The organism is Streptomyces sp. NPDC032721 (genome assembly GCF_055579625.1).
Genome location: NZ_JBVIMX010000012.1, coordinates 103,878 through 321,369, shown reverse-complemented (window position 1 = coordinate 321,369; position 217,492 = coordinate 103,878). Strand labels below are relative to the sequence as shown.

Sequence of the window (217,492 nt, the reverse complement as noted above, 5' to 3'; positions counted from 1 at the left end):
TGACCACCACGGCGAACGTCCCGAGCCCGAGCCCGGCGGCCAGCATCCCGCGCAACAGGCAGACGACCCAGGCGGATTGGGGGTGCCGGGGGGCGCGGGAGAGCGCGTGCCCGGCGCTCTCCCGCTGCCCCTGCTCGTACACGAACTCGTATTCGCGCGGGCCCTGGTACGCGTGCTCATGGCCATGCCCATACGCCTGCTCGTGCTGGTGCTCGCCCTGCCGCTCGTTCTCGTGCTGCGGGCCCTGCCGCTCGACCGCTGGGTTCGGATTCACGCGGCCATGCTGCCTACGACACGCGCCATCTTCGCGTAACAAGCGAATGGCCGACGTGTCGCTCAATATACGTTTATGTACTTTTTCGCCCGGCGCAGCACGACGGGGATCGCAGGGGTCCTGGGGATCGCGGGGATCACGGAGGTACTGCCATGACCCGGCCCTCCCGGACCACGCCCGCAAAGACGGCGCCCGCCGATCCGAGGAAGGCGGTGGAACTGCCGTCCCCGAAGGACCGCCGCAGACTGCGCGAGGCGAAGGCGCTGTCGTATGCGCAGGTCGCGACGATCGTGGGCGTCACCCGCGAAACCGTCCGCTCCTGGGAATCCGGGCGCACCAGCCCCCGGGGCCGCAAGCGCGAGGTCTACGCCAAGCTCCTGTCCGGCATCGAACAAGAAATCCTCACCAAGGGCCAAGCCACCCCACTCCGCACCCCGACCCGGCCCGACAAAACCCCACCCCTCACCCCCTCACCCACCCCGACCGCCCCCTGCGCCCCGACTGCCCCGACTGCCCCTAGCGTCCTGGCTTCCCCCGGCGCCCATGCTGACCCGGGCGCTCCGGCTGCCCCCACTACCCCGGCCGACCCGCGCGCCTCGATCACCCCGACCAGCCTCGTCACCCCGGCCACCCCCGGCACTCCGTCCGGCCTCGGTGTCCCGACTGTCTCCATCACCCCGGCCGACCTCATCCCCCCTGCTGCACCCACCGTGCTCAGTTCCACGAGCGCCTCTGCCCTTTCGGCGCCCGCATCCACACCCACCCCCGCGCCCGCAGGCCGTCGTCGTCCCGCGCGCGCGGGACGTCGCCGCTCCAGACCCGCGCCCACGGCCGCATCCGTACCCGCAGTCGAGCACGCAGCAGAGGCCGAGTCCCAGGCCTCACCCGTCCCCAACGCCCTCCTCCCCACCCAGGCCTTCGACCGTCTCTACACCCACACCGCCCCCTCCCTCCTCCGCCAGACCTACCTCCTCACCGGTCGTCACCGGCTCTCCCACGAGTCGGTGGAGCGGGCGTTCGACCTGGCCTGGCAGCGTTGGCCCGAGGTGGCGACCGACCGGGATCCGGCGGGGTGGGTGCGTGCGGCGGCGTACGAGTACGCGATGTCCCCCTGGCACCGGCTGCGGCGCGGTCACCGCCGCATCAACCCGCCCACGACACCGGCCCCCGGCGAGCAGGCCCTGCTCAACGCGCTGCTCGAACTCCCGCCCCCGTACCGCCGCACCCTGGTCCTGTACGACGGGCTCGGGCTCGACCTTCCCGAGACCGCCGCCGAGACGGAGGCCACCACCCCGGCCACCGCGAACCGTCTCGAACTCGCGCGTACGGTCATCGCCCGCGAGCTGCCCGAACTGGCCGAGGCCGACACTCCCGCCGAGCAGTCCGCCCTTCTGCAGGAACGTCTCAGCAGCCTCGCCCTCGCCCAGCGCACGGACGACCTCCCGCCCGGCGAGGCGGTCCGCACGAAGAGCGAGCGCAGGACCCGCTTCTGGACCAGGGCGGCCATCGCGTTCACCACGCTGATCGTCGGCGCGACGGCCTTCACCCTGGCCACGGCGCCGACCGCGTACCAGCCGCCCCGCCCGCCCGGCGAACCCGTCGGCGGCGTCCCCGCGCACAGCGGCCCGCAGCGCCTCTCCTCGTACGACGTGGAACTCCGCGCCAGACTCCGCGCCGAGCCGGAGAACGGCCCGGAGCGCCTGGTCCCGCAGACGCGCTAGGCAGACGCGCCAGGACGGCGCGGTGCGCGGACGCGGAAGGCCCGCACCCCCGGCGAGGGGGTGCGGGCCTTCCGCGTGCAACTGGCAACCGGCGGGCGGCTGCCGCGAACCTCAGCCCGCGAGGATCGCGCGCGCCAGCTTCGCCGTCTCGGTCGGCGTCTTGCCGACCTTGACGCCTGCGGCCTCAAGGGCCTCCTTCTTCGCCTGGGCGGTGCCGGAGGAGCCCGACACGATCGCGCCGGCGTGACCCATCGTCTTGCCCTCGGGGGCGGTGAAGCCCGCGACGTAGCCGACGACCGGCTTGGTCACGTTCTTCGCGATGTAGTCGGCCGCACGCTCCTCGGCGTCGCCGCCGATCTCGCCGATCATGACGATGAGCTCGGTCTCCGGGTCCGCCTCGAACGCCGCGAGGGCGTCGATGTGCGTGGTGCCGATGACCGGGTCGCCACCGATGCCGACGGCGGAGGTGAAGCCGATGTCACGGAGCTCGTACATCATCTGGTACGTCAGCGTGCCGGACTTCGAGACCAGGCCGATCTTGCCCGGCTTGGTGATGTCGCCCGGGATGATGCCGGCGTTGGACTGGCCCGGGGTGATGAGACCGGGGCAGTTCGGGCCGATGATGCGGGTCTTGTTGCCCTTGGCCGAGGCGTACGCCCAGAAGGCGGCGGAGTCGTGCACCGCGATGCCCTCGGTGATGACGACGGCGAGGGGGATCTCCGCGTCGATCGCCTCGACGACGGCGGCCTTCGCGAACGCCGGCGGCACGAAGAGGACGGACACGTCGGCGCCCGTCTTCTCCATGGCCTCGGCGACGGAGCCGAAGACCGGGACCTCGGTGCCGTCGAAGTCGACGGACGTGCCGGCCTTGCGCGGGTTGACGCCACCGACGATGTTGGTGCCGTCGGCCAGCATGAGCTTGGTGTGCTTCATGCCCGTGGCACCGGTCATGCCCTGGACGATGACCTTGCTGTCCTTGGTGAGGAAGATAGCCATGGTGTTTGGAGTCCCTCTTCCTTACTTCGCAGCTGCGGCGAGCTCGGCGGCCTTGTCGGCCGCACCGTCCATGGTGTCCACGCGCTGGACCAGCGGGTGGTTGGCGTCGGAGAGGATCTTGCGACCCAGCTCCGCGTTGTTGCCGTCGAGACGGACAACGAGGGGCTTGGTGACTGCCTCACCCTTGCTCTTCAGCAGCTCCAGAGCCTGGACGATGCCGTTGGCGACCTCGTCACAGGCGGTGATGCCACCGAAGACGTTGACGAACACGGACTTGACGTCCGGGTCGCCGAGGATGATCTCCAGGCCGTTCGCCATGACCTCGGCGGAGGCGCCGCCACCGATGTCGAGGAAGTTGGCGGGCTTGACGTTGCCGTGGTTCTCACCGGCGTACGCGACGACGTCCAGGGTCGACATGACCAGGCCGGCGCCGTTGCCGATGATGCCGACCTCGCCGTCCAGCTTGACGTAGTTGAGGTTCTTGGCCTTGGCAGCGGCTTCGAGCGGGTTGGCCGCTGCCTTGTCCTCAAGGGCCTCGTGGTCGGGCTGGCGGAAGTCGGCGTTCTCGTCGAGAGACACCTTTCCGTCCAGCGCCAGGATGCGGCCGTCCTTGGTCTTGACCAGCGGGTTGACCTCGACGAGGAGCGCGTCCTCGGCGACGAAGGTGTCCCACAGGGTCACCATGGCCTCGGCCACGCCCTCGGCCACGTCGGCCGGGAACTTCGCCAGCGCCACGATCTCGCGGGCCTTGGCGATGTCCACGCCGTCAACGGCGTTGACCGGGACCTTCGCGAGGGCCTCGGGGGTCTTCTCCGCGACCTCCTCGATGTCCATGCCGCCCTGCACCGAGGCCATGGCCAGGAAGGTGCGGTTGGTGCGGTCGAGGAGGTACGAGACGTAGTACTCCGCCTCGATCTCCGGGGACAGCTCGGCAATCATCACCTTGTGGACCGTGTGGCCCTTGATGTCCATGCCGAGGATGTCCGTCGCGCGAGCGACGGCCTCGTCGGGGGTGGCGGCGAGCTTCACGCCACCGGCCTTTCCACGGCCGCCGACCTTCACCTGAGCCTTGACGACGGACTTGCCGCCCATCCCCTCAGTGGCCTTGCGCGCCGCCTCAGGCGTGTCAATGACTTCACCGGCCAGCACCGGTACACCGTGCTTGGCGAAGAGGTCCCTCGCCTGGTACTCGAACAGGTCCACGCGCGTCCGTCCCTTTTCTGGTGATCGCGGTTCGTTGCGTTGAATGCGATGGGCGTGCCGCGAAGGCAACGTGACGGCGCTGTCACAAGGGAGGCGTACACGAAAGTCCGGTACGCGGCATGTCCGTCTCGCAGGTTATCCCCGAGGGACGTTGGTCCCTAAATCGCAGGTCACACCTGAGCGGTGATACCTGTCACAGAGTGCCACTCAGAGCCATGATCGGTGTCACGCAGTGTCCGGCACGGGAATCGGCCTTTTTTCTATCGCGGCGGCCATGACCTCGGGAAACAGATCCGGGGTGCAGGCGAAGGCGGGCGCTCCGAGGGCGGCGAGCGCCGCCGCGTGCTCCCGGTCGTAGGCAGGGGCTCCCTCGTCGGAGAGTGCGAGCAGTGCGACGAACTGCACACCGGACGCCTTCATCGCGGCGACCCGCTTGAGCATCTCCTGACGGATCCCGCCCTCGTAGAGATCGCTGATGAGGACGACGACGGTGTCCGCGGGCCGGGTGATCTGCGACTGGCAGTAGGCGAGCGCCCGGTTGATGTCGGTGCCGCCGCCGAGCTGGGTGCCGAAGAGCACGTCGACGGGGTCGTCCAGCTGGTCGGTGAGGTCGACGACGGCGGTGTCGAAGACGACGAGGCGGGTGTCGATCGTGCGCATCGACGCGAGTACGGCGCCGAACACGGAGGCGTAGACGACGGACGCGGCCATCGACCCGGACTGGTCGATGCAGAGCACGACCTCCTTCTTGACGGACTGCGACGCCCGCCCGTACCCGATGAGCCGCTCGGGGACGACGGTGCCCTGCTCCGGGAGGTAGTTCCGCAGATTGGCGCGAATCGTGCGGTCCCAGTCGATGTCGCGGTGCCGGGGCCGGTTGATCCTGGCGCTGCGGTCCAGGGCGCCGGTGAGGGTGGCGCGGGTGCGGGTGGCCAGGCGCTTCTCCAGGTCCTCGACGACCTTGCGCACCACGGCCCTGGCGGTCTCCTTGGTCGTCTCGGGCATCGCCTTGTTGAGCGAGAGCAGGGTGCCGACGAGATGGACGTCGGCCTCGACCGCCTCCAGCATCTCCGGCTCCAGGAGCAGCGCGGACAGCCCGAGCCGCTCCATGGCGTCCCGCTGCATCACCTGGACGACGGAGCTGGGGAAGTACGTCCGGATGTCCCCGAGCCAGCGGGCGACGGAGGGTGCGGAGGCGCCGAGCCCGGCGGACCGGTCGCCGTTCCTGTTGCCGGTACGTCCGCTGCGGCCGGCTCCCTCACTGCCGTAGAGCGCGGTGAGCGCCCCGTCCATCGCGGCGTCCTTGCCGTCGAGCGCGCGTCCCGTGCCGTCGGCGGCGTCCCCGCCGAGCACCATCCGCCAGCGCCGCAACCGCTCGTCGGCCGCCCCTGTTTCCGTACTCATCGCGCGGTCTCCCCCTCGTGATCGTCCTGTCCCTCGGTCTGGCCGTGCCCGCCCGGTCCCTCGCCCTGTCCCCGTCCCTCGATGCCGAGCAGCAGGTGGAGCAGTGGCAGTACGGCGTCGGCGCGCGCCGGGTCGAGAGCCGTGCCGAACCCGGGGGCCGCCGCCTCCGCCCCCTCGGCCGGACCGGCGCCCGCCGTCACGGGTCCGCGCCTGACCAACTCGCCGAGCGTGCGCCGCACTCCGGGCTCGTACACCGAGAACGTCCTGCGCAGCAGCGGCAGTACGTCGGTGAAGGCGTCGGCCGTCACCCCGCTCAGCCATGCGTCGACCAGTCCGAGCAGCCGCTCGTCATGGATCAGCAGCATCCCCGCGCCGGAGGCCCCGCCGACGAACCCCTCGACCCAGGCCGCCGCCTCGGCGGGCGAGGTCCCCACCGAGAGCGCCAGTCCCATGAGCCGGGCGGCCTCCCCCTCCGCCAGGCGCCCGTCGTCCAGCAACAGCCGTGCGGCCCGCCCCCGGACGACCCCCGCGACCACCTCCCGTTCCGCCAGCCGCCTCAGGACTCCCGCCCAGCGCCCCCGCAGGTCCGACGGTGCGCCACCGTCCTCGGGCGGTACGGCCCCGCCGCCGCCCCGGCTCGCCCCCGCGAGGAGCCCGACGGCCCCGTGCACGGCGTCGACGTGCCCCCGCATCTCCGCCGCGCCGTCGCCGTCCAGCCCCGAGCAGGCCGACGGCAGGCCCACACAGATCCGCTCCGCGAGCCCCGCCGCCACCTCCGCCAGGACCGAGGTCTCCGTCCCCCGTACGTCGCCGTACCTCAGCGTCCGTGCCAGCGCCGGCAGTGCCTGCGCCAGATGCCCCACGTCGCTGTCCAGGGCCGCCCGGTCGGCCAGCGCCCGCATCACCACCGGCAGCGCGTCCGGCAGTTCCGCCAGCAGGCAGCGCTCGGCCAGTGCGGTGATGTCCACCAGTGCGGTCGCCGAGGCGGCGTCGGACTGCGCCTTCGCGGTGGCGGCGGCGAGCACGGTCGTCCCCCACACCCCCGCCTCCGCGACCCGCACCGCCAGCTCCGGCTCCCACCGCAGCCGCCACCCCTCCCGGAACGTCCCCGTGCTGCCCCGGGTCTCCGCGCGCTCCCCCCAGTCGATGCCGAGCAGCCGCAGCCGGTGCAGCAGCCGGCTGCGGGCCGCGTCGGTGTCCTTGCGCAGATCGAGGTCCAGGTCCCTGTCCTGCGCCTCGGGCTTGAGCCGCAGGGTGCGCTGCTGCCGGGTGAGGTCCCGCTGCAACGGGACCACGGGAGCACCCTCGGGGACCTCCCCGAGGACGTCACCGACCACCAGCCGGTCGTGCACCAGCGAGAGCGGCACGTCCGACCCGTCGCACATCACGGCCCGGACCGCGTCGGTCGTCTCGGTGAGCCCGGCGAGCGGCCGGCCGCGCATCACGGCGAGGGACTCGGCGAGCCGCACCGCCTCGATGACGTGTGCGGAGGACACCAACCGGTCCTCCTCGCGCAGGAGTCCGGCGACCTTGGTCATCCAGCGCACCACCGGCCGGTCCGCCGCGCCGAACAGGTGCCCGTACCAGCCCGGCGAGTCGATCCCCGCCCCGTAGCCACTGCGGCGGGCGAGCCTGCGGTGGGTCCAGGGGACCCAGGTCAGCTCGGCCTTGACCTTGGGCAGGCCCTTGAGGAGTGCGCGGTCGGCGGTGAGGGGCGGCAGTTTCCCGGTGAGTGCGGGCACGTGCCAGGCGCCGCAGACGACGGCCACCTCGTCGCCGTACTCCTTCTTCGCGGTCCGGAGCCGGATCCGCATGTGCGCCTCGCGCACCGGGTCGCGGCGGTGGCCGCCGTCCCCGTACTCCTGGCGCAGCGCCCCCATCGCGTCCGCCACCGCCTCGAACGGTGCGAACGGGTCGCCGCCCCGCCCGTCCCGGTGCTCGACCATGTCCTCCCACCACCGCTCGGGGTCGTCGTACCCGGCGGCCTCGGCGAGCAGGGCGAGCGGGTCCACGGCCAGCGCGCCGAGGTCCGTCTCCCCCTTCTCCTCCTCCGCCCCGTCTCCCTCTTCCTCCTCGCGGAGTGCCAGCGAGTGCGCGGCGGGCAGGTCGATGAAGTGCACCGGCACCTCGTGCTCCAGCGCCCAGCGGATCGCGACCCACTCCGGCGAGAACTCGGCGAGCGGCCAGAACGCGGCCCGGCCCGGGTCGTCCAGTACGTGGGCGAGCAGCGCGACCGGCGGCCGCATCTGCGGGTCGGCGGCGAGCGGCAGCAGTGCGTCGGCCTCCGGAGGCCCTTCGATCAGTACGGCGCGGGGCCGCGCGGCGGCAAGCGCGTCCCGCACCGCGCGGGCGGAGCCCGGCCCGTGGTGACGCACCCCCAACAGCCAGGGTCCCGGCCGGACTTCGGCCTCCCCGGTCTTCTCGGCCGCCGTGGCGGAGGGCGGCGCGGCGGGGGCCGCGGTGGCCGTCGTCATACGGTCACCTCGCGGCAGGCGCGGTAGAAGTCCTTCCAGCCGTCGCGCTCGCGGACGACCGTCTCCAGGTATTCCTGCCAGATGACCCGGTCCGCGGCCGGGTCGCGGACGACCGCGCCGAGGATTCCGGCGGCGACGTCACCGGAGCGCAGCACTCCGTCGCCGAAGTGGGCGGCCAGGGCGAGGCCGCCGGTGACGACGGAGATCGCCTCGGCCGTGGAGAGCGTCCCGGAGGGCGACTTGAGCTTGGTGCGGCCGTCCTCGGTGACTCCGGAGCGCAGCTCGCGGAAGACGGTGACGACGCGGCGGATCTCGTCGATGGCGTCCGCGCCGCCCGGCAGGTCGAGCGAGCGGCCCAGCTGGTCGACCCGCCGGGACACGATGTCGACCTCGGCCTCGGGCGAGGCGGGCAGCGGCAGCACCACGGTGTTGAACCGGCGGCGCAGGGCGCTGGAGAGGTCGTTGACGCCGCGGTCGCGGTCGTTGGCGGTGGCGATGAGGTTGAAGCCGCTGACGGCCTGGCACTCCTGGCCCAACTCGGGGATGGGCAGGGTCTTTTCCGAGAGGATCGTGATCAGGGTGTCCTGCACGTCCGCCGGGATGCGGGTGAGTTCCTCGACGCGGGCGGTCATGCCCTCGGACATGGCCCGCATGACCGGGCTGGGCACCAGCGCGTCGCGGCTGGGGCCGTGGGCCAGGAGCTGGGCGTAGTTCCACCCGTAGCGGATGGCCTCTTCCGGTGTGCCGGCGGTGCCCTGGACGAGCAGGGTGGAGTCGCCGCTGACGGCGGCCGCCAGGTGCTCGGAGACCCAGGTCTTCGCGGTGCCGGGGACGCCGAGCAGCAGCAGGGCCCGGTCGGTGGCGAGTGTGGTGACGGCGACCTCGACGATGCGTCGCGGGCCCACGTACTTCGGGGTGATCAGCGTGCCGTCGGCGAGCGTGCCCCCGAGCAGGTAGGTGGCCACGGCCCACGGCGAGAGCCGCCAACGGGCGGGCCGCGGCCGGTCGTCGGCCGCGGCCAGCGCCTTGAGTTCCCCCGCGAAGGCGTCCTCGGCATGCGGCCGGAGTGCCTCGGTCTCCTCCGCCGGCGCGGCCCCCGGACTGCTGGTCCGCGGCGTGCCGGTCGGGTCGAGCGAGTCGATTGCGGGCGTGGTCATGGAATCCCCCTCCAGATTTCCCGGATGTGGTCTCCACGGTGCACCATGCCACTGACAATCAAGCGCCGTCGCAGGTCAGGACCCAATTGGCCGGTGTGTGGGGCTACTTCCCGACGGGTGCGGCGGCGATGCAGCCGCCCGCCATCGCCTTCGCGCCGGACGCTTCCTTCAGCACCTTGCCCTTGTGGATGATCTTGCAGGTGAGGTCGGGCACCTCGACGACCTTGTCGGTGGTCGGGATGACGGCCGGCGGCATGACGCCCTTGAGCGTGACCGTCTTCTTCCAGGGCAGGGCGGGCTTCTTGACCGTCTCGTTCTTCGGCGCCGTGGCGGTGCCGCCGCCCCCGGCGAACTCGATGGAATCGACGTCCTTGCCGGTGACTTCGTAGGTCACCTCGAAGGTCGCCTTGAGCGCCTTGTCGACCTCGTCGATCTTGTCGAGTTCCTTCTGCGAGGCGTCCGCCGCCTCGGAGGCGCCGCTCTTGACCGCCTTCTCGGCCTCGGCGCAGGCGCCCAGGCCGAACATCAGGCCGGTGACGGCGGCGGCGCAGACAGCGGTGCGGACAGTGCGGTTCATGGGCGGTATCCCGCGGATCCGAGAAGTGTGAGAGCTCGCACCCAATCGTAAAGAGAAGGTAAAGTCAAATGGGATCGGGGGGTCCCCGGACGGATCGAGACGCAGGTCAGGGCGATTGTCAGTGGCGGCATCTACCGTCGGGGACATGAATCACATGGGGGTGCGATGGACGGCGGATCAGGTACTGGCACTGGCTCCTGACGCCGCCTCACGCAAAGCGGGAAGCAAGCTCGCCGCCGCCGGGCCGTGGTCGGAGGCGGGGTGCGACGGCGGGGGTGTGCTGTGGGGGCAGTGCAAGGGCAGCGGCAGCCGGCCGTACCGGGTGACCGTCGATCTGGCGGGCCCGGCGGCGGCCTCCCGGTGCAGCTGCCCGAGCCGGAAGTTCCCCTGCAAGCACGCGCTGGGGCTGCTGCTGCTCTGGGCGGCGGAGGACGCCGTGGTGGCGGGGGGCGCGGAGCCGCCGGACTGGGCGGCCGAGTGGATCGAGGGCCGCAGACAGCGGGCCGCGACGAAGGGGGCGGCGGGCGAGGACGGCGGCGGGATCCCGGCGCAGGCCTCCAAAGCGGCGGACCCGGAGGCGGCCAAGCGGCGGGCGGAGCGCCGGGAGGCCCGGATCACCTCCGGGGCCACGGAGTTGGAGCAGCGCCTCGCGGACCTGCTGCGCGGCGGGCTGGCCGCCGCCGAGCAGGCGGGGTACGGGCTGTGGGAGGAGACCGCGGCCCGCATGGTCGACGCCCAGGCACCCGGACTGGCCGCCCGGGTGCGGGAGTTGGGCTCCATACCGTCGTCCGGTCCGGACTGGCCGGTGCGCCTGCTGGAGGAATGCGCCCTGCTGCACCTGCTCGACGAGGCCTGGCTGGGCCGCGACCGGCTGCCCGCCGCCCTGGCGACGACGGTGCGGACGCGGGTCGGCCTGCCGTCCTCGCCGCAGGGCCCGGCGGTCCGGGACCGGTGGCTGGTCCTCGCCCAGTACGACCAGGCGGACAGCAAGGTCACCACCCGCCGGATCTGGCTGTACGGGCAGGAGTCGGGGCGCACCGCGCTGGTGCTCTCCTTCGGTGCGGCGGGACGGGCACCGGAGGTAAGCCTGCCGGTGGGGCTCGCCCTCGACGCCGAACTGCTGCCGCACGGCGGGGCGGGACAGCTGCGGGCCACACTGGGCGAACACTTCGGAGCACCGGTGGCCCCTGCGGGCCCGCCGCCGGGCGGCAGCGTCACGGAGGCGGTCGAGGCCTACGGGCGGGCACTGCGGGACGATCCCTGGCTGGAGGGCTGGCCCGTCACCCTGGCCGCGGTAATACCGGTCCCCGGTGACGGTGGCTGGCAACTCACCGATCCCGGGGGAAAGTTCGCCCTACCGGTCGCCTCCACCGCACTCAACCGGCCCGGCCTGTGGAAGCTGGCCGCGCTCTCCGGCGGCGCTCCGGTCACCGTCTTCGGCGAGTCCACCCACCGGGGCTTCCATCCGCTGACCGCCTGGTCCGCCGCTTCCCCGGACTCCGCCGCTTCCGCTGCCGTTTCCGCGTCCGCTGCTCCCCTCCCCGTCCCCGTCCCCGTCGCCCTCGTCTGACCCCGGGCCGACCGGTGCCATGTCCCATCAGCCGACTCCCCGGAGGGAACCGATGACCCACGACACCGACACCGCCGCCCCTGCTTGGGAGGACCTGCTGACCTCCGCCCTGCTGGGCACCGACCGCCGCCCCCCGGCGACCGGCGGGCCCAAGGAGGCGTCCCTTTCCCTCCTCGACGCCGCCGCGCTCCACACCGTCCGGCGGCGGGCCGCCCTGACTCCGGCCCCGGCGGGCGAGCCGGTCGCGGTGGCGGCGGCTGACGACCGGCCCGCGCTGCCCGCCGCCGCGCACCGGCGTCTCTCCCTCCTGCTGGCGGACCGCTCCGGGCCCGCACAGTCCGGCGGGCGCCGGGGCAGTGCGCCCGATCTGACCGAGCTGCTCCCGCAGTGGCTCGCCGCCGCCAACCAGCGCCGCTTCCAGGCACCGCCCGCGCTGCTGCCCGCCCTGCTCGACGCGGCCAGGGCGCGGACCGATCTGCGGCCCCAGACCCTGGAGTTCGCGGGCTCGCGCGGGCTGTGGCTGGCCCGGCTCAACCCGGAGTGGAAGTTCGCCCTGCGAGGCACGTCGGGCGGTGCCTCACTGCCCGACGTACGGGACGCCGAGGCGGTCCGGGTCCTGTGGGAGGAGGGGCTGTTCGCCGAGCGGGTCGGGCTGCTCGGCGCCGTACGGTCGGCCGATCCGCAGGCCGGGCGCACGCTGCTCGCCACCACCTGGGGCCAGGAGCGGGCCGAGGACCGGCTGATGTTCCTGGACTCCCTGCGGGAAGGGCTGGGCGCGGCCGACGAGGAGTTCCTGGAGGAGGCGCTCTCGGACCGCAGCCGCAACGTCAGGGCCGTCGCGGCGGAGCTGCTGTCCGCGCTGCCCGCCTCGCGGTTCGCCGCGCGGATGGCGGACCGGGCCACCTCCTGCGTGAGCCTGGACCGTACGGGCGACGCCGGCGGCATCGTGGTGGAGGCGCCGCACGAGTGCGACGCCGCGATGCAGCGGGACGGCATCGTCGCCAAACCCCCGGCCGGCCGGGGCGAACGGTCGTGGTGGCTGGGCCAGTTGGTGGAGTCCGCGCCGCTCGGGGCGTGGACCGCGCGCCTCGGCGGACGACACGCACGGGACATCGTCGCGCTGCCCGTCACCGACGGGTGGCGCGAGGAGCTGCACGGGGCCTGGTGCCGGGCGGCGATACGGCAGGGCGACGCCGAGTGGGCCAGGGCGCTGCTCGGGTCACCCGCGGTGCCGCCGGACGCCGGTCCGGGCACGGCCTCGCTCGCCGAGCGGGCCAAGCTGCTGGAGACGCTGCCGGACGCGGAACGGGCGGAGTGGGTGGCCGAGTTCGTGTCGGCGCACGGGCTGTCCGAGGCGTTCCAGCTGTTGGGGGTGTGCGTGGTGCCGTGGTCCGGGGTGCTGGGCCGGGCCGTGGTCGACGCGCTCGACATCGCCCGGGACGCGGGGAGCTACCCGTGGAGCTTCAGCGGGGTGATGGGGCTGGCGGAGCGGTGCCTGGATCCGGGGGAGGCCGACCGGCTGGAGGTGCTGACGACCACTCCGGAGGAGGCGGAGGGGGCGACTCCGGGGGCGGCGGGGTACTGGTCGGAGGCGTTCCAGCGGCTGGTGGGGACTTTGCGGCTGCGCGCGGCCATGTTGGAGGAGCTGGGTGGGGTGTAGGCGGGGGCGTCGGGGGGGGAGGGCGGGGTCGGGGGCGGAGGGTTCGGCTCCGCCGGGGGCCGCCCCCTTGCCCGCCCGTTCCGCCCCCGGGGGGCGGCCCCGCCGCCCAAGGGGGCTCCGGCCTCCGAGAGGGCTTAGGCGTCTGAGGGTTGGCGGACGTGGGTGCGGACCCAGTCGACGATTTCGGTGGTGGTGGCGCCCGGGGTGAAGAGTTCGGCCACGCCCTTCGCCTTCAGCGGGGCGATGTCGTCCTCCGGGATGATGCCGCCGCCGAAAACCTTGATGTCCGCCGCGTCGCGCTCCTTGAGGAGGTCCATGACCTTCACGAAGAGCGTGTTGTGGGCGCCGGACAGGATCGACATGCCGATCGCGTCGGCGTCCTCCTGGATCGCGGTGTCCACGATCTGCTCGGGTGTCTGGTGCAGGCCCGTGTAAATGACCTCCATGCCCGCGTCCCGCAGGGCCCGCGCGATCACCTTCGCCCCGCGGTCATGACCGTCGAGGCCCGGCTTCGCGACCACGACACGGATCGGTCCAGTAACACCCATCGCTGCTGCCTCCCAGTACGCGCGCACCGCCGTTGGCGCGCAACGTCCCCTGCCCCGTACGGGGCAGGGAAGTGAACGAACGTTATCCACAGCATCGCGCACGCTGCCGTTTCACGGTGACCGGAGAGGGGGAAATCACACGTTGGGACACGTTCGCTGTGCGTCGTACCCGCTTCACCGGGACGGTCGCACGGGGAGCCGCAACGAGTTCGCCGTACCACCGCGCCGCCAGCCGCACGGCACGGTGGTACGGCCCGTCCGTCCCCCGCGTGCCATTCGGGAGGCCGGCCACGATGAAGCTCCGCCCCTTTCCACTCTCCGCCCTCACTCCCCTGCTGCGCTCCACCGCCCTCGAACTGGCCGTCCTCTGCGGGCACTTGCTCCTCTACCCGTCCGGCATCCGCACGGAGCGCACCGACGGGCCCGTGATGTCCGCCGCGCTGCCCAGCACCGGGCGGGCCCGGCCGCCCGTCGTCCTGCTGCACGGGTTCGTCGACAACCGCTCGGTGTTCGTCCTGCTGCGCCGCTCGCTGGCCCGGCACGGCTGGTGTCACGTCACCTCCCTCAACTACTCGCCGCTGACCTGCGACCTGCGTACCGCCGCCGAACTGCTCGGCCGGCACGTCGAGGAGATCTGCGCCCGGACCGGCCACCGCGAGGTCGACATCGTCGGGCACAGCCTGGGCGGTCTGATCGCCCGCTATTACACGCAGCGACTCGGCGGCGACACGCGGGTACGCACCCTCGTCACACTCGGAACTCCGCACGAGGGAACACGTGTCGCCCCTCCCCTGAGTGCGCACCCTCTCGTACGTCAGATGCGCCCGGGTTCTTCGGTGATCGAGGAACTGTCCCGGCCCGCTCCCGGCTGTCGCACGCGCTTCGTGAGTTTCTGGAGCGACCTTGATCAATTAATGCTTCCGGTGGAAACGGCCCGCATCCACCACCCCGATCTGATCGCCCGGAACGTGCAGGTCAGCGGGATCGGCCATCTCGCACTCCCCGTTCACCCGGCCGTCGCCGCCGAAATCCGGCAGGCCCTTCAGGCGCGGGACGCCGCCGCCACGACCGCCGGAAGCAGCTCCGTGGCGTAACTCCGCGACGTAAACGGAAGAGGCTGTGCACGCACGGTGAATGCGGCGTGATCAAGCAGCTCGCATTCCTCGAACATTCGCCGAACGAAGCGCCAAAGCGGTGCCCGTCGTCCACCAAAAGGCGGCCGAATGCCCGTTTCCTGAATACTCAAAACCTGCCGGAGATTGTCGCTGCCGCATACCGCCGGGTACAGTCGCGCCACTGCTTTCACTCCGGGTACCCCCCGTACCCCCGGGAAACAGGCCCTGCTGCCGAGGCGAGAGAGACGTTGGTGAACGACCAGCAACCCCACGCCGGGTACGACACGTACCCCACCGGCAGTTTCGAGACCGATCCGCTCTTCGGCGGAATGCCCGGCGCCGACTCCGGCGGGCACAGCGGCCAGTACGACACCACCCAGTGGGACACCGGCTCGCACCAGCACGTCGGCTACGACGCCTACGGCGCGCACGCCCAGCAGCACGCCCAGGACCAGGGCCACGACCAGGGCCACGACAGCACCGGCAGCTGGACCCACCTCGGCGGCTACCAGCAGGGCGCCGACATTCCCGCCCAGACCGCCTATGCGGCGGACTCGATGGCCACCGGGCAGTGGGACGCGACCGCCTGGAACCAGGCGGACCAGATCCACCAGGCCCACCAGTCGCCCTTCGAGACCGGCCAGTTCGACGCCACCCAGTTCGGGTACGCGGCCGACGCCTCGTCCGGTCACCAGTGGCAGGCGTACGACCCGGGCCTCGAAACCGGCAGCTTCGACACGAGCGCCTTCAGCACGGATCCCGCGTTCACCCCGGACGGCTCGCTCGCCCCGGACGTTTCCTTCGAGACCGCGGCCTTCGACACCCAGTCCTTCCAGAACGGCCACTACGAGGACAGCTCGTACGAGTCCGGAGCCTTCGACGCCACCGCGAGCGACGACGAAACCGGCTACAGCACCGCCGAGTTCCCCGCCGTCGGCGCGGACCCGGACGACGCGCACTCCCCCGGCCACCCCCACTCGTACGACACGGACGGCTCCGGCCCCGGCCCCGAGCCGGAACCCGCGGCGGCCGGCTCCCGCGCCGCCCGCCGAGCCCCCGCGAGCCGCGGCCGCCGCCGCACCCCCGCCAAGCGCTCCGCTCTCCTCACCGTCGCCGTGCCCTCCGCCTGTGTCATGGGCGTCGCAGGAATCGCCGCCGCATCCGTATCCGGTGTCGCCGGGGCGGACGAGGCCAAGGCCAAGCCGACGCCCATGGCCGCCGCCGATCCGGCGACCGTGAAGCCCGTCGCCGTCAACAACAAGCTCGACACCCAGCTCGCCGGACTGAGCGCCGACGCCCGCGACTTCGGCGACCGCGCCAGCCGTACGCAGGAGCGCATCGACCTCAAGGAACGCCAGGAAGCCGAGAAGAAGCGCAAGGCCGAGGAGGCCGCCCGCAAGGAGGCCGCCCGCCCCAAGTTCGCGCTCCCGGTCGCCGAGCACGGACTCAGCGCGTACTACGGCCAGGCCGGCGTCAACTGGGCGGCCGTGCACACCGGGATCGACTTCCCGGTCGGCTACGGAACGCCCGTGATGGCGGCGACCGACGGCGAGGTCAGCGCCGAGTACAACGTCGCGTACGGAAACATGATGAAGGTCGTTTCGCCGACCGGCGTAGAGACCTGGTACTGCCACCTCGGCTCCACCAAGGTCCGCTCCGGATCGGTGAAGGCGGGCGACGTCATCGGCTACTCGGGCAGCTCCGGCAACTCCACCGGCCCCCACCTGCACTTCGAGGTCCGTCCCGGCGGCGACTCCGCCGTCGACCCGCTGGCCTGGTTCCGCAGCAAGGGCCTGGACCCGACGTAACCCACCGCAGTCGTGACGAGCAGGGGCCCGCACCTCCACCAGGTGCGGGCCCCTGCTCGTACACGCGGCGCGTCTCCTACAGCTTCTCGACCGGCGCGTACCTCAGCAGCAGCTTCTTCGGGCGCTCGTCGCCGAAGTCGATGGTCGCCTGGGCGTCCGCCCCGGAGCCGGTCACCGTCATCACCGTGCCGAGGCCGAACTGGTCGTGGGTGACCCTGTCCCCCACCGCGAGGCTGATCACCGGCTTGTCGGAGGCGCGGCCGGTCGCGAAACCGGACGGGCCGCCCCGGTTCTTCTGCGCGTGGAGCGAGGAGGACAGCGAGGACGCCACCCCACCGGCGCCCCGGCCGCCGGAGGCCGACACGGGTCCGGCCGGGATCTGCGCGCCCGTCCGCTTCCAGGTCAGATGCGTCTGAGGGATCTCCTCCAGGAAGCGCGAGGCCGGGTTGTACGAGGGCTGGCCCCATGCACTGCGCAGGGTGGACCGGGTGAGGTACAGCCGCTCGCGGGCGCGGGTGATGCCCACGTACGCCAGCCTGCGCTCCTCCTCCAGTTCCTTGACCTGGCCGAGCGCGCGCATGTGCGGGAAGACGCCGTCCTCCATGCCGGTCAGGAAGACCACCGGGAATTCGAGGCCCTTGGCGGTGTGCAGCGTCATCAGCGTGATGACGCCGGAGCCGTCCTCGTCCTCGTCGGGGATCTGGTCGGAGTCGGCGACCAGGGCCACCTTCTCCAGGAACTCGGCGAGGGTGCCGGACTCTTCCCCTTCCTGCTCCTGCTCGAACTCCAGGGCCACGGCAGCCAGTTCCTGGAGGTTCTCGACGCGGGTCTCGTCCTGCGGGTCGGTGGACGCCTGCAGCTCGGCGAGATACCCGGTGCGCTCCAGTACGGCTTCCAGGACGACGGCCGGTCCGGCGCCGGACTCGACGATCGTACGGAGGTCCTCCATCAGCGTGTTGAACCGCTTGACGGCGTTGGCCGAGCGGGCGGCCATGCCGTACGCCTCGTCGACGCGGCGCAGGGCCTGCGGGAAGGTGATCCGCTCGCGCAGCGACAGGGCGTCGATCATCGCTTCGGCACGGTCGCCGATGCCGCGCTTGGGCACGTTGAGGATGCGGCGCAGCGGGACGGTGTCCTCGGGGTTGGACAGCACGCGCAGGTACGCGAGGACGTCGCGGACCTCCTTGCGCTCGTAGAAGCGGACGCCGCCGACGACCTTGTAGGGCAGGCCGACCCGGATGAAGATCTCTTCGAAGACGCGGGACTGGGCGTTCGTACGGTAGAAGACGGCGACGTCACCGGCCTTGGCGTCGCCCGCGTCGGTGAGGCGGTCGATCTCCTCGGCGATGAACTGGGCCTCGTCGTGCTCGGTGTCGGCGACGTACCCGGTGATCAGGGAGCCGGCGCCGGCGTCGGTCCAGAGGTTCTTCGCGCGGCGGTTCTCGTTGCGCTCGATGACGGCGTTGGCTGCGGTGAGGATCGTCTGGGTGGAGCGGTAGTTCTGCTCCAGCAGGATCGTCGTCGCGTTCGGGTAGTCCTCCTCGAACTGGAGGATGTTGCGGATCGTGGCCCCGCGGAAGGCGTAGATCGACTGGTCGGCGTCACCGACGACGCACAGCTCGCCGGGGGCGCGGCCCTCGCCGGAGGGTCCGACCAGCTCCCGTACCAGCGTGTACTGGGCGTGGTTGGTGTCCTGGTACTCGTCGACCATGACGTGCCGGAAGCGCATGCGGTAGTGCTCGGCGACGTCCGGGAACGCCTGGAGCAGGTGCACCGTGGTCATGATGATGTCGTCGAAGTCCAGCGCGTTCGCCTCGCGGAGGCGGGACTGGTACATCGCGTACGCCTGGGCGAGCGTCTTCTCGAAGCCGTCGGCGGCCTGGCCCGCGAAGGTCTCCTCGTCTATCAGCTCGTTCTTGAGGTTGGAGACCTTGGCGCTGAAGGACTTGGGCGGGAAGCGCTTGGGGTCCAGGTCCAGGTCGCGGCAGACCAGGGCCATCAGGCGCTTGGAGTCGGCGGCGTCGTAGATCGAGAAGGAGGAGGTGAAGCCCAGCTTCTTGGACTCGCGGCGCAGGATGCGCACACAGGCGCTGTGGAAGGTGGAGACCCACATGGCGCCGGCGCGCGGGCCGACGAGCTCCTCGACGCGCTCCTTCATCTCGCCCGCGGCCTTGTTGGTGAAGGTGATCGCGAGGATCTGGCCGGGGTGCACCCCGCGCGCGGCCAGCAGGTGCGCGATGCGGTGGGTCAGTACGCGGGTCTTGCCGGAGCCCGCGCCCGCCACGATGAGCAGCGGCGATCCGGCGTGCACGACGGCGGCACGCTGGTTGTCGTTCAGCCCCTCCAGGAGGGACGCGGCGTCGACCACCGGTCGGGGGGCACCGTCCCGGTAATGGGCGTCGCGGGGCGCCGGGGGTGCGTCGAAGGCACCCCCGAAGAGGTCGTGCGGAACCTCCTCCGGAGGGGCACCTTCTTCGGTGTCCTCCGGGGGCGGCGGGGCCGATTCGTCCTTGGGCTGGAGATCGGCCAGGAAGCTGTCGTCAAAGAGGCTGCTCATCGCCTACCGAGTCTAGGCGGCCCCACTGACAGCCGGTCCCGGATTCCGCCACAACCGGATCCGCCACCACCGTGGGTGACCGGCCGGACACCGCCGCACCCCTCCGGCATGAGGTAACGAAAATGTATCGGGCATATCGAACATCAGACTTCCCACCCGTCACGGGGATTGGCTACGGTGCTGCGCGAGCAGCCCGTACCCCCCTCGGCGATCCGCGCCGGAAGCGGGCCTCTCGCGCCGAATTCGCGCCGCCCGCACGGCGGTTCGGAACCGGGGACCCACACGCAACACCGGGGTGAATCGGCCCGTACCCCCACATTTTGGGCCGTAGGGCACCTTCCGTTTCCACCGCCCGAACCCGACAGCTAACCCGGTAGGCGGTCCACGGAAGGAATGCCTGTTTTGGCATCGCATCGCAAGCCGCGCCCGCGCGCCTCGTCGTTGATACGGTCCTCCGCCCCCGGCATCGGCGTCACGACCGCCGCCCTGGTCACGGTCGGCCTGGTCACCCAGTCCGCGCAGGCCGCTCCCGTCGCGCCGAAGCCGACGGTCGAGGACGTACAGAAGAAGGTCGACGACCTGTACCGGCAGGCGGGGGCGGCCACCCAGAAGTACAACCGGGCCAAGGAGGCCACCGCTCAGCAGCGCGAGAAGGTCACCGGCCTGCTGGACGACGTGGCCAAGCGCACCGCCAAGCTGAACGAGGCCCGGCGGGCGCTCGGCTCGTTCGCCGCCTCGCAGTACCGCAACGGCTCCGTCGGTCCGACGGCGGCGATCCTGCTGGCCAAGGACCCGCAGTCGTACTTCGACTCTCGGCGGCTGATGGCGCGGGCCACCGACCGGCAGAAGAAGCTGGTCGCCGACTACGGCAAGCAGCAGGAGTCGGCCGCGAAGCGGCGGGCCGAGGCGACCGGCAGCCTGGAGCGGCTGACCACCTCGCAGGCGTCGCTGCGGCAGTCCAAGCAGGAGGTGCAGGACAAGCTGGGGATGGCGCGCGGGCTGCTGTCGCGGCTGACCGCCGAGGAGAAGGCGAAGCTGGCGGAGCTGGAGCGCAAGCGCGAGGCGGAGGCCAAGCGCAAGGCGGACGAGCTGGCGCGCGAGCAGGCGGCGGCGGAGGAACAGCGGAGGAAGGACGAGGCCGCGCAGAAGGAGAGGGACAAGGAGGAGGGCGGGTCGGGCAGCGGGTCGGGCCCCGGATCCGGTACGGGTTCGGGCACGGGGACCGGCAGCGGCTCGGGCACGGGGACCGGCACCGGTTCGGACTCCGGGGCCGACAGCGCGTACGCGACGAAGGCCGCGAAGGTGCTGGCGTTCGCCCGCTCGCAGATCGGCAAGCCGTACGTCTGGGGCGCCACCGGCCCCGCGTCGTACGACTGCTCGGGGCTGACCCAGGCCGCCTGGCGCGAGGCCGGGGTGAAGCTGCCGCGCACCACCTGGGACCAGGTGAAGGTCGGCACGCGGATCGCGACCAAGGACCTCAAGCCCGGTGACCTGGTCTTCTTCTACGACGACATCAGCCACGTCGGCATCTACAAGGGCGACGGAATGATGATCCACGCCCCCAAGCCGGGCGCGAACGTCCGCGAGGAGTCGATCTACTACATGCCGATCTACGGGAGCGTCCGTCCGGCCTGACCTTCCGGCCTCCCGTCACACGACCGGAGTCAGGTCCACAGGACCGCGATGAAGATGTTGACGGCCGTCAGTGCGCCGACCGTGCCGAACAGCGCCTTCTCCACCTTCTCCTCGTCGCGCTTGACGTAGACGAGGCCCAGGATCACGACCAGGACCGCCAGCTTGATGCCGATCTTGATGTTGTTGACCTCGTGGTCCTGGGCCTGGTGGAGGCCGACCAGGAGCATGCCGGTGACCAGCATCGTCAGCGAGCCGTGCAGCATCATCGGGGTGAAGCGGGCGGTGCCCGCGCCCATTGCCTTCAGCTGGGTCAGGAAACCGCCCAGGAGGGCGGCGATGCCGATGATGTGCAGGCCTACGAAGACATGCGTGAGTATGTCCATGGGGCGGAGCCTAGGGCGTGTCTTTCGGATCAGGCCGGCCAGGGGGGCCTTGCCCTTTCGGGGTGGCCGAGCGGGGCTGGGTGCGTGCAGCTGCAAGGCGGAGGATTGAGGCGGATGGGGTCTCCCCTGCTCGAGCGAAGCCGAGAGCTTGGGGAAGGAGCGTCGTCGATTGACGACAACGCAGCAGATGTGCGTGACCAGCCCCGCGACCCAGGCCTGAGCCGAAAGACACGCCCTAGCCAGGCCTTAGCAGGCTTCTCGCGGCAGGGCGGGCACTTCCGCCCCATCGGTCACGTACTTACTGGAAGTAGAGATTCCGCCTCGGGCCGACCGATCGCGCTCAACCAGTGGCGTACCACTTTCGATCACTAGTGGTCATTCGAAGGCTGTGCCGTGACGCCCAGGTTTAGCGTCCCTCCCCAGGTGGCCGACTCCCCACGCCGTCCCGACCCCGGGCCGGCCGTCGACCGCCACCGCCGAGAGAATCCGGCGGCGGTTCCCGTCTCCCCCCTGTTCGGGGCCGCCGCCGGACGCGTACGGAACCCGCGTACGCGACGGACGTACCCGTGGAAGGACGTGAACGCCCTCGTGGCAGCGCACCGGAAGCCCAAGCCGCGCTCACTCACCGGCAGCACCGCTCGTACCGCCCGTACCACCGCCGTCACCCTCGCTCTGGCGGGGGCAGCGGGCACCACCGCACTGGAGGGCACCGCGCAGGCGGAGCCGGCCCTCACCCCGGCACAGCTCAAGTCCAAGATCGACAAGCTCTACCACGAGGCCGAGACCGCCACCGAGACGTACAACGGGGTCAAGGAGAAGTCCGAGCGCACCAAGAAGTCCCTGGACGCGCTCCGGGACGAGGCCGCCCGCAGGACGGAACGGCTCAACGCCGCCCGCAAGGCGCTCGGCCCGATGGCCGCCGCGCAGTACCGCACCGGGGGCATCGAGCCCGCGCTCCAGGTCGCCCTGACCTCGGACCCGGACCGCTATCTGGAGCGGGCGGCGCGGGCCGGCCGGGCCGGTGACCGGCAGAGCGTGAAGGTGGAGGGTGCCCGGAGGCAGGTCGCCGAGGTCGCCCGGCTGCGCGGCGCGGCGAGCCAGCGCTTCACCGAACTCGCCGAGGAACAGAGCGAGTTGAAGAAGCAGAAGGCGACGATCCAGGAGAAGATCGCCGGTGCCGAGGAGCTGCTGTCGCGGCTCGGCGCCGACGACCGCGCCCGGTACGCCGCCCAGGACGGCCACGGCGAGGCGGACGGCGACCGCGCCGACCGCTCGGCCCCGGGGCGTACGGAGATGCCGCGCGGTGGCACCCGGGCGCCCAACGCCCGTGCCTCACAGGCCGTTTCGTTCGCCTACTCGGCGCTCGGGAAACCCTATGTCTGGGGTGCCACGGGCCCCTCCTCCTTCGACTGCTCCGGTCTGACGCAGGCCGCCTGGCGCTCGGCGGGAGTGGCGCTGCCGCGGACCACGTACACCCAGATCAACGCCGGACAGCGGGTCTCGCGTTCCCAGCTCGCGCCGGGAGATCTGCTGTTCTTCTACTCCGGCATCACCCACGTCGGCCTGTACATCGGCGACGGCAGGATGATCCACGCGCCCCGGCCCGGCGCCCCGGTGCGGATCGCGCCGATCGACGAGATGCCGTGGGCGGGGGCGACGCGGCCGGCCTGATGCTTCAGCCGGAGCGGCCCGGGTACACGCCCGGCAGAGGCACGACCCCTTCTCCGAAAGGACTGGCCATGCCGGGCATCATCAGCAAACTCAAGAGTTACGCACGCAGTCCGCAGGGCCGCCGCACCATGGCCCGGGGCCGCCGCGAGGCCGCCGACCCGCGCAGGCGCGCCCAGGCCAGGCAGTTGCTGGGCCGGCTGCGCGGCGGCCGCGGCCGCAGGTACTGACAGGGCGACAGCAGGGAGTGGGCGCTACTTGCCGACCTGCTCGGAAAGCCACCGGAAGACCTCCGGCACCTGCTGCTTCCACACGCTGGTGCCGTGGGGTCCGCTCAGCTTCACGACCCGTACCGTCGTCGGCGCCTTCGCCTCGCCCTTCAGGGCGGTGCCGCTCTCGTAGCCGTCGCCCGCCGCACCCGAGACGAACAGTGCGGTGCGCGGCGGCTTCTTCGCCGCGTTCGCCGCCTTCAGCAGGAAGTACGGGTTGTTGGCGCGCCGCAGTTCCGGGGTGGCGGCGGTGAGCGAGGCGGGCTCGCCGTTGGGGTCGTTGAAGCCGGAGAGGCTGACCCCGGCCCGGTAGCGGTCGGGATGGGCGACGGCCAGCTTGGCCGCGCAGTGCGCGCCTGCCGAGTAGCCGCCGACGGCCCAGTCGGCGGCCTTGTCCGAGGCGCGGAAGGTGTCGGAGACCATCTTCCGTACGTCGACGCTCAGCCAGGTCTCGGCATTGACCTTGCCGGGGGTGTTGGTGCAGCCGGTGTCGGTCTGGTCGCCGAGCAGGGTGGTGCGCGGCGAGACCAGGATGAACGGCTTGACCTTGCCCTGCTTCATCAGCGGCTTCAGCTGCTTGTTGACCTCAAGGGTGCCGAACCAGGCCTTCGCGGAGCCGGGGTAGCCGGGCAGCAGCTGGACCACCGGGAACTTCTTGTCCTTGTACGCCGGGTCGTCGTACTGCGGCGGCAGCCACACGTACACCTCGCCCTCGACCCCGGAGATCCGGCCCTTGAGGTCGGTGACCTGCACGCCCTCGCCCATCCTGGCGTCCTTGACCGGCTTGAACTTCGCCGCGACCTTCGGCTGGTCGGCCAGCTTCTCGCCGCCTATGCCGTCGGGGCCGAGGTCGGCGGCGGTGCCCACGTGGTCACCGGTGCCGAGCAGGTCCTCCCAGGTGTCGTACAGGCCGTTGGCGTTGTTGACCGCGACGAAGACCACGGTGATGGCGGTGATCTGGGCGAACAGCAGCATCACCAGCCGTACGGCGCCGCGCACGACGGCGGGCCCGCGCACCCGGCTCCACAGCGCCAGCGGCAGGACGAACGCGAGCGCGAGCAGCGCGAGCGCGGTCGCGAAGAAGGGGGTCCCCGTCAGACTCATCACATGAGTACTAGAGGTGTGATCCCCCGTCCTCGTTCCCCCGTTTCACGCCACTGTCACGCGCCTCACACCCGCGCCGCACCCGCACCGGGCTACGTGTAACGGCCACGCGATGTGACCGGGTCACGTCCGACGGCCCACGCGATGTCACCGGGCGCGGCAGCGGTCAGACCAGCCGCCGTGCCGTCGCCCACCGGGTCAGCTCGTGCCGGTTGGAGAGCTGGAGCTTGCGCAGCACCGCCGAGACGTGCGACTCGACCGTCTTCACCGAGATGAACAGCTGCTTGGCGATCTCCTTGTACGCATAGCCCCGGGCGATCAGCCGCAGCACCTCGCGCTCACGCTGGGTGAGCCGGTCCATGTCCTCGTCGACCGGCGGCGCGTCCGTCGACGCGAACGCGTCCAGTACGAAACCGGCCAGCCGGGGCGAGAAGACCGCGTCGCCGTCCTGCACCCGGAACACCGAGTTGATCAGGTCGGCACCGGTGATCGTCTTGGTCACGTACCCGCGGGCGCCGCCCCGGATGACGCCGATGACGTCCTCCGCCGCGTCCGACACCGACAGCGCCAGGAACCGCACGGGCCGCTCGGCGTCCGACATCAGCGGCGCGCACCGGCGCAGCACCTCGACCCCGCCGCCGCCCGGCAGGTGCACGTCGAGGAGCACCACCTCGGGCCGGGTCGCGGTGATGACGGTGACCGCCTGGTCGACGTCGGCGGCCTCGCCGACCACCTCGACGCCGGTGGTAGCGGTCTGCCCGATCTCGGCCTGCACCCCGGTACGGAACATCCGGTGGTCGTCGACCAGCACCACCCGCACGTGCCGCTCGGGCGCCGCGTCCCCGGTGCCGCCCTGCTCGTTGGTGCCCTGCCCCGTCGTGCCGTGCTCGCTCATGCGTCCGCCGCCCTCTCCATGTCCAGCTCCACTACCGTGCCCCCGTCGGGTGCGGAACGCAGTCGCGCGCTGCCGCCGTTGCGCTCCATCCGGCCGATGATCGATTCTCGTACACCCATCCGGTCGCCGGGTATGGCGTCGAGGTCGAAGCCGGGCCCCCGGTCGCGTACGGACACGAACACCGAGCGGCCCTCGACCTCCGCGAAGACCTGCACCGCGCCGCCCTCGCCACCGTACTTCGCGGCGTTCACCATTGCCTCGCGTGCGGCCTGCATCTGTGCGGTCAGCTTCTCGTCGAGCGGGCAGTCGCCGACGACCACGACCTCCAGCGGCACCCCGTGCTTGTCCTCGACCTCGGCCGCCGCCCGCTTCACCGCTTCGGCGAGGGTGCTCGGTTCCTCGTCGGCGTCCTTGCCGGTGCCCTCCGGTTTGTAGAGCCAGTTGCGCAGCTCGCGCTCCTGGGCGCGGGCGAGGCGCCGTACCTCCGAGCCGTCGTCCGCATTGCGCTGGATCAGGGTGAGGGTGTGCAGCACCGAGTCGTGGACGTGGGCGGCGACCTCGGCCCGCTCCTGGGCGCGGATGCGCATCAGCCGCTCCTCGGAGAGGTCCTGCGTCATCCGGACGAGATAGGGCCCCGCCAGCATCCCGATCCCGGCGATCACCGCGAGCGCCGCCGTCAGTACGTTGCCCAGCTGGGCCGCCGAGCCGCGCACCACCAGGAAGACGGTCAGGCCGACGCCGACCAGGGCCACGCCCGCGATGCCCCGGAGGATCTGGAGCGTCCGGCGACGGCGGCTGTCGCCCTCGGTCCAGTGCGCACGGCGCGCGTTGTCCGCCTGGCGCCAGACGAGCACCACGCCCGCGCCGGTCAGCAGCAGCGGCCAGACGTACCGGCCCGAGCCGGCCGTGTCGACGTTGCCTATGAAGATGGAGGCGCCGACGCACAGGGCGATCAGTGCGACGACCTGCCCCTTGTCGGGCATCCGCAGTCTGCGCCGCCCGTCGGGACCGGTCTCGAAGGCGCTGCGCGGCTCGGCCCCGACCCCGCCGACACCCAGCGGCACGAAGAACCAGAACACCGCGTAGAGCAGCGCCCCGAGGCCCTGCATGAGGAACAGCGCGAAGAACGCGATCCGCACCCAGACGACCGGCAGCCCCAGATGCCCCGCCAGCCCCCGCGCGACCCCGCCGAGCATCCGCCCGTCCGCGCTGCGGTACAGCTTGCGCGGCGGCGGACCGGCCGGGTCCTGCTCGGAGACGGGTGTGCGGGCCGCTCGGCGGCCCGGGGCGATGGACGACATGCCTTGATGGTCACACGGCCGCCAGGTCCCGCACATGGGGGAAAACCCCATAATCCCCTGAGGGAAACCGCAGTGCGCGGCCCGGGGAAATCAGGGATCAGCCAGGGTCGTACCAGGTGCCGCGCGCCGCGAATGCCGGTCACCATGGGGCGTATGACAGAAGTCCACGACGACGAGGTGACGGACGCCCCCCGCCCGGACGGACGCCCCGGCCCGGACGGCCGCCCGGGCCCCGCCGGTGCGGCGGGCCCCGCCGATGCGGTGCCCCCGGCCGCCGATGGGGCCCCGTCCGGCTCCGATGCGGTGCCGCCGGCCGCCGAGGCCCGGCGGCCGCTGCGCCGCAGCCGCCGCCACAAGACCCTCGGCGGGATCTGCGGCGGTCTCGGCGAGTACTTCGACGTCGACCCGGTGATCTTCCGCATCGTCCTGGGCGTCACCGCCGTGACCGGTGGCATCGGCCTGATCGCGTACGGCTTCGCCTGGCTGCTGATCCCGCTGGAGGGGGACGAGGAGAACGAGGCGAAGCGGCTGCTGACCGGCCGGGTCGACGGTCCCGCGCTGATCGCGGTGCTCCTCGCGCTGGTCGGCTGCGGCATGTTCCTGTCGATGCTGCACAACGGCGGCGCCTTCGGCTTCTCCGTCATGCTCCTGCTGGCCGTCGGCGCCAGCACCATGTGGTCCCGGCAGCGCCGGGCCGCCGCCGCTTCCGACGAGCCGGGCGCCGCCCAGGCCGCCGACGTGGCCGCGCCCCCGGAGACCAAGGCCCCGCCCGTCCCCGGCGCCCCCTCCTGGTGGCGCGACCCGATCGTCAAGGACGGCACCACCGGCCCCGTCCCGCACGGCTACCTCTGGGGCCCCTCGGACTCGGTGTCCCAGGACGGCCGTCCCGCCGCCGAGCCGGGTTCCCCGGTACGGCACCACGACCCGCGCCCCCGGTCCTTCGGCGGTCTCACCTTCCTCACCGCCCTCCTCGCGGGCGGGGTGGGCACGTTCGCGACCTGGCACGACCACCCGCTGGGCACCAGTCTGGCGATCGGTCTGACCTGCGCGCTCGTGGTCTTCGGCGTCGGTCTCGTGCTCGCGTCGTTCCTCGGCCGGGTGGGCGCGGGAACGGTTTTCCTTGCGCTGATCACCGCCGGTCTGCTGACGGCCGCCACGGTGATCCCCAAGAACATCACCACGGACCTGGGCGTCACCAACTGGCACCCCGCCACCGCCGCGTCGGTCCAGCCCGTATACGAACTCGGCGCCGGTGAGGGCAATCTCGACCTCACCCGGGTCGCCGTACCGAAGGGGAGGATAGTGTCCACCGGCGTCGAGCTCGGCGCGGGCGTGCTGCGCGTCGTGGTGCCCAGGGACGCGACCGTACGGCTCGACGTGGAGGTCGGCATGGGCAACATCCGGCTGCCCGACCCTGGCCCCACGGACGAGGTCCTGCGCAGTGGCGCGCGGGAGTCCGTGACGCTGGATCCGCCGGCCGGTGCGAAACCGGCGGGCACTCTCTCGCTCACCCTCGAACTGGGTGTCGGACAGGTGGAGGTGCGCCGTGCTGCGTCATGAGTTCCAGCCCGGCCGGGCGATCCTCGGCCTGACCTTCCTGGGCGCGGCCGGGCTGTACGCGGCGGACGTCACGGGCACCTGGGACACCCCCTGGTGGGCACTGATCCCGCTGGTCTGCGCCGGTCTGGCGGTGGCCGCCTTCGCCGGGCTGATCACCTACAGCGTGCGGCGCCGCCGCAGGGCGCGCATCGCGTCCAGCGAGAACACGGTGGCCCCGGCCAGCACCAGCGGCAGCCAGGCCATCAGGTAGGCGAGGTCGTTGCCGTAGTAGTAGGGCGTGGTCTGCCAGCTGACGGTGAGCCACAGGCTGAGCGAGATCAGCGCCCCGCCGACCGCGGCCACGCGCGCGAAGAGGCCGAGCAGGGTGCCGATGCCGACGAGGAGCTCGCCGGTCGCGATGGCGTAGCCGAAGCCCTCGGGGGCCTTCAGCGCCAGGTCGACCAGCCAGGGGACGGCGGAGCTGTCGCGCACGGAGCGCATCAGCTCGCCGATCGAACCGGTGCCGCTCGCGGAGAGGAAGGCGCTGTCGGTGAGCTTGTCGAGGCCCGCGTAGACGAAGGTGATGCCGAGGAAGACGCGCAGCGGGAGCAGGGCGAGGCGGCTCGCGCTGTGCTTCCAGCCCCTCGGTTCGTTCGTCCCGTACGCGCGCGTGCCCGCTGTCCCGTATCCGTAAGCCATGGCCCGGCCCTGCCTTCCTCGTACCTCGCCCCGTCCGTCCCGTCACTTTGACCATACGTTCGAAGGACGGGCGGGACTCAGTCGGTGACGTCGATCCGGCAGCGGTTCGTCTCGACCCCGGCCGCCGTCACCACCTGCACGTCGACCTCCCCTGGCTCCACCTCGACGGGCACCGGCACGGTCAGCGCGCCGTCGGTCGGATTGGCGAACCCGCCCGGCACCGGCACCAGCGGCACATGGACGTGGACCGTCCCGATCCGCACCACCATCCGCGCCAGCCGGTCCGGCGTCCCCGCCCCCGGCGGTACGAACCCGGCGCCCCGGATCTCGATGTCGTCGCCGGTACGGATCGGCCCGTCGAGGTCGCCCGCCTCCCTGGCCCGTACGACGGACAGCACGACCGGACGGCCGCCCTCCGCGAACTTCCCTGCCACGTACGTCGCCGCCCCTGCCACCACGAGCAGGGCCAGCCCCCAGGGCAGGTCGGGCAACTGCTCCGGCCGCCTGGCCAGGCGTACGGCGGCGAAGACCACCGCCACGGCCGACACCAGCACATAGGTGAGGTCGCAGAAGTTCCCGCGCCCGGAGTCGTCGGTGAGCAGGTCGGCGGCGCGCGGCCGGTCCGCCCGTACCTTCTGCAGGGTCTGCTTCCGCACCCGTGCCCCCACCAACTGCCGTACGAGCACGGCAATCGCGCAGGTCAGCGCGAGGACGGTCAGCACACCAGCACCCCGGGCCAGATCCAGCCCGGCGATCAGCGCGTCGCGGTCGGCCGGGTCGGACGCCCCGGCCAGCTGCACCGCCAGCACCATGACGGCGAAGACGGCCAGCAGCACCCAGGAGGCGGCGACGGCGCGCGAGGTGGAGAGCCGGTTGTCCTCGCCGATCAGCGGCGCGAGCAGCCCGCCGCGCGCCCGGTGCACCCGTGCCGCGCCGGTCAGCAGGGCGCCGGTGACGAGGGCCGCGGCCAGCCCCGCGGTACGGGCGACGGTCCAGCCGGCCCCGATCGCGGTGAACGCCTCGACCAGCACCAGGAGCAGCACGGCTCCCCACACCACCACCAGCGTCCTGCGCCACAGCAGCCGGAGCCAGACCTCGCCCGCCTCGCGGGAGCGCTCGGCGACGGCCCTGGCGGACTGGGTCAGTTCGTCGGAGACCCACTGCCGGGACGCCCCGGCGGAGTGGACGACGGCGGACGGCAGGCCTTCGCCCGCCGCGAGTTCGTCGCGCTTGGCGAGGAAGGCGGCGACGGCGCGCCGGTGCCCCTCGCGCGCGCCGTGCGGGCAGTCGCCGCAGGTGCAGTTCCCGCCGTGCACCCCACCCTGCGCTCCGCCGTGCGTGCCCTGTCTCGCCTCTTGCACCGCCACGGCAAGTGCCGCCCTTCCCCGCCCGGTTCACCGTCAACCGTGAACACCCATGTGATGAAAGGGAATTGTGCCGCACGCACGGGCAACTCCGTGCCACGCCCACGCCCGCACGGGGTGACTTCCCGTACCCGGGTTGACGCCGGTATGCGCGGCTCGGTCCAGAAGCTCGGACTCAGTCCAGAAGCTCGGGCTCGGTCCAGCAACCCGGACTCAGTCCAGCAGCTCGGGCTCCGCCCTGCTGATCCGCCGCCACATCGACTGGTAGTTGATCCACGCCACCAGGTCGCTGCCGATCTGGTCGCGCGTCTCGACCGCCTCCTTGTGCCCGATCAGCACCGGCTTCCCGGCCGCCCGCGCCGCCAGCTGCACCTGGCACGAACGTTCCAGCGTGTGGAACCACCACGCCGCCGCGTCCACCGAGTCCCCCACCGTGAGCAGCCCGTGGTTGCGCAGCACCACCGCCTTGTGGCTGCCGAGCGCCCCGGCGATCCACCGGCCCTCGGTCGGGTCGACAGCGACGCCCGTGTACGCGTCGTACAGCGAGTGCGCCTCGTAGAAGGCGCACGCCTCCTGGGTGATCGGGTCGAGCAGCTCCCCCAGCGCGCTGAACGCCCGCCCGTGCAGGGAGTGCGTGTGCGCGACGGCGACCACGTCCGGCCGCGCCTTGTGCACCTGCGCGTGGACGGTGAACGCGGCCTGGTTGACGTGCCGCCGTCCCTGGACGACCTGCCCCTCCCCGTTGACCAGGATCAGATCGCTCACGGTCACCTCGGCGAAGGCGAGGCCGAAGGGGTTCACCCAGTAGCAGTCGGTGTACTCGGGGTCGCGCGCCGTGATGTGCCCGGACACGCCCTCCTCGTACCCGTACGAGGCGAAGATCCGCAGCGCCCCGGCCAGCCGTTCCTTGCGGTAGCGGCGTTCGTCCGCCGGATCGTCGTGGACGGGCGGCATCGCGAAGTCGAGCCGGTCGACGGGAACGGGCGGGGGCGCGGGTGTCTCGGCGGTCATGGGGCGGAAGCTACCTCCTGGTACGAACGGAAACCAGGGGTGCCCGCGAACGACGATGCCGCCGCCACCCCGGAAAGGGGTGACGGCGGCATCGACTACAGCGGGGGAGGCTTTACTCCCACTCGATCGTCCCCGGCGGCTTGCTCGTGACGTCGAGCACGACCCGGTTGACGTCGGCGACCTCGTTGGTGATCCGCGTCGAGATCTTCGCCAGTACGTCGTACGGCATCCGCGTCCAGTCCGCCGTCATGGCGTCCTCGGAGCTGACCGGGCGCAGCACGATCGGGTGGCCGTAGGTGCGGCCGTCGCCCTGTACGCCCACCGAGCGCACATCGGCGAGCAGCACGACCGGGCACTGCCAGATCTCGCGGTCCAGACCGGCCGCGGAGAGCTCCTCGCGGGCGATGGCGTCGGCCTCGCGGAGCAGGTCGAGCCGCTCCTTGTTGACCTCGCCGACGATACGGATACCCAGGCCGGGGCCGGGGAACGGCTGGCGCTGGACGATCTCGTCGGGCAGCCCGAGCTCCTGGCCGACCATCCGGACCTCGTCCTTGAACAGCTGGCGCAGCGGCTCGACGAGCTCGAACTCGATGTCGTCGGGGAGGCCGCCCACGTTGTGGTGCGACTTGATGTTGGCGGTGCCGGTGCCGCCGCCGGACTCGACGACGTCCGGGTACAGGGTGCCCTGGACCAGGAACGCGACCGCCGGACCCTCCTCCTGGAGGATCTCCAGCTGGGCCTGCTCGAAGACGCGGATGAACTCGCGGCCGATGATCTTCCGCTTGGTCTCCGGGTCGGAGACGCCGGCCAGCGCGTCCAGGAAGCGCTTCTCGGCGTCGACGACGACCAGACGGGCGCCGGTCGCGGCGACGAAGTCCTTCTCGACCTGCTCGGTCTCGCCCTTGCGCATCAGACCGTGGTCGACGTACACGCAGGTCAGCTGGTCGCCGATGGCCTTCTGGACGAGGGCTGCGGCGACTGCCGAGTCCACGCCGCCGGACAGGCCGCAGATGGCGCGCTTGTCGCCGACCTGCTCGCGGATGAGGGCAACCTGCTCCTCGATGACGTTGCCGGTCGTCCAGGTCGGCTCGATGCCCGCGCCCCGGTAGAGGAAGTGCTCCAGGACCTGCTGGCCGTGGGTGGAGTGCAGCACCTCGGGGTGGTACTGGACGCCGTAGAGCTTCTTCTCGTCGTTCTCGAAGGCGGCGACCGGGACCACGTCGGTGGACGCGGTGACGGTGAAGCCCTCGGGGGCCGCCGAGCAGGCGTCGCCGTGCGACATCCACACCGACTGCTCGTCGGGGGTGCCCTCGAAGAGGGTGGAGCCGGAGCGGGTGACCTTCAGCGGCGTACGGCCGTACTCGCGGGCACCGTTGTCGTCGACGGTGCCGCCGAGCGTGGTGGCCATGATCTGGAAGCCGTAGCACATGCCGAAGACCGGGACACCGGCCTCGAAGAGCGCGCGGTCGATGGACGGGGCGCCCTCGGCGTACACCGAGGAGGGACCGCCGGAGAGGATGATCGCCTTGGGGTTCTTGGCCAGCATCTCGGCCACCGGCATGGTGCTCGGGACGATCTCGCTGTAGATCCGGGCCTCGCGGACGCGGCGGGCGATGAGCTGGGCGTACTGGGCACCGAAGTCGACGACGAGTACGACGTCTGGCGCGGCAGCGGGGGACGCAGATGACACTGGCGGCCTTCCGGCGGTGGGAGCAAGGGGTCGGTTTTGTCGATTCTACCGGCGCTCGCGATACCCGGTTCCGTCTCACCGTACGAACCGGTTTGACGCCGCGCGCGGGCGTCGGGCGATACTGGGGCCATGCGCAAGCACCAGACCTTCGTCTTTACCTATGGCAACCGGCCCGTCCGGCTGCCACGGTCGTGCTGCTTGTAGCAACTGACAAGCGACTTCCCAGGCGCCCCGGGCCGAACAGGCCCGGGGCGTTCTGTCGTTTCCGGACCTGAGAGCCGGTAAAGGGGCGCACGCCCTCACTCCAGGAGTACGGACATGAACAGCACCACCACCGCCGCCCCCGCCACCGAGGTCACCGGCGCCCGCACCGAGGACGCCGCGGCCCTCATCACGGGCGCGCGGGAGCGCATCGACGCCCTCGACGACCGGATCATCGGCCTCGTCCAGGAACGGATGGCCGTCTCGGCCGTCATCCAGGAGGCCCGGATCACCTCGGGCGGCCGCCGGGTCAACCTCTCCCGCGAGATGGACGTCCTGGGCCACTACAGGGACGCCCTCGGCAAGCCGGGCACCACCCTGGCGATGACGCTGCTGGAGCTGTGCCGGGGCCGCGTCTGACCGCTCCGGCGGGAGCGCGGGAACGCCGGGACCCCGGGCCGGGCACGGGAGCGCGTGCGTTCCCGCACTCACCCGTACGGCGCGTGACCGGAGCGGAGGCGGCTTCGTTGGTCCCGGTGCCACGCGTGGCCCCGGTTGGGGCGTGTGACGTACGGGCTTCGGCCGGTGCGTCGTGGGACCTCGCCCCAGCGTGTGCGACCGGACGGCAGGGGACAGCCACTTCCGGTCGCCCAGACGGTCGGCTCCGGGGACGCCCGGAGCCGGTCGGCAGGACGTGACCCAGCTCACGTAAAGGTTTTGTTTGTACGCCTACAACCTTTGGCCATTGCCACTGGTCTCCCTTGCGTAACCACAGGGCTCTCCGGTGCGCACGCGCACCGCAGGACTCCTCACATCTCGCGCCGCGTCCCCCATGTCGGTGCGCCAGACTTTCTGAGGTCCCATGAAGCTCCGCCGTTCCCTGGCCCTCGCGGCCGCCACGGCTGTCATCGCTCCGGTCTCGCTGTTCTCGGCCTCGGCCGCGTACGCCACGACCACCCCGACCCCCAGCGCGTCCGTCACCGCGTCGCCGAGCGGCACGCCGTCGGCCACGACGACGCCGAGCAAGTCGCCGGAGACCACTCCCTCGACGGGCACGAGCGCCTCGCCGAGCGGCACCCCGTCGGCCACGGCCACGAAGTCCCCCAGCGGCACGCCGTCGACCGCCCCGACCAAGACGCCCTCCGGTAAGCCGAGTCCGTCGTCGCCCGAGGAAGAGCTGCCGGGCGAGTGCAAGGACGTCTCCATCGACCTGACGATCAGCGGCCTGCCCGGCAAGATCGCGGCGGGCAGCGGCTGGCACCCGTTCAACCTGAACGTCTACAACAAGTCCGACCGCGCGCTGGACGGCGTCGCCGTCTTCGCTGGCGCCGCCGCCGACAAGGACGGCTCCGACCTCTTCACCACGAAGCAGGTCCAGCTGGAGGCGTACGACGAGACCGGCAAGAGCTGGCAGCCCGTCAACATGGAGGACCTGGCCGCCGGTTACGTCGGCGAGACCGACACACTGGAGCCCGACTTCGAGATCGACATCAAGCTGCGTCTCAAGGTCGCGGCGGGCGCCCCGGTCGGCACCGGCTTCACCCTGGGCGGCGGCGTCTACGTCGACCTGGACAAGGGCTGCATAGGTGCCGGCGAGACCGCGTACAAGTTCCAGATCGTCAAGGCCGGTACGGACACCTCCGGCACCAAGCCGCAGGAAGGCGGCAAGACCCCGGTGTCCGTGCCCGGTTCCAAGCCCGCCCCGGGCAAGGTTCCCGCGGTGACCGGCAACCTCGCGGCCACCGGTGCGTCCTCGCAGGTGCCGGTCTTCGCCCTCGCGGGCGGCGCGGCCGTCGTGCTGGGTGCCGGTGCGCTGTTCATGGTGCGCCGTCGCAAGTCCGACGCGTAACCACCGCACCACGACGAAGAGGGCTGCATTCGGAGGGGGATGCAGCCCTCTTCGCGTGTGCGCGGGCTTGTTTGCGCACGCTCGCGCTTCTGCGCGGGTGAGCGGCTAAACCTACTTCTGAACCTTCTTCTTCGGCGGTACGGCCGGAACGGCCAGCAGCGGCAGCCGCAGCGCCCCGAACGCCTCCGCCGGTACGGCCGGGTTCTTCGGCTCGACCGCCGCCAGGCGCACGTAGGCGGCGCCCTGCTCGGGGCGGGTGTCCGGCTCGCCCTTGTTGGGCCACAGCGACATCGCCCGCTCCGCCTGCGCCGTGATGGTCAGGGACGGGTTCACGCCGAGGTTGGCGGAGACCGCCGAGCCGTCGACGACCGAGATGCCGGGGTACCCGTACAGCCGGTGGTACGGGTCGATGACGCCCTCCTCGGCGCTCGCGCCGATCGGGCAGCCGCCGAGGAAGTGCGCGGTGAGCGGGGTGCCCATCAGTTCGCCGATGTTGCTGCCCGCGAACCCGTTGATCTCCTTGGCGAGGAGGGAGGCCGCGCGGGACGCCTCGGGGATCTGCTTGGGGTTGGGTGCGCCGTGCCCCTGGCGGGCGGTGAGCAGGCCCTTCCCGATGCCTCCCGGTTTGCGGTACGTGGTCAGGGAGTTGTCCAGGGACTGCATGACGAGGCCGATGATGGTCTTCTCGGACCAGCGGTGGTTGGACAGGGAGCGGGCCGCCAGGGCCGGGTGCCGGACCACGTTCGCCACCCAGCCGAGCGCGCGCGGGAACTTCTCGGCGTACGGCACCTGGAGGATCGACATCGCACCCATCGCGTTGGAGCCGTGCCCGTAACGCACCGGCTCGATGTGGGTGTTGGCGTCCGGGTGGATGGAGGACGTGATGGCGACGCCGCGCGTGAAGTCGACCTTCTTGTTCCCGCCCGAGGTGCCGAGCTGCGCGCCGTGCGCCTTGCGGTAGCGGCGGTCGGTGGTCTGGGAGCCCACCAGGGCCTCGGAGTTGGTACGTGTCAGCTCGCCGAGCATCGCGGAGATGCGCGGGAGGTGGCCGCCGTCCTTCATGGTGTGCAGGAGGGTCTGGGTGCCGTACGTTCCGGCGGCGACCACGACGCGGTGGGAGCGCAGGATCCTGGCGGTGCCCTTGCGGCGGGCGTCGGTGGGGGCGGTGGCGACGCGGTAGCCGCCGTCGGGGTGCTCCGAGATGCCGAGGACGGACGTCATGGGGTGGATGACGGCACCGGCCTGTTCGGCGAGGTGGAGGTAGTTCTCGTTGAGGGTGTTCTTGGCGCCGTGCCGGCAGCCCGTCATGCACTCCCCGCACTCGGTGCAGGCCTTGCGAGCAGGGCCTTTTCCTCCGAAGTAGGGGTCGGGAACTTCGCGCCCGGGTCCGGTCGTTGAACTGCCGTCGGCGTCTCGTCCGTCGCCGTAGAAAACGCCCACCGGGGCGAGGTGGAAGGTGTCGCCCACTCCCATCGCCTCGGCGGTCGCCTTCAGGTGCACGTCGGACGGGGTCATGGTCGGGTTGATGCGCACGCCCAGCATCCGCTTGGCCTGGTCGTAGTACGGAGCGAGTTCGTCCTGCCAGTCGGTGATGCCCGCCCACTGCTGGTCCTCGAAGAAGGGAGCGGGAGGTACGTAGAGGGTGTTGGCGTAGTTCAGCGAACCGCCGCCGACGCCCGCACCTGCCAGGACCATGACGTTTCCCAACAGGTGCACCCGCTGGATGCCGAACAGGCCCAGCGCGGGAGCCCACAGGTAGTTCTTCAGGTCCCAGGAGTTCTTGGGCAGGGTCTCGCGGGTGAAGCGGCGACCGGCCTCCAGGACACCGACGCGGTACCCCTTCTCCGTGAGCCGGAGCGCGGAGACGGCACCGCCGAAGCCGGAGCCGACGACGATGACGTCGTAGTCGAACTCCCCGGCCTCCCCGGCCGCTTCCTGGTTTTGGGCAGAGCTCTCCTCGGACACGTGCACTCCTCGTTCCTTGAAAAGTGGATAGAGACGCAAAGCGCCCGAGCGGCCGGACCCGCGACCGCGAACGTGGCCGCGGTCGCAGCCGCGGCCACGGCCGTCAGCGCAGCCGGAACGCCTTCATGACCTTGAGGCTGGTGGTCATGAACGCGGCGTACTTCTCGTCGTCCATCCCGAAGGACGGCGCGAGCGGAAGGAGCCGCTGGTGGGCGACGGTCTGCGCCTCGGTGTACTTCAGGATGCCCTCGGAGCCGTGCCTGCGGCTCAGTCCGGACTCCTTCATTCCGCCCATCGGGGCGCGGACGCTGGCGTACGCGGGACCGTAGCCCTCGTTGATGTTGACGGTGCCGGTGCGCAGGCGGGACGCGACGGCGTGACCGCGCTTGCCGTTCTTGGTCCAGACGCTCGAATTCAGGCCGTACGGGGTGGCGTTGGCCTCCGCGATGACCTCGTCCTCGTCGCGGAACCGGTAGATCGAGACGACCGGGCCGAAGGTCTCCTCGCCGCAGACCGCCATGGGAGCCTCCACGCCCTCCAGGATGGTCGGCTCGTAGAAGTACGGGCCGACGTCGGGGCGGGCGGTGCCTCCGGCGAGGACGGTGGCGCCCTTGTTGACGGCCTCGTCGACGTGCCGGGTGACGGTCTCCAGCTGGCGCGGGCCGACCAGCGAGCCCAGGTCGGCACCGTAGGCGAGGGCGGTGCCCAGGCGCATCGCCTTCGTACGGGCGACGAAGCGCTGCACGAAGTCGTCCGCGATCGACTCGTGGACGTACAGCCGCTCGATGGAGATGCAGAGCTGTCCGGCCGAGGCGAAGCAGGCGCGGACGGCTCCGGCGGCGGCCTTCTCGACGTCGGCGTCCTCAAGGACCAGCATGGCGTTCTTGCCGCCGAGTTCGAGGGAGACGCCGACCAGGCGGGCGCCGGCGCTCTGGGCGATCTCGCGGCCGGTGCGGGTGGAGCCGGTGAAGGAAACGTAGTCGGCGTGCTTGACGACCTCGGGGCCGACGACCGGGCCCTCGCCGAGGACGACCTGGAAGACCTCGGGCGGCAGCCCCGCCTCGACCAGCAGGTCACGGCCCCACAGGGCGGACAGCGCGGTCTCCGTGTCGGGCTTCATCACCAGGGCGTTGCCCGCGACCAGGGCGGGCAGGCAGTCGCCGACGGAGAGCTCGAAGGGGTAGTTCCACGGCGAGATCTGGCCGACGACGCCGCGCGGGTGGCGCTGCTCGGTGACCTTGGTGAGGGTCGGTACGGCGCCGGTGTGCCGCTTGGGCCTGAGGTACGAGGGTGCCTGGCGGCCGTAGTGGCGGGCGGCCATCGCGACGGCCTGGATCTCCTCGTGCGCGTGCAGCCGCGCCTTGCCGGTCTCCAGCTGGACCAGGTCGAGTATCTCGGCCTGCCGCTCCAGCACCAGGTCGTGGAAGCGCAGCAGCACGGCGGCCCGCTGCCTGACGGGGACGGCCTCCCAGGCGGGCTGGGCGGTGCGGGCCCGCTCGAAGGCGACGGCGACGTCCTCGGGGGTGGACTCCGGCAGATCGGCCAGCTTCTCGCCGGTCAGCGGACCGTGGTTGGCGGTCCGGCCGGATCCGACCACTCCACGGGTCAGCTGGGCCACCACTTCCGGGGTGATCACGTCCGCCGCCGTGCGTGCGCCTGCCGGCGGGGTGGCCACGGGGTTGCTGCCGAGGGGTGCCGTGAGAGCCTGCGAGTCCGTCATACGGGCGAGCGTATTGCCCGTCGGGCGGATTTGGTACCCGTCGGTAATGCCTTTTCACCGGGCCCTCACGACCGCGCCAGCGATCACTGGCACATAAGGCCTGATCAGGGGCGCTTCCCTGGAACTTCCCTGGATTCGGTCAGAGATCCAGGATCTTCAGGTGTTTGACGACGTCCGCGAAGAGCTGGTCCCCCTCGGCCCGGAACTTGCCCTCGGACGGACCGTCCACCTCGATCCGCCAGTACGCCTTCTTAGCCTCGCTGACCACCACCCGCTCGCGCCGGCGCTCACGCACCGGGGCGGCGCCGCTGTCCGAGTAGTTGGTGTAGTCGACGACGGTGTCGAACGCGGGCCTGCCCTGCTGGGTGCTGTCCGTGACGACGGTCTTGGCGTCCTTCATCTCGGTCTTGTCCTTGCCGCCGGCCCTGTAGTACTCCTCGCGCGTCTTCCGCTGCGGCGGCTGGTTGTCCTTGTCGATGGCCACGCGCACCACGTAGACCTGGAAGACGTTGCCCGGCTCGTAGAAGCTCTCGGTGTTGTCGGCGCTGTCGTCGTAGGACTTGTAGTCGCTGGGCAGGTAGATGTCGGCGGTGACGCTCTGGAGCGCCCGGTGCAGCTTCCAGTTCTCCGGCGGGCCGTCGCCCGCGAAGGGGTTGACCAGCACCAGCACGAGGGCGAGCGCCACGGCCAGCGCACCGCCGAGCAGCCCGAACCGCGCCGCCCTGCTGCGCCGGAGCACGGGCGGCACCCAGTCGGAGCCGGTGCTCCGCCCCATCACCCTGGTGTACGCGACGGGGGGCGGCGCCTGGCCCGCCGCCTTCTCCAGCTCGGCGCGCACCGTCGCCGCGTCGGGGCGGGCCGCCGGGTCCTTGCTCAGCAGCCGCATCACCAGCGCGCCGAAGGCGCCGTTGCCCCGGGCGGGGTTCTGCGGCTCGGCGGACAGCACCGCCTGGAGGGTGGCGGGGGTGTTGGAGCGCCGGTAGGGGGACATGCCCTCGACGGCCGCGTACAGCACCACACCGAGCGACCACAGGTCGGACGCGGGTCCTGGGCGCTGCCCCAACACCCGCTCCGGGGCGATGAATTCGGGCGAGCCGACGAAGCCGCCGGTGTCGGTGAGGCCCTGTTCGCCCTCGATCTGGGCGATGCCGAAGTCGCTCAGCACCACCCGGTCGTTCTCACCGAGCAGGACGTTGTCGGGCTTGACGTCGCGGTGCAGTACGCCGGCCCGGTGCGCGGCGTCCAGCGCGCCGAGCACCGCGAGGCCGATCCGGGCGGCGTCGCGGACGTCGAGGGTGCCCTCCTGGAGGCGGTCGCCGAGGGAGTGCCCGGGGACCAGCTCCATGACGATCCACGGCTTGCCGTCCTCGACGACCACGTCGTGCATGGTGACCACCGAGGGGTGGGTGATGCGGGCGGCGGCCCGTGCCTCGCGCTGCATCCGCAGGTAGACGGTCTGCCGGTCGCGCTCGGGCAGGTGGTCGGGGACGCGGGGCTCCTTCACCGCGACGTCCCGGTCCACCACCTGGTCGTGCGCGCGCCAGACGGTGCCCATGCCGCCGTGGCCGAGCCGCGAGACCAGCCGGTAGCGGCCGCCGATGACACGGCCGGCCACCGGGTCCGTCACCCGGGTCTCCTGCGTGGGCACTTGGACCTGGGTGGGCTGCTCACCCGGCGGTCCTTCGTGGTGCGGCTGCTGCGGTGCGTGTGGCGGTCGGAGCCCGTAGCTGGTGGGCTCGTACGCCGGTCCCCCGTCGTTCGTCATGCACCCATCCTGACGCGCACGGCACGGCCGTCACCCCCCGGGACGTCGAGCGATGCAGAGCCGTAACAGTCCCCACACACGTCACTCGAAACGCCTGCCGCACGGCGGCGACCTGCGGACGGTGACCGCTACCCGTCGTTCTGCCAGCCGCGCTGCACCACGTTGAACCGCTCCCGCGTCTTCTCCCGGTCCTCCAGCGGACCCGACACGTAGATCGCGTACTCGGGTCCGCCGTTGCCCCCGAAGTGCATCTGGTCGATGGCGAATCGCATGCCGGGGTTATCCGTCTTCTCCCGGTACGTGAACTCCAGCAGCCCGCTCTCCCGGTCCCGGTAGGTGTCCTTCACCAGCTTCAACTGGCGGTACTCGGGGAGGGAATCGGAGATCGAGGCCGCCAGGGCGGACAGATGCCGGAACGGGGTGGAGTAGTCGGGATTCGGGTCGACGTTCACCCGGATGCGGTGCCGGCCGTTGTTGGGCGTGTAGTCGAACTGGCCCGTGCCCTTCTGCTCGCGCTGCCAGCCCTTGGGGACCGGGATGTCGAAACCGGCCTCCTTCACCATGTGCCAGCCGTCCGGCAGACCGCCCTCGCCATCCGGCTTCTTGTCCGGATCCGGCTTCGGCTTCGGCGTGCCGTTCCCGCCCTTGGGGTCGCCGTTCCCGCCCTGACCGGCCGAACTCTGGGGCAGGCTCCCCAGGTGGGGGTCGTTCTGGTCCATCAGCTGGATCGCGCCGAACACGGCCCCGCCCCCGATGACCGCCGCCGCGACGATGCCCAGCACGGTCCTGCCGCGCCGCTTGCCCGGGGCCCGGCCGCTCGCCGGAACCCCCGCGGTCACCGACGGGTACTCGTCCGGCTGCGGATGCACGCGCGCGTGGACCGCCACCTCCGGTCCCGGCGGCGGCACCGGCAGCGGGGTCGTCGGCCCTGCGGGCACGGCGGTCCGCAGCTCCTCCTGGCTCACCTGCCGGGTCGGTACGTGCGCCTGCGCCTGCCGGGGCGGGCGCCCCTCCATCGCCTGGAGCAGCATCCGTTCGGCCTCGGCGGCATCCGGCCGGTCCTCGGCCTCCTTGCGGAGCAGCGCCACGATCACGGGGCCGAGCGCTCCCGCGTGGTACGACGGCTCGGGTTCCTCCGCGATCACGGCCTGGAGCGTGCCGATCGGCGAGGTACGGCGGAAGGGCGAGCGCTCCTCGACGGCCGTGTACAGGGTGGCACCGAGGGCCCAGAGGTCGGAGGCGGGGCCCGGGTCCTCGCCGCGTATCCGCTCGGGCGCCAAGTAGTCGATGGAGCCGACCAGTTCACCGGTACGGGTGATGGTGGAGTCGCCCTCGATGGCGGCGATGCCGAAGTCGGTGAGCAGTACCCGGCCGTCCCTGGCCAGCATCACGTTGCCCGGCTTGACGTCCCGGTGCAGTACGCCGACGGTGTGCGCGGCACGCAGAGCGCCCAGGACGTGCAGGCCGATCCGGGCGGCCTCGCGGGCGTCGAAGCTGCCGGTCTGCTTGAGTGCGTCGGCCATCGAGGGCCCGTCGACGTACTCCATGACGATCCACGGGCGGTCGTCGTGCTCCAGCACGTCGTGGACGGTGACGACACCGGGGTGGTTGATCCGGGCGGCGGCCCGCGCCTCCTTCTGGGTGCGCGCGTGCAGTACGGCGCGGTCGGCCTCGGCGGCGTACAGACCGGCCCGCAACTCCTTGACGGCGACGGTCCGGTGCAGCACCTCGTCGTGGGCCCGCCAGACGCGGCCCATGCCGCCGCTGCCGAGGACGTCACCCAGCCGGTACCGCCCGGCGAGCAGGTGCCCCTCGCCGGTCCCGCTGCCTGTACCACCGGTCGTACTGTTGCTCGCGTTCTCCACTGTCCAGCCCACCGCCCCGTGTCTCAGGGGACCCAGGTTACGGATCAGGGTTGCGGAGGTGGCACACAGGGGCGATCACGAGACCGCACTGTGACTTCACTTGGTGGCGCGGTAGTGCAGCACCGCGGCGTCGTACACCCGCGTCACCTCGTCGCGCTGCGAGTCGGGGCCGATGACCTGAATGATGTGGTACGTCCCGTCCACGATCATCGCCCTGTTGCGTACGAAGACATCGCGCCCGCTGCTGTCCTTCCAGGTGAACTGCCCCTCCGCCATGGCCTGCTGGCCGACGCTGATGCGTCGCAGTCCGCCCGAGGAGGCCCAGGTGGAATCGCGCAGCGGCTGCAGTTCGCGCTCCTCCTTGAGCTGGTAGTTCATCGGATCGCCGCCCTTGTCCTTGACGCTGTCGCGGCCGGGAACCACCACGAGCTCGATGTCGTTCCCCTGGAAACGGACCTGGCGGCTGTCGTTGATCGGGGAGCGCCGCCAGTTCTTGTCGACGGCGATCTGGAAGCCGTCCCGGTCCTTGGCGAGGGTGTACCCGGGCGGCAGGTCGGACGCCGGGTTCTGCTGGGCGGGCGGCTGCCCGGTGGCGGACGGGGTGCCGCCGGACGCGTCGTCGTCGCCCTTGCCGTCGTCGGCGGGCGGCTGTCCCGCCGACGGGTCGTCGGTGCGCTCGGGCGCCGGCTGCTGCGGCTGACCGGACTGCTGTCCGGACGGCACGGGCTGGCCGCTGCCCGTGTTCTGCCCGCCGGGTGACGTGCCGTCGTCCTTCGGCAGGAACACCAGGGCGTAGGCGACGGCCGCCGCCAGTCCCACCATGATGAGCCCGAACAGCCACTTCCCCAGGGAGCGCGGCTGCCGCGCCCCGATCCGGGGCTCGCGCTGCACCCGGGGCGGACGCGGCGGCTTCGCCGGTTTCGCGGCCCGCTCCCGCCCCTTGCCCTGCTTGTGCCGGTGCCGTCCGTGCTGCGAGCCGCCCTTGCGCTTGCGGACCAGCTCGCCCCGGCGCCGTACGATCGGCAGCCGCGTCGCGTCCGGCGGCGACGTCGGCAGCGGGACGACCTTGGTGCCCGCGTCCGGCTCCGGCGCCGAGCGCACCAGGGAGCGCAGCCAGCCGCGCAGCTCCTCGAAGTCGGGCCGCTCGGTGGGGTCCTGGCGCAGCAGCGACTCCACGACGGGCCGCAGCGGACCGCACTCCTCCGCGAACGCGGGCGGCTCGGCGCACACCATCTGCACCAGCTCGGCGGTGTTGTCCTCCGGATAGGGCGCATGTCCCTGTACGACGCGGAACAGCAGCGCGCCGAGCGCCCACAAGTCGGTGGCGGGTCCGATCGGCGGCGCCAGCTGCCAGTTCTCGTGCACCGGTCCGGCCTGCTCGGGCGCCCACCGCTCGGTGACCGCCCCGACGACGGCGATACGGGTCTGCCGGGCGCGCTCGGCGGCCAGCGGGGAGCTCGGGCCACGGTAGGGAAGGCCGGCGATGACGTCGTCCCAACGGCCGCTGCCACCGGCCGGCTTGGGGACGGCCAGCTCGGCGGGCGGCTCGGGCACGGCGAGCTGCCGCCCCTGTCCCTGGGGGCGGTCGTGGGACAGCCGGTCCTGGGACAGCCGGTCCTGGGGGCGGTCCTGGGCCTGGTCCGGCTGCTGGCTGTGCCGCAGTCCGTCGGCGCGCAGCGCCTCACCGCCGGCTCCGCCGCCCCGGGGCAGCGCACCGTGCCAACTGGTCGCGGGCGTCTGCCCGCCGACCCGCTCGACTCCTTCGCCGCGTTCGCCGCGATCAGCGCGGGCCGGGCCGGTTTCCTCGCCGTACGGGGAGATGGCCCTGGTCCGGCTGCCGTACGGGGAAACCGCGCCGTCGCCGTACGGGGACACCGGGCCGGTACCCGCCGCTGCCGCACCGTACGGCGACACCGCACCTGCCGCACCCGCCGCGCCGCCGGAACCCGTTCCCGTACCGGCGCCCGAGCCGCTGCCGGAGTCCTGGACGTACGGGCCGCGCGACGACTCGACGGACTGGCGGCGCTGCTCCTCGGTCGCCTTGGCCGCCGCCCGCGCGCCCGCGCGGTACGCGGCTATCGCCCCGGCACGGGCCGCCCGCGCATCCGCGGTGGGGGTCTGCGCCTGCCGGGCGTCCGCCTGTTCGGCGGGCCTGCCGAGGAAGTCCGTCGGCAGTGCGGGCAGCCCGGTGCCCGGCGTCTTCCCCGTACCCCCGAAGTCCCCGTCGCCCGCCGCCACATGACCGCGCGGCACCGGTACTCCCGTATCGCCCGCAGCGCCTCCGGGCCCGCCCGCCACTCCTCCACCGGCCGCCCCGGCCGCCCCAGCAGCCCCGGAAGGCACCGGGCCCCCACCGACCGTCCCGGGTATCGGCGCGTACCCGCAGAGCGCCTCCTCCGCCGCGCCCGCCGCGAGGCCGGTCAGCACGATGCGCCCGTCGTCGCAGACGAGCACGGTGCGGACGGTGATGTTCCGGTGGGTCCAGCCGTGCGCGTGCAGCACCCGCAGCGCGGTGAGCACGTCGGAGGCGACCTCGGCGGCCCGGTACGGGCTGAGCGGTGCCTCGGCGAGCAGCGCCGCCAGCGGCCGCGCGGCCACCAGCTCGCTCACTATCCAGAGGGAGCCGTCCTCCTCGAAGACGTCGAAGACCTGGTCGAGCCGGGGGTGGTCGGGAATCTGCGCGGCGGCCTGGGCCGCCTCGATCGCCCGCCGTACGGCGGGATCACCGGACCGGCGCGGCGCGCCCCGCCCGGGGCCCGGCCGCCGGTGCACGGGGCCGCCCTCGCTGTCGAGGAACTCGGCGTCCACCACCTCGGGCAGCGGCACCTGCCGCACCAGGACTTCCTGGCCGCTGTACCCGTCGAAGGCCCTGGTCTCCACCAGGTCGTACTCGTCGGACGGCGGCAGGGGAAGGCGGTAGCGGTCGGCAAGCACCCGACCCGCGTAGTCGTCCACGTCGCCTCCCCGAAGCGCGCTCGTCCCCGCTGTCCCCGGTCATCGGAGCCGGCCCTCGGGGCCTGCCCTCGATCCGCGGGGCTGACCCACGGAAGTACTCGAAACCATCAATTCCGGTCGTTTACCGGCGTATTGCGGCTGCGTACGGTCCGCGAGGTCTCACGATACGTGGCAATACCCCGTCGCGAGGCAGTGTCAACGCATCCCGGTCAGTCAGTCGGCTTGAACGTGGCGAACGCGGTCTCGCGCAGCTTCACGCACTCCTCGCCCTGCCAGGCGTCGGCCGGGCAGCTCACCATGATCGAGTAGCCGCGGCCGGCGTCGACCTTGAACCCCCGGTTGAGGACCCGCATCCGCCGGCCGTCCTGCATGCGCGTGAACTCCCAGTCCGCGACGGTGGGGTAGCCGTTGTAGCTGACCGGAGTGATGCCGATGTGCTGGTAGCCGTTGCTCTGGGCGGCGGTCACGGTGACCGCGGCGGCCCAGGCGGCCTTCGCGTCGTCCTTCGGACTGTTGTTGAAGTCGACCTGGACGCGCGGGAACGCGCCCTTGCTCTTGTTGTATATCCCGCCCGAGTTGCTGCCCGCTATGTTCGTCTTCCTGAACCCCGCGGGCATCGCCATCGTGAAGTGGAACTGCGAGTCGGTGACCGTCTGGAACCCGGCGGGCACCGCGCCGCCGCCCGGCTTGTTGGTGGCCGGGTCGCCGGAGGGCTTGGCTCCGGAGTCGCCGGAGCCGCCCGTCTCCTTGCCCGTGCTCGTGCCCTTGTCCGGATCGGTGCCCTTGCCGGAGTCCTTGCCCGGGTCCTTGCCGCCCGCACCGGCCGTCGCCCCGCTCGAACTCGAAGAGGTGCCGTTCTTGCCCGTCTCCTTGCCCGGTTCGTCCTTGTTCAGCGCGATCGCGAGGACCGTGCCGAGCACGGCGAGCGCCGCCACCAGCGCGACCACGAGCAGCGCCCGCTTCCGCACGGCCGGCGACATCCCGCCGACGGTCCCCGGCGACGTACCCCCGCCGGAACCCGAACCCGCGCCCGATCCCGAACCAGAAACGGAACCAGAACCGGAACCCGAGGCAGGACCAAAACCGGAACCGGAACCAAAACCGGCACCCGCCCCCGGACCGGCCGCCGACCCGGTGCCCGTACCGGCGGACTGCACCGCCGTGACAGCCGCCCCCGCCGCGGCCGGACCGGCCACCGCCGCACTGGCGCCCGCCGTCGCCGCCGCGGCCGGCAGCGCCTTGCCCGGCTTGCCCGCCTTCCCCGGCTTCTCCCGCTTCGTCTTCTTCAGCGGCCCGTCCTGCCCGTCCTGCCCGTCCGGCAGCGGCGGAAGCGGAACCACCTTCGTGGCGTCCGAGCGGGCCAGTTCGTCGCCCGCCGCGTCCGCCTCGTCGAGCTGGTTCAGCACGTCGTTGAGGAGCGCCCGCGCGCCCGCGTCGTCGAGCCGCTGCGCCGGGTCCTTGGCGAGCAGCCCGTAGATGACCTCCTCCAGCGGTCCCGCGTTCTTCGGCGGGTCCACCGGTTCGGTCATCACGGCGGTCAGCGTCGCGATGGCGGATCCCTTGTCGTACGGCGGAACTCCCTCCACCGACGCGTAGATCAGCCCGCCGAGCGACCACAGGTCGGCCGCGGGTCCCGGCTTGTGGCCGCGGGCCCGCTCCGGGGAGATGTACGAGGGGGCGCCGACGAGCATCCCGGTCGAGGTGATCGAGGGGTCGCCCTCCACCTGGGCGATGCCGAAGTCGGTCAGCACGACCCGGCCGTCCTCGGCGATCAGTACGTTGGACGGCTTCACGTCACGGTGCAGGATGCCCTGCCGGTGGGCGGACCTGAGGACGTCGAGGATGGCGAGGGCGACCTCGGTGGCGCGACGCGGCGTCAGCAGACCGTCCTCGCGGACGGCTTCGGCGAGGGACTTGCCCTCGATGAGCTCCATCACGATCCACGGCCGGTCGTCCTCGTCGACGACGTCGAAGACGGTGACGGCCCCGTGGTTGCGGATCCGGGCGATGGCCTTCGCCTCGCGCAGGGTCCGGGTGATCAGACGGCGCTTCTCGTCCTCGTCGATGGCGGTCGGAAAGCGCAGTTCCTTGACCGCGACGGTCCGGCCCAGCGTCTCGTCGACGGCCCGCCAGACCGTGCCCATGCCGCCCCGGCCGAGCACGTCGCCGAGCCGGTAACGGCCTGCCAGCAGCCGTCCCTCGACCTCCGCGGAGGTGTCCGACGCGGCGTCCTTGGCGGCTTCCACAGCTTCGGATTCGGCTGCCGCGGCTGCCTTCCCCGTGCCCGTCTCGTCGTCGGACACGGCGTCCTGCGTGCTGTTCGGCGACTGCTCCCGCTCGTCCGACATGCGTCCCCTCTGCGATCCCTGATCTTCGCCTCGCGCCCCGGCCGTGCGCGCATGTCCGTCCATGGACGTCCATGTACGTACATGACGTAGGTCGTTTCGGCGGTTTCCCCGGCGATGCGGCAACCCGCCCTGGCAGAGCCCCCATTGTCCCCCACGCGCGGACCGCCAACACCCCCGGGGCAGGACGCGTGACCCCGCCGCGCCCCACCCGCCCCGCGCCCACCCCCCTGTCACCGCACGATCACAACGGCGCGATGTCCGGCGCCCCCAGCCGCGCGGCGTCGGCCGTCAGATCGTCGGGCTGGCGCTGCGACTCGCGCTCCGCCTCCACCCTCTTCTCGTAGTGCTCCACCTCCCGCTCCACCTGCCCCTTGTCCCAGCCCAGCACCGGTGCCATCAACTCCGCGCACTCCAGGGCGCTGCGCGTGCCCCGGTCGAACGTCTCGATGGAGATCCTCGTACGGCGGGTCAGTACGTCGTCCAGATGGCGGGCCCCCTCGTGCGAGGCGGCGTAGACGATCTCGGCGCGCAGATAGTCCTCGGCGCCGGTGAGCGGGTCGCCGAGTCCCGGGTCCTGGGCGATCAGTTCGAGGAGTTCCTCCGCGAGCGACCCGTACCGGTTCAACAGGTGCTCCACGCGCACCACGTGAAGCCCCGTCCGGGCCGCGATCCCGGCGCGCGCGTTCCACAGCGCCTTGTAGCCCTCGGCACCGACCAGCGGGATGTCCTCGGTGACGCACTCGGCGACCCGTACGTCCAGCGCGTGCACCGCCTCGTCGACGGCGTCCTTGGCCATCACCCGGTACGTCGTGTACTTGCCGCCCGCGACGACGACGAGCCCCGGCACCGGGTGCGCGACCGTGTGCTCCCTGGACAGCTTGCTGGTGGCGTCCGACTCCCCCGCCAGCAACGGCCGCAGGCCCGCGTAGACGCCCTGCACGTCGTCCCTGGTGAGCGGAACGGCCAGCACCGAATTCACGTGCTCCAGCAGATAGTCGATGTCCGCGCTGGAGGCCGCCGGATGCGCCTTGTCCAGGTCCCAGTCGGTATCCGTCGTACCGACAATCCAGTGCCTGCCCCACGGAATGACGAAAAGCACCGATTTCTCGGTACGGAGAATCAGTCCGGTGGACGAATGAATCCGGTCCTTGGGCACCACCAGGTGAATTCCCTTGGACGCCCTTACGTGGAACTGCCCGCGCTCCCCGATCAGCGCCTGGGTGTCGTCCGTCCACACCCCGGTCGCGTTGACGACCTGCTTGGCCCGGATCTCGTACTCGCCCCTCGCCTCCACGTCCTCCACCCTTACGCCGACGACCCGCTCGCCCTCGCGCAGGAAGCCGACCACCCGCGCCCGGTTGGCGACCTTCGCCCCGTAGGCGGCGGCGGTCCGCACCAGGGTCGCCACATAACGGGCGTCGTCCATCTGGGCGTCGTAGTACTGGAGGGCGCCGGTCAGCGCGTCCTTCTTCAACGCGGGTGCCACCCGCAGCGCGTGACGGCGCGACAGATGACGGTGCATCGGCAGCCCGCGCCCGTGCCCCGAGGACACCGACATCGCGTCGTACAGCGCCACGCCCGAGCCCGCGTACCAGCGCTCCCACCCCTTGTGCTGGAGCGGATAGAGGAACGGCACCGGCTTCACCAGGTGCGGTGCGAGGCGCTCCAGGAGCAGCCCGCGTTCCTTCAGTGCCTCCCGTACGAGGGCGAAGTCGAGCATCTCCAGGTAGCGCAGGCCGCCGTGGATCAGCTTGCTGGAGCGGCTGGACGTGCCGGAGGCCCAGTCCCGCGCCTCGACGAGCCCGGTGGACAGGCCCCGGGTCACGGCGTCCAGCGCCGTCCCGGCACCGACCACGCCCGCGCCCACCACCAGCACGTCCAGTTCCCGCTCGGCCATCGCGGCGAGCGCCTGTGCGCGCTCGGCCGGTCCCAGTGTCGCTGTCCTCACTTGCTGCCTCCCGTGGGTGCGGTGCGGTCGGGCTCGTGCGGTCGTACTCGTGCGGTCGTACGTGTGACGTCGCACGCGTGGGTTCGTACGCGTGCGGTCGCAGGGGACGGGGTCTGCCCCCGGCCACTCCACCGATTCTCGCCGCAGGTCCGCATCTCAGCCACCGCCTGTGGACAACCAGGGGAAGGAGTCGCTCCGCGGGACGTCCGCGAGCCACCCGGAACCCGTGCCGCAAATCCCCAATAACGGTCATATTTACGCCTAGTCTGACATTTCTTCGGCTCTAACTGTCCACAGGGCTTGCGCACCGCCCCCTTTCCGCTTATAGCGGGCACCGGGCGAAAGCGCAGGTCACAGCGGACTCAAGGGAAGGACGGCTCACGCCATGCCCGCAGATCTCGCCGTCATCGGACTCGGCCACCTCGGTCTCCCTCTCGCCCAGGCCGCCGTCGCCGCCGGCATCGCCACCATCGGCTACGACACCGACCCCCGTCCGGTCGCCGAGCTCGCCGCGGGCCGCCCACCGGTGGAGGGCTCGCTCTCCGCGGCCGAGATCCGCCGGATGCTGGCGGGCGGGTTCCGCCCCACCACCGATCCCGCGGAGCTGGGCCGGGTCCGTACCGCCGTCATCTGCGCCCCCACCCGGCTCGGCCAGGACCGCACCCTGGACCTGTCCGCCGTCGAGGCCGCCGCCCGCACCCTGGCCGCCCGGCTCCGCCCGCACACCACCGTGCTGCTGGAGTCCGCCGTCCACCCGGGCGCCACCGAGGACATCCTGCGCCCCCTCCTGGAGACGGGCTCCGGACTGCGCGCGGGCCGCGACTTCCACCTCGCCTACTCCCCCTCCCGGCTCGACCCCGGCCACCGCAGCCACGGCTACGCCCACACCCCCAAGGTCATCGGCGGCCTCACCCCCGCCTGCACCGAGTCCGCCGCCGCCTTCTACGCCCGTCTCACCGACAAGGTGGTACGCGCGCGTGGCCCGCGCGAGGCGGAGACGGTCGGCGTCCTGGAGACCAACTACCGCCACGTCAACATCGCCCTCGCCAACGAGATGGCCGTCCTCTGCCACGACCTCGGCGTCGACCTCTGGGACGTCATCCGCTGCGCCGAGACCAAGCCGTACGGCTTCCAGGCCTTCCGCCCAGGACCCGGCGTCGGCGGCCACAGCGTCCCCCTCGACCCCAACTACCTCTCGTACAGCAGCCGCACCCCGGGCCACCCGCTGCGCATGGTCGGCCTGGCCCAGGAGATCAACGGACGGATGCCCAGTTACGTCCTCCAGCGCTGCGCCACCCTCCTCAACGAACACGGCAAGTCCGCCCGGGGCGCCCGCGTGCTCCTCCTCGGCGTCACCTACAAGGCCGACCTCGCCGACCAGGAGAACTCCCCCGCCCCCGAAATCGCCTCCCGGCTGCGCGACATGGGAGCCCACCTCACCTACCACGACCCGCACGTCCCGCACTGGCGCGTCCGCGACATCCCGGTCCCCCGCGCCGACTCCCTCTACGAGGCCGCCGCGGCGGCCGATCTGACGATCCTGCTCCAGCACCACCGCACCTACGACCTCCAGGGCCTGGCCGTGAAGGCCCAACTCCTGCTGGACACCCGGGGCGCGAGCCCGGCGGGGGCCACGTACCGGCTGTGACGGCACGCCGGGCACGCAAGTCCCGCAGGAGTCACCCCGGGAATCTCCACGCCCAACCGTCCCACCCTGCTGCTACCGTCATGCCGCACAACCGAACTTATGCGCGCTTTACGCAGCTCCCAGGGGGGAACCACCCATGTCTTTCTCCAACCAGCCGCCCCAGCAGCCCGGCGGCAACCCGTACGCCCAGCAGCCGCAGGGCTACCCGCAGGGCCAGCCGGGCCAGTTCCCCCAGCAGCCGGGGCAGTTCCCGCAGCAGGGCCAGTTCCCGCAGCAGCCGGGCCAGTTCGGCGGGTTCCCGCCGCAGCCCGCACCGCGGCGCGGCAACGTCGGCGCCGGTGTGCTGATCGCCTTCGTGGTCGCGCTCGTCGCGGGCGGCATCTACGGCGCCGTCATAGGCATGCTGGAGGCCGAGGTGGGTTACGCGGCCGTCGGCGTCGGCTTCCTCACTGGTCTGGCCGCGGGCAAGCTCGGCGGCCGCAACCCGGCGATCATGGTCGCCGCCTCGGTCTTCTCGCTGATCGGCGTGTACGTCGGCCAGATGCTCGGCATGGCGATCCTGGTGAACAAGGCCCTGGGCGCCGGCGTCATGTCGATGCTCACCGAGCACTTCGACCTGCTCCACGAGGGCTGGACGAAGGAACTGGACCCGCTGACCTTCCTCTTCTTCGCCCTCGCCGTGGTCGGCGCCGTCGCGGGCGCCAAGAAGGCCGCGTAAGGCGCGACAAGGCCCGGCAGGCCCCGCCAGGGCCACGGAGACAGGGCCACGGAGAGGGGCCCCGCACCGATCACCCGGTGCGGGGCCCCTCTTCGTACGTACCTCTTCGCACCTTTTCGCAAGGTGCGACGGATCAGCGGCGGTGCTGCGAGTCCGCGACCGTCACCTCGACGCGCTGGAACTCCTTGAGCTCGCTGTAGCCCGTGGTGGCCATCGAACGGCGCAGGGCGCCGAAGAGGTTCATCGAGCCGTCCGGGATGTGCGCCGGGCCCGTGAGGATCTCCTCGGTGGTGCCGACGACGCCCAGGTTCATGCGCTTGCCGCGCGGCACGTCCTCGTGGACGGCCTCCATGCCCCAGTGGTGGCCCTGGCCGGGCGCGTCCGTGGCACGGGCCAGCGGGGAGCCCATCATGACCGCGTCCGCACCGCAGGCGACGGCCTTGGGCAGGTCGCCGGACCAGCCCACGCCGCCGTCGGCGATGACGTGCACGTACCGGCCGCCGGACTCGTCCATGTAGTCGCGGCGGGCGGCGGCCACGTCCGCGACGGCGGTCGCCATCGGGACCTGGATGCCCAGCACGTTGCGGGTGGTGTGCGCGGCGCCGCCGCCGAAGCCCACCAGCACACCGGCCGCGCCGGTACGCATCAGGTGCAGGGCCGCGGTGTACGTGGCGCAGCCGCCGACGATGACCGGGACGTCCAGCTCGTAGATGAACTGCTTGAGGTTGAGCGGCTCGGCCGCGCCGGAGACGTGCTCGGCGGAGACGGTGGTGCCGCGGATCACGAAGATGTCCACGCCCGCGTCCACGACGGCCTTGGAGAACTCGGCGGTGCGCTGCGGGGAGAGCGCGGCGGCGGTGACCACGCCCGAGTCGCGCACCTCCTTGATGCGCTGCCCGATCAGCTCGGCCTTGATCGGCTCGGCGTAGATCTCCTGGAGGCGGCGGGTGGCCTCGCCCTCGTCGTCCAGCCCGCGGATCTCTTCGAGGAGCGGCTCGGGGTTCTCGTACCGCGTCCACAGGCCTTCGAGGTTCAGTACGCCCAGGCCGCCGAGCTGCCCGATGCGGATGGCGGTCTCCGGGGAGACGACCGAGTCCATGGGGGCGGCCAGGAACGGCAGCTCGAAGCGGTAGGCGTCGATCTGCCAGGCGATCGAGACCTCCTTCGGGTCCCGCGTACGCCGGCTCGGCACGATGGCGATGTCGTCGAACGCGTACGCCCTGCGGCCGCGCTTGCCGCGCCCGATCTCGATCTCAGTCACGTTGTGTGGCCTTTCCCTCTTGGTCTGCCGTTCCAGTATCCCCGACACGCACGCGAGGGGCGGTCCCGGTGACTCCGGGACCGCCCCTGCCAGTCGCTTCGGGCTGTTACTTCCTGCTGTAGTTCGGCGCCTCGACCGTCATCTGGATGTCGTGCGGGTGGCTCTCCTTGAGACCCGCCGAGGTGATCCGGACGAACCTGCCGTTGTCCTGGAGGTCCGGCACGGTGCGGCCGCCGACGTAGAACATCGACTGGCGCAGACCGCCGACCAGCTGGTGCACGACCGCCGAGACCGGGCCCCGGTAGGGCACCTGGCCCTCGATGCCCTCGGGCACGAGCTTGTCGTCGGTGCGCACGCCCTCCTGGAAGTACCGGTCCTTGGAGTACGACTTGTTCTCGCCGCGCGTCTGCATGGCGCCCAGCGAGCCCATGCCCCGGTACGACTTGAACTGCTTGCCGTTGATGAAGAGCAGCTCGCCCGGGGACTCCTCGCAGCCCGCGAGCAGCGAGCCGAGCATCACGGTGTCGGCACCGGCGACGAGCGCCTTGGCGATGTCACCGGAGTACTGCAGGCCGCCGTCGCCGATGACCGGGACGCCGGCCGCCTTGGCCGCGAGGGAGGCCTCGTAGATGGCCGTGACCTGCGGGACGCCGATGCCGGCGACGACGCGGGTGGTGCAGATGGAGCCCGGGCCCACGCCGACCTTGATGCCGTCGACACCGGCGTCGATGAGCGCCTGGGCGCCGTCGCGGGTGGCGATGTTGCCGCCGATGACGTCGACGCCGGAAGAGTTCGACTTGATCTTGGCGACCATGTCGCCGACCAGCCGCGAGTGGCCGTGCGCGGTGTCGACGACGATGAAGTCGACGCCCGCCTCGATCAGGCCCTGGGCGCGCTCGAAGGCGTCGCCCGCGACTCCGACGGCCGCGCCGACGAGGAGACGGCCCTCGGCGTCCTTGGCCGCGTTCGGGTACTTCTCGGCCTTGACGAAGTCCTTGACCGTGATGAGGCCCTTGAGGATGCCGGCGCCGTCGACCAGCGGCAGCTTCTCGATCTTGTGGCGGCGCAGCAGCTCGACCGCGTCCACGGCGGAGATGCCGACCTTGCCGGTGACCAGCGGCATCGGCGTCATGACCTCGCGCACCTGACGGCTGCGGTCGGTCTCGAAGGCCATGTCGCGGTTGGTGACGATGCCCAGCAGCTTGCCCGCCGGGTCGGTGACCGGGACGCCGCTGATACGGAACTTGGCGCACAGCTGGTTGGCCTCGGCCAGCGTCGCGTCCGGGTGGACGGTGATCGGGTCGGTCACCATGCCGGACTCGGAGCGCTTGACCAGGTCGACCTGGTTGGCCTGGTCGGCGATGGAGAGGTTGCGGTGCAGCACACCGACGCCGCCCTGCCGGGCCATCGCGATGGCCATCCGGGACTCGGTGACCTTGTCCATGGCCGCGGACAGCAGGGGGATGTTCACCCGTACGTTCCGCGAGATCAGGGAGGAGGTGTCGATCTGGTCGGGTGCCATGTCGGACGCGCCGGGAAGCAGCAGCACGTCGTCGTAGGTCAGCCCGAGCGTCGCGAATTTCTCCGGCACTCCATCGACGTTCGCAGTCATGACACCTTCCCAAATGGTCTTGCCCGGCGCGGATGTCCATGCTAACGGGAACCGGAGGTGTCGGATTCCACGATCATGACAAGCGGCTGAGTTCGTACGAATCTCCGGCACGCCTTCCCTGCGCGCGCGGCAGCTGTGGGGGACCTACTGCTCGGCGAGGGCGCGCAGCCGGCTCAGTGCCCTGTGCTGTGCAACGCGCACGGCCCCCGGGGACATTCCGAGCTTCTGGCCGGTCTCCTCGGCGGTCAGCCCCACGGCGACGCGCAGCACCAGCAGCTCGCGCTGGTGCTCGGGGAGGTTGGCCAGAAGTTTCTTCGCCCAGGCCGCGTCGCTGCTGAGCAGCGCGCGCTCCTCGGGGCCCAGTGAGTCGTCGGGCCGCTCCGGCATCTCGTCGGAGGGCACGGCGGTCGATCCGGGGTGGCGCATCGCGGCGCGCTGGAGGTCGGCGACCTTGTGCGCGGCGATGGCGAAGACGAAGGCCTCGAAGGGCCTGCCGGTGTCCTTGTAGCGGGGCAGTGCCATCAGCACCGCGACGCAGACCTCCTGGGCCAGGTCCTCCACGAAGTGACGAGCATCACCGGGCAACCGGGACAGTCGTGACCTGCAATAGCGCAGGGCCAGGGGGTGGACGTGGGCGAGCAGGTCGTGAGTGGCCTGCTCGTCACCCTCGACAGCGAGGTGCACCAGGGCACCGACAACCCCCTGGGCCGCCACTGTCTCGTCGTCGCGCATCGGTCCATGGTGCCTTGACGTTCCGGCATCCGCGCCGCCGCGCCCGTAGTTGTGCACTGAAGCGTTATGAGCAGGTACGCCAGGCCTCATCTCCCGCGCCCTCCCCTTCCGCTCGACCGATCCGTTCCCGAGGAACCCCATCCCTCAAGGATGCGGCATCGGCCGCCGAACCGGGATCGGGCGTCCTGCACCCCGTCCGCACGAGGCGGACGGGGGACCTTCTCACGCGTGGTGGTTCACACCGGGCACGGGTCCTAGCGGACCAGGCCCCAGCGGAACCCGAGCGCCACCGCGTGGGCCCGGTCCGAGGCGCCGAGCTTCTTGAACAGCCTCCTGGCGTGCGTCTTCACCGTGTCCTCGGAGAGGAAGAGCTCGCGGCCGATCTCCGCGTTGGAGCGGCCGTGACTCATCCCCTCCAGCACCTGGATCTCGCGCGCGGTGAGCGTGGGAGCGGCGCCCATCTCGGCCGACCGCAGCCGGCGCGGGGCGAGCCGCCAGGTCGGGTCGGCGAGTGCCTGGGTGACGGTCGCGCGCAGCTCGGCGCGGGACGCGTCCTTGTGCAGGTAGCCGCGGGCTCCTGCGGCGACCGCGAGCGCGACCCCGTCGAGGTCCTCCGCGACCGTGAGCATGATGATCCGGGCGCCGGGGTCGGCCGACAGCAGACGCCGGACCGTCTCGACACCGCCGAGACCGGGCATCCGTACGTCCATCAGAATCAGGTCCGAACGGTCGGCGCCCCAGCGGCGGAGGACTTCCTCGCCGTTGGCGGCCGTCGTCACGCGCTCGACGCCGGGCACGGTCGCGACCGCGCGGCGAAGCGCTTCTCGGGCAAGCGGGGAGTCGTCGCAGACGAGGACGGATGTCATGACCGACCTCCGCCGCTCGCACAGCTGATGCGCGTCACCTTGGGCCTCCAGGCTGAATACAAGTCGTCACCTGTGCGGTTGACGCTCTCGGACACCTGCCCGATCGCTCTTTCCTTCAACCGCCTCAGCCAACTCAACGACGGTCACTCGAAAGAGTTACGGCCCAGGAATCGGACTCTCGTGGCCTTAGTGCCCCATTTAGTCGGTTTTCTTCCTTTTTGCTGGTGTCTAGGGCTAGATTCCCAATGAGTCATATTTTCATCTACTCACACCGTAGATGTACGGGCTCGCTCAAGTTTCCGCCTCAGCACAGACGCAAGGGGACAACCAATGGCAGATTTCTCCCGCCTTCCCGGACCCAACGCCGACCTGTGGGACTGGCAGCTGCTGGCCGCCTGCCGCGGAGTCGACAGCTCGTTGTTCTTCCACCCGGAGGGCGAGCGCGGGGCCGCGAGGAGCGCACGTGAGAACTCGGCGAAGGAGGTCTGCATGAGGTGCCCGGTGCGCGCGCAGTGCGCGGCGCACGCGCTCCAGGTACGCGAGCCGTACGGAGTGTGGGGCGGCCTCACCGAGGACGAGCGCGAGGAGCTGATGGGCCGGGCCAGGCACCGTCTGGTCCCGGCGGGCTCGGCAGCGGCGGCAGCGGCCGCGAAGAAGACCTCCGGGCCGGGACACACACCGCTGAAGGGCGGCGGCGCGGGGCATTCGCGCCGCGTCACCCTGGTGAAGTAACCGCCGGATCAAACCTCCGAAGGAACGTTTCTGCACCAGGAGCACCCGCCCGGCGGGCGCCCGCTCAGCGGGTCGCCGCCAGGGCGAGCTGGTCGAGGGTGGCCGCCACGGCGGGCACCTGGGCCAGGTCCGGCAGGGTGAGCGCGACGATCTCGCGCTGCACGGCGGGCTCGACGGCGACGGTGCGCACGGACTTGTGCCGTACGGACTCCATGGCCAGCGCGGGCAGCACGGCGACGCCCAGCCCCGCGCCGACCAGGCCGATCACGGCCGGGTAGTCGTCGGTGGCGAAGTCGATCCGGGGGGCGAAGCCGGCGCTCTCGCAGACCTCGACCAGTTGCCTGCGGCAGCGCGGGCAGCCCGCGATCCAGGGCTCCTCGGCGAGCTCGCCGATGCCCACGGTGCCGGCCCCGTCGAGCCGGTGGCCCTCGGGGACCAGGCCGACCAGGCGGTCCGTGAGCAGCGGGCGTACGACCAGGTCGGTCCAGTCCTCGGTGGCGCCGCCGGGCCCGTAGCGGAAGGCGAGGGCCACGTCGCAGTCGCCCTCGCGGAGCATCTCCACCGAGCGCGGCGGCTCCGCGTCGACGAGCGAGACGCGGGTGCCGGGGTGGGCGGCGCGCAGGGCGGCGAGCGCGGTGGGGACCAGGGTGGAGGAGCCGGAGGGGAAGGAGACCAGGCGCACCCGGCCGGCCCGCAGGCCCGCGATGGCGGCGACCTCCTCCTCGGCGGCGGTGAGTCCGGCGAGGATGCCCGCCGCGTGCCGCACCAGGGCCTCCCCTGCCTGGGTCAGGCGCATTTCGCGGCCGGTGCGGATGAGCAGCGGAGTGCCCGCCGACTGCTCCAGCGCCTTCATCTGCTGGCTGACGGCCGGCTGGGTGCAGCCGAGCTCGCGGGCGGCGGCGGAGAAGGAGCCGGTGGAGGCGACCGCGCGCAGGACGCGGAGGTGGCGGGCTTCGATCATGGAACCGAGTATAAGGCTGACTTGGATCAGCGGGCCAATTATTGGCGGCGGCTTTGAGCTGGACTGGGCTAGCGTTCCGGCCATGGAACTACTCAGTGTGAATACGGGGCGGGCGACGGCCAGCGAGCACACCTCGTACCCGGGCAAGGTGACCGGCTCGGGCAAGCGGCCCGTGGAGGGGCCGGTGCGGGTGTCGGAGCCGGGGCCGAAGGGGACGGGCGGCAGCGGGGTCGCCGGGGACGACGTGTGCGACCTGCGGCATCACGGCGGGACCTACCAGGCGGTCTACGCGTACGCGCGCGAGGATCTGGACGCCTGGGAGAAGGAGCTCGGACGGCCGTTGCGCAACGGGGAGTTCGGGGAGAACTTCACCACCGGGGGCCTGGACGTCAACGGTGCCCGGATCGGCGAGCGCTGGCGGGTGGGCCCGGAGCTGCTGCTCGAAGTGTGCAGTGTGCGCATCCCGTGCCGTACGTTCGCGGGCGCGGTCGGCGAGAAGGGGTGGGTGAAGCGGTTCACCGAGGCGGGTGTCCCGGGGGCGTACCTCAGGGTCGTCGAGCCGGGTTCCGTACGGGCCGGGGACGCGATCGAGGTGGTGCACCGGCCGGAGCACGAGGTGACGGTGAGCACCTTCTTCCGGGCGTACCTCAAGGAGAACGCGCTGCTGCCGAAGCTGCTGGAGGCGGGGGACGCGCTGGCGCCCGAGACGCGCGCCCATGTCCTCAAGTACCTGGAGAGGCAGGCCGGGCAGGCCTGACGAGGGGGCGGTACGGCTCGCGCCGTGGGTGAGAACCCCGAGGTGCTGCGGGGGCCGGTTCGGGGGCGGCCGAGGGGCCGTCCCCGATGTGCCGGGACGGGCCCCGGCACGAGGGTCGGGGCATGTCCCGATTCAAGCGCGTCCTCATCGTTCTCGGCTCGGCCGCGGTGGTGTTCGCCGTCGCGGTGGGCGGCCTGTTCGTGTCGCTGTGGACCGGCGCGGAGGTCAGCACCGCCGGGAAGACGGAGTTCCGCAATCGGTTGAAGGTGCCGCCGCTCGCGAAGTCCGTCGTGGAGAAGGGCCGGCGGGCCGGGGCGAGGGTCGGCGGCGGGGCGTCGGGCGATCATGCCGGGCACTAACGTGGGCCGCATGACGACTGCACTGATCACAGGAGCGACCGCGGGCATCGGCTCCGCCTTCGCGCGGCGGCTGGCCTCCGACGGGCACAACCTGGTGCTGGTGGCGCGCAACACCGCGCGGCTGAGGGAGCAGGCGACGGAGCTGCACGACAAGCACGGGGTCGAGGCGGAGGTGCTCTCCGCGGACCTGGCGACGGAGGACGGCATCGCCGCGGTCGAGGCACGGCTCGCGGACCGCACCCATCCGGTGGACCTGCTGGTGAACAACGCCGGCTTCGGCAACAAGGGCGAGTTCCTCGACGTACCGATGGAGGACGAGCTGGCGATGCTGAAGGTGCACTGCGAGGCGGTGCTGCGGCTGACGTCGGCGGCGGTGTCCGGGATGAAGGCGCGGGGGCGCGGCGGGGTCGTCAACGTCGCCTCGGTGGCCGCCTTCGTGCCGCGCGGGACGTACGGGGCGAGCAAGGCGTGGGTGGTGCAGTTCACCCAGGGCGTCGCGAAGGACATGGCGGGGAGCGGGGTGCGGCTGATGGCGCTGTGCCCGGGGTTCGTACGGACCGAGTTCCACGAGCGGGCCGGGATGGGGACGGACAACATCCCGTCGTGGATGTGGCTGGACGCGGACAAGCTGGTGGCCGAGGCGCTGAAGGACCTGGCGCGGGGCAAGTCGCTGTCGATCCCGGACCCGCGCTACAAGGCGCTGATGGGTGTGGTGAAGGTGGCGCCTCGCGGCCTGCTCGGGGGGATCACTTCCCGGACAGGCCGCAAGTACGGGCCTCAGTAGACGCCTCGGCAGCTGCGGGAGCCGCTTCGGCAGCTGCGGGTCAGCGGCCGCTTCCCGCGTAGGCGCCCAGGTTCGGGGCGCCGGCCGGGATGCGGTTGCCGAAGTAGTCCTTGCCGCCGTTGCCGGGGATGGGCACGCCCGCGCCGAGGGCCGGTGAGCCCTTGCCGAGGCGGAAGTCGGGGCGGACCTTCGGGTCGGTGGTGATGCCGCCGGGGTTGGGGCGGGTCATCGGGACTCCGTAGAAGGCGTTGTGGTCGAAGGCCAGTCCTGCGGTGGGGTTCTTGAAGGCGTAGCCGCCGGTGCCGATCCCGACGAACACGTTGTTGCGGAGGGTCAGTTCGTGCTGGGTGGTCTCGGGCTTGGTGGCGTCGTCCTGCACGAGGAAATTGGGCACCTTGGCGCGGTTGACGAAAGTGTTGTTGTAGATCTGGGTGTTCAGGATGGGGCCCCAGCAGTTCTGGATGAGGCGTTCGCCGTCGTCCTCGCTGATGTTGTAGCGGACGGTGGTGTCGACGGTCTTCGCGCCGCTGTACGGGCAGATCAGCAGGAAGCCGCCCATGTTGTCGTGGCTGTAGTTGTACTGGAACGTGGTGCGCCGGGAGGCGCCGTCGGCATCGAAGGACATGCCGTCGCGGGTGCCGCCGCCGCCCGAGACCTCGTTGTACTGGACGAGGGTGTCGTCGGTGTTGAAGGTCCACAGGCCCGCGTTGGCTTCCTTGGAGCGGAGCTGGAAGCCGTCGATCCGGTTGTGCTCGACGACCGCGCCCGCCGTGGTGTCGAGCTTGATGCCGTCGCCCGCCATGGACTTCAGGGTGTTGTGGTGGACGTGCACGCGGGTGGAGGGGGTCCACTCGCCGGGGTAGGCGGCCGGGTCCTGCTGGTTGCCGACCAGGTCGCGCTTGGAGTACGTCGATTTGAAGTAGATGCCCTCGCGGTCGACGTCCTCGATGCGGTTGTGGTGGATGTTCAGTCCGTCGTACTTGCTGGCCTTGGCGGTGCCCTCGACGGCGATGTGCAGGGCGCTGGAGCCGGTGAGCTTCTTGGCGTCGCCGCCGCGTACGTCGTGGATGTAGAGGTTGCTGATCTCGAAGTTGCTGGCGGTGCCGTAGTCGGTGAGGCGGAGGCGGACGCCGTTGCGCTCGGAGTTGGTGTTGGGGATGGTCGCGTTGGTGATTTCGAGGTTGTTGAGCTTGATGTGCTGGGTGTTGCTGAGGAGTACGACGTCGTGGGCGCCGTTGCCCGCCAGCTTGGCGCGGTTCTTGGCGCGGCCGTAGTCGGAGATGGTGAAGGGGGCGGTGGCCGATCCGGCGCCCTTGGGTTCCAGGGAACCTTCGCAGGTGGCCCCGCGTTGGAAGAGCAGGCGGTCGCCGGGGCCGAAGGTGTGGGCGTTGGCTTCGGCGAGGGTGGTCCAGGGGGCGGTGCGGGTACCGGAGTTGGGGGTGGAGCCGGGGGTGGAGGTGGAGCCGGGGGTGGCGGAGCAGTCGACGTAGTAGGCGGTGCCCGGGGACTTGGCGGCGGGCGCGATGTCGGCGCGGGCGGCGCCCTGGGTGAGGGCGGCCAGTCCGGCGGTGGCGGTCAGCGCGGCGAGCGTGGCGAGGGTCGGGCGGTGTCTCACAGTTCCTCCGGGGTGAGGCGGAGCAGGGTGGTGGTGCCGTTCTGCCAGGTCACGCGGACTTCGGCGCCGGGTGACCGGACGTGTGTGGCGACCGTGGCCAGCTCGGCCACGGGGGCCGGGTCCGGGTCGGCCGTGAGGGAGGCGAGGGCGACGAAGAGGGATGCGGCTGCGTCGTCCGTGGTACGTCCGTGGAGGGCGAGCGCGGTGGCCGAAGGGCCGAACTGGGTCGGGCCGCACGGGAGTTGTGCCGGGCTGCCGTCGTAGCCGTGGGCCGGGTGGAGCTGGGCGGCGGGCCCGTCGGGGGTGGTGGCCCAGCCGGTCTGGCGTACCGGGGTGCCCGGTGGGGCGCCGACGACCAGGTGGGCGCGGACCTCCGTGCGGCCGGAGGCGGCGGTGGCGGACACGACGCGGATGCCGGGAGCCGGGGTGTGCTCGGAGGCCGCCCAGTCGGGGCCCTGGCCGAGCGGCCGGGCGGGGCCGCGCCTGGTCTCCGTACCGTCGAGGAGGAGGGAGAAGTGGTTGTCGGGGGTTTCGTGGGCGGGGCCGGTGCGGGTGGAGTAGGCGAAGCGGGCGTAGCCGGGGTCCTCGTCGGGGCCGACGTGGTTGCTGCCGTGGTTGTGCAGGCGGACCAGGCCGTCCGAGGCGGTGGACTGGACAAGGAAGTTGGGCGGGCCGACCGGGGTGACGGCGTCTGCCGTCTCGGCGGGGAGGGGTTCTTCGGGGGCCGTCCAGGCGGGGTGGCCGGCGGGGAGCAGCAGGCCGAGGAAGCCCTTGGAGGCCCAGTACGGGGAGCCGGGGCCGGAGTAGTTCTGGATGACCGGGTTGTACGGGCCGTACCAGCCGAGGGTGAGCAGGCCTTCGGCGTCGGTGGCGCCGCGGTCGAGGAAGTGGCGCAGGGTTCCCGAGGCGAGGCGGCGGGTGGCGCCCAGGGTGAGCGGGGTGTGGCCGGTGAGGGCGCCGAGCCAGGGGGCGGCCGCCGCGGCGAAGCGGTAGGTGAGGGAGCGGCCGTAGGGCATGGGGGCGCCGTTGGTGTCGAACAGGCGGGTGGCGGTGGTGAGTTGTTCGTGCAGGCGGGGGCCGTAGCGGGCCAGTTGCTCCTTGCCCGCGTCGCCGCTGAGGTGGGCGTGCAGGACGGGATAGAAGTGCATCGCCCAGGCGTTGTAGTGGTCGAAGGAGCGGTTGGGGCCGTCGCTGTACCAGCCGTCGCCGAGGTGCCACTCCTCGATGCGGGCGAGGGCGGTGTCGATGGTGACGGCGGCCCGGTCGGTCTCGATGCCCGCGTCCTGGAGGAATCCCGCGACGGTGAGGCCGAAGAGCCACCAGTTGTTGTTCACCGGGGACGGGCCGAGGGCGGGCAGCAGCCAGTCGACGGTGCGCTGCTGGGTGGCGTCGTCGAGGGTGTCCCAGAGCCAGGGGCGGGTCAGCCGCAGGGACAGGGCGACGGACGCGGACTCGACGACGGCCTGGCGGACGTCGGTCGTACGCGGCCAGGACTCGGGGTCGACGGCGCTCAACTCCCCACTGGGGGTGGGGTGTTCGGTTCCGGCGGCGAGGCCCTCGGCGTAGCGCGGGAGGTGGCCGTGCGGGTCGTCGCCGTGTGCCCCGGCGACCCGGAGCGCGGCAAGCAGGAAGGTACGGGCGTAGCCTTCGAGGCCGTCGGAGCGGGGGCCGGAGACGCTGGGGCGGGGGCCCGGAAGGTGGATCATGCCGTTGCGGGGCGTGCTGTACGGGCGTACGGCGAGCAGGAGCCGGTCGGCCGTGTGCTCCCAGTGGGCGCGGGTCCAGCCGGTGTACGGGCTGAGCTCACGGTCTTCGGGCGGCGTGGGCATGCTGCTCCCTGGGGCGTACGGCTTCGGCGGCGTCGCCGGGAATCATCAACTTCCGCTGATCGAAGGTCAATGGATCGCGTTCGAATGATCGAAACTTCTGTCGTTCGATCACGACTGCTGGTCTAGGGTCGGACCCGGTCGCATCACCGATGCGCACCGCACAGACACGTCCCCGGGGGAGGCAGCCGTGCGCGAGAGCGCAGCGACCCGTCATGACCGACTGCTGGAGCTGGTCCGCCGGCACGGCACCGCACGCGTCTCGGACCTGGCAGGACTGCTCGGGGTCTCCCCCGTGACTGCCCGCCGGGACGTCGAACTGCTCGCGGGCCGGGGCCTGCTGGACCGGGTGCACGGGTCGGTGTCCTGGCCCCAGGCACCCGGAGGAGGGCCGCCGGAGCGGACCGACGGGCTGATACTCGGGCTGCTCGCGCCCTCGGCGACGTACTACTTCGCCGAGGTGATCCGGGGTGCGCACGAGGCGGCGGCGCGGGCCGGGGCGCGGCTGATCCTGCGCATCTCGGACTACCGCCCCGAGGAGGACCACGCGCGCGTGGAGGGACTGCTGGCCGCCGGGGCGCAGGGGCTGCTGGTGGCGCCGGGCTGGCGGCGTCCGCAGGATCCGGCGGAGCACGGGGAGTGGATCGCGCGGCTGCCCGTGCCCGCGGTGCTGCTGGAGCGGCAGCCCGAGCCGGGGACGCCGCCCGACGCGCTGGACCGGGTCTGCTCGGACCACCGGTACGGGGCGCTGCTCGCGGTGCGGCACCTGGTGGGGCTCGGGCACGGGGCGCCGGTGCTGGTGGCGCGGGCGGACAGTCCGACCGCGCTGTCGGTACGGGCCGGGTACGCGGCGGCGCTGGGCTCGCTGGGGCTTGCCGCGCCGCGCGCCGCCATCGACTCCGTACCGGCGGAACTGGACCCGGAGGGGTTCGAGGCGGCGGTGGGGGACCTGCGGGCGGCGGTGGCGGCCGGGGCGACGGCGGCGCTGGTCCACAACGACGTGGACGCCATCCAGATCGTGCAGCGGCTGGCCGAGCTGGGGGTGCGGGTGCCGGACGACCTGGCGGTGGTGGCGTACGACGACGAGGTGGCGGCGCTCGCGGACACCCCGCTCACGGCGGTCGCGCCGCCCAAGCGGGAAGTGGGGCGGCACGCCGCGGAGTTGCTGGTGGAGCGGCTGGGCGGGGAGGGGGTGCCGGAGGCGGCGCGGCGGCATCTGACGCTGCTGCCGAGGCTGCGGGTACGGGCCTCGTGCGGGGCCGCGCCGCACCTTGCGGGCCAGGTGTCCACCACGTCCGGCTGAACGCCTGGCCGAACGCCTGCGCACCATCCAGTTGAACATCCGGCTGATCTGATTTCGATCAATCGATCATTCGCTCTTGACTTCGGTCATGGCTGGTTCCAGGATCGCGGCCATCCCCACACGTCAGTGTCGCCTTCCGTACAGGAGCCGTGCCGTGAGCCGCAGTTGGAACCGTACGACCCATGCCATAGCCGGTGCTGCCACCGCCCTCGTCGTCCTTACGGCGTGCGGCGGCGGTGACGGCGACGCCGCCGCCCCGGGGGCCGACGGCAAGCCCGTCGAGATCACCTTCTGGGGCTGGGCGAAGGGGACGAAGGACGTCGTCGACGCCTTCAACGCCGCGCAGAAGAACATCAAGGTGAAGTTCGAGGAGATCCCGTCCGGCAACGCGGGCGGCTACGCGAAGATCTCCAACGCGGTGAAGGCGGACAACGCCCCCGACCTGGTGTCCATCGAGTACCCGATGCTCCCGGAGTTCGTCAGCCAGGGCTCGGTGCAGGACATCGGCGAGCTGGTCGGCGACGACGTGAAGAAGAAGTTCCTGCCGCAGGCGGTCGAACTGACCACGCTGGGTGGCAAGACGTGGGCGGTGCCCTTCGACGCGGCGCCGCAGGCCTTCTTCTACCGGAAGGACCTGTTCACCAAGTACGGCGTCGCGGTGCCGAAGACCTGGGACGAGTTCCGGGCGGCGGCCGAGAAGGTGAAGAAGGCCGACGCGAAGGCCAGGATCGGGACGTTCTTCCCGGACGACCCGACCACCTTCCAGGCGATGGCCTGGCAGGCGGGCGCCCAGTGGTTCAAGGCCGAGGGCGACACCTGGAAGGTGAACACCACCGACGCCGCGACCGCCAAGGTCTCCGCGTACTGGCAGAAGCTCCTGGACGACGACCTGATCCGCAACAACGCCTCCTTCAGCCCGGAGTGGACCAACTCCCTCAAGAGCGGCGGCACCGTCGGCTACCTCGGCGCGGCCTGGGGCGCGGGCGTGCTGAAGGGCACCCTCGCCGAGCAGGACGGCAAGTGGGCGGTGGCCCCGATGCCGAGCTGGGACGGCAAGGCGGCCAGCGGAATGCTCGGCGGCTCGACCTTCGCGGTGACCAAGAGCAGCAAGAAGGCCAAGGCGGCGGTCGAGTTCGCCCGGTGGATGACGACGACCGAGGCGGGCGTCAAGGCCCGTATCGCGTCCGGCACTTCGAGCGCGTTCCCGGCGGCGACCGAGCTGCGGCCGGTCGCGAAGAAGGCCTTCGACGCGAAGTTCTACGGCGGCCAGGACATCTACAGGGTCTTCGAGGACGCGGGTACGTCGATCAACCCGAACTGGTCGTGGGGCCCGAGCACCGGCACCACCAACAGCATCATCAAGGACCAGTTCGGCAAGGTCTCCGGCGGCGGCACGACCATCGCCGACGCGGTCAAGGCCGGGCACGACGCCACCGTCGCCGAGCTGAAGAAGCGCGGGCTGAAGGTAGAGGGCTGAGCAGCACCATGACCACCACGAAGGCCGGACCCCCGGCCGGCGGCCGGGCCCGCCCGGGCACCGGGGACCGCCCGGGCGCCAAGGGCCGCCCGGCCGCCCGGACCCGCTCGGGCGCCAAAGCCCGCACCAATGCCGCCGCCACCCTCCTCCTGACCCCCTTCTTCGTACTGTTCGTGCTGGTGATGGTGGTGCCGATCGGATACGCGGTCTGGCTCAGCCTCTTCAGCGAGAAGCAGTCGGGGCTGGGCTTCGGCGGGGCCGAGACCGTCTTCAGCGGACTCGGCAACTACACCACCGCACTGGGGGATCCGGCCTTCCGCGAGGGCTTCGCCGTACTCCTCGGGTACTGCCTGCTCTACATCCCGCTGATGATCGGCGGGGCCCTCGCTCTGGCGCTGCTGCTCGACTCGGCACTCGCCAGGGCACGCCGGTTCTTCCAGCTCGCCCTGTTCCTGCCGCACGCGGTGCCCGGCATCATCGCCGCGCTGATCTGGGTGTACCTCTACACGCCCCAGCTCAGCCCGGTGGTCGACGCGATGGAGGCCGGCGGGATCGGCTTCGACTTCTTCTCGCCCTCGGGCGCACTGCCCTCGGTGGTGAACATCGCGCTGTGGGAGTGGCTCGGCTACAACATGGTGATCTTCTACGCCGCACTGCAGGCCGTCGACCGGTCCGTCCTGGAGGCGGCCACGGTGGACGGGGCCGGGGCCTGGCGGACCGCGTTCAGCATCAAGGTGCCGCTGATCAGGGCTTCCGTGGTGATGGTCGCCCTGTTCACGGTGATCGGCTCGCTCCAGCTGTTCACCGAGCCACTGATCCTCAACAAGGGGACGGGCTCCGCCGTCTCCTCCACCTGGACGCCGAACATGTACGCCTACACCGCCGCCTTCGACCGCAACGACTACGGGCTCGCCGCGGCCGCCTCCGTACTCCTGGCCCTGACGGCGGCACTGCTGTCGTTCGTGGTGACGCGGCTGTCGGCGGGACGCAAACCCAAGCAGCAGAAGGCCGCCGCGCGGCAGACCACGAAGGAGAGCACGGTATGACGACGACCGTCTCCCCCGCCGCCGAAGCCACCCCCGGAGGAGTCACTCCCGTCTCCCCCACCGCCCCCTCCGGTCCCGCGAGCCGCTGGCTGTCCCGTACGGCGGTCAACGGCGCACTCGTGCTGGCCACCCTCTACATGCTCTTCCCCCTGGTCTGGCTGCTCACCGCCGCCACCAAGGACGCCGGCGGACTGCTCGCGGGCAACGCGTTCTCCTTCGAGGGCTTCGACCTCGGCGCCAACCTCTCCGCACTGGCCGAGCACGGCGACGGCATCTACTTCCGCTGGTACGCCAACTCCCTCCTGTACGCGGGCGTCGGGGCCGTCCTCAGCTCGCTGGTGAGCGTCGCGGCGGGCTACGCCTTCGACAAGTACGCCTTCCGGGGCAAGGAGAAGCTGTTCTCCACGGTGCTGCTCGGAGTGCTGGTGCCGACCACCGCCCTGGCCCTGCCCATGTACCTCCTCGCCAGCAAGATCGGCCTGGTCAACACCTACTGGTCGGTGCTGCTGCCGGTCCTCGTCCACCCCTTCGGCGTCTATCTCTCCCGGGTCTTCAGCGCGGGCTACATACCCAACGAGGCCCTGGAGGCCGCCCGTATCGACGGCGCGGGCGAGCTGCGGATCTTCGTGTCGATCGGGCTGCCCATGATCATGCCGGGCTTCGTGACCGTCTTCCTCTTCCAGTTCACCGCGATCTGGAACAACTTCTTCCTCCCCCTGGTGATGCTCTCGGACCAGAAGCTCTTCCCGCTGAGCCTGGGCCTGTACTCCTGGAACTCCAACGCCCACGCCGAGCCGACGTACCTCCCGATGGTCGTCACGGGCTCGCTCCTCGCCGTCATCCCCCTGATCGTCGCCTTCGTCTCCCTCCAGCGGCACTGGAAGGCCGGACTCACCGCCGGCAGCGTCAAGTGACGGGCACTTCCTTAGCGCCGAACGACCCGATGAGGAGCCCGAGTTCCACCATGCACCACGCCACTGACAATCGCCCCGCGACCCTGCTCGCGATGGCCCCCGGCATCGCGAAACGCCTGCTCAGCGACGACCAGCGGACCCGCCTCGCCCAGCTCGCCCGCACCGACCCCCACCTGGTCGCCCACGATCTGCACGCCCCCGAGTTCGCGGCGGCACTCGCCGAGGCCGAGGTGCTCCTCACCTGCTGGGGCGCCACCCCGCTCACCCCCGACGTCCTGGCCCGGGCCCCGAAGCTGCGCGCCGTCGTGCACGCGGCCGGATCGGTCAAGCACCACATCACCCCGGCCTGCTGGGAACGCGGCCTCACGGTCAGCTCGGCCGCCGGGGCCAACGCCCTGCCCGTCGCCGAGTACACCCTCGCCGCGATCCTGTTCGCCGGAAAGCACGTCGCCAGGGCCGCCCGCACCTACCGCCGCCTCGACGGCTCCGCCCACGACTGGCGCACCGACCTGCACACCTCCGGCAACTACCGCCGCACCGTCGGCATCGTCGGCGCCTCCCGGATCGGCCGCCGCGTCATCGAGCTGCTGGCCCCCTTCGACGTACACACACTGCTGTACGACCCGTACGTCACCCCGGCCGAAGCGGCCCGCCTGGGCGTCGAGCCGACGGACCTGCTGACGCTGTGCACCCGCAGCACGATCGTCTCCGTGCACGCCCCCCAGCTCCCGGAGACCCGGCACATGATCGGCGCCGCCCAGCTCGCCGCCATGCCGGACGGAGCCACCCTGATCAACACCTCGCGCGGCTCCCTCGTCGACGAGTCCGCGCTGCTCCCGCATCTGGAGTCCGGCAGGCTGGACGCCGTACTCGATGTCACGGACCCCGAGGTCCCGCCGCCCGGCTCGCCGTTTTACACGCTGCCCAACGTGCTGCTCACCCCGCACCTGGCCGGGTCCTTCGGCAACGAGCTGCACCGAATGGCCGACCACGCGCTGGCCGAGCTGGAGCGGTACGCGGCGGGGGTCCCCTTCGCGGAGGCGGTACGTCCGGACGTACTCGGCCACTCGGCGTAGCCCCTGCGTGAAACGCACCGAGGCCCGGCACCCCCGAAGGGGCGCCGGGCCTCGGCGTTCGACCGGCTACTGGTTCGACCAGCTACCGGTTCGACCAGCTACTGACGGAGGTCAGTGGGAGTGGCCGTGGCCACCGTGACCGGCGTCGGCCTCTTCCTCGGCCGGCTTCTCGACGACCAGGGTCTCGGTCGTGAGCAGCAGGGAGGCGATGGAAGCGGCGTTCTCCAGCGCGGAGCGGGTGACCTTGACCGGGTCGATGACGCCGGCCTTCACCAGGTCGCCGTACTCACCGGTGGCGGCGTTGAAGCCCTGGCCGGCGTCGAGGTCGGCGACCTTGGAGGTGATGACGTAGCCCTCAAGACCGGCGTTCTCGGCGATCCAGCGCAGCGGCTCGACGGCGGCGCGGCGGACGACCGCGACACCCGTGGCCTCGTCGCCGGTCTTGCCGAGGTTGCCCTCCAGGACCTTGACGGCGTGGACGAGCGCGGAGCCACCACCGGAGACGATGCCCTCCTCGACCGCGGCGCGGGTCGCGGAGATGGCGTCCTCCAGACGGTGCTTCTTCTCCTTGAGCTCGACCTCGGTCGCGGCGCCGACCTTGATCACGCAGACACCGCCGGCGAGCTTCGCCAGGCGCTCCTGCAGCTTCTCGCGGTCCCAGTCGGAGTCCGTGGACTCGATCTCGGCCTTGATCTGGTTGACGCGGCCCTTGACGTCCTCGGCGTTGCCGCCGCCGTCGACGATGACCGTGTCGTCCTTGGTGATCGTGACGCGGCGGGCGGTGCCCAGTACGTCCAGACCGGCCTGGTCGAGCTTGAGGCCGACCTCTTCGGCGATGACGGTGGCACCGGTGAGGGTGGCCATGTCGCCGAGCATCGCCTTGCGGCGGTCGCCGAAGCCCGGGGCCTTGACGGCCACGGCGTTGAACGTGCCGCGGATCTTGTTGACGACGAGGGTGGAGAGCGCCTCGCCCTCGACGTCCTCGGCGATGATCAGCAGCGGCTTGGAGCCACCGGCCTGGATGACCTTCTCCAGGAGGGGCAGCAGGTCCTGGATCGAGCCGATCTTGCCCTGGTGGATCAGGATGTACGGGTCGTCGAGGACGGCCTCCATACGCTCCTGGTCGGTCACCATGTACGGCGACAGGTAGCCCTTGTCGAAGGCCATGCCCTCGGTGAAGTCGAGCTCCAGGCCGAAGGTGTTGGACTCCTCGACGGTGATGACACCGTCCTTGCCGACCTTGTCCATCGCCTCGGCGATGAGCTCGCCGACCTGGGTGTCCTGCGCGGAGAGCGCGGCCACGGCGGCGATGTCGGACTTGTCGTCGATCGGGCGGGCGGTCGCGAGGAGCTCCTCGGACACGGCCTTGACCGCGGCGTCGATGCCCTTCTTCAGGGCGGCCGGGGAGGCACCCGCGGCTACGTTGCGCAGACCCTCGCGGACGAGCGCCTGGGCGAGCACGGTGGCGGTGGTCGTACCGTCACCCGCGATGTCGTTGGTCTTGGTCGCCACCTCCTTCACCAGCTGGGCACCGAGGTTCTCGTACGGGTCGTCGAGCTCGACCTCACGCGCGATGGTGACACCGTCGTTGGTGATGGTCGGGGCGCCGAACTTCTTGTCGATGACGACGTTGCGGCCGCGCGGGCCGATCGTCACCTTCACGGTGTCGGCAAGCTTGTTGACGCCGCGCTCAAGGGCGCGACGGGCGTCCTCGTCGAACTTCAGGATCTTCGCCATGGAGCTTTTCAAGTCCTCTCGGAATTACGAACTGCGCAAAATGAAATACGCCCCCAGCCGCCCGGCGTGTGAGCGGGGGCCAGGGGCGCAGTTCAACAAATGCGGGAAGTGAGTTACTTCCCGGCCTGCTTACTTCTCGACGATGGCGAGAACGTCGCGGGCCGAGAGGACGAGGTACTCCTCGCCGCTGTACTTCACTTCGGTGCCGCCGTACTTGCTGTACAGCACCACGTCGCCGACGGTCACGTCGAGCGGAAGGCGCTCGCCGTTCTCGAAGCGGCCCGGGCCCACGGCGAGGACGACGCCCTCCTGGGGCTTCTCCTTCGCGGTGTCCGGGATGACCAGGCCAGAGGCCGTGGTCTGCTCGGCGTCGAGCGGCTGGACCACAATGCGGTCCTCAAGCGGCTTGATGGCAACCTTGGAGCTTGCGGTCGTCACGATCCGGTCTCCCCCTTCGGAGATCTCACGGGGTTAACAGTCTGGGGTGGCGACCAGGTGGATCCGTCGTCGCGGGTGCCGGACCTGCCCGTCGCTGTGTTGGCACTCTCCAGTGGTGAGTGCCAGAGCCGAGACTATGACGCGGTTAGCACTCGGTCAAGCGGAGTGCCAATTGAGGACCGCCGGGGGTGACGGATTCCTTGCGGGGAGCGGGGCCGGGGAACGTCGCGGTACGGGGCCGGAAGGGTCTCGGTACGGACAACGCACCGGCCGCCCCGCCGGTTCCGTACGACAGTGCGAGCCATGGCATCCGACTCCGCACCTCCCCTGTCTGCGCGCTGGAGGAAGGGCCGCCGTCCGGATCGCGGCCCCGATCGCGACCCCGATCGCGACCGCCCGAGCCGGTGGGGCGATCTGGCACTGGCCGTGCTGTTCCTCGTCGCGGACGCGGTCGTACTGGCCGGGACGGTCGTGTTCTTCGTCTTCCGGTCCCTGCCGGGACTCGGGGAGCGGCGGACGTCCACGGGGCCGATGCCCACGGAGTCGCTCAGGACGGTGGACTGGGCCCCGGTGATCACCTTCGGCGTCGTGGCCGCGGTCGTCCTCGTGACCGGCTGGGTCTGCCTGCGCGGCAGGCTGGTGATCACCGGCGCCGTCCAGATCGTGGTGGCGGTACTGGTCGCGATCGGCACCGTCTACGGCGCCACGCACTCCTGGCGGACCGTCCACCCCGACCCCAACCCTGCCCCCGTCTTCCAGCCGACCTGCGTCTGCCGCAGCGCGGGAGGCAGTTGCAACTGCCCCGGCGGGTAGTGGGGGCCGGGGCCCGGGCGGGAGGGCCGGGGCGCCCTAGAGGTAGTCCTCCAGCCGGGCCACCGTGAAGCCCTGGTCCTGGATGCGGCGGAGCATGCGGGTGGTCATCTCGGTGATCGTCGACCCCTTGAGCTCACTGGGGCCGCGGAAGTGCGCGAGGACGATGTCGCCGGGCTTGAGGCGCTTGCCCTCGGCGTACTGCATGTTGTGGATCTGCATGGACTCCCGCCACAGGACGAGCGCCTTCACCCCGCAACTGCCCGCCGCGCGCACGGTGTCCGCGTTGTAGTTGCCGTACGGCGGGCGGAAGAGGGTGGGCCGGGCGCCGAACTGGGCTGCGAGGCGGTCCTGCTGGCCGCAGATCTGGGCGCGCTGGCCCTCGTACGGGAGGGTGCGCAGGTTCGCGTGCCCGGTGGTGTGGTTCTGGATGGTGCCGCCGCCCGCGTCACGGAGCTGCTTGAAGTGGCCGTAGTCGCTCCCGGCGACGCTGTCGGTCAGGAACATGCTGATCGGCAGCTTCAACTCCCGCACCATCTCGACGAACCGGGGGTCCTTCTCCGCCCCGTCGTCGAAGGTCAGGAAGACCACCTTGTCGCGGGTCCGGACCCGGTCGAGGACGACGGGCGGTCCGGAGGCCTTGAGGACCGGAGTACGGTCCGGCTTCGCCGGCAGCGGGGCCAGCGGCTTCGGCAGACCCCAGCGGCTGTACGCCTTGAGCGGTACGCCCCGGGCGTCGGTCTGCGGTGCGGCGGGGGGTGCGCCGAGGGGGGCTGCGGGGTCGGGGGTGGTGGGGCCGGAGGGCGAACGGTCCGCTCCCGTCGAGGGCCCTCCCCCCACCCCCTCCGCCGCTGTCCCGGAATTCCCGCCGGAACACCCGCTCACCCCCACGACGAGCACGCCGACCGCCACTACCCCCGCCGCCCATACCCCGGGCCGGCGTACTCGTCCAGGTCTCACACGTAATCCTCCAGCTTGGCCACGGCATAACCCTTGGCGGTGATCGTCTTCATGACGCGACGAATCATGTCGGGCATCGACCCCTTCCAGTCACCCGGCCCCCGGAAATGCGTGAGGACGATGTCACCGGGGTGCAGGTCGCGGTCCCATTCGCGCCACTCCATCCGGTCCGGGAACGCCTCGGCCGCCCACAAGGGCACGGCCTTCACGCCACACGACTTGGCGGCCAGGAGCGTGTCCTTGTTGTAGTTGCCGTAGGGCGGGCGGAAGAGCGGGGGCCGCTTGCCGTACCGCTTCTCGATGTTGACCTGCTGCCCGCAGATCTCGTACCTCTGCTTGCGGTACGAAAGCCCCGGCAGGTAGCGGTGGTTGAGGGTGTGGTTGTGCAGGGAGACTCCCCTGTCCTGCATCTTCTTGAAGTAGGCGTAGTCCTCCTTCACGAGGTAGTCGGAGAGGAACGCGCTGTAGGGGATCTTCAGCTCGTCCATCATCCGGAGCAGTTCGGGGTCCTTCTCGGCCCCGTCGTCGATCGTCAGGAAGACGACCTTGTCCTTGACCGGGACGGTCGTGAAGACGGGGGGCAGCCCCTCGGACAGCTGCCCGTCCACCTCGAAGCCCGGCCGGGCCTTGATCTTCGGCTTGACCTTGGGCGGCTCGGGCGCAGTCAGCGGCACCTGTACGAGACCCCAGCGTTTGGCGGCGGCGACCCGGGCCGCCTTCGCCGCCCTGGCCGCGATCCGGTCGCGCCGCAGCTTCTCCGCCGGCGAGAGCAGGGAGCCCGCCGCACCGTCCACCCCTTGTCCCTCACGTGCCTCCTTCTCCCGGGCGGACCCGCCCTGCCCGCCCGTCTCCTCGGCCGGGGTAGCGCACCCCGAGGCGATTGCGGCCACCACCAGAACCGCGATCACCATCGTCCCCCGTCGGCGTCCGCCTGCTCCCGAGATATCCACAGACAGCCCTCTTTCTTCTTTTTGTCGTACAAGTCGCATGGCGCCGCATCCTGTCAGCGGGGCGCCCCGCTGCCCCGCCGACACCGCGACCGGGGCCGTCCCGTCCCCCACTCGGCCCACACCCGCTCCCGGGCTGGCCCACAATGGACCGGGTGACGAACCACCCCGGCCCCACCGACGCCTTCCGCGCCCTGCTCTCCCCCGAGGGCCAGGCCCTCCTCGCCGAGCTCCGGGACTACGACCCCGCCCAGGAGCTGGCGGTGGCGACCCGCCTGCGCCGGGACCACGCCCCCGAGCTGGTCTCCGCCGCGCTGGCGCAGGCGCGGCTGCGGCAGCGGGCGGCGGCGAAGTTCGGGGCCGAGGACGCGCAGCGGATGTACTTCACGCCCAACGGCGTCGAGCAGTCGACCCGCAAGTCCGTCGCCGAGTACCGCGCGGCCCGCTTCCGCACACTAGGCCGCGCACCGGGCCACCCACCGGTCGGCGCACCCACCCCCGCACCGGGCCACGCCCCCTCGGGCACACCGGGCACACCGGGCACCGCCCCCCTCTCCCAAGTGGTCGACCTCTGCGGCGGCATCGGCGGCGACGCCCTCGCCATGGCCCGCGCGGGCCTGGCCGTCGAGGCCGTGGACCTCGACCCCGCCACCTGCCTGGCCGCCTGCGCCAACGCGGAGGCCCTGCTCCCCGACCCGGCCGCGCTCACCGTCGTCACCGCCGACGTCCTGACCCACGACCTCTCCGCCGCCGAGTCCGTCTTCATCGACCCGGCCCGCCGCTCCGGCGCCCGGGGCAGGATCTTCGACCCCGAGGCCTACTCACCGCCGCTCTCCTTCTCGATCGAGGCGGTACGGGGCGTGGGCACCGGCGCCATCAAGATCGCCCCCGGCATCCCGCACGAGCTCGTCCCCGACGACTTCGAGGCCGAGTGGATCTCCGACAACGGCGACGTGAAGGAGGCCGTCCTCTGGCACGCCCCGCACTCCCCCGTCCTCACCCCCGGCGGGCGCCGCGCCACCCTCCTGCCCTCCGGCGCCTCCCTCCTCGGCCGCGGCCTGCCCGACCCGGACGTACGGAAGGTCGGCCGCTACCTCTACGAGCCGGACGGCGCCGTCATCCGCGCCCACCTGGTCGCGGAGGTCGCCGAGGAGCTCGACGGCGGACTGATCGACGAGACGATCGCGTACATCACCTCGGACGAGCTCCGCCCCACCCCGTACGCCACCCCGTACGAGATCACCGACCAACTCCCCTTCGGCGTGAAGAAGTTGAAGGCCCTGCTGCGGGAGCGCGGGGTCGGCATCCTCACCGTCAAGAAGCGCGGCTCGGCGGTCGAACCCGAGGAGCTCCGCAAGAAGATGAAGCTGTCGGGGAAGAAGTCGGCCACCGTCTTCCTGACCCGCGTGGCCGGCGCCCCCACCATGCTGATCGGCCACCCGGTCCCCCCTGTCACCCCGGCCCGCCGGACGGCCCCGGAATAGCCCGGCATGGCCGGCACGACCCGGCATGATCCGACGATCACCGGGTAAGGCCACCCCCATGTCCCCCATCGACGACGCACTCACCGAGCTCCTGAAGGTCCTCGGCCCGCCCGCCGACGACGACCGCACCGACTGGTCCGTCCCTGCCGGTTCCCTGGAGTGGAGCTGCTGGGAGACGGCCGTGCACATCGCGCACGATCTGACCGCGTACGCGGGCCAGTTGGCGGCCCGGCCGACGGACGGCTACCTCCCGATGGACCTGACGGTGCCGCCCGGCACGCACCCGCGCGACGTCCTGCGCGTGATCAGCGCCGCCGCCGGAATGCTCGGCAGCACGCTCGCCACGGCGGGACCCGAGGTGCGGGCGTTCCACTGGGGCGCGTGCGACCCGAGTGGGTTCGAGGCGATGGGGGTGGCGGAGACGCTGTTGCACACGTACGACATCACCCAGGGCCTGAAGGTGGAGTGGCTGCCCCCGGCCGGGCTCAGTGCGGCCGTCCTGGAGCGACTGTTCCCCGAAGTGCCGCTCGCGGGCGAGGATCCGGCGCGGGTGCTGCTGTGGTGCGTGGGGCGCGGTGAGCTGCCGGGGCGCGAGTTCCGCGAGGAGTGGGTGTGGGCGGCGGCCCGGGAGGGGTTCGGAGAGTAGGACCGGGGGCCCTCAGCGCGCGTTCCGCAGCGCCCACCGGTAGTGCCCCACCGCCTTCACCATGCCCAGCAGTCCCACCAGCCACAGCACGCACCCCATTCCGATGAAGTACGCCGCGTCGGCATAGCTGTCCTCGCCGGGCAGTGCCCGCGCCGACCACCCCAGCGAGGTCCACAGGCCGACCGCCGCCAGCAGGAAGGACGGCAGCAGCCAGCCGAGGCTCCTGCCCGGTGCGCGCAGCCGCGCGTCCACCGCCGGGTCGGGGCCCAACTCGCCCCAGGCGCGCAGTCGTTCGCGTATCACCCGGTCGCGTCTGACGCCCATCCCCAGCAGGATCGCCGCGGGCACGATCGCGCCGACGCCGAGCAGCAGGAAGACCACGCCGATCACCACGTCGGGGAACATGCCCTCGTCGAAGGTCTGCATGGCCACTCCCACGCACCCCCAGCCCACCGCGAGCAGCAGCGCGTACGACCAGAAGGCGACCACCGCGGGCACTCCGAGCGCCCGGCGCGCCAACTCCCGCATGGCGCGGGCCCGGTCGGCCAGCAGTGCGGTCCGGTCGGGCCAGGCCCGGATCCCGGGGGGCGGCGGTGGCGGCGGCAGGGTCGGGCGCGGCATCGCGGGCTCGGATTCCTTCGTACGTACGGTGCAGGGGCACGCCGACGCTACCGCGCGGGCGGCCGCGCACCACCCACGGGGTCGGTCACCGCCCCGCCGCAGGCCAGCGACCGACAGAGCCCGCTCGGAGCCCGATCAGAGGTCGGTCAGTTCCTCCGCGTACACCTGCGAGAGGGGCTGCGGGCCCACGTACTGCTGGCAGTTGCAGGTCCCGGCCTCGAAGCGGATCGGCTTCTTGTCCTCGTCCCAGGCGGTCGGCTTCTCCACCGACTCATGGCACTTGCCCGCCTTGTCGTGCTTGGCGAGGTGGTGCGTACAGCCGCAGATCGGCTCCGGCGGCTTGCCGGCCGCCTCCAGTGCCTGGCGGTCCTTGCGCTCCGCCTCGATGCGCTCCATCTGCCGTGCGTGCCGGGTGGCGAGCGCCTGGCGGCCCATGTTCGCGATGCCGCCGAAGCCACCCATCATGAAGAAGATGAACAGCCACCAGTACCAAGCCATTCGACGATCCTTCCCCCGGTTCCACGAATGCTGTCCCCAGGGTACGGCGGCTTCGTCGAACGGGGCCTACAGGCCCAGCAGTTCCACCGCGTTCCCGTCCGGTACGAGTGCGTGGTCCGCCGTCTCCGTGCCGTACGGGAATCCGCTGCCGAGCAGCAGCCGTCCGGGCCCGAAGGTCACCGCCGCGCGGCGCAGCGCGTCCGCGTCGGACACCGCGTGGTGGTGGAGGGGGCTGAGCGGGCGGGGCGGCGGGGTGTCGCCGGTGGTGATGAGGCGGATGCCGGGGTACGGGGTCAGGTCGAGCCGCTCGTAGGCCTGCCGGGCGTCCTCGCCGTCCGCCGGGTGGATCAGGAGGACGGCGCCGCGCAGTTCCAGCGCGTCGAAGAGGGGGACGAACTCGGGGTCCCAGAGCGGCCGTCCGAGCACGGTCGCCGTGACCGCGGCTCCCAGGAAGCCCAACTCGTCCATCGCGCGCCCGAGTTCGTCACCGGCAGCGAGCCCGTTGGGCAGCGGGAGCGCGGCGAGTGCGCGGAAGCGGGTGGGGTGGGCCTTCAGGAGGTCGGTGTACGCGGCGTTGGCGACGCGGGACGCGCCGAGCGACTGCCAGGCGTCCGCGAAGTACGGGGTCAGCGGTGGCACGGAGAGCAGCTGTACGTCGACCCCGGCGGCGTCCATCGCGGCGAGCCGGGCCTCGATCTCCGCCTCCGTACCGCCGCCGGCGCTCTTGCGTGCTTCGGCGGTGACGTCCGGGGAGCCGTGGAAGTCGTCGAGCATGGCGAGGTAGAGCTCGGGGAAGTAGTGCGCGTGGACGTCGACCCTCATAATCGGTTCGCTCCTTATGCCCTATTTGCCGGGTCTTCCGAGCGTACCCCGGTTGCGCCGCCGAGGGAGGGTGCGGACGCCCGGGCGACTAGTCCTCCACCGACTCGAACCGCCACCTGTGCACGGCCCGGGTGATCAACTCGGCGTCCGGCTCGGGCAGTTCGGGCAGCTCCGCGTCGAGCGGGGACTGCCACCAGGTGATGACCAGGACCCGGTCCTGCTGCGCCCGGAGGATCTCCCGGCGCAGCGGGACGGCGGCCAGCTCGTCGGCCCTGGCGCGGGCCCACTCCAGCAGTTCGGGGCCCTTGCCCTGGACGGCGCGGGCTTCCCACATCAGCGCGACGGTCATGAGTACAGGTTGTCCTTGCTGATCTCGTGGACGTGGTCGTGATCATGTGCATGACCGTGGTCATGGGCGTGACCGTGGTCGTCGCCGTGGTCGTGCGCATGGCCCGGTACGTGCGGCTCCGTCACCGGGAGCGAGGAGTCCGCGGAGAGGTCCCAGTCCGAGGACGGCCTGCCCCGGGCCACCATCTCGGCGCCGAGGGCCGCGACCATCGCCCCGTTGTCCGTGCACAGCCCGGGCCTCGGGACGCGCAGCTTGATGCCCGCCCGCTCGCAGCGCTCCTGGGCCAGTGCCCGCAGCCGGGAGTTGGCCGCGACGCCGCCGCCGATCATCAGGTGGTCGACGCCCTCGTCCTTGCAGGCCCGTACGGCCTTCTTCGTCAGCACGTCGACGACCGCCTCCTGGAAGGACGCGGCGACGTCGCGCACCGGGACCTCCTCGCCCGCGTTGCGCTTCGCCTCGATCCAGCGGGCGACCGAGGTCTTCAGGCCGGAGAAGGAGAAGTCGTACGCCGGGTCGCGCGAGCCCGTCAGTCCGCGCGGGAAGGCGATCGCCTTGGGGTCGCCCTCCTTGGCGAGCCGGTCGATGACCGGGCCGCCGGGGAAGCCGAGGTTCAGCACGCGGGCGATCTTGTCGAAGGCCTCGCCCGCCGCGTCGTCGATGGTCGCGCCCAGCGGACGTACGTCGGAGGTGATGTCGGGGGCCAGCAGCAGGGACGAGTGCCCGCCGCTGACCAGCAGCGCCATCGTGGGCTCGGGCAGCTTGCCGTGCTCCAGCTGGTCGACGCAGATGTGCGAGGCGAGGTGGTTGACGCCGTAGAGGGGCTTGCCGAGTGCGTACGCGTACGCCTTCGCCGCCGTGGTGCCCACCAGCAGCGCGCCCGCCAGGCCTGGACCGGCGGTGACCGCGATGCCGTCCAGGTCGGAGGCGGCGATCCCGGCCTCCTTGAGCGCCCGCTCGATGGTCGGAACCATCGCTTCCAGGTGCGCGCGGGAGGCGATCTCCGGGACCACGCCGCCGAACCTGGCGTGCGTGTCGACGCTGGAGGCGACCGCGTCCGCGAGCAGCGTCGTGCCCCGGACGATGCCGACGCCGGTCTCGTCGCAGGAGGTCTCGATGCCGAGGACCAGGGGCTCGTCGATACCGCTGGTGAGGTTCATGGCTGGATCTCTTCTGTCTCTTCGGTCGTCGTACGCCGCATCACGAGCGCGTCGATGTTGCCGGGCTGGTAGTAGCCGCGGCGGAAGCCGATCGGCTCGAAGCCGAAGCGTTCGTAGAGCTTCTGCGCGCGCGTGTTGTCGACGCGTACCTCCAGCAGCACCTCGGTGCACTCGAAGGCGGTCGCGTGCTTGAGCAGGTCGCTGAGGAGGCGGGCACCGAGGCCGGTGCCCCACTGGTCGCGGGCGACCGCGATGGTCTGCACGTCGCCGAGGTCACCGGCGGCGGCGAAGCCCGCGTACCCGACGATCCGGCCGGTGGCCTGTTCCTCGGCGACGACGTAGCGGCGGGTGGCGCGGGGGCCGCGCGCGTACGCCAGCTCGGACCAGAACATGCCGGGCGACCAGGCGTCCTCGGGGAACAGCTCGTGTTCGAGGGCGAGCACGGGGTCGATGTCCCACCAGCGCATCTCGCGCAGGACGGTCGTCGACGGCTTGGCTGCGGCGGTGGCGGTCACTGCGGAGTGACCACCTTGTAGTTCTTGGGCACCTGGGCGTCGGGGCGGCGCAGGTAGAGGGGCAGCGGCGGCAGGAAGCCGCTCACTGCGGCCTGCTTCCCGGCAGCGGGCCCGGCGGCCCGCTCCCCCGCCGCCAGCTTCTCGGCCGCCAGCGAGGCGAGCGCGCCGGCCGACACGTGCTCGGGGCCGCGCGCGTCCGGGAAGGCCTCGGGGTAGAGGACCGCGCCCGCGCCGACCACGGGCAGGCCCGCGAGCTGCTCGGCGATCTCGGCCGGGCGGTCCACGGCGGGCTCGGTGGTACGGGTGCGGGCGTCGTCGTAGCGCGCCCAGTAGACCTCTTTGCGGCGGGCGTCGGTGGCGACCGCGAACGGGCCCTCGATACCGGCCTGGGCCTGGGCCGCGTACGCCAGCGCGTCCAGCGTGCACAGCCCGTGCACCGGGACGCCGAGCGCGAAACCGAAGGTCTCCGCCGTCGCGAGTCCCACCCGCAGTCCGGTGTACGGGCCGGGGCCGACGCCCACGACGATGCCGGTGACGGCATCGAGTTTCACCCCGGCGTCGCGCAGGGTCGCGTCGATCAGGGGCAGCAGCAGTTCGCCGTGCCGGCGCGCGTCGACCTGTGTGGTCTCGGCGACGACGGACGTACCGTCGTGGAGGGCGGCGGTGACGGCGGGGGTGGCGGTATCAACAGCGAGCAGGAGCACGCAAACAGCCTACGGCCCGCACAGCGGAAGCACGGCGTCCGGACGGCGCGCCAGGCGGCTGCTACCGTCACGACAAAGTCCTGCGGGGCGTCGTGCGGGCCGGTGTTCACAAGGGTCCGCCCGGTATCCGCGAGTGGGAAACGAAAGGTGCAGCAAGGTGGCTAGCAGCAGCTCGGGAATCGTGGCCGGGCTCACCGCCGGGGCTCTCGCCGTCGTCGGCTTCCTCGCCTACCAGGCATCGGCGAACGCGCCGGAATCGGTGTCCATGCCCAGCGCTTCCGCCTCCCCGACCGGGCCCAAGGACAAGGGCAAGGTCACCCCGCCCTCGCCGCTGGCCCTGCCCGCCAACTCCGGCAAGGGCACCCGGGTCGTGTACTCGCTCTCCGGCAAGCGGGTGTGGCTGGTGGACTCCGACGCTCCGGCGCCGAAGCAGCAGAAGCCGCCGACGTACGCGGTCGCGCCGAGCGCGGTCAGTCCCACGCCGGACACCTACCGGGTCTCCACCCGCTCCCTGAAGGTCACCGGATCGGACGGCAAGCCGGTGGAGCACGTGGTGCGGTTCGCGAGCGTGGACGGGGTGACGGTCGGCTTCAGCGCGGCGGTGGACGGCACGATGCCCAAGCCGGGCGCCACGCCTCAGGAGGGCACGGGCGCGGTGCGCATGACGCGGGCGGACGCGGCGCGGATGTGGGAGTTCGCGACGGTCAACGTCAAGGTCGTGGTCGTGCCGTAACCCCGGCAACCCCGGTCTGCGTCCCGCCACCCCGGGGGCTGTCTAAGCGGCGTCGCGCCGCTCGACGGCCCCCTTTTCGACGTGCTCCGCGCCTGCCGGTCCTGCCGCGTCTCCCGCGTCGTCCCTCGGCGGCGTGGAGACCGCCGTGGCCGCCGCACACGACGCCAGCAGCGCACGCATGCTCACGGGGCCCGTGCTCGTCGACGCCGGGACCGTACGGGCAGGCGTCATGGGCTTCTCGACTTCTCGTTCCGGTGCCGACATGGACGCCTCCTGGGGCGACGGGGGGCAGGCGCGACGGGAGCTGGCGCAGCGAGACTCGTGGTTAGGTAGACCTAACCAAGGACTCCGATCCCATGTGACCATGTCCGGTACCCCCGACGCAACATCTTCCCGACAGCTTGTCGGAATGTACTGGGAGAACGCACGGCGGGGCGCCGGAGTTCCCGCCCCCGGCGCCCCGCACCCCACTCACGCGGACCCTCAGCCCGCAGTACCTGCCGCTCCCGCCGATCTCGCCGAACCCGCCGCCCCGGCCAGTCCCGCCAGGTCCACCCCCGCCCAGCGCGCCCCGATCCCGTCCAGCCGCACCTTGCGCACGTCGTCGGTATCGGTACCGGGATCGCCCGTGGCGCGGTCGATGACCACGTGCAGCCGGTCGTCGGAGAGCTCCTCGACCTTGCCGTCGCCCCATTCCACGACGATCACCGATTCGGGCAGCGAGACGTCGAGGTCGAGGTCCTCCATCTCGTCCAGCCCGCCGCCGAGCCGGTACGCGTCGACGTGCACCAGCGCGGGCCCGTCCCCGAGCGGCGGGTGTACGCGGGCGATGACGAAGGTCGGCGAGGTCACGGCGCCGCGCACGCCCAGGCCCTCGCCGAGGCCCCGGGTGAGCGTGGTCTTGCCCGCGCCGAGCTCCCCGGTGAGCATCACCAGGTCGCCGGGGCGCAGCAGCTTGGCCAGCGAGCGCCCCAACCCGCCCATTTCCGCTGGCGAGTTGACGATGAGGGAGGACGAGTTGACCGGGTCGGTACCGGGGGCGTGCTCAGCCGCCCCGCTGTGCGGTGCTTCCATGCCGGTCAACGTTAGAGCCTGTCCGGGCCAGCAGTTCCGCGAGCCGCCCGTTCACCAGCTCCGGATGCTCCAGCATCACGAGGTGACCGGCGTCGGCAACGATCACCAGCTCCGCGTCGGGAAGCAGCTCCGCGATGGCCTCGCTGTGCGAACTGGGGGTGACCAGGTCCTTCTCCCCGGCCAGCACCAGCACCGGCAGCTCCCCGAAGACCTGGAGCGCGGCCGCCTTGTCGTGGTCCTGGAACGCCGGGTAGAACTCGGCGACCACGTCGATCGGCGTCCCCTCGATCAGCCGCTCCGCGAACCTGGCCACCGCCGGGTCCACGTCCCGTGACCCGAACGAGTACCGCTTGACGATCCCCGCGAACAGGTCGGCCGTCGCCCGCCGCCCCCGCTCGACCAGCTCCGCCTGCGAGCCCAGGGTGCGCAGCACGCGCGGCAGGATGCGGCGCACCGCGTTCATCCCGGCGACCGGCAGCCCGAAGTTCACTTCGCCCATGTGCCCCGACGACGTACCGACGAGGGCGACGGCGACAACGCGCTCGCGGATCAGCTCCGGGTACTGGTCGGCGAGCGCCATCACCGTCATGCCGCCCATCGAATGCCCCACCAGCACCAGGGGGCCCTCGGGTGCCGCCGCGTCGATGACGGCCCTGAGGTCGCGGCCGAGCAGGTCGATGTCGACGGGTACGCCGTCGGCCTGGGCCATCCCGCGCCCGGAGCGGCCGTGGCTGCGCTGGTCCCAGTGGACGGTGCGCACGGCGCCGCGCAGGGCGTCGCGCTGGAAGTGCCAGGAGTCCTGGTTGAGGCAGTAGCCGTGGCTGAAGACGACGGTGACGGGGGCGGCGGCCCGGCGGCCCAGGCGCTTGCGGCGCTGCTTGGCCGACTCCTCGTCCGGCTCGTCGGTCTCGTAGTAGAGCTCGGTGCCGTCGTCGGCGAGGGCGGTGCCGGGGGTGCCGCGCAGCGAGCCGTACGGGCCGGCCGCGTCGAGGGCCAGGCGGGCCTTCTTGCGCATGCCCCGGCCGACGGTGAGCCGCTCGATGGCCACGCCGGCCGCGGCGCCCGCGGCGACCACGCCTATGGCGGCCCCGGCCAGTCCGGCCCGGCGCCAGGTGCCCGCCGAAGCGGAATCGGCCGCATCGGCCGCGGCCTTCGCCACGGCGACGACGCCCTCCGTGCTGCTCTCGCTCACGTGCCGCTCCTAGCTGGTGCCTGGCTACTGCTCTTCGTCGGGCTCGGTGTTCCGCTGTGCGTTCGGCTCTGGGTCCGGCTTTGCGTTCGGCTGTGCGTTCGGCGCCGCGCCGGACTCTTCGTCGGGCTCCTCATTGACGTAGACGCGCGGAACCCGCGTACCGATGCGCGTGACGATCTCGTACGCGATGGTGTCCGCGGCCCGCGCCCAGTCCTCGGCGGTCGGCTCGCCGCCCTCGCCCGCCCCGAACAGGACCGCCTCCGCGCCCGGTTCGACGCGCTCGCCGCCGAGGTCGACCACGAACTGGTCCATCGCGATCCGGCCGCGGGCCCGCCGCCACCGGCCGCCGACCAGCACCGGGCCGCGCCCGGAGGCGTTGCGCGGGATGCCGTCGCCGTACCCCACCGGGATCAGCGCGAGGGTGGTGTCCCGCTCGGTGACGTAGTGGTGCCCGTAGCTGACGCCGTGGCCCGCCGGAACGTCCTTGACCAGGGCCACCGACGCGGCGAGCTTCATCACCGGGCGCAGCCCCAGCTCGGCGGGCGTGCCCAGCTCGGGGCTCGGCGAGACCCCGTACATCGCGATCCCGGTCCGTACGAGATCGAAGTGCGCGTGCGGCAGGGTCAGGGTGGCCGGGGAATTGGCGAGGTGGCGGACCTCGGGGGTCAGGCCGTGGGTCTCGGCGTACGCGACCAGCTCGCGGAAGACCGTGAGCTGGCGGTCGATGGACGGGTGGCCGGGCTCGTCGGCGCACGCGAAGTGCGACCAGAGGCCGGTGACGCGCACGGCGCCCTCGATCTCGGCGGCGCGTGCCTCCGCGACCAGTGCGGGCCATTCGGCGGGCTGGCAGCCGCCCCGGCCGAGGCCGGTGTCGGCCTTGAGCTGGATCTTCGCCGTACGTCCGAGGGCGCGGGCCGCCTCGATGACCTCGCGCAGCGCCCACATGTCGCTGATCCCCATGTCGAGGTCGGCCTCGATCGCCTCGCGCCAGGGCCCGCCGGTGGTCCACAGCCAGCACATCACGCGGGCCTGCGCGGGGGTGATCCCGGCGGCGCGCAGGGCGAGGGCCTCCTGCGGGGTGGCCGTGCCGAGCCAGGTCGCACCGGCCTGGAGGGCGGCGCGGGCGCAGGGCACCGCCCCGTGCCCGTACCCGTCCGACTTCACGACGGCCATCAGGGCGGCGTGCGGGGCGCGCTCGCGCAGGAGACGGACGTTGGCGCGCAGCGCGGCCAGGTCGATCTCGGCACGGACGCGCAGGGGGGCCGGCGTGGTCGCCGGGGTCGCCGGTGTTACTGGCCGGCCCGTCGCCATGCTCATCACGTCGCTCGCCACTGTCTCGTCTCTCACGGTCATCACGCCCAGTCTCGCAGAGGGGTACGACAGGCCGGTCCCGGGCGACGCCCCCGGTGATCGATCCCACGCGGGGCGCGCCACCGCCACGTTCCTGTGCGTATGCGCGACTTCACGCCACGTCACACATTTGGCCCGGGCGTTCACCCGCGCGGCAGAGCATGCGTGGCGCGCGGGGCGGCGGGGCCGCCCGATGGGACAACAGAGGCGGGCTCGTGCCGGGCGCCGCCGCACGCCGGAGGAGCTGAGGAACCATGAAGCCCGCCCGTCATGCCCGTCCCGCCATTCCCGAACGGCCCGCCCGTCCCACCCGTACCGCCCGTATACCCGCTCTGGCCGGTCTCATCGCCGTGGCGATCACGGCACTTCCCATGGCCTCGGCGACGGCCGCCGCGCCGCCCGCGCCCGAGCCACCGTGCACGGCCTCCACCGGCCCGTACCAGAAGGAACTGGAGCGCAAGCTGCGCCTCCCGGTCGACGGCAAGCAGTCGAACGCCGACTGCATCGCCATCCGCAAGCTCCAGCGCCAGCTGGGCATCGACCCCGCCGACGGCCGGGCCACCGCCAAGACCCACGGCCTGCTCCTGGTCCGCGAGGCCCGCAGGAACCCCAACGCGGCGGGCAAGTGCCCGATCCGCTACGGCTACTCGGTGACCTGCGTGGACCTCCCCCGTCAGCTCCTGTGGGTGCAGGTCGGCCGGAAGGTCACCTTCGCCCCGGTCCCGATCCGCAGCGGAATCCGCGGGCTGGAGACCCGTACCGGCTGGCACCGGGTCTACTGGCGGCACAAGAACCACTTCTCCACCCTCTACAACAACGCCCCCATGCCGTACAGCCAGTTCTTCAGCGGCGGGCAGGCGCTGCACGGCACGTACGGTGACCTCTTCGAGGCGGGCTCCGGCGGTTGCGTGAACCTCTACGTCCACGACGCGGCACGCCTCTGGAAGAAGCTCGGCGTCGGCAGCCGGGTCTACGTCTGGGGCGCCAAGCCGGGCACCAACATCCGGGGCCTGCAGCCGGACGACCGCCGCCTCACCGACGACGAGCTGATCATCAAGGGCTTCGGCGGCGAGAACATCCCGATCGAGTGGAACCTCGACACCCCGCTGGACCCCCGACTGGCACAGGGCTAGCCGGCCTGACTGGCCTGACCCGCCATGACCGGCCTGACCTGCTTGACCGGTCTGGCCGGCGGGCCTCCCCGCGCTCCCGGATCCCGGGGGCGCGGGGAAGTGGCCCCCGCCGTCACCCGGCCCTCACCCCCGTACGACCCCCCGCCACGCCTCCCCCAGCCCCTCCGCCACCTCTCCCGCCGAGACCGGCGCCCCCCGTGCCGCCCCGCGCCCCGCCAGCCCGTGCAGGTACGCGCCGACGGAGGCCGCGTCCGCCCCGTCGAGCCCCGCCGCCAGCAGCGCCCCGACCAGCCCGGACAGCACGTCCCCGCTCCCGGCGGTGGCCAGCCAGCCCGTCCCCGTCGGGTTGACCCGTACCGTCCCCCCGTCCGCCCCCGCGACCAGGGTGGTGGATCCCTTCAGCAGTACGGTCGCCCCGTAGAGGACCGCCAACTTCCTTACGGAGTCCAGCCGTTCGGCCTCCACCGCGGCCCGCTCCACCCCCAGCAGCCGTGCCGCCTCCCCGGCGTGCGGCGTCAGTACGGTGGCCGCGTTCCGGCCCCGTACCACCGCAGGATCGAGCGCGCCCAGCGCATCCGCGTCCACCAGCACCGGCACGTCCGAGGCGAGCACCTCGTCGAGCGCGCCCGCGACCCCGTCGTCGAGCCCGGGCCCGATCACCCAGGCCTGCACCCGCCCGGCCTCTCCCGGTGCACCCTCGCTGACCAGCACCTCCGGGTATCGCGCGAGCACCGCGTCGCCGCCCTCCCCCACGTACCGGACCGCGCCCGCCCCGCCCCGCAGCGCCCCGCCGACGGCCAGCACGGCCGCCCCCGGGTACTTCGCCGACCCGGCGACGATCCCCACCACGCCACGCCGGTACTTGTCGCTCTCCGCGCCCGGCACCGGCAGCAGCGCCGCCACGTCCGCGTGCTGCAGCGCCTCCGCGTCCGGGGGTACGGAGGCGAGGTCGAGCCCGATGTCGACGAGCCGCACCACGCCCGCCTGCGCACGCGCGGGGTCGATCAGCAGGCCCGGCTTGTACGTCCCGAAGGTCACGGTCGCATCGGCCTTCACGCACTCCCCTGCGACCTCACCGGTATCGGCGTCCACGCCACTGGGCAGGTCGACGGCGACCACCGCGGCCCCGGAGTCCCGGGCCGCCCGCACCAACGGCACGGCCGGTGCCCGCAGTCCGCCGCGCCCGCCGATGCCGACGATGCCGTCGAGCACGAGGTCGGCGCGGGCGAGCACCTCGTGGGCACCGTGCCGCCCGACGACATCGCCCGCGACCACTTCGCCCGCCCCCGAACCGGCCTCCGGGCCCGCCTCCGAGCCCGCCTCCGCGCCGGCCTCCTCGTGCGGCCCGGTCAGCACGCGTCCGCCGGCCCTCCGCAGCGCGTCCAGGCCCTCCGCGTGCACCCGCTCGGGCGCGAGCAGCACCGCCGTCACACCCGCTCCGCGCCGGGCGAGCCTGGCCCCCGCGTACAGCGTGTCGCCCCCGTTGTCGCCACTGCCGACGAGGAGCACGACCCGTGCCCCGTACACCCGCCTCCCCAGCAGATCGGCGCAGGCGGCGGCCAGCCCGGCGGCGGCGCGCTGCATCAGCGCACCCTCCGGAAGCCTGGCCATGGCTTCCCGCTCGGCGGCCCTGACGGTCTCAACCCGGTGTGCAGTACGCATGCCCCCGAGTCTGCCGCACGAGACCTCGCGAACCACGCACCCCAATTCCCCTCACATTCCCGAGGGTTGACGCACGATCATTCTTTTACTTAGGTTTGCCTAACCTAACAAGCCCGTGCTTTCGCCCTGCCGAAAGGTGCTCCGCCATGCGCTCCTCCCGCCCGTCCCTCTCCCGCCTCTCCCGCCTCGCCCGCACCAGATCCGCCCGCGCCGCCGTTCCCCTGGTCGGCGCCCTGGCCCTGACCGCCGCCCTCGCCTCCCCCGCCGCGGCAGCGACCGCGAACCGCACCACCGTCGAGGGCGGCCAGACGTACAACCTCTCCCTGACCGCCCCGAACACGGCTGCCGCCTCCGGCGCCAACGTGACCGTCTCCGGCACCGGATACAACCCGGACCAGGGCGTCTACGTCAGCCTCTGCGCGATACCCGCGGGCGTCGACACCGCCAACCCGGCCACCTGGAACAGCAAGCCCACCCCCTGCCTCGGCGGCCAGGACGAGTCGGGCACCACCGGCGCCTCGCACTGGATCAACACCGACTGGTACTGGCTCTCGCCCAACAACTCCTCCCCGTACACCGAGGCCGCGGGACGGGGTTCCTTCTCCGTGCAGATCCACGTCAAGGCCAAGCTCTCCGACACCGTCACCTGTGGCCAGGCCGGTGTGAAGTGCGCGATCGTCACGCGCGCCGACCACTACGACAGCGCGGACCGCAAGTACGACGTGTACGTCCCGGTGACGTTCTCGTAGCTCCGCACACCACTCCTCACCCCACCAGCCCCATCCCGCCCCGCCCCCGTCACCGGAGGTACGACGCCCCATGCGCCCCGCGCCCCACACCCGTGCCGTGCGACGAAGACCGGCACGGGTCCTGCTCGCGACCGCCTCGGCGGGCCTGCTGACCACCGCCCTCACCGGCATCGTCCCGGCCGCCTCGGCCGCCGAAGGCCCCGCGCCCGGGCCCGCGCCGACTCCCGGCACGGCCACCGGCCCCACCGGCCAGACGCTGACCGTCAACCACACCAAGGACCTGAACCCCAAGGGCGAGAAGGTCACGGTCACCGGCTCCGGCTACGCCCTCGACAAGGGCGTCTACCTCGCGGTCTGCGTACTGGGCAAGCAGGGCGAGGCACCCTCCCCGTGCCTCGGCGGCGCGGATCTCTCCGGCTCGTCGGGATCCTCGTACTGGATCTCCAACAACCCGCCGGACTACGCCAAGGACCTGGTGAAGAAGTTCACCGAACAGCCCGACGGCAAGGGCGGGTTCGCCCTCGACCTGACCGCCCGGGTCAAGGACAGCGGCGCCGACTGCAGCAAGCTCCGCTGCGCGATCGTCACCCGCGCCGACCACACCCACGCCGGTGAGCGCGACCAGGACGTCATCGTCCCGATCACCTTCGGCGAGGGTACGGGTGAGACGCCCGAGGTCCCGGCCGGCACGGTGAGGCACACCACCGTCCGCGCGTACCCGACCACCGAGGGCGGCGCCAGGGACGCCGAGGCCGACCCCGCCAACGGCCGCGTCCACATAGCCCGTTCCGGCGACAAGGCGCTCCTCACGACGTACGACTCGACGACGGGCCAACCGGTCGGCGCACCGGTCGCCCTGCCGTCCGGCCCCCAGGTCACGGCGTTCGACCCGAAGACCGGCACCCTGTACCTCGCCTTCGCCGACCGGATCGGCACGTACGACACGAGGACCGGGAAGCTGAACGACACCTGGGCGCCCGTCACCGGCAATGTGAACCACCTCGCGGTCGACCCGAACCGGGGCCGCCTGTACGTCGCCAACCAGACGGGCAAGTCGGTCACGGTGTACGACACCGCCACCGCCGAGCCCGTCGGCACCCCGGTCGTCCTGCCGGTCTTCCCGGCGGGCCTGGCCGTGGACACGGCCACCGGAACCGGCTACTCCACCCATGTCACCAGCGAAACGGTCGACGGCGAACGCGTCTTCCTCAACGTCCTGACCGCGATAGACGGCACCACCGGCGCGGCGACGGGCTCCCTGAACCTCGGCAGGACGGCACTCGGCAGCATGGGCGTCACCGTCGACCCGGCCACCGGCACCGGCTACGTCGCCAACCTCGCCGCAGGCAGTGTCTTCGCCGTGGACCTCAGGGCGAACAAGGTCGTCCGCACCCTAGAAGTCGGCGGCAACCCGAAGGCGATGGTGCACGACGCACAGACCGGCACCCTGTACGTCGCCCAGACGACCGCCGGGACCGTGGCCGCCGTCGACCTGAAGGAAGGCAAGGTCACCGAGACCTTCACGACGGGCGCCCAGCCCGGCGCACTGTCCCTCGACACCCGGACCCACACCGTCTTCTCGGTCGCCTCGGGCACGGTCACCCAGACCACCCGCCAGACAGCGGCGACCCTCACCAGGAACCCCGCCCCGCAGACGGTCGAGGAGGGCCAGGAAGCCACCTTCACCGCAGCCGCGACCGCGTCCCCACCCCCGACGGCCACCTGGGAAGCCAGCCCCGACCAGGGCAAAACCTGGACCCCCCTGAACAACCCACCGGGCCCGACCCTGACCCTCACCCCCACAAAAACCCAAACCGGCCACCTCTTCCGAGCCGCCTTCACCAACCCGGTAGGCACGGTAAGAACACCCCCGGCCCCCCTGACAGTCACCCCCAAACCCCTCCCCCCGGACCCAGCCCCCGGAACGGACCCAGGCGCGGATCCAGGCACAGACCCCGGCACAGACCCCGGAACGGACCCCGGCACAGACCCCGGCACAGACCCCGGAACGGACCCCGGCACAGACCCCGGAACGGACCCCGGCACAGACCCGGGGACGGACCCCGGCACCGGTGACCCTGCCCCTGACCCCGGCAACAGCGACCCAACCGCCCCGGGCGCCTCCGGCGGCGAGTCAGTCACCGGCGGCAACAACAGCACCGGCACCACGGGCGACACCAGCACAGGCGACACCACCAGCTCCGGCTCCGGCTCCGTTTCCGGTGGCGGCACCGGCTCTGCGGGAACCGTCGGCGGCTCCACCGCCGAAACAGTCGGCGGAAGCTCGGTCGGCGGCACCCCCAGCGGTACGAACAGCCCCCTGGCCTCCACCGGCAGCGCAGCCCTGCCCCTGGCCACCACCGCAGCGGCCCTAACTGCCCTGGGCGCCCTCGCCCTCGCAGCCCGCCGCCTCAGAAAGGCCTGACCCCGCCCCCTCGGGCGGCGGGGCAGCGCGCCGAGCCCCCTTGGGCGGCGGGGCCGCCCCCCGGGGGCGGAACGGGCGGGCAAGGGGGCGGCCCCCGGCGGAGCCGAACCCCACGCCCCGCCCCACCTCCGCCTTGGCCCCCGCACCAGACCGCTCCCCCTACCCCTCCGCAATCACCACCGCCGACGCCACCCCCGCATCATGGCTGAGCGAAACATGCCACCCCCGCACCCCCAACACCTCCGCCCGAGCCGCCACCGTCCCCGAAACCCGCAACCTCGGCTGCCCCGTCTCCTCGACCCACACCTCCGCGTCCGTCCACAAAAGCCCGGCCGGCGCCCCCAGCGCCTTGGCAAGCGCCTCCTTGGCTGCGAACCTCGCCGCCAAGGAGGCGATCCCCCGCCGCTCCCCGCTCGGCAGCATCAACTCCCGCTCCACGAAAAGCCGTTCGGCCATCTGCGGCGTCCGCGCCAATGCCGCCCCGAACCGCTCGATCTCCGCGACATCGATCCCAACCCCAACAATCACGCGCCCACTCGCCCACTCACTCGAAACTCACACTCACTCGACCGTCACGGACTTCGCCAAATTCCTAGGCTGATCCACCTCATTGCCCCGCGCCGTCGCCAACTCACAAGCAAAGACCTGCAACGGCACCGTCGTCACCAACGGCTGAAGAAGCGTAGGCGTACACGGCACCCGGATCAGATGGTCGGCATACGGCACGACCGTCTCGTCCCCCTCCTCCGCGATCACGATCGTCCGCGCCCCCCGCGCCCGGATCTCCTGGATGTTGGACACGATCTTGTCGTGCAGCACCGACCGCCCCCGCGCCGAAGGAACGACCACCACCACCGGCAGGTCCTCCTCCACCAGCGCGATCGGCCCGTGCTTGAGCTCGCCCGCGGCGAACCCCTCCGCGTGCATGTACGCCAGCTCCTTGAGCTTCAGCGCACCCTCCAGCGCCACCGGATACCCCACGTGCCGCCCGAGGAAGAGCACGGTGTTCTTGTCGGCCAGCGACCTCGCCAGCTCCCGCACCGGCTCCATCGTGCCGAGCACTTCCTCCACGGCCCCGGAGATCTCCGACAACTCCCGTACGACGTCCCGCACTTCGTCGCCCCACTTGGTCCCCCGCACCTGCCCGAGGTACAGCGCCACCAGGTAACAGGCAACCAGCTGCGTCAGAAACGCCTTCGTCGACGCGACCGCCACCTCGGGCCCCGCATGCGTGTAGAGCACCGCGTCGGACTCCCGGGGAATCGTCGACCCGTTGGTGTTGCACACCGCCAGCACCTTCGCACCCTGCTCCCGCGCGTGCCGCAGCGCCATCAGGGTGTCCATGGTCTCGCCGGACTGGGAGATGGCGATCACCAGCGTCCGCGAGTCCAGGATCGGGTCCCGGTAGCGGAACTCGCTCGCCAGCTCCGTCTCGCAGGGCAGCCTGGTCCAGTGCTCGATCGCGTACTTGGCGATCATCCCCGCGTGGAAGGCCGTCCCGCACGCCACGACGACGACCTTGTCGACCTCCCGCAGCACCCCCACGGGAATCCGCACCTCGTCGAGCGTCAGCTGCCCACCGGCGTCGATCCGCCCCAGCAAGGTGTCCGCGACCGCCTTGGGCTGCTCGGCGATCTCCTTGAGCATGAAGTAGTCGTAGCCCCCCTTCTCGGCCGCCGAGGCGTCCCAGTCCACGTGGTACGCCCGGACCTCCGCCGGGGCACCGTCGAAGCCGGTGACGGTCACCCCGTCCCGCCGGAGCTCCACCACCTGGTCCTGCCCCAGCTCGATCGCGGAGCGCGTATGGGCGATGAACGCGGCCACGTCCGACGCCAGGAAGGACTCACCCTCTCCAACGCCCACCACCAGCGGGGAGTTCCGCCGCGCCCCCACCACCACGTCCGGCGCGTCCGCGTGCACCGCCACCAGCGTGAACGCCCCCTCCAGCCGACGGCACACCTGCCGCATCGACTCGGCCAGGTCCCCGTTCACCGAGAAGCTCTCGGCCAGCAGGTGCGCCACCACCTCGCTGTCCGTCTCGGAGGCCAACTCCCGTCCCCGCTCGACCAGTTCGGCGCGCAGCGAGGCGAAGTTCTCGATGATCCCGTTGTGCACGACCGCGACCCGCCCGGCGTTGTCCAGGTGCGGGTGCGCGTTGGCGTCGGTGGGGCCGCCGTGGGTGGCCCACCGGGTGTGCCCGATGCCGGTCCCCCCGACCGGCAACGGCCGCCCCACCAGCGCCTTCTCCAGATTGACCAGCTTCCCGGCCTTCTTCGACGAGGCCAGCCCCCCGTCCGCGAGCACCGCGACCCCCGCCGAGTCGTACCCCCGGTACTCCAACCGCTTCAGCCCCGCGACGACGACATCAAGTGCCGACTGACCACCGACGTAACCCACGATTCCGCACATACTCGGCAGCGTAAGCCGCCGAGCACCTGCCACCGGGGAACGCCGGGGAGCGTCAGCCCGCCTTCTTCGGCCGAGCGTCAGCCCAGCTTCTTCAGCTGCGCCTCGATGACCCCGGTCGGCTGGGCCGTGACCGTACCGCCCAGGCTGATCGTGGAGAAGGTGGCCAGCGTGCCGCCCTTGCGCACGGCCGCGAGCTTCATGATGACGTCGCCGCCGCCCTCGCCGCCCTCACCGGCCATGGTGATCGTCCAGCCCTGCGCCTCGTCGCCGCCGGTCACCTGGTCGGGAGCGACCTTCTTGATCTTGAGCTTCTCGCCGGCCTGCTCGCCGTTGAAGCCGCCCGCGCACGCCGTCGCCGACTTGCCGAGGGCCGCGTAGGCCTCCTGCGCGCCCTTGTCCGCGTACGACGCCAGCACATCGGCGGTGACCGGCGCGCTGAGCGCTTCGAGGCCGGCCTTGGCCTTCTCCTCGGCCGAGGCCTTCGGGTCGGTCTTCATCTTCGCGGGCTTCTCGATCGCCTTGCGCAGCACCTGGGCGCTCGGCTGCCCCAGCGGCAGGGCGGAGAAGGTGTCCAGCAGCGGCTTGCACTCGGGCTTCTCGGTCTTGACCGATCCGGCCGCGGCCTGGTCCTCCTTCGTGCCGTTCTTCACCATGTGGGTGGTCAGATCGGCCTGGGTGAGGGCCAGCTTCTCCAGCTCGGCAGCCGTGAGGGCCTTCGCCGCGGGCGCCGCGGCCTCCGCGGGAGCGCTGGGCGCCTCCTTGCCGTCCTTCTTGGCCCCGGTGTCGGCGGGCTTGTCGGCCCCGCACGCCCCCACCAGCAGGGTCAGCGAGAACGCGGACACGACGGCGACAGCGGCACGACGACGGAACACGGTACGGCGCATGAAAGGTTTCCTCCGGAAGGAAAAGAAAGGCAAGAAAGAAAAAAGAAGGAAGGAAGAGAACGACGGTCCCCCCGCGCGCAGTTCGCTCGACCCTGTCTCACGCGGAATCCGTGGTGCTCATGAAATGTAGGGCCCGCCCCGGTCCCGCCCAACCGAATTACCCCTGCCCCCGCGGATCGTGACCCCCGCGCGACCCCACCTCCCCCCAATCGAGACGTACTCCCGTACAACCCCAGGTCAACCCCCGTACCGCCCCTCGCGCACCCCTCCCCCGGAGCCACCCCACGTGACCGAGCCCACCACCCCGCAGCGGCCAGAACCGCCGGACAGCGCCGACAATGATGTGGTGATCACTTCGCCGCCACGAAGCTCCCACCGCAGGGCCGAGACGTCCCCGTACCTGGACCTCACCCGTGCCGAGTGGAGCGCCCTGCGCGAGAAGACGCCGCTGCCCCTCACCGCCGAGGAGGTCGAGCGGCTGCGCGGTCTGGGCGATGTCATCGACCTCGACGAGGTGCGCGACATCTACCTCCCGCTCTCCCGCCTCCTCAATCTGTACGTCGGAGCCACCGGCAACCTGCGCGGCGCCCTCAACACCTTCCTCGGCGAGAACGGCACCCAGCGCGGCACGCCCTTCGTCATAGGGGTCGCGGGCAGTGTCGCCGTCGGCAAGTCCACGGTCGCCCGTCTCCTCCAGGCGCTGCTGGCCCGCTGGCCGGAGCACCCGCGCGTCGAGCTCGTCACCACGGACGGCTTCCTCTACCCGATGAAGGAGCTGGAGAAGCGCGGTCTGATGGCCCGCAAGGGCTTCCCCGAGTCGTACGACCGCCGGGCCCTGACCCGCTTCGTCGCCGACGTGAAGGCCGGGAAGGACGAGGTCACCGCCCCCGTCTACTCCCACCTGATCTACGACATCGTCCCCGACGAGCGCCTCACCGTGCACCGCCCCGACATCCTGATCGTCGAGGGCCTCAACGTCCTCCAGCCGGCCCTCCCCGGCAGCGACGGCAAGACCCGGGTGGGCCTCGCCGACTACTTCGACTTCTCGGTGTACGTCGACGCCCGCGCCGAGGACATCGAGCAGTGGTACCTCAACCGGTTCCGCAAGCTGCGCGCCACCGCCTTCCAGAACCCCTTCTCGTACTTCCGCAAGTACACCCAGGTCTCCGAGGAGGAGGCGATGGCGTACGCCCGCAACACCTGGCGCACCATCAACCGCCCCAACCTCCTGGAGAACGTGGCCCCCACCCGCGGCCGCGCCACCCTGGTCGTCCGCAAGGGCCCCGACCACAAGGTCCAGCGCCTCTCCCTGCGCAAGCTCTGAGGGTCTTTCGAGGCATACGAAGAGGGGCCCGGCCGGAGTCACATCCGGCCGGGCCCCTCTTCGTACCGCCCAGAACCCTTAGCCCAGCGCGGACTTCACCACGTCGGCCAGCCGCCCCGCGACGGCCTTCGCCTGCTCGGTGTCGGCGGCCTCGACCATCACGCGGACCAGCGGCTCGGTGCCGGACGGGCGCAGCAGCACCCGGCCGGTCGAGCCCAGCTCACGCTCGGCGTCGGCGACGGCGGCGGCCAGCTCCGCCGAGGTGCCCACCCGGGACTTGTCGACGTCGGGGACGTTGATGAGGATCTGCGGCAGCCGCGTCATGACACCCGCGAGGTCCGCCAGGCTGCGGCCGGTGGCGGCGACCCGGGCGGCCAGCATCAGGCCGGTCAGGGTGCCGTCGCCGGTGGTGGCGTGGTCCAGGACGATGACGTGCCCGGACTGCTCGCCGCCGAGCGCGTACCCGTTCTCCTTCATCGACTCCAGCACGTAGCGGTCACCGACACCGGTCTGGACGACCTCGATGCCTTCGGCCTCCATGGCCAGCTTGAAGCCGAGGTTGGACATGACGGTGCCGACCACGGTGTTCTTGCGGAGCTGACCGGCCTCGCGCATGGCGAGCGAGAGGACGGCGAGGATCTGGTCGCCGTCGACCTCGTTGCCCTGGGCGTCGACGGCCAGGCAGCGGTCGGCGTCACCGTCGTGCGCGACACCGAGGTCGGCGCCGTGCTCGACGACGGCGGCCTGCAGCTTCTCCATGTGGGTGGAGCCGCAGCCGTCGTTGATGTTGAGGCCGTCGGGCTCGGCACCGATGGTGACGATCTCGGCGCCCGCCCGGGCGAAGGCCTCCGGGGAGACCCGGGAGGCAGCGCCGTGCGCCTCGTCGAGGACGATCTTCAGTCCGTCGAGGCGGTTGGGGAGCACGCCCATCAGGTGGGCGATGTACTTGTCGAAGCCCTCGTCGTAGTCCGTGACACGGCCCACGCCGCCGCCGGTCGGACGGTCCCAGGCCTCACCGCTGCGGTGCTGCTCGTAGAGCTTCTCGATCCGCACCTCCAGCTCGTCGGCCAGCTTGTGGCCGCCGCGCGCGAAGAACTTGATGCCGTTGTCGGGCATCGCGTTGTGGCTCGCCGAGAGCATCACGCCGAGGTCGGCGCCCAGCGCACCGGTGAGATACGCCACCGCGGGGGTGGGCAGCACACCGACGCGCAGGACGTCCACGCCCGCGCTCGCCAGACCGGCCACCACGGCGGCCTCCAGGAACTCTCCCGAGGCTCGCGGGTCGCGGCCGACCACGGCCGTGGGCCGATGGCCCTCAAAAGTGCCGGCCTCGGCGAGTACGTGTGCCGCCGCGACCGACAGGCCGAGCGCCAGCTCCGCCGTCAGGTCCGCATTGGCCACGCCGCGCACACCGTCGGTGCCGAAGAGTCGTCCCACAGCTGTCCTCCGAAATACTCCGAAAAAGCAAACCCCTGAGCGTTTTCTGCCCGTTATACGCCCGAGGGGATCGATAAGGATCTATCCGAACTAAACGAACGCCCCGGTGGCACGAAGAGTGCCACCGGGGCGAACGGTGAAGCGTGTGCAGCGGCCAGCAGGCGCGTGATTAACGCTTGCTGTACTGCGGCGCCTTGCGGGCCTTCTTGAGACCGGCCTTCTTGCGCTCGACCGCACGGTCGTCACGCGAGAGGAAGCCGGCCTTCTTCAGGATGGCGCGGTTGTTGTCGACGTCGGCCTCGTTCAGCGCACGGGCGACACCGAGACGGAGCGCACCGGCCTGGCCGGACACGCCGCCACCCGCGATGCGGGCGATGACGTCGTAGCGGTCGTCGAGCTCGAGCACCTTGAAGGGCTCGTTGACTTCCTGCTGGTGGACCTTGTTCGGGAAGTAGTCCTCGAGCGTACGCCCGTTGATCTTCCACTTGCCGGTGCCCGGAACGATCCGGACGCGGGCGATGGCGTTCTTGCGACGGCCAAGGCCGGCGGCGGGCTGCGGGTCGCCGAAGCGGCCGGCGAGCGACTCGCTGGTGTACTCGCCCTCGACGGGAACCTCCGACTCGAAGGTGGTCACCTCAGCGAAGGTCTCTTCGCCCTCGGTGCCCTCGACGGGGGTCTCAACAGTGGTCTCGGCCACGATTCTCCTCAGATCTTTCTGTACGTCTTAGGGGGTGGCCGGAACTACTGCGCGACCTGGGTGATCTCGAACGGGACCGGCTGCTGAGCAGCGTGCGGGTGCTCGGAGCCCGCGTAGACCTTCAGCTTCGAGAGCATCTGACGGCCCAGGGTGTTCTTGGGGATCATGCCCTTGATGGCCTTCTCGACGGCCTTCTCGGGGCTCTTCTCCATGAGCTCGTCGTAGCGCATGGAGCGGAGGCCGCCCGGGAAGCCGGAGTGGCGGTAGGCCATCTTCTGGGTCTTCTTGTTGCCGGAGAGGTGGATCTTCTCGGCGTTGATGATGATGACGAAGTCACCCATGTCCATGTGCGGGGCATAGGTCGGCTTGTGCTTGCCCCGGAGGAGGTTCGCTGCCGTGGTCGCCAGACGACCCAGGACGATGTCCTGAGCGTCAATGATGTGCCACTGGCGAGTGACATCGCCGGGCTTGGGGCTGTACGTACGCACTTCGTAGCCTTCGCTTCTTCAGTGGATGGGATCCAGACACACCTGAAGCGATCATGCAGCTGGGGCCCGCACTGCCGGGAACACCGCCCGTATGCGAGCCACTGGTAACTGCTCCAGGGAACCTACGCAGGGCCCCTTCACACAAAAGCGAGGAAGCCCATACGTATAACAACACCCGAGGCTACCCGCCCCACCCCGCCCGGGTCAAAACGCCCCCGAGCCCCCGAGCCCCCTTGGGCGGCGGCCCCACCCCCACCCGTTGCCCCGCCCCCTTGGGCGGCGGGGCCGCCCGCCGAGCCCCCTTGGGCGGCGGGGCCGCCCCCCGGGGGCGGAACGGGCGGGCAAGGGGGCGGCCCCCGACGGAGTCGCACCCCTCGCCCCCGCCCCACCTACGCCCCGGCCCCACCTGCGCCACGGCTCCCCCCAACACCCACCTCAACGCACCCGCTCCACCCTCCTCTCATCCCACACCGGCTCCACCGTCTCCCGCACAACCCCATCCGACCCGAACACCAGATACCGATCGAAGGACTTCGCGAACCACCGGTCGTGGGTGACCGCCAGCACCGTCCCCTCGTACGCCTCCAGCCCCTCCTGCAACGCCTCCGCCGACTCCAGGTCAAGGTTGTCCGTCGGCTCGTCGAGCAGCAGCGCCGTCGTCCCCCGCAGCTCCAGCAGCAGAATCTGAAAACGCGCCTGCTGCCCACCCGACAGCCGGTCGAAGCTCTGGTCCCCCTGCCGCTCCAGCTCGTACCGCCGCAGCACGGACATCGCGCCACCCCGGTCCTTGGAGTGCTCGCTCCACAGGATGTCGACCAGCGTCCGCCCCATCAGCTCCGGATGCGCGTGCGTCTGCGCGAAGTGCCCGGGCACCACCCGCGCCCCCAGCTTCCACGCCCCGGTGTGCTTGACGTCCTCGCCGGCCAGCAGCCGCAGGAAGTGCGACTTCCCGGACCCGTTCGACCCGAGAACAGCCACCCGCTCCCCGTAGAAGACCTCAAGATCAAAAGGCTTCATCAGCCCCGTCAGCTCCAGCTTCTCCACGGTCAGCGCGCGCACCCCGGTCCGGCCGCCCTTCAGCCGCATCCGGATGTCCTGCTTGCGCGGCGGCTCCGGCGGCGGCCCGGCGTCCTCGAACTTCTTGAACCGCGTCTGCATCGCGTGATACCTGGACGCCATGTCCGGGCTGATCGCCGCCTGCCCGCGCAGCCGCAGCACCAGCGCCTTGAGCCGCGCGTGCTCCTCCTGCCAGCGCCTGAGCAGCTCCTCGAACCGCTCGAAGCGCTCGGTACGGGCCTGGTGGTACGTCCCGAACCCGCCGCCGTGCACCCACACGTCGGAGCCTGCGGGGCCCGGCTCCATGCTGACGATCTTCTCGGCGGCCCGCGACAGCAGCTCCCGGTCGTGGCTGACGAAGAGCACCGTCTTGCGGGTCTCCTTCAGCTTGGCCTCCAGCCAGCGCTTGCCCGGCACGTCCAGGTAGTTGTCCGGCTCGTCGAGGAGCAGTACTTCGTCGGGCCCGCGCAGCAGCGCCTCAAGGACGAGGCGCTTCTGCTCACCGCCACTGAGCGTGCGCACCTCGCGGAACTGCGCCTTGTCGTACGGCACACCGAGCGCGGCCATCGTGCACATGTCCCAGACCGTCTCGGCCTCGTACCCCTGCGCCTCGGCCCAGTCGCTGAGCGCCTGCGCGTAGGACATCTGCGCGGCCTCGTCGTCGACCGTCATGATCAGGTGCTCGGCCTTGTCGACGGCCGCCGCGGCCTCCCGGATCCGGGGCGGCGACACCGAGACCAGCAGGTCCCGTACGGTCCTCTCGTCGCGCACCGACCCGACGAACTGCCCCATCACGCCGAGCCCGCCGCTGGCCGTGACCGACCCGCCGTGCGCCTGCAGCTCGCCGCCGATGATCTTCAGCAGGGTGGTCTTGCCCGCCCCGTTCGCCCCGACCAGCGCCACCACGGCGCCCTCGCCCACCCGGAACGAGACGTCGCCGAGCAGCACCCGCCCGTCCGGCAAGTAGTACTCGACGTGTCCGACCTCAAGATGTCCCATGCCAGCCATTCTCACCGCCCGCGCAACCACACCCCAACCGGATTACAGTGCGCGGGGCCCCGGCCCGCCCCGCACCCCCTGCCCCAGCAGCCGTACGTCGCCCCGGCCCGGGTGGCTAGGATGCGCGGCATGAGCTTCGGGCATGGGGGACCCACCGGCGGCCCCGCGGGACAACCCCCGCACGACGACAACCCACCGCAGCAGCAGGGCAGTTACAGTGCCACGCCCGCGCCGGACCCCTCGGCCCCCCAGCCGGAGCCGAACCCGTACGCGGCGGCGCCCGCCCAGCACGGCCCGTACGGCACCCCCCAGCCGCACGCCTACGGAACCCCGCCCCAGGGCCCGTACAACGGCGCACCACACCCGCAGCAGCCCACCGCGAACCCGTACCTGAACGCCCCGCCCCCACACACCCAGCCGGCCCGCCAGCCCGCAGCGCCGATGCCCCCGGTCCAGCTGGTCCAGGACAACTCCGTCCAGGCAGCACCGGGCCACGCCGCACCGGGCCAGGCCCCGGCAGGCCAGGGCACGCCGCCGCTACCGCCCAGCCCGCTCTCGCCGGGCACACCCGGCATCGGCACCGGCACCGGCCCTGGCCAGGGCCCCGGCGCGGCCCCGAGCTCGGGCCCTACCCCCGACTGGGCCGCCCTCGCCGACGCCGCCGCGTCCCGCACCCGCCGCAAGCGCCTCCTCTACGTGGGCGGCGGCGTGCTGGCCACCCTCGTCGTGGGCGCCCTGGTCGCCACCGCGGTCGTCTCGGCCGGCAACTCCTCGTCGTCGGACGGCAAGAACTCCGCCCTGCCCTCCCCGGAGAGCCTGCCCACCGAGTCCACCGCGCCGAAACCCTCCTTCTCGCCGGTGGCACCGCCGCCCCCGCCGGACCCCAAGGAGTTCATCTCCAGCGCGGAGAAGGACAAGGCCCCGCTCAGCGCGGACACCCTCTTCCCGGGCAACTCCCTCACCCTGGAAGGCCGTTCGTACACCAAGGGCGCCACGAACCGGACAACCGACTGCGCCGCCGCCTCCCAGGGCGCCCTCGGGGGCATCCTCACCCGCAACGGCTGCGACCAGGTCATCCGCGCCACCTTCCACAAGGGCGGCACGGCGGTCACCGTCGGCGTCGCGGTCTTCAAGACCGAGGCCCAGGCGCTCAAGGCCAAGAACCAGGTGAAGGACGGCATCGCCTCCCTGCCCGGCTCCGGCGTCCCCACCTTCTGCCGCAACGGCACCATCTGCCGCAAGACCGCCAACTCCTACGGCCGCTACGCCTACTTCACCGTCGGCGGCTTCACCAACAACAAGACGGACGTCACCACCAAGGACAAGCCGGTCTTCGCACTGGGCGACGACACCGCGAAGTACACCTTCCTGCGCATCGTCGAACGGGGCCGCACCCAGGCCTCCGCCGCCGCCTCCTCCGGCACCCTCAACGGCTGACGTCCCCGCAGCCCCGCCTCCCCCGCCCCTGGCGGCCCACCCACCCCCTGACTAACCTGTCCGCCGGGGCGGCGCCGGTCCGCCACGGTCGGGGGGCTGCACCACATGGACAAGAAGAACGACCAGCAGCACTCCACACCCCCGGCCCCGGACTCCCGCCCGGCCACCCCGGACCAGCCGGCCACCCCCGAAGAACCCCCCACCCCCGCCAAGGGCACCCCCACGCCGACAACCCCCCGCCCCACCCCGGACGAGGACCGCCCCCGCTCCCCCTGGCCCAGCCTCCCGGCCCCCACCTTCACCAAGGACCCGCCCACCACCGCCCTCCGCACAAACCCGGGCACGAGCCCAGGACGAGCCACAAGCACCGCCGCGAACGCCGACGCCGACACGGACCCCAGCACCGGCACCGCCCCCGGCCCCGGGAAGCCCTCCCCCGCACCCACGGCACCCACAGCACCAGCGGCCCCCACCCCCCGCCGAGCCAAGGCCCAGTCGTCCCCCCACGACCCGCCCACCACCTCCCTGCGCTCGCGCACCCCAAGCGCCCCCGGCGCCTCCCGGCCCCGGCCCGCCACCCCCAACGGCCCGGCCCCCGCCCGGGCCCGTGCCCACACCGGACCCAACCCGGCAGTCCCGCAGCCCGCTGCCGCGCCCTTCCACCAGCACCGCCAGTACCCGGACGACGAGCCCCCCGCCCCGCACCGGCCTGACCTCGACGACGACGCGCTCCAGGCCGCCCGCCGCCGTCGCGCCACCGGCTTCACCACCGGCGTCCTGCACGCCCTCGGCTTCACCCTGCTCGCCGTCTACGAGTACTTCCGGGCCGCGGTCAGCAACCTCTCGCCCGCCCAGCTCGCCGCGGGCGGTACCACCGAGCTCCGCGAAATCGCCCGCACCCAGGCCGACTTGATGAAGCAGAACTGGTACGAGGCCTTCAGCGAGCTGGCCCGCATCCTCACCTTCGACCAGCCCCGCGCCGTCCTGTGGGCAGCGGTCCTCATCGCGATCGTCGTGCGCTTCAACCGCAGCGGCCCCGCGCTCCTCCAGATCGGCCTCTCCGTCCTGGCCGCGGGCTACTGCCTCCTGCTCGCCCTCGTCTGGTTCCCCTTCCTGTACGGCCTCGGCGGCGCCAGCTTCGCCGCGCTGGCCGCGTCGGGCGCCCTGCTCTGGGCCACCACCCGCCGCTGACCACCCTCACCGACACCCACAGCGCAAGCCCCGCCCCGCCCGGCCGCTACCCCTGATAAACCATCGTGCAGAGCAACGTCCCGCCCCCGTCGACCTGCCACGACCAGTAGTACGTCCGGTCCCCCGAGGCCCGCGCGCACTCCCCCGGCCCCCGCCCCGACCCCGGCCCGTACACCCCGGTGATGTGCAGGATCGTGTTGTACGGGGCCGCAGGCCGCTTCGCGCCGCAGTCGACGGCCGTCATCGCCCCGAGCCGCATGCTCGTACTGCCGCCGTCGGTCTTCTTCTCCGCCAGTACGCAGTACCCCGGCTTGTACTGCCGGGTCAGGCACAGCACCCGCTTGCGCTCGTCGGTCACACTCACCACGTACGACAGCCCGTCGCCCGTCGGACAGGCGCTCCAGCCGGTGCGCACCGCGCTCACCCGGCTCAGCCCCGCTTCCCCGGAACAGCCCGCCTTCTGCGGTATTCGGGTGTTCCAGCCCTTGCCCGTATCGAAGAGGGCGAGACAGTCCCCGGCCCGTATACCGGCGAAGGCCGCAGCCCGCTCCTCCGCGTCGGGCTCGTCCTCCCGCTCGCCCCCGTCGGGCTGGTCAGCGCCGGCCCCTGCCCCTGCCCCGGCCGAAGCGGCCCCCGCGGACTTCCCGGAGGCCCCGCCCGAAGGCACCGTCCCCGACGCTCCCGAGGTCCCGGACCCACCGGGGGCCTCCGCCACCCGCGGAATGCCCAGCGCGGCCCCCACCGAGCCGACCCGCTGCTCGCCGCCGCCCTTCTCCAGCACGCGCGGCAGCACCCCCACCACGAACAGCAGCACCGCGACGAACAGCACCCCCAGCCCGCGCTTCTCCGCCCCCGTCATGAAACCCGCCCCCTCAGAGCCCCCGTACCTCACCCGAGTCGCTGTCCAAAAACACCATCGCACAGCCCACTGACAATGCCCCGTGCCAAGTCACCCCAAGCCCAACAGGCCACACAAGCCCCACCCGACCCCCTCCCTCAGCAACAACCACCCGAAGCCCCGGAGCCCCCGGCAGCCCCCGAACTCCCCGGCAAGGTCCGCACGTTCCGCGCCTCCACCGCCCGAGCCGCCAGCAACTCATCGGCCGGGTAGGCCACTTCCTCCAACGTCAGCCCGTGCGCCTTCACCACATGCACCGACGAATCCCGCACCCCCGCGCCCAGCACCTTCGCCGGCCACTCCACCCCCCGGTGCCCGTCGCCCACGTACAGCAGCGCCCCCACCAATGACCGCACCATGTTGTGGCAGAACGCGTCGGCCCGCACTGTCCCGACGACCACCCCGTCGTCCCCCCTGGCCCACCAAAGCTCCTGGAGCGTACGGATCGTCGTCGCCCCCTCGCGCTTCTTGCAGTACGCCGCGAAGTCGTGCTCCCCGAGCAGCCGCTCCGAAGCCGCGTTCATGGCGTCGACGTCCAACTCCCAGTCGTGCCACAGCACATGACTGCGGATCAGCGGGTCCACACCGCCCGGGTGGTCCGACACCCGGTACTGGTAGCGCCGCCAGATCGCCGAGAAGCGCGCGTTGAAACCCTCCGGCGCCCGCGCCACCTTCCACACCCGTACATCGTGCGAAAGGCGCCCCGCCAGCCGCCGCAGCAGCTTGTCCTCGTGCTCCGCCCACACCTCCTCCGGCAGGTCCACGTGCGCGACCTGCCCGCGCGCGTGCACCCCGGCGTCGGTCCGCCCGGCCACCGTCAGGTCGAAGTTCGTCTCCGACCGGGTCACCGTCCGCAGCGCCGCCTCGATCTCCCCCTGTACGGTCCGCCGCCCGCTGGGCTGCTTCGCCCAGCCGGAGAACTCCTTGCCGTCGTACGAGAGGTCCAGCCTCACCCGTACGAAACCGTCCGCCACCTCGTCAGCCACCGCAACCTCCACACTCACCCGAACCCACACAACAGACGCACCCGCGCGCGCACCACACAGCAGAACGGGCCCGCCCCCAGAAAACTGGGAACGGGCCCGTCCATGTACTACCAGGTACTACTTGGACTCGTCGCCCTCGGGCTTCGCGTCCTCGACGACCTCGGCCTGCTCGGCCTTGGTGGCGTCTTCCTTCACGGCGTGCTTCGTGGCGGCCTCGGCCTCGCCCACAGCGTTCTGCTGCACGGTGAGGGCCTCGACGAGCTCGATCACGGCCATCGGGGCGTTGTCGCCACGACGGTTGCCGATCTTGGTGATGCGCGTGTAACCACCGGGGCGGTTCTCGTAGCGCGGCGCGATCTCGGTGAAGAGCGTGTGGACGACGCTCTTGTCCGTGATCGTCTGGAGCACCAGGCGACGGTTGTGGATGTCGCCCTTCTTCGCCTTGGTGACGAGGCGCTCGGCGACGGGGCGCAGGCGGCGGGCCTTGGCCTCGGTCGTCGTGATGCGACCGTGCTCGAAGAGCGACTTCGCCAGGTTGGCGAGGAGCAGCTTCTCGTGCGCGGCGCTGCCGCCCAGACGGGCACCCTTTGCGGGACGCGGCATGGTGTTTCTCCTAATGTCTGCACCGGCCGTATCAGGTACCGGTGACAGGGCCCCACGAGCGGACGCTCACGGGCAGTCTGTGCCGGGCGCGCTCCACGCGTTCGGGGAGCGCACCCGGGGTAAAGCCGTAATGCCTAGTACTGCGCGGTGTCGACGTTGCGACCCTCTGGGGTTTCCCCCAGCCACTTGCTAGTACTGCTCGGTCTCCACGAAACCGGCATCCGCGTCGTCGTCGGCGCCGAAGGCGTCGGCAGCGGCGGTCGGGTCGAACCCGGGAGGCGAGTCCTTGAGGGCCAGGCCCATGCCGTTGAGCTTCATCTTGACCTCGTCGATCGACTTCGCACCGAAGTTGCGAATGTCGAGCAGGTCCGCCTCGGAGCGGGCCACGAGCTCGCCCACCGAGTGGATGCCCTCGCGCTTGAGGCAGTTGTACGACCGAACGGTGAGCTCCAGCTCCTCGATCGGCAGCGCCAGATCGGCGGCCAGGGCGGCGTCCGTCGGGGACGGGCCCATGTCGATGCCCTCGGCGTCGATGTTGAGCTCGCGCGCCAGACCGAACAGCTCGACCAGGGTCTTACCGGCCGACGCCATGGCGTCACGGGGACGCATGGCCTGCTTGGTCTCGACGTCGACGATCAGCTTGTCGAAGTCGGTGCGCTGCTCGACACGGGTCGCCTCGACCTTGTACGTGACCTTGAGCACCGGGGAGTAGATGGAGTCGACCGGAATGCGACCGATCTCCTGGCCCACCTGCTTGTTCTGGACGGCGGAGACGTAGCCGCGACCGCGCTCGACGGTCAGCTCCATCTCCAGCTTGCCCTTGCCGTTGAGCGTGGCGAGGACCAGGTCCGGGTTGTGCACCTCGACACCGGCCGGGGGCGCGATGTCGGCAGCGGTGACCAGGCCGGGACCCTGCTTGCGCAGGTACATCACGACCGGCTCGTCGTGCTCCGAGGAGACGACCAGCTGCTTGATGTTGAGGATGAGGTCGGTGACGTCCTCCTTGACGCCCGGCACGGTGGTGAACTCGTGCAGGACACCGTCGATCCGGATGCTGGTGACAGCGGCACCCGGGATGGACGACAGGAGGGTACGACGCAGGGAGTTACCGAGCGTGTAACCGAAGCCCGGCTCCAGCGGCTCGATCACGAACCGGGAGCGGTACTCGTCGACGACCTCTTCGGTCAGCGACGGACGCTGAGCAATAAGCATGGGGTTCCTTCTTGTTCTTGGCGCCCACTATTTGACGCCAACTACCACAAGGGTACGGGCGATACGGCCCCGAAGAGCTGTACCGCCCGAAACGCGAAGCGAGCGCCGTAGGGAGGTCGGTCTCCGTACGGCCACTCACGACACGAGGTATTGCGGATACGACGCCCGGAGACCGGGCGGCGAATCAGACGCGGCGACGCTTCGGCGGACGGCAGCCGTTGTGCGGCGTCGGGGTGACGTCCTGGATCGAACCGACCTCAAGGCCGGTGGCCTGGAGGGAGCGGATCGCGGTCTCGCGGCCGGAGCCGGGACCCTTGACGAAGACGTCAACCTTGCGCATGCCGTGCTCCTGCGCGCGGCGGGCGGCCGACTCGGCGGCCATCTGCGCGGCGAAGGGGGTGGACTTGCGCGAGCCCTTGAAGCCCACGTGGCCGGCGGAGGCCCACGAGATCACGTTGCCGGTCGGGTCCGTGATGGACACGATCGTGTTGTTGAACGTGCTCTTGATGTGCGCGTGGCCGTGAGCGACGTTCTTCTTTTCCTTGCGGCGCACCTTCTTGGCGGCGCCCTGACGTCCCTTGGGGGGCATGTCTTAACTCCAGATGGAGAGGGAGGTGGTCGGTCCTACAGCGAAGACCGCTTGGAAAGCGTGTCCGCTAAGGACTACTTCTTGCCCGGCTTCTTCTTACCGGCGATCGCGCGACGCGGGCCCTTGCGGGTACGCGCGTTGGTGCTGGTGCGCTGACCGTGGACCGGGAGACCGCGGCGGTGACGCAGACCCTGGTAGCAGCCGATCTCGACCTTGCGGCGGATGTCGGCCTGCACCTCGCGACGGAGGTCACCCTCGGTGCGCAGGTTGGCGTCAACGTACTCGCGGATCTTGACGAGGTCCTCTTCGGCCAGGTCACGAACGCGGGTGTTCGGGTTCACGCCGGTCTCGGCGAGAATCTCCTTGGACCGGGTGCGCCCGATACCGAAGACGTAGGTGAGTGCGATCTCCACACGCTTTTCGCGCGGGATGTCAACACCTGAAACGCGTGCCATTCAATGGCTCCAGTTGTTATTTCGGGGGTCTTCCACAGAGCTGCTCCCGACCGCCGACCGCACCGCGATGGATGAGGTGGTACGTCCGGGTCCCCGGCCCCCGCCGGAGGTGCCGCCAGTCATCACAGGAGAGGACTGGACGTGCCCTGCGTATGTACGAATTGCTTGCGTCGCGCGAAGAACTGCGAGATGCAGGAAAGGTCGTGCGTCAGCCCTGGCGCTGCTTGTGGCGCAGGTTTTCGCAGATGACCATGACCCGGCCGTGACGGCGGATCACCTTGCACTTGTCGCAGATCTTCTTGACGCTCGGCTTGACCTTCATGGGATGTCAGGTTCTCCGGGTCAGTGCCACATGCCCCCCGGAAGGGGCGCGGCAAGATCTACTTGTACCGGTAGACGATCCGGCCACGCGTCAGGTCGTACGGAGAGAGCTCCACGACGACCCGGTCATCCTGCAAAATACGGATGTAGTGCATACGCATCTTGCCGCTGATGTGCGCGAGGACTTTGTGACCGTTCTGAAGTTCCACCTTGAACATGGCGTTCGGGAGGGACTCGATCACGGTGCCCTCGATTTCGATGGCACCTTGCTTCTTGGCCACGCTTCGCCCTTCGAATCGGCTACCTTGATCAACTCTCGCATCAGAATGCAGGCACACGGATGCACGAGAGCCGACGAGTCAGTCTACGTCAGGCCACTCGAAAAGACGAATCCGTCAAGTTTGCCCAACACTGATGATCGTTACGCGGCTTTCACCCGAGCAGCGGCCCGGCCGCCCCACCACGGCAAACCCGGCCCTACGCCAACGGATCTGCCACCCTCTCGACGCAGCCCTCTCGGGCCCTACGCCAAGGGGTCCGGCGCCGCCACGACCCCGTACTCCGCGAGCTTCGCCTTGCCGCCGTCGACCGCGGTCAGGACCAGCGGGCCGTTCTCGGTGAGGGCGATGGAGTGCTCCCAGTGCGAGGACCAGGTGCCGTCCGTGGTGATGACGGTCCAGTCGTCGGAGAGCACCTCGGTCTGGGCGGTGCCCAGCGAGACCATCGGCTCGATGGCGAGGCAGACGCCGGGGACCAGCTTGATGCCCTTGCCGCGCTTGCGCGTGACGTAGTTCAGGACGTGCGGGTCCATGTGCATCTCGGTGCCGATGCCGTGCCCGCCGTAGTCCTCGATGATCCCGTACTTGCCGGTCGCCGGACGGGGCTGCCGGCGGATGTAGCCCTCGATGGACTTCGAGATGTCGACCAGCCGGTTGCCGGTCTTCATCGCGGCGATGCCCGCCCACATCGACTCCTCGGTCACCCGCGAGAGCTCCAGGAGCTCGGGCGCGTGCCCACTACCGACGAAGGCGGTGTACGCCGCGTCGCCGTGCCAGCCGTCGATGATGGCGCCGCAGTCGATGGAGATGATGTCGCCGTCCTTGAGGACGGTCTTCTCGTCGGGGATGCCGTGCACGACGACCTCGTTCACCGAGGTGCAGATGGTCGCCGGGAAGCCCCCGTACCCGAGGAAGTTGGACTTCGCGCCGTGCTCCGCGAGCACCTTGCGCGCGACCTCGTCGAGGTCCTTCGTGCTGGCGCCCGGAACGGCCGCCTCACGGGTCGCCGCGTGAATGGCGGCGACGACCAGCCCCGCCTCACGCATCTTCGCGATCTGCTCGGGAGTCTTGATCTCCACCATGGATGTGCCTTCCACGCTCGTATGACGTCAGCTTCAACAGTACGGCCGAACCGGTGCGGCCGAACGGTGACGGCCGCGGTGCCCCAAGGACACCGCGGCCGTCACCGTCGTACGTATAGGAGAACCGGGCCAGCGCCTAGCCCTGGTCCTCGTCCCTCTTCAGGGCGTCCATCGCGCGCGCGGTCACCTCGGCGACCTTGCCTTCCGCGGAGAGGGTGACCACCAGGCCCTGCGCCTTGTAGTGGTCGATGATCGGCTCGGTCTGCGTGTGGTAGACGTCGAGCCGCTTGCGCACGGTCTCCTCGGTGTCGTCCGGACGCTGGTAGAGCTCGCCGCCGCAGACGTCACAGACGCCCTCGGTCTTCGGCGGGCTGTACGTGGCGTGGAAGACGTGCGCGGAATCGTTGCGGCAGATGCGCCGGCCGGCGATCCGCTTCACGACCTCTTCCTCCGGGACCTCCAGGTCCAGGACCGCGTCCAGCTTCTGCCCCTGCTCCTTCAGCGCCTTGTCCAGCGCCTCGGCCTGGAAGACGTTGCGGGGGAAGCCGTCCAGCAGGAAACCGTTCTCGGCGTCGCTCTGGGCCATGCGGTCCAGGGCCATGCCGATCGTGACCTCGTCGGGGACCAGATTTCCGGCGTCCATGATCGCCTTGGCCTGCAGCCCGAGCTCAGTGCCCTGGCTGATGTTGGCCCGGAAGAGGTCACCCGTCGAAATGTGCGGGATCGACAGGTTCTGGGCGAGGAACGCGGCCTGCGTTCCCTTGCCCGCGCCCGGCGGCCCGACGAGGACGATACGCATCAGCGGAGGAACCCTTCGTAATTGCGCTGCTGGAGCTGGCTCTCGATCTGCTTCACGGTCTCCAGACCCACACCCACGATGATGAGGATGCTTGTGCCGCCGAACGGGAAGTCCTGGCTGGCACCGAAACCTGCCAACGCCATCGTCGGCACGAGAGCGATCAGACCCAGGTACAGCGATCCCGGCCACGTGATGCGGTTCAGCACGTAACTCAGGTACTCAGCAGTAGGTCGACCTGCCCGGATGCCCGGGATGAAGCCACCATACTTCTTCATGTTGTCAGCGACTTCTTCGGGGTTGAACGAGATCGCCACATAGAAGAAGGCGAAGAACACGATCAACAGGAAGTACGTGACGATGTAGTAGGGATGGTCGCCCTTGACCATGTTGTTCTGGATCCACTGGGCCCAAGGGGCAGTTGACCCGGAGAACTGGACGATCAGGGCGGGGATGTAGAGCAGCGAAGAAGCGAAGATGACGGGGATCACACCCGCCTGGTTCACCTTCAGCGGGATGTACGTCGAGGTCCCGCCGTACGACTTCCGTCCGATCATGCGCTTCGCGTACTGAACGGGAATGCGGCGCTGAGCCTGCTCCACGAACACCACGAGCCCGACCATCGCGAACCCGACCAGGATCACCACGGCGAACTCGATCCAGCCGTCGGCCAGCTTGCCCGACTTCTTGATGGCCCAGAGCGAGCCGGGGAAGCCGGCGGCGATCGAGATGAACATCAGGATGGACATGCCGTTGCCGATGCCGCGGTCGGTGACGAGCTCACCGAGCCACATGACCACCGCGGTACCGGCCGTCATCGTGATGACCATGACCATGGTGGTGAAGATGGACTTGTCCGGGACGATCTGCGAACGGATCGAGTCGGGGCAAGCGCTGAACAGCGCACCGGAGTTGGCGGTCGCCACGAGGCCGGTGCCCTGGAGGACGGCCAGCGCCACGGTCAGATAACGCGTGTACTGCGTGATCTTCGCCGTGCCGGACTGCCCTTCCTTCTTCAGGGCTTCCAGCCGGGGGATCACCACGGTCAGCAGCTGAAGGATGATGCTCGCCGTGATGTACGGCATGATGCCGAGCGCAAAGATCGTGATCTGCAGCAGCGCGCCACCGCTGAACATGTTGACCAGCCCGAAGAGGCCGCCGGCCCCGTCCTTGGACGCGAAGTCGATACAGGTCTGAACGTTCTTGTAGCTGACGCCCGGGACAGGAATGTGCGCTCCGAGCCGGAACAGCACAATGATGCCGAGAGTGAAGAGCAGCTTCTTGCGCAGGTCGGGCGTCTTGAACGCCCGGGCGAACGCGGTGAGCACGGTGCCTCCTGCGACCCCCGCGCTACTGCGTCGAAGGGTGACGGTATTGAGGATCGACGAATACGTATCAGTCAAAAAACGAGCGGACAGCGTTGTAGGCACACCGCACGAGAGTTAACAGTGCACGCCACCATACCGGCGGACCCTGCCCCCTAGGAACGACCAACCGGGGATGCCCCATATGAGAGGCATCCCCGGTCGGATGTTCAAGCCAACGAACCGTCTTAGACGAGCTCGGTGACGCTGCCGCCAGCGGCAGCGATCTTCTCCTTGGCGGAGGCGGAAGCGGCGTCAACCGAAACCGTCAGTGCCACGGAGATCTCGCCCTGGCCCAGGACCTTGACGAGGTGGTTGTTGCGCACGGCGCCCTTGGCGACCAGGTCGGCCACCGTGACCTCTCCACCCTCGGGGTAGAGCTCGGCCAGCTTGTCCAGGTTCACGACCTGGAACTCCGTGCGGAACGGGTTCTTGAAGCCCTTCAGCTTCGGCAGGCGCATGTGGAGGGGCATCTGGCCACCCTCGAAGCGCTGCGGAACCTGGTAGCGGGCCTTCGTGCCCTTGGTACCACGGCCTGCCGTCTTACCCTTCGACGCCTCACCACGACCCACACGGGTCTTGGCGGTCTTGGCGCCCGGAGCCGGACGGAGGTTGTGGACCTTCAGCGGGTTGTTCTCCGCCATGTCAGTCGACCTCCTTGACCGACACGAGGTGGCGGACGGTGTGCACCATTCCGCGGAACTCGGGGCGGTCCTCCTTGACAACCACGTCGTTCAGGCGCTTGAGCCCGAGCGAACGCAGGGTGTCGCGGTGGTTCTGCTTGCTGCCGATGTACGACTTCGTCTGCGTGATCTCGAGACGGGCCATTACGCACCCGCTCCCGCACGCGCACGGAGCAGAGCCGCCGGGGCGACGTCCTCGAGGGGCAGACCACGGCGAGCCGCGATCTCCTCGGGACGCTGCAGGCCCTGAAGGGCCGCGACGGTCGCGTGCACGATGTTGATCGCGTTCGAAGAACCGAGCGACTTCGACAGGATGTCGTGAACGCCGGCGCACTCGAGTACGGCACGCACCGGGCCACCGGCGATAACGCCGGTACCGGGGGAAGCAGGCTTGAGCAGGACGACGCCCGCGGCCTTCTCGCCCGTGATCGGGTGCGGGATGGTGCCCTGGATACGCGGGACCTTGAAGAAGCTCTTCTTGGCCTCTTCAACGCCCTTGGCGATGGCCGCGGGAACTTCCTTGGCCTTGCCGTAACCGACACCTACGGTGCCGTCACCGTCTCCGACCACGACGAGCGCGGTGAAGCTGAAGCGACGACCACCCTTGACAACCTTGGCAACGCGGTTGATCGCGACAACGCGCTCAACGTAAGCGGTCTTCTCGGCGGCAGCGCCACCGTCGCGACCCTTCCGGTCCCGCCGCTCGCCGCCACCGGCACCGCTTCCGCGGCGCTGGGGTCCAGCCATTGGATTTACCTCTCTCTGTTACGTCCGTTAGTCCCGGAACCGGGGCTTAGAACTTCAGCCCGGCTTCGCGGGCGGCGTCAGCCAGAGCGGCAATGCGCCCGGCGTACCTGTTGCCACCACGGTCGAACACGACGGTCTCGATACCGGCGGCCTTGGCGCGCTCGGCAACAAGGGCGCCGACCTGCTTGGCCTGGGCGCTCTTGTCGCCCTCGCCACCGCGGATCGAAACGTCCAGGGTCGACGCCGACGCGAGCGTGTGGCCCGCGATGTCGTCGATGACCTGGGCGGTCACGTTGCGGTTGGACCGCGTCACGACCAGGCGAGGACGCTCCGGCGTACCGGAGACGTGCTTGCGGATGCGGATGTGGCGACGCTTGATGGCAGCGCGCTTGTACGCGTCGCCCTTGGCAATCTTTACACCGTATGCCATGGCTTACTTACCCGCCTTTCCGACCTTGCGGCGGATGACCTCGCCGGCGTACTTGACGCCCTTGGCCTTGTACGGGTCGGGCTTCCGCAGCTTGCGGATGTTAGCGGCGACCTCGCCGACCTTCTGCTTGTCGATGCCCTCGACGCTGAGCTTCGTGGGCGACTCGACCTTGAAGGTGATGCCTTCGGGGGCCTCGATCACGATGGGGTGGCTGTAGCCCAGGGCGAACTCCAGGTTGGAGCCCTTCGCCTGGACGCGGTAACCGACACCGCTGATCTCGAGCGCCTTGCTGTATCCCTGGGTCACGCCGGTGATCATGTTCGCCACCAGCGTGCGGGACAGGCCGTGCAGGGCCTTGTTCTGACGCTCGTCGTTGGGGCGGTTGACGTTGAGCACGCCGTCCTCGCCCTTAACAATCTCGATCGGCGCGGCAACAGTGTGCGTGAGGGAGCCCTTGGGGCCCTTCACGGCAACCGTGCGGCCGTCGATGGTGACGTCCACACCAGCGGGAACCTGGATGGGGAGCTTGCCGATTCGCGACATGAGCTTTCCTTCCTTTCCCGACTACCAGACGTAGGCGAGGACTTCCCCACCTACGCCCTTCTTGCCTGCCTGCTGGCCGGTCAGAAGACCGTGCGACGTGGAGATGATCGCCACGCCGAGGCCGCCGAGGACCTTGGGCAGGTTGGTGGACTTCGCGTACACGCGCAGACCCGGCTTCGAAATACGCTTGATGCCGGCGATCGAACGCTCGCGGTTCGGACCGAACTTCAGGTCGAGAACGAGGTTCTTGCCGACCTCGGCGTCCTCGACCTTCCAGCCGGTGATGAAGCCCTCCTGCTGGAGGATCTCCGCGATGTGCGACTTGATCTTGCTGTGCGGCATCACGACGGTGTCGTGGTACGCCGAGTTCGCGTTACGCAGACGCGTGAGCATGTCTGCGATGGGATCAGTCATGGTCATGAATTGGCCTTCGGCCTCTCTCGCCGGGGTTTCCTGTATGCGCCATCCCTCTCCCCACTCAGAGGCGGGACGGGTGCGGTGCGGGGACCTACGGCGTAGTAAGTCGTTATGGGCGGCAGGCGCCCAACCCTTCTAGCCTACGGCATTCGGGGTGGGGCTCCTGCCGACCAGATACTTACCGAGAGCCCTGGAAAATCCGTACGCCCAAAGGGCAGTACTGACTACCAGGAGCTCTTGGTCACGCCCGGCAGCTCGCCACGGTGAGCCATCTCACGAAGGCACACGCGGCAAAGGCCGAACTTGCGGTACACGGAGTGGGGCCGGCCACAGCGCTGGCAGCGCGTGTAGGCACGCACGCCGAACTTCGGCTTGCGAGCGGCCTTAGCGATCAGAGCCTTCTTCGCCATCTCGGTTACGCCTCCTTGAAGGGGAAGCCGAGGTGACGGAGGAGGGCGCGGCCCTCGTCGTCGTTCGTCGCCGTGGTGACCACGGTGATGTCCATTCCCCGGACTCGGTCGATCTTGTCCTGGTCGATCTCGTGGAACATGACCTGCTCCGTGAGACCGAACGTGTAGTTGCCACGGCCGTCGAACTGCTTCGGCGACAGACCACGGAAGTCACGGATACGCGGCAGCGCGAGCGACAGCGTACGGTCCAGGAACTCCCACATGCGGTCACCGCGGAGGGTGACGTGGCAGCCGATCGGCTGACCCTCGCGCAGCTTGAACTGCGCGATGGACTTCCGGGCCTTGGTGACGGCCGGCTTCTGACCCGTGATGGTCGTCAGGTCCTTGATGGCCCCGTCGATCAGCTTGGAGTCACGGGCGGCGTCGCCGACACCCATGTTGACCACGATCTTGACCAGGCCGGGGATCTGCATGACGTTCTCGTAGGAGAACTCTTCACGCAGCTTGCCCGCGATCTCCTCGCGGTAGCGCAGCTTGAGGCGCGGTGCGGTGGTGGCAGTCATCAGATGTCCTCACCAGTCCGCTTGGCAACGCGGATCTTGTTGCCCTCGTCGTCAAAGCGGTAGCCGACGCGGGTAACGACCTTGTTGCCGTCCTTCTCCACAACCAGCTGAACGTTGCTGACGTGGACCGGAGCCTCGGTCGTCACGATGCCGCCGGCCTGGTTCTGGCCGGCCTTCGTGTGCTTCTTGACCCGGTTGACACCCTCGACCAGGACGCGGTCCTCGCGGGGGAAGGCCTGAACGACCTTGCCCTGCTTGCCCTTGTCCTTACCGGTGATGACCTGAACCAGGTCGCCCTTCTTGATCTTCATGCTTACAGCACCTCCGGCGCGAGCGAGATGATCTTCATGAACTTCTTCTCGCGCAGCTCACGGCCCACCGGGCCGAAGATACGGGTGCCGCGGGGGTCGCCGTCGTTCTTGAGAATGACAGCGGCGTTCTCGTCGAAGCGGATGTACGAGCCATCCTGGCGACGACGCTCCTTGACGGTGCGAACGATGACCGCCTTGACGACGTCACCCTTCTTCACGTTGCCACCGGGGATCGCATCCTTGACGGTGGCGACGATGACGTCACCGATGCCCGCGTAGCGGCGACCCGAGCCACCGAGAACACGGATGGTGAGAATTTCCTTCGCACCCGTGTTGTCGGCGACGCGAAGTCGCGACTCCTGCTGGATCACGTCTATCTCCTGATCGTCTGCCGGTTCCCGGCGGGGGCCGTATTTCTACGGCCCCCGCCGAGCCTGGCGGAACTTCCTAAAGGGAAACCCCTTTAGGGAATTACTTGGCCTTCTCGAGGATCTCGACGATGCGCCAGCGCTTCGAGGCCGACAGCGGACGCGTCTCCATGATGAGGACGCGGTCGCCGACACCGGCAGCGTTGGACTCGTCGTGAGCCTTGAGCTTGTTCGTACGGCGGATGACCTTGCCGTACAGCGCGTGCTTCACGCGGTCCTCGACAGCGACGACGACGGTCTTGTCCATCTTGTCGCTGACGACCAGACCCTCACGGGTCTTGCGGAATCCGCGCTGCTCAGTCGTCTCAGTCACATTCTTCTCGCTCATCAGGCGCTCTCCACCGTCTCGATGCCGAGCTCGCGCTCGCGCATCAGGGTGTAGATCCGGGCGATGTCCTTACGGACGGACTTGAGCCGGCCGTGGTTCTCGAGCTGTCCGGTCGCCGCCTGGAAGCGGAGGTTGAACAGTTCTTCCTTGGCCTCACGGAGCTTCGCGACGAGGTCCTCGTCGTTCAGCTCGCGCAGCTCAGTCGCCTTCGTACCGGCCACCATCACGACTCACCTGCCTCGCGCCGAACAATCCGGCACTTCATCGGAAGCTTGTGAGCAGCGCGGGTAAGCGCCTCACGAGCAATCTTCTCGTTCGGGTAGGACAGCTCGAACATCACCCGACCGGGCTTGACGTTCGCGATCCACCACTCCGGGGAACCCTTACCGGAACCCATGCGGGTCTCGGCGGGCTTCTTCGTGAGCGGACGGTCCGGGTAGATGTTGATCCAGACCTTGCCGCCACGCTTGATGTGGCGGGTCATCGCGATACGAGCCGCTTCGATCTGGCGGTTCGTCACGTAGGCCGGGGTCAGCGCCTGGATGCCGTACTCGCCGAATGCGACCTCAGTGCCACCCTTGGCCATACCACTGCGCTTGGGGTGGTGCTGCTTGCGGTGCTTGACCCTACGAGGGATCAGCATGTCGGTCAGGCCTCCGTTCCGGTGCTCTCAGCCGGAGCAGCGGCGGCGGGAGCGTCGGCCTTGGGGGCCTCGGCTGCCGGCGCGGACTGCTGCGGCTTGCGGCCGCGGCCGCCACGCTCGCCGCCACGGCCACCACGGGCCGGACGGTCGTTCGCACCTGCACCACGGGCCGGGCGGTTACCCGCACGGGCCGCGGCGTTCTCGGCACGAACCTCGGCGATGTTCTTGACGTCGCCCTTGTAGATCCAGACCTTGACGCCAATACGACCGAAGGTCGTCTTGGCCTCGAAGAAGCCGTAGTCCACGTTCGCGCGGAGCGTGTGCAGCGGCACACGGCCCTCGCGGTAGAACTCCGACCGGGACATCTCGGCGCCGCCGAGGCGACCGCCGCACTGGATCTTGATGCCCTTGGCGCCGGCCTTCATGGTGCCCTGCATGCTCTTGCGCATGGCACGACGGAAGGAGACGCGGGAGGAGAGCTGCTCGGCAACGGCCTGGGCAACCAGCTGAGCGTCCATCTCGGGGTTCTTGACCTCGAGGATGTTCAGCTGGACCTGCTTGCCCGTGAGCTTCTCGAGGTCACCGCGGATGCGGTCGGCCTCGGCGCCACGGCGGCCGATGACGATGCCCGGACGAGCGGTGTGGATGTCCACACGCACGCGGTCACGGGTGCGCTCGATCTCCACCTTCGAGATGCCGGCGCGCTCCATGCCGGACGTCATCATCCTGCGGATGGCGACGTCTTCCTTGACGTAGTCCTTGTACAGCTTGTCGGCGTACCAACGGGACTTGAAGTCCGTGGTAATGCCGAGCCGGAACCCGTGCGGGTTTACCTTCTGGCCCATTACCGGGTTCCTTCCTTGCTGCTGACGACCACGGTGATGTGGCTGGTCCGCTTACGGATCCGGTAGGCACGGCCCTGAGCACGCGGACGGAACCGCTTCAGGGTCGGGCCCTCGTCCACGTACGCCTCGCTGATGACCAGCGAAGAGGCGTCGGTGTGGTCGTAGTTGTGCGCGGCGTTGGCAATGGCGCTGTCAAGCACCTTGCCGACCGGCACGCTCGCGGCCTGCGGGGCGAAGCGCAGGACCGCCTGAGCCTCCGTGGCATCCATGCCACGGATAAGGTCCACCACTCGGCGGGCCTTCATGGGCGTGACGCGGATGTACCGCGCCTGGGCCCTGGCTTCCATGGTTGTCCCTTCGGTGTCGTTCATAGTCATCGCACCCCGCCTTAGCGGCGCTTCGACTTGCGGTCGTCCTTGACGTGGCCGCGGAAGGTGCGGGTCGGCGCAAACTCGCCGAGCTTGTGGCCGACCATCGACTCGGTGACGAACACCGGGACGTGGATCTTGCCGTTGTGCACCGCGATGGTGTGACCCAGCATGCTGGGGATGATCATCGAGCGCCGGGACCAGGTCTTGATGACGTTCTTGGTGCCAGCTTCGTTCTGGACGTCCACCTTCTTTACGAGGTGTCCGTCGACGAAGGGCCCCTTCTTGAGACTGCGCGGCATCTAAACCCGCTCCTAGCGCTTCTTGTTCGACTTGCGGCGGCGGACGATGTACTTGCTCGAAGCCTTCTTCGGCGAGCGAGTACGACCCTCCTTCTGACCCCACGGGGAGACCGGGTGGCGACCACCGGAGGTCTTACCCTCACCACCACCGTGCGGGTGGTCGACCGGGTTCATCGCAACACCGCGAACGGTCGGGCGAACGCCCTTCCAGCGCATGCGGCCGGCCTTGCCCCAGTTGATGTTCGACTGCTCGGCGTTGCCGACCTCGCCAATGGTGGCGCGGCAGCGGGCGTCGACCAGGCGGATCTCTCCGGAAGGCATACGAAGGTGGGCCATGACGCCCTCCTTCGCCAGCAGCTGCACGGAGGCACCGGCGGAGCGGGCGAACTTCGCACCGCCACCGGGCCGCAGCTCGATGTTGTGGATGGTGGTACCCACCGGGATGTTGCGCAGCGCGAGGTTGTTGCCCGGCTTGATGTCGGCCCCGGGGCCGTTCTCGATCCGGTCACCCTGCGACAGGCCACGCGGGGCGAGGATGTAACGCTTCTCGCCGTCCGCGTAGTGCAGCAGCGCGATGCGCGCGGTGCGGTTGGGGTCGTACTCGATGTGCGCGACCTTGGCCGGCACGCCGTCCTTGTCGTGACGACGGAAGTCGATCACGCGGTAGGCGCGCTTGTGGCCACCACCCTGGTGGCGAACGGTCACACGACCGGCGTTGTTACGGCCGCCCTTGCTGTGCAGGGGGCGGACCAGCGACTTCTCCGGCGTGGACCGCGTGATCTCGACAAAGTCGGCTACGGAGGAGCCACGGCGGCCCGGCGTAGTCGGCTTGTACTTGCGGATTCCCATTTCTCAGTCCTCGTCCGATTCCGGACGATCCAGACCGCCGTTAGGCGGTCGGACCGCCGAAGATGTCGATACGGTCGCCCTCGGCGAGGGTCACGATGGCCCGCTTGGTGTCGGCACGCTTGCCGAAACCGGTGCGGGTGCGCTTCCGCTTGCCCTGACGGTTGATCGTGTTGACTCCGGTGACCTTGACCGAGAAGACCGCTTCCACGGCCTGCTTGATCTGGGTCTTGTTGGAGCCGGGGGCGACGATGAACGTGTACTTGTTCTCGTCGAGCAGCGCGTAGCTCTTCTCCGAGACGACCGGCTTGACAAGAATGTCGCGGTGGTCCGTGAAGGTCTTGCTGGTAACGGCGCTCATCAGGCGTCGCTCCCTTCGGTCTCATCGGCCTTGGGGCCAGACACGAAGGACTCGAAGGCGGCCTTGGTGAAGACCAGGTCGTCCGAGACGAGCACGTCGTACGTGTTCAGCTGGCCCGGCTCCAGGATGTGCACCTGGGGCAGGTTGCGGGCGGAGAGCCACGCGGCCTCGTCCGAACGCTCGGCGACCAGGAGCACGTGCTTGCGCTCGCTGACCTTGCCCAGCAGGGACTTGGCGGCCTTCGTGGAAACCGCACCGTCGACCACGCCAGTGACGACGTGGATGCGCGCGTTGCGGGCCCGGTCGGTGAGGGCGCCACGCAGAGCGGCGGCCTTCATCTTCTTCGGGGTGCGCTGCGAGTAGTCACGCGGCTGCGGGCCGTGGACAACGCCACCGCCGGCGAACTGCGGGGCGCGGGTCGAACCCTGACGGGCGCGGCCGGTGCCCTTCTGGCGGTAAGGCTTCTTACCGCCACCACGGACCTCGCCGCGACGCTTGGTCTTGTGCGTGCCCTGGCGGGCAGCGGCCAGCTGAGCGACAACGACCTGGTGGATCAGCGGAATGCTGACCTTGGCGTCGAAGATCTCCGCGGGGAGTTCGACGGTCCCGGCCTTGTCACCTGCCGGCGAAAGGATGTCAATGGTGCTCATCGGTTCCTCAAACCCCCTTGGCCGCAGTGCGGACCAGGACGAGGCCACCGTTGGGGCCGGGGACGGCGCCCTTGATGAGCAGCAGACCCTTCTCGGCGTCAACGGCGTGGACGGTCAGGTTCTGGGTGGTGACCCGCTCGTTACCCATGCGACCCGCCATGCGCATGCCCTTGAAGACACGGCCGGGGGTGGCACAGCCACCGATGGAACCAGGCTTGCGGTGCACGCGGTGGGCACCGTGGGAAGCCTTGCCACCGTGGAAGTTGTGGCGCTTCATCACACCGGCGAAGCCCTTGCCCTTGCTCTTGCCCGTGACGTCAACCTTGACGCCGGACTCGAACACCTCGGCAGTGATCTCCTGGCCCAGCGTGTACTCGCTGGCGTCCGGGGTGCGCAGCTCCACGAGGTGACGGCGCGGGGTCACGTCGGCCTTGGCGAAGTGACCCTTGAGGGGCTTGTTCACCTTGCGCGGGTCGATCTCGCCGAAGGCGATCTGGACCGACTCGTAGCCGTCGTTGTCGTTCGTACGTACCTGCGTCACGACGCACGGACCGGCCTTGACGACGGTCACCGGGACAACCCGGTTGTTCTCGTCCCAGACCTGGGTCATGCCGAGCTTCTCGCCCAGGACGCCCTTGATGTTCTTGCTCATCTCGGCCCGTCCCTTCAGAGCTTGATCTCGATGTCGACGCCCGCCGGCAGGTCGAGACGCATCAGCGAGTCAACCGTCTTCGGCGTGGGGTCGAGGATGTCGATGAGGCGCTTGTGCGTGCGCATCTCGAAGTGCTCGCGAGAGTCCTTGTACTTGTGCGGCGACTTGATGACGCAGTACACGTTCTTCTCAGTGGGCAGCGGCACCGGGCCTGCGACCGACGCACCAGTGCGGGTCACCGTCTCGACGATCTTCTTCGCCGAGGAGTCGATGACCTCGTGGTCGTAGGCCTTGAGCCGGATGCGGATCTTCTGTCCCGCCATGGCTACTAGTAGTCCTGTCTCTCATAACGCTCTGGAACCCGGGGAGCTGCGCTCTGAACGCTCAGCACCGCTCTTCTCCGACCCACGCGGTCGGGCGTGTCGCATCCTCGCCAGCGAGAAATCCCAAGGAATTTCCCTGCTCTAAGGGATACGGTCCGCGACCGCAAGCCGGGGGAGAACACCCACCGGGTGCCTGGTCAGCACCGCACTAACACTTCCCGAAAGATTCCCGTACGTCCGCCTCAGCGCTGCCCGGAGGGCAGTTGGGGCGACGAGTACTGTGGGACTCGCTTCCGGTCCTCCCGGCGGGAGGCGTGCAGCATCGATACTCAACCGAGCAACCCCGACAGTCTGCCATACGGGGCATGGTGCACGCCAATCGGGCGGAAGAGATTACCCGTGAGACGGCCCACGTCAAACCGGCCGCGCCCGCACCGGTGCTCCTAGCGCCCCAGCACCCTCCGCCACCGTTCGGGTAACACCCCGCCGCCGCAGGCAACCCCCACCGCCCCGCACCCCTCTCCTCCCATGGACGCGGCACGACAACGGGATGCCGCCCGGGGGTACGGATGGAGTGCAAAGCGTGAGTACGAGCGCACAGGCGGGCAACAGAGGGCTGCCGAGGCGGACCCTGCTGGCCGCTGCCACCACTGCGGCAGGGGCCCTCGCCCTCAGCTCCTGCAGCAGCGTCCCCGCGCCCCGCCGCCGCGAGCCCGTGGCCAACCCCGCGCCCGGCCGGGCCATCGCGAGCAACGGGCGCTCGCTGCTGATGCAGTTCCTGGCGCACCCGGACGACGACCTGTACTTCATGAACCCGGACTCGCGCCGGATGCTGGAGGCCGGCACCCCGGTCGTCTCCGTCTACGTCACCGCGGGCGAGGCCAACGGGGTCAACCACCCGCCCGGCCGCCCGCGCCCCAAGCCCGACAAGTCGGCGTACGTCTCCGCCCGCCAGCAGGGCCTGCGCCAGGCGTACGCGACGCTGCTGGGGCTGCCGAAGTTCACCCCGTGGCAGCGGACCGTGCTCCCCCTGCGCGGCGGCAAGCAGGCCGAGCTGAACACTCTCCACCACGGCGACCGCCGCGCGGAGCTGGTCTTCGTGAACGTCTCGGTGAACGCCTCCCGCAACCGGCCCGCCATGACCGCGCTCTGGGCGGACCGCGGGATGACCCAGCGCACCATGGTGGCCGACAACTCCCCGGTGAAGAAGGCGACTTCGTACGACTACGACGAACTGGTGGACGCCCTCACCGGGCTCCTCGACCACTACCGTCCCACCGTCGTACAGACCCTCGACCCCGACCCGGACATCCAGAACAGCCCCGAGCGCTTCCGCAAGAAGGACAGCGAGCAGGCCGGCTACTCCGACCACCCGGACCACACCGCCGTCGCCTGCTTCAGCTGGGCCGCGCTGATCCGCTGGGTCGCCGAGACCGCCGAGCAGGACAAGCCGCTCCCTCGCTTCGCCGCCACCGCCTTCCGCGGCTACTACAACCACCACTGGCCCAAGAACCTCCCCAAGAGCGTCATGGAGAAGAAGGCCGAGACGCTCGTCGCCTACGGCGGCGACGTCGACTGGGAGTGCGGGAACCCGGCCGGATGCGGCGACTACGGGGTCGGCCAGGGCCGGGCGCCGGAGAACTGGAAGGGCTGGGTGAAGTCCACCAACTACCGTTACCCCGGGGCCCAGTTGATGATCCATCAGCACGGCGGAGCACTGACCGCCTACGGTGTGCTCGGCCTGCGCCTGGCCCGCTGGCGGGCCGCCGGGAACGGCACCTGGAGCGCGCCCGAGGACCTCGGCGGCGGCCCCCTCGCCCCCGTGCTCGGGCAGGCCGTCCTCAAGGACGGCGGCCAGCTCCTCTTCGCCCTGCGCTACGCCGCGCTCGGCGGGCACGGAGGCCCGAACGACCGCGAGATCGTCCAGCACGACGGCCGCGTCTGGACCAGCCTGGGCTCGCCCGAGAAGCTCCCGGACCGCTCCCGCCGCCTCGGCGTCCCGGTCGCGGTCACGGCGGGCGACGGCCGCGTCCACCTCTTCGTACGGAACGCCGCCAAGAGCGTCTCCACGCGCGTACGGGAGACCAATGGCACCTGGGGCCCGTGGCGCACCCTGGAGGGCCCCGACGGGGACGGCCCGAGCCTGCCCCGTACCGACAAGCGCGGCCTCTCCCCCATCGACGGCATCGGCCCCAGCAACGGCAACGGCATCCAGGACGGGCTGTCCGCCGTCACCGACGCCAAGGGCCTGGTCCACCTCTTCGCCGCCGCCCGCACCACCGTGCGGCACTGGTCGCAGACCGCCGCCGGCGCACCGGTCACGCTGCGCCCGGAGAGCCGCATGCCCGCCCCCGGCGCACTCCCCCGCGCGCTCGCGTACCCGGACGGCTCGCTGGGCGTCCTCTACCGGGGCCCGGTGAAGGCCCCGCTCACCGCCGTACACCCGGACGGCAAGCCGATTCCCGGCCTGGCCTTCCCCGGGTACGGTCCGGTGGCCGCGCTCCCCGACCCCGCGGGCAAGGCCGCCCCGGTCCTGCTGGGCCGCGACGAGGCGGGAGTGCTCCAGGTCCGCGGCGCCAAGAGCGGGGCGAGCAGCCACCGCGGCACCTGCGTGGGTGCGCCCACCCTGCTCCGTACCCCCTCGGGAGGGCCGGCGGTGGTCGGGCTGGGGTCGGACGCGGCGCCGTGGCTCTGGCGGCCGTAGGCCCGTACCCAAGGGCACACGAGCCCCGAGGGCACACGAGAAGGGCCCCGGTCCCACCGCTTGCGCGGCGGGGCCGGGGCCCTTCCCTTGGAACATGGAGCTCAGTTCAGCGAGCTACCAGGTCGAACCACCAGGTAATTACTTGGTGATCTTGGTGACCTGGCCGGCGCCGACGGTCCGGCCACCCTCACGGATGGCGAACTTGAGGCCCTCCTCCATGGCGACCGGCTGGATCAGCGCGACCGACATGACGGTGTTGTCGCCCGGCATGACCATCTCGGTGCCCTCGGGCAGCGTGACGACACCGGTGACGTCCGTGGTGCGGAAGTAGAACTGCGGGCGGTAGTTGTTGAAGAAGGGGGTGTGACGGCCACCCTCGTCCTTCGACAGGATGTACGCCTGCGCCTCGAACTCCGTGTGCGGGGTGACCGAGCCCGGCTTGATGATGACCTGGCCGCGCTCGACGTCCTCGCGCTTGATGCCACGGAGGAGCAGACCGACGTTCTCACCGGCCTGGCCCTCGTCGAGCAGCTTGCGGAACATCTCGATGCCGGTGACCGTGGTGGTGGTCTTCTCTTCCTTGATACCGACGATGTCGACGGTCTCGTTGACCTTGAGGACACCACGCTCGATACGGCCGGTGACGACGGTGCCACGACCGGTGATCGTGAAGACGTCCTCGATCGGCATCAGGAACGGCTTGTCGACGTCGCGCTCGGGCTGCGGGATCGACTCGTCGACGGCGGCCATCAGGTTCAGGACCGACTGGCCCCACTCCTTGTCGCCCTCGAGCGCCTTGAGCGCCGAGACCTTGACGACCGGAAGGTCGTCGCCCGGGAACTCGTACTCGGAGAGGAGCTCACGCACCTCGAGCTCGACGAGCTCCAGGATCTCCTCGTCGTCCACCATGTCGGCCTTGTTCAGCGCGACGACGATGTAGGGGACGCCTACCTGGCGGGCCAGGAGGACGTGCTCCTTCGTCTGCGGCATCGGGCCGTCGGTGGCCGCGACCACGAGGATGGCGCCGTCCATCTGCGCCGCACCCGTGATCATGTTCTTGATGTAGTCGGCGTGACCCGGGCAGTCGACGTGCGCGTAGTGACGCGACTCCGTCTGGTACTCGACGTGCGCGATGGAGATGGTGATACCACGCTGGCGCTCTTCCGGCGCCTTGTCGATCTGGTCGAAGGCCGAGGCCTCGTTCAGGTCCGGGTACGCGTCGTGCAGCACCTTGGTAATGGCGGCCGTGAGGGTCGTCTTACCGTGGTCAATGTGACCGATGGTGCCGATGTTGACGTGCGGCTTAGTCCGCTCGAACTTTGCCTTCGCCACTGGGTCCTCCTGCGGAGTGGTTCTGTACGCCTTGCTTCATCGGCGCCAGGTGATCTTTGCTGGGATGCCGGCGCCCGGGGCACTCAGCACGGATTGCGCTGAATGCCCCAGTGGCTCCGGTGATAAGCCTAAAGCGTGTGCTCATACGGGTCGCAGCCCGCACTCGCGATGAGCAACTCTCGACGAGCCGCCCGGTTGAGTGACTCGGGGAGTTACTCGCCCTTGGCCTTCGCGATGATCTCCTCGGCGACGTTCCGCGGAACCTCGGCGTAGGAGTCGAACTGCATCGAGTAGCTTGCGCGACCCGAGGTCTTGCTGCGGAGGTCTCCGACGTAGCCGAACATCTCCGAGAGGGGCACGAGGCCCTTCACGACGCGAGCGCCGCTGCGCTCCTCCATGGCCTGGATCTGGCCACGGCGGGAGTTCAGGTCGCCGATCACATCGCCCATGTAGTCCTCGGGCGTGGTGACCTCGACGGCCATCATCGGCTCAAGGAGCACGGGAGAGGCCTTGCGGGCACCCTCCTTGAAGGCCTGCGAACCGGCGATCTTGAAGGCGAGCTCCGAGGAGTCGACCTCGTGGTAACCACCGTCGAGAAGGGTGACGCGGACGCCGACCATCTCGTAACCGGCCAGGATGCCGAACTGCATGGCTTCCTGAGCACCCGCGTCCACCGACGGGATGTACTCCCGGGGGATGCGGCCACCGGTGACCTTGTTGACGAACTCGTACGACGCGTCGCCACCCTCGATGGGCTCAAGGGCGATCTGCACCTTCGCGAACTGGCCGGTACCACCAGTCTGCTTCTTGTGCGTGTAGTCGATGCGCTCGACGGTCTTGCGGATCGTCTCGCGGTACGCGACCTGGGGCTTGCCGACGTTCGCCTCGACGCGGAACTCGCGCTTCATGCGGTCGACGAGGACCTCAAGGTGAAGCTCGCCCATACCACCGATGATGGTCTGGCCGGTCTCCTCGTCCGAGTGGACCTGGAAGGACGGGTCCTCCTCCGAGAGACGCTGGATGGCTACACCCAGCTTCTCCTGGTCACCCTTGGACTTCGGCTCGATGGCGACCTGAATGACCGGCGCCGGGAAGTCCATGGACTCCAGGATGACCGGGTTCTTCTCGTCGCACAGCGTCTCACCGGTGGTGGTCTGCTTGAGACCCATCACGGCGATGATGTCGCCGGCGCCCACCGACTCGATCTCCTCACGCTTGTTCGCGTGCATACGGTAGATCTTGCCGATGCGCTCCTTCTTGCCCTTGACGGAGTTCAGCACCGAGGTGCCGGACACCAGGCGGCCCGAGTAGACCCGGACGAAGGTGAGCTTGCCGAGGTGCGGGTCGCTCATGATCTTGAACGCGAGGCCCGAGAAGGGCTCCTCGTCCGAGGGCTTGCGGGCGACGACCTTCTCCGGGTCCTTCACGTCGTGGCCTTCGATGGCCTCGACGTCCAGGGGGGAGGGGAGGTAGCGCACCACGGCGTCGAGCAGGGGCTGAACGCCCTTGTTCTTGAACGCCGTACCGCAGAACACGGGGCTGACGGTCACCGAACCGGCGCCGCCCTTCGACGCGAGGGTGATGCGGCGGATGGCCGCCATCAGCTGCTCCTCGGTGGGCTCCTGGCCCTCCAGGTACAGCTCCATCATCTCTTCGTCGTGCTCGGCGACGGTCTCCAGGAGCTTCCCGCGCCACTCGTCGGCAGCCTCGGTGTGCGTGTCCGGGATGTCGACGACGTCGTACATCTCGCCCTTGGCGGCTTCGGCGGACCACACGAGCGCCTTCATCGACACGAGGTCGACGACGCCCTTGAAGTCGGCCTCGGCGCCGATCGGGAGCTGCATGACGAGCGGGACCGCACCGAGGCGGTCGACGATCATGTCGACGCAGCGGTGGAACTCGGCACCCGTACGGTCGAGCTTGTTGACGAAGCAGATACGCGGCACGCCGTAGCGGTCCGCCTGACGCCACACGGTCTCGGACTGGGGCTCGACACCGGCGACACCGTCGAACACGGTGACAGCGCCGTCGAGGACGCGGAGCGAACGCTCCACCTCGACGGTGAAGTCGACGTGACCCGGGGTGTCGATGATGTTGATCGTGTGATCGACATCGTTGAGCGGCCAGTGACAGGTCGTCGCGGCAGACGTGATCGTGATGCCGCGCTCCTGCTCCTGCTCCATCCAGTCCATCGTGGCAGCGCCGTCGTGGACTTCACCGATCTTGTAAGACACACCGGTGTAGAACAGGATCCGCTCGGTGGTGGTCGTCTTGCCCGCGTCGATGTGGGCCATGATCCCGATGTTGCGGACCTTGGCCAGGTCAAGCGAAGTGGTGGCCATAAGGCTCAATCTTCTCTCGGTCTCGAAGTGGGTAACGACTACCAGCGGTAGTGCGCGAAGGCCTTGTTGGACTCGGCCATCTTGTGCGTGTCCTCACGCTTCTTGACGGCAGCGCCAAGACCGTTCGAGGCGTCGAGCAGCTCGTTCATGAGGCGCTCGGTCATGGTCTTCTCGCGACGGGCGCGGGAGTAACCCACGATCCAGCGGAGCGAGAGGGTGGCGGCGCGACCGGGCTTGACCTCGATCGGCACCTGGTAGGTGGCGCCACCGACACGGCGGGACTTGACCTCAAGAGACGGCTTGACGTTCTCAAGCGCGCGCTTCAGCGTGATGACCGGGTCAGCGCCGGTCTTCTCGCGGAGGCCTTCCATGGCGCCGTACACGATCCGCTCGGCGGTGGAACGCTTGCCGTCGAGCAGGATCTTGTTGATCAGCGACGTGACAAGAGGAGATGCGTAGACCGGGTCAATGATGACCGGGCGCTTCGGGGCGGGGCCCTTACGAGGCATTCTTACTTCTCCTTCTTGGCGCCGTAGCGGCTGCGAGCCTGCTTACGGTTCTTGACGCCCTGCGTGTCGAGGGAACCGCGGATGATCTTGTAACGAACACCCGGCAGGTCCTTCACACGACCGCCACGCACGAGCACGATCGAGTGCTCCTGCAGGTTGTGGCCCTCACCCGGGATGTAGGCCGTGACCTCGATGCCCGAGGTCAGACGCACACGCGCGACCTTACGGAGCGCCGAGTTCGGCTTCTTCGGGGTGGTCGTGAACACACGCGTGCAGACGCCACGGCGCTGGGGCGAACCCTCAAGCGCGGGCGTCTTGCTCTTCTCGACCTTGTCCTGCCGGCCCTTCCGGACCAGCTGCTGGATCGTAGGCACTACTTCTCCGGTTTCTGTGTGCCGATCACTGTGAAACTAACCTGAAACAGCTCCCGACCCACGCGGTCGGGTGTGTCGGACCCGGCACGCTTCCACGGAACGGAAGGATGACGCGGATCGCGGTGGCCCACATAAAGACGAGCTCGCTCTGCGGCTGTAAACACGCACAGGAGCCCAGGCACACCCCAGGCACAAGGTCTGAGCGTACCTACCTCATCGACCTGGGTCAAAACAAATGCTGTCCACCCCCGGCGCGGCCCGGCACGAGACGCCGCCACGCCGCCGCCTGACCGCCCCGGGCCGGCGTGACCAGGTCCTGTGGGCGCTCTGCCCTCGGCTCCCGCGTCAAGGGCGCCGGCACGGCATCGCGGGCCGTTCACGGCGGCGTCACGCGTGTGGGCCGTGACACGCCGGAGGGCGGCCACCCCCACAGGGGTGACCGCCCTCCACACATACAGCTACGCGCTCTTACTGGTTGTACGGACCGTAGTCGTAGTCCTCCAGCGGAACGGCCTGGCCGGAGCCCGTGCCGAACGGCGAGTAGTCGATGTCGTCGTAGCCGACGGCCGAGTACATCGCGGCCTTGGCCTCTTCGGTCGGCTCGACCCGGATGTTGCGGTAGCGGGAGAGACCCGTACCGGCCGGGATGAGCTTACCGATGATGACGTTCTCCTTGAGGCCGATCAGGGAGTCGGACTTGGCGTTGATCGCCGCGTCCGTCAGGACCCTGGTCGTCTCCTGGAAGGAAGCCGCGGACAGCCACGACTCCGTCGCCAGCGAGGCCTTGGTGATACCCATCAGCTGCGGACGGCCGGAGGCGGGGTGACCGCTCTCCTGGACCACACGACGGTTCTCGGTCTCGAACTTCGAGCGCTCGACGAGCTCGCCCGGCAGCAGTTCCGCGTCGCCGGACTCGATGATCGTCACACGGCGGAGCATCTGCCGGATGATGATCTCGATGTGCTTGTCGTGGATCGACACGCCCTGGCTGTTGTAGACCTTCTGGACTTCGCCGACCAGGTGGACCTGGACCGCACGCTGACCGAGGATCCGGAGCACGTCGTGCGGGTTGGTCGCACCGACGGTGAGCTTCTGGCCCACCTCGACCGCGTCGCCCTCGCCGACCAGCAGACGGGCACGCTTGGAGATCGGGAACGCCGTCTCCTCGCTGCCGTCGTCCGGCGTGACGACCAGCTTCTTGGTCTTCTCGGTCTCCTCGATCCGCACGCGGCCCTTGGCCTCGGAGATCGGGGCGACACCCTTGGGCGTACGAGCCTCGAAGAGCTCGACGACACGGGGCAGACCCTGGGTGATGTCGTCACCGGCCACACCACCGGTGTGGAAGGTACGCATCGTCAGCTGGGTACCGGGCTCACCGATGGACTGGGCGGCGATGATGCCGACCGCCTCACCGATGTCGACCAGCTTGCCGGTGGCCAGCGAGCGTCCGTAGCAGAAGGCACAGGTGCCGACCGCGGACTCACAGGTCAGGACCGAGCGGGTCTTGACCTCCTCCACGCCGTGCATGACCAACTGGTCGATGAGCACGTCACCGAGGTCGACGTTGGCAGGCGCGATGACCTTGCCGTCGATCACGACGTCTTCCGCCAGCATGCGGGCGTAGACGCTGGTCTCGACGTCGTCGGTCTTGCGGAGGATGCCGTCGGCACCCTTCTCCGCGATCTTCAGCTTGAGGCCGCGGTCGGTGCCGCAGTCCTCCTCGCGAATGATCACGTCCTGCGAGACGTCCACCAGACGACGGGTCAGGTAACCCGAGTCGGCGGTACGCAGGGCGGTGTCGGCAAGACCCTTACGGGCACCGTGGGTGGAGATGAAGTACTCCAGCACGGACAGACCCTCGCGGAACGATGCCTTGATCGGCCGCGGGATGGTCTCGTTCTTGGCGTTGGACACCAGACCACGCATACCGGCGATCTGACGCATCTGCATCATGTTTCCTCGGGCACCCGAGTCAACCATCATGAAGATGGGGTTCGTCTTGGGGAAGTTCGCGTTCATCGCCTCGGCGACCTCGGCCGTGGCCTTGGTCCAGATCGCGATGAGCTCCTGCGTGCGCTCTTCCTTGGTGATCAGACCGCGCTCGTACTGCTTCTGGACCTTCTCGTCCTGCGCCTCGTAGCCCTGGACGATGGCCTTCTTGGCCTCGGGCACGACGACGTCGGAGATGGCCACGGTGACGCCCGAACGGGTCGCCCAGTGGAAGCCGGCCGCCTTCAGGTTGTCGAGCGTCGCCGCCACGATGACCTTGGGGTAGCGCTCCGCCAGGTCGTTGACGATCTCGGAGAGCTGCTTCTTGCCCACCGAGTAGTCGACGAACGGGTAGTCCTCGGGCAGCAGCTCGTTGAAGAGCGCACGGCCCAGCGTCGTACGGAGACGGAAGGAGTCACCGGTCTGCCACTCGGGCTCGCCCTCCTCCGCCACCGGCGGGGTCCAGCCACGCGGCGGGACGGTGCCGATCGGGAAGCGGATGTCGACCTTCGCCTGGAGCGAGAGCTCCCGGTTGTCGAACGCCATGGTCGCCTCGGCGGAGGAACCGAAGGAACGGCCCTCACCGATGACCTTGCGCTCTTCCTCGTCGGTCGTGAGGAAGAACAGGCCCAGCACCATGTCCTGGGTCGGCATGGTGACGGGACGACCGTCGGCCGGCTTCAGGATGTTGTTCGAGGACAGCATCAGGATGCGGGCCTCGGCCTGCGCCTCTGCCGACAGCGGCAGGTGCACGGCCATCTGGTCACCGTCGAAGTCCGCGTTGAACGCGGTGCAGACGAGCGGGTGGATCTGGATGGCCTTGCCCTCGACCAGCTGGGGCTCGAAGGCCTGGATGCCGAGGCGGTGCAGCGTGGGCGCACGGTTCAGCAGAACCGGGTGCTCCGCGATGACCTCTTCCAGCACGTCGTACACGACCGTGCGGCCGCGCTCGACCATGCGCTTGGCCGACTTGATGTTCTGCGCGTGGTTGAGGTCCACCAGGCGCTTCATCACGAACGGCTTGAAGAGCTCCAGCGCCATGGCCTTCGGCAGACCGCACTGGTGCAGCTTGAGCTGCGGACCGACGACGATCACGGAACGCGCGGAGTAGTCCACACGCTTGCCGAGGAGGTTCTGACGGAAGCGGCCCTGCTTGCCCTTGAGCATGTCGGACAGCGACTTCAGCGGACGGTTGCCGGGGCCCGTGACCGGGCGACCACGACGGCCGTTGTCGAAGAGCGCGTCGACGGCCTCCTGAAGCATGCGCTTCTCGTTGTTCACGATGATCTCGGGGGCACCGAGGTCAAGGAGTCGCTTCAGGCGGTTGTTGCGGTTGATCACGCGGCGGTACAGGTCGTTCAGGTCGGAGGTCGCGAAGCGGCCACCGTCCAGCTGCACCATCGGACGCAGGTCCGGCGGGATGACCGGGACGCAGTCGAGGACCATGCCCTTGGGGCTGTTGGAGGTCTGCAGGAACGCAGACACGACCTTCAGCCGCTTCAGCGCACGGGTCTTCTTCTGACCCTTGCCGGTGCGGATGATCTCGCGGAGGCGCTCGGCCTCCTCCTCCAGGTCGAAGGACTCCAGGCGCTTCTGCAGTGCAGCCGCACCCATCGAACCGTCGAAGTACGTGCCGAAGCGGTCACGCAGCTCGCGGTAGAGGAGCTCGTCGCCCTCCAGGTCCTGGACCTTGAGGTTCTTGAAGCGGTTCCACACCTCGTCGAGGCGGTCGATCTCGCGCTGGGCGCGGTCACGGAGCTGCTTCATCTCGCGCTCGGCACCTTCGCGCACCTTGCGGCGCACGTCGGCCTTCGCACCCTCGGCCTCAAGCTCGGCGAGGTCGGTCTCAAGCTTCTTGGCGCGGGCTTCGAGGTCCGAGTCACGACGGTTCTCGACCTGCTGACGCTCGACGGAGACGTGCGCCTCCAGCGAGGGCAGGTCGCGCGTCCGGCGCTCCTCGTCCACGAAGGTGATCATGTACGCGGCGAAGTAGATGACCTTTTCCAGGTCCTTCGGCGCGAGGTCGAGCAGGTAACCAAGGCGCGAGGGAACGCCCTTGAAGTACCAGATGTGGGTGACGGGAGCGGCCAGCTCAATGTGGCCCATCCGCTCACGACGCACCTTGGCGCGAGTGACCTCGACGCCGCAGCGCTCGCAGATGATGCCCTTGAAGCGGACACGCTTGTACTTGCCGCAGTAGCACTCCCAGTCCCGGGTCGGACCGAAGATCTTCTCGCAGAAGAGTCCGTCCTTCTCGGGCTTGAGCGTGCGGTAGTTGATGGTCTCCGGCTTCTTCACTTCGCCGTGGGACCAGGTCCGGATGTCGTCCGCGGTGGCGAGGCCAATCCGCAGCTCGTCGAAGAAGTTGACGTCGAGCACTTGTCGTCAATCCCTCTTTCGGGGGTTCGAGCCCCTCGCGTGAGCGAGATTCATGGGCACTTCAAATGGTCTGAACGGGTCCGGGGAGGGCCGGGAGACCTGCCTCAGCAGGTCTCCCGGCCGGCCCGTCAGACCTCTTCGACGCTGCTCGGCTCGCGCCGGGACAGGTCGATACCGAGTTCTTCCGCTGCGCGGAAGACGTCCTCGTCCGTGTCGCGCATCTCGATGGACATGCCGTCCGAGGACAGCACCTCCACGTTGAGGCAGAGCGACTGCATTTCCTTGATGAGCACCTTGAAGGACTCGGGAATGCCGGGCTCCGGAATGTTCTCGCCCTTGACGATGGCCTCGTAGACCTTCACGCGGCCGGTCACGTCGTCGGACTTGATCGTCAGGAGCTCCTGGAGGGCGTACGCGGCGCCATAAGCCTCAAGCGCCCACACCTCCATCTCACCGAAGCGCTGGCCACCGAACTGCGCCTTACCACCCAGCGGCTGCTGCGTGATCATCGAGTACGGGCCGGTCGAACGCGCGTGGAGCTTGTCGTCGACCAGGTGGTGCAGCTTGAGGATGTACATGTACCCGACCGAGATCGGGTCCGGGAACGGCTCGCCGGAGCGGCCGTCGAACAGGTTGGCCTTGCCCGAGGGCTGGACCAGCCGGTCACCGTCGCGGTTGGGGATCGTGGCCTCGAAGAGGCCGGTGATCTCGTCCTCGCGCGCACCGTCGAACACCGGGGTGGCGACGTTGGTGCCCGGGGCGACCTGGTCGGCGCCGATGACCTGGAGGCGCTGCGCCCACTCGTCACCGAGACCGGAGACGTCCCAGCCGCGGCTGGCGAGCCAGCCGAGGTGGATCTCCAGGACCTGTCCCGGGTTCATTCGGGACGGCACACCCAGCGGGTTCAGGATGATGTCGACCGGCGTGCCGTCCTCAAGGAAGGGCATGTCCTCGATCGGAAGGATCTTGGAGATAACACCCTTGTTGCCGTGACGGCCGGCGAGCTTGTCACCGTCGGTGATCTTGCGCTTCTGGGCCACGTAGACGCGGACCAGCTGGTTCACGCCCGGGGGAAGCTCGTCGCCCTCTTCGCGGTCGAAGACGCGGACGCCGATGACCTTGCCGATCTCACCGTGCGGCACCTTCAGCGAGGTGTCGCGCACCTCGCGCGCCTTCTCACCGAAGATCGCGCGGAGCAGGCGCTCCTCCGGCGTCAGCTCGGTCTCACCCTTGGGCGTGACCTTGCCGACGAGGATGTCGCCGGCGACGACCTCGGCACCGATACGGATGATGCCGCGCTCGTCGAGGTCGGCGAGGACCTCTTCGGAGACGTTCGGGATGTCCCGGGTGATCTCCTCCGGGCCGAGCTTGGTGTCACGGGCGTCGACCTCGTGCTCCTCGATGTGGATCGAGGAGAGGACGTCGTCCTGCACCAGCCGCTGGCTGAGGATGATCGCGTCTTCGTAGTTGTGGCCCTCCCACGGCATGAACGCCACGAGGAGGTTCTTGCCGAGCGCCATCTCACCCTGCTGGGTGGCGGGACCATCGGCGAGGACCTGGCCCTCGATGACCCGTGCGCCCTCGTTGACGACAACCTTCTGGTTGACCGAGGTGCCCTGGTTCGAGCGGGAGAACTTGGCGATCCGGTACGTGGTGTACGTGCCGTCGTCGTTGGCGACGGTGACGTAGTCCGCGGATACCTCCTGGACCACACCCGCCTTCTCCGCCTTGATGACGTCACCGGCGTCGACCGCGCAGCGGTACTCCATGCCGGTGCCGACGAGCGGCGCCTCGGACGTGATCAGGGGCACGGCCTGACGCATCATGTTCGCGCCCATGAGGGCACGGTTGGCGTCGTCGTGCTCCAGGAAGGGGATCATCGCGGTCGCGACCGACACCATCTGGCGCGGCGAGACGTCCATGTAGTCGACGTCGTCGCCCGGGATGTAGTCGATCTCTCCGCCACGACGGCGGACCAGGACGCGCGACTCGGTGAAGCGCATGTCCTCACCGAGGGTCGCGTTCGCCTGGGCGATCACGAAGCGGTCTTCCTCGTCGGCCGTCAGGTAGTCGACCTCGTCGGTGACGACACCCTCGGTGACGCGGCGGTACGGGGTCTCGACAAAGCCGAAGGCGTTGACGCGGCCGTACGAAGCCAGCGAACCGATCAGACCGATGTTCGGGCCTTCGGGGGTCTCGATCGGGCACATGCGTCCGTAGTGGGACGGGTGCACGTCACGGACCTCGAAGCCTGCCCGCTCACGGGACAGACCACCGGGACCCAGTGCCGAGAGACGACGCTTGTGCGTCAGACCCGACAGCGGGTTGTTCTGGTCCATGAACTGCGACAGCTGCGAGGTGCCGAAGAATTCCTTGATCGACGCCACGACCGGGCGGATGTTGATCAGGGTCTGCGGCGTGATCGCCTCGACGTCCTGGGTCGTCATGCGCTCGCGCACGACGCGCTCCATACGAGCCAGACCCGTGCGGACCTGGTTCTGGATGAGCTCGCCGACGTTGCGCAGACGACGGTTGCCGAAGTGGTCGATGTCGTCGGTCTCGACGACGATGTTCCGGCCCGACTCGCCGACCGTCTCGGTCTCGCCCGCGTGGAGCTTCACCAGGTACTTGATGGTGGCGATGATGTCGTCGGTGGTCAGCACGCCGGCGTTCAGCGGCTCGTCCGCGCCGAGCTTCTTGTTCACCTTGTAGCGGCCGACCTTCGCGAGGTCGTAGCGCTTCGGGTTGAAGTAGAGGTTCTCGAGCAGCGTCTGAGCGGCCTCACGGGTCGGCGGCTCGCCCGGACGCAGCTTGCGGTAGATGTCGAGCAGCGCGTCGTCCTGGCCCTGGGTGTGGTCCTTCTCCAGGGTGGCGCGCATGGACTCGTACTCGCCGAACTCCTCCAGGATCTGCTCGGTCGTCCAACCGAGAGCCTTCAGGAGAACGGTGACGGACTGCTTGCGCTTGCGGTCGATGCGGACACCGACCATGTCGCGCTTGTCGATCTCCATCTCCAGCCAGGCACCCCGGGACGGGATGATCTTGGCGGAGAAGATGTCCTTGTCGGACGTCTTCTCGATGGAGGAGTCGAAGTAGACACCCGGCGAGCGGACCAGCTGCGACACCACGACACGCTCGGTGCCGTTGATGACGAAGGTGCCCTTGTTGGTCATGAGCGGGAAGTCGCCCATGAAGACCGTCTGGGACTTGATCTCGCCGGTCTCGTTGTTGGTGAACTCCGCGGTGACGAAGAGCGGGGCGGCGAACGTGAAGTCGCGGTCCTTGCACTCGTCGATGGAGTTCTTCGGCGGCTCGAAACGGTGGTCGCGGAACGTCAGCGACATCGACCCGGAAAAGTCCTCGATCGGGGAGATCTCTTCGAAGATCTCTTCCAGACCGGACTTGGTGGGGACGTCCTGTCCACTCTCGAGAGCGGCCTCGACGCGACCCTTCCAAGCGGCGTTGCCGAGCAGCCAGTCAAAGCTCTCGGTCTGCAGCGCGAGGAGGTTCGGAACCTCGAGGGGCTCCTTGATCTTTGCAAAGGAGATGCGCAGCGGGGCGGTGCTGGCGCCGTTGTTCGTATTGGAGGTCGAGGCGTTGCGCGAGGCGGCCAAGAGGGGGTCCTTCCGAGGGCTCGGACTCACTACGCGCGTACCGGTCCCACGTTGGACACAGAGACAGAAAAGCCCTGATCAGGGCGGATCATTCCTCGGTGCTCAAGCATGGGCATGCCCCTGGTGACGGGCAGGAGGCAGCTAACAGGCAGCGCAAAGGGTCAGTGTAGCCACTTGGCCCACTGATGTCCAGAGCGGGTTTTTTGGGACCCTCATCGGCCTCTTTGTTCTTCTCAACGCCACTGCCAAGACTGCTGCTGCATCAACGTCACGGGCGAGCCCTCCGCGCCCAGCGAGCGCACCTCGATACTGCCCTCTTCGTCATCGATCCATGCCTCGGATGCGGATCGATGTGACGACGCGTCCTGAGAATTGCGCGCCGCGTGCCGTTCGTCAAGGCCCCCCGCCCCCTTGGAGGTTTGTCACCTGCCCGGGCCGTCTCAGCGGCGTACAACGGGCGCACAGTGGGCTGCGGGGCGCACAACGAAGATCACCTTACTCGTCGCGGAGCCCTGAGCCCAGTTGTGCGGGAGAACGCCGAAGGGCGACCACCCCATTGGGTGATCGCCCTTGGCTGTGCCGGTGTTACACCTCGCGGCTAACTTCCGGCAGAAGAGTCCTTAGGACTCAAGAAGTCACTTGACCTCGACGGACGCGCCGGCGGCCTTGAGGGACTCGGCAGCCTTCTCCGCGTCCTCCTTCTTGACCTTCTCGAGGACCGGCTTCGGGGTGCCGTCGACGAGGTCCTTGGCCTCCTTCAGGCCGAGGGAGGTCAGCTCACGCACGACCTTGATGACCTGGATCTTCTTCTCGCCGGCGCCGGTGAGGATGACGTCGAACTCGTCCTGCTCCTCAACGGCAGCGGCGTCGCCGCCACCCTGGGCCGGACCGGCAACGGCGACGGCCGCGGCGGCGGTGACGTCGAACTTCTCCTCGAAGGCCTTCACGAACTCGGAGAGCTCGATGAGGGTCATCTCTTCGAACTGCGCGAGCAGGTCGTCCTGGGACAGCTTCGCCATGATGGCGTCCTTCCACTAATTCGGCAGGTGCCGGATGTAAATGTCGGCGGGCGTACGATCGGCCCGCTGCGGCCGTCTCCCTAGTGGGCTACGACCATTGCGCGAGCCGAGTTACTCGGCACCGCCCTGCTCATCACGCTTGACGCGAAGAGCCTCCGCAGTGCGGACGAACTTCGACGGCAGCGCCTGGAAGAGCTGAGCAGCCTGAGACTGCTTGCCCTTGAAGGCACCGGCCAGCTTGCTGAGCAGAACCTCGCGGGACTCAAGGTCCGCGAGCTTCTTGATCTCATCGGCGGACAGCGCCTTACCGTCAAGGACACCGCCCTTGATGATGAGGTTCGGGTTCTCCTTGGCGAAGTCACGAAGACCCTTCGCCGACTCCACCGGGTCACCGGTGATGAAGGCAACCGCCGTCGGACCAGTGAACTGGTCGTCCAGCGAAGTGATCCCGGCCTCGTTGGCCGCGATCTTGGTCAGCGTGTTCTTCACCACGGCGTACTGGGCGTTCTCACCGAGCGAACGACGCAGCGTCTTGAGCTGCGCAACGGTGAGACCCCGGTACTCGGTCAGCACGGCGGCGTTCGAGCTGCGGAACTGGTCCGCGAGCTCGGCTACCGCGGCAGCCTTGTCGGGCCTTGCCATAGAGCGTCGGCCTCCTTCCGGGTGATGAGGACCGCTCAGAAGGGGCTGAAAAATACGAAACGCCCCGGCGCAAGCGCACGGGGCTGAGCTCAACCAGAATGAACCGGGAACTTTCCACGAACACCTGCGCAGGTCGTCCGCATCTTTCAAGCGGATCCTTCGGCCACCACGTCCTCTTACGAACACGCAGCAACGACCAGCGGTCTTTGGCTTCCTCGGAAGAGTACGCGACGCCGTACGAATCGAGCAAATCGCTGTTGGGGCCCCCGTTCCCGGCGCGGGGACCCCGTCGTGGAGGGACGGGCTAGGAACCGGCCCCGCCGGCCGCTGCGGCTCCGCCCGCGGCCTGCTGCTTCTTCAGGATCTCCTCGAAGTCCGCGGTGTCGGAGGCCGCGGGCTTCTCGACCTGGGCGGGGGTGCCGTAGTCGGAGTAGTACGCGGTCGAGTTGAGCGGCCCGTTCTTCGTAGCGGCCTTCTCGACCTTCTTCACCAGCAGGTCGTTGCTGTCCACCCAGATGTCGATGGTCTCGGTGGTGATGCCGGCGTCGGTGAGCTGCTTCTTGTAGGCGTCCAGCTGCGCCTTGTCGAGCGTCTGGTTGTTCTTCTCGGCCAGCTTCGCCGCGTCGACGGTGCCGGAGTAGTGCGTCGCGCGTACGCCCCGTACGTCCTCCTCGCCGACCTTCTTGACGTCACCGGAGGCCAGCAGGCCCTTCAGGCTCTTGTCGGGGCTGGAGTTCTGCAGCTGGTCCTTCAGCACCGCGCCGGACGGGCCGAGCAGCTTGGCCATGGCGTCGTAGGAGTACCAGATCCAGTGCTTGCCGCCGAGGCTCGCGGCGACCTGGTCGCCCATCCTGGCGTAGTAGCCGTCGCGCACGTAGCGGGCGTCGGAGGTGGCGGGGTTGCCGGCCTTCTTCTGGGCCTCGGCCATCTGCCCGCCGGTCTGCGTGACCTGCATGGTGCCGGTGATCCCGTCGGACCAGTCCAGCACGCCCTTGCTGTTGGTCCCCATGAGGGTGCCGACGGTCATGGTGGTCTCCACCTTGGCCGACTTCGCCTCGTTGGTCTTCTTCTCGACCGTACGGAGCATGCTGAGCGGATTGAAGGTGTTGCCGCCGTCCCCGGCCGCCTCCTTGCCGCCCCCGCCCTTGGCGGCGCTTTCCTTCGCGCCGCCGTCCTTGGGCTCCGTACCGCCGCCACAGGCAGCCGCACCGACCATGACCGCGGCGGCCGCTGCCGCGATGCCCGCACGCCTGAAGACGTAGCTCTGCATGCTGAAACCCACACCCCTCGCTCTTCACCGGACTCACCGAAAACTCACAGCACCGTAACGCAGCCAGGCCCCCACCCCTCCGGAGAGGGGTGGGGGCCTGGCTGACTCAGTGCGCGAAACCCGCGACTGCCGTCAGGATCAGACGGCGGCCGGGTCCTCCTCGACGAGGAGGTTGCGGGTGCGGTTGGCGTCCAGCGGGATGCCGGGGCCCATCGTGGTGGCCAGCGTGGCCTTCTTGATGTAGCGGCCCTTGGCGGCGGACGGCTTCAGACGGAGGACTTCCTCCAGCGCCGCTGCGTAGTTCTCCACCAGCTTGGTCTCGTCGAAGGAGACCTTGCCGATGATGAAGTGCAGGTTCGAGTGCTTGTCGACGCGGAACTCGATCTTGCCGCCCTTGATGTCCGTGACAGCCTTCGCCACGTCCGGGGTGACCGTTCCGGTCTTCGGGTTCGGCATCAGACCACGCGGACCGAGCACGCGGCCGAGGCGGCCGACCTTGCCCATGAGGTCCGGGGTGGCGACGACGGCGTCGAAGTCCAGGCGGCCCTTGGCCACCTCGTCGATCAGTTCGTCGGAGCCGACGATGTCGGCGCCCGCGGCTTCCGCGGCCGCTGCACGGTCACCGGTCGCGAAGACCAGGACCCGGGCGGTCTTGCCGGTGCCGTGCGGGAGGTTCACGGTGCCACGGACCATCTGGTCGGCCTTGCGCGGGTCGACGCCCAGACGCATGGCGACCTCGACGGTGCCGTCGAACTTGACCGAGCTGGTGTCCTTGGCGATACGGACGGCCTCAAGCGGGGCGTACAGACGCTCCCGGTCGATCTTGGCGTCCGCAGCGCGGAGAGACTTGCTGCGCTTCACTGCTGCTCCTGTGTCAGGTATTCACCATGCGGCTTCCGCCGCGTGGCTGGTGTGGAGTCGTGGTGCGGGCCGGCGCGTGGCCCTACCACTGTTCGTACGAAGGGGGCTGATCAGCCCTCGACCGTGATGCCCATGGAACGGGCGGTGCCGGCGATGATCTTGTCGGCGGCGTCAAGGTCGTTGGCGTTCAGGTCGGGGAGCTTGACCGTGGCGATCTCGCGCACCTGAGCGGCGGTGAGCTTCGCGACCTTGGTCTTGTGGGGCTCGCCCGATCCCTTGTCCACACCCGCGGCCTTGAGGATCAGCTTGGCGGCCGGCGGGGTCTTCGTCACGAAGGTGAAGGAGCGGTCCTCGTAGACCGTGATCTCCACCGGCACGACCATGCCACGCTGCGACTCGGTCGCGGCGTTGTAGGCCTTGCAGAACTCCATGATGTTGACGCCGTGCTGACCGAGCGCCGGGCCGACCGGCGGGGCCGGGTTAGCGGCGCCCGCGTTGATCTGGAGCTTGATAAGCCCCGTGACCTTCTTCTTCTTGGGAGGCATTGCTCTCTCCGGGTCCTAGTGAGAGTTTCGGCCATCCATCCGATCATCCGGATGGAGGCATACCGCACAACGATAACGGGTATAGGTGCGCGGCTAAAAACCGAGCAGGTCAGACCGGCTTTGGGAGCCCGATCTGACCTGTTCGGAAGCTGTTGTCCGGAAGCTCTTAGTTCTTCTGGATCTGGTCGAAGCTGAGCTCGACCGGGGTCTCGCGGCCGAAGATCTCGACGAGGCCCTTGACCTTCTTGGAGTCCGGGTTGATCTCGTTGATCGTGGCCTGGAGGGTCGCGAACGGGCCGTCGGTGACGGTGACCGCGTCGCCGACCTCGAAGTCCAGGACCTCGACGGTGAGCTTGCGGGCCGGTGCGGGCTTGCCCTCGGCCTCGGCCGCCTCGCGGGCGGCCTTCTCCTCGGCCTCCGGGGCGAGCATCTTGACGATCTCGTCCAGGGTCAGCGGGTACGGGTCGTAGGCGTTGCCCACGAAGCCGGTGACGCCGGGGGTGTTGCGGACGACGCCCCAGGACTCGTTGGTCAGGTCCATGCGCACCAGCACGTAGCCGGGGAGCTTGTTCTGACGGACGTTCTTGCGCTCGCCGTTCTTGATCTGAACGATTTCTTCTTCCGGCACTTCTGCCTGGTAGATGAACTCTTCGACGTTCAGGGAGACGGCGCGCTGCTCCAGGTTGGCCTTCACGCGCTTCTCGTAACCGGCGTACGTGTGGATGACGTACCACTCGCCGGGCAGGGTGCGCAGTTCCTCGCGGAGGGCCACGATCGGGTCGACCGGCTCGGCGGGCTCCGCCTCGGCCGCGGCCTCTTCGGCGTCGGCCTCGTCCTCGGCGACGGCTTCGTCGATCTCGTCCGACTCGGCGACGTCCGCGGCGGCTGCCGCGTCCTCGTCGGTCTCGGCGATGGCGACGGCGTCGTCCTCGACGTGCACGGCGGCCTCTTCGGCCGGCTCGCCCGCGGCGGCGTCGGCCGCTTCGGCCTGGTCGGGCTCCACAGCGTCCGCCGCCTCAACGATGGCGGTCTCGTCCTCTACGGACTCGACAGAGCCCGCCGCCGGCTCGCCGGCATCGTTCAGGTTCGGGTCAGACACGGTGGCTGCTTCTTCCTGGATACACAAATGGGTGGAACGCGCGAAAGGGGCGCCCAGTGATGGAGGCGCCCTACGCGAGGTTTTTAGCCGAAGACGTACTTCACCGCGGCGGAGAAGCCCTGGTCGATCACGGTCACGATGCCGATCATGATCACGACGAAGACGATGACGACGGTGGTGTACGTCGTCAGCTGGCTGCGAGTGGGCCAGACGACCTTGCGGAGTTCCGCGACGATCTGGCGATAGAACTGCGCGAGGCGGCCGAACGGGCCCTTCTTGCCCCGCTTGCCGCCCTTGCGTGCCTTCTTCGGTGCTTCGTCCTGGGCATCAGGCATGTCGATGGAGCCCACGGCGTCCGTCACGCTACTCACCTGATTCCGGGTCGTGGCCGTGCCGCGCCCGGTGGAGCCGCACGACAATGCAGAGAAGTACGTACATGCGCACACATCCCGGCGAAGGAGTGTGTAGCAGGGCCGGAGGGACTTGAACCCCCAACCGCTGGTTTTGGAGACCAGTGCTCTACCAATTGAGCTACGACCCTTTGTGGTTCCCCCAACCTACCGCATCCGACCGGGTGCACGGAGTGCGCACGGTGGCGTGGTCTGCTGTGGGCCAACGACAGGTGAGTGTACGTGCTCCCAGGCCCGACGTCGAACAGATAGGACTCGGGCGAGCTCCCCGCCCTCCTCCGGCCGGTCTTCGAAACCCCTGTACCGGGGGCCTCCCCTGTCTGGGACGATGGGCCGTATGAGCGCTGCTACCCCTCCGACCGAGCGCAGGGTGTCCGCCCGCGTAGGTGCAATCTCCGAGTCCGCCACCCTGGCCGTCGACGCGAAGGCGAAGGCCCTCAAGGCCGCCGGCCGTCCGGTGATCGGCTTCGGTGCCGGTGAGCCCGACTTCCCGACGCCGGACTACATCGTCCAGGCCGCGATCGAGGCCTGCTCGAACCCGAAGTACCACCGCTACACCCCGGCCGGCGGGCTGCCCGAGCTGAAGAACGCGATCGCGGCGAAGACGCTGCGCGACTCCGGCTACGAGGTCGACGCCTCGCAGATCCTGGTGACCAACGGCGGCAAGCAGGCCATCTACGAGGCCTTCGCCGCGATCCTCGACCCGGGCGACGAGGTCATCGTCCCGGCCCCGTACTGGACGACGTACCCCGAGTCGATCCGGCTCGCGGGCGGTGTCCCCGTCGAGGTGGTCGCGGACGAGACGACCGGTTACCGGGTTTCGGTGGAGCAGCTGGAGGCCGCTCGTACGGAGAACACCAAGGTCGTCCTCTTCGTCTCGCCGTCGAACCCGACCGGCGCGGTCTACAGCGAGGCCGACGCCGAGGCGATCGGCCGCTGGGCGCACGAGAAGGGGCTGTGGGTCCTCACCGACGAGATCTACGAGCACCTGGTCTACGGGGACGCGAGGTTCACCTCGCTGCCGGCGATCGTGCCGGAGCTCCAGGACAAGTGCATCGTGGTCAACGGCGTCGCCAAGACGTACGCGATGACCGGCTGGCGGGTCGGCTGGATCATCGGCCCCAAGGACGTGGTGAAGGCCGCGACGAACCTCCAGTCGCACGCCACCTCCAACGTGAGCAACGTGGCGCAGGTGGCGGCGCTGGCCGCCGTCTCCGGGTCGCTGGACGCGGTCTCGGAGATGCGGACCGCCTTCGACCGGCGCCGGCAGACCATCGTGCGGATGCTGGGCGAGATCGACGGCGTCGTCTGCCCGACGCCCGAGGGCGCGTTCTATGTGTACCCGTCGGTGAAGGGGCTGCTGGGCAAGGAGATCCGCGGCAAGCGCCCGCAGACCTCGGTCGAGCTGGCCGCGCTGATCCTGGAGGAGGTGGAGGTCGCGGTGGTTCCCGGCGAGGCCTTCGGCACCCCGGGCTACCTGCGGCTTTCGTACGCGCTGGGTGACGAGGATCTCGTCGAGGGCGTGTCCCGGATGCAGAAGCTGCTCGCCGAGGCGCGCGACTGACGGCTGTTCCCGCAGGTGACGGTCCTCCGGCCAGATGGCCGGAGGACCGTTTCTGCGTTCGGGGGCGCACCCGTTGGGGAGAAGCCACTTCCGGGCGCCACCTGCGTACGGCAAGATCGGGCGATGGAACGTGTACGTGATCTGACCCTGCTTCCCAAGGCCCATCTGCACCTGCACTTCACCGGCTCGATGCGGCCCACCACTCTGCTGGAGCTGGCCGACAAGCACGGTGTGCATCTTCCCGAGGCGCTGACCAGCGGTGAACCGCCGAAGCTGCGGGCGACCGACGAGCGGGGCTGGTTCCGGTTCCAGCGGCTGTACGACGCGGCCAGGTCGTGCCTGCGTACCCCCGAGGACATCCAGCGGCTGGTCCGTGAGGCCGCCGAGGAGGATGTGCGGGACGGGTCGGGCTGGCTGGAGATCCAGGTCGATCCGACGTCGTACGCGCCGCTGCTCGGCGGTCTGATCCCGGCGCTGGAGATCATCCTGGACGCGGTGGACAGCGCGTCGCGGGAGACCGGGCTCGGGATGCGGGTGCTGGTCGCGGCGAACCGGATGAAGCACCCGCTGGACGCACGCACCCTGGCCCGGCTCGCGGTGCGGTACGCGGACCGCGGGATCGTCGGTTTCGGACTGTCGAACGACGAGCGCCGGGGCATGGCCAGGGACTTCGACCGCGCCTTCGCCATCGCCCGCGAGGGCGGCCTGCTGGCGGCCCCGCACGGCGGCGAGCTGACCGGTCCCTCTTCCGTACGGGACTGCCTGGACGATCTGGACGCCTCGCGGATCGGGCACGGGGTCCGCGCCGCCGAGGACCCGAGGCTGCTGCGGCGGCTCGCGGAGAAGGGCATCACCTGCGAGGTGTGCCCGTCCTCGAACGTGGCCCTCGGGGTGTACGAGAAGCCCGAGGACGTGCCGCTGCGGACGCTGTGGGACGCCGGGGTGCCGATGGCGCTGGGGGCGGACGACCCGCTGCTGTTCGGGTCGCGGCTGGCCGCGCAGTACGAACTGGCGCGGGAGCACCACGGCTTCACCGATGCCGAACTGGCCGAGCTGGCACGGCAGTCGGTGCGGGGCTCGGCCGCGCCGGTGGACGTACGGGAGAAGCTGCTGGCCGGGATCGACGGGTGGCTGGCGGGGTGACTGTCAGCCGCTGATGCCCGCGAGCAGGGTGGCGGCCAGGGCGGCGGCGAAGTCGTCGACGGACTGCGGGGGCGGCTTGCCGGCGAGTCCGTCCTGGCTGTAGGCGAAGGCGCGCTGGGCGCAGGCGCCCATGAGGAGCGAGGCGGCGGCGAAGGTGTCGGTGCGGGCATCGATGCGGCCTGCCGTCTGTTCCACCCTCAGATAGGCGTCCAGGCCCTCGATGGGCATGTGGGGTCCCGTGCCCATCTCCTGCATGGCCTTGTCGTGGCGGCTCTTGAGTTTGGTCTCGGCGTAGAGGGAGGCGCCGATCGGGAAGCTCTCGGCGTAGAAGAGGGTCGCCTGGCGGGCGATCTCGGTGAGGTTCTGCTCGACGGTGCGCTCGCCGGGGTCGAGCACGAGGCGCTGGAGCAGCGGGGTGAGCCGGGGCAGCCGCTCGGTCAGGACCGCCACGAAGATCTCGTCCTTGCCGGTGAAGTGCTTGTAGAGCGCCGCTTCCGAGCAGTCGGCGGCCCGCGCGATCTCCTTGGTGGTGGCGCGGGCCAGACCGAGGGAGCGCATCAGCTCGTGGGCGGCGTCGAGGATGCGTTCGCGGGTGGGTTTCTGCATGGGGACTCCGGGGCGGTGCGGGCTTCGGAAACGGATTCGGGGAGAGGGCTTGACGGGTGGGTGAGTGTTCACTCACCCTCGTAGTGAGTGAATACTCACCCACTTTGGAGGGATCCGCAATGAAGCTCACGGTATTCGGGGCCACGGGCGGCATCGGGCAGGAGATCGTCAAACAGGCGCTGGCCGCAGGGCACGAGGTCACGGCGGTCGTACGGGACCCCGCGCGGTTCGCGGTGACCGGTGAGGGGCTCACGGTGTTCCGGGCGGACCTGCGGGACCCCCAGGAGCTGCGGGCGGCCGTGGCCGGACGGGACGCGGTCCTCTCCGGCCTCGGCGCGCGCAGCCTCAAGGACGCCGGGATCGCGACACCGCTGACCCGCTCGGTGCTGCGGGCCATGGAGGCGGAGGGCACCCGGCGGCTGGTGGTCGTCAGCGCTGCCCCGGTCGGCCCGGAGCCGGAGCGCCAGCCGCCGTTCGACCGGCTGGTGGGGCGCGTGATCAGCACGGTCCTGAAGAAGGTGTACGACGATCTGCGGCTGATGGAGGGCGAGTTGGCGCGCTCGGCGACGGACTGGACGTCGGTGCGCCCGCCGAAGCTGCACGACAAGCCCCTGACCGGCAGGTACCGGACGGTCGTCGGCGGCACCCCGCGCAGCGGCCGGAACATCGCGCGGGCCGATGTGGCCCACGCGATGCTGGCGGTGCTGGACGATCCGTCGACGGTGAAGCAGGGCGTCGGCGTCGCGTACTGAGGCCCCCTCGGGGGACGTGCACGGTCAGAGGGCGCAGCCGACCGTCACGGGCTCGTTGACGAGAGTGACGCCGAACGCTTCCCGTACGCCCTCGACGACCTCGCGGGCCAGCGCGAGGAGGTCCTCCGTGCTGGACTCACCCCGGTTGGTGAGGGCGAGGGTGTGCTTGGTGGAGATGCGGGCGGGGCCGGTGCCGTACCCCTTGGTGAAGCCCGCGCGGTCGATCAGCCAGGCGGCCGAGGTCTTGGTCAGCCCCTCCCCCGCCGGGAAGGCGGGCGGGGCGGTGTCCGGGCCGAGGCGGCTGTGGACGCGGCGCAGGAAGTCCGCGAACTGTGCCTCGTCGAGGATCGGGTTGGTGAAGAACGAGCCGGCCGACCAGGTGTCGTGGTCCTCGGGGTCGAGGACCATGCCCTTGCCCGCGCGCAGCGCGAGGACGGTCTCGCGGGCGGTGGCGGCGGGGACCCGCTCCCCCGCCTCGACGCCGAGCGTGCGGGCGGTCTCCGGGTACTTGACCGGCGCGGAGAGCCCGCCGGCGTCCTCCAGCTCGAAGCGGACGCGGAGCACGACGTAGCGCTCCGGGTTCTCCTTGAAGCGGCTGTGGCGGTACGAGAACGCGCACTCGGCGTTGGTGAGCGTGACGCGCTCGCGGGTGCGGCGGTCGTACGCGTCGACCTCGGTGAGGGTGCTGGAGACGTCCTGGCCGTACGCGCCGACGTTCTGGATCGGGGTCGCACCGGCGGAGCCGGGGATTCCGGCGAGGCATTCGATGCCCGCGAGGCCGGCTGCGACGACCTTCTCGACGGCGTCGGTCCACACCTCGCCCGCGGCCAGCTCCAGCTTGGTGCCTTCGAGGCGGAAGCCCTGGGTGGCGATGCGCAGGGCGGTTCCTTCGAAGCCCTTGTCGCCGATGATCAGGTTGCTGCCGCCGCCGATGATCAGCAGGGGGGTGCCGGTCTCGTCGGCCGTGCGGACCGCGGTGATGACTTCGTCGTCGGTGGTGGCGGTGACGAGGTGGGTGGCGGGGCCGCCGAGGCGGAAGGTGGTCAGGGGGGCGAGGGGGGCGTCTTGGAGTTCCTGCACGGGGTCCAGCGTACGAGAGTGCGAGGGGTGGGGTGGGGGCCACTCGTCTGTGGTGGGGGCCATGGCGGAGGTGGGGCGGGGTCGGAGGGCTCGGCTCCGCCGGGGGCCGCCCCCTTGCCCGCCCGTTCCGCCCCCGGGGGGCGGCCCCGCCGCCCAAGGGGGCTCGGCGGGGGCCGCTGCCCGAGGGGGCTCGGCGGGGCCGCTGCCCGAGGGGGGTGGGCGGCGTAGGCGCTCGGTTAGGTGAGTTGGACTACGGCTCGGGACATGCCGAGGACTTTTTGGCCGGCGCTCATGGCGGTCAGGTCCACCCGGACCCGGTTGTCGTCGAGGAGGGCGGCGACCTTGCCGGTGACCTCGATCAGGGCGCCCGTGCCGTCGTTCGGGACGACGACCGGCTTGGTGAAGCGGACCCCGTACTCGACGACGGCGGCCGGGTCGACCGTCCAGTCGGTGACCACGCGGATCGCCTCGGCCATGGTGAACATGCCGTGGGCGATGACGTCCGGCAGGCCGACCTCGACCGCGAACTTCTCGTTCCAGTGGATCGGGTTGAAGTCGCCCGAGGCACCCGCGTACTGCACGAGCGTGGCGCGGCTCACGGGAAAGGACAGGGCGGGCAGCTCGGTGCCGACCTCGACGTCGCCGTACGCGACCTTGGCAGCCATCTCACGCCTCCTCGGTGGCGGCACGCGCCACCAGCTTCGTCCAGGCGGTCACGACGTGCTCACCGCTCTCGTCGTGGACCTCGCCACGGATGTCCAGGATGTCGTTCCCGGCCATCGACTTGATCGCCTCGATGGTCGAGGTGACCGTCAGCCGGTCGCCCGCCCGCACGGGGCGGGTGTACGCGAACTTCTGGTCGCCGTGCACCACGCGGCTGTAGTCGAGCCCCAGCTGCCGGTCCTCGATCACCTGGCGCGCGGCCTTGAAGGTGATCGCGAACACGAAGGTCGGCGGCGCGATCACGTCGCAGTGGCCGAGTGCCTTGGCGGCTTCCTGATCGGTGTACGCGGGATTGCTGTCACCGACGGCCTCGGCGAACTCGCGGATCTTCTCCCGGCCGACCTCGTACGCAGAGGTGGGCGGATAGGTCCGCCCCACGAAGGACTGGTCGAGCGCCATGGACTCGTACCTCCTGTGAAGTGAAGTGAATTGCAGTGACAAACGACACGAGGCCGCCCCCCGAATAAGGGGACGGCCTCGTGTACGAGCCTGTGCTTAGCGCGTTTCGCGGTGCGCCGTGTGCGAGTTGCAACGCGGGCAGTGCTTCTTCATCTCCATGCGGTCCGGGTTGTTACGCCGGTTCTTCTTGGTGATGTAGTTCCGCTCCTTGCACTCCACGCAGGCCAGCGTGATCTTCGGGCGGACGTCGGTGGCAGCCACGTGAGTGCTCCTTGGACGGACGGATGTACGGATGAACGCAAAAAAGAGTAGCCGATCGGAGGACCGACCCTACAATCGGCTACTGCGCGTAGCGGTGACCGGACTTGAACCGGTGACACAGCGATTATGAGCCGCTTGCTCTACCGACTGAGCTACACCGCTTTGATGTCTGGATCACCTCCCCCGAGGGGGAGGATCTCCGAACACCAGAGCCCCAATGCGGAATCGAACCGCAGACCTTCTCCTTACCATGGAGACGCTCTACCGACTGAGCTATTGGGGCGAGCGATGAAGACATTACACGGGTGTGCGCCGATCCCCCAAATCCATATCGAGGGCCCTGATCGACCGCCTCGGGACGCACCCCCACCACCCGTCACGTAGGCCACCTGAGGTCACTCCGGTACGACTATTTCGCTCCTTCTCGAAGCCTCGGAAAGGGGCACCTAGGCTCGAACGCACGCTGCGCGATCTTGGGTTCCGGCCGCTCCCCCGGGCGCCTCCCGCTCCCCGCCGCGCCCTTTCCGCCCGAGCCCCCGCCAGGAGCGCGATGTCCGACAGCGCGACGTCCGACAGTCAGCCGCAGCCGCCCCGCCGTCCTGGCAGCCCGGGCAGCTCGGGCAGCTCCGACGGCGCCGCCGGGAGCGCCGGGGAGGGCGCCACCGCCCTGCTGCTGAGCGGCGCCCGGCTCACCGACGGCCGCACGGTCGACGTACGGCTGAGCGAGGGGCGCATCGAGGCGGTGGGTACGGCGGGGAGCCTGCCGGCGCACCGGGCCGCCCGGGTGGACCTCGACGGCTTCCTGCTGCTGCCCGCCCCGGCCGAACCGCACGCCCACGGGGACACCGCGCTGACCGCGGACGCCGAGGGCCCCGTCTCGTATGCCGGACCGGATGTCCAGCGGCGGACCACGGACGCGGCCCTGCTGCAGCTCGGGCACGGGGCCACGGCGCAGCGTTCGCACGTACGGATCGGGGACGTGCACGGGCTCGGCCCGATGGAGGCGGTGCTGCAGGCCAGGCGCTCGCTGCGGGGGCTGGTGGACCTGTCCGCGGTGGCGGTGCCCCGGCTGCTGACCGGGATCGCCGGGGCGGACGGGCTGGCGATGCTGCGGGACGCGGTGAAGATGGGCGCCTGTGTGGTGGGCGGGAGTCCGGACCTTGATCCGGATCCGGCCGGGTACGTGGAGCGGGTGCTCGAAGTGGCGGCGGAGCACGGCTGCCCGGTCGATCTGCATACGGACGGTGACGATCCGGCGCGGCTCGCGCGGCTCGCGGCGATGGCCGGCGGGCTGCGGACCGGGGTGGCGATCGGGCCGTGCGGCGGGCTTTCGCGGCTGCCGCTGGAGGTGGCCACCCGGGCGGCCGGCCAGCTGGCCGCGGCGGGCGTGAGCGTGGTGTGCCAGCCGCAGGGCGGGTGCGGCGGGGTGGACCAGCGGGGGGTGGCGCCGGTGCGGCTGCTGCGGGCGGCCGGGGTGCGGCTGGCGGCGGGCAGCGGGGCGCTGAGGGACACGGCGAACCCGGTGGGCCGGGGGGATCCGCTGGAGGCTGCCTATCTGCTGGCGTCGCAGAGCGGGATGCGGCCCGGGGACGCGTACGACGCGGTGGCGACGGTGGCCAGGGCGGCGATGGGGCTGCCCGAGGTGCGGCTGGAGGCGGGCTTCCCGGCGGAGCTGGTGGCAGTACGGGGTGAACGGCTGGCCGGGGTGCTGTCGTTGGCGTACAGCCGGATCGTGGTGCACCGGGGGCGGGTGGTGGCGCGGACGAGCGCGGTGCGGGAGTACTGCGATTCGGTGGGGGCGGCGGGCGAGCTGGAGCTGCCGAGGCAGGGGCGGGCGGGGGCCTAGCCGCCGAGGGGGCGCGCGAGGGGGCCTGCGGCGTACGGCGGCGTGAGGGGGCTTGCGGCGTACGGCGGCGCGGTGGGGTTTGGGGGCGTACGGTCGGTGATATGCGCATTGTCATCGCTGGTGGACACGGTCAGATCGCGTTGCGGCTGGAGCGCTTGCTCGCTGCGCGCGGGAGCGAGGTCGCGGGGATCATCCGCGATCCGAAGCAGGGCGAGGACCTGCGGTCGGCAGGGGCCGAACCGGTCGTGCTCGACCTGGAGTCGGCGTCCGTTGAGGAGGTCGCGGCGGTGCTGAAGGGTGCCACGGCGGCCGTCTTCGCGGCAGGTGCGGGCCCGGGCAGCGGCGCCGGGCGCAAGGACACGGTGGACCGGGACGCGGCCGTGCTGTTCGCCGACGCGGCGGAGCGTGCGGGCGTACGGCGCTATGTCGTGGTGTCCTCGATGGGCGCCGACCCGGAGCACGCCGGGGACGAGATCTTCGACGTGTACCTGCGGGCCAAGGGCGCGGCGGACGCGGACGTACGGGCCAGGGAAGGGCTCGACTGGACGATCCTGCGGCCCGGCTCGCTGACGAACGACGCGGGCACAGGTCTGGTCTCCCTGGGGGCCTCCACCGGGCGCGGTCCGGTGTCCCGCGACGACGTGGCGGCCGTACTGGCGGACCTGCTGGAGACGCCGTCGACGGCGGGGCTGACGCTGGAGCTGATCGGTGGCAGCGTGCCCGTGTCGGTGGCCGTGAAGGACGTCGCGGGGAACTGAAGTCGTGCCCGGCCCGGGAACTGACGGGCAGTGAGCGGGGCGCGGGTGGCGCGAGGGAGAGGGAGTCGTATGCAGCACAAGGTCGAACCCGTCGTCGTGGAGCGGGCGGAGCAGCCCTACGCGTCGATCCTGGGGCGGGTCAGGGCGGACGGTTTCGCCGAGATCGCCGACCGGATCCCGGAGCTCTTCGGATGGCTGGCGGCGCGGGGAACCGAACCGCTCGGCGGGCCGTTCTTCCGGTACAACCTGATCGGCGCGGACGGGGAGTTCGAGGTCGAGGCGGGCGTGCCGGTCGCGCGCGCGCCCGAGCCCGAGGGCGACGTCCTGTCCGGCGTGCTGCCCGCGGGGAAGTACGCGACGGTGACGCATTTCGGCCACCCCGACCAGCTCTTCGGGGTCACCTCGGCGCTGCTCGCGTGGGCGCGTGAGCAGGGGCTGGCGTGGGACATGACGGAGGCGGCCGACGGCGAGCACTGGGTCGCCCGGCTGGAGACGTACAAGACGGATCCGCGCGTGGAGCCCGATCCGGACAAGTGGGAGACGGAGCTGGCCATCCGGCTGGAGGGCTGACCGGCGGGACACGGTCGGTCCGGGCACGGCCGGGCGGGGAAAACCCGAAGGCCCCTGAGCTGCGTTTCCGCAGTTCAGGGGCCTTCTTTTGTGGCGGCGCCAGGATTCGAACCTGGGTAGGCTAAGCCGACGGATTTACAGTCCGTTCCCATTGGCCACTCGGGCACACCGCCATGGGATGTCACCGTGGATCTTCGCCTCGCGGCGCTTTTCCCTGGGGACGACGTAAACGATACCCGATGACCAGGGGTGCTTCGCCACTCGATTGATCCGCGCCCGTCATCCGCACGGGTGGCTAGGCTTTGCGACGTATCGCAGCGGCTTCACGCCGTCACCCGTCACCCACACCAAGGAGCCACAGGACATGGCCGACTCCAGTTTCGACATCGTCTCGAAGGTCGAGCGGCAGGAGGTCGACAACGCCCTCAACCAGGCCGCGAAGGAGCTCTCGCAGCGCTACGACTTCAAGAACGTCGGCGCCTCGATCGCCTGGTCCGGCGAGAAGATCGTGATGGAGGCGAACTCCGAGGAGCGCGTCAAGGCCATCCTCGACGTCTTCGAGACCAAGCTGGTCAAGCGCGGGATCTCGCTGAAGGTACTGGACGCGGGCGAGCCGCAGCTGTCCGGCAAGGAGTACAAGATCTTCGCCTCCATCGAGGAGGGGATCTCGCAGGACAACGCCAAGAAGGTCGCCAAGATCATCCGCGACGAGGGCCCCAAGGGCGTCAAGGCGCAGGTGCAGGGCGAGGAGCTGCGGGTCAGCTCCAAGAGCCGGGACGACCTCCAGGCCGTGCAGGCGCTGCTCAAGGGCAAGGACTTCGACTTCGCGATCCAGTTCGCGAACTACCGCTGAGGCCGTGGCCGAAGCGGGCGTGACCTTGCGGTAGCGCTTCGAACGGGGGCGGTGGGCGGCTTCGGGCCGGCGCCGCCCCCGTCGCATGTCCGCGCCCCGGAACCGGATCCGGGCGGGGATCCGCATCCGGGCAGGGATCCGCATCCGGGCGCGGGCCCGCTGCCCTCAGTGCCGTGTCCGAATTCCGCCAGCTTCGGGGTGGCCGGGCGAGCAGACTCGTGGGTGGAGAGCGTGGCGTGTGCCGCGCGGAGAGGATGGGGTCATGACGACGGTGCACGCGACCCTGGACAGCCCGCTGGGCGAGTTGCTGCTGGTCGGGGTGGAGTCGGCGGCGGCGCCCGGTGGGGTCGCGCTGAGTTCGCTGTCCGTGCCGGGGCAGAAGGGCGGGGTGGTCGTACGGGACGGCTGGCGGCTCGCGCCGGAGCTGTTCGGCGGGGTGGGTGAGCAGCTGAAGGCGTACTTCGCCGGGGAGCTGACCCGTTTCGAGGTGGCGTACGCGGAGGGTTCCGGTACGGAGTTCCAGCGGCGGGTGTGGGGTGCGGTCGACGCGGTGCCGTACGGGGAGACGACGTCGTACGGGAAGCTGGCCGAGTCGATCGGGGCCTCTCGGGCGGCGGTCCGGGCGGTCGGTACCGCGATCGGGCGCAATCCGCTGCTGGTGCTGCGGCCCTGCCACCGGATCGTCGGCGCGGACGGCTCGCTGACCGGGTACGCGGGCGGGCTGGAGCGCAAGCGGCTGCTCCTGGAGCTGGAAGGCGGCTCCCGGGGGTGAGCGGGCTCTTCTCGCTGCCCAGGGCGGAGGTGGCGCCGGGGGCCGTGCACGTTCCCGGGTGGCTTTCGCTCCAGGAGCAGCGGGAGTTGGTGGTGGCGTGCCGGGAGTGGGCGCGGGGGCCCGTGCCGCTGCGGCGGACGCGGCTGCCGGGCGGCGGGGTGATGTCGGTGCGGTCGGTGGGGGTGGGCTGGCACTGGGAGCCGTACCGCTACGTGCGTACGGCCGACGGGGTGCCGGTGGCCGAATTCCCCGGCTGGCTGGGCGATCTGGGGCGCCGCGCGCTGGTCGCCGCGTACGGGAAGGACCGTGCCGGGCACGTGTGCGCGCCGGGCGGGGACGCGTACGCACCGGACATGGCGCTGGTCAACTTCTATGACGGCGAGGCCCGGATGGGCATGCACCAGGACCGGGAGGAGCGGTCGTCCGCGCCGGTGGTGTCGCTCAGCATCGGTGACAGCTGTGTCTTCCGGCTGGGCAACACCGAGGGGCGTGGACGGCCTTACCGGGACGTGGAGTTGGGGTCGGGCGACCTGTTCGTCTTCGGGGGCGCGTCGCGGTTCGCGTACCACGGGGTGCCGAAGGTGCGGCCGGGGACGGGGGATCCCGCGACCGGGCTGGCGGGCGGCCGGCTGAACATCACGCTGCGGGAGACCGGGCTGGGCTGACCGCGGCCGTCGTCGGCGTCGGTCCGGTCAGCGGTGGCTGCGGGAGTTGCCGAAGAGGATGCGGTACGCGATCAGCAGGACGAGCGAGCCGCCGATGGCCGCGAGCCAGGTCGGGCCGTCGTAGAACTGGTTGGCGATCTCGCGGTCGAAGAAGCGCGTCGAGATCCAGCCACCGAGGAACGCGCCCGCGATGCCGATCACCGTGGTGCCGACCAGGCCGCCCGGGTCGCGGCCGGGCAGCAGGACCTTGGCGATGACTCCGGCGATCAGGCCGAGGACTATCCAGCCGAGGATGCTCATTGGGACTCCCCCTGTGTGCTGTGGGTGTGCTGTGCATATATGCGTCTTCCTGGGAGGACGCATCCGGAGTCGCGAGGGTTGCGCAGCTCAGCGGGGGTTCTGCTCGGTCAGCGGGCGGCGAAGGGCTGGTCCGTGGGGACGATTTCCTTGCCGAGGGGCAGCAGGGAGACCGGGATCATCTTGAAGTTGGCGATACCGAAGGGGATTCCGACGATGGTGACGCACAGGAGGACGCCGGTGACGATGTGGCCCAGGGCGAGCCACCAGCCCGCGAGGACCAGCCACAGGACGTTGCCGACGCAGGAGGGGGCGCCCGCGTCGCGGCGGTCGACGACGGTCTGGCCGAAGGGCCACAGCGCGTACAGGCCGATCCGGAAGGCGGCCAGGCCGAACGGGATGCCGATGACGGTGATGCACAGGATGAGGCCCGCGACCAGGTAGCCGAGGAAGAGCCAGAAGCCGCTGAGGACCAGCCATATGACGTTCAGGATTGTCTTCATGGGCGGTGTCCTGCCATCTGTTCGAGTCGGGCGATGCGTTCCGCCATGGGCGGGTGGGTCGAGAACAGCTTCGCGGTGCCCTGGCCGGGCCGGAAGGGGTTCGCGATCATCATGTGGCTCGCGGTCTCGATCCGGGGCTCGGGGGGCAGCGGCAACTGCTTGGTCCCGGCGTCGAGTTTACGGAGTGCGCTGGCCAGCGCGAGGGGGTCGCCGGTGAGCTGGGCGCCCGAGGCGTCGGCCTCGTACTCGCGGGAGCGGCTGACGGCGAGCTGGATGACGGAGGCGGCGATCGGCCCCAGGATCATGATCAGCAGCATGCCGAAGATGCCGGGGCCCTCGTCGTTGCTGGATCTGCCGCTGGGGATCAGCCAGGCGAAGTTGACCAGGAACATCACGACGGAGGCGAGGGCTCCGGCGACCGAGGAGATGAGGATGTCGCGGTTGTAGACGTGGCTCAGCTCGTGGCCGATGACGCCGCGCAGCTCGCGCTCGTCGAGGATCTGGAGGATGCCCTCGGTGCAGCAGACGGCCGCGTTGCGCGGGTTGCGGCCGGTGGCGAAGGCGTTGGGGGCCTGGGTCGGCGAGATGTAGAGGCGGGGCATGGGCTGGCGGGCGGCCGTGGACAGCTCGCGGACCATGCGGTAGAGCGCGGGGGCCTCGAACTCGCTGACCGGGCGGGCCCGCATGGCGCGCAGTGCCAGCTTGTCGCTGTTCCAGTACGCGTAGGCGTTGGTGCCCAGCGCCACGAGGAGCGCGACCAGCAGTCCCGTACGGCCGAAGAAGCTGCCGATGAGGAGGATCAGCGCGGACATTCCCCCGAGGAGTACCGCTGTCTTCAGTCCGTTGTGCCGGCGGTGCACGGTGCGCCCTCCAAATGGTGCGGCAGGGGAACTGCTTGCTCTGGTGCTTCCACTGTTCAGTGGACCCTCCCTTACTGGTCAACGCCAGGCGGGGGGAGCTAGTTCCCTTGTGCACCGGGGAGGGCGGTTAGGCCGTCCGGGGTCGTGCCGTACCGCTACTGGAAGAGGTTGCCGGTGGCGAAGCGGAGGATCAGCTGGGGGGCGCCGGAGAGGGCGATTCCGGCGATCAGGGTGAGGACGATCGCGGTGGCGAGGGGGGCGGGGACGCGGCGGGGGGCCTTGGCGGTCACGTCCTTGGTGTCCGTGGCGTCCTTGGGGGTGCGGAAGAGCAGGGCCGTCCACTGGAGGTAGTAGTAGAGGGCGATCACGACGTTCACGGCCATGACGGCGGCCAGCCAGGCCAGGCCCGCGTCGACGGCCGCCGAGAAGACGGCGACCTTCGCGAAGAGGCCGATGATGCCCGGCGGCAGGCCGGCCAGGCAGAGCAGGAAGAAGCCGAGGGCGAGCGCCGCCAGGGGGTTGGTGGCGTACAGGCCGCGGTAGTCGGCAATGCGGTGCAGGGGCTTGGTGCGGGCGACGAGGGCGGCCACGGCGAAGGCGCCGAGGTTCACGACGGCGTACATCAGGGCGTACGCGACGGTCGAGCCGATCTGGTTGTCGCTGGTGTACGCGGCGGCGGCGATCGGGACCAGGAGGTAGCCGGCCTGGCCGACGGAGGACCAGGCGAGCAGGCGGACCGCGCTGTACGCGCGCGTGGCCGACTGGCGCAGGGCGGCCAGGTTGCCGACGGTCATGGTGAGGGCGGCGAGTACGGCCAGTGCGGGGCCCCAGACGTCGGCGTACGACGGGAAGGCGACGACGGTGACCAGGATGAGGCCGGAGAAGCCGACCGCCTTACCGATCACCGAGAGGTACGCGGCGATCGGGAGCGGGGCGCCGACGTAGGTGTCGGGGACCCAGAAGTGGAAGGGTGCGGCGGCCGTCTTGAAGGCGAAGCCGACCAGGGTGAGGGCGACGCCCGCCTGGGCGAGGGTGTCCAGCTGGGCGGGTACGTCGTCGAGGCGGGTGGCGATCTCGGTGAGGTGCATGGTGCCGGTGGTGGCGTACACGAAGCTGACGCCGAGGAGCATCACGGCGGTCGCGGTGACCGAGGAGAGGAAGAACTTCAGGGCGGCTTCCGAGGACCGCTTGTCGCCGCGTCGCAGGCCCACCAGTGCGAAGGCGGGGAGGGAGGCGACTTCGAGGGCGACGACGAGGGTGGCGAGGTCGCGGGCGGCGGGCAGCAGGGCCGCTCCGGCGGCGGAGGACAGCAGCAGGAACCAGTACTCGCCGGCCGGGAGCCTGTCGGCCTCGTCCTTGGTGGCGGTGATCGACAGGAGTGCGGTGAGGAGGGCGCCGCCGAGCACCAGGGCCTGGATGACCAGGGCGAAGTAGTCGGCGGTGTAGCTGCACACCGTGGCGTCGTCGATCAGGCAGAAGGTCTTGTGGGTGCCCTTGCGGAGCGGGACCAGGGCGACCAGGGCGGCGGCCAGTCCCGCGACGGCGGCCAGGCCCAGGAGGTGCTTGCGGCCCTCCCGTACGAACAGGTCGGCGACCAGGATCAGCAGTGCCACGGCCGCCGCGATGACGGGCGGGGCGATGGCGAGCCAGTCGACGGACTGGACCAGGGACGGGGCGGCTGCGGCGGCCACGGTCACGACTTGCCTCCTGCGAGGAGCTTCTGGACGGCCGGGTCGGTGAGGCCGAGGAGGGCTGCGGGCCAGAGGCCGGCGAGGACGGTGAGGGCGACGAGCGGGGTCCAGGACGCGTACTCGTAGCCCCGGACGTCGGCGACGGGCTCGGCGTTCTCGCGGCGCTCCCCCATGCAGACGCGGCGTACGACGATCAGCAGGTACGCGGCGGTGAGCAGCGTGCCGAGGCCGGCGATCGCCATGAAGGTGAGGAAGGCGGGGCGGCTGAGTCCTTCGGCGGGGTCGAAGGCGCCGAACATGGTCAGCATCTCGCCCCAGAATCCGGCCAGTCCCGGCAGGCCGAGGGAGGCGACGGCGCCGAAGGCCAGGAGGGCGCCGAAGCGGGGGGCGCTGCCGTAGAGGGCGGCGCCGGTGGCTCCGGCGAGGGTGTCGAGGTCGGCGGTGCCGTAGCGGTCCTTGAGGGCGCCGACCAGGAAGAAGAGCAGGCCGGTGATGAGGCCGTGGGCGATGTTGGCGAAGAGCGCGCCGTTGATGCCGGTGGGGGTCATGGAGGCGATGCCCAGGAGCACGAAGCCCATGTGGCCGACGGAGGAGTACGCGATGAGGCGCTTGAGGTCGCCCTTGTTGCCCTTGCGGGCGAGGGAGAGGCAGATCAGCGACCCGTAGATGATGCCGACGACGGCGAAGGCGGCGAGGTACGGGGCGAAGGTGTGCATGCCTTCGGGGGCGATGGGGAGGGCGATCCGGACGAACCCGTACGTGCCCATCTTGAGCAGGACGCCGGCGAGGAGGACCGAGCCGACGGTGGGGGCGGCGGTGTGGGCGTCCGGGAGCCAGCTGTGCAGGGGCCACATCGGGGTCTTGACCGCGAGGCCGACGGCGATCGCGAGAACTGCCGTGACCTGCACGGACGTTGTCAGTCCCCGGCCGTTGTCAGTGGCGAGTGCCACCATGTCGAAGGTGCCGGACTTCAGGCCGATGAGGAGGAGGCCGAGCAGCATCACGACGGAGCCGAGCAGCGTGTAGAGGATGAACTTCCAGGCGGCCTGCGTCTTCCGGGCGCCGCCCCAGCGGGCGATCAGGAAGTACATCGGGATGAGGACCATCTCGAAGGCCAGGAAGAACAGGACCAGGTCGAGGACGGCGAAGGTGGCGAGGGTGCCGGACTCCAGGACGAGGAGGAGTGCGACGAATGCCTTCGGGGACGGGCCCGCCGGCATCTTGAAGTAGCTGTAGAGCGCGCAGAGGAAGGTCAGCAGCGCGGTCAGGACCAGGAGGGGGAGCGAGATGCCGTCGGTGCCGAGGTGGATCCGGATGTCGAACGCCGGGATCCAGGCGATGTCCGTGGTGGCCTGCATCTTCGCCGGGTGGCTGTGGTCGAAGCCGAGGGCCAGGACCAGGGTGGCGAGCAGGATCACGCCGGTGACGACGATGCCGTGGCGGAGCACGGCCTGGTCGGGCGACTTCCCCTTCAGCCCGGGCGGGGCCGGGAGGAGGGCTGCGGCGGCGCCGATGAGCGGGCCGACGACGATCAACGCGAGAAGGAACTGCATCACGGATTCGCTGATATCGATCATGGCTCACGCTCCGGCGGCGGCGACGAGGACGGCGGCGATCGCCAGGACGACGGAACCGGCGAGCAGCGCGGCCAGGTAGGTCTGCACGTTGCCGGTCTGGGTGAAGCGGACGGCGGTGCCCAGCCAGCGCGGAAGGGTGCCCGCGGCCCGGACGTACGTGTCGATGACCTCCCGGTCGAGGAAGCGGGCCAGCTCGGCGCCCGCCCGGACGGGGCGGACGAAGAGGGTGCGGTAGAGGGCGTCCAGGTGGAAGCCGGTGGCCGCGTGGCGGTACAGGGGGCCGAGGAGGAGGCGGCCGGGGTCGGCGGGGTCGGGGGCGGAGGCGATGTCGCCGTAGGCCGCCTTGTGGGTGGCGATGGCTTCCTCTTCGGAGGTGGCCGGGTCGGAGTCGGGGTGGGCGGCCACCGCGCCAAGGGGGATGTTGCTGCCGGCCCGGTAGCGGAGCGCGCGCCAGGCGGCGTACGTCATGATCCCGCCGACGGCGGCGACACCGGTGCCGAGGATGGCGGTGGTGACGGTCGGGGTCAGCGAGTGGACGTCGAACCAGCCCGCGAGCTGTCCGACGGCCAGGCCGAGCGCGAGCGAGGGGACGGCCAGCACCCAGAGGGTGGCGGTCATGGCGACCGGCTGCTTGCCGTGGTCCGGGGCGGTGGGGCCGTGCCCCCGGAAGGCGAGGAGCCAGAGGCGGGTGGCGTAGGCGGCGGTGAGGAGGGCGGTGAGCAGACCGGAGACCAGGACGATCCAGCCGGCCGTTCCGGGGGCGGTGGCCGAGTTGCCGAAGGCGGTGTGCTCGGCGGCGACCAGGACGGCTTCCTTGGAGAAGAAGCCCGCGAACGGGGGGATGGCGGCGAGCGCGAGGAGCGCGATCGTCATCGTCCAGAACGCGTCGGGGACCTGCTTGGCGAGGCCGCCCATGCGGGACATGGCGGCCAGGGAGTTGGTGCCGGCGGCGTGGATGATCACGCCGGCGCCGAGGAAGAGGAGCGCCTTGAAGGCGCCGTGGGACAGGAGGTGGAAGACGGCGGCACCGGCGTCGCCGACGGCGAGGGCGCCGGTCATGTAGCCGAGCTGGCCGATGGTCGAGTAGGCGAGGACCCGTTTGATGTCGTCCTGCGCGAGCGCGGCGAGGGCCGAGCCGACCATCGTCACGGCGGCCATCACCGCGAGGACGGTCATGGCGGCCGCCGAGGACGCGAAGACGGGGAGGAGGCGGGCCACGAAGTAGATACCGGCGGCGACCATCGTCGCGGCGTGGATCAGCGCGGAGACGGGGGTCGGGCCCGCCATCGCGTCGGGCAGCCAGGTGTGCAGCGGGAACTGGGCCGACTTGCCCGCGACTCCGACGGTCAGCAGCAGGGCGATGAGGGTCGGGTGGGCGAGGCCGTTCTGGTGGACGTGCTCGATGATGTCGGCGATCCGGAACGTGCCGGTGTCTCCGGCGAGGACGAACAGGCCGAACAGGAAGGGGACGTCGCCCAGCTTGGTGACCAGGAAGGCCTTGAGGGAGGCGGCGCGGGCCTCGGGCGTCTCCCAGTAGTGGCCGACCAGGAAGTACGAGCAGATGCCCATGATCTCCCAGCCGACCAGGAGCACCATCAGGTCGCCGGAGTAGACGACGAGGAGCATCGCGGCGGTGAAGAGGGAGACGAGAGCGGCGTACGAGGCGTAGCGCGGGTCGTCGCGGAGGTAGGCCGTCGAGTAGGCCTGGACGCAGGTCGCGACGACGGTCACCAGGACGGCGACCAGGGCCGCGAAGCCGTCGATGTGCAGGGCCAGGTCGATGGGGATCGAGCCGGTCGGGGTGAGTTCGGTGGCGGCGTCGATGGGCTGCCCGCCGCCCTGGCGTACGGCGACGGTGACCGCGAGCGCGAGGGCCGCCACGGTGGGCAGCAGGGCCAGCGGGCGTACGAAGCCGGGGGTGTTGCGGCCGAGCAGCAGGCCCGCGACGGCGCCCAGGAACGGGAGGAGGGGGACGAGGACGGCGAGGGTCGTGGTGGTCACGCGGCGGCCTCTGCCTTCTGTGCCGGGTCGTTGCCGGTGGTGGGTCCTTCGGTCCCGTCATCGGTTCCGTCTTCGGCCGCTGACTCGGCGGTGTCACGGAGCTTGTCGATGTCCGAGGTGCCTCGGTTGCGGTAGACCATCAGGACGATCGCCAGGCCGATGCCGATCTCGGCGGCGGCGATGGCGATGGTGAAGAGGGTCAGGGCCTGGCCGCCGTGCAGGGTGTCGCGGAGCCAGACGTCGAAGGCGACCAGGTTGAGGTTGACGGCGTTGAGCATCAGCTCGACCGACATCAGGACCAGGATCGCGTTGCGGCGGGCGAGGACGCCGTAGAGACCGACGCAAAAGAGGAGGGCGGCGAGCACTGCGGGATAGGCGAGGTGCATCAGCTCTGCTCCTTCTTCGGGCTGGTGTCGGCCTTCCGGTTGCTGTCGGCCTTCCGGCTGCTGTCGGCTGCTGCGGCCGCGTTCTTGCGGGAGAGGACGATCGCGCCGACCAGGGCGGCCAGGAGCAGGACCGAGAGTGCTTCGAAGGGCAGCACCCAGTGCTGGAAGAGGAACTCGCCGGTGAGCTTGGTGGAGCCCTGGACCGGTCCGTCCAGGTCGATCCAGGTGTGCCGGAACGCGTCGACGACCACCCAGACCAGGGCCGCGGCCGCCGCGACGGCCACCGCGACGGCGACCGGGCGGTTGCCCGAATCGGCGTCCGGGGAGCGGCCGATGGGGGCCCTGGTGAGCATGAGCCCGAAGAGGAGGAGCACGACGACCGAGCCGACGTAGATCAGTACCTGGACCCAGGCGATGAACTCGGCGGTGAGCAGGAGGTACTCGACGGCCAGACCGCCGAGGGCGACGACCAGCCAGAGGGCGGCGTGCACCAGCTGCTTGGTGGTGACCGTGATGACGGCCGCGCCGAGGGTGACGAGGCCGACCAGCAGGAAGGCGATCTCGACGCCGGTCGGGGAGAGGAAGCCGTGGGAGGCGGCGGCGAGGTGCGGGGTGGTCATGCCGGACCCTCCTGCTGCTGGGCCTCGGCTGCCTGCTGGGCCTCGGCTGCTTGCTGGGCCGCTTCGAGCTTTTCGGCGGCCTTGCGGGCTGCCGCGATCTCCTTCGGCTCCTCGGCGCCGGGGTCCAGGGCGGGCGGCTCGGGGACGGTCCACATCCACTCGCGGAGCTTGTCGCGCTCGTGGGTGAGTTCGTGGATGTCGGTCTCCGCGTACTCGAACTCCGGCGACCAGAAGAGGGCGTCGAAGGGGCACACCTCGATGCAGATCCCGCAGTACATGCACAGCGAAAAGTCGATGGCGAAGCGGTCGAGGACGTTCCGGCTGCGCTCGCGGCCGCCGGGGGCGGCGGCCGGCACCGTCTCCTTGTGGGAGTCGATGTAGATGCACCAGTCGGGGCACTCGCGGGCGCACAGCATGCAGACCGTGCAGTTCTCCTCGAAGAGACCGATCACGCCGCGCGTACGGGGCGGGAGTTCGGGCTGCTTGTCGGGGTACTGCGCGGTGACGGTCTTCTTCGTCATCGTGCGGAGGGTGACGGCGAGGCCCTTGGCGAGGCCACTCCCTGGGATGGGTGCCATGACTACTGGATCGCCACCTTCACGATGCCGGTGAGCGCGATCTGCGCGAGTGCGAGCGGGATGAGTACGGTCCAGGACAGCTTCTGGAGCTGGTCCTCGCGGAGGCGGGGATAGCTGACGCGGAGCCAGATCACGACGAAGGCGAGGACGGCCGTCTTGAGGAGGGTCCAGACCCAGCCGAGCCCTTCCGCGCCCCACGGGCCGTGCCAGCCGCCGAGGAACAGGACGGTGGTCAGGCCGCAGACGATGACGATGCCCGCGTACTCGGCGAGCAGGAACAGTGCGAAGCGCAGTCCCGTGTACTCGGTGTACGCGCCGAAGATGATCTCCGAGTCGGCGATCGGGGCGTCGAACGGGGGGCGTTGGAGCTCGGCGAGACCGGCCGTGAAGAACACGAACGCGCCGATCAGCTGCCAGGGCAGCCACCACCACTCCCACGCGTCCAGGATGCCGCCGAGCGAGACCGTGCCGGCGGCCATCGCCACCGAGGCGGCAGCCAGCAGCATGGGCAGCTCGTACGCGAGGAGCTGAGCGGCCGTGCGCAGGCCGCCGAGCAGCGAGAACTTGTTGGCCGATGCCCAGCCGGCCATGAGCGAGCCGAGGACTCCGACGCCCATGACGGCGAGCACGTAGAAGATGCCCGCGTCGATGGACTGGCCGACCGCCGTCTCGCTCGGGCCGATCGGGATGACCAGGAGGACCAGGAGGTAAGGGAGGAGGGCGACGGCGGGCGCGAGCTGGAAGATCCGGCGGTCGGCGCCGTTCGGAACCACGTCCTCCTTCTGCGCGAACTTCACGCCGTCGGCGACGAGCTGGGCCCAGCCGTGGAAACCGCCCGCGTACATGGGGCCGAGGCGGCCCTGCATGTGCGCCATCACCTTGTGCTCGGTCTGGCCGACCACCAGGGGCAGGACCAGGAAGAGGACGAAGACGAGGATCAGCCGGAGGGCGACGTCGAGTACGTCGTTCACGCGGTATCGCCTCCGGCGGGGGTGGGGTTGTCGGGGTCAGCGTCAGGGTTGGGGTTCGCGTCGGAGCCGGGGGTGGCGTCGGAGCCGGGGTCGCTGTCGCGTGCCGCCTCGGCGGGCGGGTTCGCGGGGGCCGCGTCCGGGTCGGGGGCGAAGGCGGGCTTCGGGTCGTGCCAGGGGGCGTCCGAAGCGGGGGCGGGACGAGTCGGCCGTGCATTGCTGCCGGTTCCGCTTTCCGGCGACGCCACTGGGGCAGCGGGGGGCTCGGGGGCCGCAGGTGCCTCCGGGGCTGCCGGTGTCTCCGGGGCTGCCGGGGCCGCCTGCTGGCTGGCTGAGCCGTCTGCCGCGCTGCGGGAGCGGCGGGGCCTGGGTGTCGGGGCCGCGGGCGCGGCGGGTGCGTCCGTTGTGGCGGGTGCGGCGGGTGCGGCGGGAGTCTCCGTCGTGTCCGGAGTGGGCTCCGTCGCCTGGGACGCCGAGCCCTCGGTCACGCTGCGGCTGCGGCGGGGCGGCCGGTCGGTCGCGGCCGTGCCTGCCGCACCTGCCGCGCGGGCTCCCCTGGCCGGGCGGTCGGCACCGGCACCGGCACCGGCACCACCCGCCGCACGGGCGCCCCTGGCCGGGCGGGCCGGTGCGGGTGGGAGCTGGCCCTTGAGGGGGCCCCATTCGTTCGGGTCCGGGACGCCCGGCGGGAGCATCTGGCGGCGCTTGGGGCCGCCGTGCTCCGACTCCCCCGGCTCCTTGGCGCCGGGCCACGCCTTGGCCACGCGGGCGGCCAGCACGAAGTCCTTGCGGAGGGGGTGGCCCTCGAAGGTGTCCGGGAGGAGCAGGGGTACGAGGTGGGGGTGGTCGGTGAAGTCGATGCCGAACATCTCGTGCGTCTCGCGCTCGTGCCAGGCGGCACCGGCGTAGATCTCGACGGCCGTCGGCAGCACGGCGGCCGAGTGCGGGACCGTCGTACGGACCAACAGGCGTCGCACCGCACGGCCTTCGAGGGCGACGACGTGTGCGGACACCCGGAAGCCGCTGCCGGGCTCGTCGACCGCGCTCAGCCAGTCGAAGTAGGTGCAGCCCAGCTTGTCGCGGGAGATCTCCAGCGCGGCGATCCACGAGCCGGCGGGCACGTCGACCGTCAGCAGGTCGTACGTCCGCTCGGCGGTGGCCTCTTCGCCGAAGATCTCGGTGACGTTGTCGGGCAGGGCGTCGTAAGCGTTCACCGGTCGGCTCCCGTGACGGGCGGGGGCGGGGGCGTGACCAGTCCGCTCTGCAACGAGGAAACGGACGGCCGGGCCCCGGAGTTCCCGTACCGCTCCCCCAGCGATTCGCGGGCGATCTTCTCCTGGAGCTTGAGGATGCCCTGGAGGAGGGCCTCCGGGCGGGGCGGGCAACCCGGGACGTACACGTCGACCGGGATGATCTGGTCGACGCCCTTGGTGACGGAGTACGAGTCCCAGTACGGGCCGCCGCAGTTGGAGCAGGCGCCGAAGGAGATCACGTACTTGGGCTCGGGCATCTGCTCGTAGAGCCGCTTCACGGCCGGGGCCATCTTGTCCGTGACCGTGCCGGACACGACCATCAGGTCGGCCTGGCGCGGGCCGGGCGCGAAGGGGATCACGCCGAGCCGGATGAAGTCGTGGCGGGCCATCGAGGCCGCGATGAACTCGATGGCGCAGCAGGCGAGGCCGAAGTTGAACACCCAGAGGCTGTAGCGGCGGCCCCAGTTGAGGACCACCTTCATCGGCTCGGGCGCGAGGCGGGAGAGGACACCGAGTCGCTGCGGGGTGGGCAGGTCCACCGGGGCGGCGGCCGGAGCGGTGTCCGGGGCGGCTGCCGAAGTGGCCGCCCGGGGAGCGGGGGTCACGTCCATTCGAGGACGCCCTTCTTGTATGCGTACAGCAGACCGACGGCCAGGAAGCCGAGGAAGATGAACATCTCGATGAGCGTCGTGGCGCCGTAGCCGGCCGCCGCGAAGACCGTCGCCCACGGGAAGAGGAAGATCGAGTCGACGGCGAAGATCACGTACAGGAACGCGTAGACGTAGTAGCGGACCTGGGTGTGTGCCCAGCCCTCGCCGACGGGGTCGACTCCGCACTCGTAGGTCAGGAGCTTCTCGGGCGTCGGCACCACCGGGCGCAGCAGCCGTCCCGCGCCGAAGGCGACGGCGACGAAGAGCACGCCGATGACGGCGAGCAGTCCGACCACCGAGTAGCTCTGGAAGTAGTCCGCGGCCAAGTGCGCTGGTGACGAATGTGCGGACGCCGGTTGCGCGGCGGCCCATTCGATCGGCACGGTCGGTTCCGGCACGCCCCGTCCCTCGCTCCCCGGCCTTTCGGCGCCCTGTTGTGTTCGTCTTGACGGTCGTCGATCTGTACCCAGGGGAGTCTAGGGCCTGGTAAACCGGCGGTAGGCAGTCCTGCCCCAGGAGAAACGGGGCGGCGGGGGTGGGGTTGTCCCCACCCCTGGTCGCTGGCCCACCCCATGGCGTCGGGGTGCGCGGCCGGGCAGGCTGGGGCCCATGACCGCCAGCTCCGGTGCACACAGGCCCGGCTCCGACCTGCCTCCGCCCCACAGTTTCGCCTTCGGACGGCATACGTGGAAGGAGGTCGCGCACCTGCTGCTCAACCTTCCCGCCGCGCTGTTCGGCTTCCTGGCCACGGTGATCGTCATCGTGCTCGGCAGCGGTCTGGCGGTGACGGTGGTCGGGCTGCCGCTGCTGGCGGCGGGGCTGTGCGGGGCGCGTTTGATCGGGCGCTCGGAACGGGCACGCGCGCGTGCGCTGCTCGGGGTGCGGGTGGACGAGCCGAGTCCGCTGCGTGCCGCCCAGGCGCAGGAGGGCTTCTTCCCCTGGCTGTGGACTGCGCTCAAGGACCCGGTGGGCTGGCGGTCGGTGCTGTACTCGGTGATCAGGCTGCCGTGGGGGGTGGTGACGTTCGCGCTGGCGCTGGTGAGCGTGCTGGTGCTGTGGCCGGTGCTGGGTTACGTGGCCCGGGGGCTGGCCAATGTGGACCGGGTGATGGTGCGTGGGCTGCTGTCGCCGTCGGGCGAGTTGGAGCGTCGGATCGCGGAGCTGGAGTCGGACCGGGGCGTGGTGGTCGACACCGCCGCCGCCGACCTGCGGCGCATCGAACGCGACCTGCACGACGGGGCGCAGGCCCGGCTGGTCGCGCTCGCCATGGGTCTCGGGCTGGCGAAGGAGAAGCTGCTCGACGATCCGGAGACCGCCGCGCAGATGGTCGGCGAGGCGCACGGCGAGGTGAAGCTGGCATTGCAGGAGCTGCGTGACCTGGCCCGGGGCATTCACCCGGCGGTGCTCACCGACCGGGGCCTGGACGCCGCGCTCTCGGCGATCGCCTCCCGGTGCACGGTGCCGGTGACGGTGACCGCGCAGCTGGGCGAGCGGCCGGCGGAGGCCATCGAGGGGATCGCGTACTTCACGGTGTCCGAGCTCCTGCAGAACGTCAGCAAGCACAGCGGTGCGCGGACGGCGTCGGTGGACGTGTGGCGCTCGGGGAACCGGCTGCTGATCCAGGTACGGGACGACGGGCGGGGCGGCGCCCAACTGGACGGGGGCACGGGGATGTCCGGCCTCGCGGACCGGCTGGGCGCGGTGGACGGCCTCTTCACGGTGGACTCGCCGGTGGGTGCGGGCACGACGGTGACGGCGGAACTTCCCTGGCGGGAACGGGCGGAGAAGGCCCGCACCCGCATCTGAGGTCCGTCGGGCGGTTCCCCGGGGCCGTCGGGGGTGGGGAAAACCCCAGGACAAGACTGCGCTTTACCGCATGGTGGCGGAAGGCGCGAGGCCGCAGGCTTGAAGAACACAGAAGAACCCATGAAGTACACAGAAGAACCACGGAAGAACCTCAGCAGGCCTCGCAGCTCGCATGGAAGAACGGACGGCATCATGGCCACGGATTACGCACCTCGGACCCGGGAGCACCGGGTCCCGGCGGTACTGCGCGCGCCGCTCGCGGCCCGCACCTGGCGCGAATTCGGCTACCTCCTGCTCAGCCTGCCGATCAGCCTCGTCGTCTTCGTCACCGCGATCTTCACGATCACCCTCGGGGCCGGCCTGCTGATCACCTTCCTCGGCATACCGATCCTGGCGGGCGGCCTCGCCCTGCTGCGCGGCTTCGGTGCGATGGAGCGGGCCCGCGCCCGGGCCCTGCTGGACCTGGACGTGCCGTCGCCCCGCCCGCTGCTCGCTTCCGAGACCGGGCTGATGGGCTGGGTGGGGACGCTCCTCAAGAGCGGGGTGTCCTGGCGGCACCTGCTGTACGGGCTGTTGCACATGCCGTGGGCGATCTTCGCCTTCACCGTCTCGGTGGTCTTCTGGATGTACGGGCTGGCGGCGCTGACCTACCCGCTGTACCAGTGGGCGTTCTCCTCGCCGAACGGCGGCGGCATCCAGTTCTACGGAGACGCCGAGCACCAGATGTACCTCGACTCGCCCCCCGAGATAGCCCTGGTCAGTGCGATCGGCCTGGTGATCGTGCTGGTGTGTCCGTGGGTCACCCGGGCGCTGGTGTCGGTGGACCGGCTGATGGTGGCCGGGCTGCTCGGCCCGTCCGCCCTGGACAGCCGGGTGAGCGAGCTGGAGTCGGACCGGGGCGTGGTGGTCGACACCGCCGCCGCCGACCTGCGGCGCATCGAACGCGACCTGCACGACGGGGCGCAGGCCCGGCTGGTCGCCCTCGCCATGGACCTGGGGCTGGCGAAGGAGAAGCTGACCGACGACCCCGAGGCGGCGGCCCGCATGGTGGACGAGGCGCACGGCGAGGTGAAGGTGGCCCTCCAGGAGCTGCGCGACCTGGCCCGGGGCATCCACCCGGCGGTGCTCACCGACCGGGGCCTGGACGCCGCGCTCTCGGCGATCGCCTCCCGGTGCACAGTGCCCGTGAAGGTGGAGGTGGACCTGCCGGCCAGGCCGGCCGCCGCCATCGAGGGCATCGCGTACTTCACCGTCTCCGAGCTCCTGCAGAACGTCAGCAAGCACGCCCGGGCCACGCGGGCTTCGGTCGAGGTGTGGCAGACGTCCGGCAGGCTGATGCTCCAGGTCACCGATGACGGCCGGGGCGGCGCGACCACCAGCGGCGGGTCGGGCCTGGCGGGCCTGACGGAGCGGCTGGACGCGGTGGACGGAATCCTGGTCGTGGACTCCCCCGTCGGCGGCCCGACCACCGTCACCGCCGAGCTCCCCTGGCGCGGCTGACTCCGCTCGCTCGGCCGGCTCCGCTGGGTGTCGGCCGGCTCCGCTCCGTAGTGCCGACCCCCGCTTTCCCGCCATCCGGGCCCGTCCCGGTCCGGATGCTGGGATGCTGGTGGCAGTTGATTGCGGTACACACCGGAGCTAGGGGCAGGGACAGTCGTGGGAGACAGGGTGCGTGTGGTCATCGCCGAGGATTCGGTACTTCTTCGGGAGGGCCTGACCCGGTTGCTGACCGACCTCGGACACGACGTGGTCGCGGGCGTCGGGGACGGGGAGGCACTGGTCAAGACGGTCGGTGACCTCGCCGCGCAGGGAGAGCTGCCGGATGTGGTGGTGGCGGACGTACGGATGCCGCCGACCCACACCGACGAGGGCGTCAGGGCGGCGGTGCGACTGCGGCGGGAACATCCCGGAATAGGGGTACTCGTGCTGTCGCAGTACGTGGAGGAGCAGTACGCCACCGAGTTGCTGGCCGGGTCCAGCACCGGGGTGGGGTACCTGCTCAAGGACCGGGTGGCGGAGGTCAGGGAGTTCGTGGACGCCGTGGTGCGGGTGGCCAGGGGCGGTACCGCCCTGGACCCCGAGGTGGTGGCCCAGCTGCTCGGCCGAAGCCGCAAGCAGGACGTCCTCGCCGGACTCACCCCTCGTGAGCGGGAGGTCCTGGGACTTATGGCGGAGGGGCGGACCAACTCGGCGATCGCCAAGCAGCTGGTGGTGAGCGACGGTGCGGTCGAGAAGCACGTCAGCAACATCTTCCTGAAGCTGGGCCTCTCGCCGAGCGTCGGGGACCACCGGCGGGTGCTGGCAGTGCTGACGTACCTGAATTCCTGAACACCGGATGACGTGTGGAGCGGCGGAAGGCCGGGGGCGTGGACACCGCGTCGGCACTGGTCTTCTGACGCTCCGTCAGCTAGCAAGGCCGGACCGGTTTCGGTCCGGACCTCGGGACCAGAACCAAAGGATGAGAGCGGAGCGTCTTCGACAACATGCCGGGGGGCGAATGAATCGTGACGAAACAGGGCATCGAGGTGTCTCATCAGCAGGTCCATCATGTGAGCGAGCCGGGGAAGGCCACTCCTGCGGACGTAGGGTGGCCACGGAATGGCGGGCGATCGGCCGTTCCGGAGCAGCCGCTTCTGAGGGAGGTCCAGTTCAGTGACCAGCCAGGTCAGTAGCCCGGCCGAACAGGCCGACGGAGCCCATGGCACCGGCGGAGCCGAGGGAGCCGACGGAACCCATGATTCCGTCGTCGGGGAGCAGCGCGCTTCCACCACGGGGGGCGCTTCGGAGGCCCCGCAGAAAGAGGTCCGTCGCCTGGACCGGGTGATCATCCGGTTCGCGGGCGACTCCGGTGACGGTATGCAGCTCACGGGCGACCGGTTCACGTCCGAGACGGCGTCGTTCGGCAACGACTTGTCGACGCTGCCGAACTTCCCCGCCGAGATCCGCGCCCCCGCCGGCACCCTGCCCGGTGTCTCCAGCTTCCAGCTGCACTTCGCCGACCACGACATCCTCACGCCCGGGGACGCCCCGAACGTGCTGGTGGCGATGAACCCGGCCGCGCTCAAGGCGAACATCGCCGATGTGCCGCGCGGCGCCGAGATCATCATCAACACGGACGAGTTCACCAAGCGGCCGATGGCCAAGGTGGGGTACGAGACGTCCCCGCTGGAGGACGGTTCGCTGGACGCCTACAGCGTGCACCCGGTGCCGCTGACCACCCTGACGGTGGAGGCACTCAAGGAGTTCGGGCTGTCCCGCAAGGACGCCGGCCGCTCCAAGAACATGTTCGCGCTGGGCCTGCTCAGCTGGATGTACCACCGGCCCACCGAGGGCACGGAAGCCTTCCTGCGGCAGAAGTTCGCCAAGAAGCCGGAGATCGCCGAGGCGAACGTGGCCGCCTTCCGGGCGGGCTGGAACTTCGGCGAGACCACCGAGGACTTCGCGGTCAGCTACGAAGTGGCCCCGGCCACCGCCGCGTTCCCCCCGGGCACGTACCGGAACATCTCCGGGAACCTGGCGCTCTCCTACGGTCTGGTCGCGGCCGGGCAGCAGGCGGACCTGCCGCTCTACCTCGGCTCGTACCCGATCACCCCGGCCTCCGACATCCTGCACGAGCTCTCCAAGCACAAGAACTTCGGTGTGCGGACCTTCCAGGCGGAGGACGAGATCGCGGCCATCGGCGCGGCGCTGGGTGCCGCGTTCGGCGGGCAGCTCGCGGTGACCACCACCTCGGGCCCCGGTGTGGCCCTCAAGTCCGAGACGATCGGCCTGGCCGTGAGCCTGGAGCTGCCGCTGCTGATCGTGGCGATCCAGCGCGGCGGCCCGTCCACCGGTCTGCCGACCAAGACCGAGCAGGCCGACCTGCTGCAGGCGATGTACGGGCGCAACGGCGAGGCACCGGTTCCGGTCGTCGCGCCCAGGACGCCCGCCGACTGCTTCGACGCGGCGATCGACGCGGCGCGCATCGCGCTGACGTACCGCACCCCGGTCTTCCTGCTCTCCGACGGCTACCTGGCCAACGGCTCCGAGCCGTGGCGCATCCCGGAGGTCGACGAACTCCCGGACCTGCGCGTGCAGTTCGCGACCGGACCCAACCACGAGCTGGCGGACGGCACCGAGGTCTTCTGGCCGTACAAGCGCGACCCGCAGACGCTGGCCCGCCCCTGGGCGGTGCCCGGCACCCCGGGCCTGGAGCACCGGATCGGCGGCATCGAGAAGCAGGACGGCACGGGCAACATCTCCTACGACCCGGCCAACCACGACTTCATGGTCCGCACCCGCCAGGCCAAGATCGACGGCATCGCGGTCCCCGAACTGGAGGTCGACGACCCGGACGGCGCGCGCACGCTGGTGCTCGGCTGGGGCTCCACGTACGGGCCGATCACGGCGGCGGTACGGCGGCTGCGCACCGACGGCGTCCGGATCGCCCAGGCCCATCTGCGCCACCTCAACCCCTTCCCGAGGAATCTCGAAGAGGTGCTGAGGCGTTACGACAAGGTGGTCGTCCCGGAGATGAACCTGGGACAGCTGGCCACGCTGATCCGGGCCAAGTACCTCGTGGACGCGATCTCGTACAACCAGGTCAACGGAATGCCGTTCAAGGCCGAGCAGCTGGCCACGGCTCTCAAGGAGGCCATTGATGACTGAGACGACGACCGAGCCGAAGACCGGGCAGGCCGCGCCGGCCGGGAAGACGCTGCTGTCGCTGGTTCCCAAGACCGAGGCGAAGCAGTCCATGAAGGACTTCAAGTCCGACCAGGAAGTGCGCTGGTGCCCGGGCTGCGGCGACTACGCGGTGCTGGCCGCCGTGCAGGGCTTCATGCCGGAGCTGGGGCTGGCGAAGGAGAACATCGTCTTCGTCTCCGGAATCGGCTGTTCCTCCCGCTTCCCGTACTACATGAACACCTACGGGATGCACTCCATCCACGGCCGCGCCCCGGCCATCGCGACCGGACTCGCCTCCTCCAGGCGGGACTTGAGCGTCTGGGTGGTCACCGGTGACGGCGACGCGCTCTCCATCGGCGGCAACCACCTGATCCACGCGCTGCGCCGCAACGTGAACCTCAAGATCCTGCTGTTCAACAACCGGATCTACGGGCTCACCAAGGGCCAGTACAGCCCGACCAGCGAGGTCGGCAAGATCACCAAGTCGACGCCGATGGGTTCGCTGGACGCGCCCTTCAACCCGGTCTCGCTCGCGATCGGCGCGGAGGCCTCCTTCGTCGCCCGTACCGTCGACTCCGACCGCAAGCACCTCACCGAGGTGCTGCGGCAGGCGGCCGACCACCCGGGCACCGCGCTGGTGGAGATCTACCAGAACTGCAACATCTTCAACGACGGCGCGTTCGAGATCCTCAAGGACAAGGAGCAGGCGGAGGAGGCGGTGATCCGGCTGACACACGGGGAGCCGATCCGCTTCGGCGCCGACGGTGCGAAGGGTGTCGTACGGGATGCGCGGACCGGCGATCTGAAGGTGGTCGCGGTCACCGAGGAGAACCAGTCCCAGATCCTCGTCCACGACGCGCACAACGCCTCGCCGACCACGGCCTTCGCACTGTCCCGGCTGGCCGACCCGGACACCCTGCACCACACCCCCATCGGGGTCTTCCGGTCCGTCGACCGACCGGTGTACGACACGCTGATGTCGGACCAACTGGACACCGCGATCGAGCGGGACGGCAAGGGCGACCTGGGTGCGCTGCTCGCGGGCAAGGACACCTGGACCGTCGTCGGCTGACCCCGACCCGCGTTCCCTCCTGCGAAGGGGCGCCCGGCCTTCACCGGCCGGGCGCCCCTTCGTGCTTCCTGACTCCCCCTCGCTGTCATGACCGTATTGCGGAACGGACATGACATGCGGGCCCGGCGGGGCTTACCGTCGTCCGCGACAGGTGTGTGCAGGGTGCATGTTCCGGGGCGGGAGGCCACAGCCGATGGAGACGAAGAAGGAGCAGCGGGCGGGGTTGCTGTACGGCGTCGGGGCGTACGGGATGTGGGGTGCGGTCCCGCTCTTCTGGCCGCTGCTGAAGCCCGCCGGCGCGGTGGAGATCCTGGCCCACCGGATGGTGTGGTCGCTGGCCGCGGTGGGGATCGCACTGCTGGTGGTACGCCGCTGGAGCTGGATCGGGGAGCTCGTCCGGCAGCCGCGGAAGCTGGGGCTGATAGCCCTGGCCGCGGCTGTCATCAGCGTCAACTGGGGGCTCTACATCTGGTCGGTCAACTCCGGCCATGTGGTGGAGGCTTCACTCGGCTACTTCATCAACCCCCTGGTCACCATCGCCATGGGCGTGCTGCTGCTCGGCGAGCGGATGCGGCCGGTGCAGTGGGCGGCGGTCGGCATCGGGGCCGCGGCCGTCGTGGTGCTCGCGGTCGGGTACGGGGAGCCGCCGTGGATCTCGCTGGTGCTGGCCTTCTCCTTCGCGACGTACGGCCTGCTCAAGAAGAAGGTCAACCTGGGCGGTCTGGAGTCGCTGGCCGCCGAGACTGCGATCCAGTTCCTGCCCGCGCTGGGGTTCCTGGTGTGGCTGGGGTCGTCGGGGTCGCTGGCCTTCGGGGCGCACGGCACCGGGCACGCGGCGCTGCTCGCCGCGACCGGGCTGGTGACGGCGGTGCCGCTGGTGTGCTTCGGGGCGGCGGCGATCCGGGTGCCGCTGTCCACGCTGGGGCTGCTGCAGTATCTGGCGCCGGTGTTCCAGTTCGTGCTGGGGATCGTGTACTTCCACGAGGAGATGCCGGTGGAGCGGTGGGCCGGGTTCGCCCTGGTCTGGCTCGCGCTGTCCCTGCTGACGTGGGATGCGCTGCGGACGGCGCGGAAGGGCCGGCGGGCGGCGCAGGAGGCCGCGGCGGTGGCGGTGCTGGCGGAGGGAACGGTGCCGCCGGAGGCGGCGGGGGCCGGGACTGCTGGTGCCGGGGCGGCTGGGGCCGGGGCGGCTTCGCGGTCGTAGATCCATGGGCCGTAAATCCGCGAGACGGAACGGGTCGGGTCGGGTTACGCTCGATTCATGGCCAGGCACTACTTCTTTCTGTGATTCCCCGCGCGAACGCGGCGTGAGCGCGAGCGGCTGAGCCCTCGCCCCGCCGGGTACGTTCGCGCGCCCTCAGGTCCCTAGGCCCTTCACGCATCCCTGAGGAATCACCATGCGCTCTCGCGCCCAATCCCAGTCCCGGTCCCAGTCCCATGCCCAGCTTTCGTTCAAGGACGTCTCCCTCTCCTTCGGGGACCGGGTCGTCCTCGACCGGGTCTCGCTCACCGTCCGTCCCGGTGAGAAGGCCGGAGTCGTCGGGGAGAACGGGTCCGGCAAGTCCACCCTGCTGCGGCTCATCGCCAAGGTCCTGCCCGCCGACGAGGGCGAGGTCACCGTGGCCTTCCCCGGTGGCGTCGGCCATCTCGCGCAGACCCTCGATCTCGCCCCGCACCTCACCGTCCAGCACGCCGTCGACGCCGCGCTCGCCGACCTCCGCGCCCTGGAGGCCGCGATCCGGGACGCCGAGGCCGGGCTCGGCGACCACCCCACCGAGGCCGCGCTCGACGCGTACGGCGAGCTGCTCACCACCTACCAGGACCGGGGCGGTTACGAGGCCGACGCCCGCGTCGACAGTGCCCTGCACGCGCTCGGGCTGGCCCGGATAGCCCGCGAGCGGACCCTCGGTTCGCTCTCCGGCGGCGAGCAGTCGCGGCTCGCGCTGGCCTGCGTACTGGCGTCCGCGCCCGAGCTCCTGCTGCTCGACGAACCCACGAACCACCTCGATCTCCAGGCCACCACCTGGCTGGAGGACCAGTTGCGTGCCCACCCCGGCACCGTCGTCGCCGTCACGCACGACCGCGTCTTCCTGGAGCGGATCGCCGACACCATCCTGGAGGTCGACCGCGACCTGCGGACGGTGCGCAGGTACGGCGACGGCTGGGACGGATACCTCGCCGCCAGGGCCGCCGCCCGGGCCAGGTGGGCCCAGGATCACCGGGAGTGGGTCGATGAGCTTGCCCGTACGGAGGCGCTGGTCGAGGCATCCGGGCAGCGGCTGGCGGCCACCGGCAAGGACCCCGGCCAGGGGTTCGGCAAGCACCGTCGCTCCAGCGAGGCCAAGCTGTCCGGGCGGGTGCGGGCGGCCAGGCAGCGGCTGGAGGTGCTGCGGGACTCGCCTGTCCCGGCGCCTCCGGTTCCGCTTCGGTTTCACGTGAAACTCGACACAGTCGCGGTCGAGGACTCGGGGCAGCAACAGGGCGGGGCGCTGGCCGAGTTGAGGGACGTCTCGGTGGATGGACGGTTGTCCGTACCGGAGTTGACCGTCAAGGCCGGGGAGCGGCTGCTCGTCTCGGGGGCGAACGGGGCGGGCAAGACCACCCTGTTGCGGGTGCTGGCGGGGGACCTGGTGCCGGACACGGGAAGTGTCGTACGGCCCCGGCACCTCGGGTATCTCCCGCAGGAGCTGGCCGCTGTCGCGGGGGACGACCGGGGCACTCTGCTCGCGGGGTACGCGGCGGGGCGGGGTGGGCTGCCGGAGGAGTACGCGGACGAACTGCTGGCGCTCGGGCTGTTCCGGGAGGAGGACCTCGGGGTGGCGGTGGGGGCGTTGTCGGTGGGGCAGCGGAGGAGGTTGGAGCTGGCCAGGCTGGTGTCGCGGCCGGCGGATCTGCTGGTGCTGGACGAGCCGACGAACCATGTGTCGTTGGGGTTGGTGGAGGAGGTGGAGGCCGCGTTGGCGGGGTATCCGGGGGCGGTGGTGGCGGTTTCGCATGACCGGCGGTTTCGGGGTGGGTTCGGGGGGAGTCGGGTGGAGTTGGGGGCGGGGGGTGTGGTGGTGGGTGAGGGCTGAGGTGTATGGGGGTGTAGGGGGGGCGGGGGTGAGGGTGGGGCCATGGCGTAGGTGGGGCGGGGCGAGGGGTTCGGCTCCGCCGGGGGCCGCCCCCTTGCCCGCCCGTTCCGCCCCCGGGGGGCGGCCCCGCCGCCCAAGGGGGCTAGGGGGTGGGGCAGGGGCGACCCCGCCGCCCGAGGAGGCGGGGGCGTAGAGGCGGCTTCGCCGCCCAAAGGGGCGGGCGGTGAGGGGGAGTTCGGTATGCGGACGGGGGTGACCGGATTCGGCTCTTGACGTCCGGTCAAACTCTCGCTGAACATCAGGCACGCACAGCGCTCATGGCACAGTGCTCAACCGCCTTACCGGTACAGCCAGTTCCCGCACTTCCGTCCCGTCCCCGTTCGGAATCCGGAGCCCCCACATGACGCTCGTCCCTGCTCGCAGATCGCCCCGAAGAGTCGCCGCGATAGCCGCGCTCGCCGTCGCCGGACTCCTCGTCCCGGCCGCCGCGAGCACCGCGACCGCCGCACCACCGAATGCCCTCGCCGCGCCCGACATCCCCCTTGCCAACGTCAAGGCGCACCTCTCCCAGTTCTCCGGCATCGCGGCCGCCAACGGCGGCAACCGCGCCCACGGCCGCCCCGGCTACAAGGCGTCCATCGACTACGTGAAGGCCAAGCTGGACGCGGCCGGGTTCACCACCTCGCTGCAGACCTTCACCGCGAGCGGCGCCACCGGCTACAACCTGATCGCCGACTGGCCCGGTGGTGACCCGAACAAGGTCCTGATGGCCGGTGCGCACCTGGACTCGGTGTCCTCCGGGGCCGGTATCAACGACAACGGGTCCGGCTCCGCCGCCGTCCTGGAGACCGCGCTCGCCGTCTCCCGCGCCCAGCTGAAGCCGGACAAGCACCTGCGGTTCGGCTGGTGGGGCGCGGAGGAACTCGGGCTGATCGGCTCGAAGGCGTACGTGAACAGCCTGCCGTCCACGGAGCGCACGAAGTTCGCGGGTTACCTCAACTTCGACATGATCGGCTCGCCGAACCCGGGCTACTTCGTCTACGACGACGACCCGACCATCGAGAAGACCTTCAAGGACTACTACACGGGCCTCGGCGTCCCCACCGAGATCGAGACCGAGGGCGACGGCCGCTCCGACCACGCCAGCTTCAAGAACGTCGGCATCCCGGTCGGCGGCCTGTTCACCGGTGCCAGCCGGACCAAGTCTGCGGCCCAGGCCCAGAAGTGGGGCGGCACCTCGGGCCAGGCTTTCGACCGCTGCTACCACTCCTCGTGCGACAGCCTGACGAACATCAACGACACCGCGCTCGACCGCAACAGCGACGCCGTCGCGCACGCGATCTGGACCCTGTCCGCCGGCGGTACGACCCCGCCGACCGGCACCGACTACGAGAACACCACCCCGCTCGCCATCCCCGACGCGGGTGCCGCCGTGACCTCGCCGGTCACCGTCTCGGGCCGGACGGGCAACGCCCCGTCCACGCTCAAGGTGTCGGTGAACGTGCAGCACACCTGGCGCGGTGACGTGGTCATCGACCTGCTCGCCCCGGACGGGACGGTGTACCCGCTCAAGAGTGCCAGCAGCGGCGACTCCGCCGACAACGTCGTGGCCACGTACACGGTGAACGCGTCGAGCGAGGTGGCCAACGGCACCTGGAAGCTGCGCGTCCAGGACGTGGCACGCCAGGACACCGGCACGCTGACCAGCTGGAAGCTCACCTTCTAGGCGGCAGCACCAACCTGCGGCCACCACAGACCCTGCCGCCCCCGACGCGCGTCAACTCCCGCGTCAGGGGCGGCAGTCCAACGTCCGCAGCACCTGGTCGACCAGCTCCGCGATCCGCTCGGGAGGGTGTGGCGGCTTGCGCAGCGCGTACCGGTAGTAGAGCGGTCCGTAGAGCAGCTCGACGGCGAGCTCCAGATCGGCGTCGGGCGCCAGCCGGCCCTGCCGCTGGGCGCTCTGGAGCCGTTCCACCGCCGCCGTGAAGCGGGGGTTGATGACCTGTCTGTGGACGGCCCGGGTCAGGTCGTCGTCGTGGTGCAGTTCGGAGAGGATCCCGATGTACGCGGGTCCGAACGGCGGAGTCGTGAGCAGCCGCACCACGCCCGTCATCTGCGCGTACAGGTCGGCAGCCAGATTCCCGGTGTCCGGAAACGGTGCCTGGCTGTCGGTCCGCTGGCCGAGCGCTTCGAGAAGTACGGCGCCCTTCGAGGGCCACCAGCGGTAGATCGTCTTCTTGCTGACGCCCGCCCTGGCGGCGATGGCCTCCATGGTGACGCCCCCGTACCCCTTCTCGGTGCACAGGTCGATGGCTGCCCCGAGGATCGCCAGCCGGGACTTCTCGCTGCGTCGCAGGGGGTTCGGCGTCGCGCTCACGGGCGAAGTCTATCCGGGCGGCGATACGTAGCGTATTGACAGCGGAACGGCGGGCTCCAACAATAGCCATCCTAGGGGGAACGGTCCGTGTCGTGTCGAGCCGCATCGGGGGACAGCTCGACACGGCACAGGATTCGTTGGGCCGGTCCCGCGCACCGGAGGGGATGTGCGGGCTCCGGCCCGCACTCCCCCTCGGAAATCCGGGTTTTCCCGCCTACGCCGTGATGTCCCGGGCCGTGAACCGCGCCCAGGCCGCCGAGCCGAACACCGCCGCGTACGCGCCCTGCATGCCGAGGTTCTTCCACAGCTCGTCCCAGTAGACGGGCTCGCGCAGCAGGTCCGCGAAGGACAGCCAGTAGTGCGAGAAGAGATACGGCTGGACTCCGGCGAGCTGCGGGATCGTATCCAGGATCTGCACCGTGATCAGCAGTCCGACGGTGGTGGCCATGGCGGCGATGCCGCTGTTGGTGAGCGTCGAGACGAAGAGTCCCAGCGCCGCGAACCCGATGAGCGAGGCGGCGACCGCGACCGCGATGGCCAGCGCGCGGAGCAGCCCGGCCCCGAAGCCGATCGGCACCCCGGAGATCGTCATGACGTCCCCGACCGGGAACAGCAACGCCCCGACCGCGAGCGCGGAAGCCGCCACGACGAGGGTCGCGACCAGGCAGAACACCAGCGTGGTGACGTACTTCGCGAGCAGCAGCCTGCTGCGTCCGGCGGGCGCGACCAGCAGATAGCGCAGGGTGCCGCTGTGGGCCTCGCCCGCGACGGAGTCGCCCGCGACGACGCCCACGGCCATCGGCAGGAAGACCGGGAGGGTGGCGGCGAGGGCGGCGAAGACCAGGAAGAGGCCGTTGTTGGTGATCTGGGAGAGGAAGGCGGGCCCGCCGCCGCCCCCGCCGGGGCCGCCGCCGGACGGGTCGCCGCCGGTCTCGATCTTCACGGCGATGCCGATCAGTACGGGAACCCCGGCAAGCACCACGAGCAGCGCGAGCGTCCGCCAGCGCCGGAAGGTGACCTTGAGCTCGGACCGCAGGAGCCCCAGCGTCCACAGCGGGCTCACAGACCGCTGAGGCCCTGTCAGCCCTACTGGCCCTACTGGCCCCTCTGGCCGCACCAGACCCTCCGCCCCCACAGGCTGTGCTGGCCCCTCCGGCCGCACCCGTCCCGCCTCAGCCCGCGACATCGAAGCCCTCCCCCGTCAGCGCCACGAACGCGTCCTCCAGCGAGGCCCGCTCCATCCCGAAGCCGCTGACCCGCACCCCCGCGTGCACCAACGCCGCATTGAGCTCCGCGAGAGCCGCGTCGGCCGCGTCGGCCCCGTCGGGCGGAACCGCCCCGACGACCCGCCCCTCCCCCACCTCCAGGTCCGTCACCCCGTGCTCCTTCAGCACCCGTGCCGCGTCGCCCGGGTCCGCGGTGGTGACGATCAGCTTGCCCCTTACACCGGCCGCCAGTTCGGCCACCGAGCCCTGGGTGAGCAGCCGGCCGCGCGCCATCACGGCCACGTGCGAGCACACCTGCTCGATCTCGTCGAGGAGGTGCGAGGAGAGGAAGACGGTGGTGCCGTCGGCCGCCAGCTCCCGTACCAGGGAGCGGATCTCCCGCATTCCCTGCGGGTCGAGGCCGTTGGTCGGCTCGTCCAGGACGAGCAGTTCGCGGGGCTGCAGGAGCGCCGCCGCCAGGCCGAGCCGCTGCTTCATGCCCAACGAGTACGCCCGTGCCTTCTTGGCCCCGGCGGGGGTCAGCCCGACCCGGTCCAGAGCCGCGGAAACCCGCGCACGGCGGGTGCGCGGGTCGGCGGTCGGGTCGGCGGAGTCGAACCGCAGCAGATTGTCGCGGCCGGAGAGGAAGCCGTAGAGCGCGGGCCCTTCGATGAGTGCCCCGACCTTCGGCAGTACGGTGCGGGCGGCGCGCGGCATGGGGCTGCCGAGCACCTGCGCCGTGCCCGAGGTCGGCTCGATCAGGCCCATCAGCATCCGGATGGTGGTGGTCTTCCCCGAGCCGTTGGGCCCGAGGAAGCCGAACACGCTGCCCGCCGGGACGGACAGGTCGAGGCCGTCGACGGCGAGCTGCCCGCCGCGGAACCGCTTGGTGAGTCCCCGGGTGTCGATCACCGGCGCACGCGCCGCCGATCCCGGCCCCGGCCCCGGTACCGACCCCGGTACCGGACTCCCCGCTCTCTCCGCAGCCGCAGTGGACAGCTCGTCCCCCATCCGCCGACCAACCCCTTGCCCTATGCGCCTACTTGGCCTCGTTCGCGGCCTTCACCAGTGCGTCCTTGGTGACCGCGCCGACGTACACCTGGCCGTCGTCCGTCATCAGTGCGTTGACGATACGGGTGGAGAAGATCCGGCCCTCGCCGAACTTGCCGGACACCTTGTCGCCCAGCGAGTCGAGAATGCCCTGGGCCTCGGCGGGCAGCTTCTCCTGCTTGGCGCCGGGCGCCTTCTTGCCCTCGGCGCCCGAGGAGATGTGCAGGACCGAGGTCCAGCCTTCGCCGATGACCTTGGCGTCACCCGCGCCGCCCTTGCCGCCGGGGCCGAACTCCTTACCGAGGTCCATGCCCAGACCCTTGCCGAAGTCGTTGTCGGCGCCGTCGCCGCGCTTGCCGTGCTTGCCCTCCTGGGCCTTCAGGTCGTCGGCCTCGGTGACCTTGGCGCCCTTGGGCGGGCTGAACTTGAAGGTGTCCGCGGCAGGCTTGGCGAAGTCGACCTTGGTGAAGCCCGCGTCGACCACGGCCTTGCCGCCGCTGCTGGAGGACAGCGTGAACTTCAGCGGCGTACCCGTCAGGGAGTCCACCGCGACGCGGATCTCACCGACGGTCGAGCCGCTCTGCTTGGGCTTGATGACCAGCTGGTACGCGTCACGGCCCGCCACCTGCGCGGTGCCGCCGACGGTCACCGAGGTGTCCTTCTCGGCCGCCTTCAGCGCCTGTTCGGCGAAGGCCTTGGGGGTCGTCGGCATGCCCTCGGGCAGCTTCTTGTCCTTGCCGGCGCCGTGTCCGGAGCCCTTGCCCGCGTCCTGGGGGGCCTTGGCGTGGAACGCCTCGTTCGAGGCGCTGTCGTAGGCCCAGACGTCGTTGCCGTTGTGGATCAGGCTGTACTCGGCGGCGTCGTTGAGCACGGACACCTTCTGCCGGTCGGGGCCGTCGGCCGCGACGCGCAGCGTGTGCGTGCCGGAGACGAGCTCCATCAGCTTGGACTTCGGGTCGGCGGAGGAACCGCCGCCGGGGCCGCCGGACGGTCCGCCCTTGACGGCGCCGCCGAGGCTGCCGGCCAGGCCGTCCAGCGAGGGCAGGCCCAGGTCGGTGCTGATCTTGACCGTGCCGGACAGCTGCTGGGTGTCCGAGGCGGCGATCTTCTCGATCAGCTGCTGCGCGGTGATCTTGGGCAGGTCCGGGTCCCCGGAACTGGCGAGTGCCGGTACGAGACCGATGGTCGCCGCGGCCACCCCCGCCACCGCGACCGGGACGATGTAGCGCGCGGCCTTGCGGCGGCGTACCGGGGCGGTGCCCGTGGTGTCCGCGTCCTCGGTGCTCAGTGGTGCGTTGCCGTTCGGTGCCATGTGTGCTCTACCTCCGTGGTTGGCGGCCGTCATCCATGCACTCGTCCATGCACGCTTCTGTGCGTCCCCACTCCCGCGCCGCCATTCTCGCCCGAATTGGTGAGGAGTGGTGAGGTCAATCTGACCAAATTGGGCGGCCGAAAGCGTCAGCCCCCGGGAGCAACCTCGCCTACACCCACGGGATGACAAGAGCCACCTGCTTCTCCCCCGTCGGGTTGGGAGAAAACAGGTGGCTCCTACAGCGGTCTCCCGCCGTTTCTGTCGGTGCTGGTCAGCGCGGTTCGGCGCGGCTCAGCGCTGGATGAAGACGTAGTCGGCCCCGTAGGGAACCCCTACGACCTTCCCGGGGTCGCAGCTCCCGGCCGGGGCGACGCCGCCCACCGTGTTCAGCCGGAGGATCTCGGTCGTACGGGAGAACAGCCCGCCGGGGCCGCCGGACGCCTTGCCCGCCAGGTCCAGCTCCGGGATGTTGCCCTCGCCGTTCGGGCTCCTGCTGATCAGCGTGCCGACGACCTTGCTGCGGTCGCGGGCGATCCACTGCGGGGTGCCGGAGTCCGGGGCGACGAAGGAGTGCGAGATGCCGCCGGCCAGCCGGGCGGTGACGTCGCGCTGCTGGAAGGAGGTGGTGCCGTCGCCCGCCTTCTTGCACTGGTAGATCTGGCTGCCGCGCAGCACCGGTGACTGGAAGTTCTCCAGTGCCCGGCCGAAGTCGAAGGCGCGGGTGACCTTGTGCAGCTGGCCGCGCACGGCACCGCCCGGGAACTCCTTGGTGTGCAGGTTGGCGTAGAAGCCGGTCGGGTCGGCCTTCAGCGCATCCAGGAGCGCCCGGTCCGCCACCCGTACCGAACCGGAAGCGGTACGTCCCGACCCATCTCGGCCGAATCCACCTCGGTCGAATCCACCTCGGCCGAGCTCCTTGGTGAAGTCGACCTTGATGCCGCCGTTGACCCCGCGTCCGCCCTGGTGGATGTGGAGCGCTGACGGCTTGTCGACGCCCCGCCACTTCACCGCGAAGGACACCACGTCGCCCTTGACCTTCACGAACTCCAGCGCGACCCCGTCCCGGTCGCCGACGGCGGGACCGCCGGGCACCGGCACCTCGTTGGTCCCGTTGAGGCTGGCCGCGAAGAAGGCGGCGCCCCGGCTGTCGCCGAGCGCACCGGCCTGGAGGGCGACCCCCTCGTTGGCCGCATGGCCGCCGTGCGTCGCGGCACCGCCCAGTTCCGGGCTTGCGAACGCGGGCAGTACCGCCAGCGTGAGACCCGCTGCCGCCGCGACCGCGGTCGCACCGATGGCGAGGGTCTTCGCACACTTCGTCATGATTGCTCCCCGTACCGGAGCCAACGCCCCCTGCGTCAGCTTCTGGGCAGGGGTACGGAGTGGATCCGAGCCTGGACTCAATCCAAGGATGTGACGTGCATCACATCACCACGGCGGGGCCTAACCGGCCCTGTGCACCACCGCGTCGCACAGCTCCGCCAGCGCCGACTTGGCGTAGCAGTCCGGCAGCGGCGCCAGGGTCGCCCTGGCCTCCTCCGCGTACCGCACGGTGTCCCGGCGCGCCTGCGCCAGCGCGGGGTGCGCCCGCAGCCGCCGCAGCACCTCGGCCAGTTCCTCGTCGCCGGACAGGTCGCCGTCGAGCATCGCGCACAGCTCGATGTCCTCGGGCTTCCCGTGCGCCTCGGCCATCGCCCGCAGGTGCAGCACCGGCAGCGTGGGGATGCCCTCGCGCAGATCGGTGCCGGGGGTCTTGCCGGACTCGTGGCTGTCGCTGGCGATGTCGAGCACGTCGTCCGCGAGCTGGAAGGCGGTGCCGAGCCGCTCGCCGTACTGGGTGAGGATGTCGACGGCCGTCTCGCTCGCGCCGGAGATCATCGCGCCGAACCGGCAGGAGATGGCGACCAGCGACCCGGTCTTCCCGGACATGACATCCAGGTAGTGGTCGATCGGGTCGCGGCCGTCGCGCGGGCCCGCGGTCTCCAGGATCTGACCGGTGACGAGGCGTTCGAACGCCTCGGCCTGAATGCGCACCGCATCGGGCCCCAGGTCCGCAAGGATGTGCGACGCACGCGAGAAGAGGAAGTCGCCGGTGAGGACCGCGACCGAGTTGCCCCAGCGGGAGTTCGCGCTCGGCACCCCGCGGCGCACGTCCGCCTCGTCCATCACGTCGTCGTGGTACAGCGTCGCCAGATGGGTCAGCTCCACCACCACGGCCGAGGGCACGACACCCGGCGCGTAGGGATCGCCGAACTGCGCCGCCAGCAGGACGAGGAGCGGCCGGAAACGCTTTCCACCTGCGCGTACGAGGTGCTGTGCGGCCTTCGTGATGAAGGGGACCTCGCTCTTGGTCGCGTCGAGCAGGCCCTCCTCGACGGCTGCCAGCCCGGTCTGGACATCGGCCTCAAGAGCCTGGTCCCGCACGCTCAGTCCGAACGGCCCGACGACGGTCACGAGGGTTACTCCTGTCTGCTGACGATCAAACGGATTGTCGATCTGTCGCTGGCATCACTCAACAAGTCAGCCTATCCCGTCGACTTTCGATCACCGAGCCCCCCATCCGGTCGCCGCCCTCCCGGCACCACACCCGCTCCCCCTCTGCGCACCCGCCCCGCCCTCCCCCTGAGCGCCGCCTGATGTGCACCGGTATGTTCGTGGTGACCTGATACGAGCAGGAGAAAGCCCTTTGTCCCGTACAGAGCCCGATCCCCAGCCCAACGATCCCCCGGGCGCCACCCTCGCCCCGGAATCGACGCAGCCGCCGCCCGGCGACGACACCGCGTTCTTCGGCCAGCCCAAGGGTCTGCTGACCCTTTCGGGCCTTGAGGTGTGGGAGCGGTTCTCGTTCCTGGGCATGCAGGCGATCCTCGTGCTGTACTTCGCGGCCACCGTCGCCGACGGCGGCATGGGCATGGAGCCCGGCACCGCCGCCTCGGTCGGAGCCGCGTACGGCACGCTCGTCTATCTGGTCTCGGTGGCCGGCGGCTGGCTCGCGGACCGCATCCTCGGCTCGTACCGGGGCGTGCTCTGGGGCGGCATCCTGATCGCCTGCGGCCACTACGCGATGGCGATCCCCGTGAGCGCCTCCACCTGGGCGGGCCTCGGCCTGATCAGCGCGGGCACCGGCCTCCTCAAGCCCAACGTCGCCAACATGGTCGGCAAGCTCTACCGCACCGAGGACGAGCGCCGCGACGCCGGTTTCGCGCTCTACTACATGGCGATCAACATCGGCGCCTTCCTCGGCCCGCTGGTCACCTCCTGGCTCGCCGACCACAAGGGCTGGCACTGGGGCTTCTCGGCCGCCGCGATCGGCATGACGCTGGGCCTGATCCAGTACGTCGCCGGGCGCCGGCACCTGGCCGGGCGCAAGCACGCCGCCGAGTTCGCGCTGCCGCCGGACAAGATGCGCCGGGCGGTCCGCGGCATCGTCGGCGGACTTCTCGCGGTGGCGGTGCTGGCGGTGCTCCTGGTGTGGGCCGGCTGGCTCACCATGGACCGCTTCGTCGACGTACTGACGCTGATCTCGGTGATCGCGCCGGTCGTCTACTTCTTCGTGATGTTCCGCAGCCCCCGGGTGGAGCCCGACGAGAAGCGCAGGCTGCGCGCCTATGTGGTGCTGTTCCTGGCGTCCGTGGCGTTCAACTTCATTCTCTTCCAGGCGTACTCGACGATGATGCTGCTCGCGTCGACCAACGCCCAGACCGAGATCCTCGGCTTCACCTTCCCGGTCGGCTGGTACGCCTCCGCGCTCGGCGCCTTCGAGGTGCTGCTCGCGCCGGTGGTGGCGGGACTGTGGCTGCGGATGGGCCGCCGTCAGCCGCACGCCTCGCACAAGATCGCAATCGGTGTGGTCCTCGGCGGACTGTCCTTCCTGCTGCTCGTGCTGCCGACCAGCGGGCACACCGACGACACGTACAAGATGGCCGCCTGGTGGATCGTCGGCTCCTACCTGCTGCTCGGACTGGGTGACGTGATCCTCCAGACCTCGGGCATGTCGGCCACCACCAAGCTCGCGCCGAAGGCGTTCTCCAGCCAGACGATGGCCCTGTGGTTCCTGTCGCTGGCCCTCGCCAACGGCATCCAGGCACAGACCGTGAAGCTGTACGGCAAGGTCTCCGACCCCGCGTACTTCGGCGTCAACGGCGCCATCGCGGTCGCGGTCGGCCTCGCCGTGATCGGCGCCGGCGCCTGGCTCAAGCGCACCATGCACCCCGTTCACTGAGGTGGTTCCGTCCCATGCAGATACGCACCGAGTTCCCGTACGCGACGACCTGCGAGGACGTCCGCATCCCGCTCCCCGACGGGACCCTGCTGTACGCCCGCGTCTGGCGCCCGGTCACCGAGGAGCGCGTCCCCGCCCTCCTCGAATACCTGCCGTACCGGCTGAGCGACTGGACCGCGCCCCGCGACTGGCAGCGCCATCCCTGGTACGCCGGTCACGGCTACGCGTCGGTACGGGTCGACGTGCGCGGCCACGGCAACAGCGAGGGCCTGCCGGGCGACGAGTACGACGCCCAGGAGCTCGCCGACGGCGTCGCGGTCGTCCACTGGCTCGCCGAGCAGCCCTGGTGCACCGGCAAGGTCGGCATGTTCGGCATCTCCTGGGGCGGCTTCAACTCCCTCCAGATCGCCGCGCTGGCCCCCGAGCCGCTGAAGGCGATCGTCACCGTCTGCTCGGCCGACGACCGCTACGACAACGACGTGCACTACATGGGCGGCTCCGTGCTCGCCGTGGACATGCACGCCTGGGCCGCCACCATGCTCGCCTTCGTGTCCCGGCCGCCGGACCCCGCGCAGGTCGGCGACGGCTGGAAGGACATGTGGCTGAAGCGGCTGGACGCGGTCGACCCGTTCCTCCACACCTGGCTGGACCACCAGACCAGGGACGACTACTGGAAGCACGGCAGCGTCTGCGAGGACTACTCGGCGATCGACGCGGCGGTGCTCGCCGTCGGCGGTTTCCACGACCCGTACCGGGACACCGTGCTGCGGCTGGTCGAGCACCTGGACCCGGCCAAGGTGCGGGGGCTGATCGGCCCGTGGTCGCACCAGTACCCGGACCGGGGGCTGCCGCCCGGGCCCGCGATCGGCTTCCTCCAGGAGACCCTGCGCTGGTGGGACCACCACCTCAAGGGGGCCGACACCGGGATCATGGCCGAGCCCCTGCTGCGCTCCTGGATCAGCGAGTCGCACCCGCCCGCCACCACGTACCCCGAGCTGCCCGGCCGCTGGGTCGGCGACACCTCCTGGCCGTCGCCGCTGGTCACCCCCGTCGCGTACGGGCTCCAGGGCGCGCCGGTGATCGTCGACTCGCCGCAGCACACGGGCGTGGACGCCGGCCGGTTCTTCCCCTTCGGCAACGACTCCGACCTGCCGCCGGACCAGCGCGAGGAGGATGCCAGGTCGGCCGCCTTCGACTTCCCGGTCGAGGGCGCCCCGATCGAGATCCTGGGCCGGGCCAGGGTCCGGCTGCGGCTGACCATGGACGTGCCGTTCGGGCAGGCGATCGCGCGGCTCTGCGACGTGGCGCCGGACGGTTCGTCGACGCTGGTCACCCGGGGTGTACTCAACCTCTCCGCCCGCAACGGCCGCGACCGGGCCGACGCCTGGCCGCTGGGCGCCACCGAGGACGTCGAGTTCGAGCTGAACGGCATCGGGCACACCTTCCCGCCGGGCCACCGCGTCCGGCTCGCCGTCTCGTCCGCGTACTGGCCGTGGATCTGGCCGCAGGCGGACTCGGCGGGCTTCGTGCTCGACCCCGTGGGCTCGGAACTGGAACTTCCGGTGCGGCAGCACACCGAGGACCGGGAGCTCGTCTTCGAGGAGCCGGAACAGTCGGCTCCGCTGGGCGTCGAGTTCCCCGACGCCGCAGGTCAGCGGCCCGAGCGGCTGGTCGTACGGGACGTGGCCAAGGGCGAGTGGCGCCTGGAGGTGGACCCGCGCTACGGCGGTACACGGATCTATCCGGACGGCCTCGAATTCACCGAGGACGCCCTGGAGACGTACACGATCAACGAGCGCGACCCGCTGTCCGCGCGCACCCGCTCCGACTGGACGATCGGGCTGCGGCGGCCCGAGCTGTCGTGGGACGTGGAGATCACCACACGCTCCGAGATCACCTGCGACGCGGCGGACTTCCTCACGTACAACGAGGTGACCTGCAAGGACGGTGGCCAGGTGGTCTTCCACCGGGTGTGGGAACGCAGGATTCCGCGGACCGCCGGATAGCCGCGCAAGCGGGGGCAAGCGGGCAGGCCGTCAGTCGCCCCCGCCGCCCCCGCCGTGGGACGCGGCCTTGTGCGCGGTGACGGCCTTGTGCACCGCCCACGCGGTCCACTCGGCACGGGCGAGTTCGCGCATCGTCGCCCGCAGCGGGCGGGCCGAGCGGCCCGGGAAGTAGCGGTCGGACAGCTCCGTGGCGGAGAGGAACGCCGCCAGGAGCCGGTCGTCGCGGTCCGGGAAGCCTGACTTCGCGGCGAGGTCGATCCGGTCCCGGAGCGGGGCTGACCAGTCGTCCCCGGCCGCCGGGTGCCGGACGGCCGGGAAGAGCCCGAGGACGCGCCTGGACTCGCGGCGCAGCGCGCCCCGTTCGACCAGCCGGTCCAGATAGCCGCCGGTCACCTCGCGCCGTTCGCGGGTGAGGAAGGAGGTGGCGCGGACACCGCCGCGCCGCCCCTTGCCCGGCTCCGGCAGGGCCGCCAGCAGCCGGAGCGCCACCGGGTCCGCCGTCGGACCCGAGGCCGGTTCCGGCGGCGGGACCGGGACGCGGGCCCGCACCCGCCCCCGGTCGTGCTCGACACGGCCCGCCCGGTCCAGCTCCGCCAGGGCGGCGCCCGCCACTCCGCACTCCAGGTGGCGGAGTGTGACACGGGCGCTGCCACGGTCCGGATACAGGCCGAGCAGGAGCAGCTCCTCCGGGAGCGTCAGACGCGGCAGGCGGGACGGACGCGGCGACTCGGACATCGGGGCATCACCCTCCAGCGGAGTACGGATCCTGGGTTCAGGGTTCCCCGTACGCCCGGAATCAGGCCCCGGCCACGATCGTCCCGCAATCAGGCCCCCGCCACGATCCGCCCCGTCACCTCGCCGAGGCCGACGCGCGTGCCGTCCGGGCCCGGGGCCCACGCGGTCATCGTGACCTCGTCGCCGTCCTCAAGGAACGTGCGCTTGCCGGTGGGGAGTTCGAGCGGGTCGCGGCCGTTCCACGTCATCTCGATGAGCGAGCCGCGCTGGCCCGCCTCGGGGCCGCTGATGGTGCCCGACCCGTACAGGTCGCCGGTGCGCAGCGAGGCCCCGTTGACCGTCATGTGCGCGAGCATCTGCGCGGCCGTCCAGTACATGCCGCCGAAGACCGGCTCCGAGATGACCTGCCCGTTGAGGGTGACCGTGATCCGCACGTCGAAGCCGCCGGGCTCCTCGTCGTCCGCGTCGTCCAGGTACGGCTGGAGCGGTACGTCGCGGGCGGGCGGCGCGACCCGGGCCGCCTCCAGTGCCTCCAGCGGCGTCACCCACGCGGACACCGAGGTGGCGAAGGACTTGCCGAGGAACGGGCCCAGCGGCACGTACTCCCAGGCCTGGATGTCGCGGGCCGACCAGTCGTTGAGCAGGGACAGCCCGAAGACGTGCTCGCGGAAGTCGCCGAGCTGGACGGGCGTGCCCTGCCGGGAGGGCGTACCGACGACGAATCCGACCTCGGTCTCGATGTCGAGGCGCACCGAGGGGCCGAAGACGGGTGCCGCGTCGGCCGGGGCCTTGCGCTGGCCCGACGGACGTACCACGTCCGTTCCGGAGACCACAACCGTGCCGGACCGGCCGTGGTAACCGATCGGCAGGTGCTTCCAGTTGGGGGTGAGCGCGTCGCCGTCCGGGCGGAAGATCCTGCCGAGGTTGGTGGCGTGCTGCTCGCTCGCGTAGAAGTCGACGTAGTCCGCGACCTGGTACGGAAGGTGCAGGTCGACGGCGGCGAGCGGGTACAGCAGGGGCTCTATGTCGTCGCGGTGCGCGGGGCTGGTGACCCAGGCGGTGAGCGCGCGGCGGACGTCGCGCCACGCGGTGCGGCCGGCCGCGAGCAGCGGGTTCAGCGAGCTCTGGGCAAGGAGTTGGGCGTACGGGGAGCCGAGCGCCAGCGCGGCGGCTCCCGCGTCCAGCACATGGCTGCCGATACGGACTCCGACGCGGCGCCGCTCGGGCTCGTTCGCGGTGGAGAACACGCCGTAGGGCAGGTTGTGCGGGCCGAAGGGGTCACCTTCGGCGACGTCGAGCGGGGACTGCTCGGGCATGGGTGCTGCCTCGCTTTCCGGGTCGTTGGGTCACACGTTACGTGGGGGATGCCTGGCACGGCAGTGGCTAAAGAGTTCGTAATGTCCGGAAAAGCCTTGGTGGAGGCGGGAATTCCGGCTTAGCGTCGTTTGGGGGTACGGGCGGGTTTTTCAGGGGGCACAGGTCCGTAGGGGGGACTTCGCAGTGAGCTACGGGGGCGGCGGCAGGGCGGGCGGAAACGGGCGGCGGCCGGTGGCGGACCGCGACGTTCCGGGCCTGATCGTGAAGTTCGGCAACTATCCACTGCACCACGGCGGCGTCGGAGCGATCCGCAGTCTGGGCCGCCTCGGCATACCGATGTACGCGATCACCGAGGACCGCTGGACCCCGGCGGCGCACTCCCGCCACCTGGAGCGGGCGTACGTCTGGCCGACCACCGGCACCGAGGAACCCGGCCGTCTCGTCGAGGGGTTGCTGCGGGTGGGGCGGCTGATCGGCCGCCCGGCCGTGCTCGTACCGACCGACGAGGAAGCGGCGGTACTGATCGCCGAGCACCAGGAGGCACTGTCCGGCCCCTTCCTCTTCCCGCACACCGGGGCCGGGCTGCCGCGCCGCCTCGCCAGCAAGCAGGGGCTGCACGAACTGTGCGTGGAGCACGGCGTGGCGACCCCCGAGGCCGCCTTCCCCTCCTCGTACGAGGAAGTGGAAGCCTTCGCCGAGCGGGCCCGCTTCCCTGTCGTCGCCAAGAACCGGGAGGCCTTCGTACGCCGCCACCGCCCCGCCGTCCGGGGCACCACCCGCATCTCCACCCCCGCCGAACTCCTCGCCCTGGCAACGGAATGGGGGGACGCGCCGGGCGTGATACTCCAGGAGTACCTGCCGCGCGAGGAGGCCGAGGACTGGATCGTCCACGCCTACTTCGACGCGCACAGCGAGCCGAGGGCGATGTTCACCGGGGTCAAGGTGCGGTCCTGGCCGCCGCACGCGGGCATGACGGCCTGCGCGTACGTCGTCGACAACCCGGAACTGGCCGCTCTGGCGGGGCAGTTCGTCAAACGCATCGGCTTCAGCGGAATCGTCGACCTGGACCTCCGCTACGACCGCCGCGACGGCCAGTACAAGCTGCTGGACTTCAACCCCCGGATGGGCGCCCAGTTCCGCCTCTTCGAGAACGAGGCGGGCGTGGACGTCGTACGGGCGCAGCACCTGGACCTGACCGGCCGTCCGGTCCCGGAGGGGGAACAGCGCGCCGGCCACCGCTATGTGGTCGAGAACATCGACCTCCCGGCCCTGCTCGCGTACCGCAGGGGCGGCTACACGACCCCGCACGCACCGCAGCGCGCGGACAGCACCGAGCTGGCGTGGTTCGCGGCGGACGACGTGCGGCCCGCGCTGATGATGCTGGCGCGGATGGTGCGGCCGGGGGCCCGGCACCTGTACGAGATGTACGGGACGTGGCGCGAGGGCCGCCACCGGCCACCGTCCTGACGGGGGGCACGTGTCGCGGGCGCGGCGCGCGGGGCACGGGGCACGGGGCAGCACACTTCTTCACGCTTCACCCTGGGGAGGGGAACTTCTGTGATTCTGCCGGTAGTTGTCATCGGGGCCGGTCCGTACGGCCTGTCCACCGCCGCGCACCTGCGGGCGCGCGGCATCCCGGTCCGGGTCTTCGGCGAGCCGATGGTGAGCTGGCGCTCGCACATGCCGGCCGGGATGCTGCTCAAGTCGACCCCGGCCGCCTCGAACATCGACGCGCCGCAGCCGGGCCACGGCCTGATCGACTTCTGCGCGGAGGCGGGCATCACGCGGTACGAGTCGGACTGGGACCTGATCCCGGTGGAGGACTTCGCCGCGTACGGGCAGTGGTTCGCGGGCCGGCTGGTCCCGGAACTGGAGGAGACCCGGGTGGTGTCCGTCGACCGGACGGGCGCGGACTTCTCCCTCAAGCTGGACTCGGGCGAACAGTTCAGGGCGCGCGCGGTCGTCGTCGCCACCGGGCTGTCCGGGCTGGCCCGCATTCCGCGCGAGCTGGCGGCGGCGGTCCCGGACGGCCCGTCCGCCTCGGGCCCCGTCTCGCACGCGGTGCAGCACCGCGACCTTTCGGTGTTCGCCGGCAAGGACGTGGTCGTGGTGGGGGCGGGGCAGTCCGCGCTGGAGAACGCGGTGCTGATGGCGGAGGCGGGGGCCGCTTCGGTCCGGATCGTCGCCCGCCGCCGGGGCGCGGTGACCTTCGGCGACGCCCCGGACCACCAGCCCCGGCTGCGGCCGGAGTCCCCGTTCGGCCGGGCCTGGTCCCTCTACGCACTCTCGTACCACGCCACTCATGTGCGCCAACTGCCCGCGCCCGTGCGGCACTACCTGGTGCGCCGGGTGCTCGGGCCGCTCGGCGCGTGGTGGCTGCGGGACCGGTTCACGGGCCGGGTGCAGGTCACCGACGGCCGCCGGATCGAACGCGCCCGCATCGAGGAAGGACGCCCGGTCCTCACTCTGTCCGGCGGCGAAGGCCCCGCCTCGGAACTCTCCGCCGACCACGTCATGGCGGCCACCGGATACCGTACGGACGTCTCGGCGATGCCCTTCCTGGGCGACGGCCTGCGCACGGCCCTAGCCACCACCGGCGGGGCCCCGGTCCTGGACGCGGGCTACGGCTCCTCCGTCCCCGGCCTCCACTTCACGGGCCTACCGTCGGCGTCCTCCTTCGGCCCGGTGATGCGCTTCGTCTGCGGCACTGAATACGCGTCGCCACGCGTGGCGGCGTCCATCGCTCGCGGGTAGGGGTGGGTGGGGTCCGCTGCGCGGGGCCTTTCCCCTGCCCGCCGCAGGCGCGACACCGCCCCACCAGCCCACGCCCCCGCCTCAGTCCTCCGGCGGCGCCTCCGCCCCCCACTCCTCCTCCGGCTCCGCATCCCAGTCCCACTCGGGCGCGGACTCAACAGCCCGCCCCCGCCCGGCCGAACCACGAGCCGACGCCGGGGCCGAAGCAGCGGCCGGAGCGGGGGCTGCCGCCGGAGCTGCAACCGCGGCCGGAGCCTCGCCCCCACCCCCAGACCCCCCGCCGCTCCCGCCCAGACCCGCCAGAACCTCCAGCACGCCCTCCCCGTACGTCGCCAGCTTCTTCTCCCCCAGCCCCCCGATCCGCCCGAGCTCCTCCATCGACGCCGGCCGCACCGCCGCGATCTCCTGCAACGTCGCGTTGTGGAAGATCACGTACGGCGGCACTCCCTGCTCCTTGGCCAGTGCCGTCCGCCATTCCCGTAGCGCCTCGAAGACCGGGACCAGCTCGGCCGGCAGGTCCACCGGCGCCGCCTTCGCCTTCTTCTCGCCACGGGAGCCACCCGCGCCCCGCCCCGCCGCAGCCCGCTTCGGCTCCTTGCGCAGACGCACCTCGCGCCGTCCGCCGAGGACTTCGCCGCTCGCGTCCGTCATGACCAGCGTGCCGTACTCGCCCTCGACCGTCAGCAGGCCCTGGGCGAGCAACTGCCGCACCACGCCCCGCCATTCGCTCTCGGCGAGCTCCGATCCGATGCCGAAGACGGACAGCTGGTCGTGGTCGAACTGGATGACCTTGGCGGTCTTCTTGCCGAGCAGGATGTCGATGATCTGCCCCGCCCCGAACTTCTGGTTCCGCTCCCGCTTGAGCCGGACCACCGTCGACAGGACCTTCTGCGCGGGCACCGTCCCGTCCAGCGTCTCGGGCGGGTTGAGGCAGGTGTCGCAATTCCCGCAACCGGCCACGGCACCGGCACCAGCCCCGGCCCCGCCCCCCTGCTCCTGCCCGAAGTACGCGAGCAGCTGTCCGCGCCGGCACTCGGCGGTCTCGCAGAGGGCCAGCATCGCGTCCAGGTGCGAGGCGGCCCTGCGGCGGAACGCCTCGTCGCCCTCGCTGGTCTGGATCATCTTGCGCTGCTGGACGACGTCCTGGAGTCCGTACGCCATCCAGGCCGTCGACGGCGCCCCGTCACGCCCGGCGCGGCCGGTCTCCTGGTAGTAGCCCTCGACGGACTTCGGCAGGTCCAGGTGCGCGACGAAGCGCACGTCCGGCTTGTCGATGCCCATGCCGAACGCGATGGTCGCGACGACCACCAGGCCGTCCTCGCGCAGGAAGCGCGCCTGGTTGCGGGCACGGGTCGGCCCGTCGAGCCCCGCGTGGTAGGGGACTGCCTCGATGCCCTGGCCCCGCAGGTACTCCGCCGTCGCGTCCACCGACTTCCGCGAGAGGCAGTAGACGATGCCCGCGTCCCCGGCGTGCTCCTCCTTGAGGAAGGCAAGCAGCTGCTTCTTGGGCTCGACCTTCGGGACGATGCGGTACTGGATGTTCGGCCGGTCGAAGCTGGCGACGAAGTGCTTGGCGTCGGGCATGCCGAGCCGGTCGGTGATCTCCTTGTGGGTGGCCGCCGTCGCGGTCGCCGTCAGCGCGATGCGCGGTACGTCCGGCCAGCGCTCGCCCAGCACCGAGAGCGCCAGGTAGTCCGGCCGGAAGTCGTGGCCCCACGAGGCGACGCAGTGCGCCTCGTCGATGGCGAAGACGGAGACCTTGCCCCGGCCCAGCAGGTTCAGCGTCGAGTCGAGCCGCAGCCGCTCCGGAGCCAGGTAGAGCAGGTCGATCTCGCCCGCCAGGAACTCCGCCTCGACCGTCCGCCGCTCGTCGAAGTCCTGGGTGGAGTTCATGAATCCGGCGCGCACACCGAGCGCGCGCAGCGCGTCCACCTGGTCCTGCATCAGGGCGATCAGCGGCGAGATCACCACGCCGACACCCGGCCTGACCAGGGAGGGGATCTGGTAGCAGAGCGACTTTCCGCCGCCGGTGGGCATGAGCACGACCGCGTCGCCGCCGCTCACCACCTGCTCGATGATCTCCGCCTGCTCGCCCCGGAAGGCGTCGTACCCGAAGACCCGGTGCAGCGTCTGGAGCGCTTCGCTCTCCTCCGCGGCTCCGCCGGTCACCGCCCCGCCCGTCACCGACACCGTCATTGCGTCCATACCGCTCGTCGTCCCATTCATCGCGCCGTCCCCCGCAGTGGTCCCTGGTCCCCGTGCTCGTATCCCGGTACTCGTATCCCGGTACGCCTGTCTCACCCACGACCCACGGTAGAGCCCCGCACTGACAACCCGGACCAAAAGCCACCGCCCGGCCCCCCAGAAAAGGGGTGCCGGGCGGTGGCGAACCAGACGTGCCAAGGGCTGGAGACAGGAGGAAAGAGCTAGCGGACGAACATCCCCGCCTGCCCCGCCAGGTCCAGGAAGTACTGCGGCGCCACACCGAGCACCAGCGTCACCGCCACTCCCACCCCGATCGCCGTCATCGTCAGCGGCGAGGGCACGGCAACCGTGGGTCCGTCCGCCTTCGGCTCGCTGAAGAACATCAGCACGATGACCCGGATGTAGAAGAACGCGGCGATGGCCGAGGACAGCACACCGACCACGACCAGCACCCCGGCCCCGCCCTCCGCCGCCGCCTTGAAGACCGCGAACTTGCCCGAGAACCCGGAGGTCAGCGGGATGCCCGCGAAGGCGAGGAGGAAGACCGCGAAGACGGCGGCCACCAGCGGCGAGCGCCGGCCGAGACCGGCCCACTTGGACAGGTGCGTCGCCTCGCCGCCCGCGTCGCGCACCAGCGTGACCACGGCGAAGGCGCCGATCGTCACGAAGGAGTAGGCGAGCAGGTAGAAGAGGACGGACGAGATCCCGTCGGGGGTGGCCGCGATGACACCGGCCAGGATGAATCCGCCGTGTGCGATCGAGGAGTACGCCAGGAGCCGCTTGATGTCGGTCTGGGTGATCGCGACGATCGCACCGCCCAGCATGGTGACGATCGCGATGCCCCACATGACCGGCCGCCAGTCCCAGGTGAGGCCCGGCAGGACGACGTAGAGCAGCCGGAGCAGCGCGCCGAAGGCCGCGACCTTGGTGGCCGCCGCCATGAAGCCGGTGACCGGGGTCGGGGCGCCCTGGTAGACGTCCGGCGTCCACATGTGGAAGGGGACGGCGCCGACCTTGAAGAGCAGGCCCATCAGGATCATCGCCATGCCGATGAGCAGCAGGGCGTCGTTGCCCATGGTGTCGGCCAGCGCCGGGTCGATGCTCTGCGCGGTGCCTTCGACGATGTCAGCGATCCGGGCGTACGAGACCGAGCCCGCGTAGCCGTACAGCAGGGCGATGCCGAACAGCAGGAATGCCGAGGAAAACGCGCCGAGCAGGAAGTACTTCACGGCCGCCTCCTGCGACATCAGCCGCTTGCGGCGGGCGACGGCGCACAGGAGGTAGAGCGGCAGCGAGAACACTTCGAGGGCGATGAAGAGGGTCAGCAGGTCGTTGGCCGCCGGGAAGGCGAGCAGACCGGCCACCGCGAACATCGCGAGCGGGAAGACCTCGGTGGTGGTGAACCCGGCCTTGACCGCGGCCTTCTCGGCGTCGCTGCCCGGTACGGCGGCGGCGTCCGCGGCGAACGAGTCGCTGTGGTTGCCGTGCTGGACCGGGTCGAGGCGGCGCTCGGCGAAGGTGAAGACCGCGACCAGCGAGGCCAGCAGGATCGTGCCCTGGAGGAACAGCGCCGGGCCGTCGACGGCGATGGCGCCCTCGGCCGCGATGTGCGCCTTGGTGGTGGCGAACCCGCTGGCCGCGAGGCCGACGATGGCCGCGAAGGCGGCGGCGATGGCGACCACCGCGATGAACAGCTGGGCGTAGTAGCGCCCCTTGCGGGGCACGAACGCTTCCGCCAGCACCCCGAGGACGGCCGCGCTCACCACGATCAGGATCGGTGCGAGCTGGGTGTACTCGATGGTCGGCGCCTCGAAGGTCTTGCCGGGCACTGCGGGGTCGGCCGCCGCCAGATTCGTCCACAGGCTGTGGACAGACACTGCGCTCACTTCGCGGCCTCCACTTCGGGCTTCGGGTCCTGCTTGTTCACGTCATGCATGGTGTGGGTGACCGCCGGGTTGATGATCTCGGTCAGCGGCTTGGGGAAGACGCCGAGCCCGATCAGCATCACGATCAGCGGAACGACCACCACCAGTTCCCGGGCCTTGAGGTCCTTCATGCCGCTGACCTCGGCCTTCACCGGGCCGGTCATGGTGCGCTGGTAGAGCACCAGGACGTAGAGCGCGGCGAGGACGATGCCGGTGGTGGCGATGATCCCGACCACCGGGTACGCGGCGAACACCCCGACCAGGACCAGGAACTCGCTCACGAAGGGGGCGAGTCCCGGCAGCGACAGGGTGGCGAGTCCGCCGATCAGGAAGGTTCCGGCGAGCACCGGGGCCACCTTCTGCACCCCGCCGTAGTCCGCGATGAGCCGCGAGCCGCGCCGGGTGATCAGGAAGCCCGCGACCAGCATCAGCGCGGCGGTCGAGATGCCGTGGTTGACCATGTAGAGCGTCGCGCCGGACTGGCCCTGGCTGGTCATCGCGAAGATGCCCAGGATGATGAAGCCGAAGTGCGAGATCGAGGCGTACGCGATCAGCCGCTTGATGTCCCGCTGGCCGACGGCGAGCAGTGCCCCGTACACGATGCTGATCAGCGCCAGTACGAGGACGACGGGCGTCGCCCACTTGCTGGCCTCCGGGAAGAGCTGGAGGCAGAAGCGCAGCATCGCGAAGGTGCCGACCTTGTCGACGACCGCCGTGATGAGGACGGCGACCGGTGCGGTCGCCTCCCCCATCGCGTTCGGCAGCCAGGTGTGCAGCGGCCACAGCGGGGCCTTCACCGCGAAGGCGAAGAAGAAGCCGAGGAACAGCAGCCGTTCGATGTTGGTCGACATCTCCAGCGTGCCGGCCGCGCGCATCTCGGCGATCTCCGAGAGCGAGAACGTCCCGGCGACGACGTACAGACCGATGACGGCGGCCAGCATGATGAGCCCGCCGACCAGGTTGTACAGCAGGAACTTGACCGCCGCGTAGGACCGTTGGGCGGCTGCCGACTCGTCGGTGCCCGAGTGCGCCCGGTCGCCGAAGCCGCCGATGAGGAAGTACATCGGGATGAGCATGGCTTCGAAGAAGATGTAGAAGAGGAAGACGTCGGTGGCCTCGAAGGAGAGGATCACCATCGCCTCGACCATCAGGATCAGCGCGAAGAAGCCCTGGGTGGGCCGCCAGCGCTTGTTGTCCTTCTTTTCGAGGGGGTCGGCGTCCTTCCAGCCGGCGACGATGACGAACGGGATGAGCAGTGCGGTCAGGGCGACCAGCACCACCCCGATGCCGTCCACACCGAGTTCGTAGCGGACCCCGAAGTCCTTGATCCAGGCGTGCGACTCGGTCAACTGGTAGCGGTCGCCGCCCGGTTCGAACCGTACGAGCACGATCGCGGCCAGTACGAGGGTGCCGAGCGAGACCAGCAGCGCCAGCCACTTGGCGACCGTGCGACGTGCGGCGGGCACGGCGGCGGTGAGGATGGCACCGGCCGCCGGGAGGACCGCCGTCGCGGTGAGCAGGGGAAAGGACATCGTGATCAGACCGCCCTCATCAGCAGGGTCGCGGCGATGAGGATCGCCGTACCGCCGAACATCGAGACCGCGTACGAGCGGGCGTAGCCGTTCTGGAGCTTGCGCAGCCGGCCCGAGAGCCCGCCGACCGAGGCGGCGGTGCCGTTGACCACGCCGTCGACCACGGTGTGGTCGAGGTAGACCAGCGAGCGGGTGAGGTGCTCGCCGCCGCGGACCAGGACGACGTGGTTGAAGTCGTCCTGGAGGAGGTCGCGGCGGGCGGCCCGGGTGAGCAGCGAGCCGCGCGGGGCGACCACGGGGACCGGCTTGCGGCCGTACTGGAACCAGGCGGCGACCACGCCGAGCAGCAGGACCGCGATCGTGGCGCCGGTGATGACCGGGATGCTGATCGGCGGGTGCGGGTGCTCGAACTTGGTCACCGGCTCCAGCCAGTTGACGAACCGGTCGCCGATGCTGAAGAGCCCACCGGCGAAGACCGACCCGAAGGCGAGCACGATCATCGGGATCGTCATCGACTTGGGCGACTCGTGCGGGTGCGGCTGGTTGCCCTCGGCGTCCGGCTGCCAGCGCTTCTCGCCGAAGAAGGTCATCAGCATCACGCGCGTCATGTAGAACGCGGTGAGTCCGGCACCGAGCAGGGTGGCTCCGCCGAGGATCCAGCCCTGGGCGCCGCCCGCGGCGAACGCCGCTTCGATGATCTTGTCCTTGGAGAAGAAGCCGGACAGGCCGGGGAAGCCGATCAGTGCCAGATAGCCGAGGCCGAAGGTGATGAAGGTGACCGGCATGTACTTGCGCAGGCCGCCGTACTTCCGCATGTCGACCTCGTCGTTCATGCCGTGCATGACCGATCCGGCGCCGAGGAAGAGCCCGGCCTTGAAGAAGCCGTGCGTCACCAGGTGCATGATCGCGAAGGCGTAGCCGATCGGGCCGAGTCCGGCCGCGAGGATCATGTAGCCGATCTGCGACATGGTCGATCCGGCGAGTGCCTTCTTGATGTCGTCCTTGGCACAACCGACGATCGCACCGAAGAGCAGCGTGACCGCTCCGACGACGGTGACCACCAGCTGGGCGTCGGGGGCGGCGTCGAAGATGGCGCCGGACCGGACGATCAGGTACACACCGGCGGTGACCATGGTCGCCGCGTGGATCAGGGCCGAGACCGGGGTCGGGCCCTCCATCGCGTCACCCAGCCAGGACTGGAGAGGCACCTGTGCCGACTTGCCGCACGCGGCGAGCAGCAGCATCAGGCCGATCGCGGTGAGCTTGCCCTCGCTCGCGCCTTCCGCCGCCCCGAGGACAGGACCGAAGGCGAAGGTCCCGAAGGTGGTGAACATCAGCATGATCGCGATGGACAGGCCGATGTCACCGACCCGGTTGACCAGGAAAGCCTTCTTGGCCGCGGTCGCCGCACTGGGCTTGTGCTGCCAGAACCCGATGAGCAGGTACGAGGCGAGGCCGACGCCCTCCCAGCCGAAGTACAGCAGGAGGTAGTTGTCGGCGACGACGAGCAGGAGCATCGCCGCGAGGAAGAGGTTCAGGTAGCCGAAGAAGCGCCGGCGGCGCTCGTCGTGCTCCATGTAGCCGATCGAGTAGATGTGGATCAGGGTGCCCACACCGGTGATCAGCAGGACGAAGGTCATCGACAGCTGGTCGAGCTGGAAGGCGATGTCCGCCTGGAACCCCTCCACCGGGACCCAGCTGAACAGCTTCTGGTGCAGGGCGCGGTCGTCCGCGTTCTTGCCGAGCATGTCGGCGAAGAGCACGGCGCCGATGACGAACGAGCCGGCGGCGAGCAGCGTGCCCAGCCAGTGTCCGGCCTTGTCCAACCGGCGCCCGCCGCACAGCAGTACGGCCGCTCCGAGCAGTGGCGCCGCGACGAGCAGCGCGATCAGGTTCTCCACTTTTCTTCCGACCCCTTACAGCTTCATCAGGCTGGCGTCGTCGACCGAGGCCGAGTGGCGGGACCGGAACAGCGACACGATGATCGCCAGGCCGACCACGACCTCGGCCGCGGCGACGACCATCGTGAAGAAGGCGATGATCTGGCCGTCGAGGTTGCCGTGCATCCGGGAGAACGCGACGAGTGCCAGGTTGCATGCGTTGAGCATCAGCTCGACGCACATGAACACGACGATGGCGTTGCGCCGGATCAGCACGCCCGCCGCGCCGATGGTGAACAACAGCGAGGCGAGATAGAGGTAGTTGACCGGACTCACTTGGCTGCCTCCTCTTCCCGCCGCGACGCCGGACGCTCCGCGTCGTGGCGTCCCAGCCGCTCCTCGGAGCGCTGCTCCAGTGCCTTCAGGTCGTTGAGGGCCTCGGTGGACACGTCGCGGATCTGGCCGCGCTCGCGCAGCGTCTGCATGACGGTCAGCTCGGACGGGGTGCCGTCCGGGAGCAGACCGGCGATGTCCACCGCGTTGTGCCGGGCGTAGACGCCGGGGGCGGGCAGCGGCGGCAGGTGCTTGCCTTCGCGTACGCGCTGCTCGGCCAGCTCGCGCTGGGTCTTGGCCCGCTCGGTGCGCTCGCGGTTGGTGAGGACCATCGCGCCGACGGTGGCGGTGATCAGCAGGGCGCCGGTGATCTCGAAGGCGAAGACGTACTTGGTGAAGATCAGCTCCGCCAGGCCCTGGACGTTGCCGCCCGCGTTGACCTTGGCCAGCCCGTTGAACTCCTTCAACTGGGCGTTGCGGATACCGGCGATGAGCAGGATGCCGAAGCCGAGTCCGCAGGTGGCGGCCAGCCAGCGCTGTCCCTTCAGCGTCTCCTTGAGGGAGTCCGCGGCGGTCACGCCGACGAGCATGACCACGAAGAGGAAGAGCATCATGATCGCGCCGGTGTAGACGACGATCTGGACGATGCCCAGGAAGTACGCCCCGTTGGCGAGGTAGAAGACCGCCAGGATGATCATGGTTCCGGCGAGGCACAGCGCACTGTGCACGGCCTTCTTCATCAGGATGGTGCACAGTGCACCGATGACGGCGACGGTGCCCAGGATCCAGAACTGCACGGCCTCGCCGGTCGAGGCGGCGGCGGCAAGCGCGCTCACGCTCCCACCACCTTGCTCGATGCGGGCTCGTCCTCGCCGAAGGTGGAGGCGCCCTCCTGGGGCCGCTCCCCCTTGCTCAGCGCGACCTGCCGGACGGTGCCGGGCGCGGCCTCGGTGACCAGGCCCCGGTAGTAGTCCTGCTCGTCCGTCCCGGGGAAGATCGAGTGCGGGGACTCGACCATGCCCTCGGTGAGACCGGCGAGGAGCTGGTCCTTGGTGTAGATGAGGTTCTCGCGGCTGCTGTCGGCCAGTTCGAACTCGTTGGTCATCGTGAGCGCCCGGGTGGGGCAGGCCTCGATGCACAGCCCGCACAGGATGCAGCGGGCGTAGTTGATCTGGTAGACGCGGCCGTAGCGCTCGCCCGGGGAGTAGCGCTCCTCCTCGGTGTTGTCCGCGCCCTCGACGTAGATCGCGTCGGCCGGACAGGCCCAGGCGCAGAGTTCGCACCCGATGCACTTCTCCAGGCCGTCGGGGTGCCGGTTGAGCTGGTGGCGGCCGTGGAAGCGCGGCGCGGTCACCTTCGGCGTTTCCGGGTACTGCTCGGTCAGCCGCTTCTTGAACATGGCCTTGAAGGTCACGCCGAAGCCGGCCACGGGGTTCTGCCAGGGGGTCCGGGGGTCCTCGCCCCGGGAAGATGCCTCAGACACCGTCCGCCTCCTTTCCGTCACTCTCAGTAGCAGTGTTGCCAGTATTGCCGCCGCCACTGACAACGAGCTCCCGCTCCTGCCGGGAGCGCCTGCGCGGCACCGGCGGCAGGGTCTGTCCGGGCAGCGGCGGCACCGGGAATCCGCCGGCCATCGGGTCGAACGCGGCCTGGTCCTGCGGCTGTTCGTCCTTGCCGCGGCGGAAGAAGTCCCACAGGAACGACAGCAGGAGCACCGCGATCACTCCCCCGGCCACGTACAGCACGATCTGCTGGTACTCGACGTTCGCGTTGCGCAGCGCCCGTACGGTCGCCACGAGCATCAGCCAGACCACCGAGACCGGGATCAGGACCTTCCAGCCCAGCTTCATCAACTGGTCGTAGCGCACGCGCGGAAGCGTGCCGCGCAGCCAGATGAAGAAGAACAGCAGCAACTGCACCTTGAGGATGAACCAGAGCATCGGCCACCAGCCGTGGTTCGCGCCCTCCCAGAAGGTGCTGATCGGGTACGGGGCCCGCCAGCCGCCCAGGAAGAGGGTGACCGAGACCGCCGAGACGGTGACCATGTTGACGTACTCGGCCAGCATGAACAGCGCGAACTTGATGGACGAGTACTCGGTGTTGAAACCGCCGACCAGGTCGCCCTCGGACTCCGGCATGTCGAACGGGGCGCGGTTGGTCTCGCCGACCATGGTGACGACGTAGATGATGAACGACACCGGCAGCAGGATGATGAACCACCGGTCCGCCTGCGCCTCCACGATCGCCGAGGTCGACATCGACCCGGAGTAGAGGAACACCGAGGCGAAGGCCGCGCCCATGGCGATCTCGTACGAGATCATCTGCGCGCAGGAGCGGAGTCCGCCGAGCAGCGGGTACGTCGAGCCGGATGACCAGCCCGCCAGGACGATGCCGTAGATGCCGACCGAGGCGCAGGCCAGGACGTACAGCATCGCGATCGGCAGGTCGGTGAGCTGCATCGAGGTGCGGTGCCCGAAGATCGACACCTCGTTGCCCGCCGGGCCGAAGGGGATGACCGCGATGGCCATGAACGCCGGGATCGCCGCGATGATCGGCGCCAGGATGTAGACGACCTTGTCGGCGCGCTTGACGACGACGTCTTCCTTCAGCATCAGCTTGATGCCGTCGGCGAGCGACTGGAGCATGCCCCAGGGGCCGTGCCGGTTGGGGCCGATGCGCAGCTGCATCCAGGCGACCACCTTGCGCTCCCACACGATGGAGAAGAGCACGGTGACCATCAGGAACGCGAAGCAGAAGACGGCCTTGATCGCGACAAGCCACCAGGGGTCCGTGCCGAACATCGACAGGTCTTCGGCGGCGAGTGGGTACGTCGTCATGCCGTCACCTCCGTCGGGGCGCTCGCCGCGGCCTTCGCGGGTGCGAGCGTGACCAGTTGTCCGGGGCGGGCCCCGGTGTCGGAGAGGACGCCGCCACCGGCCGAGTTCATCGGGAGCCAGACCACCCGGTCGGGCATCTCACTGACCTGGAGCGGCAGTTCGACGCTGCCGGCCGGGCCTGTGACGGCGATGACGTCGCCGTTCTTGACGCCGGTCTCGGCGGCGGTGGCGGCGGACAGCCTGGCCACGGCCGCGTGCCGGGTACCGGCCAGCGCCTCGTCGCCTTCCTGCAGCCTGCCCTGGTCGAGCAGCAGCCGGTGACCCGCGAGGACCGCTTCGCCGGCGCCCGCGCGGGGCAGTGGCCTGGAGGTCTCCAGCGGGGCGGAGGCGTACGTTCCGTCCCAGGCGCCGAGCCGGTCCATCTCACGCCGTACGGACTTCAGGTCCGGCAGCGCGAAGTGGACGTCCATCTGGTCCGCGAGCATGTGAAGCACGCGCGCGTCGCTGGGGGCGAGGGTGCGGGTCATCTGCTCGGGCTTGAGGGCGGCCTCGAACATCCGGGCCCTTCCCTCCCAGTTGAGGAAGGTGCCGGGCTTCTCGGCGACGGCCGCCACCGGAAGGACGACGTCCGCGTGGTCGGTGACCTCGCTGGGCCGCAGTTCCAGGGAGACCAGGAACCGCACCTCGTCGAGTGCCACGCGGGCGCGTGCCGGGTCCGGGAGGTCGCCGGGTTCGACTCCGGCGACGACCAGGGCGAGGAGTTCGCCGCCTGCGGCGGCCTCGATGATCTGGCCGGTGTCGCGGCCGTGGCGGTGCGGGAGTTCGGCCACCCGCCAGGCGGCGGCGACCTCTTCACGCGCGCGTGGGTCGGTCGCGGGGCGCCCGCCGGGCAGCAGCGAGGGGATCGCACCGGCCTCGATCGCGCCGCGCTCTCCGGCCCGGCGCGGGATCCACACCAGTTCGGCGCCGGTCGCGGCAGCCGCGCGTACCGCCGCGGTCAGCGCGCCCGGCACACCGGCGAGGCGCTCGCCGACCACGATGACCGCGCCCGGCTCGCGCAGGGCGTCGGCCGCGGTGGCCCCGTCGGCCTCCAGGCCCGCGTGTCCGGCCAGTGCGTCCAGCCAGTCGGTCTCGGTGCCGGGGGCGGCGGGGAGCAGGGTGCCGCCCGCCTTCTCCAGGCCCCGGGTGGCGTGCGAGGCGAGGGCGAAGGTGCGCTGGCCGTGCTTGCGGTGGGCCTTGCGCAGCCGCAGGAAGACGCCGGGCGCCTCCTCCTCGGACTCGAATCCGGCCAGGAGTACGGCCGGGGCCTTCTCCAGGGTGGTGTACGTGACCCCGGTGCCGTCGAGGTCGCGGCCCCGCCCGGCGACCCGGGCGGCCAGGAAGTCGGCCTCCTCGCCGCTGTGCACGCGCGCGCGGAAGTCGATGTCGTTGGTGTCCAGGGCGGTACGGGCGAACTTGCTGTACGCGTACGCGTCCTCGACGGTCAGCCGGCCGCCGGTGAGGACACCGGCACGCCCGCGTGCGGCGGAAAGACCCTTCGCGGCGGCGGCCAGTGCCTCCGGCCAGCTCGCGGGCTCCAGCTCACCGCTCTCCGCGTTCCGTACGAGAGGGGTCCCCAGGCGGTCGGGCCGCTGGGCGTAGCGGAACCCGAACCGCCCCTTGTCGCACAGCCACTCCTCGTTGACCTCCGGGTCCTCGGCGGCCATGCGCCGCATGACCTTGCCGCGCCGGTGGTCGGTGCGCGTCGCGCAGCCGCCCGCGCAGTGCTCGCAGACCGACGGCGAGGACACCAGGTCGAAGGGGCGCGAGCGGAAGCGGTACGCGGCCGAGGTGAGTGCGCCGACCGGGCAGATCTGGATGGTGTTGCCGGAGAAGTACGACTCGAAGGGGTCGCCCTCGCCGGTGCCGACCTGCTGGAGCGCGCCGCGCTCGATCAGCTCGATCATCGGGTCGCCCGCCACCTGGTTGGAGAACCGGGTGCAGCGCGCGCAGAGCACGCACCGCTCGCGGTCCAGGAGCACCTGGGTGGAGATCGGGACGGGCTTCTCGTACGTCCGCTTCTTGCCCTCGAAGCGGGAGTCCGCGTCGCCGTGCGACATGGCCTGGTTCTGCAGCGGGCACTCGCCGCCCTTGTCGCAGACCGGGCAGTCCAACGGGTGGTTGATCAGCAGGAGTTCCATCACTCCGCGCTGCGCCTTGTCGGCGACCGGCGAGGTGATCTGCGACTTGACGACCATGCCGTCGGTGCAGGTGATGGTGCAGGAGGCCATCGGCTTGCGCTGGCCCTCGACCTCGACGATGCACTGGCGGCAGGCGCCGGCCGGGTCGAGGAGGGGGTGGTCGCAGAACCGGGGGATCTCGATGCCGAGGAGTTCGGCGGCGCGGATCACCAGGGTGCCCTTGGGGACGCTGATGCCGATGCCGTCGATGGTGAGGGACACCAGGTCCTCGGGCGGAACCGCCGCCTCCCCTCCCCCGGAGGGAGCACTGTTGGTCGTGACGGTCATGCGTTCACCTCCAGGTGCTTGTCGGCCCACAGGGTCGACTTGGCAGGGTCGAAGGGGCAGCCCTTGCCGGTGATGTGCTGCTCGTACTCCTCGCGGAAGTACTTGAGGGAGGAGAAGATCGGCGAGGCCGCTCCGTCCCCGAGCGCGCAGAAGGACTTGCCGTTGATGTTGTCGGCGATGTCGTTGAGCTTGTCCAGGTCGGACATCTGCCCCTTGCCGGCTTCGATGTCGCGGAGCAACTGCACTAGCCAGTACGTCCCTTCACGGCAGGGCGTGCACTTGCCGCAGGACTCGTGGGCGTAGAACTCGGTCCAGCGGGTCACGGCCCGCACCACGCACGTCGTCTCGTCGAAGCACTGGAGCGCCTTGGTGCCGAGCATGGAACCGGCGGCTCCGACTCCCTCGTAGTCGAGGGGCACGTCCAGGTGCTCGTCGGTGAACATCGGGGTGGAAGAGCCGCCCGGCGTCCAGAACTTGAGCCGGTGTCCGGGCCGCATGCCGCCGCTCATGTCGAGCAGCTGGCGCAGGGTGATGCCCAACGGGGCCTCGAACTGGCCGGGGTTGGCGACATGGCCGCTCAGCGAGTACAGCGTGAAGCCCGGGGACTTCTCGCTGCCCATCGAACGGAACCAGTCTTTGCCCTTGTTGAGGATCGCGGGAACCGATGCGATCGATTCGACGTTGTTCACGACAGTGGGACAGGCGTAAAGACCGGCGACCGCAGGGAAGGGGGGACGCAGCCGGGGCTGGCCGCGACGGCCTTCGAGCGAGTCCAGCAGCGCGGTCTCTTCTCCGCAGATGTACGCACCCGCCCCCGCGTGCACGGTGAGTTCGAGATCGAGTCCGCTGCCGAGGATGTCCTTGCCGAGGTATCCGGCCTCGTACGCCTCCCGCACGGCCTCGTGCAGCCTGCGCAGTACGGGGACGGTCTCACCGCGCAGATAGATGAACGCGTGATTCGAACGGATCGCGTAACAGGCGATCACGATGCCCTCGACGAGGCTGTGCGGGTTCGCGAAGAGGAGCGGGATGTCCTTGCAGGTCCCCGGCTCCGATTCGTCGGCGTTGACAACTAGATAGTGCGGCTTACCGTCGCCCTGGGGAATGAACTGCCACTTCATCCCGGTGGGGAATCCGGCACCGCCCCGCCCGCGGAGACCGGAGTCCTTCACATAGGCGATCAGGTCGTCGGGGGTCATGGCGAGCGCCTTGCGCAGGCCCTCGTACCCCTCGTGCCTGCGGTAGGTCTCCAGCGTCCACGACTGGGGGTCGTCCCAGAAGGCGGACAGGACCGGTGAGAGCAGCTTCTCGGGGCTGTCCCCGTCGTTGCCGTTCCCGTTGCCGTCGATCTCGGTGGTCACGGTCATCACTCCCCCTCCTCGGACGAGGGCCCGGCCGGGTGCTGCTCGGGTGCGGCAGCGGGGTCGGAGGCCGAGGTCTGCTGCGGTGCGTCGTGCGAGCTGAGGTGCTGGGCGCCGGGCTGCGGCCCGTCCTGCTTGGTCTCGCCGCGCGGCGATACGACGCGGGGCGCGCCGAGCTTCTCGCCCTTGGCGAGCCTGAGTCCCAGCAGCGAGGCGTGGCCCGCGCCGCCGGAGGCCTCGACCGCGCCGGGGCGCTGGTCGGGGAAGCCGGCCAGGATGCGGGCGGTCTCCTTGTAGGTGCACAGGGGGGCGCCGCGGGTGGGCTCGACGGGGCGGCCCGCGCGCAGGTCGTCGACGAGCTTCTTGGCCGACTCGGGGGTCTGGTCGTCGAAGAACTCCCAGTTGACCATCACCACGGGGGCGTAGTCGCAGGCCGCGTTGCACTCGATGTGTTCGAGGGTGACCTTGCCGTCGGCGGTGGTCTCGTTGTTGCCCACGCCCAGGTACGACTTGAGCTCGTCGAAGATGGCGTCGCCGCCCATCACCGCGCACAGCGTGTTGGTGCAGACGCCTACCTGGTAGTCGCCGGAGGCCTTGCGCCGGTACATGGTGTAGAAGGTGGCGACCGCGGTGACCTCGGCGGTGGTGAGGTCGAGGACCTCGGCGCAGAAGCGCATGCCGGTGCGGGAGACGTACCCCTCCTCGGACTGCACGAGGTGCAGCAGCGGCAGCAGCGCGGAGCGGCTGTCGGGGTAGCGGCCGATCACCTCCTTCGCGTCCGCTTCGAGCCGGGCCCGGACCTCGTCCGGGTAGGCGGGTGCGGGCAGTTGGGGCATGCCCAGTGACACATCGGTCATCGGTCGACGCCTCCCATCACGGGGTCGATGGACGCGACGGCGACGATGACGTCGGCGACCTGGCCGCCCTCGCACATCGCTGCCATGGCCTGGAGGTTGGTGAAGGACGGGTCGCGGAAGTGGACCCGGTAGGGGCGGGTGCCGCCGTCGGAGACGACGTGCACGCCGAGTTCGCCCTTGGGGGACTCGACGGCCGCGTACGCCTGGCCCGCCGGGACCCGGAAGCCCTCGGTCACCAGCTTGAAGTGGTGGATCAGGGCCTCCATGGAGGTGCCCATGATCTTGCGGATGTGGTCGAGGGAGTTGCCGAGTCCGTCGGCCCCGATGGCCAGTTGGGCGGGCCAGGCGATCTTCTTGTCGGCGACCATGACCGGTCCGGGCTCCTTGAGGCGGGCCAGGCACTGCTCGACGATGTCGAGGGACTGGCGCATCTCTTCGAGCCGGATGAGGAACCGGCCGTAGGAGTCGCAGGTGTCGGCGGTGGGGACCTCGAAGTCGTAGGTCTCGTAGCCGCAGTACGGGTCGGTCTTGCGCAGGTCGTGCGGCAGGCCCGCCGAGCGGAGCACCGGTCCCGTGGCGCCCAGGGCCATGCAGCCGGTGAGGTCGAGGTAGCCGACGTCCTGCATGCGGGCCTTGAAGATGGGGTTGCCGGTGGCGAGCTTGTCGTACTCCGGCAGGTTCTTGCGCAGGGTCTTCAGGAGCTCGCTGAGCTTGTCCATGGCGCCCGGCGGGAGGTCCTGGGCGAGGCCGCCGGGGCGGACGAACGCGTGGTTCATCCGCAGGCCGGTGATCAGTTCGAAGGCGTCCAGGATGAGTTCGCGGTCCCGGAAGCCGTAGATCATGATCGTGGTCGCGCCGAGCTCCATGCCGCCGGTGGCGATGCACACCAGGTGCGAGGAGAGCCGGTTGAGCTCCATCAGCAGGACGCGGATGACGCTGGCCCGGTCGGGGATCTGCTCCGTGATGCCGAGCAGCTTCTCGACGCCCAGGCAGTACGCCGTCTCGTTGAAGAACGGCGTCAGGTAGTCCATGCGCGTGACGAAGGTGGTGCCCTGGGTCCAGTTCCGGAATTCGAGGTTCTTCTCGATGCCGGTGTGGAGGTAGCCGATGCCGCAGCGGGCCTCGGTGACGGTTTCGCCGTCGATCTCCAGGATCAGCCGGAGCACACCGTGGGTGGAGGGGTGCTGGGGACCCATGTTGACGACGATGCGCTCGTCGTCGGCCTTCGCCGCGGACTGGACGACTTCGTCCCAGTCGCCGCCGGTGACCGTGTAGACGGTGCCCTCGGTGGTCTCGCGCGCCGAGGCGGAGGAGGGGGCCTGCGCAGAAGAAGGGGGTGTGGTCACGAGTACGACCTCCGCTGGTCCGGAGCCGGGATCTGGGCGCCCTTGTACTCGACGGCGATGCCGCCGAGTGGGTAGTCCTTGCGCTGCGGGAAGCCCTGCCAGTCGTCCGGCATCATGATCCGGGTCAGGGCGGGGTGGCCGTCGAAGACCAGGCCGAAGAAGTCGTACGCCTCGCGCTCGTGCCAGTCGTTGGTCGGGTAGACCGACACCAGCGAGGGGACGTGCGGGTCGGCGTCGGGGGCGCTGACTTCGAGGCGGATCAGCCGGCCGTGGGTGAGCGAGCGAAGGTGGTAGACCGCGTGCAGCTCGCGTCCCTTGTCCTCCAGGAAGTGCACGCCGCTGACGCCGGTGCACAGCTCGAAGCGCAGGGCCGGGTCGTCGCGCAGCGTCCTGGCCACCTGGAGGAGGTGCTCGCGGGCGATGTGGAAGGTGAGTTCGCCGCGGTCGACGACCGTCTTCTCGATGGCATGGGAGGGGAGCAGGTCCTGCTCCTCCAGAGCGCCTTCCAGCTCGTCGGCGACCTCGTCGAACCAGCCGCCGTACGGCCGTGAGGTGGCGCCGGGGAAGGTGACGGTGCGGACGAGTCCTCCGTAACCCGTCGTGTCGCCTCCGTTGTTGGCGCCGAACATGCCCTTGCGGACGCGCAGCACCTCGGCGTTCTCGTCGCGCTGGGCGGGGACGCCGCCCACGCCGTCGTTCACTTCGTCGCTCACCGGAGCAGGCCCTTCATCTCGATGGTGGGGAGCGCCTTGAGGGCCGCTTCCTCCGCCTCGCGGGCCGCTTCCTCCGCGTTCACACCGAGCTTGGAGCCCTGGATCTTCTCGTGGAGCTTGAGGATCGCGTCCAACAGCATTTCGGGGCGGGGCGGGCAGCCCGGGAGGTAGATGTCCACGGGGACGATGTGGTCGACGCCCTGGACGATCGCGTAGTTGTTGAACATGCCGCCCGAGGAGGCGCAAACCCCCATGGAAATCACCCACTTGGGGTTCGGCATCTGGTCGTAGACCTGCCGCAGCACCGGCGCCATCTTCTGGCTGACCCGGCCCGCCACGATCATCAGGTCCGCCTGCCGCGGCGAGCCGCGGAAGACCTCCATGCCGAAGCGGGCCAGGTCGTACCGGCCCGCTCCCGTCGTCATCATCTCGATGGCGCAGCAGGCGAGGCCGAACGTCGCGGGGAAGACGGAGGACTTCCGCACCCAGCCCGCGGCCTGTTCGACCGTCGTCAGCAGAAAGCCGCTCGGCAGTTTCTCTTCGAGTCCCATGGGTGTTCCCTCAGCCCCTCAGTCCCATTCCAGGCCGCCGCGACGCCATACGTACGCGTACGCGACAAAAACGGTGAGCACGAAGAGCAGCATCTCGACGAGCCCGAAAATCCCCAGGGCGTCGAAGGAGACCGCCCAGGGGTAGAGGAAGACGATCTCGATGTCGAAGACGATGAACAGCATCGCCGTCAGGTAGTACTTGATGGGAAAGCGTCCGCCGCCGGCCGGCGTGGGAGTGGGCTCGATGCCGCACTCGTACGCTTCCTGCTTTGCCCGGTTGTAGCGCTTGGGGCCGATAAGCGTGGCCATGACCACGGAGAAGATCGCAAACCCTGCCCCGAGGGCGCCGAGCACAAGGATGGGCGCGTAAGCATTCACCCTCCTCGCTCCTTCCAGTCGTCCTTGACCGTTGGACCGCGCCGGGCTCGTGCATAACCCCGGAGCGGGGGGCCGGTGCGCCTCTCCCCGTCTCCCCCTCGTCCCTGACCGCGAGGACGGTATGAAGATCGCGGATATGTGAGGCAGTTCACAAGCCTGACTGCCCCGCATCCTATGCCTGCCGGTCTGTGATCTGCGACACGGGGTACGACAACGGCTTTGTGATCTCCACCACCTGACGAAGGATCATGAAGCCGGATGAGCGGTGATCTACGTACCGGAAGCACGCGAGTGATCACCAGACGTGACATTCGGTGGTGTTGCCGCTGGTCGGAGGCGTGTTGCTCTATCAAGAGGTGGCGCCTACAAGCAAATTGGAGCTGGACGCGATCCAGTGATACTGGCGCGGCGCGGTCGCGGCACTCCCCCGAACTCCCCGTCACCCCACCGCGCCCCCCCACTCCTCCACCCCCTCCCTCTCACTCGCGCGTGCGAGGGGGGTTCACGAATGCGGGTGGCCACGTGCACGCGTTCACTAACGGACGAGGCGCGGAAGTCAGGGACAGAGTCGGTGAAATCGGGCATGAATACAGGGAAGTCGGGAATGCGGGGGGCCAAGTGGCCGACAGGGGTGCCGAAGTGCTCGTAAACTGTGACCTGCGTCACAGCCGATGATCCGTCAGAAAAGCGGGCTTGGCCATGCGTGTGGACGGATGGTAGGCGTCGGGGCAATTCGGGCGAATCGCGGAAAACCCATGATCACAGGGCTGTGCGCCCGTGCCCGTTTTGACCGTTACGGCGTCAATAAGGCCGCGCGGACGCCGAATTCGGGCCACGCGTTGGCAACTGTGGCGCAGACCACGTTTCTTGATGCCGACTCGTTACCTCTGATAGCGGTTGTTCTCATGTCCCACACCGCTCACATACCCAGCCACCGGAAGCCCCGCCGCAGCGCCTCGAAGATGGCGCTCCGTGCCGGAGTTGCCGGTGGCGTCCTCAGCACCATCGCGGTGGCTGGTGCGGCGGCTCCGGCATACGCCGAGCCGGTGCACGAGACCATCGAGATGCCCGCGCTCGCCGCGGCCCCCGATGCTGCCGCCACGTCCACCGCTCCGGCCACGGCCAGTGCCGAGGCCACCCAGCAGATCGCCTTCGAGTACGACCGCGAGGCGCGCCAGCAGGCCGCCGCGGACGACGCCATGAAGGACGCCCGCCAGGCCCTGGCCGAGGCGGACCGCAAGGCCGAGGCCAAGAAGAAGGCGGACGAGGCCCGCGAGAAGGCCGAGAAGAAGGCCGAGCAGGAGCGCGCCTCGCGTTCCACCGAGCGTTCCACCCTCTCCGCCTCCTCCGGCTCCTCCAGCTCCTCGGAGGGCTCCGGCAGCTCCGCCAAGTCCTCCTCCAACGCCAGCGGCAGCGCCGCCGCCGTCATCGCGTTCGCCCGCGCCCAGGTCGGCGACGCGTACGTGATGGGCAGCACCGGCCCCAACGCGTGGGACTGCTCCGGTCTCATGCAGGCCGCGTTCGGCTCCATCGGCGTGGACCTGCCGCGCGTCTCGCAGGGTCAGTCGACCGCGGGCACGCAGGTCGGCCTCGACAACCTCCAGCCCGGCGACATCCTTTACTGGGGCAGCGCGGGCAGCGCGTACCACACGGCCGTCTACGTGGGCGGCGGCAACTTCGTCGGCGCGCAGAACTCCGGCACCGGTGTCGTGGAGCGTCCGCTCTCGTACGACCCGCCGACCGGCGCGGTCCGCGTTCTCTGATCCGACGTACTGCGATACGCCGAAGGGCCGTCGCCCCCACCGCTCGGGGGTGACGGCCCTTCGGCGTGTCCGGGCCTGGTCTAGTTCAGGTCTCCGAGGCCGGTGTTGGCACCGCACAGGACGACGGCCGTGCGCTCTCCCGGGGCCGGTTCGTACGCGTACGCCGTGGCCGCCGCGTGTTCCACGGCGAGCCGGCGCTCGTCCCAGAGGCGCTGCCGGGCCGCTACGATCGCCTCGTCCGTCACGAGCGCGGAACGCACTCCGTCCCGCTGCGCCACCGCGAGAGCCGTCTCCGAGACCCGTGGCGCGCCCAGCGAGTCCGAGGCGACCGAATCCACCGCAGCGTCGACGACCCGACCGGCCGCGAGTGCCTCGTGCAGCGAGCGGCACTTCTCCGGTTCCACCGCGACCACTTCGACCCCTGCCGCCAGCGCGGCGGTCGCCACGCCCGCGAACAGGCCGCCGCCGCCCACCGAGACGACGATCGAGTCCAGGCCGCCGGGGAGCTGCCGCAGGATCTCGTCCGTCAGGGTGCCTGCGCCTGCCGCGATGAGCGGGTGGTCGTACGCGTGGGAGGCGAGCGCGCCGGAGGTGGCCGCGAACTCCTCGCAGGCGGCCAGGGTCTCGTCGTAGCGCTTGCCTACGAGGCGTACTTCGGCGCCGTACGAACGCAGCCGTGCCACCTTGACCGGCGGTGCGGTCTCCAGCAGGAACACGGTCGCCCGCACGCCGTGCGCACGCGCCGCCCACGCGCAGGCGAGGCCGGCGTTGCCGCCGGAGGCGATGGTGAGGCCGGTGTCGGGGAGGGTGCCGGCTTCGCGGTGCGCGAGGAGAAAGTTCATGGCCCCGCGGGCCTTGAAGCTGCCGGTGTGCTGCATGAATTCGAGCGCGAGGGTGGTGTGGGGGGTGGTGTCGGGGGTGTCGGGGGTGGCTGGGGTGAGGGTGACGGGGCGGATGTGGGGGGTGATGCGGGTGGCGGCGGAGGTGATTTCTTGGGGGGTGAGGGTGGGGTTCGGCACGGGGGCTCCAGTTGATCGCTCGGGATACGAATGGCTCCGCACGGGGATGCGCCCCTTCAGGGGCACGGGGCTCCGCCGCGCGGGCGCGACCAGTTCCCCCCTCGCAGGGGTAACTCGCCGCACACTCCCCCGCGTGGGGGCGCGCCCCTTCAGGGGCGCGGGGCTGTAACACTCTGCGGCTCCGCCGCGCGGGCACGACCACCCCTCCTCGCAGGGGCACCGTGTACCCATCCCACCCCCGCGCGGGGGTGCGCCCCTTCAGGGGCGCGGGGAACTGCGCGGCCAGCCACGACGCACCCGCACCTCCCCCACCCACCCCAACCGGGCTGCCACCCCGGGGCCCGAGGCGCAGCCCCGGCAACCCACCCACCCCCGCCCGCCCACACGGGCCCGGGGCCCGGGGCGGAGCCCCGGTTTCGGGAAGGGGCGGGGTGGGGTGAAGCCCCGCGCAGCGGACCACTCGTGTACGGAGCGGGGGCCAAGGCGGAGCTGGGACGGGGCCCAGGGGTCCGGCTCCGCCGGGGGCCGCCCCCTTGCCCGCCCGTTCCGCCCCCGGGGGGCGGCCCCGCCGCCCAAGGGGGCTAGGGGGTGGGGGTAGGGGCGGCCCCGCCGCCCAAGGGGGCTAGGGGGTGCGGGTAGGGGCGGCCCCGTCGCCCAAGGGGGCTAGGGGGTAGGGGGAAAGGGGCGGCCCCGTCGCCCGAGGGGGCGGGGGTATGCCGCGCGCCCGAGGGGGCTCGGCGGGGCCCCGCCGCCCACGGAGGCGGGGGTGCGGGTTAGGAGTTGGGGGTTACCTTGGAGAGGCCGTTGATGATGCGGTCCATGGTGTCGCCGCCCGTGGGGTCCGTCAGGTTGGCGAGCATCTTGAGGGTGAAGCGCATCAGGACCGGGTGGGTCAGGCCCCGTTCCGTCGCCAGCTTCATGATCTTGGGGTTGCCGATGAGCTTCACGAAGGCGCGGCCCATCGTGTAGTACCCGCCGTAGGTGTCCTTGAGGACCTGGGGGTAACGGGCCAGCGCCATTTCCCGCTGGGCCGGCGTCGCCCGGGCGTGTGCCTGGACGATGACGTCCGAGGCGAGCTGCCCGGACTCCATGGCGTAGGCGATGCCCTCACCGTTGAACGGGTTGACCATGCCGCCCGCGTCGCCGACCAGCAACAGCCCCTTGGTGTAGTGCGGCTGGCGGTTGAAGGCCATCGGCAGCGCGGCACCGCGGATCGGCATCGTCATGTTCTCCGGGGTGTAGCCCCACTCCTCCGGCATCGACGCGCACCACGCCTTCAGCACCTCGCGCCAGTCCAGCTCCTTGAACGCCTTGGAGGAGTTGAGGATGCCGAGCCCGACGTTGGACGTGCCGTCGCCCATGCCGAAGATCCAGCCGTAGCCGGGCAGCAGCCGGTCCTGCGGACCACGCCGGTCCCACAGCTCCAGCCAGGACTCCAGGTAGTCGTCGTCGTGGCGCGGCGAGGTGAAGTACGTGCGGACGGCCACGCCCATCGGGCGGTCGTCGCGCCGGTGCAGGCCCATCGCCAGGGACAGCCGGGTGGAGTTGCCGTCGGCGGCGACCACCAGCGGGGCGTGGAAGGTGACGGGCAGCTTCTCCTCGCCCAGCTTGGCCTCGACGCCGGTGATGCGGCCGGTACGGGAGTCCAGGACCGGGGCGCCGACGTTGCAGCGCTCGTACAGCCTGGCGCCCGCCTTCTGCGCCTGCCTGGCGAGCTGCTCGTCGAAGTCGTCGCGCTTGCGGACCAGCCCGTAGTCGGGGAAGGACGCGAGCTCCGGCCAGTCCAGCTGGAGCCGCTGGCCGCCGCCGATGATGCGCAGGCCCTTGTTGCGCAGCCAGCCCGCCTCCTCGGAGATGTCGATGCCCATCGACACCAGCTGCTTGGTGGCGCGCGGAGTCAGCCCGTCGCCGCAGACCTTCTCGCGCGGAAACGCCGTCTTTTCGAGGAGGAGTACGTCGAGTCCGGCCTTCGCCAGGTAGTACGCGGTGGCCGAACCGGCGGGTCCGGCCCCGACGACGATCACATCTGCGCTGTGCTCGGAGGGGGTCGCGGTCACGGGCTGCTCGGTCACGGCGTGGTCTCCCGTAGAACTCGGAGTCGATTAAGTGCCTTGACGGCACAGGTCGAAGGGCAGTCTATGGGGGCGTACTCCTCACTCACCCGAAGGGCTGTCCCGATGACCCTCACGCCCCCCTTGTCCCCCGCGCCGTCCCGCGCGCTCCCCACCGTGCGGTTGCGGGTGCCGATCGAGGAGGACGCGTACACCTGGTACGACGTGTTCAAGGACCGCGAGGTCATGGAGTTCCACGGCGGGAAGCCGGCCGGTGTGTCGGTGTACGAGGAACTGACCGCCAGGCAGCGCAAGCACGACGCCGAACTGGGCTTCTGCCTGTGGACGCTGCTCGACGAGCACGACACGGTGATCGGCTTCACCGGCGCGCAGCCGTGGCCGCACCAGCACTTCGGCCCGGTCGGCGAGATCGAGATCGGCTGGCGGCTCGGCCGTGCGTACTGGGGCCGCGGGTACGCGACCGCCGCCGCGCGGGCAACCCTGGAACGGGTCGGGGCTGCGGGCGTGCCGGAGGTGACGGCCATGGTCGACGCGCGCAACGTCCGCTCCGTCGCGGTCGCCGAGCGGCTCGGCATGCGGCGCACCGAGACGTTCGTGGTGCCGGGCGCGGAGCCGGAGCGCAAGGGCTACTGCTACCGGCTGGCGCTCTGAGGCGCCGCTCGTACGAGGAGGGCCCGGGGGTGAGCACGTGTGCGGTGTGCTCGCCCGCCGGGCCCTCGGCGTTCCGGCTCCCCGGCGTTATGCGCCGAGCCCCTTGGTGCCGCCCTGGCCCGGTGGCTGCCAGCCCGGCTGCGGGGGGGGGGGGGGGGGGGGGGGGGAGGGGGGGGGGGGGGGGGGGGGGGGGGGGGGGGGGGGGGGGAGGGAGGGGG

At 70.4% G+C, this 217,492-nt stretch carries 199 protein-coding genes, 4 tRNA genes and 1 riboswitch; of the genes, 57 read left to right on the top strand and 146 right to left on the bottom strand.

Annotated features, from left to right (window positions below; all coding sequences use genetic code 11):
- Positions 1–274 (bottom strand): hypothetical protein (locus ACZ5PB_RS26130; protein ID WP_468694150.1); only part of this gene is annotated, 274 nt, incomplete at its 3' end.
- 152 nt (positions 275–426) lie between these two features.
- Here ACZ5PB_RS26130 and ACZ5PB_RS26125 point away from each other — a divergent pair.
- Positions 427–1,995 carry a helix-turn-helix domain-containing protein gene (locus tag ACZ5PB_RS26125; RefSeq protein ID WP_468694149.1) on the top strand — a complete coding sequence of 523 codons (1,569 nt, stop codon included), beginning with the start codon at positions 427–429 and terminating at the stop codon, positions 1,993–1,995.
- 111 nt (positions 1,996–2,106) lie between these two features.
- On the opposite strand, the gene sucD is transcribed toward ACZ5PB_RS26125, so the two are convergent.
- The 6 genes from sucD to ACZ5PB_RS26095 all read right to left on the bottom strand — a co-directional run bounded on the left by sucD (position 2,107) and on the right by ACZ5PB_RS26095 (position 9,806).
- Positions 2,107–2,991, bottom strand: a complete 885-nt coding sequence (gene sucD / locus ACZ5PB_RS26120) for a succinate--CoA ligase subunit alpha (protein WP_266659549.1) — start codon at positions 2,989–2,991, stop codon at positions 2,107–2,109.
- 21 nt (positions 2,992–3,012) lie between these two features.
- Positions 3,013–4,194 (bottom strand): ADP-forming succinate--CoA ligase subunit beta, encoded by a 1,182-nt coding sequence (sucC, locus tag ACZ5PB_RS26115; protein WP_468694148.1) that lies wholly within the window; start codon positions 4,192–4,194, stop codon positions 3,013–3,015.
- Between the two features lie 225 nt (positions 4,195–4,419).
- Complete coding sequence (locus ACZ5PB_RS26110) at positions 4,420–5,598, bottom strand: VWA domain-containing protein (RefSeq protein WP_468694147.1); 1,179 nt, start codon at positions 5,596–5,598, stop codon at positions 4,420–4,422.
- Positions 5,595–8,072, bottom strand: a complete 2,478-nt coding sequence (locus ACZ5PB_RS26105) for a DUF5682 family protein (RefSeq protein WP_468694146.1) — start codon at positions 8,070–8,072, stop codon at positions 5,595–5,597. The genes ACZ5PB_RS26110 and ACZ5PB_RS26105 overlap by 4 nt, the downstream gene beginning before the upstream one ends.
- The gene (locus ACZ5PB_RS26100) at positions 8,069–9,229 is read right to left on the bottom strand and encodes an ATP-binding protein (RefSeq protein ID WP_468694145.1); all 1,161 of its coding nucleotides are present in this window, start codon (positions 9,227–9,229) and stop codon (positions 8,069–8,071) included. The genes ACZ5PB_RS26105 and ACZ5PB_RS26100 overlap by 4 nt, the downstream gene beginning before the upstream one ends.
- Before the next feature lie 103 nt (positions 9,230–9,332).
- Entirely contained in the window at positions 9,333–9,806 is a 474-nt protein-coding gene (locus ACZ5PB_RS26095; protein ID WP_468694144.1) for a hypothetical protein, read from the bottom strand.
- A 145-nt stretch (positions 9,807–9,951) separates the two neighbouring features.
- On the opposite strand from ACZ5PB_RS26095, the gene ACZ5PB_RS26090 reads away from it, so the two are divergent.
- On the top strand, positions 9,952–11,376 hold the full coding sequence (locus ACZ5PB_RS26090; protein ID WP_468694143.1) for an SWIM zinc finger family protein: 1,425 nt from the start codon (positions 9,952–9,954) through the stop codon (positions 11,374–11,376).
- 52 nt (positions 11,377–11,428) lie between these two features.
- On the top strand, positions 11,429–13,036 hold the full coding sequence (locus ACZ5PB_RS26085) for a DUF5691 domain-containing protein (protein WP_468694142.1): 1,608 nt from the start codon (positions 11,429–11,431) through the stop codon (positions 13,034–13,036).
- Positions 13,037–13,170: 134 nt separating this feature from the next.
- Here the strand turns inward: ACZ5PB_RS26085 and ACZ5PB_RS26080 are convergent, their stop codons facing one another.
- A complete protein-coding gene (locus ACZ5PB_RS26080; RefSeq protein WP_468694141.1) occupies positions 13,171–13,584 on the bottom strand; it encodes a cobalamin B12-binding domain-containing protein in 414 nt (137 codons plus the stop codon).
- Positions 13,585–13,877: 293 nt separating this feature from the next.
- Between ACZ5PB_RS26080 and ACZ5PB_RS26075 the strand changes: the two genes are divergently transcribed.
- Both ACZ5PB_RS26075 and ACZ5PB_RS26070 read left to right on the top strand, forming a co-directional pair.
- Complete coding sequence (locus tag ACZ5PB_RS26075) at positions 13,878–14,678, top strand: esterase/lipase family protein (RefSeq protein ID WP_468694140.1); 801 nt, start codon at positions 13,878–13,880, stop codon at positions 14,676–14,678.
- A 272-nt stretch (positions 14,679–14,950) separates the two neighbouring features.
- Positions 14,951–16,507 carry a M23 family metallopeptidase gene (locus ACZ5PB_RS26070; RefSeq protein WP_468694139.1) on the top strand — a complete coding sequence of 519 codons (1,557 nt, stop codon included), beginning with the start codon at positions 14,951–14,953 and terminating at the stop codon, positions 16,505–16,507.
- Between the two features lie 76 nt (positions 16,508–16,583).
- Here ACZ5PB_RS26070 and pcrA read toward each other — a convergent pair whose 3' ends face one another.
- Positions 16,584–19,064, bottom strand: a complete 2,481-nt coding sequence (gene pcrA, locus ACZ5PB_RS26065; protein ID WP_468694138.1) for a DNA helicase PcrA — start codon at positions 19,062–19,064, stop codon at positions 16,584–16,586.
- Positions 19,065–19,289: 225 nt separating this feature from the next.
- Positions 19,290–19,459, top strand: a riboswitch (cyclic di-AMP (ydaO/yuaA leader).
- Between pcrA and ACZ5PB_RS26060 the strand changes: the two genes are divergently transcribed.
- Positions 19,458–20,699: a C40 family peptidase gene (locus ACZ5PB_RS26060; RefSeq protein ID WP_468694137.1), complete on the top strand. Its 1,242-nt coding sequence runs from the start codon at positions 19,458–19,460 to the stop codon at positions 20,697–20,699. (Overlaps the previous riboswitch by 2 nt.)
- A 29-nt stretch (positions 20,700–20,728) precedes the next feature.
- Here the strand turns inward: ACZ5PB_RS26060 and ACZ5PB_RS26055 are convergent, their stop codons facing one another.
- Entirely contained in the window at positions 20,729–21,082 is a 354-nt protein-coding gene (locus tag ACZ5PB_RS26055; protein WP_468694136.1) for a hypothetical protein, read from the bottom strand.
- 588 nt (positions 21,083–21,670) lie between these two features.
- On the opposite strand from ACZ5PB_RS26055, the gene ACZ5PB_RS26050 reads away from it, so the two are divergent.
- Together ACZ5PB_RS26050 and ACZ5PB_RS26045 are read left to right on the top strand one after the other, a co-directional pair.
- Positions 21,671–22,753: a C40 family peptidase gene (locus ACZ5PB_RS26050; protein ID WP_468694164.1), complete on the top strand. Its 1,083-nt coding sequence runs from the start codon at positions 21,671–21,673 to the stop codon at positions 22,751–22,753.
- A gap of 68 nt (positions 22,754–22,821) precedes the next feature.
- Positions 22,822–22,980, top strand: a complete 159-nt coding sequence (locus tag ACZ5PB_RS26045; protein WP_468694135.1) for a hypothetical protein — start codon at positions 22,822–22,824, stop codon at positions 22,978–22,980.
- A 24-nt stretch (positions 22,981–23,004) separates the two neighbouring features.
- Here the strand turns inward: ACZ5PB_RS26045 and ACZ5PB_RS26040 are convergent, their stop codons facing one another.
- From ACZ5PB_RS26040 to ACZ5PB_RS26030, 3 genes are all read right to left on the bottom strand, one after another.
- Complete coding sequence (locus ACZ5PB_RS26040) at positions 23,005–24,123, bottom strand: alpha/beta hydrolase (RefSeq protein WP_468694134.1); 1,119 nt, start codon at positions 24,121–24,123, stop codon at positions 23,005–23,007.
- 166 nt (positions 24,124–24,289) lie between these two features.
- Entirely contained in the window at positions 24,290–25,018 is a 729-nt protein-coding gene (locus tag ACZ5PB_RS26035; protein WP_468694133.1) for a LuxR C-terminal-related transcriptional regulator, read from the bottom strand.
- On the bottom strand, positions 25,015–26,319 hold the full coding sequence (locus ACZ5PB_RS26030; protein ID WP_468694132.1) for an ATP-binding protein: 1,305 nt from the start codon (positions 26,317–26,319) through the stop codon (positions 25,015–25,017). The genes ACZ5PB_RS26035 and ACZ5PB_RS26030 overlap by 4 nt, the downstream gene beginning before the upstream one ends.
- Positions 26,320–26,472: 153 nt before the next feature.
- On the opposite strand from ACZ5PB_RS26030, the gene ACZ5PB_RS26025 reads away from it, so the two are divergent.
- Together ACZ5PB_RS26025 and ACZ5PB_RS26020 are read left to right on the top strand one after the other, a co-directional pair.
- On the top strand, positions 26,473–27,879 hold the full coding sequence (locus tag ACZ5PB_RS26025; RefSeq protein WP_468694131.1) for a PspC domain-containing protein: 1,407 nt from the start codon (positions 26,473–26,475) through the stop codon (positions 27,877–27,879).
- Positions 27,866–28,129: a hypothetical protein gene (locus tag ACZ5PB_RS26020; protein ID WP_468694130.1), complete on the top strand. Its 264-nt coding sequence runs from the start codon at positions 27,866–27,868 to the stop codon at positions 28,127–28,129. The genes ACZ5PB_RS26025 and ACZ5PB_RS26020 overlap by 14 nt, the downstream gene beginning before the upstream one ends.
- On the opposite strand, the gene ACZ5PB_RS26015 is transcribed toward ACZ5PB_RS26020, so the two are convergent.
- The 4 genes from ACZ5PB_RS26015 to guaA all read right to left on the bottom strand — a co-directional run bounded on the left by ACZ5PB_RS26015 (position 28,036) and on the right by guaA (position 32,622).
- A complete protein-coding gene (locus tag ACZ5PB_RS26015) occupies positions 28,036–28,557 on the bottom strand; it encodes a DoxX family protein (protein ID WP_468694129.1) in 522 nt (173 codons plus the stop codon). The two genes, ACZ5PB_RS26020 and ACZ5PB_RS26015, sit on opposite strands and share 94 nt — an antisense overlap.
- Positions 28,558–28,634: 77 nt before the next feature.
- Positions 28,635–29,924: a hypothetical protein gene (locus ACZ5PB_RS26010; RefSeq protein ID WP_468694128.1), complete on the bottom strand. Its 1,290-nt coding sequence runs from the start codon at positions 29,922–29,924 to the stop codon at positions 28,635–28,637.
- Between the two features lie 210 nt (positions 29,925–30,134).
- Positions 30,135–30,932, bottom strand: a complete 798-nt coding sequence (locus ACZ5PB_RS26005) for a class II aldolase/adducin family protein (protein ID WP_468694127.1) — start codon at positions 30,930–30,932, stop codon at positions 30,135–30,137.
- A 112-nt stretch (positions 30,933–31,044) separates the two neighbouring features.
- A complete protein-coding gene (gene guaA / locus ACZ5PB_RS26000; RefSeq protein WP_468694126.1) occupies positions 31,045–32,622 on the bottom strand; it encodes a glutamine-hydrolyzing GMP synthase in 1,578 nt (525 codons plus the stop codon).
- 318 nt (positions 32,623–32,940) lie between these two features.
- On the opposite strand from guaA, the gene ACZ5PB_RS25995 reads away from it, so the two are divergent.
- Together ACZ5PB_RS25995 and ACZ5PB_RS25990 are read left to right on the top strand one after the other, a co-directional pair.
- Entirely contained in the window at positions 32,941–33,243 is a 303-nt protein-coding gene (locus ACZ5PB_RS25995; protein WP_468694125.1) for a chorismate mutase, read from the top strand.
- Between the two features lie 442 nt (positions 33,244–33,685).
- Positions 33,686–34,672, top strand: coding sequence for an LAETG motif-containing sortase-dependent surface protein (locus tag ACZ5PB_RS25990; RefSeq protein WP_468694124.1), 987 nt, complete (start codon positions 33,686–33,688; stop codon positions 34,670–34,672).
- 111 nt (positions 34,673–34,783) lie between these two features.
- Here ACZ5PB_RS25990 and ACZ5PB_RS25985 read toward each other — a convergent pair whose 3' ends face one another.
- The 7 genes from ACZ5PB_RS25985 to ACZ5PB_RS25955 form a co-directional block, all read right to left on the bottom strand.
- The gene (locus ACZ5PB_RS25985) at positions 34,784–36,637 is read right to left on the bottom strand and encodes a GMC oxidoreductase (RefSeq protein ID WP_468694123.1); all 1,854 of its coding nucleotides are present in this window, start codon (positions 36,635–36,637) and stop codon (positions 34,784–34,786) included.
- 103 nt (positions 36,638–36,740) lie between these two features.
- Entirely contained in the window at positions 36,741–38,357 is a 1,617-nt protein-coding gene (locus ACZ5PB_RS25980; protein WP_468694122.1) for a succinic semialdehyde dehydrogenase, read from the bottom strand.
- 139 nt (positions 38,358–38,496) lie between these two features.
- Positions 38,497–40,122 (bottom strand): serine/threonine-protein kinase, encoded by a 1,626-nt coding sequence (locus ACZ5PB_RS25975; RefSeq protein ID WP_468694121.1) that lies wholly within the window; start codon positions 40,120–40,122, stop codon positions 38,497–38,499.
- Between the two features lie 128 nt (positions 40,123–40,250).
- Complete coding sequence (locus ACZ5PB_RS25970) at positions 40,251–41,927, bottom strand: serine/threonine-protein kinase (RefSeq protein WP_468694163.1); 1,677 nt, start codon at positions 41,925–41,927, stop codon at positions 40,251–40,253.
- 156 nt (positions 41,928–42,083) lie between these two features.
- Entirely contained in the window at positions 42,084–44,942 is a 2,859-nt protein-coding gene (locus ACZ5PB_RS25965) for a protein kinase (RefSeq protein ID WP_468694120.1), read from the bottom strand.
- 209 nt (positions 44,943–45,151) lie between these two features.
- Positions 45,152–47,290, bottom strand: a complete 2,139-nt coding sequence (locus tag ACZ5PB_RS25960) for a serine/threonine-protein kinase (RefSeq protein WP_468694119.1) — start codon at positions 47,288–47,290, stop codon at positions 45,152–45,154.
- A gap of 241 nt (positions 47,291–47,531) precedes the next feature.
- Positions 47,532–49,238, bottom strand: coding sequence for a glycerol-3-phosphate dehydrogenase/oxidase (locus ACZ5PB_RS25955; protein ID WP_468694118.1), 1,707 nt, complete (start codon positions 49,236–49,238; stop codon positions 47,532–47,534).
- Between the two features lie 385 nt (positions 49,239–49,623).
- On the opposite strand from ACZ5PB_RS25955, the gene ACZ5PB_RS25950 reads away from it, so the two are divergent.
- The gene (locus tag ACZ5PB_RS25950; RefSeq protein ID WP_468694117.1) at positions 49,624–50,886 is read left to right on the top strand and encodes a nucleotide sugar dehydrogenase; all 1,263 of its coding nucleotides are present in this window, start codon (positions 49,624–49,626) and stop codon (positions 50,884–50,886) included.
- A 136-nt stretch (positions 50,887–51,022) separates the two neighbouring features.
- Positions 51,023–51,604, top strand: a complete 582-nt coding sequence (locus ACZ5PB_RS25945) for a hypothetical protein (RefSeq protein ID WP_468694116.1) — start codon at positions 51,023–51,025, stop codon at positions 51,602–51,604.
- Between the two features lie 133 nt (positions 51,605–51,737).
- Here ACZ5PB_RS25945 and ACZ5PB_RS25940 read toward each other — a convergent pair whose 3' ends face one another.
- The 4 genes from ACZ5PB_RS25940 to ACZ5PB_RS25925 form a co-directional block, all read right to left on the bottom strand.
- Positions 51,738–52,865, bottom strand: a complete 1,128-nt coding sequence (locus ACZ5PB_RS25940) for a GuaB3 family IMP dehydrogenase-related protein (RefSeq protein ID WP_468694115.1) — start codon at positions 52,863–52,865, stop codon at positions 51,738–51,740.
- Between the two features lie 106 nt (positions 52,866–52,971).
- Positions 52,972–54,477, bottom strand: coding sequence for an IMP dehydrogenase (gene guaB, locus ACZ5PB_RS25935; RefSeq protein ID WP_468694114.1), 1,506 nt, complete (start codon positions 54,475–54,477; stop codon positions 52,972–52,974).
- A 144-nt stretch (positions 54,478–54,621) separates the two neighbouring features.
- Positions 54,622–55,209: a sigma-70 family RNA polymerase sigma factor gene (locus ACZ5PB_RS25930; RefSeq protein WP_468694113.1), complete on the bottom strand. Its 588-nt coding sequence runs from the start codon at positions 55,207–55,209 to the stop codon at positions 54,622–54,624.
- 254 nt (positions 55,210–55,463) lie between these two features.
- Complete coding sequence (locus ACZ5PB_RS25925) at positions 55,464–56,075, bottom strand: response regulator transcription factor (RefSeq protein WP_003948568.1); 612 nt, start codon at positions 56,073–56,075, stop codon at positions 55,464–55,466.
- A gap of 330 nt (positions 56,076–56,405) precedes the next feature.
- Here ACZ5PB_RS25925 and ACZ5PB_RS25920 point away from each other — a divergent pair, with 330 nt between their 5' ends.
- The gene (locus tag ACZ5PB_RS25920) at positions 56,406–56,807 is read left to right on the top strand and encodes a WhiB family transcriptional regulator (protein ID WP_468694112.1); all 402 of its coding nucleotides are present in this window, start codon (positions 56,406–56,408) and stop codon (positions 56,805–56,807) included.
- 64 nt (positions 56,808–56,871) lie between these two features.
- Here ACZ5PB_RS25920 and ACZ5PB_RS25915 read toward each other — a convergent pair whose 3' ends face one another.
- A complete protein-coding gene (locus ACZ5PB_RS25915) occupies positions 56,872–57,768 on the bottom strand; it encodes a LysR family transcriptional regulator (protein WP_468694111.1) in 897 nt (298 codons plus the stop codon).
- 82 nt (positions 57,769–57,850) lie between these two features.
- Between ACZ5PB_RS25915 and ACZ5PB_RS25910 the strand changes: the two genes are divergently transcribed.
- The 3 genes from ACZ5PB_RS25910 to ACZ5PB_RS25900 all read left to right on the top strand — a co-directional run bounded on the left by ACZ5PB_RS25910 (position 57,851) and on the right by ACZ5PB_RS25900 (position 59,668).
- The gene (locus ACZ5PB_RS25910) at positions 57,851–58,525 is read left to right on the top strand and encodes an MOSC domain-containing protein (protein WP_468694110.1); all 675 of its coding nucleotides are present in this window, start codon (positions 57,851–57,853) and stop codon (positions 58,523–58,525) included.
- Positions 58,526–58,647: 122 nt separating this feature from the next.
- Positions 58,648–58,884 (top strand): hypothetical protein, encoded by a 237-nt coding sequence (locus ACZ5PB_RS25905; RefSeq protein ID WP_468694109.1) that lies wholly within the window; start codon positions 58,648–58,650, stop codon positions 58,882–58,884.
- A 10-nt stretch (positions 58,885–58,894) separates the two neighbouring features.
- Complete coding sequence (locus ACZ5PB_RS25900) at positions 58,895–59,668, top strand: SDR family NAD(P)-dependent oxidoreductase (protein WP_468694108.1); 774 nt, start codon at positions 58,895–58,897, stop codon at positions 59,666–59,668.
- 40 nt (positions 59,669–59,708) lie between these two features.
- On the opposite strand, the gene ACZ5PB_RS25895 is transcribed toward ACZ5PB_RS25900, so the two are convergent.
- Together ACZ5PB_RS25895 and ACZ5PB_RS25890 are read right to left on the bottom strand one after the other, a co-directional pair.
- Positions 59,709–61,283, bottom strand: a complete 1,575-nt coding sequence (locus ACZ5PB_RS25895; RefSeq protein ID WP_468694107.1) for a right-handed parallel beta-helix repeat-containing protein — start codon at positions 61,281–61,283, stop codon at positions 59,709–59,711.
- A complete protein-coding gene (locus ACZ5PB_RS25890) occupies positions 61,280–63,112 on the bottom strand; it encodes a DUF2264 domain-containing protein (RefSeq protein ID WP_468694106.1) in 1,833 nt (610 codons plus the stop codon). The genes ACZ5PB_RS25895 and ACZ5PB_RS25890 overlap by 4 nt, the downstream gene beginning before the upstream one ends.
- Before the next feature lie 187 nt (positions 63,113–63,299).
- Here ACZ5PB_RS25890 and ACZ5PB_RS25885 point away from each other — a divergent pair, with 187 nt between their 5' ends.
- The 5 genes from ACZ5PB_RS25885 (at position 63,300) to ACZ5PB_RS25865 (ending at position 68,925) form a co-directional block, all read left to right on the top strand.
- Positions 63,300–64,412 (top strand): LacI family DNA-binding transcriptional regulator, encoded by a 1,113-nt coding sequence (locus ACZ5PB_RS25885; protein ID WP_468694105.1) that lies wholly within the window; start codon positions 63,300–63,302, stop codon positions 64,410–64,412.
- Positions 64,413–64,566: 154 nt separating this feature from the next.
- Positions 64,567–65,889: an ABC transporter substrate-binding protein gene (locus ACZ5PB_RS25880; RefSeq protein ID WP_468694104.1), complete on the top strand. Its 1,323-nt coding sequence runs from the start codon at positions 64,567–64,569 to the stop codon at positions 65,887–65,889.
- An 8-nt stretch (positions 65,890–65,897) separates the two neighbouring features.
- A complete protein-coding gene (locus tag ACZ5PB_RS25875; RefSeq protein WP_468694103.1) occupies positions 65,898–66,935 on the top strand; it encodes a carbohydrate ABC transporter permease in 1,038 nt (345 codons plus the stop codon).
- Entirely contained in the window at positions 66,932–67,849 is a 918-nt protein-coding gene (locus ACZ5PB_RS25870) for a carbohydrate ABC transporter permease (protein ID WP_468694102.1), read from the top strand. The genes ACZ5PB_RS25875 and ACZ5PB_RS25870 overlap by 4 nt, the downstream gene beginning before the upstream one ends.
- A 50-nt stretch (positions 67,850–67,899) precedes the next feature.
- Entirely contained in the window at positions 67,900–68,925 is a 1,026-nt protein-coding gene (locus tag ACZ5PB_RS25865; protein ID WP_468694101.1) for a hydroxyacid dehydrogenase, read from the top strand.
- Between the two features lie 111 nt (positions 68,926–69,036).
- On the opposite strand, the gene groL is transcribed toward ACZ5PB_RS25865, so the two are convergent.
- Positions 69,037–70,662 (bottom strand): chaperonin GroEL, encoded by a 1,626-nt coding sequence (groL, locus tag ACZ5PB_RS25860; protein WP_468694100.1) that lies wholly within the window; start codon positions 70,660–70,662, stop codon positions 69,037–69,039.
- Between the two features lie 129 nt (positions 70,663–70,791).
- Complete coding sequence (gene groES / locus ACZ5PB_RS25855) at positions 70,792–71,100, bottom strand: co-chaperone GroES (protein ID WP_389224863.1); 309 nt, start codon at positions 71,098–71,100, stop codon at positions 70,792–70,794.
- Positions 71,101–71,403: 303 nt separating this feature from the next.
- Between groES and ACZ5PB_RS25850 the strand changes: the two genes are divergently transcribed.
- Positions 71,404–71,913 (top strand): DUF6234 family protein, encoded by a 510-nt coding sequence (locus tag ACZ5PB_RS25850; protein ID WP_468694099.1) that lies wholly within the window; start codon positions 71,404–71,406, stop codon positions 71,911–71,913.
- A gap of 36 nt (positions 71,914–71,949) precedes the next feature.
- Here ACZ5PB_RS25850 and ACZ5PB_RS25845 read toward each other — a convergent pair whose 3' ends face one another.
- Positions 71,950–72,750 (bottom strand): polysaccharide deacetylase family protein, encoded by an 801-nt coding sequence (locus tag ACZ5PB_RS25845; protein ID WP_468694098.1) that lies wholly within the window; start codon positions 72,748–72,750, stop codon positions 71,950–71,952.
- A 116-nt stretch (positions 72,751–72,866) separates the two neighbouring features.
- On the bottom strand, positions 72,867–73,859 hold the full coding sequence (locus ACZ5PB_RS25840) for a polysaccharide deacetylase family protein (protein WP_468694097.1): 993 nt from the start codon (positions 73,857–73,859) through the stop codon (positions 72,867–72,869).
- Positions 73,860–73,963: 104 nt separating this feature from the next.
- On the opposite strand from ACZ5PB_RS25840, the gene ACZ5PB_RS25835 reads away from it, so the two are divergent.
- Positions 73,964–75,301 (top strand): class I SAM-dependent methyltransferase, encoded by a 1,338-nt coding sequence (locus tag ACZ5PB_RS25835; RefSeq protein WP_468694096.1) that lies wholly within the window; start codon positions 73,964–73,966, stop codon positions 75,299–75,301.
- 58 nt (positions 75,302–75,359) lie between these two features.
- Positions 75,360–75,947: a hypothetical protein gene (locus ACZ5PB_RS25830; RefSeq protein WP_468694095.1), complete on the top strand. Its 588-nt coding sequence runs from the start codon at positions 75,360–75,362 to the stop codon at positions 75,945–75,947.
- A gap of 12 nt (positions 75,948–75,959) precedes the next feature.
- On the opposite strand, the gene ACZ5PB_RS25825 is transcribed toward ACZ5PB_RS25830, so the two are convergent.
- The 7 genes from ACZ5PB_RS25825 to tsaB all read right to left on the bottom strand — a co-directional run bounded on the left by ACZ5PB_RS25825 (position 75,960) and on the right by tsaB (position 80,613).
- Complete coding sequence (locus tag ACZ5PB_RS25825; RefSeq protein WP_468694094.1) at positions 75,960–76,568, bottom strand: hypothetical protein; 609 nt, start codon at positions 76,566–76,568, stop codon at positions 75,960–75,962.
- Positions 76,569–76,703: 135 nt separating this feature from the next.
- On the bottom strand, positions 76,704–77,066 hold the full coding sequence (locus ACZ5PB_RS25820; RefSeq protein ID WP_468694093.1) for a hypothetical protein: 363 nt from the start codon (positions 77,064–77,066) through the stop codon (positions 76,704–76,706).
- Between the two features lie 66 nt (positions 77,067–77,132).
- Positions 77,133–77,888 (bottom strand): amidohydrolase family protein, encoded by a 756-nt coding sequence (locus ACZ5PB_RS25815; RefSeq protein ID WP_468694092.1) that lies wholly within the window; start codon positions 77,886–77,888, stop codon positions 77,133–77,135.
- Between the two features lie 88 nt (positions 77,889–77,976).
- Complete coding sequence (locus tag ACZ5PB_RS25810; protein WP_468694091.1) at positions 77,977–78,237, bottom strand: hypothetical protein; 261 nt, start codon at positions 78,235–78,237, stop codon at positions 77,977–77,979.
- Complete coding sequence (gene tsaD, locus ACZ5PB_RS25805; RefSeq protein WP_468694090.1) at positions 78,234–79,394, bottom strand: tRNA (adenosine(37)-N6)-threonylcarbamoyltransferase complex transferase subunit TsaD; 1,161 nt, start codon at positions 79,392–79,394, stop codon at positions 78,234–78,236. The genes ACZ5PB_RS25810 and tsaD overlap by 4 nt, the downstream gene beginning before the upstream one ends.
- Positions 79,391–79,861, bottom strand: a complete 471-nt coding sequence (gene rimI / locus ACZ5PB_RS25800; RefSeq protein ID WP_468694162.1) for a ribosomal protein S18-alanine N-acetyltransferase — start codon at positions 79,859–79,861, stop codon at positions 79,391–79,393. Before rimI ends, tsaD begins: the two co-directional genes overlap by 4 nt.
- A gap of 44 nt (positions 79,862–79,905) precedes the next feature.
- Positions 79,906–80,613, bottom strand: a complete 708-nt coding sequence (gene tsaB, locus ACZ5PB_RS25795; RefSeq protein WP_468694089.1) for a tRNA (adenosine(37)-N6)-threonylcarbamoyltransferase complex dimerization subunit type 1 TsaB — start codon at positions 80,611–80,613, stop codon at positions 79,906–79,908.
- 157 nt (positions 80,614–80,770) lie between these two features.
- On the opposite strand from tsaB, the gene ACZ5PB_RS25790 reads away from it, so the two are divergent.
- The gene (locus ACZ5PB_RS25790) at positions 80,771–81,346 is read left to right on the top strand and encodes a hypothetical protein (protein ID WP_468694088.1); all 576 of its coding nucleotides are present in this window, start codon (positions 80,771–80,773) and stop codon (positions 81,344–81,346) included.
- A 42-nt stretch (positions 81,347–81,388) separates the two neighbouring features.
- Here ACZ5PB_RS25790 and ACZ5PB_RS25785 read toward each other — a convergent pair whose 3' ends face one another.
- The 4 genes from ACZ5PB_RS25785 to alr all read right to left on the bottom strand — a co-directional run bounded on the left by ACZ5PB_RS25785 (position 81,389) and on the right by alr (position 84,923).
- Entirely contained in the window at positions 81,389–81,610 is a 222-nt protein-coding gene (locus ACZ5PB_RS25785; RefSeq protein WP_468694087.1) for a hypothetical protein, read from the bottom strand.
- A gap of 219 nt (positions 81,611–81,829) precedes the next feature.
- Entirely contained in the window at positions 81,830–82,420 is a 591-nt protein-coding gene (gene tsaE, locus ACZ5PB_RS25780) for a tRNA (adenosine(37)-N6)-threonylcarbamoyltransferase complex ATPase subunit type 1 TsaE (RefSeq protein ID WP_468694086.1), read from the bottom strand.
- Positions 82,392–83,612, bottom strand: a complete 1,221-nt coding sequence (locus tag ACZ5PB_RS25775) for an alpha/beta fold hydrolase (protein ID WP_468694085.1) — start codon at positions 83,610–83,612, stop codon at positions 82,392–82,394. Before ACZ5PB_RS25775 ends, tsaE begins: the two co-directional genes overlap by 29 nt.
- Positions 83,613–83,636: 24 nt before the next feature.
- On the bottom strand, positions 83,637–84,923 hold the full coding sequence (alr, locus tag ACZ5PB_RS25770) for an alanine racemase (protein ID WP_468694161.1): 1,287 nt from the start codon (positions 84,921–84,923) through the stop codon (positions 83,637–83,639).
- A gap of 293 nt (positions 84,924–85,216) precedes the next feature.
- On the opposite strand from alr, the gene ACZ5PB_RS25765 reads away from it, so the two are divergent.
- Positions 85,217–86,095: a L,D-transpeptidase gene (locus ACZ5PB_RS25765; protein WP_468694084.1), complete on the top strand. Its 879-nt coding sequence runs from the start codon at positions 85,217–85,219 to the stop codon at positions 86,093–86,095.
- 123 nt (positions 86,096–86,218) lie between these two features.
- Here ACZ5PB_RS25765 and ACZ5PB_RS25760 read toward each other — a convergent pair whose 3' ends face one another.
- Complete coding sequence (locus tag ACZ5PB_RS25760; protein WP_468694083.1) at positions 86,219–87,757, bottom strand: NAD(P)H-hydrate dehydratase; 1,539 nt, start codon at positions 87,755–87,757, stop codon at positions 86,219–86,221.
- Between the two features lie 146 nt (positions 87,758–87,903).
- Here ACZ5PB_RS25760 and ACZ5PB_RS25755 point away from each other — a divergent pair, with 146 nt between their 5' ends.
- Positions 87,904–88,506 carry a hypothetical protein gene (locus ACZ5PB_RS25755; RefSeq protein WP_468694082.1) on the top strand — a complete coding sequence of 201 codons (603 nt, stop codon included), beginning with the start codon at positions 87,904–87,906 and terminating at the stop codon, positions 88,504–88,506.
- 97 nt (positions 88,507–88,603) lie between these two features.
- On the top strand, positions 88,604–90,931 hold the full coding sequence (locus ACZ5PB_RS25750; RefSeq protein ID WP_468694081.1) for a YncE family protein: 2,328 nt from the start codon (positions 88,604–88,606) through the stop codon (positions 90,929–90,931).
- A gap of 159 nt (positions 90,932–91,090) precedes the next feature.
- Here ACZ5PB_RS25750 and ACZ5PB_RS25745 read toward each other — a convergent pair whose 3' ends face one another.
- From ACZ5PB_RS25745 to ACZ5PB_RS25735, 3 genes are all read right to left on the bottom strand, one after another.
- Positions 91,091–91,459 (bottom strand): holo-ACP synthase, encoded by a 369-nt coding sequence (locus ACZ5PB_RS25745; RefSeq protein ID WP_468694080.1) that lies wholly within the window; start codon positions 91,457–91,459, stop codon positions 91,091–91,093.
- 33 nt (positions 91,460–91,492) lie between these two features.
- The gene (glmS, locus tag ACZ5PB_RS25740; RefSeq protein WP_468694079.1) at positions 91,493–93,340 is read right to left on the bottom strand and encodes a glutamine--fructose-6-phosphate transaminase (isomerizing); all 1,848 of its coding nucleotides are present in this window, start codon (positions 93,338–93,340) and stop codon (positions 91,493–91,495) included.
- Between the two features lie 77 nt (positions 93,341–93,417).
- On the bottom strand, positions 93,418–94,224 hold the full coding sequence (locus ACZ5PB_RS25735) for a hypothetical protein (protein ID WP_468694078.1): 807 nt from the start codon (positions 94,222–94,224) through the stop codon (positions 93,418–93,420).
- Between the two features lie 346 nt (positions 94,225–94,570).
- Here ACZ5PB_RS25735 and coaA point away from each other — a divergent pair, with 346 nt between their 5' ends.
- Positions 94,571–95,548 carry a type I pantothenate kinase gene (gene coaA, locus ACZ5PB_RS25730; protein WP_468694160.1) on the top strand — a complete coding sequence of 326 codons (978 nt, stop codon included), beginning with the start codon at positions 94,571–94,573 and terminating at the stop codon, positions 95,546–95,548.
- Between the two features lie 78 nt (positions 95,549–95,626).
- Here coaA and glmM read toward each other — a convergent pair whose 3' ends face one another.
- The 4 genes from glmM to ACZ5PB_RS25710 form a co-directional block, all read right to left on the bottom strand.
- Complete coding sequence (gene glmM / locus ACZ5PB_RS25725) at positions 95,627–96,985, bottom strand: phosphoglucosamine mutase (RefSeq protein ID WP_468694077.1); 1,359 nt, start codon at positions 96,983–96,985, stop codon at positions 95,627–95,629.
- A gap of 169 nt (positions 96,986–97,154) precedes the next feature.
- Positions 97,155–97,682, bottom strand: coding sequence for a 30S ribosomal protein S9 (rpsI, locus tag ACZ5PB_RS25720; protein WP_468694076.1), 528 nt, complete (start codon positions 97,680–97,682; stop codon positions 97,155–97,157).
- 44 nt (positions 97,683–97,726) lie between these two features.
- Positions 97,727–98,170: a 50S ribosomal protein L13 gene (rplM, locus tag ACZ5PB_RS25715; RefSeq protein ID WP_468694075.1), complete on the bottom strand. Its 444-nt coding sequence runs from the start codon at positions 98,168–98,170 to the stop codon at positions 97,727–97,729.
- Positions 98,171–98,605: 435 nt separating this feature from the next.
- Positions 98,606–100,234 carry an ABC-F family ATP-binding cassette domain-containing protein gene (locus tag ACZ5PB_RS25710; protein WP_468694074.1) on the bottom strand — a complete coding sequence of 543 codons (1,629 nt, stop codon included), beginning with the start codon at positions 100,232–100,234 and terminating at the stop codon, positions 98,606–98,608.
- A gap of 432 nt (positions 100,235–100,666) precedes the next feature.
- Between ACZ5PB_RS25710 and ACZ5PB_RS25705 the strand changes: the two genes are divergently transcribed.
- Entirely contained in the window at positions 100,667–101,662 is a 996-nt protein-coding gene (locus ACZ5PB_RS25705) for a hypothetical protein (RefSeq protein WP_468694159.1), read from the top strand.
- 105 nt (positions 101,663–101,767) lie between these two features.
- Complete coding sequence (locus ACZ5PB_RS25700; RefSeq protein ID WP_468694073.1) at positions 101,768–102,853, top strand: hypothetical protein; 1,086 nt, start codon at positions 101,768–101,770, stop codon at positions 102,851–102,853.
- Between the two features lie 46 nt (positions 102,854–102,899).
- Here the strand turns inward: ACZ5PB_RS25700 and ACZ5PB_RS25695 are convergent, their stop codons facing one another.
- From ACZ5PB_RS25695 to rpsJ, 32 genes are all read right to left on the bottom strand, one after another.
- On the bottom strand, positions 102,900–103,712 hold the full coding sequence (locus tag ACZ5PB_RS25695) for a hypothetical protein (RefSeq protein ID WP_468694072.1): 813 nt from the start codon (positions 103,710–103,712) through the stop codon (positions 102,900–102,902).
- A 137-nt stretch (positions 103,713–103,849) separates the two neighbouring features.
- Entirely contained in the window at positions 103,850–104,737 is an 888-nt protein-coding gene (truA, locus tag ACZ5PB_RS25690) for a tRNA pseudouridine(38-40) synthase TruA (RefSeq protein WP_468694071.1), read from the bottom strand.
- A gap of 117 nt (positions 104,738–104,854) precedes the next feature.
- Positions 104,855–105,340, bottom strand: coding sequence for a 50S ribosomal protein L17 (rplQ, locus tag ACZ5PB_RS25685; protein WP_468694070.1), 486 nt, complete (start codon positions 105,338–105,340; stop codon positions 104,855–104,857).
- A gap of 189 nt (positions 105,341–105,529) precedes the next feature.
- Positions 105,530–106,552 carry a DNA-directed RNA polymerase subunit alpha gene (locus tag ACZ5PB_RS25680; RefSeq protein WP_185028035.1) on the bottom strand — a complete coding sequence of 341 codons (1,023 nt, stop codon included), beginning with the start codon at positions 106,550–106,552 and terminating at the stop codon, positions 105,530–105,532.
- A 184-nt stretch (positions 106,553–106,736) separates the two neighbouring features.
- Complete coding sequence (gene rpsK / locus ACZ5PB_RS25675; protein WP_003948617.1) at positions 106,737–107,141, bottom strand: 30S ribosomal protein S11; 405 nt, start codon at positions 107,139–107,141, stop codon at positions 106,737–106,739.
- A 74-nt stretch (positions 107,142–107,215) separates the two neighbouring features.
- Entirely contained in the window at positions 107,216–107,596 is a 381-nt protein-coding gene (gene rpsM, locus ACZ5PB_RS25670) for a 30S ribosomal protein S13 (RefSeq protein WP_401587647.1), read from the bottom strand.
- Positions 107,597–107,804: 208 nt separating this feature from the next.
- Positions 107,805–107,918, bottom strand: coding sequence for a 50S ribosomal protein L36 (gene rpmJ, locus ACZ5PB_RS25665; RefSeq protein WP_009740505.1), 114 nt, complete (start codon positions 107,916–107,918; stop codon positions 107,805–107,807).
- Between the two features lie 58 nt (positions 107,919–107,976).
- Positions 107,977–108,198 (bottom strand): translation initiation factor IF-1, encoded by a 222-nt coding sequence (infA, locus tag ACZ5PB_RS25660; protein WP_468694069.1) that lies wholly within the window; start codon positions 108,196–108,198, stop codon positions 107,977–107,979.
- A gap of 242 nt (positions 108,199–108,440) precedes the next feature.
- Positions 108,441–109,277: a type I methionyl aminopeptidase gene (gene map, locus ACZ5PB_RS25655; RefSeq protein WP_468694068.1), complete on the bottom strand. Its 837-nt coding sequence runs from the start codon at positions 109,275–109,277 to the stop codon at positions 108,441–108,443.
- 136 nt (positions 109,278–109,413) lie between these two features.
- Complete coding sequence (locus tag ACZ5PB_RS25650; protein WP_468694067.1) at positions 109,414–110,076, bottom strand: adenylate kinase; 663 nt, start codon at positions 110,074–110,076, stop codon at positions 109,414–109,416.
- Positions 110,076–111,401 (bottom strand): preprotein translocase subunit SecY, encoded by a 1,326-nt coding sequence (gene secY, locus ACZ5PB_RS25645; protein WP_468694066.1) that lies wholly within the window; start codon positions 111,399–111,401, stop codon positions 110,076–110,078. Before secY ends, ACZ5PB_RS25650 begins: the two co-directional genes overlap by 1 nt.
- Positions 111,402–111,625: 224 nt before the next feature.
- The gene (gene rplO / locus ACZ5PB_RS25640) at positions 111,626–112,081 is read right to left on the bottom strand and encodes a 50S ribosomal protein L15 (RefSeq protein WP_384349957.1); all 456 of its coding nucleotides are present in this window, start codon (positions 112,079–112,081) and stop codon (positions 111,626–111,628) included.
- Position 112,082: 1 nt separating this feature from the next.
- Positions 112,083–112,265, bottom strand: a complete 183-nt coding sequence (rpmD, locus tag ACZ5PB_RS25635) for a 50S ribosomal protein L30 (RefSeq protein ID WP_345228942.1) — start codon at positions 112,263–112,265, stop codon at positions 112,083–112,085.
- Positions 112,265–112,867 (bottom strand): 30S ribosomal protein S5, encoded by a 603-nt coding sequence (gene rpsE / locus ACZ5PB_RS25630; protein WP_097866720.1) that lies wholly within the window; start codon positions 112,865–112,867, stop codon positions 112,265–112,267. The genes rpmD and rpsE overlap by 1 nt, the downstream gene beginning before the upstream one ends.
- Positions 112,868–112,913: 46 nt before the next feature.
- Positions 112,914–113,297 carry a 50S ribosomal protein L18 gene (gene rplR, locus ACZ5PB_RS25625; RefSeq protein WP_384349955.1) on the bottom strand — a complete coding sequence of 128 codons (384 nt, stop codon included), beginning with the start codon at positions 113,295–113,297 and terminating at the stop codon, positions 112,914–112,916.
- A 3-nt stretch (positions 113,298–113,300) separates the two neighbouring features.
- On the bottom strand, positions 113,301–113,840 hold the full coding sequence (rplF, locus tag ACZ5PB_RS25620) for a 50S ribosomal protein L6 (protein ID WP_362417316.1): 540 nt from the start codon (positions 113,838–113,840) through the stop codon (positions 113,301–113,303).
- Between the two features lie 21 nt (positions 113,841–113,861).
- Positions 113,862–114,260: a 30S ribosomal protein S8 gene (gene rpsH, locus ACZ5PB_RS25615; protein ID WP_266659726.1), complete on the bottom strand. Its 399-nt coding sequence runs from the start codon at positions 114,258–114,260 to the stop codon at positions 113,862–113,864.
- 221 nt (positions 114,261–114,481) lie between these two features.
- The gene (locus ACZ5PB_RS25610) at positions 114,482–114,667 is read right to left on the bottom strand and encodes a type Z 30S ribosomal protein S14 (protein WP_003956452.1); all 186 of its coding nucleotides are present in this window, start codon (positions 114,665–114,667) and stop codon (positions 114,482–114,484) included.
- A 5-nt stretch (positions 114,668–114,672) separates the two neighbouring features.
- A complete protein-coding gene (rplE, locus tag ACZ5PB_RS25605; RefSeq protein ID WP_345228946.1) occupies positions 114,673–115,230 on the bottom strand; it encodes a 50S ribosomal protein L5 in 558 nt (185 codons plus the stop codon).
- Entirely contained in the window at positions 115,230–115,541 is a 312-nt protein-coding gene (rplX, locus tag ACZ5PB_RS25600; protein WP_189821105.1) for a 50S ribosomal protein L24, read from the bottom strand. The genes rplE and rplX overlap by 1 nt, the downstream gene beginning before the upstream one ends.
- A 2-nt stretch (positions 115,542–115,543) precedes the next feature.
- Positions 115,544–115,912 carry a 50S ribosomal protein L14 gene (gene rplN / locus ACZ5PB_RS25595; RefSeq protein WP_003966950.1) on the bottom strand — a complete coding sequence of 123 codons (369 nt, stop codon included), beginning with the start codon at positions 115,910–115,912 and terminating at the stop codon, positions 115,544–115,546.
- Between the two features lie 100 nt (positions 115,913–116,012).
- Entirely contained in the window at positions 116,013–116,297 is a 285-nt protein-coding gene (gene rpsQ / locus ACZ5PB_RS25590; RefSeq protein ID WP_028812368.1) for a 30S ribosomal protein S17, read from the bottom strand.
- Positions 116,297–116,521, bottom strand: coding sequence for a 50S ribosomal protein L29 (gene rpmC, locus ACZ5PB_RS25585; protein WP_138894199.1), 225 nt, complete (start codon positions 116,519–116,521; stop codon positions 116,297–116,299). Before rpmC ends, rpsQ begins: the two co-directional genes overlap by 1 nt.
- Complete coding sequence (gene rplP, locus ACZ5PB_RS25580) at positions 116,521–116,940, bottom strand: 50S ribosomal protein L16 (RefSeq protein WP_119286204.1); 420 nt, start codon at positions 116,938–116,940, stop codon at positions 116,521–116,523. The genes rpmC and rplP overlap by 1 nt, the downstream gene beginning before the upstream one ends.
- Positions 116,941–116,945: 5 nt before the next feature.
- Positions 116,946–117,785, bottom strand: a complete 840-nt coding sequence (gene rpsC / locus ACZ5PB_RS25575; RefSeq protein WP_468694065.1) for a 30S ribosomal protein S3 — start codon at positions 117,783–117,785, stop codon at positions 116,946–116,948.
- Complete coding sequence (rplV, locus tag ACZ5PB_RS25570) at positions 117,785–118,132, bottom strand: 50S ribosomal protein L22 (protein ID WP_004571827.1); 348 nt, start codon at positions 118,130–118,132, stop codon at positions 117,785–117,787. The genes rpsC and rplV overlap by 1 nt, the downstream gene beginning before the upstream one ends.
- Positions 118,133–118,173: 41 nt before the next feature.
- The gene (gene rpsS, locus ACZ5PB_RS25565; RefSeq protein ID WP_138894198.1) at positions 118,174–118,455 is read right to left on the bottom strand and encodes a 30S ribosomal protein S19; all 282 of its coding nucleotides are present in this window, start codon (positions 118,453–118,455) and stop codon (positions 118,174–118,176) included.
- Between the two features lie 12 nt (positions 118,456–118,467).
- Complete coding sequence (gene rplB / locus ACZ5PB_RS25560) at positions 118,468–119,304, bottom strand: 50S ribosomal protein L2 (protein ID WP_398417570.1); 837 nt, start codon at positions 119,302–119,304, stop codon at positions 118,468–118,470.
- 40 nt (positions 119,305–119,344) lie between these two features.
- Positions 119,345–119,662 (bottom strand): 50S ribosomal protein L23, encoded by a 318-nt coding sequence (gene rplW / locus ACZ5PB_RS25555; protein WP_185028010.1) that lies wholly within the window; start codon positions 119,660–119,662, stop codon positions 119,345–119,347.
- Positions 119,662–120,312, bottom strand: a complete 651-nt coding sequence (rplD, locus tag ACZ5PB_RS25550) for a 50S ribosomal protein L4 (RefSeq protein WP_266659742.1) — start codon at positions 120,310–120,312, stop codon at positions 119,662–119,664. The genes rplW and rplD overlap by 1 nt, the downstream gene beginning before the upstream one ends.
- Positions 120,313–120,319: 7 nt before the next feature.
- Positions 120,320–120,964 carry a 50S ribosomal protein L3 gene (rplC, locus tag ACZ5PB_RS25545; RefSeq protein ID WP_189821109.1) on the bottom strand — a complete coding sequence of 215 codons (645 nt, stop codon included), beginning with the start codon at positions 120,962–120,964 and terminating at the stop codon, positions 120,320–120,322.
- Between the two features lie 14 nt (positions 120,965–120,978).
- Positions 120,979–121,287 carry a 30S ribosomal protein S10 gene (gene rpsJ / locus ACZ5PB_RS25540; RefSeq protein ID WP_003948644.1) on the bottom strand — a complete coding sequence of 103 codons (309 nt, stop codon included), beginning with the start codon at positions 121,285–121,287 and terminating at the stop codon, positions 120,979–120,981.
- A 583-nt stretch (positions 121,288–121,870) separates the two neighbouring features.
- Between rpsJ and ACZ5PB_RS25535 the strand changes: the two genes are divergently transcribed.
- Complete coding sequence (locus ACZ5PB_RS25535) at positions 121,871–123,991, top strand: PIG-L family deacetylase (protein ID WP_468694064.1); 2,121 nt, start codon at positions 121,871–121,873, stop codon at positions 123,989–123,991.
- A 138-nt stretch (positions 123,992–124,129) separates the two neighbouring features.
- Here ACZ5PB_RS25535 and tuf read toward each other — a convergent pair whose 3' ends face one another.
- The 14 genes from tuf to ACZ5PB_RS25465 all read right to left on the bottom strand — a co-directional run bounded on the left by tuf (position 124,130) and on the right by ACZ5PB_RS25465 (position 142,507).
- Positions 124,130–125,323 (bottom strand): elongation factor Tu, encoded by a 1,194-nt coding sequence (gene tuf, locus ACZ5PB_RS25530; RefSeq protein ID WP_189821111.1) that lies wholly within the window; start codon positions 125,321–125,323, stop codon positions 124,130–124,132.
- 212 nt (positions 125,324–125,535) lie between these two features.
- Positions 125,536–127,665: an elongation factor G gene (gene fusA / locus ACZ5PB_RS25525; protein ID WP_468694063.1), complete on the bottom strand. Its 2,130-nt coding sequence runs from the start codon at positions 127,663–127,665 to the stop codon at positions 125,536–125,538.
- 38 nt (positions 127,666–127,703) lie between these two features.
- Positions 127,704–128,174: a 30S ribosomal protein S7 gene (rpsG, locus tag ACZ5PB_RS25520; RefSeq protein WP_185027993.1), complete on the bottom strand. Its 471-nt coding sequence runs from the start codon at positions 128,172–128,174 to the stop codon at positions 127,704–127,706.
- Between the two features lie 2 nt (positions 128,175–128,176).
- Positions 128,177–128,548 carry a 30S ribosomal protein S12 gene (gene rpsL, locus ACZ5PB_RS25515; protein ID WP_468694062.1) on the bottom strand — a complete coding sequence of 124 codons (372 nt, stop codon included), beginning with the start codon at positions 128,546–128,548 and terminating at the stop codon, positions 128,177–128,179.
- Positions 128,549–129,016: 468 nt separating this feature from the next.
- Positions 129,017–132,916, bottom strand: a complete 3,900-nt coding sequence (locus ACZ5PB_RS25510; RefSeq protein ID WP_468694061.1) for a DNA-directed RNA polymerase subunit beta' — start codon at positions 132,914–132,916, stop codon at positions 129,017–129,019.
- Positions 132,917–133,044: 128 nt separating this feature from the next.
- Positions 133,045–136,530, bottom strand: coding sequence for a DNA-directed RNA polymerase subunit beta (gene rpoB / locus ACZ5PB_RS25505; RefSeq protein WP_468694060.1), 3,486 nt, complete (start codon positions 136,528–136,530; stop codon positions 133,045–133,047).
- Between the two features lie 635 nt (positions 136,531–137,165).
- Complete coding sequence (gene rplL / locus ACZ5PB_RS25500; RefSeq protein WP_468694059.1) at positions 137,166–137,549, bottom strand: 50S ribosomal protein L7/L12; 384 nt, start codon at positions 137,547–137,549, stop codon at positions 137,166–137,168.
- Positions 137,550–137,660: 111 nt separating this feature from the next.
- Positions 137,661–138,191, bottom strand: coding sequence for a 50S ribosomal protein L10 (gene rplJ, locus ACZ5PB_RS25495; protein WP_266659777.1), 531 nt, complete (start codon positions 138,189–138,191; stop codon positions 137,661–137,663).
- 304 nt (positions 138,192–138,495) lie between these two features.
- Positions 138,496–139,461, bottom strand: a complete 966-nt coding sequence (locus tag ACZ5PB_RS25490) for an SCO4651 family lipoprotein (protein WP_468694058.1) — start codon at positions 139,459–139,461, stop codon at positions 138,496–138,498.
- Between the two features lie 138 nt (positions 139,462–139,599).
- Complete coding sequence (gene rplA / locus ACZ5PB_RS25485) at positions 139,600–140,322, bottom strand: 50S ribosomal protein L1 (RefSeq protein ID WP_189821124.1); 723 nt, start codon at positions 140,320–140,322, stop codon at positions 139,600–139,602.
- Positions 140,323–140,432: 110 nt separating this feature from the next.
- Positions 140,433–140,867: a 50S ribosomal protein L11 gene (rplK, locus tag ACZ5PB_RS25480; protein ID WP_185027986.1), complete on the bottom strand. Its 435-nt coding sequence runs from the start codon at positions 140,865–140,867 to the stop codon at positions 140,433–140,435.
- Positions 140,868–141,033: 166 nt separating this feature from the next.
- Positions 141,034–141,966, bottom strand: coding sequence for a transcription termination/antitermination protein NusG (nusG, locus tag ACZ5PB_RS25475; RefSeq protein ID WP_468694057.1), 933 nt, complete (start codon positions 141,964–141,966; stop codon positions 141,034–141,036).
- An 83-nt stretch (positions 141,967–142,049) separates the two neighbouring features.
- Positions 142,050–142,328: a preprotein translocase subunit SecE gene (gene secE / locus ACZ5PB_RS25470; RefSeq protein ID WP_401587708.1), complete on the bottom strand. Its 279-nt coding sequence runs from the start codon at positions 142,326–142,328 to the stop codon at positions 142,050–142,052.
- Positions 142,329–142,434: 106 nt separating this feature from the next.
- Positions 142,435–142,507, bottom strand: a tRNA-Trp gene (locus ACZ5PB_RS25465).
- 206 nt (positions 142,508–142,713) lie between these two features.
- Between ACZ5PB_RS25465 and ACZ5PB_RS25460 the strand changes: the two genes are divergently transcribed.
- Together ACZ5PB_RS25460 and ACZ5PB_RS25455 are read left to right on the top strand one after the other, a co-directional pair.
- Complete coding sequence (locus ACZ5PB_RS25460; protein WP_468694056.1) at positions 142,714–143,940, top strand: pyridoxal phosphate-dependent aminotransferase; 1,227 nt, start codon at positions 142,714–142,716, stop codon at positions 143,938–143,940.
- A gap of 123 nt (positions 143,941–144,063) precedes the next feature.
- The gene (locus ACZ5PB_RS25455) at positions 144,064–145,083 is read left to right on the top strand and encodes an adenosine deaminase (RefSeq protein WP_468694055.1); all 1,020 of its coding nucleotides are present in this window, start codon (positions 144,064–144,066) and stop codon (positions 145,081–145,083) included.
- Positions 145,084–145,086: 3 nt separating this feature from the next.
- On the opposite strand, the gene ACZ5PB_RS25450 is transcribed toward ACZ5PB_RS25455, so the two are convergent.
- The gene (locus ACZ5PB_RS25450; protein WP_468694054.1) at positions 145,087–145,689 is read right to left on the bottom strand and encodes a TetR/AcrR family transcriptional regulator; all 603 of its coding nucleotides are present in this window, start codon (positions 145,687–145,689) and stop codon (positions 145,087–145,089) included.
- Between the two features lie 119 nt (positions 145,690–145,808).
- On the opposite strand from ACZ5PB_RS25450, the gene ACZ5PB_RS25445 reads away from it, so the two are divergent.
- Positions 145,809–146,441, top strand: a complete 633-nt coding sequence (locus tag ACZ5PB_RS25445) for an NAD(P)-dependent oxidoreductase (RefSeq protein ID WP_468694053.1) — start codon at positions 145,809–145,811, stop codon at positions 146,439–146,441.
- A gap of 24 nt (positions 146,442–146,465) precedes the next feature.
- Here the strand turns inward: ACZ5PB_RS25445 and ACZ5PB_RS25440 are convergent, their stop codons facing one another.
- The 6 genes from ACZ5PB_RS25440 to ACZ5PB_RS25415 form a co-directional block, all read right to left on the bottom strand.
- Positions 146,466–147,521, bottom strand: a complete 1,056-nt coding sequence (locus ACZ5PB_RS25440) for a UDP-N-acetylmuramate dehydrogenase (protein WP_468694052.1) — start codon at positions 147,519–147,521, stop codon at positions 146,466–146,468.
- Positions 147,522–147,757: 236 nt separating this feature from the next.
- Positions 147,758–148,186, bottom strand: a complete 429-nt coding sequence (locus ACZ5PB_RS25435) for a MaoC family dehydratase (protein ID WP_468694051.1) — start codon at positions 148,184–148,186, stop codon at positions 147,758–147,760.
- Between the two features lies 1 nt (position 148,187).
- Positions 148,188–148,643 (bottom strand): FAS1-like dehydratase domain-containing protein, encoded by a 456-nt coding sequence (locus ACZ5PB_RS25430; RefSeq protein ID WP_468694050.1) that lies wholly within the window; start codon positions 148,641–148,643, stop codon positions 148,188–148,190.
- Positions 148,644–148,739: 96 nt separating this feature from the next.
- Complete coding sequence (gene rpmG, locus ACZ5PB_RS25425) at positions 148,740–148,904, bottom strand: 50S ribosomal protein L33 (RefSeq protein WP_007265873.1); 165 nt, start codon at positions 148,902–148,904, stop codon at positions 148,740–148,742.
- An 89-nt stretch (positions 148,905–148,993) separates the two neighbouring features.
- Positions 148,994–149,066 (bottom strand) — tRNA-Met (locus ACZ5PB_RS25420).
- Positions 149,067–149,114: 48 nt separating this feature from the next.
- Positions 149,115–149,187, bottom strand: a tRNA-Thr gene (locus ACZ5PB_RS25415).
- Positions 149,188–149,454: 267 nt separating this feature from the next.
- Here ACZ5PB_RS25415 and ACZ5PB_RS25410 point away from each other — a divergent pair.
- The 3 genes from ACZ5PB_RS25410 (at position 149,455) to ACZ5PB_RS25400 (ending at position 152,078) form a co-directional block, all read left to right on the top strand.
- The gene (locus ACZ5PB_RS25410) at positions 149,455–150,750 is read left to right on the top strand and encodes an amidohydrolase family protein (protein WP_468694049.1); all 1,296 of its coding nucleotides are present in this window, start codon (positions 149,455–149,457) and stop codon (positions 150,748–150,750) included.
- Positions 150,751–150,851: 101 nt separating this feature from the next.
- Entirely contained in the window at positions 150,852–151,508 is a 657-nt protein-coding gene (locus tag ACZ5PB_RS25405) for an SDR family oxidoreductase (protein WP_468694048.1), read from the top strand.
- A gap of 69 nt (positions 151,509–151,577) precedes the next feature.
- The gene (locus ACZ5PB_RS25400; protein ID WP_468694047.1) at positions 151,578–152,078 is read left to right on the top strand and encodes a GyrI-like domain-containing protein; all 501 of its coding nucleotides are present in this window, start codon (positions 151,578–151,580) and stop codon (positions 152,076–152,078) included.
- 91 nt (positions 152,079–152,169) lie between these two features.
- Here the strand turns inward: ACZ5PB_RS25400 and ACZ5PB_RS25395 are convergent.
- A tRNA-Tyr gene (locus tag ACZ5PB_RS25395) sits at positions 152,170–152,251 on the bottom strand.
- Positions 152,252–152,442: 191 nt separating this feature from the next.
- Here ACZ5PB_RS25395 and ACZ5PB_RS25390 point away from each other — a divergent pair.
- The 3 genes from ACZ5PB_RS25390 (at position 152,443) to ACZ5PB_RS25380 (ending at position 154,368) form a co-directional block, all read left to right on the top strand.
- Entirely contained in the window at positions 152,443–152,931 is a 489-nt protein-coding gene (locus tag ACZ5PB_RS25390) for a YajQ family cyclic di-GMP-binding protein (protein ID WP_468694046.1), read from the top strand.
- A gap of 262 nt (positions 152,932–153,193) precedes the next feature.
- A complete protein-coding gene (locus ACZ5PB_RS25385) occupies positions 153,194–153,703 on the top strand; it encodes a methylated-DNA--[protein]-cysteine S-methyltransferase (protein WP_468694045.1) in 510 nt (169 codons plus the stop codon).
- A complete protein-coding gene (locus tag ACZ5PB_RS25380; protein ID WP_468694044.1) occupies positions 153,700–154,368 on the top strand; it encodes an alpha-ketoglutarate-dependent dioxygenase AlkB family protein in 669 nt (222 codons plus the stop codon). The genes ACZ5PB_RS25385 and ACZ5PB_RS25380 overlap by 4 nt, the downstream gene beginning before the upstream one ends.
- Before the next feature lie 27 nt (positions 154,369–154,395).
- Here ACZ5PB_RS25380 and ACZ5PB_RS25375 read toward each other — a convergent pair whose 3' ends face one another.
- From ACZ5PB_RS25375 to ACZ5PB_RS25315, 13 genes are all read right to left on the bottom strand, one after another.
- On the bottom strand, positions 154,396–154,668 hold the full coding sequence (locus ACZ5PB_RS25375; RefSeq protein WP_468694043.1) for a GlsB/YeaQ/YmgE family stress response membrane protein: 273 nt from the start codon (positions 154,666–154,668) through the stop codon (positions 154,396–154,398).
- Positions 154,669–154,775: 107 nt separating this feature from the next.
- The gene (locus ACZ5PB_RS25370) at positions 154,776–155,168 is read right to left on the bottom strand and encodes a YccF domain-containing protein (RefSeq protein WP_468694042.1); all 393 of its coding nucleotides are present in this window, start codon (positions 155,166–155,168) and stop codon (positions 154,776–154,778) included.
- Positions 155,165–156,028: a zinc metalloprotease HtpX gene (gene htpX / locus ACZ5PB_RS25365; RefSeq protein WP_468694041.1), complete on the bottom strand. Its 864-nt coding sequence runs from the start codon at positions 156,026–156,028 to the stop codon at positions 155,165–155,167. Before htpX ends, ACZ5PB_RS25370 begins: the two co-directional genes overlap by 4 nt.
- A gap of 155 nt (positions 156,029–156,183) precedes the next feature.
- Entirely contained in the window at positions 156,184–157,725 is a 1,542-nt protein-coding gene (locus ACZ5PB_RS25360; protein ID WP_468694040.1) for an NADH-quinone oxidoreductase subunit N, read from the bottom strand.
- The gene (locus ACZ5PB_RS25355; protein WP_468694039.1) at positions 157,722–159,296 is read right to left on the bottom strand and encodes a complex I subunit 4 family protein; all 1,575 of its coding nucleotides are present in this window, start codon (positions 159,294–159,296) and stop codon (positions 157,722–157,724) included. Before ACZ5PB_RS25355 ends, ACZ5PB_RS25360 begins: the two co-directional genes overlap by 4 nt.
- 3 nt (positions 159,297–159,299) lie before the next feature.
- On the bottom strand, positions 159,300–161,297 hold the full coding sequence (locus tag ACZ5PB_RS25350; RefSeq protein ID WP_468694038.1) for an NADH-quinone oxidoreductase subunit 5 family protein: 1,998 nt from the start codon (positions 161,295–161,297) through the stop codon (positions 159,300–159,302).
- Positions 161,294–161,683: an NADH-quinone oxidoreductase subunit NuoK gene (gene nuoK, locus ACZ5PB_RS25345; RefSeq protein WP_468694037.1), complete on the bottom strand. Its 390-nt coding sequence runs from the start codon at positions 161,681–161,683 to the stop codon at positions 161,294–161,296. Before nuoK (ACZ5PB_RS25345) ends, ACZ5PB_RS25350 begins: the two co-directional genes overlap by 4 nt.
- Positions 161,683–162,303 carry an NADH-quinone oxidoreductase subunit J family protein gene (locus ACZ5PB_RS25340; RefSeq protein WP_468694036.1) on the bottom strand — a complete coding sequence of 207 codons (621 nt, stop codon included), beginning with the start codon at positions 162,301–162,303 and terminating at the stop codon, positions 161,683–161,685. Before ACZ5PB_RS25340 ends, nuoK (ACZ5PB_RS25345) begins: the two co-directional genes overlap by 1 nt.
- Entirely contained in the window at positions 162,300–162,881 is a 582-nt protein-coding gene (locus ACZ5PB_RS25335; protein ID WP_468694035.1) for a NuoI/complex I 23 kDa subunit family protein, read from the bottom strand. Before ACZ5PB_RS25335 ends, ACZ5PB_RS25340 begins: the two co-directional genes overlap by 4 nt.
- A gap of 2 nt (positions 162,882–162,883) precedes the next feature.
- On the bottom strand, positions 162,884–163,852 hold the full coding sequence (locus ACZ5PB_RS25330; RefSeq protein WP_468694034.1) for a complex I subunit 1/NuoH family protein: 969 nt from the start codon (positions 163,850–163,852) through the stop codon (positions 162,884–162,886).
- Positions 163,849–165,063: an NADH-quinone oxidoreductase subunit C gene (locus tag ACZ5PB_RS25325; protein ID WP_468694033.1), complete on the bottom strand. Its 1,215-nt coding sequence runs from the start codon at positions 165,061–165,063 to the stop codon at positions 163,849–163,851. The genes ACZ5PB_RS25330 and ACZ5PB_RS25325 overlap by 4 nt, the downstream gene beginning before the upstream one ends.
- Complete coding sequence (locus ACZ5PB_RS25320) at positions 165,060–165,713, bottom strand: NADH-quinone oxidoreductase subunit B (RefSeq protein WP_468694032.1); 654 nt, start codon at positions 165,711–165,713, stop codon at positions 165,060–165,062. Before ACZ5PB_RS25320 ends, ACZ5PB_RS25325 begins: the two co-directional genes overlap by 4 nt.
- Entirely contained in the window at positions 165,704–166,150 is a 447-nt protein-coding gene (locus ACZ5PB_RS25315) for an NADH-quinone oxidoreductase subunit A (protein WP_468694031.1), read from the bottom strand. The genes ACZ5PB_RS25320 and ACZ5PB_RS25315 overlap by 10 nt, the downstream gene beginning before the upstream one ends.
- A gap of 211 nt (positions 166,151–166,361) precedes the next feature.
- Here ACZ5PB_RS25315 and ACZ5PB_RS25310 point away from each other — a divergent pair, with 211 nt between their 5' ends.
- From ACZ5PB_RS25310 to ACZ5PB_RS25275, 8 genes are all read left to right on the top strand, one after another.
- Positions 166,362–167,558 carry a sensor histidine kinase gene (locus ACZ5PB_RS25310; protein ID WP_468694030.1) on the top strand — a complete coding sequence of 399 codons (1,197 nt, stop codon included), beginning with the start codon at positions 166,362–166,364 and terminating at the stop codon, positions 167,556–167,558.
- Between the two features lie 192 nt (positions 167,559–167,750).
- Positions 167,751–169,058: a sensor histidine kinase gene (locus ACZ5PB_RS25305; RefSeq protein WP_468694029.1), complete on the top strand. Its 1,308-nt coding sequence runs from the start codon at positions 167,751–167,753 to the stop codon at positions 169,056–169,058.
- Between the two features lie 168 nt (positions 169,059–169,226).
- Positions 169,227–169,886: a LuxR C-terminal-related transcriptional regulator gene (locus tag ACZ5PB_RS25300; RefSeq protein WP_468694028.1), complete on the top strand. Its 660-nt coding sequence runs from the start codon at positions 169,227–169,229 to the stop codon at positions 169,884–169,886.
- 324 nt (positions 169,887–170,210) lie between these two features.
- Entirely contained in the window at positions 170,211–172,205 is a 1,995-nt protein-coding gene (locus ACZ5PB_RS25295; RefSeq protein ID WP_468694027.1) for a 2-oxoacid:acceptor oxidoreductase subunit alpha, read from the top strand.
- Positions 172,198–173,295, top strand: a complete 1,098-nt coding sequence (locus ACZ5PB_RS25290) for a 2-oxoacid:ferredoxin oxidoreductase subunit beta (RefSeq protein WP_468694026.1) — start codon at positions 172,198–172,200, stop codon at positions 173,293–173,295. Before ACZ5PB_RS25295 ends, ACZ5PB_RS25290 begins: the two co-directional genes overlap by 8 nt.
- A gap of 193 nt (positions 173,296–173,488) precedes the next feature.
- Positions 173,489–174,499 carry an EamA family transporter RarD gene (rarD, locus tag ACZ5PB_RS25285; protein ID WP_468694025.1) on the top strand — a complete coding sequence of 337 codons (1,011 nt, stop codon included), beginning with the start codon at positions 173,489–173,491 and terminating at the stop codon, positions 174,497–174,499.
- A 193-nt stretch (positions 174,500–174,692) separates the two neighbouring features.
- Positions 174,693–176,369: an ABC-F family ATP-binding cassette domain-containing protein gene (locus ACZ5PB_RS25280; RefSeq protein WP_468694024.1), complete on the top strand. Its 1,677-nt coding sequence runs from the start codon at positions 174,693–174,695 to the stop codon at positions 176,367–176,369.
- 400 nt (positions 176,370–176,769) lie between these two features.
- Entirely contained in the window at positions 176,770–178,095 is a 1,326-nt protein-coding gene (locus tag ACZ5PB_RS25275; protein WP_468694023.1) for a M28 family metallopeptidase, read from the top strand.
- 63 nt (positions 178,096–178,158) lie between these two features.
- On the opposite strand, the gene ACZ5PB_RS25270 is transcribed toward ACZ5PB_RS25275, so the two are convergent.
- The 6 genes from ACZ5PB_RS25270 to ACZ5PB_RS25245 all read right to left on the bottom strand — a co-directional run bounded on the left by ACZ5PB_RS25270 (position 178,159) and on the right by ACZ5PB_RS25245 (position 184,764).
- Entirely contained in the window at positions 178,159–178,746 is a 588-nt protein-coding gene (locus ACZ5PB_RS25270) for a TetR/AcrR family transcriptional regulator (RefSeq protein WP_468694022.1), read from the bottom strand.
- A gap of 214 nt (positions 178,747–178,960) precedes the next feature.
- Positions 178,961–179,932 carry an ABC transporter permease gene (locus tag ACZ5PB_RS25265; protein WP_468694021.1) on the bottom strand — a complete coding sequence of 324 codons (972 nt, stop codon included), beginning with the start codon at positions 179,930–179,932 and terminating at the stop codon, positions 178,961–178,963.
- Positions 179,919–180,962: an ABC transporter ATP-binding protein gene (locus ACZ5PB_RS25260; protein ID WP_468694020.1), complete on the bottom strand. Its 1,044-nt coding sequence runs from the start codon at positions 180,960–180,962 to the stop codon at positions 179,919–179,921. Before ACZ5PB_RS25260 ends, ACZ5PB_RS25265 begins: the two co-directional genes overlap by 14 nt.
- A gap of 28 nt (positions 180,963–180,990) precedes the next feature.
- Entirely contained in the window at positions 180,991–182,313 is a 1,323-nt protein-coding gene (locus ACZ5PB_RS25255) for a LolA family protein (protein ID WP_468694019.1), read from the bottom strand.
- Positions 182,314–182,604: 291 nt separating this feature from the next.
- Positions 182,605–183,633 carry a CHRD domain-containing protein gene (locus tag ACZ5PB_RS25250; RefSeq protein ID WP_468694018.1) on the bottom strand — a complete coding sequence of 343 codons (1,029 nt, stop codon included), beginning with the start codon at positions 183,631–183,633 and terminating at the stop codon, positions 182,605–182,607.
- Positions 183,634–183,753: 120 nt separating this feature from the next.
- Positions 183,754–184,764 (bottom strand): polyprenyl synthetase family protein, encoded by a 1,011-nt coding sequence (locus tag ACZ5PB_RS25245; RefSeq protein ID WP_468694017.1) that lies wholly within the window; start codon positions 184,762–184,764, stop codon positions 183,754–183,756.
- Between the two features lie 232 nt (positions 184,765–184,996).
- Here ACZ5PB_RS25245 and ACZ5PB_RS25240 point away from each other — a divergent pair, with 232 nt between their 5' ends.
- Entirely contained in the window at positions 184,997–186,532 is a 1,536-nt protein-coding gene (locus tag ACZ5PB_RS25240) for a peptide MFS transporter (protein ID WP_468694016.1), read from the top strand.
- A gap of 14 nt (positions 186,533–186,546) precedes the next feature.
- Positions 186,547–188,538 (top strand): CocE/NonD family hydrolase, encoded by a 1,992-nt coding sequence (locus tag ACZ5PB_RS25235; protein ID WP_468694015.1) that lies wholly within the window; start codon positions 186,547–186,549, stop codon positions 188,536–188,538.
- A gap of 30 nt (positions 188,539–188,568) precedes the next feature.
- On the opposite strand, the gene ACZ5PB_RS25230 is transcribed toward ACZ5PB_RS25235, so the two are convergent.
- Together ACZ5PB_RS25230 and fahA are read right to left on the bottom strand one after the other, a co-directional pair.
- Entirely contained in the window at positions 188,569–189,273 is a 705-nt protein-coding gene (locus tag ACZ5PB_RS25230) for a GOLPH3/VPS74 family protein (protein WP_468694014.1), read from the bottom strand.
- 89 nt (positions 189,274–189,362) lie between these two features.
- Positions 189,363–190,589 carry a fumarylacetoacetase gene (fahA, locus tag ACZ5PB_RS25225; protein WP_468694013.1) on the bottom strand — a complete coding sequence of 409 codons (1,227 nt, stop codon included), beginning with the start codon at positions 190,587–190,589 and terminating at the stop codon, positions 189,363–189,365.
- A gap of 184 nt (positions 190,590–190,773) precedes the next feature.
- Here fahA and ACZ5PB_RS25220 point away from each other — a divergent pair, with 184 nt between their 5' ends.
- Positions 190,774–192,057, top strand: coding sequence for a carboxylate--amine ligase (locus ACZ5PB_RS25220; protein ID WP_468694012.1), 1,284 nt, complete (start codon positions 190,774–190,776; stop codon positions 192,055–192,057).
- 90 nt (positions 192,058–192,147) lie between these two features.
- Positions 192,148–193,344 (top strand): FAD-dependent oxidoreductase, encoded by a 1,197-nt coding sequence (locus tag ACZ5PB_RS25215; protein ID WP_468694011.1) that lies wholly within the window; start codon positions 192,148–192,150, stop codon positions 193,342–193,344.
- 81 nt (positions 193,345–193,425) lie between these two features.
- On the opposite strand, the gene recQ is transcribed toward ACZ5PB_RS25215, so the two are convergent.
- From recQ to ACZ5PB_RS25140, 15 genes are all read right to left on the bottom strand, one after another.
- Positions 193,426–195,549 (bottom strand): DNA helicase RecQ, encoded by a 2,124-nt coding sequence (recQ, locus tag ACZ5PB_RS25210; protein WP_468694010.1) that lies wholly within the window; start codon positions 195,547–195,549, stop codon positions 193,426–193,428.
- A 221-nt stretch (positions 195,550–195,770) separates the two neighbouring features.
- Positions 195,771–197,435, bottom strand: a complete 1,665-nt coding sequence (gene nuoN / locus ACZ5PB_RS25205) for an NADH-quinone oxidoreductase subunit NuoN (protein ID WP_468694009.1) — start codon at positions 197,433–197,435, stop codon at positions 195,771–195,773.
- Positions 197,432–199,006 carry an NADH-quinone oxidoreductase subunit M gene (locus ACZ5PB_RS25200; RefSeq protein WP_468694008.1) on the bottom strand — a complete coding sequence of 525 codons (1,575 nt, stop codon included), beginning with the start codon at positions 199,004–199,006 and terminating at the stop codon, positions 197,432–197,434. Before ACZ5PB_RS25200 ends, nuoN begins: the two co-directional genes overlap by 4 nt.
- Positions 199,007–199,011: 5 nt before the next feature.
- Positions 199,012–200,907 (bottom strand): NADH-quinone oxidoreductase subunit L, encoded by a 1,896-nt coding sequence (nuoL, locus tag ACZ5PB_RS25195; RefSeq protein WP_468694007.1) that lies wholly within the window; start codon positions 200,905–200,907, stop codon positions 199,012–199,014.
- 15 nt (positions 200,908–200,922) lie between these two features.
- The gene (gene nuoK / locus ACZ5PB_RS25190) at positions 200,923–201,222 is read right to left on the bottom strand and encodes an NADH-quinone oxidoreductase subunit NuoK (RefSeq protein ID WP_468694006.1); all 300 of its coding nucleotides are present in this window, start codon (positions 201,220–201,222) and stop codon (positions 200,923–200,925) included.
- The gene (locus ACZ5PB_RS25185; RefSeq protein WP_468694005.1) at positions 201,219–202,055 is read right to left on the bottom strand and encodes an NADH-quinone oxidoreductase subunit J; all 837 of its coding nucleotides are present in this window, start codon (positions 202,053–202,055) and stop codon (positions 201,219–201,221) included. The genes nuoK (ACZ5PB_RS25190) and ACZ5PB_RS25185 overlap by 4 nt, the downstream gene beginning before the upstream one ends.
- Positions 202,052–202,702 carry an NADH-quinone oxidoreductase subunit NuoI gene (nuoI, locus tag ACZ5PB_RS25180; RefSeq protein ID WP_468694004.1) on the bottom strand — a complete coding sequence of 217 codons (651 nt, stop codon included), beginning with the start codon at positions 202,700–202,702 and terminating at the stop codon, positions 202,052–202,054. Before nuoI ends, ACZ5PB_RS25185 begins: the two co-directional genes overlap by 4 nt.
- Positions 202,695–204,056 (bottom strand): NADH-quinone oxidoreductase subunit NuoH, encoded by a 1,362-nt coding sequence (nuoH, locus tag ACZ5PB_RS25175; RefSeq protein WP_468694003.1) that lies wholly within the window; start codon positions 204,054–204,056, stop codon positions 202,695–202,697. Before nuoH ends, nuoI begins: the two co-directional genes overlap by 8 nt.
- Complete coding sequence (locus ACZ5PB_RS25170; RefSeq protein WP_468694002.1) at positions 204,053–206,563, bottom strand: NADH-quinone oxidoreductase subunit G; 2,511 nt, start codon at positions 206,561–206,563, stop codon at positions 204,053–204,055. Before ACZ5PB_RS25170 ends, nuoH begins: the two co-directional genes overlap by 4 nt.
- Entirely contained in the window at positions 206,560–207,930 is a 1,371-nt protein-coding gene (gene nuoF, locus ACZ5PB_RS25165) for an NADH-quinone oxidoreductase subunit NuoF (protein WP_468694001.1), read from the bottom strand. The genes ACZ5PB_RS25170 and nuoF overlap by 4 nt, the downstream gene beginning before the upstream one ends.
- Positions 207,930–208,760 carry an NADH-quinone oxidoreductase subunit NuoE gene (gene nuoE / locus ACZ5PB_RS25160; protein ID WP_468694158.1) on the bottom strand — a complete coding sequence of 277 codons (831 nt, stop codon included), beginning with the start codon at positions 208,758–208,760 and terminating at the stop codon, positions 207,930–207,932. The genes nuoF and nuoE overlap by 1 nt, the downstream gene beginning before the upstream one ends.
- Positions 208,761–208,777: 17 nt before the next feature.
- Positions 208,778–210,127, bottom strand: a complete 1,350-nt coding sequence (locus ACZ5PB_RS25155; RefSeq protein ID WP_468694000.1) for an NADH-quinone oxidoreductase subunit D — start codon at positions 210,125–210,127, stop codon at positions 208,778–208,780.
- Entirely contained in the window at positions 210,124–210,840 is a 717-nt protein-coding gene (locus tag ACZ5PB_RS25150; protein WP_468693999.1) for an NADH-quinone oxidoreductase subunit C, read from the bottom strand. Before ACZ5PB_RS25150 ends, ACZ5PB_RS25155 begins: the two co-directional genes overlap by 4 nt.
- The gene (locus ACZ5PB_RS25145) at positions 210,837–211,391 is read right to left on the bottom strand and encodes a NuoB/complex I 20 kDa subunit family protein (protein WP_468693998.1); all 555 of its coding nucleotides are present in this window, start codon (positions 211,389–211,391) and stop codon (positions 210,837–210,839) included. The genes ACZ5PB_RS25150 and ACZ5PB_RS25145 overlap by 4 nt, the downstream gene beginning before the upstream one ends.
- A gap of 18 nt (positions 211,392–211,409) precedes the next feature.
- The gene (locus tag ACZ5PB_RS25140) at positions 211,410–211,769 is read right to left on the bottom strand and encodes an NADH-quinone oxidoreductase subunit A (protein WP_189821185.1); all 360 of its coding nucleotides are present in this window, start codon (positions 211,767–211,769) and stop codon (positions 211,410–211,412) included.
- 905 nt (positions 211,770–212,674) lie between these two features.
- On the opposite strand from ACZ5PB_RS25140, the gene ACZ5PB_RS25135 reads away from it, so the two are divergent.
- Positions 212,675–213,532 carry a C40 family peptidase gene (locus ACZ5PB_RS25135; RefSeq protein ID WP_468693997.1) on the top strand — a complete coding sequence of 286 codons (858 nt, stop codon included), beginning with the start codon at positions 212,675–212,677 and terminating at the stop codon, positions 213,530–213,532.
- Positions 213,533–213,612: 80 nt separating this feature from the next.
- On the opposite strand, the gene ACZ5PB_RS25130 is transcribed toward ACZ5PB_RS25135, so the two are convergent.
- Together ACZ5PB_RS25130 and ACZ5PB_RS25125 are read right to left on the bottom strand one after the other, a co-directional pair.
- Positions 213,613–214,551 (bottom strand): threonine/serine dehydratase, encoded by a 939-nt coding sequence (locus tag ACZ5PB_RS25130; protein WP_468693996.1) that lies wholly within the window; start codon positions 214,549–214,551, stop codon positions 213,613–213,615.
- Between the two features lie 773 nt (positions 214,552–215,324).
- Positions 215,325–216,608 carry a geranylgeranyl reductase family protein gene (locus ACZ5PB_RS25125; protein ID WP_468694157.1) on the bottom strand — a complete coding sequence of 428 codons (1,284 nt, stop codon included), beginning with the start codon at positions 216,606–216,608 and terminating at the stop codon, positions 215,325–215,327.
- A gap of 120 nt (positions 216,609–216,728) precedes the next feature.
- Here ACZ5PB_RS25125 and ACZ5PB_RS25120 point away from each other — a divergent pair, with 120 nt between their 5' ends.
- Positions 216,729–217,274 carry a GNAT family N-acetyltransferase gene (locus ACZ5PB_RS25120; RefSeq protein ID WP_468693995.1) on the top strand — a complete coding sequence of 182 codons (546 nt, stop codon included), beginning with the start codon at positions 216,729–216,731 and terminating at the stop codon, positions 217,272–217,274.
- Positions 217,275–217,492: the final 218 nt, after the last annotated feature.

Bases quoted from the DNA above. Each gene is read 5' to 3' on its own strand.
- ACZ5PB_RS26125 (WP_468694149.1), top strand. From the start codon at position 427: ATGACCCGGCCCTCCCGGACCACGCCCGCAAAGACGGCGCCCGCCGAT.
- sucD (WP_266659549.1), bottom strand. From the start codon at position 2,991: ATGGCTATCTTCCTCACCAAGGACAGCAAGGTCATCGTCCAGGGCATG.
- ACZ5PB_RS26110 (WP_468694147.1), bottom strand. From the start codon at position 5,598: ATGAGTACGGAAACAGGGGCGGCCGACGAGCGGTTGCGGCGCTGGCGG.
- ACZ5PB_RS26105 (WP_468694146.1), bottom strand. From the start codon at position 8,072: ATGACGACGGCCACCGCGGCCCCCGCCGCGCCGCCCTCCGCCACGGCG.
- ACZ5PB_RS26100 (WP_468694145.1), bottom strand. From the start codon at position 9,229: ATGACCACGCCCGCAATCGACTCGCTCGACCCGACCGGCACGCCGCGG.
- ACZ5PB_RS26095 (WP_468694144.1), bottom strand. From the start codon at position 9,806: ATGAACCGCACTGTCCGCACCGCTGTCTGCGCCGCCGCCGTCACCGGC.
- ACZ5PB_RS26090 (WP_468694143.1), top strand. From the start codon at position 9,952: ATGAATCACATGGGGGTGCGATGGACGGCGGATCAGGTACTGGCACTG.
- ACZ5PB_RS26085 (WP_468694142.1), top strand. From the start codon at position 11,429: ATGACCCACGACACCGACACCGCCGCCCCTGCTTGGGAGGACCTGCTG.
- ACZ5PB_RS26080 (WP_468694141.1), bottom strand. From the start codon at position 13,584: ATGGGTGTTACTGGACCGATCCGTGTCGTGGTCGCGAAGCCGGGCCTC.
- ACZ5PB_RS26075 (WP_468694140.1), top strand. From the start codon at position 13,878: ATGAAGCTCCGCCCCTTTCCACTCTCCGCCCTCACTCCCCTGCTGCGC.
- pcrA (WP_468694138.1), bottom strand. From the start codon at position 19,064: ATGAGCAGCCTCTTTGACGACAGCTTCCTGGCCGATCTCCAGCCCAAG.
- ACZ5PB_RS26060 (WP_468694137.1), top strand. From the start codon at position 19,458: ATGCCTGTTTTGGCATCGCATCGCAAGCCGCGCCCGCGCGCCTCGTCG.
- ACZ5PB_RS26055 (WP_468694136.1), bottom strand. From the start codon at position 21,082: ATGGACATACTCACGCATGTCTTCGTAGGCCTGCACATCATCGGCATC.
- ACZ5PB_RS26045 (WP_468694135.1), top strand. From the start codon at position 22,822: ATGCCGGGCATCATCAGCAAACTCAAGAGTTACGCACGCAGTCCGCAG.
- ACZ5PB_RS26040 (WP_468694134.1), bottom strand. From the start codon at position 24,123: ATGAGTCTGACGGGGACCCCCTTCTTCGCGACCGCGCTCGCGCTGCTC.
- ACZ5PB_RS26035 (WP_468694133.1), bottom strand. From the start codon at position 25,018: ATGAGCGAGCACGGCACGACGGGGCAGGGCACCAACGAGCAGGGCGGC.
- ACZ5PB_RS26030 (WP_468694132.1), bottom strand. From the start codon at position 26,319: ATGTCGTCCATCGCCCCGGGCCGCCGAGCGGCCCGCACACCCGTCTCC.
- ACZ5PB_RS26025 (WP_468694131.1), top strand. From the start codon at position 26,473: ATGACAGAAGTCCACGACGACGAGGTGACGGACGCCCCCCGCCCGGAC.
- ACZ5PB_RS26015 (WP_468694129.1), bottom strand. From the start codon at position 28,557: ATGGCTTACGGATACGGGACAGCGGGCACGCGCGCGTACGGGACGAAC.
- ACZ5PB_RS26005 (WP_468694127.1), bottom strand. From the start codon at position 30,932: ATGACCGCCGAGACACCCGCGCCCCCGCCCGTTCCCGTCGACCGGCTC.
- ACZ5PB_RS25995 (WP_468694125.1), top strand. From the start codon at position 32,941: ATGAACAGCACCACCACCGCCGCCCCCGCCACCGAGGTCACCGGCGCC.
- ACZ5PB_RS25990 (WP_468694124.1), top strand. From the start codon at position 33,686: ATGAAGCTCCGCCGTTCCCTGGCCCTCGCGGCCGCCACGGCTGTCATC.
- ACZ5PB_RS25980 (WP_468694122.1), bottom strand. From the start codon at position 38,357: ATGACGGACTCGCAGGCTCTCACGGCACCCCTCGGCAGCAACCCCGTG.
- ACZ5PB_RS25975 (WP_468694121.1), bottom strand. From the start codon at position 40,122: ATGACGAACGACGGGGGACCGGCGTACGAGCCCACCAGCTACGGGCTC.
- ACZ5PB_RS25960 (WP_468694119.1), bottom strand. From the start codon at position 47,290: ATGTCGGACGAGCGGGAGCAGTCGCCGAACAGCACGCAGGACGCCGTG.
- ACZ5PB_RS25950 (WP_468694117.1), top strand. From the start codon at position 49,624: ATGCCCGCAGATCTCGCCGTCATCGGACTCGGCCACCTCGGTCTCCCT.
- ACZ5PB_RS25945 (WP_468694116.1), top strand. From the start codon at position 51,023: ATGTCTTTCTCCAACCAGCCGCCCCAGCAGCCCGGCGGCAACCCGTAC.
- guaB (WP_468694114.1), bottom strand. From the start codon at position 54,477: ATGACTGCGAACGTCGATGGAGTGCCGGAGAAATTCGCGACGCTCGGG.
- ACZ5PB_RS25930 (WP_468694113.1), bottom strand. From the start codon at position 55,209: ATGCGCGACGACGAGACAGTGGCGGCCCAGGGGGTTGTCGGTGCCCTG.
- ACZ5PB_RS25925 (WP_003948568.1), bottom strand. From the start codon at position 56,075: ATGACATCCGTCCTCGTCTGCGACGACTCCCCGCTTGCCCGAGAAGCG.
- ACZ5PB_RS25920 (WP_468694112.1), top strand. From the start codon at position 56,406: ATGGCAGATTTCTCCCGCCTTCCCGGACCCAACGCCGACCTGTGGGAC.
- ACZ5PB_RS25915 (WP_468694111.1), bottom strand. From the start codon at position 57,768: ATGATCGAAGCCCGCCACCTCCGCGTCCTGCGCGCGGTCGCCTCCACC.
- ACZ5PB_RS25910 (WP_468694110.1), top strand. From the start codon at position 57,851: ATGGAACTACTCAGTGTGAATACGGGGCGGGCGACGGCCAGCGAGCAC.
- ACZ5PB_RS25905 (WP_468694109.1), top strand. From the start codon at position 58,648: ATGTCCCGATTCAAGCGCGTCCTCATCGTTCTCGGCTCGGCCGCGGTG.
- ACZ5PB_RS25900 (WP_468694108.1), top strand. From the start codon at position 58,895: ATGACGACTGCACTGATCACAGGAGCGACCGCGGGCATCGGCTCCGCC.
- ACZ5PB_RS25890 (WP_468694106.1), bottom strand. From the start codon at position 63,112: ATGCCCACGCCGCCCGAAGACCGTGAGCTCAGCCCGTACACCGGCTGG.
- ACZ5PB_RS25875 (WP_468694103.1), top strand. From the start codon at position 65,898: ATGACCACCACGAAGGCCGGACCCCCGGCCGGCGGCCGGGCCCGCCCG.
- ACZ5PB_RS25870 (WP_468694102.1), top strand. From the start codon at position 66,932: ATGACGACGACCGTCTCCCCCGCCGCCGAAGCCACCCCCGGAGGAGTC.
- ACZ5PB_RS25865 (WP_468694101.1), top strand. From the start codon at position 67,900: ATGCACCACGCCACTGACAATCGCCCCGCGACCCTGCTCGCGATGGCC.
- groL (WP_468694100.1), bottom strand. From the start codon at position 70,662: ATGGCGAAGATCCTGAAGTTCGACGAGGACGCCCGTCGCGCCCTTGAG.
- ACZ5PB_RS25850 (WP_468694099.1), top strand. From the start codon at position 71,404: ATGGCATCCGACTCCGCACCTCCCCTGTCTGCGCGCTGGAGGAAGGGC.
- ACZ5PB_RS25840 (WP_468694097.1), bottom strand. From the start codon at position 73,859: ATGCGACTTGTACGACAAAAAGAAGAAAGAGGGCTGTCTGTGGATATC.
- ACZ5PB_RS25835 (WP_468694096.1), top strand. From the start codon at position 73,964: ATGGACCGGGTGACGAACCACCCCGGCCCCACCGACGCCTTCCGCGCC.
- ACZ5PB_RS25830 (WP_468694095.1), top strand. From the start codon at position 75,360: ATGTCCCCCATCGACGACGCACTCACCGAGCTCCTGAAGGTCCTCGGC.
- ACZ5PB_RS25825 (WP_468694094.1), bottom strand. From the start codon at position 76,568: ATGCCGCGCCCGACCCTGCCGCCGCCACCGCCGCCCCCCGGGATCCGG.
- ACZ5PB_RS25820 (WP_468694093.1), bottom strand. From the start codon at position 77,066: ATGGCTTGGTACTGGTGGCTGTTCATCTTCTTCATGATGGGTGGCTTC.
- ACZ5PB_RS25815 (WP_468694092.1), bottom strand. From the start codon at position 77,888: ATGAGGGTCGACGTCCACGCGCACTACTTCCCCGAGCTCTACCTCGCC.
- ACZ5PB_RS25810 (WP_468694091.1), bottom strand. From the start codon at position 78,237: ATGACCGTCGCGCTGATGTGGGAAGCCCGCGCCGTCCAGGGCAAGGGC.
- tsaD (WP_468694090.1), bottom strand. From the start codon at position 79,394: ATGAACCTCACCAGCGGTATCGACGAGCCCCTGGTCCTCGGCATCGAG.
- rimI (WP_468694162.1), bottom strand. From the start codon at position 79,861: ATGCGCTGGTGGGACATCGACCCCGTGCTCGCCCTCGAACACGAGCTG.
- ACZ5PB_RS25785 (WP_468694087.1), bottom strand. From the start codon at position 81,610: ATGTCGGCACCGGAACGAGAAGTCGAGAAGCCCATGACGCCTGCCCGT.
- tsaE (WP_468694086.1), bottom strand. From the start codon at position 82,420: ATGGAAGCACCGCACAGCGGGGCGGCTGAGCACGCCCCCGGTACCGAC.
- alr (WP_468694161.1), bottom strand. From the start codon at position 84,923: ATGGCGACGGGCCGGCCAGTAACACCGGCGACCCCGGCGACCACGCCG.
- ACZ5PB_RS25765 (WP_468694084.1), top strand. From the start codon at position 85,217: ATGAAGCCCGCCCGTCATGCCCGTCCCGCCATTCCCGAACGGCCCGCC.
- ACZ5PB_RS25760 (WP_468694083.1), bottom strand. From the start codon at position 87,757: ATGCGTACTGCACACCGGGTTGAGACCGTCAGGGCCGCCGAGCGGGAA.
- ACZ5PB_RS25755 (WP_468694082.1), top strand. From the start codon at position 87,904: ATGCGCTCCTCCCGCCCGTCCCTCTCCCGCCTCTCCCGCCTCGCCCGC.
- glmS (WP_468694079.1), bottom strand. From the start codon at position 93,340: ATGTGCGGAATCGTGGGTTACGTCGGTGGTCAGTCGGCACTTGATGTC.
- ACZ5PB_RS25735 (WP_468694078.1), bottom strand. From the start codon at position 94,224: ATGCGCCGTACCGTGTTCCGTCGTCGTGCCGCTGTCGCCGTCGTGTCC.
- ACZ5PB_RS25710 (WP_468694074.1), bottom strand. From the start codon at position 100,234: ATGGCTGGCATGGGACATCTTGAGGTCGGACACGTCGAGTACTACTTG.
- ACZ5PB_RS25705 (WP_468694159.1), top strand. From the start codon at position 100,667: ATGCCCCCGGTCCAGCTGGTCCAGGACAACTCCGTCCAGGCAGCACCG.
- ACZ5PB_RS25700 (WP_468694073.1), top strand. From the start codon at position 101,768: ATGGACAAGAAGAACGACCAGCAGCACTCCACACCCCCGGCCCCGGAC.
- ACZ5PB_RS25695 (WP_468694072.1), bottom strand. From the start codon at position 103,712: ATGACGGGGGCGGAGAAGCGCGGGCTGGGGGTGCTGTTCGTCGCGGTG.
- rplQ (WP_468694070.1), bottom strand. From the start codon at position 105,340: ATGCCGCGTCCCGCAAAGGGTGCCCGTCTGGGCGGCAGCGCCGCGCAC.
- ACZ5PB_RS25680 (WP_185028035.1), bottom strand. From the start codon at position 106,552: ATGCTTATTGCTCAGCGTCCGTCGCTGACCGAAGAGGTCGTCGACGAG.
- rpsK (WP_003948617.1), bottom strand. From the start codon at position 107,141: ATGCCCCCCAAGGGACGTCAGGGCGCCGCCAAGAAGGTGCGCCGCAAG.
- rpsM (WP_401587647.1), bottom strand. From the start codon at position 107,596: ATGGCACGCGTTTCAGGTGTTGACATCCCGCGCGAAAAGCGTGTGGAG.
- rpmJ (WP_009740505.1), bottom strand. From the start codon at position 107,918: ATGAAGGTCAAGCCGAGCGTCAAGAAGATCTGCGACAAGTGCAAGGTG.
- map (WP_468694068.1), bottom strand. From the start codon at position 109,277: ATGGTGGAGATCAAGACTCCCGAGCAGATCGCGAAGATGCGTGAGGCG.
- ACZ5PB_RS25650 (WP_468694067.1), bottom strand. From the start codon at position 110,076: ATGCGTATCGTCCTCGTCGGGCCGCCGGGCGCGGGCAAGGGAACGCAG.
- rplO (WP_384349957.1), bottom strand. From the start codon at position 112,081: ATGGCGGAGAACAACCCGCTGAAGGTCCACAACCTCCGTCCGGCTCCG.
- rpmD (WP_345228942.1), bottom strand. From the start codon at position 112,265: ATGGCCCGTCTCGAGATCACGCAGACGAAGTCGTACATCGGCAGCAAG.
- rpsE (WP_097866720.1), bottom strand. From the start codon at position 112,867: ATGGCTGGACCCCAGCGCCGCGGAAGCGGTGCCGGTGGCGGCGAGCGG.
- rplR (WP_384349955.1), bottom strand. From the start codon at position 113,297: ATGGCATACGGTGTAAAGATTGCCAAGGGCGACGCGTACAAGCGCGCT.
- rplF (WP_362417316.1), bottom strand. From the start codon at position 113,840: ATGTCGCGAATCGGCAAGCTCCCCATCCAGGTTCCCGCTGGTGTGGAC.
- rpsH (WP_266659726.1), bottom strand. From the start codon at position 114,260: ATGACCATGACTGATCCCATCGCAGACATGCTCACGCGTCTGCGTAAC.
- ACZ5PB_RS25610 (WP_003956452.1), bottom strand. From the start codon at position 114,667: ATGGCGAAGAAGGCTCTGATCGCTAAGGCCGCTCGCAAGCCGAAGTTC.
- rplE (WP_345228946.1), bottom strand. From the start codon at position 115,230: ATGACTGCCACCACCGCACCGCGCCTCAAGCTGCGCTACCGCGAGGAG.
- rplX (WP_189821105.1), bottom strand. From the start codon at position 115,541: ATGAAGATCAAGAAGGGCGACCTGGTTCAGGTCATCACCGGTAAGGAC.
- rpsQ (WP_028812368.1), bottom strand. From the start codon at position 116,297: ATGAGCGAGAAGAATGTGACTGAGACGACTGAGCAGCGCGGATTCCGC.
- rpmC (WP_138894199.1), bottom strand. From the start codon at position 116,521: ATGGTGGCCGGTACGAAGGCGACTGAGCTGCGCGAGCTGAACGACGAG.
- rplP (WP_119286204.1), bottom strand. From the start codon at position 116,940: ATGCTGATCCCTCGTAGGGTCAAGCACCGCAAGCAGCACCACCCCAAG.
- rpsC (WP_468694065.1), bottom strand. From the start codon at position 117,785: ATGGGCCAGAAGGTAAACCCGCACGGGTTCCGGCTCGGCATTACCACG.
- rplV (WP_004571827.1), bottom strand. From the start codon at position 118,132: ATGGAAGCCAGGGCCCAGGCGCGGTACATCCGCGTCACGCCCATGAAG.
- rpsS (WP_138894198.1), bottom strand. From the start codon at position 118,455: ATGCCGCGCAGTCTCAAGAAGGGGCCCTTCGTCGACGGACACCTCGTA.
- rplB (WP_398417570.1), bottom strand. From the start codon at position 119,304: ATGGGAATCCGCAAGTACAAGCCGACTACGCCGGGCCGCCGTGGCTCC.
- rplW (WP_185028010.1), bottom strand. From the start codon at position 119,662: ATGAGCGCCGTTACCAGCAAGACCTTCACGGACCACCGCGACATTCTT.
- rplD (WP_266659742.1), bottom strand. From the start codon at position 120,312: ATGAGCACCATTGACATCCTTTCGCCGGCAGGTGACAAGGCCGGGACC.
- rplC (WP_189821109.1), bottom strand. From the start codon at position 120,964: ATGAGCAAGAACATCAAGGGCGTCCTGGGCGAGAAGCTCGGCATGACC.
- rpsJ (WP_003948644.1), bottom strand. From the start codon at position 121,287: ATGGCGGGACAGAAGATCCGCATCCGGCTCAAGGCCTACGACCACGAG.
- fusA (WP_468694063.1), bottom strand. From the start codon at position 127,665: ATGGCCACCACTTCGCTTGACCTGGCCAAGGTCCGCAACATCGGGATC.
- rpsG (WP_185027993.1), bottom strand. From the start codon at position 128,174: ATGCCTCGTAAGGGCCCCGCCCCGAAGCGCCCGGTCATCATTGACCCG.
- rplL (WP_468694059.1), bottom strand. From the start codon at position 137,549: ATGGCGAAGCTGTCCCAGGACGACCTGCTCGCGCAGTTCGAAGAGATG.
- rplJ (WP_266659777.1), bottom strand. From the start codon at position 138,191: ATGGCAAGGCCCGACAAGGCTGCCGCGGTAGCCGAGCTCGCGGACCAG.
- ACZ5PB_RS25490 (WP_468694058.1), bottom strand. From the start codon at position 139,461: ATGCAGAGCTACGTCTTCAGGCGTGCGGGCATCGCGGCAGCGGCCGCC.
- rplK (WP_185027986.1), bottom strand. From the start codon at position 140,867: ATGCCTCCCAAGAAGAAGAAGGTCACGGGGCTTATCAAGCTCCAGATC.
- ACZ5PB_RS25460 (WP_468694056.1), top strand. From the start codon at position 142,714: ATGAGCGCTGCTACCCCTCCGACCGAGCGCAGGGTGTCCGCCCGCGTA.
- ACZ5PB_RS25455 (WP_468694055.1), top strand. From the start codon at position 144,064: ATGGAACGTGTACGTGATCTGACCCTGCTTCCCAAGGCCCATCTGCAC.
- ACZ5PB_RS25450 (WP_468694054.1), bottom strand. From the start codon at position 145,689: ATGCAGAAACCCACCCGCGAACGCATCCTCGACGCCGCCCACGAGCTG.
- ACZ5PB_RS25445 (WP_468694053.1), top strand. From the start codon at position 145,809: ATGAAGCTCACGGTATTCGGGGCCACGGGCGGCATCGGGCAGGAGATC.
- ACZ5PB_RS25435 (WP_468694051.1), bottom strand. From the start codon at position 148,186: ATGGCTGCCAAGGTCGCGTACGGCGACGTCGAGGTCGGCACCGAGCTG.
- ACZ5PB_RS25430 (WP_468694050.1), bottom strand. From the start codon at position 148,643: ATGGCGCTCGACCAGTCCTTCGTGGGGCGGACCTATCCGCCCACCTCT.
- ACZ5PB_RS25410 (WP_468694049.1), top strand. From the start codon at position 149,455: ATGTCCGACAGCGCGACGTCCGACAGTCAGCCGCAGCCGCCCCGCCGT.
- ACZ5PB_RS25405 (WP_468694048.1), top strand. From the start codon at position 150,852: ATGCGCATTGTCATCGCTGGTGGACACGGTCAGATCGCGTTGCGGCTG.
- ACZ5PB_RS25400 (WP_468694047.1), top strand. From the start codon at position 151,578: ATGCAGCACAAGGTCGAACCCGTCGTCGTGGAGCGGGCGGAGCAGCCC.
- ACZ5PB_RS25390 (WP_468694046.1), top strand. From the start codon at position 152,443: ATGGCCGACTCCAGTTTCGACATCGTCTCGAAGGTCGAGCGGCAGGAG.
- ACZ5PB_RS25385 (WP_468694045.1), top strand. From the start codon at position 153,194: ATGACGACGGTGCACGCGACCCTGGACAGCCCGCTGGGCGAGTTGCTG.
- ACZ5PB_RS25375 (WP_468694043.1), bottom strand. From the start codon at position 154,668: ATGAGCATCCTCGGCTGGATAGTCCTCGGCCTGATCGCCGGAGTCATC.
- ACZ5PB_RS25370 (WP_468694042.1), bottom strand. From the start codon at position 155,168: ATGAAGACAATCCTGAACGTCATATGGCTGGTCCTCAGCGGCTTCTGG.
- ACZ5PB_RS25355 (WP_468694039.1), bottom strand. From the start codon at position 159,296: ATGATCGATATCAGCGAATCCGTGATGCAGTTCCTTCTCGCGTTGATC.
- nuoK (WP_468694037.1), bottom strand. From the start codon at position 161,683: ATGCACCTCGCCTATCCCGCAGTGCTCGCCGCCCTCCTCTTTTGCGTC.
- ACZ5PB_RS25340 (WP_468694036.1), bottom strand. From the start codon at position 162,303: ATGACCACCCCGCACCTCGCCGCCGCCTCCCACGGCTTCCTCTCCCCG.
- ACZ5PB_RS25335 (WP_468694035.1), bottom strand. From the start codon at position 162,881: ATGGCACCCATCCCAGGGAGTGGCCTCGCCAAGGGCCTCGCCGTCACC.
- ACZ5PB_RS25320 (WP_468694032.1), bottom strand. From the start codon at position 165,713: ATGGACGTGACCCCCGCTCCCCGGGCGGCCACTTCGGCAGCCGCCCCG.
- ACZ5PB_RS25310 (WP_468694030.1), top strand. From the start codon at position 166,362: ATGACCGCCAGCTCCGGTGCACACAGGCCCGGCTCCGACCTGCCTCCG.
- ACZ5PB_RS25305 (WP_468694029.1), top strand. From the start codon at position 167,751: ATGGCCACGGATTACGCACCTCGGACCCGGGAGCACCGGGTCCCGGCG.
- ACZ5PB_RS25290 (WP_468694026.1), top strand. From the start codon at position 172,198: ATGACTGAGACGACGACCGAGCCGAAGACCGGGCAGGCCGCGCCGGCC.
- rarD (WP_468694025.1), top strand. From the start codon at position 173,489: ATGGAGACGAAGAAGGAGCAGCGGGCGGGGTTGCTGTACGGCGTCGGG.
- ACZ5PB_RS25280 (WP_468694024.1), top strand. From the start codon at position 174,693: ATGCGCTCTCGCGCCCAATCCCAGTCCCGGTCCCAGTCCCATGCCCAG.
- ACZ5PB_RS25275 (WP_468694023.1), top strand. From the start codon at position 176,770: ATGACGCTCGTCCCTGCTCGCAGATCGCCCCGAAGAGTCGCCGCGATA.
- ACZ5PB_RS25265 (WP_468694021.1), bottom strand. From the start codon at position 179,932: ATGTCGCGGGCTGAGGCGGGACGGGTGCGGCCGGAGGGGCCAGCACAG.
- ACZ5PB_RS25260 (WP_468694020.1), bottom strand. From the start codon at position 180,962: ATGGGGGACGAGCTGTCCACTGCGGCTGCGGAGAGAGCGGGGAGTCCG.
- ACZ5PB_RS25255 (WP_468694019.1), bottom strand. From the start codon at position 182,313: ATGGCACCGAACGGCAACGCACCACTGAGCACCGAGGACGCGGACACC.
- ACZ5PB_RS25250 (WP_468694018.1), bottom strand. From the start codon at position 183,633: ATGACGAAGTGTGCGAAGACCCTCGCCATCGGTGCGACCGCGGTCGCG.
- ACZ5PB_RS25235 (WP_468694015.1), top strand. From the start codon at position 186,547: ATGCAGATACGCACCGAGTTCCCGTACGCGACGACCTGCGAGGACGTC.
- ACZ5PB_RS25230 (WP_468694014.1), bottom strand. From the start codon at position 189,273: ATGTCCGAGTCGCCGCGTCCGTCCCGCCTGCCGCGTCTGACGCTCCCG.
- fahA (WP_468694013.1), bottom strand. From the start codon at position 190,589: ATGCCCGAGCAGTCCCCGCTCGACGTCGCCGAAGGTGACCCCTTCGGC.
- recQ (WP_468694010.1), bottom strand. From the start codon at position 195,549: ATGGACGCAATGACGGTGTCGGTGACGGGCGGGGCGGTGACCGGCGGA.
- ACZ5PB_RS25200 (WP_468694008.1), bottom strand. From the start codon at position 199,006: ATGTCCTTTCCCCTGCTCACCGCGACGGCGGTCCTCCCGGCGGCCGGT.
- nuoH (WP_468694003.1), bottom strand. From the start codon at position 204,056: ATGACGACGTACCCACTCGCCGCCGAAGACCTGTCGATGTTCGGCACG.
- ACZ5PB_RS25170 (WP_468694002.1), bottom strand. From the start codon at position 206,563: ATGACCGTCACGACCAACAGTGCTCCCTCCGGGGGAGGGGAGGCGGCG.
- nuoF (WP_468694001.1), bottom strand. From the start codon at position 207,930: ATGACCGTGACCACCGAGATCGACGGCAACGGGAACGGCAACGACGGG.
- nuoE (WP_468694158.1), bottom strand. From the start codon at position 208,760: ATGCCCCAACTGCCCGCACCCGCCTACCCGGACGAGGTCCGGGCCCGG.
- ACZ5PB_RS25145 (WP_468693998.1), bottom strand. From the start codon at position 211,391: ATGGGACTCGAAGAGAAACTGCCGAGCGGCTTTCTGCTGACGACGGTC.
- ACZ5PB_RS25135 (WP_468693997.1), top strand. From the start codon at position 212,675: ATGTCCCACACCGCTCACATACCCAGCCACCGGAAGCCCCGCCGCAGC.
- ACZ5PB_RS25120 (WP_468693995.1), top strand. From the start codon at position 216,729: ATGACCCTCACGCCCCCCTTGTCCCCCGCGCCGTCCCGCGCGCTCCCC.